The sequence below is a fragment of the Serratia quinivorans genome (genome assembly GCF_052113645.1).
GTDB classification, from domain to species: domain Bacteria; phylum Pseudomonadota; class Gammaproteobacteria; order Enterobacterales; family Enterobacteriaceae; genus Serratia; species Serratia quinivorans_B.
In genome coordinates, this window is record NZ_JBIEIU010000001.1 from 457,635 (window position 1) to 688,320 (window position 230,686).

The window sequence follows — 230,686 nt, forward strand, 5'->3', positions numbered from 1 at the left end:
TTCAGCATCCCAACGCCCGATGCGCAGCGCACTCGCCACCTGCACCAAACGTTCGATAAAGGCATCGCCCTCGCTGCCGCGCTTCACCAGAATACGGCGCGAGCAGGTGCAGCGCTGGCCGGCGGAAATAAACGCCGACTGAATCGCCAGGTTGACTGCCGCATCGCAGTCTTCAATCTGATCGACAATCAGCGCATTGTTACCGCCCATTTCCAACGCCAGGATCTTTTCAGGTTGTCCGGCCAACTGGCGATGCAAGTGGTAGCCGGTACCGGCGCTGCCGGTGAACAGCAGGCCGTCGATATCCGGGCTGGCCGCCAGTGCCTCGCCGGTTTCGCGCCCGCCCTGCACCAGATTAAGCACCCCATCAGGTAAACCGGCCTGTTGCCACAGCTTCAGGGTTTCCTCGGCGGTTTGCGGCGTCAGTTCGCTCGGTTTAAACACCACGGTGTTACCCGCCAACAGGGCGGGAACGATGTGGCCATTCGGCAAATGACCGGGGAAGTTATAAGGCCCAAACACCGCCAAAACCCCGTGCGGCCGGTGACGCAGCACCGAAGCGCCGTCCGCCATTGCGGTCTGGCTCACGCCGGTACGCGCCTGATAAGCCTGCAACGAAATCGCCACTTTGCCGATCATGGCCTGCACTTCGGTCAACGTCTCCCAACGCGGTTTGCTGGTCTCACGGCTGATCACCGCCGCCAAATGGGACTTGTGCTCTTCCAGCAGCGCAGCAAAACGCTTCACCAACTGTTCGCGTTGTTCAAACGGGGTACGTGCCCATGCCGGGAAAGCGGCGCGAGCGGCCTCACAGGCAGCAGCAACATCGCTGCCGTCGGCGGCTTTAGCCTGCCACAGCAGTTGGTTATCAACCGGATCGGTTTTGCTGAATTCAGCGCCGCGGCCTTGTTGCCAGGCGCCATTAATAAACAGTGCAGGATGTGACATTACGCTTTCTCCTGTGCAATAAGGGGGATGACCCGCACCGGGCTGCCTTGCTCAACGCCCAGCGCCTCAGCGGTGGCGGCATTGAGATGCAGACGGTCGTCATACAGATCGGCATTGACCAGCAGTGCGCGGTAATTCTGATAATGATCGTTGGCCACCAGAAGCGCCGGCGCATCGGCGCGCATCGGGGTTTCATCCAGTACCACTTTCACCAGACGGCTTTGCTTGACCGCGCGGATGTGATCGATTTCCGCTTCCAGCGTCGGCCCGCCGTCGAAGATATCGACATAGCCCTGATAGCGCAGGCCTTCCGACTCCAGCACCCGGCGCGCAGGCACCGTCTGCGGGTGTACTTCGCCAATCACCTTCTGCGCATCTTCGGCCAGAAAATCGACATACAGCGGGTGCTTCGGCATCAGTTCGGCGATAAACGCCTTCTGTCCGGTGCCGCTGAGGTAGTCCGCCTTGGCGAACTCGATGGAAAAGAAATGGTTCCCGACGCTCTCCCAGAACGGCGAACGGCCCTGCTCATCGGAGAAACCGCGCATTTCAGCAATCAACCGTGCGGAGAAATGCTCGCGGAAAGCGGCGATAAACAGGAAGCGCACCTTTGACAGCAGCTTGCCGTTTTCGCCGTGGCGATAGTCCGGATCGAGGAACAGCGTACAGAGTTCGGAATGGCCGGTGTGATCGTTGCTGAGGAACAGCGTCGGCACCGATTTATACACATTCAGCTGTTTGGACGCGTGCACCTGAGTGCCGACGCGGAAGCTGTACCAGGGCTCGGTCAGCCCGACGGCCACTTCAATCGCGCAAACTCCGACCGCTTGCCGGCGCTCGCTGTCTTCCAGCACAAACAGATAACACTGCTCACCACGCGGAAGTTCGCCTTGCCAGGTTTTTAACGCCCGCTCAATGCGTGCCGACAAGGTATCTTCATCTTGTGGCAGGGAAGTGAGACCGATGCCGGACTTACCGGCAAGCGTCAATAAGTCAGTCAAATCGCGACGCTCTATAGGGCGAATAATCATCATAATGCGAACCTCGTCTGAATCAGGCTGCGCCGGTAAGGGCGCAGCCTGTGTGTTAGCTGCAAATCCGCGCCACGGCACGCGCGAATCGCGCCAGCCCCTCTTTAACATCCTGCTCGGGAATGATCAGTGAAGGGGTGAAGCGCACCACATCCGGGCCGGCGATCAGGGCAATCACGCCCTCTTCGTTGGCCAGTTGGGTGATCTGTTTCGCCTTGCCGGCATAATCTTTCGTCAACTGGCAGCCAATCAACAGGCCGCCACCACGGATTTCAGAGAAAATCGGGTACTGCCGGTTAATCTCGTTCAGCCCTTCGAGGAACCACTGGTGGCGTTGCTTCACCCCTGCCAGCACTTCCGGCGTGTTGATAACAGAGAACACGGCCTCGGCCACCGCCGTCGCCAGCGGGTTACCGCCGTAGGTGGTGCCGTGGGTGCCGACGCTCAGGGTCTTGGCCAGTTCGTCAGTGGTCAGCATCGCACCGATCGGGAAGCCACAACCCAGCGCTTTCGCGGTGGTCAGCACGTCCGGTACCACACCGTATTGCATGTAGGCGTACAGATCGCCGAGACGGCCCATGCCGGTTTGCACTTCGTCGAAAATCAGCAGCGCATCGTGACGATCGCACAGCTCGCGCAGGCCCTGCAGGAAAGCGGCATCGGCCGGCAATACACCGCCTTCGCCCTGAATCGGCTCAACGATCACCGCGCAGGTGTTGTCGTTAATCACTTCGGCAGCGGCCGCCAAATCGTTAAATGGCGTGTGGGTGATGCCGCCCGGCAGCGGGGCGAAATCTTTGGAATATTTCGGCTGTCCACCGGCAGACACGGTAAACAGCGTGCGGCCGTGGAAGGCATTGTTAAACGCCACAATCTGGTTCTTGCTGTGGTTGCCGTTGTCCAGCGCACGTTTACGCGCCAGTTTCAGCGCCGCTTCGTTGGCTTCCGCCCCGGAGTTACAGAAAAACACCTTATCGGCAAAGGTGGCGTCAATCAGCAGCTTGGCCAAACGCAGCACCGGCTCGTTGGTGTAGCCGTTGCCCAGATGCCACAGTTTGCCCGCCTGCTCCACCAGCGCCGCCGTGACGACCGGGTGCGCATGGCCCAACGCGTTTACCGCGATGCCACCAGCAAAATCGATGTAAGACTTACCCTGCTGATCCCAAACCTGCGAGCCTTCTCCCCGAACCAGAATAAAATCAGCGGGGGCGTAAACCGGGACCATCCAGTCGTCGAAAGACTGGCGGGTAACTGCGATTGGCTGTTCCATAATGACCTCATAACTTCAGCAAAGACTGAATTTTGACTGTAAGGGCCGCTCCAGCCCGGATGATCCACAACAAAACAAAAAAAACCGCGCCGTTCGATCCGCTTTTTGACCGGTGATAACTCTGCCTTTCACCGCCCATTCAGAAACAAATCTGTTACATCAACCGCGTTTTTCGCTATTTATGCCGGGTATCAGGTCCTGCAACGGGGAATAAATGTTAACGAGCAGTTAAAATACATGCCGTTTGATAAAGAGTGTAGAGCAGCTATCGTGCCAAAACGGGAATTTTGGCGGAAATCACGGTTTTTTCCGCTAAAACAACGGCTTATAATGCATACTTATTCAATAAATATGCATTGGTAATGAATAATTGGAAAAATAAGGCGAAAAATCATCATTGGCTGCGAAATCCTATTCAATGACAAAAAACTTCAATATTTCTGATCGCGCTCGCAAAAATAATTTGGCCTGATCTGCGTGCCGTCACACTTTTGCCCCATGCAGGTGCAGAAAATGCACCAGATGTGGGCAAACCCGCGTCATTGCAGGCTCTGCGCGCTGATGAGCGGGCCAAAATCGGGCGTACTCAGAGGCAACGGCCGCGCCAGATCTCATATTTGTTAACTTACCGAACAAATTGTTGACAGCTCGATGGCGCAATAATAGGTTAATTTTAATGGAACACGTGTTCCATGATGAAAAAACACACACCACATCGACTGCACAGGATCGGGGTTATCATGGCTCATGTCTGCTTGCGTACTAATCTAAGAATTACCGGGGTCGCACTGGCCGTGCTGCTGGGCTTGCCCTTTTCCGCCGGCGCCAACACCAGCATCACCTTCGCCAACTACTTGCCTAATGACTACATCAACAAGGTGATTAAAGACTTTGAGGCGGCGCATCCGGACATTCAGGTGCAGTCGATCAAATGCGGCTTCGCCGACTGTCACCAAAAGCTGACCACCGCGCTGGCCGTTGGCCAGGGTGCCGCCGATATCTTCAGCGTCAGCACCATCAAGCTGGGCAGCTTCGCCAACTCCGGCGGCCTGAATAACCTGAGCGCCCCGCCGTTCAGCATCGATAGCCAGGGTTGGCAGTTCGATCCTTCGATGATCAGCCTGGCGAAAGGCAACGACGGCAATATCTATGGCGTGCCTTACGACACCGGGCCGGTGATCATGATCTACCGCAACGACATGGTGCAGAAGGCCGGCGTGAAGATTGAGGACATCACCCAAAGCTGGGACAGTTTTATCGCCTTTGGCGAGAAGCTGAAAAAAGAACAAGGTGCCTACCTGCTGCCGGCGGCCACCAGCCTGATCAACCCACTGGTGGTGGGCATGAACAGTGAGCCAGGCAAACCGGTGTACACCAAGGACGGCAAACCCAACCTCGATTCGCCGCAGATCAAACAGCTGATGACGGTGATCAAAACGCTGTATGACAAAGGGTTGGCGGCTTCGCTCGACGGCTCTACCAATTCGCAGGAATACATCAAACTGTACCGTCAGGGGAAACTGTTCGCCGATATCGATGGCCCGTGGGACGAAGGCCGCATCGAACAGGAGCTGGATCCGGACGGGGCCAAAGCCGGGCTGTGGCGCGTGACCGGCGTGCCGGGCAATCTCAAGGTCAACGCCGGCGGCACCACGTTGGTGATCCCCAAGCAGAGCAAAAATGCCCAGGCGGCCTGGCAGTTCATTCAGTACTTCATGCAGCGTGACGTGGTGATCGACGCTGCGAAAACTGCAGGTACCCTGCCTGCCCGTCTCGACGTCTATAACGCGCCCTACTTCGACACGCCAAGCAGCGTTCTCGGCGGCCAGCACTCCATGCGCTACTACGCCAGCCTGGTGCCGGATCTGAAGCCTGTGGCTTCCTCGCCGGAAGACAATATCGCCAACGAAATTCTCAACGAAGCGGCGAAGAAGATCCTGGTGCAGCATCAGGATATCGACAGCACCCTGCGCGAGGCCAATAAGCTGCTGGAACGTCGGATGCGCTCATTATAATCCCCTCTCCTCTGGGAGAGGGTTAGGGTGAGGGGGAGACACGAGTAACCTTCCCCCCTCTTCTCCAGGAAAGAGGCGATATTCAGTCAGGCCTTTCGGCCACCCATGTTTTATTTCCGTCGGTTCGGGGAGTCTATGCGTAAGCGATTTTTCAAAGGGCTGCTGCACGATCACCGCACCGCCTACCTGCTGCTGCTGCCGTTCATGCTACTGTTTGCGGTGTTCAACGCCTTCCCGATTTTCTTCTCGGCGTTTCTCTCGTTTCAATCCTGGAACCCGGTAAAGGGCCTGAGTTCGATGAAGTTTGTCGGGCTGGATAACTTTTACTATGCCTTCACCGATGACGCCTTCTGGGTATCGCTGGTCAACACCATTAAAATCACCCTGGTTTCCGGCCTGTGTCAGCATCTGTTCGCCATCACCCTGGCCTATTCGCTGCTGCACATCATCGTGCGCGGCCGGCGTTTTTTGAAGGCGGCGATCTTCCTGCCCTACATCACCTCTTCCGTCGCCGTCAGCCTGATCGTGTTCAACCTGTTCTCGCCGGTCGGCATGGTCAACGAACTGTTAAGCGGATTGGCGGCAAAACTGCACCTGAGCAGCCTGGCCGCCGCGTTGCCGATCAACTTCTTTGACAGTGACTGGATCCGCTTCACCATCGCCAATCAGGTGACCTGGAAGTTCACCGGCATCAATACGGTGATCTACATGACCGGGCTGGCGTCGATTTCGCCGGATCTGTACGAAGCGATTGAGCTGGACGGCGCGGGCCGCTGGCAAAAATTCCGCTATATTGCGCTGCCGCTGTTGGCGCCCTTTATCTTCTTCGCCACGCTGATGACGCTGATCGGCAACATGCAGTTGTTCAATGAGCCGATGATCCTCACGCAAGGCACCGGCGGCGTCGACAACAGCGGCCTGACGGTGTCGATGTACGTGTATAAAACCGGCTGGTCTTATCTGGATATGGGTACCGCTTCGGCGATCTCCTGGATCCTGTTCCTGCTGATTGCGCTGGTCAGTGCACTGGTGTTTTGGGGTTTCGGCAGCCGTGGAGGGCTAAAGAATGATCGCTGAGGGTCGCCGTTTCGACACCGGCAAACTGGTGATTTACCTGCTGGTATCCCTGTTCGCCTCGCTGTCGCTGTTCCCATTCTATTGGTCGGCGCTGCTGGCGACGCAGGACACCCGCAGCATCATGGGCATGTCACTGCGCTTCGGCAGCCACCTGCTGGAAAACTACCGCGGGCTGGAGCAACAGGTGCCCTTCACCCGTGCGCTGCTCAATACCCTGTATGTCACCGCCATGGCCACGCTGACCAGCGTGCTGGTTTCCGCCGCGGCGGGCTACGCGTTCAGCGTTTATCAGTTCAAGGGCAAAAAGGTGCTATTCACCACCCTGATGCTAACCATGATGGTGCCGAGCGTGGTCAATCTGGTGCCCTACTTCTTCGTGATCAAAAGCGTTGGCCTGCTCGATCAGTTCGCTGCCGTCTGGCTGCCGGCCGGGGTGAACATCTTCGGCATCTTCCTGGTGCGTCAGTACGTCAGCTCCTCATTGCCCAGCGAAATCCTCGACAGCGCACGCATGGACGGCCTGAATGAACTGCAAATATTTTGGCGTATCGGCCTGCCGTTAATGCGCCCGGCGCTACTGACGGTAGCCATCGTGGTGGTGGTCGATACCTGGAACAACTTTATGCTGCCGCTGGTGGCCTTGCAGTCGTCGGACAAGCAGATTCTGCAACTGGTGCTGCGCAGCCTGAGCGGGGCCACCGCCACGCCGTGGAACCTGGTGATGACCGGCAGCTTCCTGGCGATAGTCCCGTTGCTGATCGCCTTTATCTTCTCGTCCAAACAAATGATGGAAAGCCTCACCCGGGGCGCGGTAAAAGGATAACGTTATGCAATCCATTGATATTTTTATCGAAAACGACACAGCAGCACGCCGGCAAGTCATCCTGTTTACGTCTACGGGAAGTACACTGCCGGTGGCGTTGCAAAACTCGGGCCTGCAACAGGCCGCCGTCGGCGTGCTTTATCCGCTGAACGACGGCCGTTTTGCACTCAATATTGGCCCGTCGCTGACCCCCGCCGCGTTGCAGGACGCCGGGGCTGCCCTCGCCGCCGGGCTAAAAGATTTCGGGCTGCAACATCTGCGTCTGACGCTGGATGACGGCTCATCGGCCAGCGCCGAAACCTGGCGCTGGCTGCTGTTCGGCCTGCGTCTGGGTGCCTACCGTTATCAGCACCACGCCAATGCCCAACTTACCGATCCGACCCAGCCGCTGCACAGTCAGGATGCCGCCACGCAGGCGCTGTGCGACTGGGCCAACCTGCATGCCGAAGGGGTGATCATCGGGCGTGAGCTGATGAATAAGCCGGCCAATATTCTTTACCCGGAAAGTTTCGTGGCGGCCGTCGCACAGCTGCCCTTTAGCCATCTGCGTCAGGAAGTGCTGGATGAAGAGCAGATGGCGCAGTTGGGTTTCGGTGGCCTGCTGGGCGTCGGTCAGGGCAGCGCCCGCGCCTCGCAATTACTGATCCTCGATCACCATCCCGCCAACGCACGCCACACTCTGGCGCTGGTGGGGAAAGGCGTCACCTTCGACAGCGGCGGCATCAGCATTAAAGGTGCGGCACGCATGAGCACCATGAAGTTCGACATGGGCGGCGCGGCAGCGGTGGTGGGTGCCATGCGCATTATCGACGCGCTGCAACTGCCGATCCGCGTGATTGGCCTGTGCGGGCTGGTGGAAAACATGCCCTCTTCCCGTGCGCAGCGTCCCGGCGACGTGGTGACCATGCACAACGGCAAATCAGTGGAAATCATTTCAACCGACGCCGAGGGCCGCATGGTGCTGGCGGACGTCATCAGCTATGCCCAGCAGCGTTTCCAGCCCGACTTTTTACTCGACATCGCCACCCTGACCGGTGGCGCGGGCGTGGCGTTGGGCAAAGAATATGCGGCCATGATGGGCAACGACGACGTTTTTCTCGCGCAGGTCACCCAGGCGGGCCAGGCCAGTGCGGAGCCGGTGTGGCCGATGCCGCACGGCGGCTGGTATCGTGGCGTTTTGAAGTCCGAATTTGCCGATTACCGTCACGGCGGCGAAGATCCCCACGGCAGCCCCTGCGTGGCGGCGACCTTTATCGGCGAGTTCGTGCAACCGGGCCAACGCTGGGCGCACCTGGATATCGCCGCCATGTCTACCGATATGCCGCACCGTAAGCTGTATGCCAACGGCGCGTCCTCCTTCGGCGTGCTGCTGCTGGCACGTCTGAGTTCCCTGCTTGCCCAAACGGAGCGCTGATGGCTTACGTAGAACTGGTTGATATCAACAAACGCTATGACAACGGCTACCAGGCCGCCAGCGACGTCAATCTGCAGGTTGAGAAAGGCGAATTTGTGGTGCTGCTCGGCCCGTCCGGCTGCGGTAAATCCACCACCCTGCGGATGATCGCCGGGCTGGAAACCCTCTCTTCCGGCGAACTGTTGATCGACGGCGAACGCATGAACGAGGTGTTGCCCAAATACCGTGACATCGCCATGGTGTTCCAGAGCTATGCGCTGTACCCGCATATGACGGTCTATGAAAACATGGCGCTGTCGCTAAAAATCAAAGGCATGGCGAAGGCGGAAATAGCCGCGCAGATCGCCGCGGTGGCCGAAATGCTGCACCTGACCGAGTTCCTGAAGGTCAAACCCGGCCAGCTTTCCGGCGGCCAGCGGCAGCGCGTGGCGTTGGGACGGGCGATTGTGCGGCGTCCCAAGGTTTTCCTGTTTGATGAACCGCTGTCCAACCTCGACGCCAAACTGCGTAACCGCATGCGTCAGGAGTTGTCTGCGCTGCACAAGGCGATCGGCGCGACCATCATTTACGTCACCCACGATCAGGTGGAGGCCATGACCATGGCGGACAAAGTGGTCATCATGAATCAGGGGAAAGTGCAGCAAATCGGCACGCCGCTGGACCTTTATCACCGGCCGGTGAACCGCTTTGTCGCCGAGTTTATCGGCTCGCCACAGATGAACCTGTTCGAGGTTCAGGTCCAGGTGCAAGGCGAGCAGATCGTTTTGCAAGGCGATTCCGGCCTGCTGCTGCCCCTGAAGGCCGCCGAGTTCCCGGCGCTGGTCGCCAAAGCGGGCGACTGGCTGACGCTCGGCTGTCGTCCGGAGGCCTGCAGCCTCAGCGCGCCGCTGGCGCAACCCCACCTGAACGGAACGCTGGTCTACAGTGAAAATCTGGGGGCGGAGAGCAACCTGTTTGTACAGGGCGATAACGGGGCGCAGTACATTGTTAAGCAGCACGCGCAACAGCAACATGCCCAAGGGCAAGCGCTGGCCATTACGCTGGATGTCACCGCCCTGCACTTTTTTGATCCGCAAACCGGGCAACGGCTGGCGCAACGCGGGGAAACAGTGTTGCCGGCCGAGATTCTGTGAGACCATATCGCCGCTGCGCGCCCCTGCCGCAGCGCCCCGTTTTCCGTAGAGTAGCTGCCGTATGCCGATGAAAAAAGTCACCTCTCACGATGTCGCCCGCGTGGCCGGCGTTTCACGCACCGTGGTGTCACGCGCCTTTTCCAATCAGGGGCGGGTCTCGCAAAAAAACCGTGAACTGGTGATGCGCGTCGCCAGCCAGTTAGGCTACGCGCCGGATGCCATCGCCCAAAGCCTGCACAGCGGTAAAACCGGCTTCGTCGCGGTGGTGGTGAACCACTTTCACGATTTGTCCGACCTTGAGTTTTTCGATCGTCTGGTAGAGCAGTTGCAGAACAGCAACCGGCAGGCGGTGATGATCCGGCTGGAAGGCATTGCCGATCCGGCCAATTACCTGAAGCAAACCATCTCCTATCATGTCGACTCCGCCGTGGTGTTCGCTGACAACATCAGCGCCCGGGCGGCGAAGGATCTGTTTCGCATCGCTACGCCAATTATGCTTAACGGCCTGGCGGGCGACGCCCTGTGCGATGCGCTCAGCGCCGATGAGTCACCCAGTTTGCAGCAATTGGCGGCACTGATGGCGCAAAAGGGACAACGGCGGGTGGCCTTGCTTGGCGGGCGCAGCAGCGCCCACGGCGAACAACTGCGTCAACAAACCTTTTTGACTCATGCCGCCCAGCAAGGGTTGGAGATTGTCGCGCAGCTCAGCGGTGATTACAGCTACCAGAGCGGTTTTACCCTCGCGCCGCAACTGCTGGCGGCACGCCCGGCTCCGCAGGCGATTTTCTGCACCGCAGACTCCATGGCGATGGGGGTGATGGATTATATTCGTTTGCACACGCCGCTGCAGATCCCGCAGGACGTCGCGGTCTACGGCTTCGACGACATCCCGATGGCCGCCTGGCCGAGTTACCAACTCACGTCGGTGCGCCGCGATATTGATGCAATGATCGCCGCCATTGTCAGGCTGGTTGAACTGCGTAGCGACAGCCCGCAGGCTGTGCCGCAGCAGATCACCATTCCTACCGAACTGGTGGTACGCGCTTCTTGCTGAATGACCCGCTTTTCAGCGGGTCGTGATAATTTCCGCGTCGCGCAATTCCGGTGCCGCCATGCCGCTTTGCCACAGCCAGTACTGAATGGGCCCCGGGCAATTGAGGCTCACCACCTTGTGATTACCGTCCTTGTCGATGGCGTGGATCGTCACCCCTTCGGTGTAACCGTCCTTCAGGTAATTCAGATCCTCAATCGCCTCATACACTGCCTGATCCAGCGTCATGCCCATCTTCATATACAGCACTACCGCGCGGCTGGTGCCACAACGAATGGTCATTTCCCCGGTGTGGGTACAGGCACAGGCGCCGTAACGGCTGTCGGCGTAGGAGCCGCTGCCGATGATCGGGCTGTCGCCCAATCGCCCCGGGTATTTCCACGCCCAGCCCGATGTCGAGGTGGCGGCGCTGAGCGTACGCCCGCCATCCAGCGCTAAAAATACCGTGGTGTCGCGCACCCGTTCCGGATCGGTGGCATTATTGGACAGCCCCGCCAGCGGAATATTCGGCCAATGTCGAAGCTGCTCGGCGTCCATCGCCTGCTCCAGCTTTTCCCACCAGACGCGTCTGGAGTCGGCAATCAGATTGTCCCCCGCCAGCGCACCGATTTCGGCAGCAAAGCGCGCGGCCCCGGCGCCGACCAGGATCTCGTGGTTAAGATCCTCCATCACCCGGTAAGCCACCTCAACCGGATGCAGATACCCCTGCAACGCCCCCACCGCCCCGGTGCGCAAGCTATCGCCGTCCATCACCGAGGCATCCAGTTCCATTTCGCCCAGTACATTGGGCCAGCCACCATAACCCACGGTACGCACGCTGGGATCCAGCTCCACCAGCTTGATGCCGTCAACGATGGCACGCAGCCCCTTCTGCCCCTGCCGCAGCCGTTCGGCAGACAGACCGATGCCCGGGTGTCCTTCAGAGTTTGCAATCACAATCATAGGGTTATGTTTCCCGCACGGCGTTCAGCGCTAAAAGAGAGGCACCGGTCAATACCGGTCATTTACGTCAATGGAACACGTGTTCCATGGTGATTAAAAAATATCTCCGGCCGGCGGAAAAGTCAAACCGCAGCGGTGAAAAGCGTGGCGTAACGCGCCTTTCCCAACGGGGCACATCCCCCTAAAGGCAGCGGTACGCGGTTCTACTACACTGTGATTTCATCCCCTGCGTTTGAGGAACCAAGATGTCCAGGAAAACCGTTGATCTCACTCAGCCGGCAGCACAGCACGATATCCGTACTTTTCTTGATGCACTGAACGCCGGCGGCGCCAAGCCCCTGGAGCAGTTGAAACCCAAGGAGGCGCGCAAGGTGATGGAGGGCCTGCAAAGCGGTACCGAGGTCCCTTTGCATGAGGTGGAAATCAGCGAAAAAACCATTCACGTCGAGGGTCAGGATATCCTGCTGCATATCGTGCGACCGGCCAAAGTGAAGCAAGCGCTGCCGGCATTCATGTTCTTCCACGGCGGCGGTTGGGTACTGGGCGACTTCCCCACCCATGAGCGACTGGTACGCGATCTGGTTTACAGCTCCGGCGCGGTAGCGGTGTTCGTCAATTACGCACGCTCACCGGAAGCTCATTACCCGCTGGCCATCAACCAGGCTTATGCAGCAACCGAATGGGTGGCCGAGTACGGCGAGAAAATCAACGTCGATGGTTCACGCCTGGCGGTAGTCGGCAACAGCGCAGGCGGCAATATGGCGGCGGTAGTCAGCCTGATGGCCAAAGAAAAAGGCATCCCGGCGCTGCGCAGCCAGATCCTGCTGTGGCCGGTGACGCACGCCAGTTTCGATACCGAGTCTTATCGCCAGTTTGGCGAAGGTCATTTCCTCACCCGCAATATGATGAAATGGTTCTGGGACCACTACATCCCCGATAAAGCGCAGCGCAAGGAAATCTACGCCTCGCCGCTGAACGCAACGCTGGAACAGCTCAAAGGCCTGCCGCCGGCGTTGGTGCAAACTGCCGAGCTGGACGTGCTGCGCGACGAAGGCGAAGCCTATGCCCGGCTGCTCAATGCCGCGGGGGTGGAGGTCACCTGCACCCGCTATAACGGCCTGATCCACGACTATGGTTTGCTGAACCCGATCGCCGGGGTACCGGCGGTGCACTCGGCGATCCATCAGGCCGGGCGCGCGTTGAAGCATTATCTGGCTTAGCCTGCATAATGGCAGGCCACCCGGTGCCCCGGAGCCACCTGACGTAACGCCGGGGCCTGCTCCCGGCACTGTGCGCCGGCCTGCGGGCAACGGGTATGAAAACGACAGCCGTGCGGCGGTTGGGCCGGGTTGGGCAGTTCCCCCCGGGCTATCGCCTGCGGCTGCCGGTGCGGATCCAGACTGGGTACCGCCGCCAGCAGCGCCTGGGTATAAGGGTGCAACGGCTGACGGAACAGCGAATCGCGATCGGCGCTTTCAACAATTTGCCCGAGATACATCACCGCCACGTCCTGACACAGGTGTTCAACCACGCCCAGATCGTGCGAAATAAACAGGAAGGTCACCCCCTGCTGCTCCTGAAGATCGGAAAACAGGTTGATGATCTGCGCCTGAATAGAAACGTCCAGCGCCGAAATCGGCTCGTCGGCGACAATGAACTCCGGCTGCAAAATCAGCGCGCGGGCGATGCCGATGCGCTGCCGCTGGCCGCCGGAAAACTCGTGCGGGAACCGTCCGTAATGCTGCGCCGACAGCCCGCAGATCTCCATGGTGTCGATCACCCGATCACGCAGCTCACTTTTCTGCGCCAAACCATGTTGCAACAGGGCTTCGCCAATGGCCTCGCCGACCCGCATTCTCGGGTTCAACGAACTGTAGGGATCCTGAAACACCAACTGCATCTTCGGACGCATGCTGCGCAGTTGACGGGCGCTGAGCGCGTCCAACGCCTGCCCTTTGAACCACACCTCACCGGCGGTCTTTTCGTGCAACCCCAACAGGGTGCGGCCTACGGTCGTTTTACCGCTGCCGGACTCCCCCACCAGACCAAAAATCGTTCCCCGGCGAATACTGAAACTGACATCGTCCACCGCCCGCAGTTGCCCGGTGGTCTGGCCGAATAATCCTTCCCGCAGCGGGAAATATTTTTTCAACCCTTTCACTTCCACCAAAGATTCAGACGACATCGATGCGCCCTCCGGCGTTCAGGAAACAGGCAGATTGCCGTTGCCGATCGCCATACAACGGCGGAATGCCGTCACGGCAACGGGCGCTGGCTTTATCACAGCGTTCGGCAAAGGCGCAGTGGTCCGGCAAACTGGCCAGATCGGGCACCTGCCCGGGGATCGAATACAACCGCCGCCTGCGCTGCCCCGCCACCGGCCGCGAAGCCATCAGCCCCTGGGTATACGGGTGCTGCGGATTGGCCAACACTTCATGCGTGGCCCCCTGCTCGACAATGCGTCCGGCATACATCACCACCAGCCGATCCGCCATCTGGGCAATTACCCCGAGATCGTGGGTAATCAGCATCATCGCCATATTGTGCTTACGCGCCTGCTCGCGCAGCAGCGCCAGAATTTGTGCCTGCACGGTCACATCCAGTGCGGTGGTCGGTTCGTCGGCAATCAGCAACGCCGGCCGGCAACTGATGGCCATGGCAATCATGATGCGTTGCAGCATGCCGCCGGAAAGCTGGTGCGGATAGCACGTCATCAGTTGTTCGGCACGCGCCAGCCCAACCTCGGTAATTAGCGCCGTGGCCTCCCGCCAGGCCGCCTTCGGCGCCGTGCCCCGGTGGCGGATTAACGGCTCCACCAACTGCTCGCCTAGGGTCAGCACCGGGTTCAGCGCGCTCATCGGTTCCTGAAAAATCATCGCCAAACGGTTACCGCGTAAATCCGCCATCTGTTGCGGCCGCAGTTTCAGCAAGTCCTGACCGTCAAAGTGGATTTCGCCGCCGTCAATCTGCGCCAGCGGGTGTGGCAACAGGCCCATCAGCGCCATGGCGGTCACGCTTTTCCCGCAGCCGGACTCGCCGACCACGCCCAGCGTCTGCCCGGCATGCAGTTCAAAACTCACCTGTTGCACTGCCCGCACCCGTCCCTGTTCGCCCTGGAAGGCCACCGACAGTCGATTAAAGACCACCAAGGGTTGGCTCATCGTCTTACCCCGTTCATTTTTGGATCGAGCGCGTCCCGCAGGCCGTCGCCCAGAATATTAATCGCCACTACGGTGATGAAAATCGCCAGTCCCGGCGGCATCCACAGCCAGGGACGGCGTTGAAAATCAATCAGGCTGTTGGCGGCGTCCATCATGTTGCCCCACGACGGCATCGGCGGCACCACGCCCAACCCCAGGTAACTCAGGGCTGACTCGCTGAGAATGGCATTGGCGACGCCCATGGTGGCCACCACCACCAGGATCGGGATGGTATTGGGCAACAGATGGCCGAAGATCCGCCGCCGGGTAGACAGGCCCAGCACCTCGGTCGCCAGCATGAAATCACGTTCGCGCAGCGACAAGATTTGCCCGCGCACCAGTCGCGCCAGTGATGGCCAGCCCAGCAGGCTGAGCATGATCATCACCATGTAAATACGGTAGTCCGGCGAGACATCCAGCTCCGACAGCATCGCCCCCATGATGATCAACAGCGGCAGACTGGGAATGGTCATCAGCAGATCGGCGAAGCGCATGATCAGCTTGTCCACGATGCCGCCGAGATAGCCGGACAACGCCCCCAGCAGATAGCCGAGCGTGACCGACAGCAGCATCGACACCAGGCCGATGGTCAGCGAGATGCGCCCTGCCAGCAGCAGGCGGGTATAAATGTCGCGACCAAGAAAATCGGTGCCCAGCCAGTGTGCTGCGCCCGGTGCCTGATTGATGTTCAACGCATCACCGGCATCGTCCTGCCAGGGCGACAGCATCGGCCCGAACAGGCAAAGTGCCGCCATCAACACCAGTAACAGCAGCGAAATCATTGCCAGGCGGTGACGCCGCAAACGCTGCCAGGCTTGAGCGGTCGGCGGTGACGACACCTGCGCCAGCGCCGGGAGTTGCGCCTGTCGCCAGCGGCGGCGACGGCCGAAAAACAGGGATGCCAACATAGTCACCTCAAACGAATGCGCGGATCGGCATAGGCGTACAAAATGTCCGCCAGCAGATTGCCCAGAATGGTCAGCACCGCCAGAAACAGCGTAAACCCCATCAACACCGGATAATCGCGCGCCGCCAACGAATCGATATGGATATGCCCGGCCCCCGGCCAGTTGAAGATTTTTTCGGTGATCAGCGCCCCGGAGAACAACGCAGGCAGTTCAAACCCCAACAAGGTGATGATCGGCAATAACGCATTGCGCAGCGCATGCCGCAGGATCACCGTTTTCTCCTTCAGCCCTTTGGCGCGCGCGGTGCGGATATAATCCATGCGGATCACGTCCAGCATGCTGGCGCGGAAATAACGCGTCAGGGTGCCGGCCTGCAACATCACCAGCGCCAGCACCGGCAGCAGCAGATGCGCCGCGACCTCCGTCACCCACGCCAGCCCGGTCGCTTCGCTGCCGGTACGCAGCATGCCGCCCGCCGGCAACCAGTGCAGATCGACGGCGAACCATTTGATCAACAACAGGCACAGGAAAAAGGTCGGGAACGACATGGCGCCGAACACCGCCACGGTCACCAGATGATCGAATAACGAATAGGGTTTCATCGCCGAAGCGACCCCCACCGCCAGCGCAATGCCCCAGTACAGCACCAGCGCGACCGACGCCAGCAGGAACGAGTTCCAGATGTACTGGTTCAACAGCGTGCTGACCGGGATCTGGTATTGCAGCGAAAAGCCGAGATCGCCCCGCAGTAATTGACCGAGCCAGTGCCAATAACGGGTGAGCAGCGGCTGATCCAACCCGTACAGCGCCCGCAGCTCGGCTGCACGCTGGGGCGTCAGGTTGATGTTACCGTCGATAAAGTCGCCGGGCGTCAGCGCGAAGATGAAGAAAATCAGCAGCGACGCCAGCAGCAGCATCGGAAGGGTTTGCAGCAAGCGGCGCAGGATAAAATTTCTCATGGTGTTTTCCGTCACCGCTGCCCAAACCGGCGCAGCGGAGCCTTACCGTTACTGAGCGATCTTGATGTCCGGCAGGCTGCCGGTCAGACCGTTGTAAACGTCCGGTTTAAAACCGGTGACGCGCGCGCTGCTGGCGCTGAGCACTTTACGGTTGCCCAACAAAATCACCGGCGGATCTTCGGCCAGTACCTGATACAGCTGGTGATACAGCGGTTTGCGCTGCCCGATATCCAGCGTGGCGTTCGCCTCGCCAATCAGTTTGTCGACCTGCGGATTGTGATAGCCGGTTTCACTCACCTGGCTAATGAAATCGCGCACCCCGTCATGCGGGTCATTCAGCCCGCTGGTGCTGAGCGACGCCAGATCGTAATTCCCCGCCTTGCGCTGCGCCAACAGCGCATTGAAATCCAGCACCTGCGGCTTCAACAGCACGCCAATCTGCCGATAGTTGTCTTTGGCAATCGGCACCAACGCGTCGTTAAGCAGCTTTTTGGTCACCAACAGCGTCAGCTCCAGCTTTTTGCCGTCCTTTTGGCGAATGCCGTCCGCGCCCGGTTTCCACCCGGCCTGATCCAGCAACTGCCTGGCTTTGCTGACGTCATAAGCGTAAGGATTGATGCCCTGCGGATCATAGGCCCAGGAAACGGGAGAGATCGGCTGGTTAGCCACCGACCCGTACCCCTGGTAGACCACGGTGATCAGCTTTTGCCGATCCAGGCCGTAGATCAGCGCCTGACGCACGCGCGCATCTTGCAACGCCGGGCGCTTAAAGTTGAAATCCACCCGACTGTAGTCGCTGGAGCTATACAAATTGATATTGGCGAAGCCGAGCAGCTTCAGCTGTTCAATGTCATCCGGTTTGGAGGTAAAGGCGTCGTAGTCGGTTTCACCGGTCTGAAACAGCTGGAAGTTGGTGGCCGGGTTGGTGACGCGGTAAATAAAGCGCGCCACGGCGGGCGGGCCGAGATAGAAGTTTGGGTTAGCGTGGAAACGGATCTCCTGCCCCGGCACATATTTATCGTAAATATAAGGGCCGTTGCCCAAAGGTTTGCCGTTCAGCGCCCGCACGCTTTCCAGCTTGCCGCGCTGATAATCCTTACCGTAATAGGCCTTCGACAACACCGGCCCGCCGATCAGCAGCAGCGTGGTGGCGCCCGGCTGGGTGGTGGTGATTTGCAGCGTGCGTTCGTCGATCACCTTCAGCCCGCTGATGCTGGGCGCAGTGCCGTTTTTATATTCCGCACCGCCCTGAATGTGTGCCGGAGCAATGTCGGTGTCACCGTCATAGGCCGGGTCATGCAGCAGCGTCAGGGTAAAGGCGATGTCTTCCGCCTTGATCGGCGAACCGTCGCTGTAGACCAGATCAGGCCGCAATTTAATGGTGTAAACGAGGTTGTCCGGGCTGACTTGCCAGGACTCCGCCAGCCGCGCCACCGGTTTGCCCTGGCTGTCCAGACCAATCAGCCGGGTGAAGATCACGTCGGTGACATTCTCATCCCAGCCATTGCTGAACAGATAAGGGTTAAAATTGCCCTGAGGTTCAAGAATACCGGCCACCACGGTGTCTTTACGCAGCTTGGCCGCCGCCGGCACCAGGCTGGCATCGCCGGCCGGGGTGATGCCTTCCGCCAGGGTTTCCGCCTGGGCGTGAAATGCCAGGCCCAGTGCGCAGGCGATGGCCAGCGCAGCCAGCCGTTTTTGCAACAGTTTGTTTATATTGTTTTTTATTCTGCTCACCCACTGCCCCTCGTTTACCCGTTGATAAATGTGACAAAATTTATCGCAGAGTAATCGGCGGCCGTGGGGCTGTCTAACAACGAAACCGGCATTCCATTGCCGGAAAAAGCATTATGAGTTTTTCTATGGCGATGCTGGCTCGCCGTGGGCCATTCAGCCTGCCGGTTCGAGCTGCCGGATAAGTTTGGCTAAGGTCTGGATCGCCGCCTCGTGCTTGTCGCTCCAGTCGAAAGAGGCATTCAGGCGGAAGCAGTGGTTGAAGTGGTTGCCGGTGGTGAACATCCTGCCCGGCGCGATACTCACGCCCAGCGCCAACGCACGCTGATACAGCTCCATCGACGACAGCGCCGGATCCAGCTCCACCCACAGAAAGTAGCCGCCGTCGGGCTGGCTGACCTTCACGGTGGGCGGGAAATGGTGGGCAATCGCCTGGCGCATCATGCTCTGGCGCTGGGCCAGCAGCCGACGCAAACGCCGCAGATGGGTGTCGTAACCGCCATGCAGCAGGTAATCGGCGATCGCCAACTGGGTGGGCACGCTGGTCGACACCGTGCTCATCAGTTGCAAACGCTGGATTTGCTGCGCGTAACGCCCCGCCGCCACCCAACCGACGCGAAAGCCCGGCGCCAGACATTTCGAAAATGACGAACAGTGCAAGATCTGCCCGCCGTGATCCAGCGCCTTGGCCGGTTGCGGCCGCTCGGCGCTGAAATACAGTTCGCCGTAAACATCGTCCTCAATCAGCGAAATTTGCCGCTCGCGAAGCATAGCTACCAACCGCTGTTTATTCTCTTCCGGCATCGAAGCGCCCAACGGATTCTGGAAGTGGGTCATCAGCCAGCAGGCTTTGATCGGATACTGTTCCAGCGCGTGCTCCAGCGCATCCAGATCCATGCCGTCCTGCGGGTGAGTCGCGATCGCCACCGCCTTTAACCTCAGCCGCTCCAGCGCCTGTAGCGCCCCGTAGAAGGCCGGGGATTCAATCGCCACATAATCCCCCGGTTGCGTCACCGCCTGCAAACTGAGGCTCAGCGACTCCATGGCACCGGCGGTAATCACTATCTCATCCGGCGCGACCTGCATGCCGCTCAGCGCATAACGCTGGGCAATGTTTCGCCGCAACGCATCATTGCCGGGTGGCAGGTTGGCCAGCGAACTGTGCGGCGTGAATTTGCGGGCTACGCTGCTCAGCGCCCGCGCCAGCTTCGGCTGGGCAAACAGCGTGGCATCGGGAAACGCCGAGCCGAAGGGAACAATCTCCGGATCTTTGCACGCCTGCAGCACGTCGAAAACAAAGGTGTTGATGTCCACCTGTTCGCTCAGCAGCAGTTTTTCTCCGCGTGCCGGCTGCGGCAACGGCTGCGGACGCGCCGCCACGTAATAACCGGACTGTGGCCGCGCGACGATCCAACCCTGGCTCTCCAGCAGTTGATATGACTGCACCACCGTCATCAGGCTCAGTCCGGCGCGTTTACCGCTTTCCCGCAGCGACGGCAGTTTGTCTCCCGCCCGCCATACCCGGTTCTGGATCTGTTCACGAATCTGTTGTGCGAGCTGCTCGTATCGGGTCATAGGCCTTAACTGTTATATGAAAAAGTAAAATAACTGTCACTATTATAGCCACTGTACTCCGTGCTTAACTTGACGCCAAGCTTTCCACAGAAAAATTACAGCTATACTGAAGAGGTTATTTTATGTCCAACCCAAGGAGGCGCCATGCTGGGTCTTGATGCACTGGAACTTGCCAGAATACAGTTCGCCTTCACCGTTTCTTTCCATATTTTGTTTCCTGCCATCACCATAGGTCTGGCCAGTTATCTGGCGGTGCTGGAAGGATTATGGTTAAAAACGCGCAATGAAGCCTATCGCGATTTGTACCATTTCTGGTCGAAAATTTTCGCCGTCAACTTCGGCATGGGCGTGGTTTCCGGGTTGGTTATGGCCTATCAGTTCGGCACCAACTGGAGCTTCTTCTCCGAGTTCGCGGGCAGTATCACCGGCCCGCTGCTGACCTATGAAGTGCTGACCGCCTTCTTCCTGGAAGCCGGTTTCCTTGGGGTGATGCTGTTCGGCTGGAACCGCGTCGGTCCGGGGTTGCACTTCTTCGCTACCTGCATGGTGGCGCTCGGCACCTTGCTTTCCACCTTCTGGATCCTGGCCTCCAACAGCTGGATGCAAACGCCGCAGGGGCATGAAATCATCAACGGCCAGGTAGTGCCGGTCGACTGGCTGAAAGTGATATTCAACCCGTCGTTCCCATACCGACTGTTGCACATGTCGACCGCCGCCTTCCTGGCTTCAGCCTTCTTCGTTGGCGCATCCGCCGCCTGGCACCTGCTGCGCGGGCGTGACACGCCGGCGATGCGCACAATGCTGTCGATGGCGATGTGGATGGCGCTGATCGTCGCGCCGATACAGGCGATGATCGGCGACGCCCACGGCCTGAATACGCTGAAACATCAGCCGGCGAAGATCGCCGCCATTGAAGGCCACTGGGAAAACCCGCCGGGAGAAGCCACCCCGCTGATCCTGTTCGGTTGGCCGGACATGGCGCGTGAAGAAACCCGCTTCAAACTGGAAGTGCCCTATCTCGGCAGCCTGATCCTGACCCACAGCCTGACCGAACAGGTCCCGGCGCTGAAATCCTTCCCGCCGGAGGATCGCCCCAACTCCACCGTGGTGTTCTGGTCGTTCCGCATCATGGTGGCGCTGGGGATGTTGATGATCCTCGCCGGGGTGTGGAGCCTGTGGCTACGCTGGCGCGGCGGGCTGTATCAGTCCCGACCCTTTCTCTATTTCATCCTGTGGATGGGGCCTTCCGGCCTGCTGGCGCTGCTGGCGGGGTGGTTCACCACCGAAATCGGCCGACAGCCGTGGGTGGTATATGGCCTGCTGCGCACCAAGGATGCGGTCTCCGCGCACGGTGACCTGCACATGAGCATCAGCCTGCTGGCGTTTATCATCGTTTACTGTTCGGTGTTCGGCGTCGGTTATTCCTACATGATGCGTCTGATCCGTAAAGGGCCGCAGCAGCACGAAAACCATGAAGACGATACGGACGGCAGACCGGCACGCCCGCTGTCTGCGGTGAAAGAAACTCTGGATGACAGGAGCTGAGCATGGGCATTGATCTTCCGTTGATTTGGTTTGTGATCATCGTGTTCAGCACCATGATGTACGTGGTAATGGACGGCTTTGATTTGGGTATCGGCATCCTGTTCCCCTGGGTTAAGGACAGCGGCGACCGTGATGTGATGATGAACACCGTCGCGCCGGTATGGGACGGCAACGAAACCTGGCTGGTGCTGGGCGGTGCGGCGCTGTTTGGTGCCTTCCCGCTGGCTTACGCGGTGATCCTCGATGCGCTGGCCATTCCGCTCACCCTGATGCTGTTCGGGTTGATTTTCCGCGGCGTGGCGTTTGAATTCCGCTTCAAGGCCACGGAGGAGAAGCGTCACATCTGGGATAAGGCGTTTATCTGGGGATCCATTTTCGCCACCTTCAGTCAGGGGGTGGTGGTCGGGTCCATCATCAATGGTTTTCAGGTCAGCGGCCGCGGCTATGCCGGCGGCGCCCTCGACTGGCTGACGCCGTTCGCGCTGTTCTGCGGGCTGGGGCTGGTGGTGACCTATGCGCTGCTGGGCTGCACCTGGCTGGTGATGAAAACCGCCGGTGACCTGCAGGCTCGCATGTATCGCTTGGCGACGCCGCTGCTGATCACCCTGCTGCTGGTGTTGGCGGTGGTGAGTATCTGGACGCCGATTGCCCATCCGGAGATCGCCGGCCGCTGGTTTACGCTGCCGAACCTGTTCTGGCTGCTGCCGGTGCCGGTCCTGGTGCTGCTCAGCGCCTGGGGGATCCAGCACGGCGTGAAAAGCGCGGCGCACTATTCGCCGTTCTTGCTCACCCTGTTGCTGGTGTTCCTCGGTCTGAGCGGGTTGGGCATCAGCATCTGGCCGCTGTTGATCCCGCCGTCCATCACCCTGTGGGACGCCGCCGCCCCGCCGCAAAGCCTGGGCTTTATGCTGGTCGGCGCGCTGTTTATCATCCCGATTATTTTGGTCTACACCTTCTGGAGCTATTACGTGTTCCGCGGCAAAGTCAGCCATGAGCACGGTTATCACTGATGAGGGAGGACAGTATGCAAGATAAAACCGCGACCGCCCCGGCCCCCTGGTGGAAACGCGTGGGCTGGCTGGTGATTATCTGGAGCGCCAGCGTGTTGGGGCTGTTTCTGGTCGCCTCGATGTTCCGCCTGCTGATGACCGCCGCAGGCATGAAGTCGGCATAACCTGAGCACTATCTGGCCGAGGTGTTGGGGAAGTAAAAGGAAATAACCAGCGTTACCAAGGGTAGCGCACCTATTTTCAACAGCTCGAACACTTGCCTGATAGGCTCGCTTTGATCCCAATAAGCGTGGGCGGTAAAAACGCCCACGCTTATCACGAAGATCCCGCACAGCACCTGACGCGCCAAGCGCAAACGTTCCATTTCATCGAAGACCAATATCTCCTTCAGGTACCCCCTGGCGGCCTCATCGTGCAGGTTTGCGTTTTCGGTGCTCATGGGAAGATCCCCACGACTCGCCCCACGGCCTCCAGCTCTGCGCCATTTTCTCGCACAATGCCCAGGGACGTCCCATTCTGTTTCATCCAGTGCTTATCAGCTATGGCTATCAACGCGAAAGCCATCTTGATTACCTCGGTTTTCTCCATCCCATGGCGCCGGGCTATATCGTTCAGATCGTCATCAATTTTATTGGATAAACGGATCGGTAAACTGCGCATACTCCACCTCCTGTGGCTGATTGTCAGTCAGACAGAGTCTACGTGAGCCGCACAATCTGTTCAATTAGTGAACTGCGTAACGTCTCGCAAATTCAGCGAGTTAACGAAAAAAAACCGTCGGCGGAAAGTTTTCCTGCCGACGGTTATTGATTCAACAGCAGAATAATTTAACGGCGGTTACGCACCAGTTGGTAGCGGCGGGTCAGGTATTCCACCGGCACGCTCCAGATGTGCACCAGGCGGCAGAACGGGAACAGCACAAACAGCGTCATGCCCAATACCATGTGCAATTTGAAGATCGGCGCTACGTCCACCAGATGCTGCGACGCCCCGGCGTGGAAGGTCACCACCGCCTGCGCCCAGGCCACCAGCTTCATCATTTCGCTGCCGTCCATATGCTGGGCGGAGAACGGAATGGTCAGCAAGCCGAGGCACACCTGCACCACCAACAGCGTCAGGATCATGATGTCGGCAAAGCTGCTGGTCGCACGTACCCGCGGGTTGGTCAGGCGGCGTTTCAGCAATAGCGCTCCCCCGATCAACGTCATCACGCCGCAGGCCCCCCCGGCGATCATCGCCAGCTTCTGCTTCACGTCAATCGGCAGGAAGGCTTCATACATCCAGTGCGGTGTCAGCATGCCGAGGAAGTGCCCGGCGAAGATACCCAGAATACCGATATGGAACAGGTTGGAGGCCAGCCGCATGCCCTTCTTATCCAGCATTTGGCTGGAGCCGGCACGCCAGCTGTATTGCCCGTAATCGTAACGCAACCAACTGCCGATCAGGAAAATCGCTCCCGCCAGATAGGGGTAAATATCGAAGAAGAATTGATTTAAAAATTGCATGATTAGCGTCCTTTGGTTCCGGTTAGCGCATCCGTCAAATCCAGGTACTGTGGCGCGACCGCGCCGGCAAAACGCCGCTGATGCGCCGTTTGCTGTGCCGAGGCGCAGCCCTGCTCGCCGAGGAACTTGATTTGTTCCTCTTCCCAGACCGCGTCCAGCGCCTGCGGCGTGTCATCGCGGGCCTCTTTTGCTACCTGAGACTCCAGCGCCTGTGCCTGAACTTCACCGCCGGACAGCGTCAGCAACAGGTCAAACAGCACCGCATATGGGCTTTCCCGCTGCTGTAGCCGGGCGCCCAACAGCGCCAGGATCGGCGCGATATCCTGCAAGCCGCCGCGTGCCTCGGCCGGGTTACGGCTGGCCAGATACTCCAGGTACAGCGGCAGGAAATCCGGCAGTTCGCGGCTGTCGATCTCCAGGCCCGCTTCACGGTATTGCGCCATCAGATCAACCATCGCCTGGCCGCGATCGCGCGATTCGCCATGCACGTGTTCAAACAGCAGCAGCGAGGTGGCACGGCCACGGTCGAACAGCTCGCAGTATTCGGCCTGCACGTCCAGCAACGGACGGGCACAAAAACGACGAATAAACAGGATCAACTGCGCGCTGTGGTGCAAATCCAGTTCGCTGGCCGGCTCCAGTGCCTCAACCAATGCCTGCTGATGGTCGAACAGCGCCTGCTCCGGGTAGTCCAGCAGGCGGGCAATCACTTTCAGGCTGATCATGAGGCATCCTCCTGACGGGCAGTTTTCTGCGTCACATCGATAGCGTCAATGCGGCGGCTGTTGAACAGGTTGAACTTGCCGTCGCTGCCGTGGCAACCGTCGCCAAAGCTGAAGCCGCAACCTTTGCTTTCCGGGAAAGCTTCGCGCGCCAGTTCGCGGTGGCTGGACGGGATCACAAAGCGATCTTCATAGTTGGCAATCGCCAGATAACGGTACATCTCCTGCGCCTGCGCTTCGGTCAGCCCCACCTGTTCCAGTGCGCTGGTGTCCAGCACGCCGTCAACGGTTTCCGCCCGTTTGTAATGACGCATCGCCAGCATGCGTTTAAGCGCCAACAGCACCGGCGCGGTATCCCCTGCGGTCAGCAAGTTGGCCAGATATTGCACCGGAATACGCAGGCTCTCCACGTCCGGCAATACGCCGCTGTGTGCCAGCTCACCGGCATCGGCTGCGGATTGGATCGGTGACAATGGTGGCACGTACCACACCATCGGCAGCGTGCGGTATTCCGGGTGCAGCGGCAGCGCCAGCTTCCAGTCCATCGCCATTTTGTAGACCGGCGACTGCTGCGCGGCCTCGATGACGCCCTGTGGAATACCATCCGCCAACGCCTGGGCAATCACCGCCGGGTCGTGCGGATCGAGGAAGATATCCAACTGGCTTTGGTACAGATCCTTGTCGTTTTCAGCGGCGGCGGCCTGCTCAATGCGATCGGCGTCATACAGCAACACGCCCAGATAGCGAATACGGCCGACGCAGGTTTCCGAGCACACCGTCGGCTGGCCGGACTCGATGCGCGGATAACAGAAGATGCACTTCTCGGACTTGCCGCTCTTCCAGTTGAAATAGATTTTCTTGTACGGGCAGCCGGTCAGGCACATGCGCCAGCCGCGGCATTTATCCTGATCGATCAGCACAATGCCGTCTTCGCCACGCTTGTAGATGGCACCGCTCGGACAGGTGGCGACACAGGCCGGGTTAAGGCAGTGTTCGCACAGGCGCGGCAAATACATCATGAAGGTGTTTTCGAACTGGCCGTACATCGCCTTCTGCATGTTGTCGAAGTTCTTGTCCTGCGAACGTTTTTCGAATTCGCCGCCGAGGATCTCTTCCCAGTTCGGACCGCTTTCAATCTTCTTCATGCGCTGGCCGGTGATCAGCGAGCGCGGACGAGCGATCGGCTGATGTTTCCCCTGCGGCGCGGTATGCAGGTTCTGATAGTCGTAGTCGAACGGCTCGTAGTAGTCGTCCAGCGCCGGCACGTCCGGGTTGGCGAAAATCTTCGACAACAGGCCGACGCGGCTGCCCATGCGCGGCTCCAGTTTACCGTTGATCTTGCGGATCCAACCGCCCTTCCACTTTTGCTGATCTTCCCAGGCGTGCGGATAACCGACGCCGGGTTTGCTTTCCACGTTGTTGAACCAGGCGTACTCCATGCCCTCACGGCTGGTCCAGACGTTCTTGCAGGTTACCGAACAGGTATGGCAACCGATGCATTTGTCCAGGTTCAGCACCATGCCGACTTGTGAACGAATTTTCATTTTGCTTTCTCCTGCTGGCTGCCCTGTGAGTCGTCGTTGCCTTCACCGTCTAACCAATCGATGCGGTTCATTTTGCGTACCACCACAAACTCGTCGCGGTTGGAGCCGACGGTGCCGTAATAGTTGAATCCGTAGGCCAGCTGCGCATAGCCGCCGATCATATGGGTCGGTTTCGGGCAGACGCGGGTCACCGAGTTGTGAATACCGCCGCGCTGGCTGGTGATTTCCGAGCCGGGAATATTCACGATACGTTCCTGCGCGTGGTACATCATGGTCATGCCGGCCGGAATACGCTGGCTGACGACGGCCCGCGCGGTCAGTGCACCGTTGGCGTTAAAGGCTTCGATCCAGTCGTTGTCCTCAATGCCCAGATCTTTGGCATCGTCTTCGCTCATCCAGACAATCGGCCCGCCGCGCGACAGGGTCAGCATCAACAGGTTGTCGCTGTAGGTGGAGTGAATGCCCCACTTCTGGTGCGGAGTCAGGAAGTTCAACGCCTTCTCTTTGTTGCCGTTCGGTTTCTGGTTCAGCAACGGCTGCGCGGCGCGAGTATCGATCGGCGGACGGTACACCAGCAGGCTCTCGCCAAAGGCGCGCATCCACTCGTGATCCTGATACAACTGCTGACGGCCGCTGAGGGTGCGCCATGGGATCAGCTCATGCACATTGGTATAACAGGCGTTATACGACACGTGTTCGTCTTCCAACCCTGACCAGGTAGGGCTGGAAATGATTTTGCGCGGCTGGGCCTGAATATCGCGGAAGCGAATTTTTTCGTCTTCCTTGTTCAGCGCCAGATGACGGTGATCGCGGCCGGTCATTTTGCCCAGCGCTTCCCACGCCTTGACCGCCACCTGCCCGTTGGTTTCCGGTGCCAGCGTCAGGATCACCTCGGCGGCATCGATGGCGCTTTCAATCTTCGGCCGCCCCGTCGCCGGGCCTTCGGTTTTCACGTAGTTGAGTTTTTTCAGCAAATCGACTTCGTCCTGGGTGTTCCAGCCGATGCCCTTGCCGCCGTTGCCCAGCTTATCCAGCAGCGGCCCCAGCGAAGTGAAACGCTCGTAGGTGGCCGGGTAATCGCGCTCCACCACCATAATATGCGGCGCGGTTTTACCGGGGATCAGCTCGCATTCACCCTTTTTCCAGTCTTTGACACCGTAAGGTTGCGCCAGCTCGGCGGCGGAGTCATGCTGGATTGGCAAGGTCACCACGTCGGTTTCCTGGCCCAGATGCCCAACGCAGACTTCGGAGAAGGCTTTGGCGATGCCCTTGTAGATTTCCCAGTCGCTTTTCGAGTCCCAGGCCGGATCGACCGCTGCCGACAGCGGGTGAATAAACGGATGCATGTCCGAGGTATTCATGTCGTCTTTTTCGTACCAGGTGGCGGTCGGCAGCACGATGTCGGAATAAAGGCAGGTGCTGGACATGCGGAAATCGAGCGTCACCACCAGATCCAGCTTGCCTTCACCGCCGTTATCCTGCCATTCCACTTCCTGCGGCTTGGCGCCGCCCTGCCGGCCCAGATCCTGCCCCTGAATGCCGTTTTCGGTACCCAGCAGGTATTTAAGCATGTACTCATGGCCCTTGCCGGAGGAGCCCAGCAAATTGGAACGCCAGACAAACAGGTTACGCGGGAAGTTCTGCGGGTTGTCCGGCTGCTCGGCGGCAAAGCCGAGAGTCCCTTTTTTCAGGGCGTCGACGGTGTAATCCACCGGTGATTGCCCTGCGGCTTGCGCCTGCGCCGCCAAGTGCAGCGGGTTGGTGCTCAACTGGGGTGCCGACGGCAACCAGCCCATGCGCTCGGCACGCACGTTGAGGTCGATCAGGCTGCCGCCAAAGCGCGACTTGTCCGCCATCGGCGACAACAGCTCTTCGGTGCCCACGGTTTCGTAACGCCACTGGCTGGAATGGTTATAGAAGAACGAGGTGCTGTTCATATGGCGCGGCGGACGTTGCCAGTCGAGGCCAAACGCCAATGGCAACCAGCCGGTCTGCGGTCGCAGTTTTTCCTGGCCAACGTAGTGCGCCCAGCCGCCACCGCTCTGGCCGACGCAGCCGCAGAAGATCAGCATGTTGATCAGGCCACGATAGGTCATGTCCATGTGGTACCAGTGGTTGACACCGGCACCGACGATAATCATCGAACGGCCATGGGTTTTCTCGGCGTTGTCGGCAAACTCGCGGGCAATGCGGATAATGTTGTGGCGTGACACGCCGGTGATCTGCTCGGCCCAGGCCGGGGTATAGGCTTTGACGTCGTCATAGTCGGTGGCGCAGTTGGCGTCGTTCAGGCCACGCTCAAGGCCGTAGTTGGCCAGGGTCAAATCGTACACGCTGGTCACCAGCGCTTCGCTGCCGTCCGCCAGACGCAGACGTTTTACCGGCAGCTTGTGCAGCAGGATCTCGTCCAGCGCCACGCTGTTGAAGTTCTGGCTCTCGGCCCCGCCGCTTTTTATGCCGCCAAAGTAAGGGAAACCGACCTCGGCCACCTCGTCATGCGCCCCCAACAGGCTGAGTTGCAGCTCCACTTCCTGCTGATCTTGACCGGCACGTTGTTCCAGGTTCCATTTGCCCTGTTCGCCCCAGCGGAAACCAATCGAGCCCTGCGGCGCGACCAGTTCGCCACTGCGTTGATCGATGGCGACGGTTTTCCACTCGGGGTTGTTTTCTTGCCCCAGGCCGTCAACCAAATCGGCGGCACGCAGCAGGCGACCGGCGGCGTAATGCCCCGCTTCGCGCGGCTCCAGCATCACCAACATCGGCATGTCGGTATAACGACGCACGTAATCGCGGAAATAGCCCACCTCGCGATCCAGGTGGAACTCTTTCAGCATCACGTGGCCCATCGCCAACGCCATGGCGCTGTCGGTACCCTGTTTCGGGTTCAGCCACTGGTCGCACAGCTTGGCGACTTCGGCGTAGTCCGGCGTGACCGCCACGGTTTTAGTGCCTTTGTAACGCACTTCGGTGAAGAAGTGGGCGTCCGGGGTACGCGTCTGCGGCACGTTGGAACCCCAGGCGATGATGTAGGAAGAGTTATACCAGTCGGCGGATTCCGGCACGTCGGTCTGTTCGCCCCAGGTCATCGGCGAGGCCGGCGGCAGATCACAGTACCAGTCGTAGAAGCTCAGGCAGGTGCCGCCAATCAGCGACAGATAACGGGCGCCGGCGGCGTAAGACACCATCGACATCGCCGGGATTGGCGAGAAGCCGATAATGCGATCCGGCCCGAAGGTTTTGGCGGTATAGACGTTGGAGGCGGCAATCAGTTCGTTCACTTCCTGCCAGCTGGAACGGACGAAACCGCCGCGTCCGCGCGCCACTTTGTAGCTTTTGGCTTTTTCGGGATCGCTGACGATCGAGCCCCAGGCATCGACCGGATCGCTGTGCAGCGCCTTGGCTTCACGCCACAGCTTGATCAGGCGTTTGCGCATCAGCGGGTATTTCAGGCGGTTGGCGCTGTACAGATACCAGGAATAGCTGGCGCCGCGTGGGCAGCCGCGTGGTTCGTGGTTTGGCAGGTCGGGACGGGTGCGGGGGTAATCGGTCTGTTGGGTTTCCCAGGTGACCAGGCCGTTTTTCACATAAATTTTCCAGCTGCAGGAGCCGGTGCAGTTGACCCCATGGGTGGATCGCACAATCTTGTCGTGCTGCCAACGGCTGCGGTAGCCGTCTTCCCAGTCGCGGTTGGTGTTCAGCGTCTGGCCATGGTCGCCAGAAAAAGGTTCCGCCAACTGCTTAAAATAGCGGAATCGGTCTAGAAACTTGCTCATCCGGAATTCTCCTGAGGGCTTTTTAATATTTTTTTACCCTATGGATTTCAAGTCGCAGCTAGGCGGCCAGCTCGCTCATCTCCAGGCGCTTACTCAAGTAAGTCACTGGAGTGAGCTAGCGCAGGTAACAACGCTGCGGCTTGAAATACGACGGGTAATGACGTTGCTCAATCTGTGGCCAAGCCTACTGATGCCAGAAGTTGGGCAAATTGATTGCGATCAAGAGAACGGAGGGAGAATAGCGGCGGGAATGGCGGAGCTACCCCTAAAGTATCAGGGCAGTCATCGAATTTAATTGATTGAAAATAATGCAAAAATTCCAAATGAGATGTTCGAGGGGATGTGTTGCGGGATCGGTCGAGGTATTTGGGGGTAGGAAGCGGACTGACGCCCGCTTTCTGTTTGGCGAAGTGAGGGTTACTGGAGCAAAAGGCGCATTAGCCTAAATCCATCTCATGGCCTATCCACTCGCCGCTGTCGCGGTTGATGAATTGCAGGTACTGCTCGTACTCCTGCTCGCCGTAGAACAGGTTCAGCAGCGGTGTTTTATAGAACGACTGCCACATTTGCCCCAGCATGATCGGGCGGCGCGGAACGTAAATGTTCTCGATCAGGTTATAGCCGGTAGCCATCAGCATGAAACACAGGAAGAAGTAGTTAAACCTGCCGCGCAGGAACGAACCGCGATGCGCCACGTAGTAAAACAGCAAGAACACCGAGGCGACGCTGGCATAACGGCTGGCCGCCTGCAGCGAGCTGGAACACAGGAACACAAACACCACCAGCCATGCCGCGTAGTTTTTAATCTCCCCCGCCTGGTTGTGCATCGGGTTGGTCAGCATGAAGACGCCGAGAAACAGCGTCGGGAATAACACGATCAGGAAGTTAATCATGCCGTTGGCGTTACCGGAGGTCAGGTATTCGCTGGCGTACATACCGGAGGTATAAACGTCCGAGTAACTGTTGATGCCGGAGATCGTAATATGGGAAAGGATAAACGGCAGCGCAAACTTGGCGGTCAGAAAGGCGATGGCACTGAACGCCACCGTCAGCAGACGGTTCAGGCGCATCACCCGGCTGCACAGCAACACCCCCACCAGCAGCATGCTGGAAAAGTGGGTCAGCATGGCGAACAGCATCAGGCCCGAAGCCAATGGGCGGTTGAGCTTATGGCAAAACAGCACCATCGCCAGAGTCATCACCGCCATCGAAAAGCCAAAGCGCAGCCCCATGGCAATGATAAACGGGTTAATCAAAAACAGCACCGCCAGATGCAGTAACACAAACTGCCGCGCCGTAAACGCCTTGCCGGAGTGCAGCATGACGATATTCAGCGCGCTGAGATAACAGTAAACCGACAGCGCGACGTACAGCCCCGGAATAATGAAAAACGGGATCCCCAGCGTTTTAAAAAGATAAAAATTGGCGTACAGCACCACGTCCACCTTGCCCTGAATAACCTCCCCCAGGCTGGTCGCCGAGTTGATGGCATCGTAATTGGCAAAGTGACGGTAAAGGTCTGCCAACGGCGGGATCTTGATAAAGAAGAAGAAAAAACACAGCGCAATCAGCACATAGGCCGCCGAGTTTTTCTTTCCCGCCCGCAGCGTAGCTATGCTGTGCAGCAAAGCAAAAAGCGGTACCGTCAGCAACAAGACGCTGCCAATCAGCGTAGAACGTTCAAAACGCATAATCATCCTCTGGCTAAATACTTCCCTCTCATTTGGGAGTATTGCTCATCAGTTAAGGCGATCTTGTCCCCTCTCCTTTGGGAGAGGGTTAGGGTGAGGGGAAACAGACAGAGCAGCGGCTAAAGCCCCTCACCCCGGCCCTCTCCCACAGGAGAGGGTGACGCTTACCTGACTCATTTCGTAATATCAGAACGGCACGCCGCGGAAAAACAGGTTGCGGATGATATTTTTCATATACACGCCGGCCATCAAGCCGCTATTGACGTAGACAATGCCCTTCAGCCCATAGAAAACCCCGGCCAGGCGGCTCTTGCCGTCGGTAATGATGCGCGAGGTAATGCAGGTATGGCGCAGACGCAGAATGTTGCGCGCCCGGGGGGAAACCTGCGGCATCAGCCGCTGCTCGAACTGCATTTTATTGCGGTAGCCAATAATACCTTTCGGGCTGGAAGTGATGCGATCGCCATCATGGTCATTGTGCACCGCCAGCCGCTCATGCAGCGTGCCAATGCTCGCCCCGGCCGCCAGCAGTCGGTACAGAAAGATATGATCCTGATAGCGTGGAGTATTAAAGAAGCCACGCACCGCAATCGCCAGGCTGCGCCGCATCATGATCATCGGCGTGTAGGCGACACCGGCCAGCATAAAGTCCTCCAGCCCTTCACAACGCGCGCGGTAGTAATGTTCGGCGCTGATCTGCCCGTCTTTCAAAATGTCCATGTCGCACAGGCTGACGTCGTAGTGGCCCTGCTGCATAAACGCCAACTGGCGGGCGATTTTTTGCGGATGATAGTAGTCGTCATCATCCAGAAAAGTAATGTACTCCCCGCTCGAACGCAGGATCCCACTGTTACGCGCCTGAGCACCGCCGCCATTACGCCGGCGCGGACAATAGATAATCTCCCCCCGCTCGATATAACCGGCCAGGCGTTCGCGGGTCGCCAGGCGATGGGCGTCGCCCTGCGGGTTGTCATCCACCACGATGATTTCCAACGGGCGATGGGTTTGCGCCAGCACGCTGTCGATAGCGCGCGCCAGCAGTTCACTGCGGCCATAGGTGGGTATGATGACGCTGACGGTGATACTCATGGTTTGATTTGCCCCAATTGACATAGGTGCGCCGCTAGCCGCGCAGGTTATACAGACGCGCCATCAGGTAGTAAGCCAGCGGGCTGCGGTAAAACAGCCGGTTCTTGCGGCTCAGCATTTTGCGCTCCTCGGTGCGCAGGCCGGAGTAGCGGCGCTTCAGCTCGCGGGTTTCACGCAGCGCATCACGCAGCCCGAAAAAGTCCAGCCCCACCAGCAAGCGCGCCTTCAGCGTGGTGACGTAGAGGATCGAATAAAGCCCATGCCCCAGTCCCTGCCGTCGCCCCGTATCAGCGCCGTCGAGGGCATGATCCAGATCGTCCAGATCGCGTCGCTTGGGTGCGCGCGTAATGCCATTCGGGTTGGCGCGGTAGCCCACCAGAGGGGCATCGCAGACCACGATGCGCTCAGCCTTCAGGTAGAGCTGCGGGATTAACTGAATATCTTCGAAATTCCGCCCCGTCGGGAAGCGCGCCTCGTCGAACAGCGTTTTGCGGTAAATCCTTGCCCAGGCAAACCACATGCTGCGGTTAAAGCTGTCCGTCAGCAGCGCCATATGATCGTCACGTTGTTGGGGGGCGGCATTGCCGGGCACGATGGCCATGGTGCCGTCCGACTGGATCTTGCCGTTGTTGAAGGCCGAAAAACGCTGGGCGTTGAAGGCGACGATGTCGGCCAGCGGGTTGTCCGCCAGCAGGCGGCCCAAAATGCTGAAATAGCCCTCCAGCAGCACGTCGTCGGAATCCAGGAAGCCGATATAGCGCCCCTCGGCATGGGTGATACCGCGGTTGCGCGCCTCGCTCAGCCCCTGATTTTCCTGCCGCAGAATACTGACTCGCCGTTGATGCTGCGGGTAGCGGCACAGCATTTGCTCGGCAATGGCGATGGCGCCATCCGGGCTGCCGTCATCCACGATGATCACTTCCGCCCAGTCCGGCAGCTGTTGCAGCACCGAGCCAAGGCAGGCCTCGATATAAGCCTCGACCTGGTACACCGGAATAATCAGGCTCAGGGTAATATTCATGACCGGTTATCCTTTGTTTTCTGTTTGACGTTGTACCCATACCGCACGGCTGCCCATCGACGGCAATTCAGCCGCAATCTGCGCCTGCCCCTGCGCCTGCCAACCGGCGGGCAGATCAAAACGCGCCGACATGGGGCGGTAATAAGGGTTGGCGATCAGCACCAGTCCCTGCCGGCCATGGATAAACAACCGGGCCGGGATGGCGGTGTTGTTGCCTTGCAACAACCGGCTTTCACCGGAAAGCAGGTAAGGCTCAAAGCTGACAATCTGCTGCGCTACACCGGCGACCCCGCGCCAGATAGCATCAAACTCCTGCTGGCTGAAACCACCACGTTGGCGCTTGTAGAACAGGTCGGTATAGGAATAGAACAGGATGCCCCTGGACCCGCCGATCAATCCTAACCAGGCCTGATTGCGGATCTCCGCCTCGGTCGGTTGGCGCGGCTTGCGGCCGGGTGCATAGGCGGCATGATCCATAATCTGCATCACCAACCAGGCCCCTTTGGCCTGGCGCGCCACCTGGCTGGTGATGCGGCTGTACTCCAGGGTGCGCGTCAGATCGGCGTCCCGACCAACCGGATAAGGATCGCTGGCCAGCACGTCAGAACTGTTGAAATAGGCATTGAGCGTGCCGGTTTTGTCCAACACCTGGAACGTCAGGTGATCCGGATCCAGCCGTTTGACCTGCAGGTGTTTTTGCTCAATCTGCGGCACATATTCCGGCCCCAGCTCGTCGTTGATGTACCAGGCGAGCAGGTTCGGCTCATGTTTGAACTTCTCCACATAGCGGGCCGTCAGCTGCGGGTAGCTCATTTTGGTTTCCGGCGCGAAGCGGGTGCCGGCGTACATGTCCTTGAGCGAAAAAATCACCTGCAAACCGTACTGCTGGGTTTTGCGGAAATAGTGATAGGGATCGCGGCCGGTGCCGTAGTTGTAATTGAGCAAGGTATTGAAACCGGCGTCGCGGATACGCGCCAAATGCTCGTCCGTCGCCATCTCGCCGTACATATAAATGCCGAGCGGGAAGAAGCGCTTGCCTTGCTTCAAAACGTAACCCTGCGCATCCAGCGCTACCCTGGGCTGCGGGCGACCGACGCTGATCGGCATTTCGCTGCGCTGACTGCGTTGCGAGGCCACGTCCGTCACCTGCTGCTGCAAACGATACTCACCGGCGGCCAAATCGGCCGGCAGAGGGAACTCCACTTTCTGTTGCCCACTGATGGCGTAGCGGCGGCTGTCGCGCTTCACCGGGGTGTTTTTGTCATCCACCAGGGTGCTGTCCACCTGCACCTGCTGCGGATCTACCACTTCAACCATGCTGGATGCCGCCCCGTTGCCGCTGCGCATCTGGTACAACTCCGGTGCCACAGGTTGCAGACAGGCGTAGACGTCATCAAACCAGGCGCTGCCGGTGGTGCCCTGGCGCAGATAAACCCCCAGTACCACCTTCACCGCCCGTGGCGGCACCCGAAAATCCCCGGTGACCGGCTGCCAGCCGCTGGTACCCAGCAGCCCCTGCGGATAGCTGCCCGCTAAAAAACGCCCCTGATCGTCATAACTTTCGACAAACACCCCGGCACCCTGGTTTTCGCCCTTGCCCCTGAGGTTTTCACCCCGTACCCAGGCACCAAACGCCACCTGCTGGCCCGGTTTGACCGACAGCCTTTGCAGCATGTTGTGGTAGTTGGCCGGGTTATGATTTTGATAAAACAGGCTGCTCTGGCCGCCATGACCGCCCGCCACCACCTGCGCGGAGGCCAGCGACCAACCGGCCCCCCCCTGCTCGAAGCCGGGATCCTTGAGCAGATTGCCGTCGCAGCCGCCCGCACTGACCAGCCCCGCCCAGCCGACGCTCGCCAGCAGGCAGGCTGAGGTAAGTTTGCTGAAATTCATTGTCTTTTCATCACCGCGCTGTAGAGATAGGAAAAGAACAGATAGCAGGACTTTTGGTAGGACAGCCCCAGATGACGGCGATAAATCTGCCACTGCCAGTCGGCCGCGCGGAATTTATTGCCGGACAGCGACTGGGCGGACAGACGGTAAAAAGCCAGCGGCTCGGGAATGCAATACGCCATGCGATTACGGGCTTTTTCCAGCACCGACAGCCACATCACGTAGTCCTCATGACCGACCTTGCTCTGATACACCTTGCCGACCTGGCGCTGGTTGTACATGCCGGTCAGGTTGCCGATCCAGTTGCTTTTCAGCATATCCTTGTAGGCGATGATTTCCCCGGCGCCGCGGTAGTTCTTCACCCGAGTGAGGTCATCTTCGAAGGTGTAATAATGGGAGCACACCACGTCGTAGCGGTTGGTTTTCAGAATGCCGACCTGACGCGCCAGCTTGTTCGGATGCCAGACGTCATCGCTGTCGCAAAACGCAATATAATCGCCGCGCGCCGCTTCAATCGCGATATTGCGGGTTTCGGCCACGCCCTGATTGGCGTTGTTGCGAATGTAAGTCAGACGATCGTGGATGAACGGTTTCACCACCTCGGCGGTGTTGTCCGTCGAAGCATCGTCGATCACGTACAGGTGATAATCCTGGTATGTCTGGTTCAGCACCCCGAGGATCGACTCTTTGATAAAGCCCGCGGCGTTGTAAGCCGGCATGATAACTGAAACTTTTTCCATCTTAACCTCCAGCGATAAGCTGTTGCCATTGGGGATAAATACGCTCGGGGATGTACTGCTGCGCCCGTTCCAGAGCCTGAAGGGAGAAGCGCTGACGCAGCTCGCCGTCGCCGATCAGCGCCAGGGTTCGTCGGCTGAAAGCCTCGATATCCTCCTCCGCCACCAGATAACCGTTCTCCCCGTCAGCGATCAGCTCCGCCGGGCCGGTCTGGCAGTCAAACGCCACCAGCGGCAGGCCAAAGCTCATCGCCTCAATCAGCACCATCGGCAAGCCTTCATAACGCGAGGTCATCAGCAGCATGGCGGCCTGGCGATAGTGGCCGGCAATGTCCGCCGTCGCCGGTAACAGCTTCACTTGTTCGCCCAGGCCGGCGGCGTCAATCTGCTGTTGCAACGCCCCCCGGTCCGGGCCATCACCGATGATATGCAGTTGCCAGCCCGGCGCTTGCAGGGCTACCCGTTGCCAGGCGGCGATCAGCCGGTCAAACCCTTTCTGGTGGCATAAGCGCCCCACCGCCAGCGCCACCGGTTGCTGTAGCTTCGGCTGCGGCGGTTGCACCGGGAACGGCGAAACGTTCTCAATCACCCGGCATTTGCCGCTGGGCACCCAACGGCTGATGGTGGCCAAATCCTTCTTCGTCAGCAGTACCGTGCGGTCGCCCAGCCGGTAAACCAGGATCTTCAGCCACTTCATCGGCCAGGCGTACTGATGGAAACTGACGTGCTCACTCAGCAACAGTCGGCTGCGCGGGCACAGCAAACGCAGGTACGGCACCATGATCGACGACAGTTTTCCCATCGACACGGTAATGACCACGTCATAGCGCCCCCGGCGCAGAAACCACGCCAGCCGCCAGGGCCACAGCAAGCTTCTGCCGGTCATAAAGCGCAACGTCACAGACGCGTCCAACGGGTAAAATGTCCGGTCGCCGCTGATCGACACCAGATCCACCTGATGCCCCAAACGCGCAGTCAGCGCATTGGCCAGGCTGCTGGCCACCCGCTCGGTCCCGCCTTTTTCGGCGATGTTCTCAATCACAATCGCTACTTTTTGTTGCTGCATGTCATCTCCGAAATCCCTCGCGGGCGGTACGTAGCAGACGCCCCCCCAGTGGAAACAGCCCCAGTCTGGCCAGGCAGTCGCCGTACAGTTTGATCGCCCTGAACTTGCTGCTCAGAGCATCCAGCTCCGTGCGCGATGAGTAGTAGTTGAATGCCTGCAAATTCTCGCTGTACAGCGAGGCCAGCAGGTGTTTGCAGGCAAAACCGCTGATGTAGCGGCCACTGGCATTGAGATAGGCGTCGATAAACTGCTCGCTGGCGTCGATATTCATCCGGCAGCGGTCGGTATCGGCATCGCCGCAGCGGATAAACACGCCGCGCCCCTCGTCAAAGGTCACCCTGGCCCCCAGATTGGTGGCGTTGACCAAAAACCCCCAGTCCTGGTACTTGTAGAGGAACTCCGGGAATAAAAATCGCCGGTCATCTTTTTTACGCAGGCTGATGGTCGAGGTGCGAATATCGCCCATGTCGAGAAATAAAAAGTCCGCACCCGCCGCGCCCTCTTTATAATCGAATCGATAACTGCGAACATTCCTGTCACTCACCGTGACGTAGTTGCCAAAGATAATGTCTATTCGGGTATCCTGATGGCGTTTCAGGCGGCGAATAATATAGTTGGTGTTAAACGAATCCTCGGGTTCCAGAAAGAAAACCACTTCCGCTCGCGCTAACCGAAAACCGGTATTGCACGAGGCCGCGGTATTGCGCCGCACTTTATTTTCATGCAAACGCGCCCGGCGATTGGCGACCAGCAGGTTGCGCATATTATCCAACTCTGGTTTGTCCGACGCGTTATCGACCACAATAATTTCATAGTCGAAACCGAAGCAGGCATTAGTCATCCTGACTAATGTGGTGGCCAAACTGGCGGAATTATTAAAAACGGGCATGACAATCGATAAGTCCATTTATTACCTCAACAATATATTATCATTTGGCAAGACAACGCTAATGCCAATGGAATAGCTTGTTATCCCAGAATATCCTTGTCCGGTTACTCCCCCCGTCCTGCGCGCTGAAATACGCGCAGCCTACCGGTTATTCAACTACTCCTGGAAATAACCTCCCCACTCTTGTTCAATAATTCCCGGTGTAAATCGTTGCAGGCCGGCTCCGGGAGTGAATGTCAACTCGCCAAAATAGATCCGCTCCTGCACCTGATAAAAATCGACGCGCACATAAGAGAATTGCTCCGCCACCTGATGCGCCAGTTTCAGCATCTGCTCCAACCGGCAGGGCTTGTCCATCGGCACCTCGCTGTTGGGCACCCCCATGCGGATCTCGGTGCGGTTCCAGTGAGCATCAAAAAAATCACGACGGTGATCGATAAAGCGCTGGTAATCAATCTGGATGAAAAAACGCACTTCTCCGCTGCGATTAAAACAGTGGATCTTGATATCATTCGGCGTCTTGCCGTCCTGCATCAACATTTTTTCCACCATAATGCACGGCGAAATATCCTTATAATGGCGTTCGCGGTAAACCTGGTAAAAATTCTGTCGCAACCAACTGTTGGTCAGCACCCTCAATTCGTTAAAGCTGGTCTGGCTTTTATCAAACACCAGCTTGTTATAACCACTGCCGTGGTTCGCCTTAATCACGAAGGCGTCAGGCAATGCCTCATACATTTCTTCAGTTAACTTTTCACCCTGAGCATAGAGTTCGATGAGGTATTCTTTCCCCCACAGTTTTTCAATGTATTCTCTGACCAGATATTTATCGGACAGTTGAGTATACATCGCCGGAGGATAGACTTTCCTGCGCATCAGTTTCTCGCTATACCCCCTCGGTTTAGCCAGATGCGGCACCTTGCGAAAAAATAAGGCGTATTTTAACTGATGATATAATGCGTCGGGTATATTACGGTAAAACCCCTTCACCAGATTATTTAGCATAAAGTTCTCGCACCTTCCCTATTAATTGCGGTAAACAACGGTAGCAGGTGACCTGCAAACGGGTAATTTGTCCCTTTCTGAAAAAACCGTTCAGGACAAAAAATGAAATAAACTCGGTAATCAACGTTGAAATCGCCGCCCCCAGAATGCCGTAACGCGGGATCAACATCAGATTCATCAGCACATTAGCCAAGGCCGCCAGCGGCATTTTTATCGCGATAAACCGGTAACCACCAAACAGGACAATCGCCCGATAGGAGACGGTGCCCATCACCGAGAACAGTGAGGTCACCGAACACAGCGCCAGAATGGTGGCGGTTTCACGGTAGCTGTCGCCAAACATCAGCGTGACTATCGGGCCGGGGAACAGCGACAGCAACAAAATCACCGGCATCGACAGCAGCAACACCACCAGATACAACAGCCGAATGCGCCCTTCCTGTTCGCTCAGGGAGTTGGCATTCGCCACCCCCGGCATCATCGAGGTGATCAGCGCAATCGGCACGAAGATCCAGCCCTGACTCAGGGTGATGGCCGCACTGTAAAGCCCGACGCTGTGCTCCCCCAGATAGTTGCCGATCATGATCTGGTCGATACGCGTGTAAATAACTATCGATAGCCCAGACACCGCCAGCGGCAGCCCCACTTTCAGCAGATAACGGCCATAACGTCGTTGGTGGCGCACGCTGATGGGCCGCAACCCGCCCTGTTCACGACGAAACAGCAGCCAGCGCACCCCGTACGGGAGCAGGCTGCTCAGCACATAGGGCAGCGCAAACCACTCCAGCGGCAGCCTGGCATGCACCAACGCCAGCCGCAAAATGATCGACAACAGCAGCGCCAAATTGTTGATCAGCGTGTTCAGTTTCGATTTCAGCAGGGCGTCGTAATAAATCTTATAAACGTCCTGCACCGAGAAATACGCGCTGGCCAGCATCAACGCCATCATGATCTGGCTGGTGTGGTCCTGCGTCAGCAGCGCCCAGGCCATCAGCGGCACGGCGATCAATGCAAACAGTTGCCGCCGCAGACGCATCGAGGCCAGCATCAACCGCATGCCGCTGTGCCGCTGGCGGGCTACACGGTTGAACAACACCGAGTCGGCCCCCAGTTGCACCAGCGGTACCGCGATGGCGATCACCGACAGCAAGTAGTTAATCAGCCCGTACTGCGCCGGCCCCAGATAGCGCGCAACGTAGACCGAAACGAAAATCCCCGACAGGCTCAGCGATACCCGCTCCAACATTAACCACAGGGAGTTCATCAGCATCGCTTTCATAGGGTTACTGAACCTTTTCCTGATGACTCGGGTAAGCAAAGGCATAGTAACCGGCGTCGGTGGCGGTCTTTTTCACCATGCCATTGAGGATCACCCCTTTAATGGCGACGCCATTTTGTTCGAAACGACGGATGCTGATCTCAATCTGCCTGACGGTGTTGACCTCAAAGCGCACCACCATCAGCGCCGTGCCGGCGTGGTGCCCAACAATCGCCGCGTCGGTCACCGCCAACACCGGCGGCGTGTCGATCAGCACCAGATCGTAATTCTGCCCTGCCCAGTGAAGAAAATCGGCAAAGCGCTGATGCATCAGCAGTTCGGACGGGTTCGGCGGCACCTGGCCACGCGGCACAAAATCCAGATTGGCGATATCGGTTTTCTTCACCGCCGTCGCCGGTTCAATCAGCCCGGACAGCATGTCCGAAAGCCCGGCCTTGGCGCTGTTATTCAACCAGCGGTGCAGAAAGCCTTTGCGCATGTCGGCGTCGATCAGCAACACCCGCTGCCCTGCCTGAGCAATCACCACCGCCAGATTGGTGCTGGTGAAGCTTTTGCCGCTGGCGGGGCTGGCGCCGGAGACCATCAGAATGTTGTTTTTGGCCTCCATCATGGCGAAATGCAAACTGGTGCGCAGGCTGCGAATGGCCTCCACGGATAAGTCTTCCGGCTCTTCCTGCGCCAAAATGGGCAGTTTGCCGCTGCTGCTTTTGGTCAACAGCTGTTGCTGAACCCGGTTGCGTTTTTGCTGCCATGGCGACAACGGTACCGTGGCGTAAACGCTGATACCGCGTTTTTCCAGCGTATCGGTATCGCTGATGCCGCGATGAAGCGCAGCACGCAGTACCACCACCGACGCCGATAGCACGCCGCCCATCAACAGCGCGAAGAAGACGATCATCGCCTTCTGCGGCTGTACCGGGCGCAGGCCGGTTTCCGCCTCATCGATAATACGGATGTTGCCCACGGTACCGGCCTTACTGATGCTTAATTCCTGCTGCTTGTTCATCAGTTGCATATAGACCTGCTGATCCACCTGCACGTCGCGGGTCAAACGCAAAATTTCCTGCTGGGTTTTCGGCAGGGTTTGCACCTGTTTGCCGAGCCGCGCTTTTTCCGCCTCCAGCGTGGCGCGTTTTTCCAACAGCGCGCGGTATGCCGGGTGTACGCGGGTATAAAGCTTGGAAATTTCCGCCTCTTTGAAGGTCAGCTCATTGAGCTGTCCCTCAAGCTGAACCTGGGTATCCAGCACCGATTTGGCCTCCAGCGACAGGTCTACCGAGTCGTTCTGCTGGCGAAATTGGTTAAGCTGGTTTTCGGCGTTATTGAGCGAGGTCTGGGTGCGCGGCAACTGTTCGTGCAGGAAGGCCAGCATACGCTGGGTCTCTTCGGTTTTGCGATCCACGTTCTGCTGCAGGTAATTATCGGTGATGCTTTTCAGCACCGCCTCTGCCCGCTGAGGATCCTCCCCCGCCAGGCTGAAGGTCATGATGCCGCTTTCCTTGCCGCCGGGGGCGACATCCAGGATGTTGCGCAGGTCGTCCACCGCTTTTTGGCGCGGAACGTTAACCACGGTGAAAGTGGTGCCCGGCGATGCCTCAAGCTCGCTGACGTTGACCGACCAGCCGCCCTGTTGCAGCCTTTGCCCCACAACGCCGCTGAACAGGGTTTTGCCGTCGTGGCTCAGGTTGTAATGCTGCGGATCATCGACGGTCAGGGTCAGTTCCTGGCCCTGCATCGCCGCCGGCACGGTCATCGAAGAGATGCGCAGCACCGGCGACACTTCGCCGCTCAGGCGGGCAAGGCCCTTGCCGAACAGCGGAAAATAGTCCGGGCTGATGCGCACCGTGAGGCCGAGGTCGTCGACGGTTTTACCAATCACATAGCGTGATTTCGCCAGCGAAACCTCATCCTGGGTCGCCGAATTCTGACCGATGCCGCCGATCGAGCTGTCCAGCGTTTCACGCAGCAGCGAGTCGCCCGAGAGCTGTTTTTCCACCTGTACCAGCGCGGTCGCCTGATAGATTGGCGTAGCCATCAGCGCATAGGCACAGCCCAGCATCCCGGCCACGCCGGTCACCAGCAGAATGCGCCAGCGGTTGTCCCACAGTGGGCCAATCAAGCGTTCCCATTCCAATTTGTCGTCCTGCTCAGCCATCACAATCGGCAATGCATTGTTCTTCATCATCGGTATTCCTTAAGTCACCATTACGGGTTACCAGTTACGAACCCGCAACGTGGCCTCGCTGAGGTCGTTGAAGCTGGAAATAGTCGGTACCAGCTGGCTGATCAGGCGGTTCCAGCGCGCCACCGGCGCCGCGGTGACGTACACCACGTCGTAGGGTTCCAGCTGGAATTCGGTGCCCATCGCCAGTGCGGCGGCATCAGACAGGTCGAACTGGTACAGCGACGCCAGGCGTTGGGGTTGTTTGCCGCCGTTCGGACGGATCACGAATATGCCGGTGGCGTCGGCCACCGTTTGGCTGATCCCTTCGGAGCTGCCCAGGGCTTCGGTCAGCGTCATGCCGCTGCGGTCCATTTTCAGCGTCGACTGCTTACCCACTTCGCCCATCACGAACACTTTCAGTTCGTCGTTGCGCGGCACATACAGGATGTCGCCCGGCGTCAACAGGTGGTTCTGGCTGATGTCGCCGCGTTGCATCAGCGCCTGCAGCGAGATCGGCTGCTCTTTGCCCTGGTGCGTCAGCACCACGTTGCGCCAGTCGGCGTTGTCGGTCAGCCCGCCGGCGGCGTTGATCGCATCGAGAATGGTCAGGGGCACGTTGGTCACGGCCTGCTGGCCAGAAGTTTTCACTTCCCCGGTGACGTAAACTTTCTGCGAGCGGAATGCGGCGATGCTGACATCCACCTGCGGGCTTTCTACGTAGGTCGCCAGGCGGCCGGCAATCTGATTGCGCACTTCGGTGACGGTTTTACCCACCACCTGAACCCGGCCGATGTACGGATAGAAGATGGCGCCGTCGGCATGTACCCAGTTGCCGGTGTCGCTGGCGCTGCGGTACTGCCCTGCCGGGGTGGTCAGTTCCGGATGATCCCAGACGGTAACGTTGAGCACGTCGCCAACGCCGATGCGGTACTGATAACTTTGCAACCGCTGGTCAAGAGCCGGGTTTGGCCGCGCGACCGGTTCGACCCGGCGCATTTTTTCCAGCAACATCGGCGTGACGCGATACACCTGGACCTGTTTGTCCAAATCGAAATCTTCGTCCTGCTGAGTCACTTTTTCTTTACCCTGGGTCGGCAGGTGTGAACCTGGAAACGCGGTGCAACCGCTGAGCAAGACGCTGGACAGCACCAGTGGCATCAAATGAGGCAAATGAAGGTTCATAACGGTACCGTGAAAAACGGGCCGCCGTTGCGGCCAGTTAGATTGATGACAAAGTTGTCTTCAAGTGTTGAGATACCCGGGCCTAGCGCACCGAGGGGCCATTATGGGACACGTCCATGTGTCCCACCCTGCGGGCCGACTCGAAGTCGTTCCCATTTGCTCCCGGCAAATGGGTCGGCGGACAAGCCGCTACGACCCCTTCGGCACGCTCTCCCTAATAACGGGCTTTGTCAGAGGCCCGAGGGAGGATTAACGATCGGCGGTAGGGTTATCGGTAAAAATCCTTGCCTGGCGCGGTTCGTGCAGCAGGGCAAAATAACCGAAGAAGCAAAACACAAAGGCCAACAGCATCAGGTGGTCCGGCAGTTGCAGCACCTCGCCGCAGATGCCGACGCAGGCCAGAGTGACCGCCAGCATGCAGCTCATGCCCAGCGCCTGACGCGCATTGAGCCCCCGGCGCATCAGAATGTGATGCAGGTGATCACGCCCGGCCTTAAACGGGCTCTGGCGACGCAGCAACCGGCGCGTCATCACCGTCACCATATCCATCAGCGGAATGGCAATCAGCCACAGCGCGGTCACCGGCCGCATCACGGCGTCTTCGCCCTGCGTGGCGACAATCAACAACCACAGCACGCTAAAGCCAATCACCATGCTGCCGGCATCCCCCATGAAAATCTTGTGGCGCGAACCGAACACGCTGAGGTTGAACAACAGGTAGGCCGCCAGCGCGGCTATCAGGCTCAGGCACCACAACGCCAGTGACTCATGGCCTGCCAGGCCGAACAGGATGGCCAGCGCCATAAAGGTGACGCAGGACAGTGCCCCGAGCTGGCCGTCGATACCGTCAACCATGTTATAAGCGTTGATCGCGCCCCACACCGCCAGCGGGGTGATCAGCAAGGCGGCGTAACCCAGCAGCCACTCCTGGTGACCCCACAGGTAACCGAAAGAAGACAGTTGCATCCCTGCCGCCAGCATCATCGCCAGCGCGATCCCTCCCTGCACAATGACGCGGGGCGCCACCGGCAGATCAAAACGGTCATCCAACACCCCCAGCAGCACCAGCGCGGTGATGCTCAACAAATAGATGGGGCTGTGCGGCAACCAGTCCGGTTGCCAAAGGGTCACCAGCGTCACGACCAGGTAAATGGCAATCCCGCCGACCAGCGGAACGTGGCCCTGGTGGCGCTTACGCGCATTGGGCTTATCCACTAACCCCACCGCCAGCGCTGCGCGGCGGGCAATAACCACCAGCATCAACGCCAAAATAAATATCACGCTCAGTTGATATAACATGGTTCCTCCAGCGAATAAGCACGCTACCGCCCTTGAGTTACAGCTCCCAATGCGCTATTAACAAAAATAAAATTGACAGCCCCAGGATATAAGTCAGCATGAGCCAATCCCGCTTAATACAGATTTATCTGCTTGTCAGAGGAAAAAAATAAATAACCCTAACCCGCAATAAAGTTATCTCTAGGAAAACTCGTGTTTAATTGTTTTTTCGATTGCCGAATCAAGTTCCACTGGCGCCACGAAATCACTTTGCACATTGCTTTTAAATTGCGTTCTGGCGCAGAATTTTTGCACTCGCACGCGACTAATAGGGAATTTACGATGACTTATTTTACTCACGACATCTAATGCCGTCGCACCGCAGATCCCAAATAAATAGGGAATGCGAATAGTCTTATTGTTTCTGCCTAATGAAGAGGAAATAACGTCAACCAGCTGATTCATGGTGAAGTCAGGTTTATCAACATAATTGCTGACCTGATAAGTGGCTTGCTGATCCAACGCATGCTCCAGTCTGGCGGCAATATTCTCAACGTAAGCCATGGACTTCATATTATTGCCGCTGCCAATCATCACGAAACGGCCGCTGGCTATTTGTCGGAACAGGTTATAAACGTTGCCACGGTTATTTTCACCAAACACCACCGTCGGGCGGATGATGGTTAATTTATTGCCGCCATCGGCTTTACGCCAGGCTTCATAAACATACTCCGCTTCCAGCTTGGATTTACCGTAATGGTTAAAGGGTTCAAAAACCCCGTCTTCACCGGTTTCCCGGGTCACGAAGCCGTAGACCGCCACGGAGGAGGTAAAAATAATCTGTTTGATGTTCAACGCCGATGCCGTCATGCAGACATTGCGCGCGCCATCCACGTTAACCTGATAATACAGTGAGACAGGATCGACATTATCCTGATGCTCGGCGGCAAGGTTGATCACCGCGTCACAACCCGCCAATGGCTGTTGCAATGTCTGAGGCTGAGTAACATCACCAAACTGATAGAGTTCAGGAAAATGCTCACTCGGTTTTTTATCCACGATGGTCAACACCAGGTCGTCACGCACACTCAGACGCTTAACCAAACGCGTGCCGATAAAGCCGGAACCCCCGATGATCGCTACTTTACGCTTATCCATAATTTGTCACTCAACCCGATTTTCCATTATTCCCCACCACACCATTGAGGCAGGACGCTAATTCGCGTTAGAACATGGAAACCAGACTGGACAAAACAGACCCGGCTTTCAAATAACAAATAATGAAATAAAAATATGAGCCAAATGTAAAATTATCGATAAAGGTGAAATGTCATTTCGCGCTAATTTTTAACATCGTAAGCGACCTGATATTCCATGATTTTATTCGGCAGTATGAGATTAATCTTACCCGAGCCCTGTGCATCCGAAGTTTCGTATTTCACCGGCTGTTTCAGCTTGCCTTGTTTGGGATCGACACATTCAATGGTTGCCTGCTCGAGGCTTTCCCCCTGATACAGGCAAAGCAGCGTTTGCGGGCTGTTGGTCCGGGCGTTGTTCAGCGTCAGTGTCAACACCACGCGGGTATTGTTTTGAATGTCATTGATAATGGGCGGGCGAGTTTGATTCCCCAGTACATAGGAAAAATGTGAAATAATCAGCAACGACACGAATACCGACAGGTATTTCACAACTCTGACGGCAGGCACGGAGAAAAAACCGGCCGCCGCCGGAATTTTTTTTCTGACCGTCGTATTTTTAAGCGCCCCTGGCGTAACAGAGGGCGCGGCGGGAACAATATTCTCATCCTCCGACTCTATTTCTTCAGCAGTAATTTCATCCTGCTTATCGTCACTTTCAGAAAGTTCCGCTTGAATATCTTTATTAACATCGTTGTCGGCACTCCATATTTCATCAGCGACATATTCTTCCTCTTCAGAAATAAAGTGAAAAACGGCCTTATTTTCCACCTTATAACCCAGGCGCGGAATAGTTCTGATAAGTGTATGCTCAGCATCACCGATTTTTTGACGAATTGATTTAATTGTTTGATTTATCGTTGAATCTGAACAGTAAGTTCCTTTCCATATGTTTTCTATAATTTCCGCACGACTAACCAGCTCGGGGGATCTGGCGACAAGAAGTGAAAGTATCTGATACTCCTTCCAACGTAGACGGAATTTTTCCCTGGACGGTGTCAGAACATCTAGATTCCTAATCTTTATTCTTTTATCAAGATTCACTTTTAATTTCCTTAGCGTGCCTGTCCTGCACACTTTGTATAGAAATATGAAAAAATGTTCAAGAAATTAAATGTAAACTCAACAGGTTGCATTCATGGGATATTTATTTTTATAAAAAATTACTGATTTCATTTTTTACAACACCTCTCAAAAGGAGGTTATGATTCTTTGAATGACTTTATTTCCCTGTTGGAAACATGGTTTCTCATCATGTTTTCCGGCAATAAAAACCGCTTATCTTATTGTTTTAAAACATCAAATGTAATAATGTTATCGATTTGTTATTTAAATGAAATTGTGAAATTTCATTCTGACACCGATCGATATCATCTGTTTTTCCACCTAATCCGATTGCCAGACAGCCTACAAAAAGCCTGCCAAAACAGAATGAGAGTTATCTGATTTAGTCCCTCTTGGAATGCCAGGTTAAAATATAGCACCAAATACAAAGGCATATTGTTAACTTGATGAAATGAATCTCTGCTCATGCGAAGAAACAGAATTTCATTGCCGCATGACGCGGCATTCACAGTGCTTTATTTGGGTAAGGAATTCGACGTGGAAATGAAAAAATAACGTGCGAATAACATTTTTGGCAAAGACAGTGGGAAATCACGGCGGGAGAGATGCGCTTATAAACAAAGGGAAAAACAGCGCGCAATAATAAGAATATTACCTAAAATGGCGGGAATTTCACTGGGGACGTAAAAGCTTCACTTAAAGAGGGGATAAAAAGCTCCTCCCCTGTCGGGGAGGAACGGGTATTGCACAACGCTTTTTTATTTTTTACGGCCGTACACCACCCAGGTGACCAACACGCACACCACGTAAAACACCAGGAAGATTTTCATCGCGCCCGCCGGTGAACCGGTTAATGCCAGCGAGGTGCCGAAAGCCTGCGGAATAAAGAAGCCGCCGGCGGCACCAATCGCAGAGATAAAGCCCAATGCCGCCGCAGAGTCGGTGACCGCTTCACGTTGAGCGCTTTCGTCACTGCCGCCGGCCGCCTTAACCCGGTCGACGGTAATTTTACGAAAGATAACGGCAATCATTTGGAAGGTGGAACCACTGCCCAGGCCGGCAGTGAGGAACAACAGCATAAAGACGCTGTAAAACGCGATAAACGATCCTGCATGCCCTGCTCCCGGTAACGTCAGGAACAGTAAGGCGGCAAACACCGCCATCAGCACAAAGTTAATCAGCGTCACGCGGATACCGCCGAAGCGATCGGACAGCGCCCCGCCCACCGGCCGTGCCAGCGCCCCCAGGAAGGGACCGAAGAAGGCATAATGCAGGATCACCACGTCCGGGAACTGGGTTTTGGACAGCATGGCGAAGCCGGCGGAAAAGCCGATAAAGGAACCAAAGGTGGCGAGGTACAACAGGCTCAGCACCCACAGGTGGCCGCGTTTAAGCACCGGCAGTTGCTGACGCAGCGACGCTTTAGAGGCCGCCAGGTCATTCATGCCAAACCAGGCCGCCAGCGTGCCTACCAACAGAAACGGCACCCAGATCCAGGCCGCGTTCTCCAGCCACAGCGCGCTGCCGTCCGGCTGCGCCTGAGCGGTTCCGCCAAATGCGCCGAAAATAGCGACGGAGATGGCCAGGGGAGCCACCAACTGCATCACGCTCACGCCCAGATTGCCCAAACCGCCGTTCAGACCCAAAGCGCCACCCTGTTTGGCCTTGGGAAAGAAGAAGCTGATATTGGCCATGCTGGAGGCGAAGTTGGCGCCGGCAAAACCGCACAACAGGGAAATAATGACAAACACGCCATAAGGGGTGCCGGCGTCCTGTACCGCAAAGCCCAGCCACAGGCAGGGCACCAGCAGGAAACAGGTGCTGATGGCCGTCCAGCGGCGTCCGCCGAACATCGGGATCACAAAGGAATACGGCACGCGCAGGATGGCGCCGGAAACGGAAGGTAACGCGGTGAGCAGGAACAGTTGATCGGTGGTGAAATTGAAGCCAACTTTGTTCAAATTGACCGCTACTGCGCTAAACAACATCCAGACGCAGAAGGCCAATAACAGGCAAGGAATGGAAATCCACAGGTTGCGATTAGCAATGCGGTGGCCACGCTGCTGCCAAAATGCGGCATCCTCAGGTTGCCAGTTCTGAATAACCGCATCGGTTTGTTTTGATAACGACGTTGCAGATTGCGACATAAAAACCTCAGACACAGGATGATAACTTCGCTCACCCTAGGCGGCGTCCCCTACGGCAAAGTTGATGTAAATCAACCCGGATGCAGGTAGCCAAATGCCGAAAAATGCCCGCCATCCCTTTATGAGTAACCGGCGAACGACGGTAAAAACAAAACAAATCAAGCGATTGAAAATCCCCCTGTCCCACCGTCGTGCACCCGCAATGCAGGGCGGAAACTAATGGGTACTTCGTTAGAGGTATGGGGTTATGTCGGGGTATGATGAAAAATAACGCTGAATCGTTACCACTTTCGCTGGCACCACCTGCTTTCGCCCTCTGGTTTCCAGCCGTTGTCTTGCTATGCGCCGGGGATCCAACGCTTATGAAACGCCTGTTAGCTCCGCTTTCCATCGTTAACCAGGTGGCCATCCTGATGTTGCTGCTGGGCATCCTGGGGGTGGCCGGCATGAGCATATCCGCCTGGATGTCGCAGAGCATTCAGGGCAATGCGCACGCCATTAATAAAGCCGGTTCGTTACGGATGCAGAGCTACCGCCTGCTGGCGCAGGTGCCGCTGGATGCACACAGCGAAACCCTGATACGCGAGCTGGAACAGGATGCAAACAGCCCCGACCTGCAACGGCCGGTGGAACAAGAAGGCTTGACCGAACAATTTCAGGGGCTGCACGACTACTGGCGCCTGACGCTGTTGCCGCAGCTGCGCGAGGCCCGCCAACCGGCCGATGCTGCGCCGCAGGTGGTTCATTTCGTCTCCCTGCTGGATGCGCTGGTCTCGGACATCGACCGCCATACCGAACGCCGGTTGCTGACGGTCACGCTGGTGCAGGCGGTGTTTATCGCACTGACGCTGCTGCTGTTGGTCGGCACCATATGCTACCTGCGCCGTCGCTTGCTGCACCCCTGGCGGCAATTGGTGGCGATGGCGCTGTCGGCAGGCCGTGGCGATTTCAGCCGTCGGTTTGCCCAACGTGGGCATCAGGATGAAATGGCCTCGCTCGGCGGCGCGTTAAACACCATGTCCGACGAACTGGCCGCCATGTACAGCGGGCTGGAGCAGCGGGTGGCGGAAAAGACCGCCGATCTGCAGCAAAAAAATCAGGTGTTGAGCTTTTTGTATCGCGCCAGCCGCCAGTTGCATGCCAATGAGCCTCTGTGCAGCCGCCTGACGCCGATACTCAATCAGCTGCAAACCCTGACACCGTTACGCGACATCCAGGTACGGCTGTACGAAAACAACAGCCAGGAACAGTTTGTACAGCTGAGCGGCAACCAGCCGCTGCGGCCGGAATACTGCAATAATCCGGTGTGCAGCGCCTGCCTGAACGACGACGATCAGCAGCATGCCAATTACCCTTCGTTGAGCTGGAGCCTGAGCGACAAATTGGGAGATTACGGCGTGATTGTCGCGCAACATGCGCCACAGCGGCCGTTGAATGATGATCATCGGCAGTTGATGAATACGCTGGTCGAACAGCTGACCAGCGTGCTGGCGATTGAACGCCAGGTGGATCACCAACAGCAGTTGATGCTGATGGAAGAACGCGCGGCGATAGCGCGCGAACTGCATGACTCCATTGCCCAGTCGCTGTCGTGCCTGAAGATGCAGATCAGCTGCCTGCAAATGCAGGGCGCGGAGCTTTCGCCTGCCAACCTGGCGCTGGTGCAACAGATGCGTGAAGAGCTGAACATGGCCTATCGCCAACTGCGTGAGCTGCTGACCACCTTCCGTCTGCGGCTGACGGAGCCGGGGCTGCTGGCGGCGTTGCAGTCCTCGGTGCAGGAGTTCAGTCAACGACTCGGCATCACCATCAGCCTCGATTATCAATTAACGCCGCGCACGGTGCCCGCTTATCAGGCTATCCACCTGTTGCAAATTGCCCGCGAAGCGTTAAGCAATATCCACAAACATGCCCAGGCCAGCCAGGTGAGCATTCAGGTGATCAATCAACGGGGCGAAGTCACCCTGAGCGTCTGCGATAACGGCTGCGGACTGCCTCCAGATACGCTTCGCCCCGATCACTACGGCCTGATCATTATGCGCGACCGCGCCAAAAGCCTGCACGGCCGCTGCGAAATTTTGCCCCGCAGCGGCGGCGGCACTGAAGTCCGGGTGATATTCAAACCGGACAACCACGCCATCGACTAATGGGAGAAACCATGACGACCGAAACTGCCGCCACCATTTTACTGATTGATGACCACCCGATGCTGCGCAATGGCGTAAAACAGCTTATCGCCATGGACCCCCGCCTGCAGGTGATTGCGGAAGCCGGCAACGGTGAACAGGGCGTGGCACTGGCCGAGGAGCAGGATCCTGATCTGATCCTGCTTGATCTGAACATGCCGGGTATTAACGGGTTGGAAACGCTGGATCGCCTGCGGATGACCGCGCTCTCCGGCCGCATCGTGGTGTTTAGCGTGTCGAACCACGAAGACGACGTGGTCAGCGCGCTAAAACGCGGCGCAGATGGCTACCTGCTGAAAGACATGGAGCCGGAAGAACTGTTGAAAGCGCTGCATCAGGCGGCCGCGGGCCAGATGGTGTTGAGCGAGGCGTTGACGCCAATCCTGGCTGCCAGCCTGCGTGAGAACCGCCCCAGTGCCGAACGGGATATCCAGCAACTCACGCCGCGCGAGCGCGATATTCTCAAGCTGATTGCCCAGGGTCTGCCGAACAAGATGATCGCCCGTAAGCTGACCATCACCGAAAGCACCGTCAAGGTGCACGTCAAACACCTGTTGAAGAAAATGAAGCTGAAATCGCGCGTTGAAGCCGCGGTCTGGGTGTTGCAGGGCAAGAACGGCTAGTTACCGCCGTTCAACGGCCCGGTCTCTGCCGGAATGGCCGGCGTTTGCAGTATTTTAGCCGGTGGCAAACCGGCGTCACCCCCGGAGGAGGCCGTCAGCGGCGGCGTCACCTGCAATTGGATCCAGTTGGAGGTCACCAACTGCTGCTTGTCGTCTTCCAGCGTGACCGACAGACGGTAACTGTTTGCCGCGCCCGGCGCAGTATCCCATTGCGGTACAATCAGGCTCCAGCCGTGCGGATCGTTACTGTTTTGCGACGGTGTCAGGCTCAGCGCCTGAGTATCGCCCTGCCAGCTGACCCGGGTAATCTTGTTGGTGGTTTTAATCTCCAGCTTCAACGGCAGCGTCTCCCCCGGCTGCAAGCTCCAGGGTGGCGTGGCCAGGAACACCTGTAGCGTTTTACGCTGCTTGAACGCCATCACCGGCACATTTTTCCGTTCGATATTGTCATAGCGGCTGCCGCGCAGCGATTTGGCCTGGGCCACATACTCCGGCGATATCTGCTTCACCAGCGGCACGCCAAGCCGATAGCTCAGCGCCAGTTCGACCTGATCCTGACTAACCCCGCCTTCGCCCATCTTGTGCAGCGCTTTCACCGTCACCAGCGGCACCGGGGTGTAATTCAGCCCCAACTGCATGGCGCGCGGGTCGTTTTGCTTTTTGCCGCTGCCAAACAGATCCACGTTCTCCCCCCAGTACTGCTCGTAGCTGAGCGAGCCGCCAATCTGGCGGTAAAATGGCAGGTAGCCCTGGGTGGTAATGTCATAACCGCTGGCTGGGCGGCTGAGAAACTCGGCGTTATCGGACTGTTGCGCCAGCGCCGATAACGGGTAGTAATAGTTGGCGGAAAAACGCAGGAAATCCCCCCAGGCCTCGGCCCCCAGACTGGCGCGGTTATGATGCCGTTCGAAATCGCTGTCGAGCACCGTGTTATACCCCAGCAGCCAATCGCCGGCGACCCAGCGCTGCCCCAGCCCCAGATTGCCCAGCGAGCCCTGGCTTTGCTGCAACAAACCGAGCTGGCTGTAGGTCAGCAAGCCATTGACGTCATACAACGGGCTGAACAACTGGCCGCTGCTGCCGGCAAAATCCCCCTGGTCGGACATCACCAGCGACAGCTTGGCGGTTCCCAGCGGCGAGAGCAGTTCCTGTGCCTGCTGTTGCAGCACGGTACTGGCTTGCCCTACCGCGTAACTTTCGGCGCGGGTACGCATCTGCTGGCTTGAAACGTTATTCAGGTCACGTTCGCCCAGCTGTTTGGCCATGGTAGCCCACTCTTTCTCGCGCTCGGCATCATTCGAGGGGCTGCCGCCCAATTCTGGCAGAGTGTCGTTGGCATTCGATCTATGACTCACGGAGGGCGGCGCAGGCGGGGATTCGGCATAGGCGGGTAAGCCGCCCAGCAGCCACGCCAACCCCACCGCCGGTAAACTGGCAGGGCGAGAGAAGAAATAAACGGCTTTATGCAATTTGTAACGTGCTTTAGGAATAACGTCTGTCATGACACCGCCGCCGTCCCCTCATCCAGAGAGTGGGCAGATAAACCTTTTTTGCTGCGGCCGCTCCAGGCAGCAGAACACCTAACCGTGCGCACCTATCGTACCGGGTGTTTGACCCTGTCGGGCGCCGAGGCGCCAAAGTGCATCATGAACCCTAAAGTCTAATCAGTTTCTGATAAGAAACCATCAGATAAACCTCAGTTTATTTTGTGACACCGTAACAAATCACCCCTGATTGCCTCTCCGTGGCTGGCCCACCAGGATCACGCCCGAGCACTCACCGCCTGACAGGATAAATTCACTAAATTTCATTGCTGATTTTGCCCAAATAACGGCCACCCTTCATCCACAACAATAAGCAATGGGTTGATTTTGCTGGGAGGCGCGCAATTTCAGTGTATTTCACTTGGCACTGCAGCCAGGTTTGCGGCCGCCTGCGCAAAACGCGCAATAGCCGAGAAATTGTTCGACGGTGAAACCCATTTTGCCGCTATTTTGAACGCTAATTTCAGCTCGGCAAGGACGCGTTATGTTCGACGATTCACCGTTAGATCTCTGGTTCCGGGGCGTATTTATCCTGGCCATGTTGCTGTCGGCCGCCGTCGCCAAACGGCTCATTGATTCCCAGGCTCAAGCTCTGGTGCCACAGCCGCGACCCTTAAAAATGCGCACCCTGATGTTGATCGCCGTCAGCGCCGGATTGACGACATGGCCTTTTAGCCTCTCGCCTGTGCAGCGGTTCTTGTTGCTGCCGGTGGCCACCGTATTGATCGCGCTGGCGCTGATCGACTGGCGGCATGGGTTATTGCCGGATCGCCTGACCCAGCCGCTGTTATGGGCCGGGCTGCTGGCTAATCAACAGGGCTGTTTTACCTCGTTGAACGAGGCGGTTACCGGGGCCGCCGTCGGCTATCTGTCGTTAGGGTTGCTTAACGCCCTTTACCGCTACCGGCGGAAAACCGATGGCATCGGCCAGGGGGACTTTAAATTGCTGGCAGCCCTGGGGGCCTGGACCGGCTGGGCTGCCCTGCCGATGTTGGTCACCGGCGCGGCAATGGTGGGGTTATGCGTGGCGGCGGTGGCCTATTTACGCCACAAATCCGGCTGGCATGCCCCACTGCCGTTTGGCCTGTTCCTGGCCCTTTCCGGCTGGTGGAGCCTGCTGGCGACGGCCGACCGGGATCTCACGCCGTTCATCAAGGGAAATTCCGCCATTTCAGCTTATTTCATCCCGACGGCGGAGTAACGTCGCCCTTTGGCCGCTGTTATAGCCGACTGTTGAGCCCACTGTTATAGCGAGCCGGCGTCTGCGCCACTATGCTTTATTCAAGCAAACACAGGAGGCTGTATGATCGGTCGTGGTTTATCCGCACTCGCGCTCAGCGCGGCATTACTTACCGGTTCGTTGTCGTTCGCCGCACAGGCCACCGGCACCTTTACCCTCAGCTCACCGGCGTTTCAGGACGGCGGCATGCTGGCGCAGAAATATGCCGGTGCCACACCGGGCAACGCCAGTTGCACCGGCGACAATGTGTCACCCCCGCTGAGCTGGGCCAACCCACCGGCAGGTACCACCAGCTTCGCCCTGCTGCTGTCCGATCCCGAGGGCCGCGCCGGTTTGGGCGTCAGTCATTTGGTCGCCTATGGCATTCCCGCGACGGCCAGCCATTTCGCCGAAGGCGATCTTACCCAGGGCAAAGGCTTTGTCGGCGGTAAAAACTCGCCGGGCACCGCGGTTTATCACGGCCCATGCCCACCGGCCGGTTCCGGGTTGCACCACTATACCTTCGTGCTGATCGCCACCGATCTCCCGCCCCATGCGCTGGGCCCGGGGTTAACCCGCGAACAGCTATTGGAAAAATTGCAGGGCCACGCCAAGGGCGGTGCGGGGATTATCGGTCGCTTCGGCCAATAGCCGTTCAGGCTGGCAGCGCAGCTTCGGGCTGTGCGGCGATGATACTCGCTGCGCGGTACAGGCTGACCACCTCACCAATCACCAACAGGCTGGGTGAAACGGGTCGCTGGTGGGCGATCAACGCCGGTAAGGCTGACAGGGTGCCAATCAACACCCGCTGCTGTGGCAAGGTGCCGCGCTCAATAATCGCCAACGGCGTCTGTGCCGCCATGCCATGGCGTATCAGCTGTGCGGCAAGGGTTTCACTGCGGGTCAGCCCCATGTAAAACACCAGCGTCTGGCCCGCAGTGACCAAGCCTCGCCAATCCAGATCGGCTTCGCCGTTGCGGCCATGCCCAGTCACAAACCGTACCGATTGCGCGTAGTCGCGGTGGGTCAGCGGAATGCCGCTCGCCGCCGCACAACCGCTGGCGGCGGTGATCCCCGGCACCACGTGACAGACCACGCCATGGCGCTGCAATTGCGCCATCTCTTCCCCGCCACGACCAAAAATAAAAGGGTCGCCGCCTTTTAACCGCACCACCCGGTTGCCGGCCTGCGCCAGTTCCACCAACAGTTGGTCAATCTCCCTTTGCGACAGAGTGTGGCAGCCCATGGATTTCCCCACGTCAATTCGCAGCGCCTCCGGCGGCAACAAAGCCATTACCGCCGGGGAAACCAGCCGATCAAACACCACCACCTCTGCCTGCCGGATCACCCGCAGTGCCTTTAAGGTCAGCAGTTCCGCATCCCCCGGCCCCGCCCCCACCAGCCATACTTCGCCGCCGCGCACCGGCTGGTGCCGATCGCCGGCTCGCATCAATCGTTCAATCGCGTTCATGTCACCACCTCCGCTAGGCCACCCGTTGAGACGCATGCTGTTGAATCAATTTTTTCAGCTCCGGCAGGCAAGAACCGCAATTAGTGCCGCATTGCAGGCTGGCGCCCAGGGCTTCCGTGCTGTGACACCCTGCCTGGATCGCGGCAATGATGCGGTTCTCTCCCACGCCAAAACAGCTGCAAACCGTGGCGCCCGCCGCCGGTTGCCCGGATGCGCCACGCCCTGCCAGCAAGGCCAGCCGTTGCGGCCCACCGATGGGAGGGTGTTCAAATGCGCTGAGGATCGCCGCGCGATCGAGCAACGGGACCTGTGTGCGCACATAAAACGCCAGTTGTACTTCGCCCTGTCGCCAACCAATCAGGTGCAGCCCGCGCTGGGCCAGCTGTGCCGTTTGCACCGTCAGCCCCTCCAGCATGAAATGCTGTTGCAGCCAGGCGGGCCAGTCTTCAACCGGTTGCTGCCCGGCCATGATGTAGTGCGTCAGGTCGTCCTGCGCCACCCGGCTCCAGTAAATCCCCTTGGGGGCGGCTATCTCGGCGCGCAGAAAAATCTCTGCCTGCCAGCTCACCGGCCAAGGGCTGACGCGTACCGGGGCATGCTTGCTTTCCGGCTGACCGGAATCGGCATCTACCACCGGCGGGATCAGGCCATCGACTCGCCCCTGTGCGGTAAATTGGCCGTTCCAGTGCATTGGCACGAACACGCTGCCACGCCGCTGCCCGGGGTTGCACTGCGCACGCGCCAGCATCCAGCCGTAAGGGGAACTGAGCCGCACCAGGCTGCGGTCGGCGATCCCCTGTTCGGCGGCATCCTCAGGGTGTATTTCGCAGAAGGGTTCGCTCAAATGACGCATCAGCCGCGCCGCTTTACCGGTGCGCGTCATGGTGTGCCACTGATCGCGGATACGGCCGGTGTTCAGCACCAACGGATAGCGTGGCGATACGGCGTTCTGCGGCAGACGGGGGGTTACCGGCAGCAATCGCGCCCTGCCGTCCGCATGGAAAAATCGCCCGTCGCTGAACAGACGACGGCAGCCGTCAGGGTGTTGCCCATTGACCGGCCACTGCACCGGCTTCATCTGCCGCCATTGCTGCCGATCCAGCCCGGCCAGCAGGCCAATGTCGAACGCGCGCGCACCGTGGTTTTCAAAACCGGACAGCGCCGCGTGTTCGCTGAATATCTCCGAAGGATGCCGGTAGCCAAACGCCGCACCATACCCCATACGCTGCGCCACCTGGCTGAGGATCCACCAGTCCGCCCGGGCTGCTCCCGGTGGCGGCAGAAACGCGCGCTGGCGTGAAATGCAACGTTCGGAGTTGGTGACGCTGCCCTCTTTTTCCCCCCAGGCCAGCGCCGGCAGGCGGATATGCGCCAGTTCGGCGGTATCGGTGGCCGCCATCACTTCGGACACCACCACCAGCGGGCACTGTTTCAGCGCCTGTCGCACCGCATCGGCATCCGGCAGGGAGACGGCCGGGTTGGTGCCCATAATCCATACCGCCTTCACCTGCCCGGCGGCAACCGCCTGGAACAGCTCTACCGCATTCAGCCCCGGCTGTCGGGCGATGCGCGGTGCCTGCCAAAAACGCTGCACCCGGTCGATATCCTCGGCGTTGAAGCCCATATGTGCCGCCAACTGATTGGCCAGCCCACCCACTTCGCGCCCGCCCATGGCATTGGGTTGGCCGGTGATCGAAAACGGGCCGCTGCCCACCCGGCCAATGCGTCCGCCTGCCAGATGCAGATTAATAATCGCATTGCATTTATCCGCCCCGCTGGCGGACTGGTTGATGCCCATCGAATAGAGCGTCACCCAGTCACGGGACGCGGTCAGCAGTTGGAAAAACGCCAGCACCCTTTCCAGGGGCAGTTCGCAAAACGCCGCCACCCGCTGCGGCGACCATTCAGCCGCCGCCGCCAGCGTGGCCTCGGTGCCGCCGGCATGCTGTTGCAAAAAGGCGCTATCCAGCCCTTGGTGTTCGGCCAGCCAGTGCAGCGCGCCGGTGAACAGCGCGGCATCGCTGCCGGGCCGCAGCGGCAAATGTAAATCGGCAATATCACAGGTCGCAGTCTCACGCGGGTCAATCACCACCACCCGCATCTGTGGCCGCTGGCGGCGGGCCTTCACCAGCCGCTGATAGACCACCGGATGCGCCCAGGCGGTATTGGAGCCGGTCAGTATCACCAGATCCGCCTGTTCGATATCTTCATAACAGCAGGGCACCGCATCGCCGCCGAACGCCCGCTTGTAGCCGACCACCGCCGAGGCCATGCACAGCCGGGAGTTGGTATCGATATTGGCCGCACCAATGAATCCTTTCATCAGTTTGTTCGCCACGTAATAGTCTTCGGTCAGCAGTTGCCCAGAGGCATAAAACGCCACCGCCTGCGGGCCATGTTGCTCGATAACGCGGCTAAAACGCTGCGCCACCTGATCGAGCGCCTGATCCCAACTGACGGCCCGGCCATCCAACTGCGGTTGCAGCAGGCGGCCGGCCAGATCGAGCGTTTCGCCCAGTGCGCTGCCTTTTACGCACAGGCGGCCCTGATTGGCCGGATGCGTAACATCGCCGCTGACCGCCAGAGCGCCGTCGTTCTGCCTGTCGATGGTCACCCCACAGCCGACGCCGCAGTAGGGGCAAGTGGTGCCATGCGCGGCGCTCATGGCGTCAGATCCGCCGTTTCCGGCAGCCTGTTCTGCACCGCCAACGGCGTACTGCACACCCACACGCGATCGCCCTCCACCCGCACCGGCCAGGCGGTAACCCCACGATCGGCATTATCCACGCAGATGCCGTCACTCAAACGAAAGCGCTGCTTGTACAGGGGAGAAATGACCACGGGTTCGCCCGCCACATCACCGAGCAAGCCACGCGCCAGCACGTTGGCATCGCTGTCCGGCTCCTGGTTGGCTAACGCATAGACTCCACGGCCCGGCAGATGAAACAGCGCAATCTGCCGCTGCCCCAGACGGGCGGCAATGCCGGCATGGGTCGGAATATCCGCCAGTGCGCAAACATCCTGCCATTGTTCCCCGGCACTGGCAGCGGGCTGCACCACGATCGCCTGAGCACGTTCCGCCCCCTCGGCCGGGCGACGCTGACCGCGCTCTTCCTGCCAGACAATCGCCTCATCCGGCTGTTCGCTGTTGACGAACGGACGGAACAATTTCAGGCGATCCGGACTGGCGAGCGTGGTTTGCCATTCGCACTGGTAGCGGCTAACGATGCTCTCCATTTCAGCGTCCAGTTCGCCGCCAATGCCCAGGCTGTCTTGCAACACCACCTCGCGCAGGTAATCCAGCCCGCCCTCCAGGTTGTCCATCCAGGTGCTGGTGCGCTGCAGGCGATCGGCGGTGCGGATGTAGAACATCAGGAAGCGATCGACCGTACGGATCAGCGTGTCCGTGTCGAGATCGCTGGCGAACAGATCCGCATGGCGCGGTTTCATGCCGCCATTGCCGCACAGATAGAGGTTCCAGCCTTTGTCGGTGGCAATCACCCCCACGTCTTTGCTCTGTGCCTCTGCGCACTCTCGCGTGCAGCCGGAAACCGCCATCTTGATTTTGTGCGGCGAGCGCAGCCCCTTGTAACGGTGCTCCAGGGCGATCGCCAGCGCGGTAGAGTCCTGCACGCCATAACGGCACCAACTGGAGCCGACGCAAGATTTCACCGTGCGCAACGACTTGCCGTAGGCATGCCCGGTTTCAAAACCGGCATCGACCAATTGCTGCCAAATCTCCGGCAATTGCTCCAGCCGAGCGCCAAACATATCGACCCGCTGCCCACCGGTAATTTTGGTGTAGAGCTGATAGCGCTGGGCAATTTGGCCGATGGCGATCAGCCCTGCCGGGGTTATTTCACCGGCCGGAACCCGCGGCACCACCGAATAGGTGCCGTCTTTTTGGATATTGGCAAAGAAGCGGTCGTTGGTGTCTTGCAGCGGCAGGTGCTCCGGCTTCAGCAAATATTCGTTCCAGCACGACGCCAGAATTGACCCCGCCAGCGGCTTGCACACCTCGCAGCCGTGCCCGTGACCGTGCCGGGCCAGCAGTTGCTCAAAGGTGCGGATGTTGCCGACGCGTACCAGGTGATACAGCTCCTGACGCGAATAGGCGAAATGTTCGCATACGTCCTTTTTCACCACCACGCCGCGCTGTTGCAGTTCATGCTCCATCACCTGCTTGACCAGCGCCGCACAGCCGCCGCAGCCGGTGCCCGCTTTGGTGCAGGTTTTTACCGCCGCCAAATCGCCGCAGCCTTGTTCCACCGCTTCGCTGATGTCGCCTTTACTGACGTTGTGGCAAGAGCAAATCTGTGCCGTGGCCGGTAACGCCGACACGCCCAGCGCTTTCGGTGCCGCCCCGGCCGTTGCCGGCAAAATCAAACTTTCCGGCGTGGCGGGCAGCGGCAGATCGTTGAGCATCATTTGCTGCAGCGTGCTGTATTCCGCGCTGTCGCCCACCAGCACCGCGCCCAGCAACCGCTGGCCTTCGGCGTCGATCACCAGTTTTTTGTACACTTGCGCCGGGCCGTCGACCCAGCTGTAGCTTTGGCTGCCGGGAGTATGGCCGTGGGCATCGCCAATCGACGCCACTTCCACGCCCAGCAGTTTCAGCTTGGTGCTCATGTCGGCACCGCAGAAGACGTTTTCCTGCCCGGCCAGGCGATCCGCCAGCGTGCGCGCCATCTGGTAGCCGGGTGCCACCAGACCGAAAATTTGCCCGTTCCACAAGGCGCATTCACCGATAGCGTAGATGGCCTCGTCGCTGGTACGGCATTGGCTGTCGATTACAATGCCGCCGCGGGCTCCCACTTCCAGTTCAGCCTCACGCGCCAACTGGTCACGTGGACGAATGCCGGCGGAAAACAGAATTAAATCAGCCTCTAAGCGTTCACCATCGGCAAAATTCATGCAGTGACAGTGTAACGAACCATCGGTAATCGCCTGAGTTTGCTTGCCGGTATGCACGCTGACGCCCAGGGCCTCAATTTTTTTGCGCAGCATGGCCGCGCCGCCCTCATCCAACTGCACCCCCATCAGGCGCGGGGCAAACTCGACCACGTGGGTATTCAGCCCCAGTTGCCGCAGCGCATTGGCCGCCTCCAGCCCCAACAGGCCGCCGCCAACCACCACGCCGACGCGGGCGCTGCTGGCGCAATCGGCGATGGCCGCCAAATCGTCGAGCGTACGGTAAACCAGGCAACCCGGCCGATCGTTGCCGGGGATCGGCGGAACGAAGGGGTAAGATCCGGTCGCCAGCACCAACCGGTCATAGGCGGTTTCTCTACCCTCGGCATCGATTACGCATTTACGTTGGCGATCGATAGCGCAAACCGCCTGCCCCAGCCGCAGCTCGATGCCGCTACGCTCGAAGAAACCTTCCTCTACCATCGACAACGACTCTGCGCTGCGGCCGGAGAAAAACTCCGACAGATGCACCCGGTCATAGGCCGCCACCGGCTCTTCGCCGAAGACCACGATGTGATACTGCTGATGCAGGTCGCGAGTGACCAGTTGTTCCAGGAAGTGATGACCGACCATGCCGTGACCGGCAACCAACAAAACGGGCTTGTGCATATCAGATATCCTCTCGTCAGACGCCGAGGGCGTCCCGGGTTCGCAACTGCCAAACAGCAGGTCATCCGGTTGTTGCACCGGCAGGCCCAACTGCTGCAGATAAAAAGGGCTGTCCTGAGCGTCGCCATACAGCACCACGCCCTGTAATCTGCCGTCGCGTATCAGCAGGCGGCGGTAGTGCTGCGCCTGCGGATCTTCGGCGTGATGAAGTTCGCTTTGCGCGTCCGCGTCCATTTCACCGGCGCTGAACACCTCGACACCGCTGACCTTCAAACGGGTATGCAACGGCGTCGGGCGGTAACCGGCCACCGTCTCTCCGCTCAGGCGCTGCGCCAGTAGCCCGGCCTGCTGCCAGCCAGGGGCCACCAGGCCAAAAGTGGTGTCGCCAAACTGGGCGCACTCGCCGATGGCGAAAATCTTCGGGTCATCCGTTTGCAGCCGTTCGTCGATGATGATGCCGCGATCGCAGGCCAGTCCGGCGGCCTGCGCCAGGCTGATTTCCGGTCGCACGCCGATGGCGATCACCACCAGTTCGCAGGCCAGTGTTTCGCCATTGTTCAAGCTGGCACCGCTAACCTCAGCGCGGCCCAGGAACTGGCTGACCTCGCAGGCCAAGCGGCATTCGATACCGCGCTGCAACAAATTGCGTTGCAGCATCTCACCGGCCCGGGCGTCCAATTGCCGCTCCATCAGGTGGTCGCCACGGTGCACCACGGTGACCGCCATGCCGCGTTGCGCCAGCGCGGCCGCCGCCTCGATCCCCAGGACGCCGCCCCCCACCACCAGCGCCGGTCTGCCCGGGCGGCAGCGGGCGAGCATCGCCTCGACGTCGTCCAGGGTGCGAAAACCATAAATGCCGCTCAAGGTTGCGCCCGGCAACGGCGGCAGAAACGACCGTGAACCGGTAGCGAACACCAGCAGGTCATAAGGCAGCCGATGATCGGCCGTCATCACCTGCTGTTTGCGCCGATCGACCGCCAGCGCCGGTTCCCCGGCCAACAGCCGCACGCCGTGCTGCCGGTACCATTCAGGGGCATGCAGCAGGGTATCGCCGAATGCCTTTTCCCCCGCCAACACCGGCGACAGCAGAATGCGGTTGTAATTGCCCCGCGGCTCTTCGCCGATCACCGTGATGGCATAACGCTCCGGCGCCAGTCGGCACAGGGTTTCCACCAGCCGCATCCCGGCCATGCCGTTGCCAATCACCAGCAGTTTGGGTTTGTCCATCGTTCGGCTCTCATGCCGCTTTCGCGTGCTTCTCGTAAAGGAACTTCAGCACCTGCCGACGGTAATGGTGATATTGCGGCTCGTCCGCCAGCGCGACCCGAGAACGCGGACGTGGCAGTTCCACCGACAGAATTTCACCGACGGTGGCCGCCGGGCCGTTGGTCATCATCAGCACCCGGTCGGACAGCAACACCGCTTCATCGACGTCATGGGTAATCAGCACTATGGTGGTGTGCAGCCGCTGCTGGATTTCCATCACCGCATCCTGCAGATGCGCGCGGGTCAGCGCGTCCAGCGCGCCGAACGGCTCATCCATCAGCAACACCTTGGGTTTCATCGCCAACGCCCGGGCAATGCCGACGCGTTGCTTCATGCCGCCGGAGATTTCATGCGGCCGCTTGTGCAGCGCGTGGCTCATGTGCACCAGTTCCAGGTTGTGTTCGATCCACTCGCGCATTTCGCTTCGCGTCATCGCTTGACGAAACACCTGATGCACCGCCAGGGCCACGTTCTCAAAAGTGGTCAGCCACGGCAGCAACGAATGGTTTTGGAACACCACGCCGCGATCCGGCCCTGGCCCGGTGATTTGCCGGTTGTCGCACAGCAATACGCCCTCGCTGGGCTGGGTGAGCCCGGCAATCAAATTCAACAGCGTTGATTTTCCGCAGCCGGAATGGCCGATCAGGCTGACGGTTTCCCCGGCCTGGATATCGAAGCTCACCCGCTCCAGGGCGATAAACTCCCCCTGCGGGGTGGCAAAACGCTGGCTGACGTTCTGGATCTGAATAATCGGTTTCATGGCGCGCTCCTTAACGGTTCTGATAGCTAAAACGTTTGGCCAACAACATCAGCCCCTGCTCGAGCAGCAGCCCCACCACGCCAATCACGATGATGGCGATGATGATGTTTTCGACGTTGAGGTTGTTCCACTCATTCCAGATCCAAAAGCCGATGCCGACGCCGCCGGTCAGCATTTCCGCCGCGACAATCACCAGCCAGGCGATGCCGATCGACAAGCGCACCCCGGTCAGGACGTAAGGCAGCACCGCCGGGAACAGGATTTTGCGCATCACCGTCCACTCCGACAGCTTGAGCACCCGCGCCACGTTGAGGTAATCCTGCGGAATACGCGTGACGCCCTCTGCGGTGTTGAGGATCATCGGCCAGATGGAACAGATGAAAATGGTCCAGGTCGAAGCCGGTTCCGCGCGCTGGAACAGCAGCAGGCCAATCGGCAACCAGGCCAGCGGGCTGACCGGACGCAGTAACGAAATGATCGGGTTGAGCATGTTCGCCAGAAAAGCAAAACGCCCCAGCAGGAAGCCGGCGGGAATGCCGACCAGCGCCGCCAACCCAAAACCGGTCGCCACCCGCTGCAGCGAGGCCAGCACGTTCCAGCCAATGCCCTGATCGTTCGGGCCGGCGGAATAAAACGGATCGGCAAACAGCACCTGCGCCGCCTGCCAGGTGGCCCATGGCGTTGGGAACCCTTTGCTGTTAAGCGCCGCGATCTGCCAGACGACCAGGGTCAGCACCAGCCCCAACACCGCAGGAACCCCACGGCGAACCCCTTGTTGCAGAGGTAAACGCCAACGCGGCACGCGCGGCGGTGGCGGGCAGACCGCGCGCTTGAGCGGCACGATCTCCGCACTGATTTCCACCTTCGATGACGCAGGGATATCGATCCGTTCAGCGAGATTTTTCATCGGTTACCTCAACGCTTTAAAGAGAAACTGTTGGCGTACTCCGCCGGATTGCTGCCGTCCCAACGCTTGCCGTCAAACAGGGTGCTGGTGCGCATATCGCCGGTGGGCAGACTGACCCCGCCCACCGCGGCGGCGGCCTGTTTGTAGATGTCGATGCGGTTGATTTTCTGCGCGACGGCCAGATAGTCCGGTTCGGCGTTCAGCAGGCCCCAACGGCGATGCTGGGTCAGGAACCACATGCCGTCGGACAGGTAGGGGTAACTCACCTCGCCATCATGGAAAAAACGCATCGCGTGCGCGTCCTGCCAGGACTTGCCCAGGCCGTTCTGGTACTGACCGAGCATGCGACCGGTAATGATCTCCGGTTTGGTGTTGATGTAGGCGCGCCCCGCCACGATGTTGGCGGTTTCCTGACGATTGGCGTCCGAACTGTCAATCCAGCGCGCCGCATCCAACACTGCGGCGGTCAGAGCGCGGGCGCTGTTCGGATTGGCCGCCACCCAATTGCCGGTGGTGCCCAGCACTTTTTCCGGATGGTCTGGCCAAATCTCCTGAGTGGTGACGGCGGTAAACCCCACGTTTTCGGCAATCGCGCGTTGGTTCCAGGGTTCACCCACGCAGAAACCGCTCATGTTGCCGATCTTCATGTTCATCACCATCTGCGGCGGGGGCACCACCACGTTGCGTACGTCGTCGAACGGGTGAATGCCGGCGTTCGCCAGCCAGTAATACAGCCACATGGCGTGGGTGCCGGTCGGGAAGGTTTGAGCGAAGGTGTAAGTGCCCTTGGCCCCGGCATCGACGGTTTTTTTCAAGGACGCCGCATCGGTAACGCCGGCCTGTTTCAACTGGTTGGAAAGCGTGATCGCCTGGCCGTTGTTATTGAGCGTCATCAGCACCGCCATCTCATGCTGAGGCCCGGCGACGCCCAATTGCAGGCCGTAAACCATGCCATACAGCACGTGCGCCGCATCCAGCTCGCCGGACAGCAGCTTGTCGCGCACCGCCGCCCAACTGGCTTCCTTGCTGGGGATGATTTTGATGCCGTACTTCTGATCAAACTGTTTCACCGCCGCCATCACCACCGAAGCGCAGTCGGTAAGCGGAATGAACCCCACGCGGATCTCTTTTTTCTCCGGTGCGTCAGAGCCTGCCGCCCAGGCGGCGTTCATCAGGCCGGGCAGCATCATGCTGCCGCCCAGCGCCGCGCTGCCGACCAAAAAACGGCGGCGCGTCAAGCTAAGCCCAGAGGGTTTGGTGTGCGTCATCAGCAAGTCCTTCAATCAGGCGATAAAATAAAAAAGGCGTCCCATCAGCACATTCCACCGTTGGGGTGAACATGCTGAAAGGACGCCTTTATCCAAAATCTTGTTGGCAACCCGACCGCCATTGGTCAGGGTTGCGTTTTAGTAATGCAACCTGCGTGCCAGCTCTGTAATTTTATATGCCCCAATTTATAGTTATACGGGCCGTAGGGGCGCTGCATGCTGCGCCCGCGTGATTGGGGCCGAATATATTCCCCCTGTTGCACAGTCGCAAGGCAATAACTGCACTGACGGTGTGCATATACTCCTTAGGGAGTATCCGCTGGCGGCGGCAAAATATCCGCGACTGCCAGCATGGCGTCGGCGATATCAATCAACCGCCGGTTTTGGTTCATTGCCAGGTTGAGCAGCATCCGGTGGGCCTGCGCTTCCGTCAGGCCGCGATGCTGCATCAGCAGCCCTTTGGCACGCTCAATCTGTTTGCGTTCATGCAGCGTTGCCCGCGCCGACGCCAGCTCTTCCGATAGCACCTGCAGCCGTTGCGACTGCTGCTGAATCAACTCCAGCATCGAGCGCCCCAGGCGCGGGTTGATGCCGTCCCCCACCAGCGGCGACGCCTCTCCCAAGGGCGCGGCCACGAAAACCGCGTAGCTTTCTGTCGCCTGCTGCGGTACGCCACTGGAGCAATCCGTCGCTAACGCACGCTGGGCCTGTGCCAGACTTTGACGGCAACTGTTCATCAGCGCTTCTTCCAACCGGTCTTCGATGTGTTTCATCAGATCGATACGCGCACTGGTGATTTCGAACCAACGCAGGCTGCTGTCAGCGCGATCGCTCAACTGTGATTGGGTGCAGGCGATACGGCGCAGGCGCTCGAATTCGCGATCATCCTGCTGCTGCATGCGCTGCCACTGGTCCAGCGAGGATTGATCGGCAAATTCACTGAAGGTCTGAAAACAGCGCTCCTGCCCCTCAATCAGCATCAGAAGCTGCTGGTGTGCCGTATCGTCAAAACGCAGAGCGGCGAAACCGGCCGAGCCTATTGCCCGCTCCTGCCCGGCCAACTCCTTCCCCTGCATAAAGCTGAACATGGCGAGCAACGCACGTGCGGTGGTCGGATCCGCACAGGCGTCCGCCGCTTCGAACACCAGGGCCAACAGACTGCGAATGATGTCATTGAACGTGCTCATGGCCACAGGTTGTGGCATCTGCCGCTGCTGCACCTGGCGGCGCAGTTTGGGCAACGCGGTGAGGTTATGCAGCGCGCAGGCTATGCGGCTGAACAGGCGGCTGGCACCGGCCAACGGAACGCTACTGTCATCCCACTGCGCCAACTGCCGTTGCACCGCCAGCTCGGCCTGTTCTACCTCCTGAGCGCGTCCGGCCAACCGCTCGCTGAACAGCGCCCCTTGCGAACACAGGTAAATATTGACGCTGCCGCGCTCCCGCTGGAGCACGTGGATCAGTTGGCTGACCCGGCCAACCAACTGCCCCATCTGCAACAGTTGCTGCAGCACGGCGATTTCACAGCGTTTTGAAGCCAGCAAAAAATCGCCGGCGCTGGGCGGGAAAGCGTGATTGCGGCCCATGACAGGATCCCCGAGTCGATAAATAACCCCAGTCCTGCAAAAGCCGTGCCGTGGTGGGTTACTTACTCACGCGATCCAGATACAGCATGGTGTTGGCGATATCCACATGCGCGTCTTTAACGTTGTCGCGCAGCGCCACCAGCGTTTGCCCCTGCAACGCCACGACGTAGGGTGAGCTGGCCTGCAATTCACGCTGCAACGTGACGTAGCGCGCGGCACGGGTGGTGCCGTCGCCTTCCGCCGCTGCCGCACGGGTTTGCGCACTTAACGCCGGGATGTTCCATTGGGTTCGCCAGGCCAGGGTTTTCGGCCCGTCGGGCACGTTGTAGGCGAAGGCGCTGGCATTGGTATTAGGATCCAGATAGTCGGCGCCCCAATAGGTGAAAATGGCCTGGAAATCACGGCTGCGCATTTTGCCCCACAGATCGCTCTCCACCACCGGATGAATATCCAACTGCAAACCGGCCCTGGCGAAGCTGGCCTGCAGCGCCTGGGCAATATCGGTATACGGCGGCTGGTTGATGACGATCAGATCAATGCGCGTTCCTTCGGCGATGCCTGCGTCATGCAAAATCTGTTTGGCCTTGGCCACGTCGAGTTTGAAAGGTTGATTGTCGAGGGCGCCATCCAGCCCCTGCGGCAAGAACGCCTGATGGACGCGATACTGCCCTTTCAACAGGTTGTCGGCAATGGCCTGATAGTCCACCAGCCAACGCGCCGCCTGCCACAGGGCCGGGTTGCTCAAGGCCGGAGCCTCTTTGCTGCCGGTATTGAACCCCAGGTAATAGACCTTGGACGAATCGCGCTGCTCGATCCTGACGCCCTTTTCGTTTCGCAGCGAATTGAACTGATCGGCGCCCAAATCGTAGGCCACGTCGGCGTCCCCTTTCAGCAGCAATAAACGGCGGGTCCCGGCGTCGCTGACGTTCTTCAGCAGCACCGTTTTCAGCTTGGCCTGCGGTTGAGCGTAATCATTGCGACTGAACAACAGTGCCTCATGCGGCACATAGTTGCTGACGCGATACGGGCCGGCCCCGGCGGAGTTCGAACGCAGCCAGGCATTGCCAAAATCCCCCTGCCGGCTGTGTTCGCTCAGCAGCTTTTCATCGACAATCGACGCCACCGGCGCGGTCAGCAGCCGCAGCGCCAACCCACTGCCGATGTTGGCCGTCCAGCTCAATTGCACCTGGTTATCACCCAGTTTCTTCAACTGGCTCTCGACGTTTTCCGGCGTCCAGCCGAACTCACCGAGAATAAACGACGGTGCCTTATTCAGTTTCACCGCCCGCACCAGGGAGAAGATCACGTCCTCCGGCCGCACCGGATTACCGGAAGCGAAACGCTGGTTGGCTTTAAGGGAAAAGACCAGGCTGTGACCGTCCGCCCCCGCTTGCCAGCTGCCGGCCAGTTCCGGTGCCAGTTTTTCCGGCGTGGTGCGATCCGGCGTCAGCAAACGCTGGTACAGATTGACCAGGTTGGCCGAACTGACGGTTTCGAAGCTTTCGGCCGGATCCAGGCTGATGATACCTTCCAGCGAGCTGACCACCACCAGCGTGTCTTTCGGGGTGGCGGCCTGCGCGCCCAAGCTCGCCGCCAGGGCGCTGAACAATAACGTTGGGATTAGCCGTTTCATTGATGCACTCTCCAGAATCACGCGGATGCGTTATTTTTCGAGTGTAGGGGCAGCGACTTAGCAGAAGAACGACTATAAATTGCTTTATTAATTACGTAGATGAATATACCCGCCGGGTGAGCGGCGGGCAGTTTTCAGTTTACCAAGCGGCCATGCGCCATCGCCACCGAGCGATCGCACATGTGGTCAATCACGTCGGCGTCGTGGCTGACCAGGATCATCGTCAGATCGCCCGCCTGTTTCAGTTCGTTGAGCAGGTTGAGGATTTCCGCCTGCACCGACATGTCCAGCGCCGACGTCGGTTCGTCCAGCAATAACAGCTTTGGCTTCAGCAGCAGTGCACGCACTATTGCCACCCGTTGACGCTGGCCGCCGGAAAGCTGGTGCGGATAGCGATCCAACAGTTTGGGATCCAGCCCGACCTGACGAAAACTGGCGCAGATTTTCTGCTCGATGTTGCTCTCTTTCAGTAACTTCAGCGGTTCTGCCAGGGTGCGTAACAGCCGGTGCTTGGGATGCAGCGAGGCATAGGGATCCTGAAACACCATCTGCACTTCACGCCGTAAAGCGCCGGTAAAAGGACGACCCGGCTGCAAATCGCGGCCCAGCAGTTGAAAACCGCCGCTCCAGCTTTCGTTCAGCCCGGCCAGCACCCACAGCAGCGACGACTTGCCGCAGCCGGAAGGACCGACCAAACCGAAACACTCGCCCGGCTCGATATGCAGATTGACCTCATGCACCACGGTGCGCAGCTCATAGCCCTGTCGATGGCTGACGCTGAGATTGTCCAGGGTTATCAGGCTCATTTCAGTGACTCCAGCAGCGCGCGATCCAGTACCGGCAGCGTTTTGCCGTGGGTTTCACGGCTGGGCCGACATGACCACAGCGTGCGCGTATAAGGATGGGTCGCGGAGGCCAAGCGATCGGCTGGCAGTTGATCCAGCAATTCACCCTTGTACATCACCAGCACCCGCTCGCAGTAGTGTGCGACCTGCTGCAAATCGTGGCTGATCAAAATCAGGCCCATATTGCGTTGCTCCACCAGATTTTCGATCAACTGCAAAACCTGATCGCGCATCTGGTGATCCAGCGCCGACGTGGGTTCATCGGCAATCAACAGTTGCGGATCGTTGATCAGCGCGATGGCCAGCATCACCCGCTGCCCCATGCCGCCGGACAGCTGATGCGGATAACGCTGACTCAGCGCCTGCGGATCGGGCAGCCCCACCGCAGCCAACGTGTCCAGCACCTTCTCCCGCCGTTCGGCACGCCCCAGACGGGTGTGCAGCAGCAGCGGCTCTTCCACCTGGCGACCTATCGGCTGGGTCGGGTTCAACGCATGCTTGGGATCCTGCATGACCATCGCCACTTTGTTTCCGCGCAGGCGGTTCCACTGGCGCTCATTCAGCCGTGCCAGATCGTCGTCGCCCAGCGTCAAACGTTGCGCCTGCACCTGTAACGGCGGCGGCAACAACCCCATTAGGGCGCGGGCGGTCAGAGACTTGCCGGAGCCGGACTCGCCCACCAGCGCCAGCCGCTCCTGCCCCATGCTGAACGAAATGCCTTTCACCAGCGGTGGCGAGGCCGGGAGCAGTACCGACAACCGTTCGACGGTCAATAGTTGATGATCAATGCCCATGACGAGGATCCATTTTATCGCGCAGGCCATCGCCCAACAGGTTAAAGGCCAGGCTGGCGAACAAAATCGCCCCGCCCGGTGCCGCGGCGACCCACCACTGGTCAAAAATCACTTTGCTGCCCTCGGCCACCATCGACCCCCATTCGGCGGTCGGCGGGGCCACGCCCATACCGAGAAAGCCCAAACCGGCGGCGGACAGGATAATCCCGCCCAAACTCAGCGCCGCGCGCACCACCGCACTGGGCAGACACAACGGCAAAATATGCCCGGCCATCAGCCGCAAGCCACCGATACCCTGCATGCGTGCCGCCGCCAGATAGTCGCTGCGACGCAACGCCAGCGTTTCCGCACGAGCTTGTCGGGCGAAAGCCGGCCAACTGGTCAAGGCCAGCGCCAGTGCGCCGTTCATCAGGCCCGGGCCCAATACCGCGACAAACGCCAGGGCAATCACCAGGCTGGGCAGCGACAGAAAAATATCGGTCACGCGCATCAGAATTCGCTCAACCCAGCCGCCGAGGTAACCGGCACTGATGCCGACCAGCAGACCAATCGGAATGGTCAGCAGCAGGATCAACGACACCAGAATCAGCGTCGGACGCGCTCCGTAAATCACTCGCGACAGCAGGTCACGGCCAAAGCCGTCGGTTCCCAACCAATGGCCGGAAGATGGTGGCAACAGGCGCATCTCGATGTGTTGCAAGTTGGGATCAAAGGGTGCCAGCCACGGGGCAAACAGCGCAGTCAGGATCAAGATCGCCACCAGCGTCGCCCCGAAGGTCAGCGTGGTCAGTCTGCCGCGCGGCCAGTAGCCGACCGCAGGTTCGCTCTGGGGTTCATGTTCAGAAAGATATTGGCTCATCGGGTTCGCGGGTCCACTAAATAGGTCAGCGCATCGGCCAGCGCGTTCAGTACCACAAAGCAGGTGCCAATCAGCAATGTGGCGCCAAGAATGGCTGGCGTATCGGCGGCAAACAGCGCGGTGGTCAGATAACGCCCCACGCCTGGCCAGGCGAACACCGTTTCGGTCAGCACCGCCCCTTCCAGCAGGCTGGCGTAGGACAGGGAGAGAACGGTGATCAGCGTGCCGAGCACGTTAGGAAACACGTGGCGCACCAAAATTCGCGTACGGCCGGCGCCTTTGGATCGCGCCAGGGTGACATACTCTTTATTGCACTCTTCCAGCATCGCCGCACGCAGCAAGCGGGTAATGCCCGCCATCGACAGCAGCGCCAGCGCCACCACCGGCAGCCACAGGTGGCTGATGGCGTTGTAGAACATGTCACGATCGCCGGACAGCCAGGTGTCGATCAGCACAAAACCGCTGCGCGGCTCCATGCTGTAAAGATAGATATCATCCAATCGCCCCGGCCCTGCCGACCAGTGCAGCGTGGCGTAAAACAGCAGCAACCCCAGCAGGCTGAGCCAGAAAATCGGCACCGAATAGCCGATCAACGACAGCAGGCGTGCGGCGTTATCCAGCCAACTGCCCGGTTTGAGCACCGCCAGAAAGGCCAGCGTGATGCCACCAATAGCGCCGAGGATAATGGCGCAGGTCGCCAGTTCTACGGTAGCCGGGAAGGTGCGCAGCAGATCGCTCAGTACCGGCTGCGCGGTAATGCGCGATATGCCCATATCGCCGTGCGCCAGGTGCACCAGGTAACGCCAGAACTGCACCGGCAACGGCTGATCCAACCCCAGATCGTGGCGCACCTGCGCGTAGGTGGCTTCGCTGGCGTGATCGCCGGCAATTTGCAACGTAGGATCGATCGGCGCCAGATGCGAGAGCATAAAGGTGAACAGCAGCAGGCCGAGCAGCGTCAAGGCCAACGACAGCAAGCCGGTAAACAGCCTGCGGCCCCAGCGCCAACTGCGCCGGGCGAACCCGGCGGAAGAGGTACGGCTTATCATTACTTGCTGACCTTGCTGTAGAACACCATGTCAGGATTGATACCCTGCTCGTAACCTTTCAGGTTGTCGCGCACCGCAATCAGGCTGCGCGCCTGCAGGCCGATGACAAACGGCGAGCTTTGCTGCACGGCTTGTTGCAGCTGTTGATAATCCGCGACCCGTTTGGCGGTGTCGTTTTCCGCCGTGGCCGCCAGCGTCAGCTTGCTCAGCGCCGGGATCTGCCAGTTGGCACGCCAGGCCAGCGTTTTGCTGCCGTCTTCCGGGTTGTAGGCGAAGGCGGCGGCGTTGGTGTTCGGGTCAAAATAGTCCGGCCCCCAGGAGGTGAAGACCGCATCATAGTTGAGAGCTTTGACCTTGGTGGAGACCTGCGCACTGAGGCCCGGCACCAATTCCACCTTCACCCCGCCCTGCGCAAAGCTGGCCTGCAATGCCTGCGCGATATCCAGGTACGGCGGCTGGTTGTTGACCTCCAGCTTAAAGCTGACGTTGGTCAGACCGGCCTTGGCCAGGATTTCTTTGGCCTTCTGCGGATTAAAGCTGTAAGGCTTATCCTTCAACGCCCCCAGGTAGCCTTCCGGCAGGAATGCCTGATGGGTCTGGAACTGGCCTTTCAGCAGATCGTCGGCAATGCCTTTATAGTCGAACAACCAACGCGCCGCTTCCCAGAAGGCCGGGTTACCCAGCGCTGGTGACGCCTTGGCATTGAACTGCAGGAAATAGAGTGAGGCGTAAGGAATGGCCAGCGGCTTGACGCCCGGCTTGCCTTTCAGCGCCGCCATCTGGTCCGCGCCCAGGTTACGCGCAATGTCGGCGTCACCCTGTTCGATCAGCAACCGACGCGCAGCCGGATCCGGCACGTTTTTGATCAGGATAGTCTTCAGCGTAGGGGCGCCTTCCGGCGAACCTGGGTTGGCGTCGAGCACCACCACTTCGTGCGGTACGTAGGTGCGAATTTTATACGGGCCGCTGCCGGCGGAATGGCTGTTCAGCCACTGGTGCCCCAGGTCATCTCCCTGCTGATGCGACAGCGCTTCTTTGGCGTCGACTATCGAAGATACCGGCGCCGAAAGCAGGCTAAGCACAAAGGCCGGACTGACGTTTTCGCTCCAGCTTATTTTGACCCGCTGGTCATCGACCTTGGTCAGGTGCTGGTCGACGTTCCTGGCATCCCAACCCAATTGGGTGAGGATAAACGACGGTTCCAGATTCAGCTTCACCACCCGCGACAGCGAGAAAATCACGTCTTCCGGACGCAGCGGGTTGCCGCTGGCAAATTTGGCGTCCGGCCGCAGGGTGAAAATCAGGCTGCGGTTGTCGCTGCCCGCCTGCCATTCGCTGGCCAAGGTGGGTTTGAGTTCGATCGGATTTTTGGGATTTGACTGGATCAGCCGCTGATAGAGGCTGTTAAACGACTGCACCGTGGTTAATTCAAAACCCTGGGCCGGATCAAAGCTGACAACGTCATCGATTGACTGGGCAATCACCAACGTATTTGCCGGGGTTGCTGCCTGTGCGCTGAAACTGGCCGCCACGGCCAAAAACACCAAAGAGGGAACGAACGCTTTCATCAAAACTCTCCAAGCGGATGGAATTTATAGTAATTTCGCGAGTGTATGTGAGAGCCATCAGCAGACGAAGGTACTTAAATAACTATAGATATTCTTTTTCTGTCTATAGCTGAGATTTTGATTATTAAGCAGGCGGGTTTTGCTGTCAGTTGCGCAATAAAACCGCAGGGTTGAATGCTTGTACATGATAGAGTGTGTACAAATAACGTTCAAAAAGGAGAGCAACATGAAGGACCTGGACGATCCAACGCTAACCATTCAGGAAGAAAAAGAAATTGTGATCGAAATTTTGAAACAACATCTCCGCTGGCAAATAGAGAACCCTCCCTCCTCTGAAGAAGTTCCCATATTGGAACTCATTGGCCCAGTGCAAAAAAGCAAACGCCGCATGGTCAGGAAATTGCTGAGAAAACAGCTTTAGCTCTACCTATCGCCGGGCGCTATGCCCGGCCTGATTTCCATCGTCCCTCTGATTAAATCTGGTAATCGATCACCGTATCCAGCTGCGAAGAGAACACTTTGTCTTTGATTTCCGTCAGCGACAGCGTCGGGTTACAGAGCTGGATAAACTGCCAGGCATAGTTACGTTGTAACTGGCTGCGTTTCAACCCCAGCCAAACGGTATTGGGCTCGAACAGATGTTCCGCATTGAGGCTGACCAGCCCGTGGTCGCGCTCTTTCTCATACGACATGTCTGCCAGTACGCCGACCCCCAACCCCAGTTCGACATAGGTTTTTATCACGTCGGAATCCTGTGCGCTCAGGGCGATATCCGGCGTCAGTCCGGCCGCCTTGAAGGCGCTATCCAGCCGCGAACGACCGGTAATGCCCTGCCGGTAGGTAATCAGCGGTAATGTACTGAGCATTTCCAACGTCACCTGCGGCTGCCGGGTCAGTTCATGCCCTTCCGGCACCAAGATGGTGTGATGCCAACGGTAATAAGGAAACGCCGCCAGAGACTCATCGCTCATCAGCCGCTCACTGGCAATGCCGATATCGGCTTCGCCGGACGCCAGCATGCCGACAATTTCCTCGGGGCTGCCCTGGTTCAGCACCACTCTGACCCGCGGGTACAGCGCACGAAACTCTTTGATCACCCCCGGCAGGCTGTAGCGCGCCTGCGTATGGGTGGTGGCGATATGCAACTGGCCGGTGTCGTTGCTGCTGAAAACATCAGCCAGTCGACGAATATTATTGGCATCATTCAGGATACGCTCCGCCACCACCAGCAGCTCTTTACCCGGCTCGGTCATGCCCAATAAACGCTTGCCGCGACGGATAAATATCTCAATGCCCAGTTCTTCTTCCAGTTCCCGAATATGGCGGCTGACCCCAGATTGCGAGGTAAATAAAGTATTGGCCACCTCGGTCAGGTTGTAGTTGCAACGCGCCGATTCCCGAATAATTTTTAATTGTTGAAAGTTCATCCACTCCCCCTGTCGAGCCATATTGTTAACAACAGTGATACGGAGTCTGACCTGAGGGGACAAATAAGAAATAACCTTTAGTTATGCATTTTCATGCTAAGTGAATTTTTCGCCACTTTGAATTAGCTATTTTTTGATCTGTAATTATCGAATATCTTTAAAATTAACAAGATAGGTATCCACTTTTAAAATGTGGATTAAATACTCATGCAAAATAAAGTTATTAAATATAGGTATTAGATATATAAACGAAAAAGGCTCAGCACGCTGAGCCTCTTAAAAATGCATTGCCGTCGTCAGGCCGTCGCCTCTCCGCCAATCGGGCCGGAGGTATTCTGCTGCAACCACTGCTGGACGTAACTGACCAAATCACCAATGCAGTCGTCCTGCATACCGTGGTTTTTCAGCTCGTTATCCAATGAGAACAGGTACTGGGCATTGGTGCCCAACGGCCCGCTGGCGCTGGCAATCAACGGAGCGATAACCTGGTGACTGGTGTCTTCTTCAAATAACGGGTGCTGCGGGTTCATGACAAACACCAGCGCGGTTACCACTGTGCCATCTGCCAGCCGGAGATCGCACCAGGTCGGCAAATAGCAGCCGGTCACCATTTCACGTTTCCACAGCAGTTCCAGCTCTTCGCGCAGCTTGGCTTCCGGCAGGCGGAACGCCAGGCCGGTGGTATGGCCACCCTCTTTCAGCGCCAGCATCCGCCCCGGCTGATGCAAGGTGCCGCGCCCGGCGGTAAGCCGCAAACAGAAGGCGCGGTGCCAGCCCTGCAGGGTGGCCGGCCGCACCTCTTCGGATTCAAACACCGGGTTCCACATCAGCGAACCGTAACCGAAGACCCACACCGGGCTGTTATCCGGTCGGCGGGATAAAGTACAATCCAGTGAGGCCGCCCGCTGCTCTGATGTCAGTAACAGCGACTCCTCAATGGTGCCGAATGCAGTTTTGCAATCCGCATTTTGCAGAAAATCTCGCGTTAACACCTTAACAACCTCCCGGGAATAGGATTGCCCATACTCCCTAGCCACTGTTCAATCTTATTTCTTGAGTACGGAATTATATTAATACAATAATCTTCCCGCGATAATAATGACCTTATTCTTTTATCCGTGAGCAATCAAGTTTCAAACGATGTTTAAAGTGAAAAAGTATTTGTACTCAGCAGCAATAATATTAATGGTTGGAGTCTGGATCCGGGCGGGATGTTTCCCGGCGCGTGAACACACCGGGGAAGGCGTAAGGTTAACCGTCTAACAGATTGAGATACCCGGGGGGCGTCCCTGCGGGAACCCCATCCCCCGGTTTCCCCTAATATCAAGCTTAAGCGAACAATATTAGAGGGAGGCGTTACTTTTTGTGCCAGCGGTCATCGTCACCTTTGCGGTAACTTTGCTTCACCGCTGCCCACGCCACCTTGTGCGCCGTTTCTTCTCGGCTGTCGTCACCGCGCCGGTCATCCGGATCGCGGTATTGATCCCAGGCGCTGTTGAAGGCTTCCTTATAGATCTCTTGCGCATGATCCGGCAACACGTGTTTCACATTGTCCGGCAAGGCATTGGTGCTTTTATACGGCATCATTTTCCTCCCGTAGAGGTTCAGTGAACCTTAAGCTTAGATGACGATGCCGCCCGCCTCAATTAGCAAACAATTCTCATTATCACATGGCATGATATACTCCCCGCCAAACGAACATAAGGAGAACCCCGTGACTACCGAAGCCCCACGCTCACGCGCACCCTACCTGATTGCTGTCAGCGCCATTCGCGATATTACCCCGCACCTGCGCCGCATCACCTTCACCGCCCCTGACCTGCGCTATTACCCGACCAACGCCGCTGCCGCACACATTAAGGTTTTCTTGCCGCTCGAAGGCCAGACACAACCGGATCTGCCGACCCTGACCGAAAACGGCCCACGTTGGGCGGCCGATGCGGTACGCCCCATTGTTCGAACCTATTCCATTCGCGCGGTACGCCCGGAACTGGCGGAAGTCGACATTGAATTCGCCATCCACGAACACAGCGGCCCGGCGGTTAACTTTGCACGCTCGGCAAAAGCGGGCGATAAAATCGGCATCAGTAACCCAGGCGGCCCGAAACCTATGCTGCCACAGGCTGATTTCTACTGCCTGGCCGGCGATCCTTCTTCGTTGCCTGCTCTGGCCGCCTTGCTGGAAGGATTACCGGCACGCAGCGAAGGCCACGCCTTTATCCGCGTCGACAGCGCGGCCGACGTTATCGACCTGAAAAAACCGGCAGGTTTTGAGCTGAGCTGGATTATTGGCGGCACCGAAAAAACCGCAGAATTGGTGACGCAATTTTGCTCATTACCGCTGCCGCAAAGCGACATCCAGTACTGGCTGGCCGGGGAAGATCGTTTAGTGGTAGAACTGCGTCGTTACCTGCGCCGTGAACGCCAATGTGACCGTAATCAGCTTTATGCCGTGCCTTACTGGCGTGAGGGGTTAAATGAAGAGGGTTATCATAACAAACGGCATGAAATCATGGACAATATTGACGACTGATGGGGATTTTCCCCTTTGTTAACCAAGCAATGCAGGCATAAACTGCAATTTATGTGCCGTTAATGAAGAAAACTCATCTCACTACGTAAAAGTAAGTAAATAAAACCGCATCCGATGCGGTTTTTTTGTTAACCTAGTCACATATTGCAAGCATGCGCTTTTGTCAGTACAACAACATCACATCATTCCCCGGCACAAGCCACCGGGTGTATCCTATTATTATTAAATTATAAATACATTCTGGATGCGCATAATTGCCCTTAACGGCAGTCAGCGATGACGGGACCACGCTGTTTGAGAAGGAGTACCATCGAAATGAAGTCGCAAAACGATCCTGGCCGATCCAAATCCCGCCACACTGAGTACTCGTTGCTTTTCCCCATCGCCGCCCTGGTGGTGCTGAATCTGTGGGGCAGTACCAGTAACTTTCCGCTGATCGTCGGCATTAATATCATTGCCCTGATCGGTATTCTCAGCAGCGCGTTCAGCGTAGTGCGCCACGCCGACGTGCTGGCCCACCGCCTGGGCGAACCCTATGGCTCGCTGATCCTCAGCCTGTCGGTGGTGATCCTGGAAGTGAGCCTGATTTCCGCGCTGATGGCCACCGGCGACGCCGCGCCTGCGCTGATGCGCGACACGCTTTACTCCATCATTATGATTGTCAGCGCCGGACTGGTGGGTTTTGCTTTGCTGCTGGGCGGCCGCAAATTTGCCACTCAATACGTTAACCTGGGCGGCATTAAACAGTATCTGATGGCGATTTTCCCGCTGGCGGTGATTGTGCTGGTATTCCCGAGTGCGCTGCCGGGCGGCAACTTCAGTACCGGTCAGGCACTGCTGGTCGCGGTGATCTCCGCCGCCATGTACGGGGTGTTCCTGGTGATCCAGACCAAAACCCACCAGAGCCTGTTCGTCTACGAGCATGAAGATGACGATGGCGACCCGCACCACGGCAAGCCTTCCTCACACAGCAGTGCCTGGCATGCCGGTTGGCTGGTGGTGCATCTGATTGCGGTGATCGCAGTGACCAAGTTCAACGCCAATCCGCTGGAAGGTTTGCTGACCAAGGTAAATGCCCCGGCGCAGTTTACCGGCTTCCTGGTCGCGCTGCTGATCCTGTCGCCAGAAGGTCTGGGCGCTTTGCGCGCGGTGTTGAACAATCAGGTGCAACGCGCCATGAACCTGTTCTTCGGCTCGGTACTGGCCACCATTTCCCTGACGGTGCCGGCAGTAACCATCATCGCCACCCTGACCGGGCAAACGCTGATCTTCGGCCTGCAAACGCCGCATATCGTGGTGATGCTGACGGTGTTGCTGCTGTGCCAGCTGTCGTTCTCGACCGGCAGGACCAACGTGCTGAACGGCACCGCGCACCTGGCGCTGTTCGCCGCCTATATGATGACCATTTTTGCCTGATTACCGGAGGGCGCTTTCGTAGCGCCCTCCCTCTTTAAATCGCGAAAGTTTATATTGCGAAAAACAGGCCCGCCGCGATACCACCGAATAAAATCCATTTAATGATGTAGTACCCGGTTCGGTTCCACGCCTTCAGCCGTTTCCCCACTTTACGCACCGCATAGATGTACTTGAACAGTTTGTTCACCCCGCCGGTACGATCGCCCTCTTCATTCGGTGCGGTGGCCGCGCTCATCAGGTTGCGCCCCAGCCAATGGTTAATGCCCTGTGCCCAGCGAAAACGCATCGGTCGTTCAATATCGCAAAACAGAATCAGGCGGTTTTGCCCACTCTGGTTTTCGGCATAGTGCAGATAGGTTTCGTCGAACATCACCGCTTCGCCATCGCGCCAACTGTAGCGCTCACCGTCCACTTCAATAAAGCAGCGGTCGTCATTCGGCGTAATCAGCCCCAGATGGTAACGCAACGAACCGGCGTAAGGGTCGCGGTGGCGCGGCAGGCGGCTGCCATCCGGCAGTTCGGCAAACATCGCCGCCTTGACCGAAGGCAGGCTGCGTAACAACGCCGTGGTTTGCGGACACAGGGCCATCGCCGACGGGTGGTTGTCTTCATACCATTTCAAATAAAAACGCTTCCAGCCGGTTTTGAAGAACGAATTGAAGCCGGCATCGTTAAATTGATCCGAGGCTTTAATCTGCTGGATCGCCATTAATTGCCGACCTTCTTCACGGATGCTTTGCCAATTATCCCGCAATGCCTGCAATTCGGGGAATTGCTCCAGTTGCAGATAGGCGGTGGTCGGCACGCGCGAGAACAGATACATAAAAACGTTCAGCGGTGCGGTAAAGGTTGAGTGGTCGGAAAGTTGTCGCCAGAAGGTGTAACGCACCCGCCCGCGATAATGAACATAGACAACGCATAAAATAAACAGCAGTAAAATAATGTATTTCATGATTGAACCACATTGAAGATCCCAGCCCCCTGCACGCCCATCCGGCGTACACCCCAGAAATTTCCTTTTGGCGGATAAGCCCTGCGCCCGTCGGGAACACCACTAATCATTAACGCGGAATCAACAAAAATCTATACAAAAAACCACAATAGTTTACACAAAGGCTAAACGAGCGGGCGTTATTGGTGGGTATTGGCCGCTTTTCGCTGACCCCTTTTCTGACTCAGCTCTAAAGCCGCCCGCGGTGACGACGCCCTTAATTCGATGCGGCAAGGCATTCTTTCCTGAAAATAAGTCGCGGAGTTTTGGTAGTTTGGTTATTAATGACACCAGTAACTCGTCGCTGAATAATAACTTATTAATTTGATTTCGATCAGTGCGCAATAATCCAACCATGATTAACTCGGGGTGTTTTTAAATCCAAAACAACGCATTCAACAATAATAAAAACAAATAATACGTACGGAATACATCATGAAAAATATATCCGATTTGAGAATGAATCGCCGAACCTTGTTAAAAGGCCTGGGCGTGATTGGGCTGGCCAGCCTCTCGCCCTGCGTATTTTCCATGGCACGGGATCAAGGCAAACCTCTCCCCCGGGTGCGTCTCAAGCTCAGCGACTATCAGACCTTTCGCTCGACCTGTGCAATGGAGTGTTTGCATTGTAATTTAACGGCTTATGTCTATAAGGGGGAACTCAAGAAAATAGAAGCCAGCAAGGATTTCAACGTCAAATGCTGCCTGCGCGGCATCAGCCGGACCAAATGGGTTTATCACCCACAGCGCGTTAAAACGCCTTTGCTGCGGGTGGGGGAAAAAGGCGAAGGGAAATTCAAACCCATCTCCTGGGATGAAGCGTTGGATCTGATTGAGCTGAATATCCGTAACACTCTCACCAGCCATGGGAATAAAGGTCTGCTGATTTCCAGCCATGCCGGAAATATGGATTCCATTAAAAACGATATGGGGAAAGCCTTTTTTGATTACCTCGGCGGGGCGACCAAACGCTCTGGGTCATTATGCTGTTCTGCGGTGACCGCCGCCATGATCCCGATGCTTGGCCTGCGCTATGCGGATATGCGCGACACCATTGCCGACAGCCGCTACATTCTGTGCTGGGGTAATAATCCGGCCGTCACCATGCAGGCCTATTTCAAAGAGTACAGTAAGGCGCAGGAAAACGGCGCGCGCCTGGTGGTGATCGACCCCCGCTTTAACGAAACCGCAGCCAAAGCCGATGAGTGGATCCCGATTGTGCCCGGTACGGACACCGCCCTGGCGCTGGGGATGATAAAAATCATTATCGATGAACAGCGGTATGATGTCGACTTCCTGCGGCAACACACCGGCGCCGTTTATCTGGTGAACCCTCAACAAGAACAACTCAGGGAGAACCCGCAGGACAAAGAAAGTTATCTGGTTTACGACACCCTCAGTCGGCGCCTGGTGCGCCATGATACGCCCGCCATCCTGCCCGCGCTGATCCAAACCGAATTGCCTGCCGATGCCGCTTATACCACGGTGTTTGAATTGATCCGCCAGCAATCGGCCCCGTGGGACGTTCAGAAAGTGGAGGCGGAAACCGATATTCCGCCGGCCACCCTACTGCGGTTGGCACGGGAATATGCCAGCAATAAACCTTCGATGATCGTGCAGAACATGTCCGGCGCGCAGCGTACCGAATTCGGTACCTACGTGGCGGCCAGTCAATTTTATCTGGCGCTGCTGACCGGCAATGTGGGCAAGGCCGGTGGCGGAGTCTGCGACGCGGGTGGCGCCAAACAAATGATGAAATTTAGCCCTCCACTGCCTCCTGCGCCCAGCGTACAAAAAATCCCGCCGATACCGGTTGCCAAAACCGGCGAGTGGATCGTCAACGATCGCCCTCACCCGATTAACTTTTGGTGGATTATGACGATGGGGGCGCTAACCCAGTTGCCCAACACCAATATGGTGAAGCAGGCCCTGAAGAAGGTGCCGTTTGTGGTGGTGGCCGATAACCTGATGAGCTCCACCACGTTGTATGCCGATCTGGTGCTGCCGGTGACCACCATTTTTGAAGATCTCAGCCTGATGGCCGGCGTGCGCAGCCACTATGTTCAGTTGATGGAAAAAGCGGTAGAGCCGGTAGCGGAAGCCAAACCGGATTACTGGATTTTTGCCCGGCTGGCCGAGCGTTTCGGCTTTGGCGAGGTATTTAATCAGCCGATTGAGCACTATATCGAAAACTGCCTGGCCGGTACCGGCATCACCCTGGAACAGCTGCGTAAAGGGCCGATTAAACCGGTGCCTACCCCCTGGATCCCGTTCAAAGACGGCATTTTCCGCACGCCGACCCAAAAGGCCCACTTTTTTATCGAAGCGTGGCAGAAGAAAGACTTCCCGCCGATGGTGACCTATATGCGGGTTAAAGAGTCGCCGAAAGGTTCACCTGAGCTGGCGAGAAAATACCCGTTAATGGCCGTTCAACGCAAACTGGCCCGCAGCATTCACTCCAGCCACGGCATGAATGAATGGATCCTCGAGGTGCAACGCAATCAGCCCAATATCATGATCCATCCGGATGATGCCGCCAGCCGCCATATCAAGCACGGTGAATGGGCGATTGCTTTTAATCAGCGTGGAGAACACCGGGCCTTGGCGGTGGTGACGCGTCACATCAAGCGCGGCGTGGTGTGCCTGGATAATGGCTGGTGGGAACAGCAAGGCGGCAGCAGCAGCCACGTCACCAACGACCATGTGGAAGTGCTGGGCAACGGTCATTGCTGTAACAGCACCCTGGTTGACGTCAGGGCGGAGGCATAATCATGGTCAGACAATATGGATTTTTAGTCGATATGCGCGGCTGCTATGGGTGCAAAACCTGCTCGATGGCCTGCAAATCCGAAAATGCCACCCCAGCGGGCGTCCTTTGGCGGCGGGTCAGAGAATTTAGCTCTGACGACCCGAACGCGATGGCGTTTATCTCGATGTCGTGCAACCACTGCGACGATCCGCAATGCATGAAGGTCTGCCCGGCAGATACCTACACCAAACGACCGGACGGTATCGTCGTGCAGGATCACGACAAATGCATCGGTTGCCGAATGTGCATTATGGCCTGCCCTTATAATGCGCCGGTATTTGATCCGGTCGAAGGGAAAACCAGTAAGTGCAACCTGTGCGCTGAACGCCTGGACGAAGGGCTGCTGCCCCGCTGCGTCGAGTCCTGCCCGGCCGGTGTGCTGCAGTTTGGCGATATTGATGAGCTGCGCGTAGGGTACTCCGCCGATCTGACCCGTATCGAAACCCGCTACCGGCTGCCGAACCATCAAATCAGTCAGCCCAATATCGTGATTATTCCCGCCGGTGATAAGGAATAGCCCATGTCTGAATATGAACTCCCTTTGGTGTTTTTTACCCTGTTTTGTCAGTGGGCAGTCGGCACGATCGTCGCCATCACGGCATTGATTCTGGTGCAGCCCGTCTGGTTAAGTGATGAAAAACGCCTTAATGTCCTGCGCAAACTGGCACTGGGGATTGTGGCGATCAACATGCTCGGTTCGCTGCTGTCGCTGCTGCACTTGGGTTCGCCCACCGGGGCCTATCGTGCGATTCTGGGGCTCGCCCACTCCTGGCTCAGCCGGGAAGTCATCGCCTTTTTCTTGCTCAACGCGGTGGTGGTTAGCTGGGCCGCCATGGTGTTTCGCTTTAACCGCAGCCCCAGACTGATCCGCCGAGTGAGCTTACTGGCATCGGGCACGGGGGTGGCGGCGATCCTGGTTTCCGCACAGGTTTATTACCAAATGGCGAGCCACCCTTTGTGGCGCTCACCGCTCACCCACCTCAGTTTTATTGCCACCGCCCTGCTGTTGGGGTTTGCCACCCTAGGGCTACGGATCAGCGTGTTCAATGCAGCTCAAAACGATCGGGAACGACGGCTCCCCAGCGTGTTACCGGCAGGCATTTTATTGGGCGTAATGATGATGTTGGTGGTGATCCTGGGCTACAGCACCGGGTTTAACCAACAAGGAAAAATGCTGGCCAGCGCCGTAACCCTTTTTGGCTCCGGCTTGATGGGCTGGCTCATTTTTGGCGCGCTGATTATCGGCAGCGGATTGGCGACCTATCTGTACCAACGGCCGGTTCTGAACGTTGGCGTCGCTGGCGCACTGATGCTGACCCTGCTCTGCGCATGCGTTGGCGGTCGGATGTTGTTTTACGCCGGCGTCATGAGCCAGTATCCGTGGTTTTGATTGGGGGGGTAGTGCTGATGATTATGGCGTGGCAAGGAACATAAAATAGCCGATAAAAAAACCGCCGTGGCGGTCTTTTTCTAAGCAGCGAGTATGTGCTGTATAGCCAGAAACATTGGCACTGCCCCAAACGCGTTCGGCGGTTCATTTAACTCCACAAACCCTAAACGTGCGTAGAAGTTAACCGCTGCCGGGTCCGCATCCAGATAGACACCTTTGATAGGGAGTGCCTGGTGGATAATCTTTACCTGCTCAAAAAACTCGATAAGCAACTCTTGACCGTAACCTTTCTTTTGCTCTTTTTTGGTCACGCCTAGCATGATTAGGCGCACAACGCCCACTTCATTAGGCAACGAACCAGAAACCGTTCCTGCCAACTTCCCTTTTTCAAGAGAATAAGCGGCAAAACTACAAAAGCCTAACAGTTCACCATCTTGTTTATTAATTAACGCCTTGGCTGCGCAATTGCCCTCCTTTATACTTTTCTTTAATGAATTGCGCACAAAGTTGTTAATTACCGTGTTACCACAATCGAAATGCTTATTACCAGGATAAGTGATATCAGCCTGATACGCGCAAACCATTACATCTGCAGCACTTTCATTCTTATCCCTGTTTACCATTATTCTTTCTCCGCATTAACGCTTGCAAAGCCAGCGTCGGGGCCGCGGGTTCAGAAAGAAGTTGATTTACCTGTTGCCAGCTCTCGGCAGAAAGCTGGCGGCGACGCTGGTTATCCAACACACTTTCAGCTCGCTCTAAAGCCGCGTTCAAGATAAATGCACTTAAATCCAAACCCGCCGCGGAAGCTGCTTCGCGAAGCACATCTTTAATATCCAGGCTGGTCTTTAATTCAACCCTTGCATTTTTGACGCTTTTAACATCAGCAGGAAGAACCGCTACTTTTGACATAATTACCTCTCTAATGGTTTTCTATAAACCTCCTTGTTAAGGCGTTACGATAAATCTATCAATCCATGTAACGTCAATCTGGTGGCGTACACGTTCATTTTTTGACTCCGCTTCACTTGGTTTTTAAGACGTGTTTTTCACACCTTCTTTTTAACACCGTTTCAATGCTACGGTGACGCATTACAGATTTTTTAGCATACGGCTAATAACCGTATGCTCACAATTTACTCCAGGGGACATACAACGTCAACTATGTACGGGCAATAGCCGTACGGCGTAAGAAGATTGGCTATCTTTGTCGGGTCAGGTTCTGCTGAACCTCCCCCAGCGTTATTGACTGGACTTCGACAAAAAGGCCGCCGAGGCGGCCTTGGGTTTGCAGGCAGGGATTAACTGTAGGCGTTGAGCGTACGCTGGCACAGGGCGGAGCGGACGCAGTCTTGTTTATCAAAGCGGATGATGCCGATCATTTCATCTTCCTCGAAGCGTTCCATCGCATCGCTGAGGCCGGACTTCACGCCGCGCGGCAAGTCGCACTGGGTGATGTCCCCGTTGACGATGACCGTGACGTTCTCACCCAGACGGGTCAGGAACATCTTCATTTGGCTGGCGGTAACGTTCTGGGCTTCATCCAGGATAACCACCGCATTTTCGAAGGTACGCCCGCGCATGTAGGCGAAAGGCGCGATCTCTACCTTGCCGATTTCCGGGCGCAGGCAGTATTGCATAAACGACGATCCTAAACGGCGCACCAGAATGTCGTACACCGGACGGAAATAAGGGGCGAACTTCTCAGAGATATCCCCGGGCAAAAAACCGAGGTCTTCATCCGCCTGCAGAACCGGACGAGTAACGATAATCCGATCCACTTCTTTATGGATAAGGGCTTCTGCCGCTTTTGCCGCGCTGATGAATGTTTTGCCGCAGCCGGCTTCACCGGTAGCAAATATCAACTGCTTCTTGTCTATGGCTATTAAGTAATGACCCTGAGCTTCGGTTCTAGCCTCGATGGGGGAGCTATCGCGCTTGTCTCGCGCCATGCCGATAGACTCTACACCACCCATTTGTACCAGCGAGGTTACGGACTCTTCTTCAAGCTGGCGATGACTACGAGCGTCACGACGAATAACGCGTTTCGCTTCACGACGTGCTTTGATCACTGCTTTTTGTCTCATAGTGGCACCTTACAGTTTGTTTCACCTACCGCAACGGCCTGGCCGTGCGATTATGTTTCACATACAGATGAGGTTTTGGCTCCCTTTTGAGCCAACGATAGCCAATAGAAAAAGTGAATACCCGGCAGCCATTTTGGCACGCCGATTTTTCACGGGACAACACGATTGCGTAATTAAACCTAGAGTGAAAAGTGACAAGAATTTGTGATAACGGGAGTGCGGTGTGGTCAGAAAAAGAGAGTCGGAGGGAGAGCCCTCGTTACAACGAGTCATCAGGAAAGGTCTGTTATTTTTTCTTTCTAGCCCAACCAAGGACTTTACCATTAGCGATCCCCGCAGTGATATTTACAGCTTCGAGCTGTGCACCGTGTGAAAACTACCGCCAGATGATTACAGTATAATGACATTCAAACCTCGCGCGTTGCTAAAATGTAAAAAAATTTAATCTTTTTTGTTTTTAGACGCCGCAAGAACACTATATCACGCCGATTACGTCATTCAATGTATTTTTTATATGCTTAAATATCATCAAGTTATGATTAAAACTCACGGATGACATTTTGGTTTCCTGATTAATTTTTGCACAAACAAAAAACTGCACTTCCCTCAAAATTTATAAATAAAAAAGGCGGGAAAGCTCCCGCCCTGATACTGATTGATTAGAGGGGTAAACGCCCCCAAGGGTTACTCGAAGGTATAAGAAACGCTCACCCCACCGCCCCAGTTTCTGCCCGGTGCTGGTTCGTAGTAACGGCCATTACCTTCATTGACGATCACCGAACCCACATATTGTCGGTCAAACAGGTTATCCACCCGGCCGAACACATTAAGCATCCAGTTGCCCAGCGGATAACGGTAACCGGTATTTAAGCCTACTGTGGTGTAGGCCGGAGCCTGTTCGGTGTTGGCGTCATTAACTTCGATATCGCTCATGTAGCGCACCTCTGCACCGGCATACCAGCCTTCCGGCGGTGACCAGGCCAGCGAGGCATAGCCCATGTTGCGCGCAATGCCCGGCATACGGTTGCCGCTGGGGACCATATTGCCCGCCGAACACTGGCTGTCGCCGCACACATCGTCACGGTAGCGCGCGTCCAACAACGTCCAGGCCAACTGCACGCGCCAGTCGTAGGCGAACTGTTGGTCCAGCGCCAGTTCCAGCCCGCGCCGACGAGTCTGCCCGGCGTTTTTGTAGCTGGAGCGCCCGTTACTGCTTTCATCCACCACAATTTCGTTGCGGGTGTCGGTCTGGAAAATCGCAGCGGTCAACAGACCATTGCCGATACGCGTTTTGCTGCCCAATTCCACCGTGTCGCTGGTCGAAGGGTTCAGACCGAAGTTGAGCCCGGCCTGACCGCCGGAACGGTACGACAGCTCGTTAATGGTCGGCGTTTCAAAGCCACGACCGGCGGACAGATACAGGTTCCAGCCGCTCCTTACCGCATAGTTGAGCGAGCCGGCCGGCAGCCATTGATGATAGCTGGCGCTGCCGCTGTCATCGCCGTTGCTGCCGGTAACGTAGTGATCGTTGGAGTCGAAATTGACGGTGCTGTAACGCACACCGGCATCCAGCGTCAGTTTTTGCGTCAACTGCCACGAGCTTTGCAGATAAGGGTCCAGGTTCCACATCAGGTTGCGCTCATTGCGGCGCAACGCCCCCTCGGTACCCAGCTCGGTTACGCCGTTAACCTGGGTAAAGTTTTCATAGCCTTTACGCTGCTCGGTCATGGTTTCATAGTCCAGCCCGCCGGTCAGGGTATAGGGTACACCCAGCTTACCGCGGTGCGTCCAGCGGGTATCAATCCCCTGGTAGTGACGCGTCAGGTCAATCACCCCGCCCGGATGCTGCGCACTGCGCTGCTGTACGGCGACCGGGATCGACTGATACTGCGTGGTTTCACGCTCACCGGCGTACATCATGATGCTCAGGTCATCATCGGCACCCATCTGGCGCTCATAGTGCAACCCGGCCTGGGTCTGCGACGTGCTTTTGCGGGTATTGTACTGATCGGCGCGCGGGGCCTGGCGCGGATTATCGTGCCATTCCGCATTCGTCAGGCCACCCGGGTCATTGGCATTGATATCGACACTGTTGAACAGCAACGTCAGCGTGCTGACATCGTCGATGCGTACGCCCAGCTTGGCATTGCCGAGGTTTTTCTGCGCGCCGCTGTGATCGCGGAAGCCCTGAGTCGTGAAACGGGTGCCGGAAATAGTGTAGTTAACGTCGCCGGCGTGGGTGCCGTCGCCGGTTGCCCCGGTCGCCTTGACGCCGTAACGCCAGGTGCCGTAGCTGCCAAAGTACGAACTGGCCTCAAGGCGGGTGGGTTGTTGGCCGGTTTCGGTTTCCACATTCACCATACCGCCGGACGCGTTGCCGTAGAGCGCGGAAAACGGACCGCGCAGCACTTCCACCTTTTCAACCGAGTTAAGATCGATATTCGAGGTCTGCCCCTGACCATCCGGCATGGTGGCCGGAATACCGTCGACATAAATACGCACGCCGCGCACGCCATACATCGAGCGAGCGCCGAAACCACGCACCGAAAGCTGCAAATCTTGCGCATAGTTCTGGCGGTTCTGTATTTGCAGGCCAGGCACGCTGCCCAAACTTTCCGACAGGTTGATCTGCGGCCTGGCCTCACGGATTTGATCGCCACTTACCACGCTGACGGCAGCCGGGGTAGAGAGTTCTGAAAGACCGCTGCGTTTGGCCGTGACCACCATGGTCTGTTCGCTATCCTTGTCCTGCGCCAAGGCGCTGACAGGCAGTAAGGCAGGAATAACCAGGGCCGAAACTGCCAGCCGGTTTTTATGAGTGCTTTTCATCAGGAGAGTGCCGTTTAAGGGATCGAAAAATATGAACCATTTGGAACGTTATGGCTGATATGTTAATGCTTTTAACAATAAATGAAAATAGTTAGACTAATTAAAGACCGGCCTCTCAATTTCGCAAGGCCAGGGTTGATTTTAATTAACCGCTGTTGGTGACAGACACTAGCAATAATAAGGCGGGGATCCCCCGCCTGGTGAAGTGAGGCTTAGGCTTTCATCAAGCCGCTGCCCAGATAATCATTGCTGTCTTTCACCCCGGGCAGCGCAAAGAAATAACCGCCACCGATAGGTTTGACATACTCTTCCAGTGCCTCGCCGTTGAGACGTTTTTGCACCGTCAGGAAGCCCTTCTCCAGATCGGCCTGGTAGCAGACGAACAGCAGCCCCATTTCCAACTGACCGGAATTGGACACGCCGATGGAATAGCTGTAACCCCGGCGCAGCAGCAAATTGCTCTGGGTTTGCGGCGTGCGCGGGTTTGCCAGGCGAATGTGCGCATCCATCGGGATCAGTTTCCCTTCCGGATCTTTCTCGTAGTCCGGCTCGTCGTGCTCATGCTTCATGCCCAGTGGCGCGCCGCTGTGCTTCTCACGCCCAAAGATGGTTTGCTGCTCTTGCAACGGCGTACGGTCCCAAAACTCCACGTGGAAGCGGATAATACGCGCGGCCTGATAGCTGCCCCCCACCGCCCATGCCGGTTCCCCGACGTTATCGGCCACCCACACCACCTGATCCATCAGCGGTTTGTCGTCGGTTTTCGGGTTGGCGGTGCCGTCTTTGAAGCCCAGCAGGTTGATCGGCGTTTCTTTGCCTTTGCTGCGTGCGGCATGGGCAGAAATAAACCCTTCCCGCTTCCAACGCACGCTGAGCAGATCCGGCGAGTGCTTGATAATGTCACGCAGTGCGTGGAGAGCAGTTTCATTGGTATTGGCGCAAATCTGCAACACCAAATCACCGTGACACAGGCTGGCGTCCAGCGAATCGTTAGGAAAACGCGTCATTTTCTGCAGCCGCAGCGGTTTGTGCGCCTGCAGGCCGAAACGTTCATCGAACAGCGAGGTGCCGACCGACACGGTGATGGTCAGGTTATCCGGATAGATCTCCGGCCCCATGATGCCCGAATCGAGTGGCGGTAACTTGGGATCCACTTCAGGTGCTTTGCCGCCGGTAGTCAAAAATGCAATACGGGTGGTCAGCAGCCGAAACAGCCGCTCCAAATCCTGCTTGTTGCCGGCCAGCACGTCAAACGCCACCAGCATCATCGCCGCTTGCTGCGGCGTGAGGATCCCGGCCTGATGCGCACCGTAGAAGGGTTGCTTCTGCCAGCGTTCATCTTTGGCTACCGCCGGCGGTTGTGCAGTTTTATCTGCCGCCTGAGCCAAACGGCTGCTGCCCAACGCCAGCACCCCCAGTCCCAATCCCTGCAGCAAACGGCGGCGCGACGGTGACGCTGCGCCTTCCGGTTGTGGATGCGGCCCGTTTTCCGGGCCGATCTTGTTACTCATTATGCTTTGCCTCAGTCCAGACCCAGAACGCCACGCAGTTGTGACAAGTCTTCCGCCAGAGTGGTGATTGGCCCTTTCATGGCATTGCGATCGGCATCGGTCAGCTTCTCGTAAGACTCATAGCCGTCTTTGGTTTTGTACTTCGCCAGAATGGTATCAACGGTTTTAAAGTTGGCGTCGATCTTGTCCAGCAACGGCTTGTTGGCCTTGACCAACAGCGGGCGCAGCAGGTTAACGATTTTCTGCGCGCCGTCAACGTTAGCCTGGAAATCCCACAGGTCGGTACGGCTGTAACGGTCTTCTTCACCGCTGATTTTGCTCGCCGCCACTTCTTCGATCAGGCCCGCTGCGCCGCCCACGACCTTGCTTGGCGGGAAGGTCAGGTCGGTCACGCGTTTTTGCAGCTCAAGGGTATCCTGGTACAGCTGATCGGCGTATTTGCTCATGTCTTTCGTGCTGTTGTCGGCAAACAGCGCTTTCTCCAGGCGGTGGAACCCGGTGAATTTCGGATCTTCGGCTTTTTTCTCGTAATCGTCTTCACGGGCGTCAATGCTGCCGTCCAGGTCAGAGAACAGTTCGGCGATCGGTTCAATCCGCTCGTAGTGCTGACGGGTCGGTGCATAGAGTTTACGCGCCTCGGCCACGTTGCCGGCTTTTACGGCATCGGTGAACAGTTTGGTCTGCTTGACCAGCCCTTCCACTTCTTTGGTGACGTAGACTTTGTATTCGGCAATTGGCCCAACCAGATCCATGGCATTCGGTTTACCGTCGGTGGCGGCACCGGCCGCTGCGGTCACGATCAGCTTGCCTTTAGGATTACTGAGCAGCCCGCAGGTCATGTCGTATTCGCCCGCTTCCAGATTGGCGGTCATTTTCTGGGTGAAGCCCGGCGCAATGTTCTCACGCTCTTCCACCACCATCACCCCTTTCAGGATTTCCCATTCCACGTTTTTCTGGCTGGTGTTGTGCACCACAAACTGGGTTTTACCGGCCGGCACCGTCAGTTGCATCGGCTCGCACTGTTTGTCGTTAACGGTAATCTTCACCTGCGGCACGTCCGCCGCCAGGGCATGGGCGCTTAACGCGAACGCCGGGAGAGCCAGTAATGCTGCGTGCAACGCCTTGCGGCGGAATAACGGAGTAGACATACAAGATTCCCTATTAAATTAATGATTGATTTTACGTTGCGCCGAAACCGTGACCGGTTGCGCACGCTGCGGCAGGAAAAAGAAAATCAGCGCAGGGATCAGATACAAGAAGTAGACCGCCACTTCACTCACCGTCGGCGTTTCCTGGTAGCCGAAGATGCCTTCGAGCAGGGTGCCAAACAGGGAATGGGTCGACAGATGATTGCTGAGATCAAAGGCGATATCCTGGAAGTGGTTCCACAACCCGGCTTCGTGGAAGGCGCGGATCGCCCCGGCGGCCAGACCGGCGGCAACGAACAGGATAAACAGGCTGGTCCACTTGAAGAATTTGGCCAGGTGCAGCTTCACGCCGCCCCAGTAAATCATCATGCCCAGCACAATGGCGGCCACCAGACCGAGCACCGCACCGATGGGCGCCTCAACGCCAACGTCTTGCTGGAAAGCCGCCAGCAGGAAGAACACCGACTCCAGCCCTTCGCGGGCCACGGCAAAAAACACCATCGCCACCAGTGCCCAGCCCTGGCCTTTGCCGGAATTGAGCGCATTGTCGATGGCACCTTCCAGATGCACCTTGACCGATTTGGACACTTTACGCATCCAGAACACCATATAGGTGAGGATCAACACCGCCACCACCGCAACAATGCCCTCGAACAGCTCTTGCTGCTTCTGTGGGAATTCGCCGGTGGTTTCATTGATGAAAATGCCGAGCGCCAGGCACAGGGCAGCGGCGACGATCACCCCTATCCATACCACGCCTAACCATTGACCCCGCTGCGTGCGTTTCAGGTAGCTGGCAATCAGGCTGACGATTAACGCCGCCTCCAGCCCCTCACGGAACATGATAAGGAAGGGAACAAACATAAATAATAACCCCTAAAAAGGTCTCTGCTGCGGAGCGTCCGCACGCCGGGAATGGCGACAACGCCAATGTAAAGAAAAGTAAAACACAACGATAGTGATTATCATTCTGGCTGGAAGAAATACAAGAGCGGCAAGGGTGATTTTTTCTAATCAAATGTCGCCAGTTGTTTCTGGCAGAGGACAGAAAACGAAATAATAAAGGGCGCATTAAGCGCCCTTGGTGAGTTGCGATACGAGAGGATTAAACGGTTTTGAACTCGGCTTCCGCCTGATCGAAACGTTCGGTAATGGTCGCAGATGGCGTACGGCCCATCAGGCTCACCACCACGATGGCGATACAGGCAAACAGGAAGCCCGGGATGATTTCATACAGATCCAGCCAGGCAAATTGTTTCCAGACGATCACTGTCACCGCACCGACCAGCATACCGGCCAGCGCCCCGTTACGGGTCATGCGTGACCACATGACCGAGATCAGCACCACCGGACCAAAGGCGGCACCGAAGCCGGCCCAGGCGTAGCTCACCAGACCCAGCACGCGGTTTTCCGGGTTTGCCGCCAGCGCGATAGCCACCAACGCCACCACCAGCACCATCAGGCGCCCTACCCATACCAGCTCACGTTGGCTGGCCCCTTTACGCAGGAAGGCTTTGTACAGGTCTTCGGTGATCGCGCTTGAACACACCAGCAGTTGGCAGCTCAAGGTACTCATTACCGCCGCCAGGATCGCCGACAACAGAATGCCCGCCACCCATGGGTTGAACAGGATCATCGCCAGCTCGATAAACACGCGCTCGCCGTTTTGCGACACGTTACCCGCCTGATCCGGGTTATTGGCGAAGTAGGCAATGCCGAAGAAGCCGACGGCGATGGTGCCCGCCAGGCACAAAATCATCCAGGTCATGCTGATGCGGCGTGCGCTGCGGATAGTGCGGTGAGAGTCCGCCGCCATAAAGCGCGCCAGAATGTGTGGCTGACCGAAGTAACCCAGCCCCCAGCCCAGCAGCGAGAGAATGGCCACGAAGTTCAGGCCTTTCAGCATATCGATATTGGCCGGGTTCTGCGCTTCGATCACCAGCATCGAGGTATCGATGCCGCCTACCGCGAAGACCACAATCACCGGGGTCAGGATCAGCGCGAAAATCATCAGGCTGGCCTGCACGGTATCGGTCCAGCTCACCGCCAGGAATCCACCGATAAAGGTATAGAGGATAGTGGCTGCAGCACCGGCCCACAGTGCCGTTTCATAGCTCATGCCAAAAGTGCTTTCGAACAAGCGCGCGCCGGCCACGATGCCGGAAGCACAATAGATAGTGAAGAACACCAGGATGACAATGGCGGAAATCACCCGCAGCAGCTTGCTGTTATCTTCGAAGCGGCTGGTGAAGTAATCCGGCAGTGTCAGGGCGTTATTGTTGGCTTCGGTATGAACACGCAGCCGCCCCGCCACCAGTTTCCAGTTAAGGTAAGCGCCGATAGTCAGGCCAATGGCAATCCAGCTTTCGGAAATGCCGGACAGGAAGATGGCACCCGGCAGGCCCATCAGCAACCAGCCGCTCATGTCCGATGCGCCGGCGGAGAGCGCGGTCACCACGCTGCCCAGGCTACGACCGCCCAGAATGTAGTCGTCAAAGTTATTGGTTGCCCGGTAGGCAAGTAAGCCGATGATTACCATCCCGAAGATATACACCAGGAAGGTCACCAGCATCGGTGTGCTCATTGTCATGAAATTCTCCACTCTCGTTATTATTTCGCGCTGTATTGCGATAGTTACTGCTTGCCAATCCGCCGGAACGTGGCGAAATGCGGCCCCCCCGCGAGTGAAATTAGTTTCCTCCCGCAATTGTCTGACCGTCGGCTATCCTAGATGACCTGTTGATTATCCAACAAGACATTTAACAACAAAGTTACACAAAGTTTACCCTGCGTCACATTTAACCACTTTTGGGGTTACACCTCTCACCCTCAAACAGAGTTGCACCTCATACACGTTTAGCGTTAGCCCTGATCATGCCAGGGATAACCGGCTTGAACGCGGTATCCTTACCACCCCGACTCACAGGCACAGCAAGAACCATGCCGGTTATTGATGTTAAAAAATCGATGGAACTCACACTTCGCTCATCAGCCTGATTTAACACGGTTGCACAAAGTTGCAACATGCTGGATATTGTCTGCATTCATCACAGCACACAACGCACGAACCTATCCCAGCAGCCTATCTGGCCCGCAGTTTGTATAGCCTGATGGGATAGGTTCTTAACACAGGAGTTGGATTGGCATGGGCACTACCACAATGGGCGTGAAGCTCGACGAGGCCACTCGCGATCGAATCAAAAGCGCCGCACAGCGTATCGATCGCACGCCGCACTGGCTGATCAAACAGGCCATTTTTAATTATCTCGAACGTCTCGAGAACGGTTCCGATATCCCTGAAATTCCAGCACTTGCCGCCGCCGGCCAGGCCGAAGCGGACGACATTATGCCGCAAGTGCAGGAAGAGTCCCACCAGCCATTCCTTGAATTTGCAGAACAAATTCTGCCGCAGTCGGTTAACCGCGCAGCGATCACCGCGGCCTATCGTCGCCCTGAGACCGAAGCGGTGCCGATGTTGCTCGAACAGGCGCGATTACCTGCCGATCTTGCCAAAGCCACCCATAAGATGGCTTACGACATCGCCGAGAAGTTGCGTAACCAAAAGAGTGCAAATGGCCGCGCCGGTATGGTGCAAGGCCTGCTGCAGGAGTTCTCGCTCTCCTCACAGGAAGGCGTGGCGCTGATGTGCCTGGCGGAAGCCCTGCTGCGTATTCCAGACAAACCCACTCGCGATGCTCTGATCCGCGATAAAATCAGCAACGGCAACTGGCATTCCCACCTGGGGCGCAGCCCATCGCTGTTCGTTAACGCCGCCACCTGGGGCCTGCTGTTCACCGGCAAACTGGTGTCGACCCATAACGAAGCCAACCTGTCCCGCTCGCTGAACCGCATTATCGGCAAGAGCGGCGAACCGCTGATCCGCAAAGGCGTGGATATGGCGATGCGCCTGATGGGCGAACAGTTCGTGACCGGCGAAACCATCGCCGAAGCGCTGGCCAACGCCCGCAAGCTGGAAGACAAAGGTTTCCGCTATTCCTACGACATGCTGGGTGAAGCCGCCCTGACCGAAGCCGATGCGCAGGCTTATCTGGTGTCCTACCAGCAGGCAATCCATGCGATCGGCAAAGCCTCTAACGGCCGCGGCATCTATGAAGGCCCGGGCATTTCAATCAAACTGTCCGCATTGCATCCGCGCTACAGCCGTGCGCAGTACGAACGCGTGATGGAAGAGCTTTACCCTCGCCTGCTGTCATTGACCCTGCAGGCGCGTCAATACGATATCGGCATCAATATCGACGCCGAAGAAGCCGACCGTCTGGAGATCTCACTCGATCTGCTGGAAAAGCTGTGCTTTGAGCCGCAGTTGGCCGGTTGGAACGGGATCGGCTTCGTGATCCAGGCCTATCAGAAACGCTGTCCGTTCGCCATCGACGCCGTCATCGACATGGCGCAACGCAGCCGCCGTCGCCTGATGATCCGTCTGGTTAAAGGCGCCTACTGGGACAGCGAAATCAAGCGCGCCCAAATGGACGGACTGGAAGGCTACCCGGTCTACACCCGCAAGGTTTACACCGACGTTTCCTACCTGGCCTGCGCCCGCAAACTGCTGGCGGTGCCGAACCTGATTTATCCGCAATTCGCTACCCATAACGCCCATACCCTGAGCGCGATTTATCATCTGGCGGGCAACAACTACTACCCAGGCCAGTATGAGTTCCAATGCCTGCACGGCATGGGCGAACCGCTGTATGAGCAAGTGGTGGGCAAAGTGGCCGACGGCAAACTGAACCGTCCGTGCCGCATCTATGCCCCGGTCGGCACCCATGAAACGCTGCTGGCATATCTGGTGCGTCGCCTGTTGGAAAACGGCGCCAACACCTCGTTCGTTAACCGTATCGCCGACACCACGCTACCGCTCGACGAGCTGGTTGCCGATCCGGTCAGCGCGGTCGAAGCCCTGGCCGCCAGCGAAGGCCAATTGGGCCTGCCGCACCCGCGTATCCCGCTGCCGCGCGAACTGTATGGCGAGAAACGCACCAACTCCAGCGGCCTGGATCTGTCAAACGAACAACGCCTGGCTTCCCTGTCCAGCGCCCTGCTGACCAGCGCCACCCAACCCTGGCGTGCAGAACCGATTATCGACGCCGAACTTGATCAGGGCGTGGAACAACCGGTCTTTAACCCTGCCGAGCCGGGTGATATCGTCGGTTACGTGCGTGAAGCCACCGAAGGCGAAGTTAGCCGGGCGCTCGACGCCGCTGCCGCCGCCGGGCCAATCTGGTTCGCGACTCCACCGTCCGAACGCGCCGCTATCCTTGAACGCGCCGCTGAACTGATGGAAGGCCAGCTGCAAACCCTGTTGGGCATTCTGGTGCGCGAAGCGGGTAAAACCTTTAACAACGCCATCGCCGAAGTGCGTGAAGCGGTCGATTTCCTGCATTACTACGCCGGCCAGGTGCGCGATGATTTCGCCAATGACAGCCACCGTCCGCTGGGGCCGGTCGTCTGTATCAGCCCGTGGAACTTCCCACTGGCCATCTTCACCGGTCAGATTGCCGCAGCGCTGGCGGCAGGCAACAGCGTTCTGGCCAAACCGGCAGAACAAACGCCGCTGATCGCCGCACAGGCGGTGCGCATTCTGCTGGAAGCCGGCATTCCGCAAGGCGTATTGCAACTGCTGCCGGGCCAGGGCGAAAGCGTCGGCTCGGTATTGGTTAATGACGCCCGCGTACGTGGCGTGATGTTTACCGGCTCCACCGACGTTGCCGGCATCCTGCAACGCAGCATCGCCGGCCGTCTGGATCCGCAAGGCCGCCCAACGCCGCTGATCGCCGAAACCGGGGGTCTGAACGCCATGATCGTCGACTCTTCCGCCCTGACTGAACAGGTAGTGACTGACGTCGTCGCCTCCGCCTTCGACAGCGCCGGCCAACGTTGCTCCGCCCTGCGCATCCTGTGTATTCAGGAAGATGTGGCGGAACATACGCTGCAAATGCTGCGCGGTGCGATGGCCGAATGCCGCATGGGTAACCCGGAGCGTCTGTCTACCGACATCGGGCCGGTGATCGACGCCGAGGCCAAAACCGGCATCGAACGTCATATCCAGGCGATGCGCGCCAAGGGCCGCAAGGTTTATCAAGCGGCGAAAGGCAACGTGCAGGATGAGAAAGAGTGGTCTCGCGGTACCTTTATCAAGCCAACCCTGATCGAACTGGACAGCTTTGACGAGTTGCAAAAAGAGATCTTTGGCCCGGTGCTGCACGTGGTCCGCTTCCAACGCAGCAATCTGGAATCGCTGGTCGATCAGATCAACGCCGCCGGTTACGGCCTGACGCTGGGCATTCACACCCGTATTGATGAAACCATTGCCCGCGTGACCGAACGCGCCAAGGTGGGCAACCTGTACGTTAACCGCAACATGGTCGGTGCCGTGGTCGGCGTGCAGCCGTTTGGCGGCGAAGGTCTGTCCGGCACCGGTCCTAAAGCCGGTGGTCCGCTGTACCTGTACCGCTTGCTGGCCAACCGTCCGGATGATGCGGTGCAACGCACCCTGAACCGTCAGGACCAAGAACGCCCACTGGAAGCCACCGCACGTCCACAGCTGCTCAAAGCCTATCAGGCATTGGAGCAGTGGGCAGTGGCCGAAAACCAACGCGACCTGGTGACGCTGGCGCAGCGTTACGCCGAGCTGGGCCAGGGTGGCACCCTGCGTCCTCTGCCTGGCCCGACTGGCGAACGCAACACCTACGCTCTGTTGCCGCGTGAGCGAGTACTGTGCCTGGCCGATAACGAGGCCGATGCCTTGACTCAGTTGGCTGCCGTCCTGGCGGTAGGCAGCAGCGTGCTGTGGCCGGAAGCCGAACTGCAACGCACCCTGTATCGCCGCCTGCCGGCTGCGGTTCAGGCCAGCATCAGCTTCAGCAAAGACTGGCAGCAGGACAAGGTGGAGTTTGATGCCGCCATTTACCACGGCGACGCCGATCAGTTGCGCACCCTGTGCGAGCAAATCGCCCAGCGCAGCGGCGCGATCGTTTCAGTGCAGGGCTTCGCCCACGGCGAAACCAACATCCTGCTGGAACGCCTGCTGATCGAACGCTCGCTCAGCGTCAACACCGCAGCCGCCGGCGGTAACGCCAGCCTGATGACGATTGGTTAACGACCTCACTAATCAGCCCAAGGGCACAGCGTAATGGCTGTGCCCTTTTTTCTTGGCCAACATCCGGTGGGCCGAACATGTTCGGCCTTTACAGGTTACTGATTCAAAAACTTGTCGAGGAATTGTTGGGTGCGTTGATGCTGCGGATTGGCGAACAGTTCTTTCGCCGGGCCTTGCTCGACAATGCGACCGTGGTCCATAAAAATGGCGCGGTCGGCTACGTCGCGGGCAAAGCTCATCTCGTGCGTGACGATCACCATAGTCCGCTTTTCTTCCGCCAGCGCACGGATAGTGTTGAGCACCTCGCCCACCAGCTCCGGGTCGAGCGCAGAAGTCGGTTCATCAAACAGGATCACTTCCGGCTGCATCGCCAACGCTCGGGCAATCGCCACCCGTTGCTGCTGCCCACCGGAAAGACGGCGCGGATAAGCAGCCTCTTTGCCGTTCAGCCCCACTTTGGCCAACAGTGCCCGTGCGCGTTGCTCCGCACTGGCCTTCGATTCACCTTTAACGATGACCGGGCCTTCAATAATGTTCTCCAGCACCGAACGGTGCGGAAACAGATTGAAGTTCTGGAACACGAAACCCACCTGCTGACGCAATTCGCGAACCTGTTTTTTCTGTTTGCTCAACGGCTTGCTACCGTCGATCAGAATATCGCCGACACGAATGGTGCCGGAGTCCGGGACCTCCAGCAGGTTGATACTGCGCAGCAAGGTGGTTTTTCCCGAGCCGCTGGGCCCGATAATTGCCACCACCTCACCGGCGCCGACCTCCAGATCAATCCCATGCAGCACCGTTTGACCGTTAAACTGCTTGGTCAGTTGTTTCACTTCGATGGCACTCATGCGTTACTCCTGATCCTGGCGGTTTACGTGGGTTTCCAGACGGTTTTGCAGCGCAGAAAGCAGGGTCGCCATCACCCAATAAATCAGCGAGGCCGCCAGATACATAGTGAACACTTCCAGCGTGCGCGAGGTGATCAGCTGCGCCTGACGGAACAGTTCCGGTACCTGAATGGTCGCCGCCAGGGAAGTGTCTTTCACCAGACCGATAAAGCTGTTGCCCAACGGCGGCAATGCGGTGCGGGCGGCCTGCGGCAGGATCACCCGACGCAGCGTCTGCCAGCGGGTCATGCCGATGCTGGCTGCCGCTTCCCACTGCCCTTTTTCGATCGACGAAATCGCTGCACGCAGGGTTTCCGATGTATAGGCGGCGGTATTGAGCGACAGGCCAATCAGCGCCGCCGGGAAGGGATCAAACTCGATGCCGAACTGCGGCAGACCGTAGTAAATCATGAACAGCTGGGCAATCAGCGGCGTGCCGCGAAACAGCGACACATAGATGCGCGACAGCCATGACAGCGGCCATAACGGCGAAAGGCGCATCAGCGCCAGCAGAAAACCGAGCAGTAAACCGAGCGCCATGCCCCCCAGACTGAGCTGGAGAGTGAGGATCGCGCCCCGCAATAAAAATGGCGCTGAATCCAGCGCCAGTTGGATACTTTCGTGCATTATTTAGTTACGTCCGCGCCAAACCATTTCTCGGAGATTTTCGCCAGGGTGCCGTCTTTTTGCATTTCGGCAATCGCCTGGTTAATCGCGGCCAGCAGTTCCGGGTTGTTTTTACGCACCGCCACGCCAGACTCCTGACGAGAGAACGCCGGGCCGGCTACCGCCAGCGTATCGCCGGTTTTTTTCACCAGATCCAACGCTGCCAGACGGTCAACCAAAATGGCGTTGATACGGCCTACGCGCAGATCCTGGTATTTGGTCGGGTCATCATCGTAGGTGCGAACATCAACACCCTGCACATTGTCACGCAGCCACTGTTCGTAGTTGGTGCCCAGGCCGACACCGACCTTCTTGCCCTTCAGATCTTCCGGCTTGGTGATGGTGCCTTCATTGCCCTTCTTCACCAGCGCCTGAATACCGGAGACGGTGTAAGGCGTGGAGAAATCATATTTCTTCTGACGCTCCGGGGAAATGGTCACCTGGTTGATCACCACGTCGATGCGTTTTGAATCCAGCGACGCCAGCATGCCGTCCCACTTGGTCGGGTTCAGTTTGGCTTTAACGCCAAGATGCTGCGCCAGCGCATTGGCGAAGTCCACTTCGAAGCCGGCCAGCTTGCCGTCTTCCCCCTGGAAGCTGAACGGCGGATAAGTGCCTTCCAGCCCGACAACCAGCGTCCCGTGATGCTTCACCTGCTGCAACAGGTTATCGGCGGCATAGGTCTGCGTGCTCAAACCGGCCGTCAGCGCAACGCTCATCACGCCCAGCAGCAGTTGACGACGAACTTTGGAAAAGATCATAAACACCCCATATGTGGTTTATCTTTTTTGATATCAGCACTTTAACAGTGTGACCGCCTGCTTGAAGGAATATAACCTTATAAATATAGTTCAAAATGGAATAACAAAGCGTACTCACACCTGTGGATGATAGGCGAATAACGCCGGTGCACCGCCGGTGTGAATAAACAGAATCGGGCCCTCATCACGGAAACGCTGCTGGGCTACGCCGTCGATCAAACCGGCCATCGCTTTGCCGCTGTAAACCGGATCCAACAACACCCCTTCCTGCTGCGCCAACAGATGTATCGCCGCCATGCCTTCTTCATTCGGCATGCCGTATTGTGGGGCGAAATAATCGTCCCACAGCGTAATCGGTGCCAATTCGTCGATATCCAACGAGCAAGCCAGCGCTTTTTGGATCAGCTCAACCTTGGGCAATTGGTCGATCACCTTGCGCGAAACGGTCACGCCGATCAGTTCCGTTTCCGGCAGCAGCTGTTGCAGGCCGACAGCCAGCCCGGCATGAGTACCGGCGCTGCCGGATGCCACCACCACCGAGCTGAAAGCGACATTGCTGCGCCGGCTCTGTTCGGCAATTTCCAGCGCACACTGCACGTAACCCAGTGCCCCCAGCGCATTGGAGCCGCCGACCGGCACCACGTACGGCCGGAAACCTTGGCCTTCAAGACGCGTCGCCAGATCGGCCAACTGCTGTTGCGGATCGTGCAGCGCATCGCACATCACCACTTCCGCGTTGAACAACCCGAGCAGCAGGCGATTGCCGTTAGTCAGGTAGTTCTCTTCCTGGGTATCGATCGGGTTTTCCAACAGGGCGACGCAGTGCAAACCCAGCTTGGCCGCCACCGCCGCCGTTTGGCGTACGTGGTTGGATTGGATTGCACCGGCAGTCACCAGCGTATCGGCGCCCTGACGCAGGGCATCTGCGGCCAGAAACTCCAGTTTTCTCAACTTGTTACCGCCCATCGCCATCGGCGTGACATCGTCACGTTTGATGTAAATTTCACGGCCAAGGTAGTCTGAAAGGCGAGACAGTTTTTCGAGCGGAGTGGCACAGCCAACTAAATCGAGGCGCGGGAATTGCGCCAGTTTGTGTTGCAGGTTCACAACTTCCCCCAGGGAATCAGGTATCAACATCTAAAAGATAGATTTAGCAGATGTGAAGCTAATAATCACTCTTTATTCGTGATGGGGAAAGGGTGAGAACCCCGGCTGGCGTGCCGGGGAAGCCAGATCAGTAACTTTTTTGCCAGGCAAGATACTGGTCGTATTTGCGCAGCGCGATGCGGTAATTGTTGTGCGCCGCAGAAGGCAAATCTTCGATGATGCGCTGATGGCTGGCATTGCTGGCGAACTTGTCCGCCGGGTAATTGCGCTCCACCAGCATTTCGTCCAACCGACGCAGACGCACCACGTATTCGCGGATGGTGCTGTGGCTCATTTCGGTTTGCTCAAACAGATACTGTTTGAACGCCATAATGTCGAAATAGCTCGGATGGCTGTTGCAGGAAATTTCACTGCAGAAACGGCACAGCGCGGTCAGCTCATTTTGCACATTCAGCCAGACGTGATCGTCTATCGGCTGGTCCATGCGGGCAATGGCATCTTTGTTGATGATCTTGCCACGAAACACCAATGCCATGCGATCCAATAACTTTCCGCACTGGGAGCAATGGGTTTGGCTGTGTTTGTAATCTTTCAAATAACGGCTCAGCGGCCGTTTTTTTAATAATATTCCTGGCATAGAGGCAGTCCGATTATCGCAATGGTGATCAGGTTGAAGGGTTAGGGTTGAATGCATGTCAGTTCTCGTGCGCCAGACGGGCGCGCAGGCGTTTGATCGCCTGGCTGTGCAGTTGGCTGACGCGTGATTCCCCCACCTCCAGCACGGCACCGATTTCTTTCAGGTTCAACTCTTCCTGGTAATACAGCGTCAGCACCATTTTTTCGCGCTCCGGCAACGCCTCGATGGCGTCGATCACCCTTTGGCGCAGGTTGCCCTCCAGCAGATGATGTAACGGATTGGCCTCTTCGTGCCCTTCCAGCAGCGGTTCCGCGCTTTCGCCATGCTCTTCCCGCCATTCGTCGTAGGAGAAAAGCTGACTGTTATTGGTGTCCAACAGAATTTGACGGTACTCATCCAGTGGCAGGTCCAGCGTCTGCGCCACTTCCACTTCGCTGGCCGGGCGGCCGAGCCGCTGTTCCAACTGCCGCATCACCTGCGCCACTTCACGGGCATGGCGACGCACGCTGCGCGGCACCCAGTCACGGCTGCGCAGCTCATCGAGCATCGCGCCGCGAATGCGTTGCACCGCGTAGGTGGTAAAGGCGGTTCCCTGCATGGCGTCATAACGCTCAACGGCGTTCAACAACCCAATTCCTCCGGCCTGCAGCAGATCGTCGAGCTCCACGCTGGCGGGCAGCCTGACCTGCAGGCGCAACGCCTCGTGGCGCACTAACGGAACATAGCGCAACCAGAGAGAATTTTTGTCCATTACGCCTTCGGCGGTATACAGATCGCTCACTATGTCTAAAACCTGCGGATAAGAGAGTCAGCGCTATTATCCGTAGGGGGCAAAATGCCAATCGGCTGAACAGTCATACAAAACAGGTCTTATTTGCGCCATGCAATGACTGAGCGGCGCGCGATCATAAAAAAACCCCGCCGAGGCAGGGTTCTTTTGCGACAGGTTAATCGGGGAGAGTCGATTAACGCAGCAGGGACAACACGTTCTGAGTAGACTGGTTAGCCTGTGCCAGAACAGAGGTGCCAGCCTGTTGCAGGATGTTGGCACGGCTCATGTTGGACACTTCGGTCGCGTAGTCGGCATCTTGAATACGGGACTGAGAAGCAGACAGGTTGTTCACGGTGCTGTTCAGGTTGTTGATAACAGAATCGAAACGGTTCTGTACCGCACCCAGGGAAGAACGCAGACCGTCAACCTGAGACAGGGCTTTGTCCAGGGTTGCCAGTGGGTCAGCCGTTTTAGGATCGGTAGACTGTTGAACGCCTTTGGTCACTTTACCGGCGGAATCTACAGAGGCTTTGAAGAATGCATCGTTGCCGTCAGCATCTTTGCCTTTAACGACGTAGCCGGCTTTACCCGCTGCATCGGTGTAAGTGCGCAGTTCATCGCCACCGGTCAGACCGCTAACCGGGTTGGTGCCCACTTTAACCTGAGCAGCTTCTTTCATGCCTGCAGTAGGTTTGGTCGCCACAGCAGTTGAATCCCAGGTCGCTTTACCGGTCGCATCTACGGCTGCATCATAAATGCCACCGTCGGTAGACTTAACGAAGTAGTTAACAGTACCAGTACCAGTACCGTCATCAGCGGAGTACAGTTTGCCGTCGCTAACTTTCGGTGTGCCGTTGGTGTCGGCAGCAATGGTCGGCGCGCCCATTTTGTCCGTGGTAGTCAGAGCTGCGGCACCCACTTTAGTGGTGTCGAGTGGATCTGCCACGCTGAACTTGTCCAGGCCCAGAGTTTTGGAGTTGATGTTTTTCAGATCGATCTGGATAGTTTCGTTGTCGTTAGCGCCTACCTGGATAGTCAGCTTCTGGTCGCCGCTCAGCACTTTCACGCCGTTGAAATCGGTTTGTTCAGAGATACGGTTGATCTCGGACAGACGCTGGGTGATTTCGTCCTGGATGGACTGCAGGTCGCTGGAAGAGTTAGAACCGTTCTGTGACTGCACGGTCAGACGACGGATGTTTTGCAGGTTGTCGTTAACTTCGTTCAGTGCGCCTTCAGTGGTCTGCGCCAAAGAGATACCGTCGTTGGCGTTACGGGAAGCCTGAGTCAGGCCTTTGATGTTAGCGGTGAAACGGTTAGAGATCGCCTGACCCGCGGCATCGTCCTTGGCGCTGTTGATACGCAGACCGGAAGACAGACGCTCGATCGCAGTACCCAAAGATGATTGAGATTTGTTCAGGTTGTTCTGCGCCATCAGCGACAGGCTGTTGGTGTTAATTACTTGTGCCATTGTATGCTTTCCTTAGGTGTCAGTTGCGATCTTCGCAACAGGATTAAAAGGTTCGGGCTGCTTTGCCCACGGCGTCAACCACCGTCCCCTCAGGTATCGGCCCTCCCCCTGCAACCTTTAGAAATTTTTTGTTTTTTTTTCTCTTCACACCAATGGCAGAAATAACGCGGTTTTTCCTTCTTCTATTGCGTCATCGTTTTTTTATTTTTTCGGTAAACTTTTTCTCCACTGGGCCGATAAACGCGTAAAGCGAATAAAGTCATGATTAAGGAGAATTACCAATGGCATCGATCAGTTCATTAGGCATCGGCTCAGGACTCGACCTCAACGGCTTGCTGGACAAGCTGACCAAGGCGGAGCAGCAGCGTCTGACCCCTTACACCACCCAGCAAACCAGCTACAACGCCCAACTGACCGCCTACGGTACGTTAAAAGGCTCGCTGGAAAAGTTCGATAACTTAAGCAAAGAGCTGGCGAAACCGACCTTTTTCAACAACACCACCGCCAGCAAGCACGATCAGTTCGCCATCACCACCACGGACAAAGCGGTGGCGGGTAACTACAGCGTTGAGGTGCTAAAACTGGCTCAGCCGCAAACGCTGACCACCCAGGCCCCCATTGCCAATCAGACGGACAAACTGGGTACCCCCGGCAGCAGCGACCGCGCCATCACCATCACCGCCGGCGATCCGCAGAAAGAAGTGAAGATCCCACTGAGCGACGACCAAACCTCGTTGGTGGAAATGCGCGATGCGATCAATAACGCCAAGGCCGGCGTGAATGCCAGCATCATGCGGGTGGGTGACAATGACTATCAGCTGGCGCTCAGTTCCACCACCACCGGTGAAAAAAATACCATTTCGGTTCAGGTCGATAATGACGATAAGTTGGGCGCTATCCTCAATTATGACAACAAGACCAAAAGCGGTGCGATGAAACAAACCGTGGCCGGTCAGGATGCCGAAATCGAAGTCAACGGCACCAAGATCAAACGCAGCACCAACTCGATTACCGATGCGCTACAGGGCGTGACCCTCGATCTGAAAACCACCACCAAGAAAGATGAGCCGCAGAATCTGGTGATCAGCACCGATAAAACCGGTACCGCCGACAAGGTCAAAGAGTGGGTCGATAACTATAACTCGCTGCTGGATACCTTTAACTCGCTGACCAAATTCACCCCGGTCAAAACCGGCGAGGCGCAAAATGCCAAAAACGGCGCGCTGCTGGGGGATAACACCCTGCGCGGCATTCAGTCGTCGATTAAAAGCGCACTCAGCGCCGCGCAGGATAACCCGGAGCTGAAGGGCCTCGGTAACCTGGGCATTTCGACCAACACCAAAACCGGCAAACTGGAGATCGACAGTACCAAGCTGAACAAAGCCATCGATGAAAAACCGGCACAGGTTGCCAACTTCTTCGCCGGCAACGGCAAAGATACCGGTATGGCCACCGAGATCCACAACGAGATCCAGAGTTACATCAAGGCCGGCGGCATCATCGAAAACTCGACCAAAAGCATCAATACCAATCTCGATCGCCTGAACAGCCAGATCACCACGGTGACCGCCAGCATTCAAAACACCATAGATCGTTATAAACAACAATTCGTTCAGCTGGATACCATGATGTCCAAGTTGGGCAGTACGGGTAATTATTTAACTCAACAGTTCAAATAAGAACTTTTTAACCAGGTAAAAAATCGCATGTATAACCGTAGCGGAACTCAGGCCTACGCCCAGGTCAGTCTGGAGAGTGGCGTAATGAGCGCCAGCCCGCATCAGTTAATCGTGATGTTGTTCGACGGGGCGCTTAGCGCCCTGTTACGCGCACGGATACTGATGAACCAGGGAGATATCGCCGGCAAAGGGCTGGCGCTGTCGAAGGCCATCAATATTATCGATAACGGGCTGAAAAGCGGCCTCGACCCCCAGCAGGGCGGAGAAATGGCCGATAATCTGGCGGCGCTGTATGACTATATGAAACGACGCCTGATGCAGGCCAACCTGCACAATGACGAAGCGGCGATCGCCGAAGTGGTTAAGCTGCTGGAAAATATTGCTGACGCCTGGCGCCAGATCGGCCCCCATTATCATCCCTCTCAGGACGCCGTATAAATGGAACGTCAACAGCAACTGCTAGCCGCATACCAGCAAGTGTTTAGCCTGAGCAGCCAAATGATCGCTCTGGCGCAGACGCAAAGATGGGAAGACCTGGTTCAGATGGAACTGTCCTACGTGACGGCGGTGGAAAGCACCGCCGCGTTTACCGGCCAGGCCGGTCCGTCAATGGCGTTGCAGGAATTGTTGCACCATAAGCTGCAGCAGATCCTGGATAACGAGACTGAGCTAAAACGCCTGTTGCAACAACGCATGGATCAGTTGAAAGAATTGATCGGCCAGTCGACGCGCCAGAACGTGGTCAATAACACTTACGGTCAGTTTCACGATCGCGCCCTGTTGTTGGGAGAACCGCAAATCAGTTGAGTTCGCAACAATAACGGCGACGACGGAATAGAGAGCAGCATGCACTATTATTCCCCGGTTAAGTCAGGAGATTAATCCATGGCATTTGAATTATTCAGATAATGGGTAATTAGAAAAAATGCACAATTCGAGCTTTGCTCTCACTTTAACGGATAAATACCACTCCGACACGGACGTTTTCTGTTCAGCAGGAAATTGATTTTTGATAGATAAAACACGCCGTTGTGTTTCACAACCTATGGAAAGATGTTGCTCCAACGCCAATCAAAGCGTAAAGATATTCTCAGATAATGGCTGCGAAATGAATATCGATGGAACGTACAATTAATCTTTGTCCCGGAATTGGTGCATCGGCACACATCATTCAGCATACTGAATTATTATTCCCGTCAGTCTATTTTGAGCAACCGCATCTGTATCTGGTACAGCAGGGTCACAAACGCATACGTTGGCAACAACGTGAAGTGGTGGCGCATGCAGGCGAGCTGTTGATTATCGACGGAGGCCAAACCGTGGATATTATTAACGAGCTCTCTGAGGAAGGGGTATTCAGTTGCCAGCTATTGACCTGCGATCCGCAGTTGCTCTCCGTAGCGCCGGCTGAGGTTGCCAGCGAGCCAACGCCCCCCTTTGACGCGGTGATGGCCTTGCGCAACCTGCCCTGCGCCCTGATACACAGTTTTGAGACCACCAGTCTGGCACTGGCGCTGAGACAGCGGTTCCCCACGGTAATCATTCGCCACAAAATGCTGGAAATTCTGCTGTGGTTAAAACAATTCAGTATCAACTTCATCCATAACGAGGCCAGGAATTTAACCCAACGGGTACGCCGTTGTCTGGCGACCGACCCGCATAACATCTGGACGGCGGCCGAGGTGGCGGAAACTTTGTCGATGAGCGAGGTGATGTTAAGGCGCAAGCTGTCGGCGGAAAATACCGCATTGCGTAACCTGATGATCGACGTGCGCATGAGCAGCGCCCTGACGTTGCTGCAATCCACGGATTGGCCGATTTCCGCCATCGCTCAACACGTGGGTTATGAAAGCTCTTCGCGATTTGCCGAACGTTTCCGCAAACGTTTCGGTTTTGCGCCCACCGCCATTCGCGGACATCAACGAGCCATGGAACCGCAGGCGATTCGCCCCGACCATCTCAGCATGATGCAAGCCCAGGAGTGAGGGCCGCAGGCGTAAATTAAATCATTGAACAATGAGAACGTTGTTTATACAGGCAAGATTGGCGCAAAACGACCGGGTGGGATAGCATCGGCGAGCATTCAGTCATTCAAGTGAATAAACCATGCTCAACGAAAAACTGCTATTTTCCCTGGTTGTGTTGTTGCTCGGCCTGTGGCTGCTGGGCCTGCTGTATGAAGAAGACGCCATGCGGATGCTGGCGGGAAAATAAATCGGCAAGGCCACCCTGCGTGGCCCAGGTTAATTTAACTCTGTTTAATTAAGACGCTGACTAATACCACTAGAATGATCAGGATTAAAATACTGAACAGCCGCCATCTGCGTTCACTTTTGCTACACATTATCTTATCCGGTAATTGAATCGACCTTAACCCGGAAATTATATCCCTGCGCCCCGCACGGCAATGTGCGTTAAATCGTGGTTTCTGCCCTCTTACTCCGGCGATTGACGTTTCCGGGATCCGTTTGGGAAACGGAAATTATTGTGCATTAAGGCTATTTGTTGACCCTTACGACAATTTGCTCGAGGCTCTGACCACCAGTTCCGCCATCTGCCCGCGACTGCCGATCACCTTATGTCCGGCCAGCACTTCAAACAGTAGCGTGACGGCCTGACGGGCGACCTCATCGAGGTGCATGTTCACCGCCGTTAGCGGCGGCAAAGATTCCCGGGCGCGAATACCGTCATAACGGGTGGCTAAGCGAATCCGCTGCGGTATGGCGATCGCCGCATCGTGAAAAGCGCGCACGGCGCCACTGGCAAAAGTATCAACCAGTACCAGGACGCCATTGACTTCGGGATGTTCCTGCAACATCTGACATGCGGCCTGATAGCCAGCCGCTTCCCCTTCCTGCTCATCAAGGTAATAGATCACCGGCGCCTGCCTTCCTTCACACCAGCGGTGATAAGCTGCCTCAGTTTCCAACGAGGAAGTCCGCGGCGTATGCCCGACAAAAAGCGCGCAACAATCGGCGCCTTCAGTCTGCAGGTGGGTCAGCAACATTTTCGCCGTCGCTTCCGAATGCAAATCCACCCACGGTAACGGCGTCGGTGTTCCCGGCGTGCGGCCAATAGTGATGCATGGGATCCCCGCCTGTTGCAAAGCCTTCAGCAGTGGATCGTTTTCGGCGGGTTCCAGCACAATAGCGGCATCAAAGGTCACCATGTCCAGCGGGTTCGTCCCGGGCGGGACCAGGATAAGCGCATGCTGCTTCTCCAGCGCCATAATCGCCGTCGTAAGCGCGACTTCCATCATAAAACCCAGCTTCGATGCTCCGGAAGCAATGGTCAGCGGCAAGGAAGAAAGCAGTGCAATAGTGTTGGTTTTGCCGGTACGCAGCTGACGGGCGCGAATATTCGGCGTGTAGTTCAGTGTCTGAATCGCCTCCTCAATACGTTGCCGGGTCTCAGGTTCGACAAAACGGGGGTGATGTAACGCATTAGATACGGTGCCAGGCGATACGCCAGCAAGGCTTGCAACATCAATGAGTCTGGCGCGTTTTTTATCTTGAGCAGTCATCTGGCTGGCGTTCCCTCCCGAAAATTTATGCTCAGGTTAGCACATTTCCAGTGTATGAATTTCGGCTCTATTACATAACAAAATCATATGAAGAAAGTGGCCGTTTACCGTAGCTCACTGGCAAGCATTCCTGTCTAATGGCGTTTAATTAAAACGTTTTAATGGCACATTTTGCAAGAAACCAATCGCTTCAGGAGGCTACGTGACACAACTATCTCAGGATCCTGCATTCACCCTCGGGCGTCGACCGAGCGGGCTGATCTTCTCCGATTTGGAGAAAAGCTTCGGCGGCTATACGCTCTTCGCCCCACAAACTACCGAAGGCCGGGTATATCTGGTTGATGAGCTTGGAAAAGTGGCGCACCAGTGGCAACTCCCGGTTCGTGCCGGACGCGATGCGGTGCTGCTGCCTAACGGTAACCTCGGCTATAACGGTAGTCACAGCACCTCAGCCAACCTCTATCCGGCCTGGGATCTCTGGCACGGCGGCGATTTTTACGAAGTCACTCCGGATAACGAAGTGGTCTGGCATTATGAGGATATCTTCCATCACCACGACGCGCAGTGGCTGGCGAACGGTAACCTGCTGTATACCACGGCGGTGCCACTGCCGGCGGAAATTGCCGCTCGCGTCACCGGCGGCGATCCGCGCCGCGATGCGCCGGACGGCGTCATACAGAGCGATGTCGTCAAAGAGGTCAATCGCGACGGTAAAGTGGTATGGGAATGGCGCGTCTGGGAGCATCTGGCCCCGGAAGATTTCCCGATCCATGAGATCTTCGACCGCCGCCACTGGCCGATGATAAACGGTCTGTCGGTCACCCGCGAGGGCCTGGTGTTGATGAGCCTGCGCACCACCTCCGGGGTGATTGCCGTCAATAAAGAGAGCGGCAGCGTGGTATGGCACGTGGGGCCGGATGTCGTCGCCCAACAGCACACCCCGATTGAGATGGAAAATGGTTCTATTCTGGTGTTCGATAACGGCAACCTGCGCCCCGGCGTGACCTCGCCACACTCCACGGTGCTGGAGTTCGACCCGCACACCCAGGCTATTCGCTGGCAATATCGCGATATTTTCCCGCCGGCCTTTTTCTCACCCTATATGGGAAGCGCTCAGCGCCTGGCCAACGGCAATACCTTTATCTGCGAATCCGCCTTCGGCCGACTGTTTGAAGTGACTCCGCAGGGAGAAACGGTATGGGAATACATTATTCCTTACTTCAATGAATATCCGGACCACCTTAGCAAGGGGATCATTCCCGGTAAGCAAAACAGCACCTTCCGCGCGCACCGCTACGCGGCCGATGCGCTGCCGTGGCTGAAATAACCGCTCTTCGCCGGCGCGGGTCGGCGGGGGAGTTCTCACGTCTTTGGGAGGAATTTATGCCGTATTCTGACTCCGCCGTACCGGAAAACGAAGCCTTGCCTTGGCAAACCAAGCTGCTGCTGGCCCTTCAACACGTGCTGGTTGTGGCCGCTACGCCGATCACCGCCGTTTTTCTTATTGCCCAAGCGCTTCACTTCAGCTCTGGCGTCACCACATCGCTGCTAAGCGCCACCTTTCTGGTGTGCGGGCTGGGGGCCATCCTGCAAAGCCTCGGTATCGGCAGCTTCGGCGCGCGCCTGCCGTTTATTATGGTGCCGGGCGGCGCGCCTATCGCGATCTTCATCGCTATCGCTTTACAGACCAATATCCAGACGGCAATTGGTGCGGTGATCTTGACATCGCTGTTTTATTTTATTGCCCTACCCGTTTTTCGCCGTTTTCTGCACCATTTCCCGCCGTTTATTATCGGGATTATGCTGCTGCTGGTCTCCATCAACCTGATTCGTCTGTATGGTGGACTCATTATCGGTCAGCCAGGCAGTAACCACTTTGCGCAGCCCACCAACATTATTCTGGCGCTGGTCACCATCCTGATTACGCTGATCTTCGCCCTGGCGTTCAGCGGCATCCTGCGTCAGCTGTCGGTCATGTTCGGCCTGCTTGCGGGCACGCTGCTAGCAATGCTGCTGGGCAGCGCCGATTTTAGCGGCGTCAGCCACGGGCCGCTGTTCCGCCTGCCGCAGCTGTTTCCGTTTGGCTGGCCAATATTCAATCTGTCAGCGTCGCTGCCGCTGCTGATTTATGCGGTGATTTCTATGGCTGAAGCGACTGGGCAAACGATTGCCACCGCAGAGATCGTCAAATCGACACAAAACGTCCGTCAGGCCATTCCCCGTACCATCCGCGGCGACGCCGTTATTTCGCTGCTGGGCGGCATTTTCGGTACTTCATTGATCATCACCTCCGGCGAAAATATCGGCGTGGTTCGCACCACTAACGTCAAATCACGCCACGTCACGGCGATTGCCGGATTGCTGTTAATCCTGATTGCGTTATTCTCGCCGCTGGTGCGCCTTGCCGCCGGTCTACCCGGTCCGGTAGTCTGCGGGACGGCGGTGATTGTCTTCAGTATCATCGGGGTCATCGGCATCGATATGATTGCCCGCGAGCCGCTACACAATCCGGGAAAAACCTATGCCTTGGCCACTGGTCTGGCTATGGGGATGCTGCCGATCCTGGTGCCTGGTCTGTACCAGAATTTCCCCGTCGGAGTGCAGATGATACTGGGTAACGGTATGGCGGCGGGCACACTCACCGCGATCGTCGTCAACTCGTTATTCCTGGTGAGCGAAAAGCGGGCCGCCATGCGACTAAAAGGCTGAACCGATACACCGAATTGACCCGTAAACCCTAGTGTTGTTTGGTTTCCGTGAGCCAGCACTGCGTCGGCGGGTTCAGGCGGGGCTGAATAAAGGAGAAGCCCGTAACGCGCCGGCAAGTGCTGTATTCATGCATCGACTGGGTGAAATCAGGGACCGAAAACCGGAAAATCAGAGCTATCGGGCCAGTGGGCTGACTCTGCTGACGGCGGAAATCTCGCTGTGGAATACCCTGTATATGGAAAGGGCGGTCGATGCCCTGAAGCGTATTTAGGGTCAGTTCTTAAGCTGTCGTTCCCTGTTCAGCAGAGGATCCAGGCTTTCAATTCTGACCTCGGGTACGAGGCCACTCTCATCACACCGGCATGTTCATCACTTCTTGATAAGCGGAAACCAGCTTATTTCGCACCTGTACCCCTAACTGCAGCGAGATCGACGATTTTTGCAGATCGACCATCACGTCATTCAGGCTGATGCCCGGTGCACCCACTTCGAAATCCTGGGCCTGTTTGCGGGCGGCCTGCTGGGTATCGCTGATCTTGCCAATCGCCGCCTTCAGCTCACTGGCAAAACTGACGCCCTGCGCAGAGGCGCCTTGCCCCATCTGCCCTGCCTGAATCGCCGTGGCCTGCAACTGCTGCAAAACCCCTTCAATGCCCTGAATTGCCATTATGACCTCAATAAAAACGCTGCTGCCGGACGTTGTTGCATCAGGCACTACTTTGATGCTGAACACCCTAACACAGCATTTTCATCCTAAAGCCGCTAATTAACTGCAAAAAACCCGGCTTATCGGGCCATCAAAATGGGCCATAAGGGCAAATAATGGCATGCCCAGAAATGGGAGCGACGCTATTTAGAAGAAATGTGTATCAGGGAGTCTGTTTTGTCACACAACGCTAACCACACCGTTCATCAGCCTGGCAGGGAGCTACGCCGTGGCCCGCACCGGATCCTGAGCGTCATTGAAGGACACTGGCAAAAATGAGTGCTTCAATCTCCGCCACCGAAAGCCGCGATAATGGCCTGCAGGCCATGTGGAACCGTCTGCGCGCCAACCCGAAAATCCCGCTGCTGATTGCGGCCTCCGCGGCCATCGCCATCGTGGTCGCGCTGCTGCTATGGGTGAAAAGTCCTGACTACCGCGTTCTGTACAGCAACATTAACGATCGCGACGGCGGTGCCATCGTCACCCAACTGACGCAGATGAATATCCCCTACCGCTTTGCCGAAAACGGCGCAGCGCTACTGGTCCCCGCCGAGAAAGTGCATGAGACCCGCCTGCGTTTGGCGCAGCTCGGCCTGCCGAAAGGCGGTGCCGTGGGCTTCGAATTGCTGGATCAGGAAAAATTCGGCATCAGCCAGTTCAGTGAGCAAATCAACTATCAGCGTGCGCTGGAAGGTGAATTGTCACGCACCATCGAATCACTGGGGCCGGTGCAAAACGCCCGGGTGCATTTGGCGTTGCCCAAACCTTCGCTGTTTGTCCGCGAGCAAAAATCCCCTTCTGCTTCCGTGACCCTGACGCTGCAACCGGGCCGCGCCCTGGATGACGGCCAGATCAACGCCATCGTTTATATGGTCTCGAGCAGCGTTGCCGGTTTACCGCCGGGCAACGTGACGGTGGTCGATCAGGCCGGCCGGCTGTTAACGCAGTCTGACGGTGCCGGACGCGATCTGAACGCCGCACAACTGAAGTACGCCAGTGAAGTGGAAAACCGCTACCAGCGTCGTATCGAAGCAATTTTGGCCCCTATGGTCGGCAGCGCTAACGTCCGCGCTCAGGTCACCGCGCAGATCGATTTCTCCACCCGCGAGCAAACCGACGAAGAATACCAACCGAACCAACTGCCGAATAAGGCCGCCGTACGCTCTCAGCAAACGAGCCAAAGCGACCAGATTGGCGGGCCGTCGGTCGGTGGCGTCCCGGGCGCGTTGTCCAACCAGCCGAGCGCCCCGGCCACGGCCCCGATTGAAGCCGCCAAACCGGCCACGGCCGGCAATAACGCCGACGCCACCAAGGCCAATGCCGCCGAGACCCGCAGCGCCGCAGCCGGGCCGCAAAACTCCCGCCGCGATGAGACCACCAACTATGAGGTCGATCGCACCATCCGCCATACCCAGCATAAGGCCGGGACGGTGCAGCGGCTGTCGGTCGCGGTAGTCATCAACTATCGCGGCACCGATAAAGACGGCAAACCGCTGCCGATGAGCAAAGAGCAGTTGGCGCAGATCGAAGCATTGGCGCGTGAATCCATGGGCTTCTCCAGCACGCGCGGCGATACCCTCAACGTGGTCAACACGCCGTTTACTGATAACGAAATCACCGGTGGCGAGCTGCCGTTCTGGCAAAGCCAGTCGTTTATCGATCGCCTGATCGACGCCGGTCGCTACCTGCTGGTCCTGCTGGTCGCCTGGGTGCTGTGGCGCAAACTGGTGCGTCCGCAACTGCAAAACCGCCAGGCACTGCAAAAGGCCACGCTCGCCGCGGCCAATGCGCCAATGGCCAAACCGGCCGACAGCAGCAAACCCAGCAATGAGGAGCTGGCGCAGCACAGGAAATCGCAGCAGCGCGTCAGTGCAGAAGTCCAGAGCCAGCGGATCCGCGATCTGGCTGATAAAGACCCCCGCGTGGTCGCTCTGGTAATCCGCCAATGGATGAGTAACGAATTATGAGTCTGACCGGAACCGAAAAAAGCGCCATCCTGCTGATGACGCTGGGCGAAGATCGCGCCGCCGAGGTGTTCAAACACCTCTCCTCGCGTGAAGTGCAGCAACTGAGTGGCACCATGGCCAGCATGAGCCAGGTGTCGCACAAGCAACTGAATGAAATCCTGCGCGAGTTTGAAGACGACGCCGAACAGTATGCCGCGCTGAGCGTCAACGCCAGCGACTACCTGCGTTCGGTGCTGGTCAAGGCATTGGGCGAAGAGCGCGCCGCCAGCCTGCTGGAGGATATTCTCGAGTCTCGCGAGACCACCACCGGCATGGAAACGCTCAACTTTATGGAGCCGATGAGTGCCGCCGATCTGATCCGCGACGAACATCCGCAGATCATCGCCACCATTCTGGTTCACCTGAAGCGCGGCCAGGCGGCGGACATTTTGGCGCTGTTCGACGAACGCCTGCGCAACGACGTGATGCTGCGTATCGCCACCTTTGGCGGCGTGCAGCCGGCGGCGCTGGCGGAACTGACCGAAGTGTTGAACAACCTGCTCGACGGCCAGAACCTCAAACGCAGCAAAATGGGCGGCGTTCGCACCGCAGCCGAGATCATCAACCTGATGAAAACGCAGCAGGAAGAGGCGGTTATCGACGCCATGCGCGAGTACGACGGCGAGCTGGCACAGAAAATCATCGACGAAATGTTCCTGTTCGAAAACCTGGTGGAAGTCGACGATCGCAGCATCCAGCGCCTGTTGCAGGAAGTGGAAGGCGAATCCTTGCTGGTGGCGCTCAAGGGCGCAGAACAGCCGTTGCGCGAGAAGTTCCTCAAGAACATGTCGCAACGAGCCGCCGACATCCTGCGCGACGACCTGGCCAACCGTGGCCCGGTGCGCATGTCGCAGGTGGAGAACGAACAGAAAGCCATCCTGCTGGTCGTCCGTCGTTTGGCGGAGAGCGGCGAAATGATTATCGGCGGTGGCGAGGACACCTATGTCTGATCGCATTAACACCCTGCCCTGGCAGCCCTGGTCGCTCAATGATCTGAACGAGCCCAAGCCGGTGCTCGAGCCGCTGCCACAGCCGGTGGAAATCACCGACGGCGCAGCGCTGGACGACAGCCTGGTTCGGGAACAACAGCTCAATCAGCTCCGCCTGCAGGCGGAGCAACAGGGCCAGCAGTTGGGCTATGCAGACGGTCAGCAAAAAGGCTACGACGCCGGGTTCCAGGCCGGTATCGAAGAGGGCCGCCAGCAGGGCTTGCTGGAGGCGCAGCAACAGCAACAACCGCTGACGGCACACTGGCAGCAACTGGTCACGGAGTTCCAGCACACGCTGGACGCCCTCGACAGCGTGATCGCCTCGCGCCTGATGCAACTGGCTTTGACCGCCGCCAAACAGGTGCTCGGTCAACCGCCGGTGTGCGACGGCACTGCCCTGCTGGCGCAGATCCAACAGTTGATCCAGCAGGAGCCGATGTTCAGCGGTAAACCGCAATTGCGGGTGCATCCGGACGATTATCAGCGCATCGAACAGCAATTGGGAACCACGCTCAGCCTGCACGGCTGGCGATTGCTGGCGGACGGCCAACTGCACCCTGGTGGCTGCAAGGTCAGCGCCGACGAAGGCGACCTCGACGCCAGTCTGGCGACCCGCTGGCATGAACTCTGCCGCCTGGCGGCACCGGGGGACGTGTAATGACCCTGCGCCTCGGTCGTTGGCTGACCTCACTGGATGCGTTGGAAAAACGCATCGCGCACGCCCCGACGGTACGCCGCTATGGTCGTCTGACCCGCGCCACCGGCCTGGTACTGGAAGCCACCGGGTTACAGTTGCCGATCGGCGCCACCTGCCTGATCGAGCGTCACGACGCCGGTGAAGTTCAGGAAGTGGAAAGCGAAGTGGTCGGTTTTAACGGCCAGCGGCTGTTCCTGATGCCGCTGGAAGAAGTGGAAGGCATCGTGCCCGGTGCCCGGGTTTACGCCCGCATCTCGCCGGAAGGCCAAAGCGCCAGTAAACAACTGCCGCTCGGCCCGGCCCTGCTGGGCCGGGTGCTGGACGGCAGCGCCAAGCCGCTCGACGGCCTGCCCGCGCCGGAAACCGGCTATCGCGCGCCGCTGATCACCGCCCCGTTCAACCCGTTGCAACGTACGCCGATCGAACAGGTGCTGGACGTCGGCGTGCGCACCATCAACGGTCTGTTGACCGTCGGTCGTGGCCAGCGCATGGGGTTGTTTGCCGGTTCCGGCGTCGGTAAAAGCGTGCTGCTGGGCATGATGGCGCGTTACACCCAGGCTGACGTGATTGTCGTCGGTCTGATCGGCGAGCGTGGCCGTGAGGTGAAAGACTTTATCGAAAACATCCTCGGCCCCGAAGGCCGGGCGCGTTCGGTGGTGATCGCCGCACCGGCGGACGTCTCGCCGCTGCTGCGCATGCAAGGGGCGGCCTACGCCACACGCATCGCCGAAGATTTCCGCGATCGTGGCCAGCACGTGCTGTTGATTATGGATTCACTGACCCGTTACGCCATGGCACAACGTGAGATCGCCCTCGCCATCGGCGAACCCCCGGCCACCAAAGGCTATCCGCCTTCCGTCTTCGCCAAACTGCCGGCTCTGGTAGAGCGTGCGGGCAACGGTATCAGCGGCGGCGGCTCCATTACCGCCTTTTATACCGTACTGACCGAAGGCGATGACCAGCAGGATCCGATCGCCGACTCGGCGCGCGCCATTCTCGATGGTCACGTAGTGCTGTCGCGACGGTTGGCAGAAGCCGGCCACTACCCGGCTATCGACATTGAAGCCTCGATCAGCCGTGCCATGACATCACTGATCGACGAAGAGCATTACCGCCGGGTTCGCAACTTCAAACAGATGCTGGCCAGCTATCAACGCAACCGCGACCTGATCAGCGTCGGCGCCTACGTCGCAGGCAGCGATCCGTTGCTGGATAAGGCCATGACGCTGTATCCGCAGATGGAAGCCTATCTGCAGCAAGGCATTTTCGAGCGCAGCGGTTACCAGGACGCCTGCGGGCAGTTACAGCAGTTAATCGTTTAACGTCACCAAAGGCGCAAACCCGATGAAACCACAGTCCCCCCTGATTACCCTGCGCGATCTGGCGCAGGAGGCAGTAGAACAGGCGACGCGCCAACTGGGCCAGGTGCGCAAGGCTCAGCAAGCGGCTGAGCAGCAACTTTCGATGCTGCTAAATTATCAGGATGAGTACCGTCAGAAGCTGAATAACCAACTGAGCGGCGGCATGGAGTCGTCCAACTGGCAGAACTACCAGCAGTTTATCGGCACGCTGGAGCAGGCGATCACGCAGCACCGCCAGCAACTGACGCAGTGGGGGGAGAAGGTCGACCACGCGATGAAACAATGGCAGGACAAACAGCAACGGCTGAACGCCTTCGAAACCCTGCACACCCGGGCCCAGAGCGCGGAGTTGCAGTTGGAGAACAAACGGGATCAAAAACTGATGGATGAGTTCGCTCAACGCAGTGCACAAAGGAATATACCTCAATGAACCTGAACGCTTTGCCGGGCATGTCGGTCCCGGGCGATACCGGCTTGCTGCCGGACGCACCGCTTTCGCTGGACGAGTCATCGCTCTCTTGCGCTTTTGCTCAACTGCTCGGTGCGCGCGTGCTACCGGCCGACAAATCCGCCGGCAAGCTGTCACCGATGGCACTGAGTGCAGAAGATGACTCGGCGCCGCTGAGCCGCAATCAACTGACGCAGCTGCTGGCCGCATTCGGCGAACGCGATGGGCTGTTGGCGCCCTCGCTGTTAACCGACGGGCAGCAAACGGCCATCAGCAACGGCGAAGATCCGCAGTCGAAACAACCGCCGCACGACGCCGCCCTGCGGCCTGCCGGTGAGATCGACGCCGCCACGTTGCAAGCGCTGTTCGCCATGTTGCCGATAGCCGTTCCCCCTGCCACGCCTGGCGTAGGTAGCGGTGCGGCAGAACTGAGCGTTGAAGGCGGTCAAGATCTCGCGCAGTCTGCGACGCTACCGAGCACCTCGCTGGGCCGTCAGGCTGACGTCACTGACACGAAAAGGCCCCCAGCACCGGTAACCTCTGATTCGCTCAGCAGTGAAAGCCGTGCCGATATCCCGCAGCAAATGGCCTCTGCGCAAGACAAACCGGATGCGACAGCATTGAAATTTGGCGCCGACAGCCAACCGCCAACGCCGCTTAATCACCTGATGGCCCCCCCGGTCGCCAGCCCAACGTTCGCGGCGGCCCCAACCGCGGCTTTGGTCACCGCCCCGCCCACACCACAGCTAAACGCCCAGTTGGGCAGCCCGGAGTGGCAGCAGGCGTTGAACCAGCAGGTGCTGATGTTCCACCGCAACGGTCAGCAAAGCGCCGAACTGCGTTTGCATCCACAGGAACTGGGCTCGCTGCAGATCACCCTCAAACTGGATGACAACCAGGCGCAGCTGCACATTGCTTCTGCACACGGCCAGGTGCGCGCCGCCGTGGAAGCGGCCATGCCGCAACTGCGCCATGCGCTGGCAGAAAGTGGCATCAATTTGGGCCAAAGCAGCGTGGGCGGCGAATCTACGCCGCAGTGGCAACAGACGCAGCAGCAGAATAGCGGGCAACAAGGGCGGCCGGATTACCGCGAGCGTCATGGTGACGGCGATCCCTCTGCCGATATCCTCGGCGCACCACGGGAATTGCAGGCGATGGCCCGCGCCGTCAGCGGCGTTGATATTTTCGCCTGAGTGGCCGCAAACGCCTAAGCTGGCACGCTTTTCCCCGCCTATTCTGGCTATTGCGCGCCGGAATAGGCGCGATAATACCGTTACATGTCATGCGTGTGGCTTTTGCGCGCGCTATATATCCGCCGGGTTTCAGGCTGCAGCTTGAAAGACGACGGGTATAACAACAGGAATTTGATTTAGCTATGTCTCAAAATACCCTACCGGCGGCTCCGAAACGCTCCCTTCTGGTCATTCTGCTGGTGCTGATAACCCTCGTCGCCTGCGGCGCGGCCGGCTACAGCTGGTGGCAGCTCAAGCAGCATCAGGACGGCGCGCAACCCGTCGCCAAACAGCAGCCCCCGGCCGCACCGGTGTTTATGCCGCTGGACACCTTTACCGTCAATCTGATGACGCCTGATAACAACCCGGATCGCGTGTTGTATATCGGCCTGACGTTACGCTTGCCGGATGAAAATACCCGCCGCCAACTGAACGATTTTCTGCCGGAAGTGCGCAGCCGTCTGCTGATGCTGCTGTCCCGCCAGGAAGCGGGCCAGTTGAGCAGTGAACAAGGAAAGCAGCAACTGGTGGCGCAGATTAAGGACGTGCTTAGCCCGCCGCTGGTTAAGGGACAACCGAAGCAGGTGGTCAGCGACGTGCTGTTCACCGCCTTCATATTGCGGTAATCACTATGGGCGACAGCATTCTTTCACAGGCAGAGATCGACGCCTTGCTCAACGGCGACAGCGCGGGTGACGAACCCGAAGCGGTCGCCCTCAACGAGAGCGAGGTCAAGCCGTACGATCCGACCACCCAGCGCCGAGTGGTGCGCGAACGGCTGCACGCGCTGGAAATCATCAACGAACGTTTTGCCCGGCAGTTCCGCATGGGGTTATTCAACCTGCTGCGCCGCAGCCCGGACATTACCGTCGGCCCGATCAAGATCCAGCCATACCACGAATTTGCCCGCAACCTGCCGGTGCCCACCAACCTGAACCTGGTGCACCTGAACCCGTTGCGCGGTACTGCGCTGTTCGTGTTCGCGCCGAGCCTGGTGTTTATTGCCGTCGATAACCTGTTCGGGGGCGACGGCCGCTTTCCCACCAAAGTGGAAGGCCGCGAATTCACGCCAACCGAACAGCGGGTGATCAAGCGCATGCTGCGCCTGGCGCTGGATGCTTACGGCGACGCCTGGAGCGCGATTTACAAGATCAACGTGGAATACGTGCGCGCCGAAATGCAGGTGAAGTTCACCAACATCACCACGTCGCCAAACGACATCGTGGTCACCACCCCGTTCCAGGTGGAAATTGGCGCGTTGAGCGGTGAATTCAACATCTGCATTCCGTTTGCCATGATCGAGCCGCTGCGCGAACTGCTCACCAACCCGCCGTTGGAAAACTCGCGGCAGGAAGACAGCCACTGGCGTGAAACGCTGGTGAAGCAGGTGCAGCATTCCGAACTGGAGCTGATTGCCAACTTCGTCGATATCCCGATGCGGCTGTCAAAAATCCTGAAGCTGCAGCCGGGCGATGTATTACCGATTGATAAGCCGGACCGCCTGATCGCCCACGTCGACGGCGTACCGGTTTTGACCAGCCAATACGGCACGTTAAACGGGCAGTACGCCCTACGTGTTGAACATTTGATTAACCCTATTTTGAATGCCCTGAGTGAGGAACAGCCCAAATGAGTGATCCTAAGCAACCGTCTGGCGAAGGAAAGGAATCCGTGGACGATCTGTGGGCTGATGCGTTTAACGAACAGCTTGCAACCGAAAAGACGTCTGCCGGCGATGCGGTGTTCAAATCGCTGGAACCGCAGGATACCAGCGGCAGCCTGCAGGATATCGATCTGATCCTGGACATTCCGGTCAAATTGACCGTTGAACTGGGCCGCACCAAGATGACCATCAAGGAGCTGCTGCGCCTGTCGCAGGGGTCTGTCGTAGCACTGGACGGGCTGGCGGGTGAACCGCTGGACATTATGATCAACGGTTACCTGATCGCCCAGGGCGAGGTAGTGGTGGTCGCCGACAAGTTCGGCGTGCGTATCACCGATATCATTACCCCTTCCGAGCGCATGCGCCGCCTGAGCCGCTGATGAATCCAAGCGCCACCGCGCCCAATACGGGCACCTTGCAACCCGCTGAGCCGGCCCTGCCGGCCGGTTCGGTGCTGACGCAGGTCAGCAGTGCCCTCGGCGGTATTTTGCTGCTGATCCTGCTGGCCGGCTGGCTGTTCCGTCGGCTGGGTTTTGCTCCACAGGCACGCAACAGCAAGCTGCTCAACCTGCGCGCCAGCTGTCAGGTCGGGCAGCGCGAGCGCGTGGTGGTGATCGAGGTGGATAACACCTTGCTGGTATTGGGCGTCACCGCCCAGCAAATCACCCCGCTGCATAGCCTGCCCGCTCCGGTACAGGACACCGACGCCGCCGAAGTGACCCCACCGGCGGATTTTCGCCAGCTGATGCAAAAAGTGCTCAAACGTCCGGAAAAATCGGCATGACTCACACTCAACAATCGGCCTCCCCGACTATTGCTCCCCTCGGTTCGGATTGGCAGAAAACCGCCGCCTTCCCCCTCTCCTGTTGGAAGAGGGCCGGGGTGAGGGGAAAACAACTTCTGGCTGCTGCGCTGCTGTTGATCAGCCCCGCGGCTTTCGCACAGTTGCCCGGCCTGATCAGCCAGCCATTGGCCAACGGCGGCCAAAGTTGGTCGCTGCCGGTACAAACGCTGGTGTTGCTGACCTCGCTCAGCTTCCTGCCGGCCATGCTGCTGATGATGACCAGTTTCACCCGCATCATCATCGTGCTGGGGTTGCTGCGCAACGCGCTTGGCACCCCCTCCGCCCCGCCCAATCAGGTGATGCTGGGCCTGGCGCTGTTCCTGACGTTTTTCATTATGTCGCCGGTGTTCGACCAGGTTTATCAGGACGCTTACCTGCCGTTCAGCCAGGACAAAATCAGCCTGGACGTGGCGCTGGATAAAGGCTCGCAGCCGTTACGCGAGTTTATGCTGCGTCAAACGCGTGAAACCGATCTGGCGCTGTACGCCAAACTCGCCAACCAGCCGCCGCTGGCCGGGCCGGAAGCGGTGCCGATGCGCATCCTGCTGCCGGCCTACGTCACCAGCGAACTGAAAACCGCGTTCCAAATCGGCTTCACGGTGTTTATTCCGTTCCTGATTATCGATCTGGTGGTCGCCAGCGTGTTGATGGCGCTGGGGATGATGATGGTGCCGCCGGCTACCATCTCGCTGCCGTTCAAGCTGATGCTGTTTGTCCTGGTGGACGGCTGGCAATTGCTGCTCGGTTCACTGGCACAGAGTTTCTATTCGTAATTCGCGGCCTACCCGCCGCCACTGAGGGCTCCATAATGACACCCGAATCGGTCATGGCACTGGGCACCGAGGCGATGAAAGTGGCGCTGGCGCTGGCCGCCCCGCTGCTGCTCGCCGCGTTGGTCAGCGGCCTGGTGGTCAGCCTGCTGCAGGCCGCGACCCAGATCAACGAAATGACACTGTCGTTCATTCCCAAAATCCTGGCGGTGGTCGCGACCATCGTGATTGCCGGGCCGTGGATGTTGAACCTGCTGCTGGACTATATGCGCACGCTGTTCACTAACCTGCCGAACCTGATTGGTTAACCATGCTCACATTTGACAGCGCGCAGTTCGGCGTCTGGCTTAGCCAATATTTCTGGCCGCTGCTGCGCATTCTGGCGCTGATCAGCACCGCGCCGGTGTTCAGCGAAAAGCAGATCAGCAAGAAGGTGAAGATTGGCCTCGGCGGGCTGATCGTTGTCCTGATTGCCCCTGGGCTGCCCACCAGCACCGTGCCCATTTTCTCCGCGGCCGGTTTATGGCTGGCGGCCCAGCAGATCCTGATCGGCGTGGCGCTGGGCCTGACCATGCAGTTCGCCTTTGCGGCGATACGGCTGGCCGGGGAAGTGATCGGCATGCAGATGGGCCTGTCGTTCGCCACCTTCTTCGATCCCAGTGGCGGCCCCAATATGCCGGTGCTGGCCCGGTTGCTGAACCTGCTGGCGATGCTGCTGTTCCTGAGCTTTAACGGCCACCTGTGGCTGATTTCCCTGTTGGCGGACAGCTTCCATACCCTGCCGATCCAGGCCGAGCCGCTGAACGGCAATGGTTTCCTGGCCTTGACCCAGGCCGGTTCGCTGATTTTTATCAACGGCCTGATGCTGGCGCTGCCGCTGATTTGCCTGTTGCTGACGCTGAACATGGCGCTCGGCCTGCTTAACCGTATGACGCCGCAGCTGTCGGTGTTTGTCATCGGCTTCCCGGTCACCATGACCATCGGCATCATGACCATCGGCATGATGATGCCGATGCTGGCGCCCTTCTGTGAGCACCTGTTCGGCGAGTTCTTCAACCAACTGTCTGAAGTGATACGCGGTCTGTCATAACCTGATGGCAAAAGCGCTTTCGTTTTATTCTATAAGAAACACAATAATCTATTCCCGGTGTTACTTGTTTTTAATGAAATGTATTTCATTGCCTCACAATCACCACAGTTGCCTATTATTTCCTTCAAACTCACCACAGCCCCATCACACATCGCCCCTGAGTTACAAATGAACATGATTAATATAAGTGTTCTCACTGCGCCTGGTAATACAATTCACCATAATGAAAACGACCTAACCCATTGATGGGACATGTTATACGCAATTGCCCTGTGAAAGACTGCACGCCCTGGCAATAAGGCCAAGGGACAGAAACTGTGGAAGAGTAAGGCTGAATGTCGTTATTACCGTCGTTAATAATATTTTTTCGAGATTAATGCCGACATTTATATTCACCACAAGTTATCACATTTCAATCTTCGTTCTAACAAAGGAGCAGTTATGTTAAGGAATAAATTAGCCTACCCTCTCGCCTCATCATTATTCATTCCGTTTATTGTTAGTGCATCATCATTAGTGCCGGAATTTACTCCGGTGGAGGTTATCGCCGATTACGATACCGGTATTTTTAACGTAGTGTGTGATTATTCCCATACGCTAGCCGATGATGCCATTGTCATGCCCGGCCGTCCCGGTCACTCGATGATGCATGACTTCTTCGGTAATACCGGTGCAGACGCCATGAGCACCACCGAATCGCTACAGAACACGCCGAGAACCACTTGTACCTCGCCCTATGACAGTTCATCGTACTGGGCGCCCGAGCTGATGCGCGCTAATGGCACCCTCGTCAAACCCACCTATATCAAAGTTTACTACCGCAACGACAACCCGGAAAAACAGGCGGCAGCCCCCATCCCGCCAGGGCTGCAGTTGTTGGCCGGCAACCACCATCGCGCGGTGGGGCAATACGATCCGCATGTTTGGTTCTATTGCCGAACATCGCTGGAAGGCGGTGAACATTCAAACCAGCCACCGGACAGCTGCCCGCAGATCCCGGGGTTCGACGAGGGGGCCGAGTTCAATATTTCCTTAAGCTTCCCCGATTGCTGGGACGGTAAAAGCCTGACAACCTCCGCCAACCCGCAGAAACGCAACGCCGCCTTCAGTGAAAAAGGCGTATGTCCCGTGGCGTTTCCGGTGAAGATCCCGCAGTTGAACATGCGGATCCACTACCCGATGAATGATGACGGCAACCTGAAGGGTGCCAAGCTGTCCATGAACCCAAGTATCGATGAGAACGGCGTCATCACCCCAGTGTGGGGCGACCTTTACAGCGCGCATGCGGATTTCTTCGCCGCCTGGAACCCCCGTACCACTCGCTATAGCGTTGAAGAGTGTCTTAACCGCAAAGTGGCCTGTGATAAAGACATTCCCGGTGATTTCGAACGCAGCAGCGCCGATGGCTGGATAGCGGCAAAAGAGCAGCAAAAACATTTTGCTGGGCCGGTCATCAAAATCGGCGGTGAAAATAACATCGGCTTGATGAAATTCACCCTGCCGGAGCGCCTGTATAGCCATAATATGACCAAGGCTGACCTGCGCCTTTATGGCCGTCAGGTCAGCGGCGAAACCGGGCAGGTCCGCTTATATGCCCTGCCGGACACCGATTGGGATGAAAACACCCGGCAGCCTGCCATCACCCGATGCCCAACGACACCGGCGCTGGGTCATGCCCAAATGTGGAAAGGCACGGTGATGAAAAGCTTCGATGTCACCCAAAGCGTGCAGCAAGCCATGCAGGCCGGGAAGCGCGAGATCGCTTTTTGCCTGATGGGCACCACGGCAGCAGACGCAGAATTCAGCAGCAAAGAAGGTAAGCGCGGGCCGGTCCTACGCTTCAATTTCGATCCGGTGGCCGAACAGGAAAGCCCCGCGCCACACAAGTAAGGCCATTGAACCGGTTTAGATAACCGGTTCCTGACGTAAAAAAAAGGCACGTCACGCCAAACCTGTGGGGAAAGCGTGACGTGCCAAACCAGTGCGCCCGGTTTCAAGAATTCCCTACCGCCGCCCTGCAGCGATAACGTCCTCTAAGCACACCCAAAGCGATTGCCCGCCATGACTTCAACTTCACGGCAGGCCAAGAATGACCTATTACCCTGTCCTGGGGATTTCGAGTTGCCGCCATGCTCCCGCGCCCCCATCCCAGCCAGCGTAGGGGCGCTGCATGCTGCGCCCGCATCAACCATACCGGGGTGAATCTATCTGCCCCGTACAACCAAGGGGATTAGCGGTTCATTTGGAACAGCGACATCCCCTGCATATCGCCGAAGGTTTTGTACGATGCCTGCAATGCCGCCTGTTGCATGAAATAGCTGGAAATCGACTCGGCCAGATCGGCATCCACCAAGGCGCTCATTTGCGTTTGGTTGATCATGTCGCGATCCTTGCCGATATTATCCAGCGTATCCATTTCCTGCAGTTGGCTACCCAGTTCGGCGCGCACACTGAGCACTTTGTTATAGGAGTTGTCCAGGCCGCGGTTGGCCTTGGCCAGCGCATCGTTTACCTGTAGCTTGGTGGCGTCATCCGCATCCTTCTGCGGGGTTTTCAACGCCTTAAGTGCAATATCAATGCTTTCGAACACGTTGGATACCGGCGCGCTGCCATCCGGCTCCGGCTTCGGGTTGCTGGTCAACGCCATGAAGATCTTATCGCCGGTGTGACCAATGGTCATGGTACGGTTGGCATCCACTTTCTGCTCGACCGGCGTGTTGCCACCGACATAACTGACCGAGCCGCCGTTATCTTCGAACGGTGGCTTGTCATTCACAAAGCCGCCAAACATATAGCGCCCGTTACCGTCAGTGCTGTTGGCCTGGTTGAGCAGCTGATCTTTCAGGCCCTGCAGCTGGGTCGCCAGCGAATCACGGTCGTCGTCGCTTTTGGTGCCGCCGGCGCTGACGATCAGTGCTTTCATGTCGGAAATGGTGCTGGTGACTCCGGACAGCACCGTCTCTTCCATCGATACGCTTTGGCGGGCGAAGGTCCGCGCCAGAGCATATTGGCTATTTTCCGACTGCGATTGAGCCAGCATTACCGCCTGTGATGCCGCCAGGGGATCGTCGGACGGATTGCTGACTTTTTTACCGGTGGAAAGCTGTTCCGCCGCCTTCATAAACAGCGACTGGTTGCCGGTAATGCCGGACATGTTCTGTTGGTACATCATGCTGGTGCTCATGCGCATGGTGCGGGTTCCTCAAAATCAGCGACCGGAACCGCCAGGGCTCCGGTTAAAGTGGAAATCAACGGATGTTCAGCAGCGCATCGAACATTGAGCTGGCGGTTTGAATCACCTGCGCATTGGCCATGTAATATTGCTGAAAACGCAGCAACTCACCGTACTCTTCATCCAGGTTGACGCCGGAGACCGACTGTTGCTGGTTGGTCAGTTGCGTGACGATATTGGCCTGCGACGTCGCCGCAACCTTGGCCGATGCCGTCTGGTTACCGACGCTGCTGACCATGCTGGCGTAAGCGCCGCTGAAGGTGGCTTTGCCGTCGACCAATTTTTTAGTCTGCAGGTCGAGCAGCTTTTTGGCGTTTTCGTTATCGCCGCGACCGCTGTCGTCTTTACCGGCGGCGGCGATGTTTACCGTGTCGGTAATGGCGACTTTCAGGCTACCAGCGACGTCGCTGACCGGCTTCACGGTGAAGCTGTCATTCTTTTGCGCGTTACCGTCGATGCCGACCTTCAGGCCGTCGAAGCTCAGCGTCGGTTTGCCGGCGGCATCGACGCCCGCCGTGGCGTTAACCTTCACGTTGTCCGGCAGGCGGCTCACCTGCCAGTTGCTGCCGTCGAATTCCACCCGGTAATCGTTGGCCTTGACCTTGCTGGTATCGGTGTAAGACACCGACAATGACGCATCGCCGCTATTGCGGCTGTTATCCACCACGCGGCCACCGCCGAAGCTGAAGAAATCGGTACCGGCGTCGCCGTTGAGATCGAACCCGGCGCGGTGCTGCTGATTAAAGCTGTCCGCCATCGCCAGCGCCAATTGCCCCAGTTGATTGCGTGCAACATCCAGCGATTCGCTGCGAAATTTCAGCACACCGCTGACGCTGCCGCTGGTGATTTGGCCTTCCGGCACTTCGCTGACGCCATTGCCGCGGTTATAACCGAGGGTCAGACGAGCAGGATCGCCACTGGAAGGCACCGCTTCAACCTGGTAGGCGCTGTTGCCCTGCACCAGCGTCAGGCCGTTGGCGAAAGACACCGTGTAAGCGTCGCCGTCTTGCTGAGTGACCTGCACGCCCACCACCTGGTTTAGCTCGGTCACCAACTGGTCGCGCTGATCGAGCAAGGCATTCGGTTCACCGCCGCTGCCGCGCAGACGGGTAATTTCATCGTTCAGTTTGGCGATCTGCTGGCTGTAGCTGTTGATCTGGTTAGCGCTGTCGCTGAGCTGTTGATTAACGCCGCTGTCCATATCGCGCAGGTATTTGTCGGTGTTGTTGAACTGATTGACCAGGCCATTGGCCTTGCCCAGCACCGTTTGGCGAGCGGCGTCGTCGCCGGCGTTGCTGACCAGATTCTCCAGGTTGCTGAAGAAATCCTGCATGTTGGTCGACAAGGTATTGGTTTTGCTCGCCAGCAGGTTATCGATCTGCGAGATTTTCTCGAAGTAGGCGTTCTGCGCCCCGGCCTGGCTCTGTGCGCCGCGCAACTGATTGGTGATGAACTGATTGTATTCACGGTTGACGCTGGTCACGGTGACGCCGTTGCCAATGAAGCCGTTCATGGTACTCATGCCGCCATTCTGCGCCAGGATGGCAGTCTGTCGGTTATAGCCCGCCACGTTGTAATTGGAGATGTTGTTACTGACGGTGCTGAGCGCCACCTGAGCCGCATTCAGCCCGCTCATCGCGGTATTGATTAAGCTATTGGACATAAAAGTTCCTTTTGCTGCGGTGCCGGTGGCCCACAGGAGTCAATTAATCTGCTGAGACGGTTCACTCAGCCTGTCTCGGTTATCGGCAAAAACGGGGGAAACTTGAGGGAAAAATCCGGGTCCAGCATGCTGACCCCCTACATTTAAATACGGCCTATTGCGTAGGGGCGCTGCATGCTGCGCCCAGTGGCTAAAAAAGATCCTTCAGGTCGTGGGTATAGGCCTTCACCACCTGCTCGCCGGCGTTTTTCATCTGCTGTATCACGCTGACCAACTTGCTGGCGTATTGCGGATCGGTGGCATAACCGGCTTGCTGCAGCGCGTGCGCCGCCTGCTCCGGACTGCGGGCGTTGGCTACCCCGGCGTAGCGTGGGTTATGGGTCAACAGCTTGACGTAGTCGGCCATCGCCTCGACGTAAGAGCCGTAAACCCGGAACCGCGCCTTGATCTTCTTCGCCGCCCCCTGCTCAAACTCAGTGGTGGTGATTTCCGTCACCGGTCCATCCCAGCTGCCGCCGGCCTTGATGCCAAACAGGTTGTAGCTCGGCGAACCGTCGGCGGTCGGGATCTCACGCTGACCCCAGCCGGATTCCAGCGCGGCCTGCGCCACAATCAGCTGATGCGGTATGCCGCTCTGCTGGCTGGCGACGCGGGCCGGCGTAGACAGCCGGGCCACAAAGTTGCCGTTATTGAGCGACATCGAAGGTGCAGCCGGCGCCTTCGGCACCGCACGACGGACCATCTGTTCCAGCGCCTGATTCGGCAAGGTCTGCAACACCTCATCGTCCAGCACCATCGGCGACATGCCCGCCGTCTCACTCGGCACGGCGTTGGCGTTGCTCATCTGCTTCACCATCATGTCGGCCAGCCCCAGGCCTTTTTGCGACATCTGCTGAGCAATCTGCTGATCGTACATCGAGGTGTAGAGCCGCGACTGATCGCTGCTCAATATCCCGTCCTTCGGCAGCGCGGCACGCATGCTTTTCAACATCATCTGCACGAACATGCCCTCAACCTGCTGCGCCACCTGTTTCAGGTTGCCCTGCGGATCGGTTGCCGCGTCGCGCTTGAGTCCATTCAGCGCCTGCGCATCATAGGCGGCGCCCGACATTGCCATTAGATCTCCGGCCATCAGATAATTTCCAGCTTGGCACGCAGGCAGCCGGCGCTTTGCATCGCCTGCAGGATAGACATCAGATCGATCGGCGTGGCGCCCAACGCGTTAAGCGCGCGGATCACATTATTCAAATTGGCGCTGGCGTTGACCTTCTGCAGCGACCCGCCCTGCTGCTGCACCGAAATTTGGGTATTCGGCGTCACGACGGTCTGCCCGCCGCCAAATGGCGTATTCGGCTGGCTGACGGTATTTTGCCGATCGACCACCACCGAAAGATTGCCTTGCGCCACCGCGCAGGAATCCAGGATCACGTCGCGGTTCATCACCACCGAACCGGTACGTGAGTTGATGATGACCTTGGCGTCAATCGCCCCGACGCTGACATTAATGTTCTGGATCTCCGCCAGGAAGCGCACCTGCGAACTGTTGCCCTGCGGCACCAGCACCTGGATCGTGCGGGCGTCCAGCGGTGAAGCCGTGCCGCCGCCGCGCTGGCGGTTAATGGCGTCGCTGATTTGCTGTGCCAGCGTGAAGTCTTCGTCGTTCAACTGCAGGTTGATCACCCCACCGGTGCCGAAGGTGGTCGGTAATTCGCGCTCAATGGTGGCACCGTTGCTGATGCGGCCACCGGCCAGTTGGTTGACCTGCACGCTGCTGCCACCGGCCGATGCACCGGCACCGCCCACCAGCACGTTGCCTTGCGCCAGCGCGTAAACCTGGTTATCCACCCCTTTCAGCGGCGTCATCAGCAGGGTGCCGCCACGCAGGCTCTTGGCGTTGCCCATCGAAGACACCACCACATCAATGTTCTGCCCGGTGCGCGAAAACGGCGGCAGCTTGGCGGTAACCATGACCGCTGCCACGTTTTTCAGCTGCATATTGGTGCCCGGCGGCACGGTAATCCCCAGTTGCGAAAGCATGTTGCTCAGGCTCTGGGTGGTAAACGGGGTCTGCATGGTCTGGTCGCCGGAACCGTCCAGCCCCACCACCAGGCCGTAACCGATCAACGCGTTGTCGCGCACCCCCTGCACCGTGACCAGATCGCGAATGCGTTCCGCCGCGACCGGAAAACCAACCAGCCCAATGAGCAGCGTAAGCAGTAATTTTTTCAGCATCGGTCAATCCTTAGAACGGTGAGACATTTAAGAAGAAGCGTTGCAACCAACCCATGGTCTGCGCTTCGTTGATATAGCCGTTGCCGACATATTCAATGCGCGCGTCCGCCACCTGAGTGGAGGTGACCGAGTTGCTGCCGCTGATGGTGCGCGGGTTGACCACCCCGGAGAAACGGATGAATTCGGTGCCCTGATTGATGGCGATCTGTTTTTCCCCCACCACGTGCAGGTTGCCGTTCACCAACACCTGATTGACCGTGACGGTAATGGTACCGCTGAAGGTATTGTTGGCGTTGGCCCCGCCCTTGCCACCAAAGGTGCTGTCACCGGAGATATCCATGTCGGCGCGCGCATTGCCCAGCAGGCCATCGAGATAGCGCGGCGAGGTAGCAACGCCGAACTTGCTGGCACCATTGCGACTGGCGTTGGCCGAGGAGCTTTTGCTGGCGCTGACGTTCTCCTGCAGCACGATAGTCAGGGTATCGCCGACGTTGCGCGGACGGCGGTCTTCAAACAGCGGCTGATAACCGTAGTTCATCGGCTGCACCGTCTGAAAAATGGCGCCGTTCGGCACGGGCGCGCCCGCCGGTGCCGGCGGCGCCGTGGTAGCACCGTCCACCAGGGGCTTATGTGGAATGTAAGCGCAGCCGCTCAGCGTCAGCATCACCATTGCCGCCAGCCAGCGTTTTCCTTGCGGCGGGTTTTCCATCAGAGTTGTGGTTACCACGGGTATCGCCTTTGTTTCACAAAATAGGGTTACGGGCGCTGCAGCGCCCGTGAATGCGTTGACAAAGTGGGGAAAAAGCGTGGTTTTTCCCCACTTTGTGGTTATTAGCCGAAAATCAATAGCTTGATTTTCCTTCATTTTTGTTAGCAAACCTGACCTTCCAACCCTGTTTTAAGGTTGGTTAGCTACCTGGCGGGCGCAGCGGCGCCCGTCAATTACAGTTGCGTCAGTTTTTGCAGCATCTGATCGGAAGTCGATACCGCTTTGCTGTTGATCTCGTAAGCTCGCTGGGTCTGGATCATATTGACCAGTTCTTCCGCCACGTTGACGTTGGAGGTTTCCACATAGCCCTGATACAACAGACCGGCACCGTTTAATCCGGGCGTGCTCTCGTTCGGCGCACCGGAACTCTCGGTTTCCTGATAGAGATTCTCGCCCATGCTTTCCAGGCCGCTGTCATTGATAAAGGTGGTCAGGGTCAGTTGCCCCACCTGCTGAGCCGCGGTTTGCCCCTGCAGGGTGGCGCTGACGATGCCGTCGCGGCCGACGGTGATGCTCAGGGCATTGGCCGGAATGGTGATCGCCGGTTGCACCTGGAAACCGCTGGCGGTCACCAACTGGCCGTTCTGATCTCTTTGGAACGAGCCGTCGCGGGTATAAGCCAGGGTGCCGTCCGGCATCATCACCTGGAAAAAACCCTGCCCCTTGATGGCGACGTCCTTGCTGTTGTTGGTCTGCGACAGGTTGCCCTGGCTGTGCAGACGCTCGGTCGCCACCGGACGCACGCCGGTACCGATCTGCAACCCGGACGGCAGCGTTGTCTGCTCGGAGGACTGCGCCCCCGGTTGGCGCATGGTCTGGTACAGCAGGTCTTCGAACACCGCGCGCTGACGTTTAAAACCGTTGGTGCTGACGTTGGCCAGGTTGTTGGCAATCACGTCCATATTGGTCTGCTGCGCATCCAGACCGGTTTTGGCAATCCATAAAGAGGGGATCATGAGTTATTTCCTTGCTGATTAACTCATTGACAACAATGAGTTGGCGCGCTGTTCATTTTCATCCACGCTGTGGATGACCTTCATCTGCATTTCAAAGCGGCGGGCGTTGGCGATCATGTCGACCATGGTTTCCATCGGCTTGACGTTGCTGCCTTCCAGCACGCCCGGCATCACCTGCACCAGCGGATCGTTCGGCAACTGATTGCCACGCTGCCGTTGGGTTTCCGGCGTTAAACGGAACAAACCATCATCGCCACGCATCACTTCGCGGGCATCGGCCTTCACCAGTTTCAACCGGCCGATCTGCGCGATGCTATTCGGCGGATCGCCCGCGTTCAGCGCCGAGATAGTCCCGTCGGCGGCGATAGTGATCTCCGCCGACGGCGGCACCTCAATCGGCCCACCGTCGCCCATCAGCGGCGCACCCTGCACCGTCAACTGCCCGGTGGAGGAGATCTGAATGTTGCCGTTACGGGTGTAGGCTTCGCTGCCGTCCGGCAGACTGACCGCCAGAAAACCGTCCTGCTGCAGGGCTACGTCCAGCGGGCGTGCGGTGTAATTCAGCGCCCCCTGGCTCATGTCCGCCCCCGGTGTGGACGCGGTGACCAGGGTTCGCGTCGGCAGGCTTGGCCCGTCCACCGGTACCGCACGCAGCGCCGACAGCTGAGCGCGAAAGCCCGGCGTCGAGGCGTTAGCCAGATTATTGGCGGTGACCGACTGCTGCTCCAGCGTCTGTCGCGCCGCGCCCATCGCGGTATAAATCGCGTGATCCATAAATCAGTCCTATTAGCGCAGGCTAACCAGCGTTTGCAGAATCGAATCCTGCGTTTTGATGGTTTGGGCGTTCGACTGGTAGTTGCGTTGCGCGACGATCATGTTCACCAACTCCTGGCTCAGATCGACGTTGGACGCTTCCAGCGCGCCGCTGGTCAGCTTGCCGAAACCGCCGCTGCCCGCCAGACCGATGCGAGGCTGGCCGGAGGCGCCGGTTTCCTGCCAGACGTTATCGCCCTGCGAGGACAGGCCTTCCGGGTTGGAGAAGTTGGTCATGACGATCTGGCCCAGCACCTGGGTCTGCTGGTTGGAATAGATACCGACCACCGTACCGTCGTTGTTGATCTGGAAGTTGGTGTACTCACCCGCCCCGTAGCCGTCCTGCGACACTTTGCTGACGGAGTCGGCGCTGACGCTCTGCTGCATGCTCTTGGCGAAGCTCAGGGTAAAGTTCTGCGCCGGAGCGCCATCCTGGGCGGACATCGGGATCAGCATGCTGAATTCACCGGCGGTGCCTTGCTTGCTGGTGGTGCTGGCCAGATTACCGCTGGTATCGAATTCCATGGTGCCGGCATCTACCGGTGCGGCCGCGCCGTCCTGGGTATAAACCTGCCATTTGTTTTCGTCGGTCTTCACAAAGTAGGCGTTGATGTTGTGCGCATTGCCCAGCGAGTCATACGCGGTGATGGTGTTGACGTAGTTATAGGAGTCCTGTTTGGCCGGGTCGAAGGTCTTGTTGTCCGGTACCTTATGGGTGGACTTCAGGTTGGCGACCATGGTGCCGGAGGTTGACGCCTTGGCGTTCATCATGCCTTCAGGAATGCTCAGCGGCACCGGGTTGGCGCCCTGTTGAATGGTCGGCGGCGTCCCGGCGGCCGGATAGCCGGTCAGTTGCAGGCCCTGCATGTTGGTCAGGTTACGGTTTTCATCCAGCTTGAACTGGCCGTTGCGGCTGTAGAAAATGCCGCCGTCCTGATCCTGCAAACGGAAGAAACCGTTGCCGGAAATCGCCACGTCCAGGGCACGGCTGGTGCCGGTGGTGGTGCCGCCTTTAAAGTTCTGGGTGATCCCCGCCACCTTGACGCCCAGGCCAACCTGCGAGCCGGCGAACATGTCGGCAAAGGAAACGCTGCCTGATTTAAAACCGGAAGTGGCGGAGTTAGCGATGTTGTTACCGATCACGTCCAGGTTGGTTGCTGCTGCGTTTAAGCCGCTTACTGCCTGAGAAAAGGCCATGTCATTCTCCGAATTAGTGGTCAGGCGATCGTCCGATAACGCCTGATAATCTGTGGATAGCCCCAATAGCCTTCAGGCACTGGCCTGAAGGAGGAAGGGTATTGGGTTAAAGGATCTGCCGGACATCCTCCAGCGTGGCGCTGCCCGCCAGGCCCAGATCCAGCTTCGCGCCGTCCGCACTGCGGATAACGCCGTTGACCATGCCAAAATGCAGGTTGCGCGCCACCAACTGTTCGCCGTTGGCTTTGGCGTTGATGGTGAAGCTGTAGGCCCCGTCCGGCGCGGTGGTGCCGTCCGTCATCGAGCCGTCCCAGCTGAACGAATGCACACCGGCGGTCAGACCACCAAGCTCAATGGTGCGCACCACTTTGCCAGTGGCGTCGGTGATGGTGGCGGTCACCGTATCGGCGGCTCGCTCCAGTTCCAGACCGAACGGTGTGGTGCTGACCTTGCCGTCTTTGCTGCCGGCCAGAATATTGCTGCCGGGTACCATCACGCCGTGGCCGATCAGGGCGGTGGCCTGCAGTGACTGATTACTGTTGATCTGCCCGGAGATCGACCCCAGCGTGGTATTGAGTTTTTCGATGCCCTGAACGGTATTGATCTGCGCCAGCTGCGTGGTCAGTTCGTTGTTCTGCATCGGGTTGGTCGGATCCTGGTTCTTCAATTGCGCCACCAACAGCGTCAGGAAATTGGTCTGCAGATCCTGACTGGTGTTGTTTTTGGTGTTGGCGCCAGTGACGGTGTTATCCAGTGATTCATTGGTGGTTGCGGCAATCGCCATGACAAGCTCCGGTTATTGACCCAACGTCAGGGTTTTCATCATCATCGACTTGGTGGTATTGAGCACCTCGACGTTGGCCTGATAGCTGCGCGAGGCTGAAATGGTGTTGACCATTTCACCCACCACATCCACGTTCGGCATGCGGACATAGCCTTTGCCGTCCGCCAGCGGGTTTCCCGGTTGGTAAACCAGACGCTCCGGTGCCGGGTCGTCAACCACCTGCGCTACGCGTACGCCGCCAGTGGGTTGGCCGGCCGCCGCGGCGACTTCAAACACCACCTGTTTGGCGCGGTAAGGTTGGCCGTCCGGGCCGGTGACGCTGTCGGCGTTGGCCATGTTGCTGGCGCTGACGTTCATGCGTTGCGACTGGGCAGACAGCGCCGAGCCGGAGATATCAAAAATATTCAGTAGCGACATGCGCCTTATCCTTGTTGTAACACTGACATCATCCCTTTGATCTGACCGTTGATCAGCGTCAGGTCGGTCTGATACTTCAGGCTGTTATCGGCGAAGTTGGTGCGTTCGCGATCCATGTCCACCGTGTTGCCGTCCATAGACGGCTGATCCGGCACGCGGAACAGCAAGTCGAGCTGCGGCGGCTGCATGTTCTGCGCCGGAATATGGCGCGATGACGTCACGTTCAGCGCTATGCCGCTGCCGCTGGCGCGCCCTTGTTCCAGCACCTTGTTCAGTTGGCCGGCGAAATCGATATCCCGCGCCTGATAGCCCGGGGTGTCTGCGTTGGCGATGTTGGCGGCCAAAATTTCCTGCCGCTGGGCGCGCAGGTTCAGCGCCTCTTGACCAAAGCGCAGAGCAGCGTCCAGTTTGTCGATCATGCTCCCTCCGCGAGGTTAGAATTTGGAGCCGACAGCATAAACGCCCCTTCCGCCAGCCTATCGCGGGAATAAGGGCAAAATGCGTCGCTATTTATCTGCTTAGCCTGCGCGCAGTCCGGGTACACTTACGCGCACCCTGATAGCTCTTGAGGAAGCGAAGATGAAAGGTAGAATGCTGCTGTTGCTCGCCCTGTTGTGCAGCCTGAACGCACGGGCCGAAGATCTGGCGGCGCAAATCGATCGCTTCATCAGCAGCCAGTTCAGCGGCAGCCCGGTGCAGGTAAAAGTGCTAGTGCGCACACCCGCCAGCCAATGGCCGCAGTGCGAATTCCCGCAGCTTTCTTTGCCGCAAAATGCACGGCGTTGGGGCAATATCAGCGTCTCGGCGCGCTGCGGTCAGGAGCGGCGTTTTATCCAGACCCAGGTTCAGGTGATCGGGAAATATCTGGTGTCGGCTCGCGCTATCGCTGCCGGCAGCAAGCTGACGGCGGCGGACATCAAATTGAAAAGCGGCCGGCTCGACACCTTACCGCCGCGCACGCTAAGCGAAACCGGCAAAGCACTCGGAGCCGTCAGCCTGCGCAATATCAGTCCCGGTCAGCCGCTGACCTTCGCCATGCTGCGCCGCGCCTGGGTGATCAAGGCCGGTCAGGCGGTGCAGGTGACCGCGCAGGGAAACGGATTTAACATCAGCGGTTCAGGCAAAGCCATGAACAATGCCGCCGCCGAAGACAGCGTCCGCGTGCGTATGGCTTCCGGACAAATCGTCAGCGGCATTGCCGGTGATGACGGTACGATCCGCATTGGGTTATAAAAAGGTAAAGGTTTATCAAAACCTGCCGATAAGAAAATCATAAGCACGTTTTTATTGGCCGCCAGGGCCGCAAAAATATCAGCCATTGCCTGCAGGGCGACGGCATCGATGGAGACCGACCATGAGTATCGATCGCACCCAGCGGCTGCAACCCGTTCCAACGGTGCAACCTCGTGAGACACCGACTGAAAATCAACTTCAGCCGCGCAAGACCGCTCAGGCGGAAAGCACCGTCAGCGGTACCCAGGTAAAATTGAGCGACGCGCAAGCGCGCCTGATGCAGCCGGGAACGCAGGATATTGATATGAATCGGGTGGACGCCATCAAACAGGCGATCCGTAACGGCGAGCTAAAAATGGATACCGGAAAAATTGCCGATGCGCTGCTGAAAGATGCGCAAAGCGATGCCCAGTGGATGTCAAACGGCAAGCAAACGCCGGAGGCTTAACCGTCGGGTTAAAGACCGGGGAATTCTTTGATAGGTGATGATTCGTAATGGAAAGTCTGGCGCAACTGATTGATAAATTGTTGGAAACCCTGAATGCGCTGAATACGGTGCTGATGGAAGAACATCATTTGCTTTGCTCAGGTCAATTACCGGGTGTGGCACTGCAACGTGCTACCGACGCCAAGAGCCAGTTGCTGGCCACGGTAAACTATCTGGAGCAGCAGCGGCTGAACCTGGAAAGCGCCCAGGGGCAACAGGCGCCCTATTCCGCGCATCCGCGCCTGGCGGACGGCTGGCAGCGGGTACAAGCGCTCAGCCAACAGCTGCGGGAAAAAAACCAGCATAACGGCATGCTGCTCAATCAGCAGATCGACCATAACGCTCAGGCGCTGGCGATCCTGAGCAAGCAAAATAAATCGCTCTACGGCCCGGACGGTCAGTCGCGCAACGCCAGCCTGCTGGGGCGCAAAATCGGCGTTTAATCAAAGATACTTCCCCCGGCGACCTTCGCGCCGGGTGCCTCTCCTCTCGCCAATCTGCGAGTTCACTCGCACCACAGCTCTTCCCATAGCCAACCGGCAGTTTTTATTTGCCTGGCACTGCGCAAACCTGATATTCCCCCGTTCGTCTTCCTCTTCCCTTCCTCCACCCTGTGCTGGTTTTTAAATCACTTGATCTATACCCGCAAAGGGGATAGTTTCACAGGGAGAGTGAATGACCGATATTTATCTCACCAAAACATTTCAGGCATTTGCCGCTCACGAACGCATCAGCGACGCCACGGTGATCAAGGCCGCACGTGAAATACAAAATCAACTGTACGATGCCAATTTAGGCAGTTGTGTGTATAAAAAACGCGTCGCCAGAGCGGGTGGCGGAAAACGTGGAGGCTATCGCGTCCTTATCGCCTTTCAGGATGAGGATCGCCTGTTTTTCATGCGGGGATTTGCCAAAAATGAACAGGACAACATTGCTAATGATGAGCTCGTCGGGTTAAAGCGCTTGGCTGCGCTTTATCTGGATTACTCGCCTTTCAGGCTTTATCAGTTAGTTAATGACAAGCAATTGAGGAGACTGACCTATGAGCAAGATCCTGGCTGAAATTCATCAGGAAGTTCAAGAACTGCACCACGCCGGTTTTGTCGACGATGTCACTATGCGCACCTTCGACATGCTGTGTTTACGCCCGGTCAAACACTATGCCCCTGCCGATATCCGCGCCCTGCGCGAGCGCGAAAACGTCAGTCAGCCGGTGTTTGCCCTGCACCTGAATGTCAGTAAAAAAGCGGTGCAAAAATGGGAGCGCGGCGAAGCCGTGCCTAACTCCGCCGCAATGAAACTGCTTTCGCTGGTCGAACGCAGTGGTCTGGCAATCCTGACTTAGGCTGCTCGCACTGCGCATACCCGATGGATGCTACGAATGATTGTTGATGCCCCGCACTGGATCCGCCGCGGGGATGATACAGACTATTTGACGAGCGGCAGGTCCGAGTACCTTGTCGTATAACTGGGGGACAGCATTTCGCGTTTCATCGCCCAGCTTTTTTGGATCCCCTGCCCGGCAAACCACACCGTACCCCGACCGGACTGATTAAGTCGATCGAGGGTCTGCATTAGCGCACTGCTGTTGGGCCTGGGCTGGTGTTCATCAAACAAATTGAGTTGTGCCACACCCTGACTAAAAAAATCACTCAGCATCACGCCGGCTTTCATATAGCGAAAATCGGCTTTCCAGATGCGGTCAAGCGCGCTGATAGCCACGCGAATAATGTCACGCGTATCGTTGGAAGGGATCGCCAAACGCCCGCTAGCCTGGGGGCCGTAGAATATTTCATTTTCGGCATGCGGGCTGGTGCGCATAAAGACGCTGATCACACAGCAGAACTGCTTTTCTGCCCTGAGCTTTTCGGCGGCGCGTTCCGCATAGGTGCAAATGGCCTGGCGCATATCTTGATAAGCCGTGATGCGGTGGCCAAATGAGCGGCTGCAGATGATCTGCTGTTTGGTCGGCGCAAACTCATCAAATTCCAGACAAGATTCGCCACGCAGTTCACGAACCGTGCGTTCGAGCACCACATTAAAGTGTTTACGGATCACCCAGGTTGGGCTGTCAGCAAGCTGTAGCGCCGTTTCGATCCCCATCAAACCGAGTTTCTTGCCGATGCGGCGGCCAACCCCCCACACTTTCTCCACCGGCACCAACGACAGCAGTTTTCGCTGGCGATCTGCATCCGACAGTTCAACAACGCCCCCCGTTTGACGCCACTTTTTAGCCGCATAGTTGGCGATCTTTGCCAGCGTTTTGGTTGACGCGATGCCGACGCCGACGGTCAGCCCGGTATTCTTTAACACCCGATTGCGCATTTGCTGGCCAAAGTCGTGAAGCGAAAGACAGCGACTCAAGCCAGACACGTCAATGAAAGCCTCGTCAATGGAGTAAATCTCTACGGCAGGTGCCATTTCGGTGAGCGTCAGCATCACGCGATGGCTGAGATCGGCATAAAGCGAATAATTCGAACTGAAAACAGCGACCTGCTGACGCCGCAGTTCATCTTTGATTTTGAAGTAAGGCGCCCCCATTTTGATGCCCAGCACTTTGGCTTCCGCCGAAAGTGAAATAATGCATCCGTCGTTGTTTGAAACGACAACGATGGGTTTGCCCTTGAGATCTGGCCGAAAAACAGTCTCACAGGAAGTGTAGAAGCTGTTGACATCAACAAGTGCGAACATGTCTGTTTGATTTCAAGGTAAATGTCACGACGCCAAAGATTTCCAGTTCTTCTTCTGACTGGAAAACGATCGGGGAATAATCCGGATTATGCGGGATTAGCTGAATGCGCGGATGGGTTTGCAGCTCCTTCACGGTAAATTCGCCGGCAACGGCCGCGATAACAATATCGCCATGGGTTGCGGACAATGAACGATCAACCACCAGCAAGTCACCGTGACTGATACCAGCGCCGATCATCGAATCGCCACTGACCCGGACAAAGTACGTCGCACTGGGGTGTTTAACCACCAGCTTATTCAGATCGAGGCTATCTTCGACGTAGTCCTGAGCCGGACTGGGAAAGCCACAAGGAACTCGCTCCATAAAGAGGGGAATTAACAAACCGGTAGTGAACTGACTGGGGTGAATGAACTGCATAATGGCGGATCCGGATAACTGTATTTATATACAGTATCCATGTTCGGCAGCAACGATCAAGCGGCGTATAATAAAATTCCTGAAAGCAGTTGAAGCGTCAGGTAATTTAAATTGGCTTGCCTGCTCCGTCGCTAAACAGGCTTTGGGGAAAACCCGGCCGTTCGCAACGGCGGGTTCAGGCTGCCGCGCGCCTGTACGTAATAAACAAAACGCAGCTCGGCATTCGCCGGTTAGATCCGCCCGTATGGCCGAATTGCGCGGCCGTTTCCTGGCCGCGGCTTTTTCCGGCGGATCTCGTGTACGTTAAGGCGCTGATGTTCCTTCGACAAGAACAAAAGTTCCGGTCGCAGCCCCCACCCTGAGTGCCCTGGCCGCCTGATATTCGGGACTTTCATAAAAACGTTTGGCCTCGGCGAAAGAAGCAAACTCAAAAATCACATGCCGTTCATGGACCTCGCCTTCAAGATTCTCATACTGACCAGACCACGCAACGATCCTGGGGTTGAATTTTTTCATTGCATCACCAGCAGCTGCTGCATAGGCGGCGTAAGCATCGGCATCGGATATGCTGACGTGTGCGATTAAATAACCTTTTTGCATTTCTGTCTCTCTCTGTCTTGAGGCAATCCAACGCAGTATGAATGCCGCATATAGGGCTGCCTCCGGTGATATCGCCCTTTACGGACGACGTGTGAAGCTAGTCTATTAGGTGTGGTATGAGGTATAAACCATGTAAAACTGAACGCACTGTCATTCAAAAGGTAAACAATGATCAATCTCGATGCGCTGATGATCTTTGCCCGTATCGCTGAAATGTCGAGCTTTTCGCGGGCGGCCGAAAGCCTGGGTATTCAGAAAGGGCGTGCCTCTATGGTGGTGCGAGATCTTGAGCGGATGCTCGGGGTTGCGCTGTTGCATCGGACAACCCGCTGCGTGCAGCTGACTGAAGATGGCCGTGATTTTTATTCCCGCGCATGCGATTTACTGGCTGAAGCGGCAGAATTACAGTCTCTGTTTGCGGGAAACGGCGCCCCCTTGCGAGGTAAGTTGCGCGTGGATATGCCAACCGAGCTAGCGCAACATGTTGTGGTGCCTGCGCTTCCCACACTCATGGAGTTACATCCAGAACTGGAGCTGGAAATTTCCAGTACCGACCGCCGTGTTGATCTCGTACAGGAAGGATTCGATTGCGTGATCCGTCTGGGGCCGATCGTCGACGAAAACCTGATCGCCCGTTCTCTGGGTCATATACGCATGATAAATGCGGCCAGTCCGGACTATCTGGCGCGCTTCGGCACCCCCCATACCCTCGATGACCTGCACAGGCAGGGACATAGAATGGTTCACTACACGCGAGCATTTGGAACCCGGCTTGCTGGCTGGGAATATCCCGTCGCTGACGGTTATGCTTCACTCCCGTTGCCAGGTACGATGAAATTTAACAGTGTGCAGGCTTATCATGCTGCCGGGCTTGCGGGTATTGGGTTGATCCAGGCTGGATATACCGCGCTGGCATCCCATATTGAGCGCGGCTCGTTAGTCGAGATACTCCCACATCTGCGGCCGGAGCCCCTCCCCGCGTCATTTGTCGTGGCTCATCGACGCAACCTGTCGGACAGTGTTCGCGCCTTTATGAACTGGATTGACGGTGTTCTGAAGCCTTACTTTGATTGACCGGTTGGCGGGTGGGGTTCCTTGCATCTTTAGCTTTCTCCCCCTTCCAGGCGGTTTTATCGTCACCTCTGCAGCGTGAACGCCTGGCCTGAGGATTCTCTCTTGGGCCGTTTTAGTTTTACTCGTAATTCACGATCACCTGGTTGCTAATAACGCGCAGCGGCGGATTCAGGCTGCCGCGCGCCTGTACGTAATAAACAAAACGCAGCTCGGCATTCGCCGGTTCCCCCTTCAGCCCGGTGCTGCTGCCACTGCCGCCGCCCAGCACGATACAGCGGGTCAGGGTGCAAAGTTGAACTTGCATGCCCGCCGGCTCGGCGGCCAGCAGACGGTAATGCCAGCTTACGCTGGTGATGCGCGCATTGGGGTCGGGCAAGGTATTGGGCGCACGTAACCCCGACGATTCGCCCCGCTCCCCGCCGTATTCCAGCGTGGCGCCGACGCTGTCGGCCACCCAGGAACCGGATGCGGCCTGCACGCTCAGCGGCGCTAACAGGCACATTAACGCCAGACAGCGCTTCATTATGCGGCCCCAATGGTGGAGGTCATGCGGATCTGACGGTCGTCATTAATTTCCAGGTTAGACAACACCACGATCTGCGGCAGGCTACGGCGCAGGAAGCGTGCCAGCAAAGCCCGCAACGCGTGATTCACCAACAGTACCGGCGGCGCGCTGAGCATTTCCTGCCGCTGCAACGCCTGTTTGGCCTGATCCAACAAGCGATCCGCCAACCCCGGTTCCAAACCGCCGCCGCCCTGCAGGGCTTGCAATAGCAGACGCTCAAGCTGGGTATCCAGACCAATCACCTGAATTTCCCCGTTGCCCGGGAACCATTGCTGGGTGATCGCCCGCCCCAGCGCAACCCGCACTACGGTGGTCAGCTCATAAGGGTCAGTTTGTGCCGGTGAATGTTCCGCCAGCGTTTCAATAATGGTGCGCATATCGCGGATTGAAACCCGTTCCGCCAGCAGGTTCTGCAACACCTTGTGCAGCGTGGTCAGGCTCACCACGCCCGGCACGAAATCTTCGGTCAGCTTCGGCATATCCTGTGCGACGCGATCCAGCAATTGCTGGGTTTCCTGTCGGCCAAACAGCTCGCTGGCAAACTGGCCAATCAAATGATTGAGGTGCGTCGCCACCACCGTGCTGGCCTCTACCACGGTAAAACCCTGGATCTGCGCCTGCTCGCGCAGCGCACTGTCAATCCATACCGCTTCCAGCCCAAAGGCCGGATCGGTGGTTTTATCCCCCGCCAACTCGCCCACGGCATTGCCAGGGTTGATTGCCAGCCAACGGCCCGGTTGCGCTTCGCCGCTGCCGATTTCTACGCCCTTCATCAGGATGCGGTAACTGGCCGGCGGCAACTCAAGGTTGTCGCGAATATGCACTACCGGCGGCAGATACCCCATCTCCTGCGCGAATTTTTTACGAATGCCGCGGATACGGCCTAACAGCTCGCCGTTCTGCTGGAAATCCACCATGGGGATCAGCCGGTAGCCAACCTCCATACCCAAAGGATCTTCCAGCTGTACGTCAGACCAGCTGGCTTCCACCGCCTGGGGGTTATCTTGCGTGACCGGTGCTTCTTGCTCTTTGGGCGCTTGTTGGTCGCGCCCGCGCAACCACCAGGCCAAGCCTAACAGGCCCGCGGTGAACAGCAGAAACACCAGGTTCGGCATCCCCGGCACCAACCCAAGCAGGCCGAGCACGGCGGCGCTAAGCAACATCACGCGCGGGTTGTTGAACAGTTGGCCAACCATCTGCTCGCCAACGTCCTGATCGGTCGCCACGCGGGTCACGATAACGCCGGCAGCGGTCGAAATGACCAGCGCCGGGATCTGCGCCACCAGGCCGTCACCGATGGTCAGCAAGGTATAGGTTTCCGCCGCCGTCCCCAGTTCCATTCCATGCTGAAGCACGCCGACCAGCAGGCCACCGACCACGTTCAGTATCATGATCATCAGGCCGGCGACCGCATCGCCACGCACGAATTTGCTGGCGCCGTCCATCGAACCGTAGAAATCCGCTTCCTGCGTGACCTCGGAGCGGCGTTTTTTCGCCTCTTCTTCAGCGATCAGACCGGCGTTGAGATCGGCATCGATCGCCATCTGCTTGCCCGGCATGCCATCCAGCACAAAGCGCGCCCCCACTTCGGCGATACGCCCGGCACCTTTGGTGATCACCATAAAGTTGATCAGCACCAAAATGATAAACACCACGATGCCGATGGCGAAGTTACCGCCGACCAGGAAGTGGCCGAAGGCTTCCACCACGCGGCCTGCCGCAGCGGAACCGGTATGCCCTTCCATCAAAATGATGCGCGTCGAAGCGACGTTGAGCGACAGGCGCAGCAAGGTCGAGAACAGCAAAATGGTGGGGAATGCGGCAAATTCCAGCGTGCGCTGGGTAAACATCGCAACCAGCAACACCATGATCGACAAGGCAATATTGAAGGTGAACAACAGATCGAGGATGAATGCCGGCAACGGCAGCACCATCATCGACAGGATCATCAGGATCAGTATCGGGCCGGCCAGCACCTGCCACTGCGTATCTTTAAAACTGCCCGGCAAACGAAGCAAGGCGGCCAAATTAGCCATTTGTATTACTTTCTCCAGCAAAATCCAGTGCTTCCGGCACCGGTAAACGTTCAGGTTTTTTCGGGATCAGCCCCCCTTCGCGCCGCCAGCGACGCAGCTGATAAACCCAGGCCAGCACTTCGGCCACGGCGGCATACAGGGTGGCGGGAATGTGTTGCCCAATCTCGCTGTGTCGATACAGGGCACGTGCCAGCGGGGGAGCCTCGAGCATCGGGATACGGTGTTCTGTTCCCAGTTCACGAATGCGCAGCGCAATTTCACCGGCGCCCTTGGCCAGTACCTTCGGCGCACTCATGTTTTTATCGTTGTACTGCAGCGCGACGGCGTAATGCGTCGGGTTGGTCACAATGACGTCGGCCTTGGGGACGTCGGCCATCATCCGCCGTCGGGCGACCGCGCGCTGTTGCTGTCGGATGCGCCCTTTAACGTGCGGATCGCCCTCCTGTTCCTTGAACTCGTCGCGGATGTCCTGCTTGGTCATCTTCAGCTTTTTGAAGTGGCTCCACAGTTGGTAAAACACGTCAAACGCCACCATCGGCGTCAACCCGAGCACCACCAGCAGGCCACAAAAGATGATCATTCGCAGCGCATTACCGAGGGCATCGAGCGGTTGTTGCGTCACTAAATGCAGCATCGCCGCCCAGTTGTGCCACAGGTATAAACCGGTGATCCACCCCACCAGCGTCGCCTTCAGGATGCCCTTCAACAACTCCGCCAGCACCTGGCTGGAAAATATCCGTTTCAGGCCGGACAGCGGATTCATGCGCTTGAGATCAAACTTGAGCGATTTACTGCTTAGCAGCAGGCCGCCGAGCAGCATCGGCGCGGTGAGAGCGACCAACACCAACCCTGCCATGATCGGCAGCAGCGCCCACACCGCCTGACGTAGCAGCATCGCCAATTGGCGCAGCATCTGTTTGTCGTTGCTGACCATGCCGTGATCGAAATTCAGCCCCTGGGTCAGCATGGCGGCCAACTGCTGCGCCATGTTGCCGCCGGAAATCCAGATAATCGACAAACCCGCCACCAGCATCAGCACCGACGTCAGTTCGCGCGAACGCGGGATCTGGCCATCTTCACGCGCCTTTTCCACCCTGTGGGGTGTGGGGGCCTCGCTCTTTTCCAGATCGCTGTCTTCAGCCACGGGCGGTTCCTGTGCCGGAGGGAATAAAATTGCGGTCAGCATGCCAAAAAAATGCCGATTTCATTGGTGGAACAACGGGGGAAAAGGTGGGTTATTTGGGGGATGGGGAAGATTGGGGACGCAGGAGCAGCACTGCCTGTCTGGGGCGCAACAAGATGCGCCCCAGGAGCTATCAGAAACCCAGGCTGTCGAGAAGATCGTCCACCTGCGCCTGATTTGCGATAACGCCGGCGCCGTTCTGATCGAGCTGCGGGCCATTGAGCAGGCTGTCGTTCGGCTTTTTCTCTTTCGCCGGTTGCTCCGGGATATTTTCCATCAACACCATCAGCAGCTGCTTTTCAATCTCCTGCACCACGTCCATCATGCGTTTGATTACCTGACCGGTCAGATCCTGGAAATCCTGCGCCATCATGATTTCCAGCAGCTGGGCATTGGTGAACGACGTATGTTCCGGCACCTGATCCAGGTACTGGCGGGTATCGGTAACCAGTTCACGCGCGTCGTCCAATTCAATCGGATTGGCGAACCACTCGTCCCAACGGCCTTTCAGCCCCTTGGCTTCGGATTCCAGCTGCGCCTGGCGCGGTTGCGCTGCCTCCACGCAGTTCAACGCCCGTTCCGCCGCCTGCGCCGTCATGGTGACCACGTAATCAAGACGATCGCGTGCATCCGGGATTGCCTCTGCCGCCTGAGCGATCGCCTGATCGAGCCCAAGTTCGCGCATGCTGTCGCGCAACATCCGCGTCAGTTGGCCAATGCGGGAGATGATCTCCCCCGCGGTTGCCGCATCGCTGGCAGGCATTGGAATGTCTCTCATCGCCCTCTCCTTACATGCCCAGTTTTTCAAAAATCTTATTGAGCTTTTCTTCCAGCGTCGCCGCCGTAAAAGGTTTCACCACGTAACCGCTGGCACCGGCCTGCGCCGCCGCGATAATGTTTTCTTTCTTGGCTTCCGCCGTCACCATCAGCACCGGCAGCGCCGCCAATGCGCCGTCGGCGCGAATGGTCTGCAACAGCTCAAGGCCGTCCATGTTCGGCATATTCCAGTCGGACACCACAAAATCAAAGCCGCCGGCACGCAGTTTGTTCAACGCATCCGCACCGTCTTCGGCTTCTTCCACGTTATTGAATCCCAACTCTTTCAGCAGGTTTCTGACGATACGACGCATAGTGGAAAAATCATCCACCACCAGAAATCTGAGGCTTTTATCTGCCATATTTACTCCCAAGGTTTAACCGTTTTTCCCCGTCGCCTTTCCAGCCGCAGCGTTGTTACCTGCACTCACGCACCCCAGTCACTTACTTAAGTAAGCTCCTGGGGATGAGTGAGCTGGGCGCCTAGCTGCAACTGGAAATGCATAGGGTAAACTGCTCGAAACAACAACCAACCTTGCGGCGGTTATCAGCTAAAACCCCTATCACTAAGGGGATAAAATCAAATACGCAGCGCTTGCCCACCGGCAATTTGCGCCAACATGCGCTGGCTCATGCGCTCCAGTTCCACGACTTCATTCACTCCGCCGGTGGCTATCGCCTCGCGCGGCATGCCGAACACCACGCAACTGGCTTCGTTTTGCGCCAGGGTATAAGCCCCGGCACGGTGCATTTCCAACATGCCCGCCGCGCCGTCATTGCCCATGCCGGTCAGGATCACGCCAACGGCGTTGCGCCCGGCGTACTGCGCAACCGAGCGGAACAGTACGTCTACCGATGGCCGATGACGATTAACCGCCGGGCCATCGTGCAGCTTCACCTGATAGTTGGCACCGCTGCGTGACAGTTCCATATGGCGATCGCCCGGCGCGATATAGGCATGCCCCGGCAGCACGCGCTCACCGTCCTCGGCCTCTTTCACCGTGATTTGGCACAGCTTGTTCAGCCGTTCGGCGAACGAACGCGTAAAGCCCGGCGGCATGTGCTGAGTGATCAGCAACGCCGGGCTGGTGGCCGGCAGCGGTTGCAGCACCTGCCGAATGGCTTCGGTGCCGCCGGTAGAGGCCCCGATGGCAATCAATTTTTCACTGCTCAGCAACGGTGCGTGGCTGAGGATCGCCGGTGCCGGGCTGCTGGAGCGTTGCGGCAAGCGCGCCTTGGCCGCCGTGCGGATTTTCTCGGCAATCAGTTCGCTGTAGGCCAACATGCCTTCGCGGATCCCCAACTGCGGTTTGGTGACAAAATCCACCGCCCCCAGCTCCAGCGCACGCAGCGTAATTTCCGAGCCTTTACCCGTCAGCGACGACACCATCACCACCGGCATCGGTCGCAGACGCATCAGCTTTTCCAGGAAGTCGAGGCCGTCCATGCGCGGCATTTCGACGTCCAGCGTCAGCACCTGCGGGTTAAACTTTTTGATCAGATCGCGCGCGACCAGAGGGTCCGGCGCACTCGCCACCATCTCCATATCGGGGTGGCTGTTAACAATTTCGGTCATCAACTGCCGCATCAGGGCCGAATCGTCTACGCTCAATACTCTGATTTTATTCATTACCTCTCCTTGGTCAGGCCATACACGGTCTGCCCACGCAAGTAGAAATCCCGGCTGATCTGGCTGAAATTCTCGGAGTGGCCGGCAAACATCAGGCCCCCCGGTTTAAGCAAGGGCACGAAGCGGCGCAGAATGCGCTCCTGTGTCGCCTTATCGAAATAGATCATCACGTTGCGGCAGAAAATAGCGTCAAACTGTCCCGGCAGCGCCCATTCCGGCGCCAACAGGTTGAGTGCCTGAAAATTCACGCGCCCCGCCAGCTCCGGTCGCACCCGCACCAGCCCCTGATGCGGGCCGGTACCGCGCAGGAAATAGCGTTGCATCTGTGCCGGTGTCAGGGTGCGCAAATCTTCCTGGCGATAAACGCCCGCTTCGGCTTTTTCCAGCACCTGAGTATCGATGTCACTGGCCCACACCTGACAACCGGTAGCCCGCTGTCCAAGCACCTCACTCAGGGTGATGGCGATCGAATAAGGTTCTTCGCCGGTCGAGGCTGCGGTGCTCCACACGCTATAGCCGTTAGGCCGTTGACGCGCATGCTCCGCCAGGATCGGGAAATGATGAGCCTCGCGGAAAAAAGCCGTCAGGTTGGTGGTCAGCGCATTGATAAACGCCTGCCATTCCGCGCTGTTCGGATCGCTTTCCAACAGCGCCAAATAATCGCCAAAATCGTTCAGACCCAGCAGCCGCAGGCGTCGCACCAGACGGTTGTAAACCATCTCGCGTTTGTGCTCCGCCAGCACGATGCCGGCGCGCTGATAAATCAGTTGGCTGATACGGCGAAAATGCACGTCCAGCAACGGCAGGCGCTGCACCATCTGCGTCAACAAGGTCGCAGAGTCTCGGTTAGGGATCGACGTTGCCGGCTTCATGCCAGATCACTCAATAAAAACGGGCTGCTTATGCGGTTTGACAATCTGGGGCTTCCTTTACCACGGGTGAAACTGCGTCTTGAGGGTTAGCCTGCGCGGTGAAGTTATCGTCCGCCAGGCGGAATACCGACACCGCGTCGGCCAGGGTAATTGCCTGATCCTCCAGTGCGGTAGCCGCCGAGGCGGCTTCTTCTACCAGCGCGGCGTTCTGCTGGGTTACCTGATCCATTTGGGTCACCGCCTGCGTGACCTGTTCGATGCCGCGACTCTGCTCATCAGACGCCGAAGCGATTTCACCCATGATGTCGGTAACCCGGGTGACCGAACGTACGATGTCCTGCATGGTGGCGCCGGAGTTTTCCACCAGCACCGAACCTTGTTTGACGCGGCTGACCGATTCGTCGATCAGGCCTTTGATTTCTTTCGCCGCCTGCGCGCTGCGTTGCGCCAGGTTGCGCACTTCGCCGGCCACCACTGCAAAACCGCGCCCCTGCTCGCCGGCACGTGCGGCTTCGACCGCCGCGTTCAGCGCCAGGATATTGGTCTGGAAGGCAATACCGTCGATCACGCTGGTAATAGCGCCTATCTTCTGCGAACTGTTGGCGATGTCGTGCATTGTTGTGACAACGTCACCAGCCAATTCGCCGCCCTTGGCCGCGGTGGTAGAAGCGTCACGGGCCAGTTGCGAGGCCTGACGCGCGTTATCGGCGTTCTGTTTCACCGTGGCGGTCAACTGTTCCATGCTGGCGGCCGTTTCCTCCAGTGAGGCGGCCTGCTGCTCGGTACGAGAAGAGAGATCGTTGTTACCTTCGGAAATTTCCTGCAGGCCAATCAGGATCGATTCCGCGCCGTCACGCACCGCGCCCACGGTGCCAATCAGTGAATGCTGCATGCGCTGCAAACTGGCGAACAGCTGGCTGATCTCATTGCGGCCATACACCTGAATCGGCGTGGCCAGATCACCAGCGGCGATGCGGTCAAAATGGCTGCGCATGATATTCAACGGCTGCACCAGCATGTTGCGCAGCCACCACATGGCGCTGCCCGTCACCACGATCAGCATCAACACCGCGCCGGCAACCAGCCAGCCGGACAAGGTGAACGACTGCTGATTCGCCGCATTGGCCTCGCTCACGCTGGCGTTAACCCACTGCAGATACTGGACAAAATCGGCTTCAAACAGATCCTGAGTTTTCTGCGTCGGCTGGTCCATAAAGGCCTGCAACCGATCGTTCTCCAGGAAGACAATCAGCTCACGCAGCGCGCTGCGCAGCCGGTCGTAACTGGCTTTGGTGGTTTCGGTCAGTTGTTGTGCCTGCTCACTGTTACGCGGCACGGCCAGGAACTGATTGAAATAGAGGTCGGCTTTCTGCAGCGAACTGCGCGCATTGCCCATCAACGCATTGACCTGATCCTGCGGCAATTTAAGCGCCGCCCGCGTCCCGGCGCGGTTCAGCGTATTGCGGGCTTGCAGCAACGACACCCAGCTCAGGCTGAGAGCATCGCGCTGTTGGCTGCCGAGGGTGATCAGATTCAGATTGTGGTGATCGGAACGGAAAGCGGTGTACGACAAGCCGCTGGTGGCCAACTGCATAACACAAAAAGTCATCAACAACAGAAACAAGCTGGTAGAGACGCGGATTCGGTTAAACACTGTGAACCTCCTTGCAGCCGGCCGATGGCCAGCTCACGACGGGGAATCGGCCTCCCCCCGTGAACGGAAGGAGGCCCAATGCCGGTTAGAACGTTTCCCAGTTATCCTGCGGATCGCTGGCGTTCATTTTTTTATGATTGAGTACCGGTGTGACTGCCGCCTTGCTGTTGACGGGCATTTTGAACTCGTCCTGGCCTGCCGCTTTCAGGCGGAAAACCGCCACGGACTGGGTCAGCATGCTGGCCTGTTCTTCCAGCGCCTCTGCCGCAGAAGCGGACTCTTCCACCAGCGAGGCGTTCTGCTGAGTGACACGGTCCATTTCCGCGACCGCCTGGCCGACCTGATCGATACCGCGGCTTTGTTCGTCCGAAGCAGAAGCGATTTCGCCCATGATGTCGGTAACGCGGGTCACGGCATTGACGATATCGCCCATGGTTTCCCCTGCGCTTTCCACCAGTACCGAGCCCATATCGACGCGGTTGACGGAGTCTTCGATCAGGCCTTTGATTTCTTTCGCCGCCTGAGCGCTGCGCTGTGCCAGATTACGCACTTCACCGGCCACCACCGCAAAGCCACGCCCCTGCTCACCGGCACGCGCCGCTTCTACCGCCGCGTTCAGCGCCAGGATATTGGTCTGGAAAGCAATACCGTCGATCACGCCGGTAATGTCGGCTATTTTCTGCGAACTGCCGGCAATGTCGTGCATGGTCTGCACCACATTGGCCACCACCTTGCCGCCTTTCTGCGCGGTTTCGGAGGCGCTCAATGCCAGTTGGCTGGCCTGACGGGCATTTTCGGCGTTCTGTTTCACCGTGGCGGTCAACTGCTCCATGCTGGCGGCGGTTTCTTCCAGCGAGGCGGCCTGCTGCTCGGTGCGTGAAGAGAGATCGTTGTTGCCGGCGGCGATTTCGGATGCACCGCTGTAGATGGCATCGGCGCCCTGACGCACACCGCTGACGGTGTCGATCAATTCGCTCTGCATGTGCTTGAGACTGGCGGCCAACACGCCCATTTCATTGCGGCTGGTCACGGCAATCGGCTGGGTCAAATCACCGGCGGCAATCATCTTGATGTGTTCGATCATCCGGTTCAGCGGACGCACCAGAATGTGGTGGATACCGCTCCACACCAGCACGATCACCGCCAGAACCACCAGCAGCACGACGGCCAACGTCCAGATAGCGAAGCTGAACGAATTGTTGCTGTCTTCCACCGCGCTCTGATAAAGCTTGTCGTTCTGCGCCAGGTAGATGTTGTAGATAGCTTCGAATGCGTCCTGATAGCTTTGCGTCGGTTGATCAAAGAAGGCATTGATTTTGCCTTCGCCCAGCAGTTGGATCAGTTCAGACAGCGCGCCGTGCAAAATGCCGTATTGCTGTTTGAGTTTTTCGGCTGACTGCGCGTCCTGACGGGCGTCGAGAGGGATTTTGTCATAGGCGGCGTAATGCTGTTCTGCCACCACCAGGTTGCTCTTGGCGGTCGCCAACAGTTCGCTCACGCTGGCACCGCTGCCAATTTTGTTGGCATCCATCATGTAACGGATACCGGCACGGTTGAGCGTGTTACGCGCCTGCAGCAGGTTGACCCAACTTTCGTTCAGCTCGGACTGCTGCTGACGAATGGTCTGCAAGACGGTGAAGTTTTCTTTGTCATTCTTCAGTGAGGAGAAAAAGAGCCCGCCTGAAACCAGCTGCAAGGCGCCAAATAACACCAGCACCAGTAACAGACTGGTGACCACCTTCATACGATTAAACATGTTTTCCCTTGTTGAACGCCCGCGCGGACAGGCCCTGATTACGTTGATTGACAGAGTTATCGGCGCGGCGGAAAAGAACTTTATGCAGGGAAGTAACTATTTTATGCAGAGTTTGGGTTTGTCCGGTTTCCAGATCAGGGCGCGGCATGCAGCGCCCCTACGGCTAGCGGATCAGGCGCTTTTCGCCACGCTGTCGACCAGCGACAGTTCTTCGCTGCTCAGCAGCTTTTCGATATCCACCAGGATCAGCATGCGTTCGCCCAATGAGCCCAGCCCGGTCAGGTATTCGGTGGCCAGCGTCACGGCAAATTCCGGTGCCGGACGGATCTGCTCGGTGGTCAGCGACAGCACGTCAGACACGCCGTCAACCACGATGCCCACCACCCGCAGGCCAAAGTTCAGCACGATCACCACGGTGTTTTCATCGTAGGACACGTCCTGCTGGGCGAACTTCACCCGCAAATCGATAATCGGCACTATCACGCCACGCAGGTTGGTGACGCCCTTGATAAAGGCCGGAGTATTGGCAATACGCGTTACCTGATCGTAACCGCGGATCTCCTGCACCTTAAGGATATCGATGCCGTACTCCTCGTTGCCCAAGGTAAAAATCAGGAACTCCTGCCCTACCGTTTCGCCAGCCAGTTTGCTGACGGTTGCCAGTCCTGCCATGTCATTCACCCTTTAAATCAATATATTAAATTATTATGCGGCTGCGTCCGTCTGACGCTGTTCGCGGTTCAGGGTTTGCAGCGCCGAGACGTCGACAATCAGCGCCACGCTGCCGTCACCGAGAATGGTGGCGGCGGAAATTCCCGGCACCTTGCGATAGTTGCTTTCCAGATTCTTCACCACCACCTGGTGCTGGCCGATCAGTTGATCCACCAACAGCGCATAGCGGCGGCCGGCACTTTGCAAGATCACCACAATGCCCTGGGTCGCGTCGGTTTTGGCCCCCGCCACGTCGAATACCCGGAACAGCTCCACCAACGGCAAATATTCCCCGCGTACCTGCAACACCCGCTCGCCACCGGCCAACGGATGCAGGTCTTCGGCCTGCGGCTGCAGCGACTCCATTACCGCGTTGAGCGGCAGGATAAACACTTCGTTGTTCACCTTGACCGACATACCGTCGAGGATCGCCAACGTCAACGGCAGCAAGATCCGGATCGCGGTGCCCTTGCCCGCCTGGGAGTGGATTTCAACATGTCCGCCCATTTCCTGAATGTTCCGCTTCACCACGTCCATACCCACGCCGCGACCGGAGACGTCGGTCACCTGCTCGGCGGTGGAAAAGCCCGGTGCGAAGATCAGCATGCCGACGTCTTCATCGCTCATGCTGTCGCTGACCGCCAGCCCCTGCGAGGCCGCCTTGGCGAGAATTTTCTCGCGGTTCAGACCGGCACCGTCGTCGGTGACTTCGATACAGATATTGCCGCCCTGATGCTCTGCCGACAGGATCAGGTTACCCACCTCCGACTTGCCCGCCGCGAGGCGCGTCGCCGGATCTTCAATACCGTGATCCAGGCTGTTGCGCACCAGGTGCGTCAAAGGATCGATAATGCGTTCAATCAGGCTCTTATCCAGCTCGGTAGAACTGCCCTGCAGCTGCAACTCCACCTGCTTGTTCAGTTTGCCGGCCAGATCGCGCACCAGGCGAGGGAAACGGCTGAACACGTACTCCATCGGCATCATGCGGATCGACATCACCGACTCTTGCAGGTCACGCGCGTTACGTTCCAGCTGGCTCATGCTGTTAAGCAGATCGCCATGATTTACCGGATCCAGGCTGCCGGAGCGCTGCGCCAGCATCGACTGGGTGATCACCAGTTCCCCGACCAGGTTGATCAATTGGTCCACTTTTTCTACCGCTACGCGGATACTGGTGGATTCGCTGGCCTTGGCCCGTGGCTTGGGCGCTTCCGCCGGTGCGGGCGCAGCTTTGGCAACCGCGGGCGCAACGGCCACCGGGGCAATCGGCTCGGCGACCACCGGCGGCAGCTCAACCTGCGGCGGCGTGGTGAAGCTGATTTGTTCCGGTTCCAGTACAAAACACAGCACCGCGCTGATGTCATCTTCACTGGCGGAGGTCAGCAGCGTCACTTCCAGGCTGTTGTCGGTCTGATGCGGGTTTTTCACCTCGCCCAAATTGCCCAACTCTTCCAGCATCAGCGGGACTTCGTTCGGTTTTAAACCACACAGGCAAACCCGCATCCCGCCTTCGATTGCCGCCGGTGCGGCGGTAATTTGTTGCGTGGCCGACGGAGCCGGTGCCGGGGCATCCTGCTGCTGCGCGTCCAACGCAAGCTGTCGCAGCGCCTGACAGATGTATTCAAAACTGTCGACGTCAGGCTTTTGCGACGTTTTATAGGCGTCCAGTTGCTCCTGCATAATGTCTTTGGTTTCCAGAAACAGGTTTATAATCTCGGTGCTCAGGCTCATTTCCTGACGCCGCGCACCGTCCAACAGGTTCTCCAGCAGGTGGGTGGTTTCCTGCAGCACCGAAAAGCCAAAGGTCGCCGCACCGCCCTTGATCGAGTGCGCGGCGCGGAAAATGGCGTTCAGCGGCTCAATGTCCGGAGCCAGCGGATCCAGCTCCAGCAGGTGTTGCTCCATGTCGGCCAGCAACTCGTCTGCTTCATCAAAAAAAGTCTGATAAAACGCACTAATATCCATGCTCACGGGGTCACCTCTGCTGTGAGTCGCTGTTAGTCGGTGCAGGAACAGCCGCCGGCTGCTCCGGTGCAATCAGGGTGGCCGGAGCCGTCGCCGACGGGGCCAGCGGTTTTAAATCGACCGGTCGGGCAACGTCCATCGCGTTGCTTTCGCCATTTTCATGTTCAATGCCCTGCTGGGTTTGTTTGTTCAGCACCAGTACGGTAATACGCCGGTTGATGGCGTCGTCGGCGCCGTGTTGTTTCAGGCTCATGGTGGCGGCCATGCCGACCACCCGCAGCACTTTCCCTTCCGACAATCCGCCGGCGATCAGCTCACGTCGTGAAGCATTGGCGCGATCGGCCGAAAGCTCCCAGTTGCTGTAACCACGCTCACCGCTGGCGTAAGGGATATCGTCGGTATGGCCGGACAGGCTGATTTTATTCGGCAGGTCATTGAGGATCGGCGCAATCGCCCGCAGGATGTCGCGCATATAACTTTCCACCTGCGCACTGCCGGTTTTGAACATCGGACGGTTTTGACTATCGATGATCTGAATGCGCAAACCTTCGTCCATCATGTTGATCAACAGGTGCGGGCGCAGCGCTTTCAGACGAGGGTCGGACTCAATCAGCTCGTCCAGTTTTTCCCGCAGTTTATTCAGCCGCAGTTCCTCGTCGCGCTTCTCCAGCGTATCAATCTGCTTTTTCACCAACCCGTCTTGCTGGGTCGGGTCATCGCCGCCACCGGGGATCGGGCTACTTTCCGAACTGCTCTTGTCACCGGTAGTCAGCGCCACTTTCAGCGGCGTGCGGAAGTATTCGGCGATTTGCGTCAGTTCTTGCGGGCTGGCGATGGCCAGCAGCCACATCACCAGGAAGAAAGCCATCATTGCCGTCATAAAATCGGCGTAGGCAATCTTCCAGGAGCCACCGTGATGGCTGGCATGATGCGACTTGCGTTTTCTGACCAAAACAACCGGGTGATTCTGTTTCATGCCTGTTCTTCTTCCGTCGCCTGCTGTGCCGGCGCCTTCACGCGACGTACATGTTCTTCCAGCTCAACGAAGGAGGGACGCTCGGTGGTGTACAGGGTTTTACGACCGAATTCGACCGCAATCTGCGGGGCATAACCGTTCAGGCTGGACAGCAAAGTGACCTTGATGCACTGCATCATTTTGACGTTTTCGGCGCTCTTCTGACGCAACAGGGTCGCCAGCGGCGAAATAAAGCCATAGGCCAGCAAAATGCCGAGGAAGGTGCCGACCATCGCGTTGGCGATCAATGCCCCCAGTTCAGCCGCCGGGCGATCGGCCGAGGCCAGCGCATGCACCACCCCCATCACCGCTGCAACGATACCGAAGGCCGGCAACGAGTCACCGACCATCGCCAGGCTGCCTGCCGGCACCTCGCTTTCCTGTTCAAAGGTTTCGATCTCTTCGTCCATCAAGGCTTCGATCTCAAACGCATTCATGTTGCCGCTCACCATCAGCCGTAAGTAATCGGTAATAAACTCCACCAGGGTGTTATCGGCAAGAATGCGCGGATAATTAGAGAAAATTTCACTTTCCTGCGGATTATCAATATCGAACTCGAGGGACAGCATGCCCTGCTGACGGGATTTGGCCAGTAGCCGGTACAGCAGCGCCATCAGATCCATGTAAAGATCCTTGCTGTATTTAGAACGACGCATCAGCTTGGGAATGGCGCGCAGGGTGGACTTTATCGCCTTACCGTTGTTGCCCACGATAAAGGCGCCGATACCCGCGCCGCCGATAATCAGAAACTCTGCCGGCTGATAAAGCGCGCCCAGATGGCCCCCCACAATCAGGTAGCCCCCAAAGACCGCACCCAATACCACGAGATAACCCAAAATAACTAACACACGCGTTCCTTAAATTAACAATATGGATGGAAGGTGGGGTAAGCGCGCTTTTGAGCCGTACAGGCGCAACAGGCTGAGCTGCGCCATGGGGGTCGGCATGCCGACCCCTATATTTAACCCATCTGTTTGAATCTGGATAAACCGGCGATGCCGCCGGCTCAAATTGCGCGTTTAACCTGCTCGTCCAGCAGTTGAGGAATAATATCGGCCAGTTGCGGCGAAAGTTTACGTCTTTTTACTGCGCGGGATGGGGGCTGGCATAAACTGCAAACAAAACTGTTCAACGGTTGGTGCGCGTGGGTGATAAAAGTCCCACCGCAGCAGTTGCAGGCAGAGAGCTGCAACATGCCGCTGTCGACGAAACGTACCAATGTCCAGGCACGGGTCAGCGCCAATAACGGCGCCTCCCCCGGCGGGTGCGGACATTGTTCCAGATACAGACGATAGGCTTTAATCACGGCTTCAACGCCCGTGCAGTGTCCACTCTTCATCAGGAAACTGTAGGCGTTATAAAACATCGATGAGTGGATGTTCTGTTCCCAGGTCATAAACCAGTCCGTCGAGAACGGCAACATCCCTTTCGGCGGTGGACTGCCGCGTAATTCCTTATAGAGCTTGATCAAACGCCCGCGGCTGAGCTGCGTTTCACTTTCCAGCATCTGCAAACGGGCGCCCAACGTAATCAGCTCCATTGCCAGCTGAATATCCCTGGCTTCTTGAACAATACTTTTCTCGGCCATCATCAAGCTCTTTTCTTCGTCGCTCTGCCGTCTTTAGACGACAGTTCTTGCAGTAAATGGCTTGATAGCAAAATACCGGTATGGATTTGCTGCAGATCGTCCACGCGTGACTCTTTCGTCAGGCGTTCTATGGTCTGGTGATCGTTAAAACGAAAGTGACAGACCAATTGGTTGGTCTCAGCCAGTTTGACCATTTGCGGTAAAGTGAGCTGAGCAAGTGCATCAGCCATAGTTTCGTCGATACCCAGACGGAACATTGCCGATGCTTTTTCATCATTAATCAGACGCTGTGCTAAAAGTAAATATGACAAATTGATGTCATAAATATGCTTAAGTAATTCAGACGTACCCATATTCCCCATCCCGACAGACTATGTTTAAAAACATACGCTGGGTGATAATTTTTATCGCCCGTGACCTGGGTTTATTCCCTAAGTTGGCAAATGAAGCCCTGAATAACGACCGTTATAAATTTTTCAACATCACTAAATTCGGTCCATCATTCAGTATTTGAGACGTGCGTAAACCAACGTGTATGGATGTACAGCATTTTGCTTCAGCAGTGTTTAATCACCGTGAAACTATTTTTACAAAATTAATAAGATTATTCCTAATGCAGCGCAACTCTACCCCCGAACCGTTAGCACACACAATGTAAGTGAGAGGCAATTTTAAATACAATGTGATCTAGATCACAAAAATAAAAGATAATTAAGCCAAATATCAAGGTAGACGTACGATTTGTGACCTTATTTTCGCTCACAAAACAGCCATAAGTAAAAAAACGTCTTAAAAACAATGTATATAAGCCAAAAAAATATGATTTTTAGATCAATTCGAACAAAAGCATCACCAAACTAAAATAACAGAACAAAAATCTGTTCGTAGCCGATAAAGACAGTATAAATAACCATTTAATAAGCAATAAACTATCCGCATTGAAAAATAACGCAGGTAAACTATAAGGTTATTGGCTTTCGGATTTGACTTAAGCTTGACGGAATTCCCTGTTTTATTTTTCAACGAATGTTCCCTTTCGGTTAACAACGGCTCGCTTAGGTTGTGAACAAGAAAACAGAAGTAACCATATGTTTCATGACAAATGAAATGAAAGCGGCAAGCTTCGGATAAATTTTATGGGTGAATTTCCTCAAAACGATTTATCGGCAGTATTAATGAAAACTTTAATAATTTCTCTGATCGACTAAAAATTAGATCTCCGCTGATGTTTATTGGCTAATAATGGTCATCGCCATTCGCCGTGATGCAAATAAATTAGAACGCAGTTTCGTTTCATTCTATACGGGGATTTCATCTGTCCCTTACCGATTGCCCGTTGCAGTCAGGCAACCCGTTTGATCATTCAGTGCGTATTGGCCGCAAAAATCGCCTGACAGCACAAATGCATTACCGGGAGGAAAAATATTCAGCCGTTGATATAACCCAGTCTGCTTATCCCTGCAGAGCCGTACTCGGGAGCATGACTGCCGGGCTTTTCCCTGTCGTTTTTGCCTTCCACCCTGAGGCTTTCCCTATTTTGCGTGTGGAACAGCAGGATGCCATTGCCGACAGCGCATCGGCATATTATTATTCTTAACGCCGCGCCACCTGCGCGCAGCCAATTATTACCGTATTGCAATTTATTTATTTGAAATTGATTTTTCAGGTCGCGCATCACACCTTTGCTGTTGTCAGGATGAAAGGGTGATGTTTCTTCGTCCGGCTACAACACTTAACAGGCTATATTTTAATCATGACCGATACCCTTGATTACCTGATGACATTCCGTAAATGCACCAGCTTGGACAGCGTGGAAAAAGTGTACGACAAGCTTAACTACTCCATCGATAATGACATTGAAATCAGCAACATGTACCGTGCCGCCGACCATCGTCGCGCCGAGCTGGTTGCGGGAAAACTGTTCGATTTGGGCAAGGTACCAAAAACGTTGTGGGCACAGGTGCTATAATTTGCATTAATTACACGCGCACGCCCTTTTATCTTTTATTGCTAAATAACGGCAATCTCCACGGATTTATTGGTGCGCGTGATACAAAACACATTTATTAGTTTCACCAGGCTCTACCCTTTTACCCTAGCAACAGGAAACGGGAGTGGAAGATGGGATATCAAAACGTTTTGGTTACCGTCGCCGTGGCGGCAGACAGCCACCGCCTGGTTGAAAAAGCCGTCTCCATCGTGCGCCCTTACAACGGCAAAATCACCCTGCTGAGCACCATCGCCAATCCGGAAATGTACAATAACTTCGCCGGGCCGATGCTGGGCGATTTGCGCGCGCTGATGGAAGAAGAAACGCTGCTGTTTTTAGAAGAGCTGCGTCTGCGGGCGGATTACCCGATTGCCGATACGCTGATCGTCCACGGTGAGCTGGCCGATAGCCTGAACTACGCCAGCCAAAAGCAGCCGTTTGACCTGGTGGTGTGTGGTAATCACAGTGATGGCATGATGAACAAAATCTCCTGTTCTGCCGCCCGTTTTATCAATACCAGCCGCATCGACGTACTGATTATCCCTCTTTGACACTGAGCACATTAGGCCATTCACCCTTGCCGACGATTGACTAGACTTAGCCTCTCTGTCCGCATTAAGGAATGCCCGATGTCTCAGTCTACACAACAAAATCGCCGTTTCCTGTTGGCCTCACGCCCACACGGCGAACCGGTCGCAGACAATTTCCGTCTGGAAACGCAGCCGACGCCACAGCCCGCCGCCGGCCAGGTGCTGTTGCGCACCGTCTATCTGTCGCTCGATCCTTACATGCGAGGCCGCATGAGCGACGCCCCCTCTTATGCCCCGCCGGTGCAGATCGGCGAGACCATGGTCGGCGGTACGGTATCGCGCGTCGTCACATCACATCATCCCGATTTCAAACCCGGTGACTGGGTATTAGGCTACGACGGCTGGCAGGATTATGCGCTGTCTGACGGGAGCGGCTTACGCAACCTCGGCCCTCACCAGGCGCACCCTTCCCGCCTGCTTGGCGTCTTGGGCATGCCGGGCTTTACCGCTTATATGGGCCTGCTGGAGATCGGTCAGCCGAAGCCCGGCGAAACTCTGGTGGTCGCCGCCGCCAGCGGCGCCGTCGGTTCGGTGGTCGGCCAAGTGGCCAAACTGAAAGGGTGCCGTGTAGTCGGCGTGGCCGGCGGCAAAGAGAAATGTCGCTATGTGGTGGAGGAGCTGGGCTTCGATGCCTGCGTCGATCACCGGGCGCCCGACTTTGCCGAGCAACTGGCCGCCGCCTGCCCGCAGGGCATCGATATTTATTATGAAAACGTCGGCGGTGCCGTGTTCGATGCGGTGATCCCGCTGCTGAATACCCAGGCGCGCATTCCTGTCTGTGGGATTATCGCCCACTATAATGCCACCAACCTGCCTGCCGGGCCGGATCGCCTGCCGCTGTTGCAGGGCCTGATCTTGCGCAAGCGCATTCGCATGCAAGGTTTTATCATTTTCGATGACTTTGCGGCAGGCTTTGACGACTTCCTGCAGCAGATGAGCGAATGGGTCGATCAGGGGAAAATCAAATTCCGTGAAGATGTGGTCGACGGACTGGAAAATGCACCTCAGGCATTTATCGGCCTGTTGCAAGGCAAGAACTTCGGCAAATTGGTGATCCGCGTCGCCGACGAGTGATCCTCTCTGGGCGCAGTGACAGGCTGCGCCCTGACATTCCTCAATGCAGCGCACCGCCGCTGAGCGATACATCCTCAGCCACCGTCAATGTGGTATGCACAATGCTGCGTACCGCTTCGATCATCGTGGTTAGCGCCATACTGGGTTTACCCGGGTGATTGACCGCCAGTTCATGACTGTAGGGAATGTGGATAAATCCACCTTTGATCGCCAAATTTTGGCTGGCGATGTGATGACTCAGCCCGTAAAAAAGCTGATTGCAATTGTAGGTGCCTGCCGTCTGCGATACCGCGGCCGGGATCCCTGCCTGATGCATATGATGCACGATCGCCTTCACCGGCAGCGTCGAAAAATAGCCCACCGGGCCGCCCTCCACCACCGGAATGTCTATCGGTTGCTGGCCGGCGTTGTCCGGAATACGGGCATCGATCAGGTTGATGGCCACCCGCTCAACGGAAATTTCGCCGCGCCCACCGGCCAATCCCAAACAGATAACCGCCCTGGGCTTCACCTCTTCGATGGCGGCGATCAACTGCTGGTTGGATAACCCCAACACGCAGGCCAATTGACGCACCACCACCTCCGCACCGGCGATCCGCTCGCCCGCCAATGCCTGCGCCACCTGCCACGAGGGGTTAATGTTATCCCCGTCAAACGGCTCAATGCCGGTCACCAATACCCTTTCCATTATCGCACCTCAGGTTGTCGTTGAATCCGCGTGCTCTCAGCCTAAACAACACGCTATGATTCTGGAAATGGATTATCTGTATAAAGAGTATTCATGAAATGAATTTATCCAGCATCGATCTCAATCTTCTGGTGGTGTTTGAGGCGTTATACCAAACGCGTAACGTCACCGCCGCCGGCCGACGCCTGAACCGCGCCCAGCCGTCGGTCAGCAATGCCCTGGCCCGCTTGCGTCTCTTGTTTGGCGATCCCTTGTTCGTTCGCAGCGGCGGTGGCATGTTGCCCACCGCGCGCGCTCATCAACTGATGCTGCAAATTCACCCCGTGCTGGAGCAAATCCACCGGACGCTGACGCCCGCGACCGGCTTCGATCCCGCTACCGCCCGCCAACGCCGCTTCAGATTAGCCGCCGGCGACTATGCCGACATCACGCTGTTACCCGCCATTATCAGCCGGCTGCGGCAGGAAGCCCCCGGCATCGATATCCGGGTTTCGCGGTTGGACCGGCGCAATGTGGTGCAACAGCTTGAGAGTGGAGAGATCGATGTGGCCCTGGGCGGGCACATTGAGGCGGCGGAAGGCATGCTGGTGCAGCCGTTGTTTAACGAAAGTTTTACCTGTATCGCCAGCCGACAGCATCCGCAGTTAGCGGACCAAAGCTGGGACTTAAAACAATACGTTAGCCTGCCCCACGCACTTTATGCCCCGTCGGACGACGGTTCCGCACGCGGGATCATCGATCGTCGGCTGGCTGAATTAGGGCTGGAACGGCGGGTCGCCGCGACATTTTCGCACATCATCGCGCTGCCTGCGGTGGTGGCCGACAGTGATCTGATCGCCACCCTGGCACACAGCGTCGCCAGCCGATTCGCCGACCCGGCAAAGGTTCGCCTGCTGCCGCTGCCGACGGAGCTGGCCGTCAGTGAGTTTTCCATCGATCTGGTCGCCGGCCGCCAGGCCCGTCGCGATCCGGCCCTGGCCTGGCTATGCGACACGCTAAGCCACCTCAATCTCACACCTCCCCCTCGTTAAGATATCCCTTCAGCCGCTCTGCCGGGCGGCCTCCGCCCCGGGAATGAGATTCCTCCTAAAATACATTTCACATATTTATATATTAGCTCATCTTTACCCTGCAAATGGTAAGCACGGAAAACGACTTGTCACTTTTTGCTTTGTTAAAAAAGGGCTTTTATTTAAGTAAGTTGCCTTAAGTGTTACACATTTGTTTCATGGTATGACCAATACACCAAAAAAGGTCAAACCAAAAAGTCATCAACACTTAACCCAATGTTTTAAATGACATTAATAAAAAAATCCCGTAAATCCCAAAATTAATTATTGATCAGGAAGGTTATTTTGCAAAAATTCGTGGCTATTGTAGACTGCGGAAATTCTGCCTTTGTGTAAACTTTGTTAAATTTTTCGTCAGTCCATGTCTCAAGTTGTGACAGATACGCCTTCGGGATCGCGCGTCAATTCTCGTGCGGTAGCTATGTCTAAAGCGGGGAATAGTATGGATCGTCTTATCATTGCACATACGCCTCTGGCCACCGATCAACTGCTGTTCAAGCGTTTTTCCGGTGAAGAGAAACTCGCTGGGCTCTTTGAGTTTGAGGTTGAGTTATTGAGCCCGGGCAACCGACTGGATCTCAAATCTTTGCTGGGCCAGAAAATCACGCTTGAGCTGCGAGCCAATCCCATGGTGCCGCGCTATCTGAACGGCAATATCACACGCATGACGCTGGCGGGCCGAGAGGCGAGCGGCGATCGCTACTATGTCTACCGCGCTACCCTGCGCCCCACGCTGTGGTACCTGACGCAAAACCGCGATTTCCGCATCTATCAGGAAAAAACGGTGCCCGATATTCTTACCCAGGTGCTGGGGCAATATCAGGTGAAAATAGACAATCGCCTGAGCTACGACTACCGCATCTGGGGCTACTGCGTGCAGTATCAGGAAAGCGATTTCGATTTCATCAGCCGGTTGATGGAGCATGAAGGGATTTATTACTACTTCACTCATCAGCAAGACGGACACACCCTGGTGTTGGCGGATGCCCCCTCGGCGCATCAGGAATTGCCCGGCTACGCCAGTATTCCCTACCAGCTCGCCGAGAGCGGGCTGGTGGAAAACAAGGACAGCATCAACAGTTGGACCGTCTCGGACAGCATCACCCCCAGCCTGTATAGCCTGGATGACTACGACTTTCGCAAACCACGCGCACGCCTGCTGGAAGCGCGGCAAAACCCCGCCTCCTTCGCGCAGGACAAGGCTGAAGTGTTCGACTGGCCGGGGCGTTATACCGACCACTCACAGGGACAGTTTTACGTGAAAGTCCGCCAGCAGGAGTTTGAAGCGCAGCACGAGCAGATGAGTGGCGAAGGCAATTCACAGGGTATTGCGCCCGGTTACCGTTTCCAACTGACTCAGGCACCGCGCGCCGAAGATAACCGAGCTTACCTGGTGGTCAGCGCACGCTATTTCATGCAGGAAAACAGCTACGCCAGCAACGATGATGACACAGGAGAACAGCGCACCGAGTTTCAGGTGGTGCCTGCCAGCATCAACTGGCGCCCGACCCGTAACACGCCATGGCCGAAAACCCACGGCCCGCAAACGGCCGAAGTGGTGGGCCCGGAAGGCGAAAGTATCTGGACCGATAAATACGGCCGGGTAAAACTCAAGTTCCGCTGGGATCGCCACGGCAGCGGCAATGAAACCAGCTCATGCTGGGTCCGCGTTTCCAGCGCCTGGGCCGGTTGGAAGTACGGCGGTATCCAGATCCCAAGGGTGGGTGAAGAGGTGGTGGTCGACTTTATCAACGGTGATCCCGATCGCCCTATCATCACCGGTCGCGTCTACAACGAAGACAGTATGCCGCCTTGGGATCTGCCCGGCGACGCCACCAAAATGGGCTTCATGAGCCGCAGCAAAGGCGGCGGTGTCGATAATGCCAGTTTCCTGATGCTGGAAGACGCCCCCGGCAACGAGTCGTTCGACATGCATGCCGAACGTAATATGAACATGACGGTGGAAAACGACAAAAACGTCAAAATTGATGGCAGTCGCTTTACGCAAATCGGCCAGTTGCAAGATCATCAGGTGGTTGGCAACGCGACCTTCCTCTTCGGCTCCCTGCGTAATACTACCGTCACCGGGCCGGAAACCGCCTTTTACAACAGCGGCCAAACGGTGAACATCAAAGCCGGCCGCAACTTCACCATTCACGATGGGGGCGACAAGGTTAATATTTCCGGCAATCAGGAGATTTTGCTGAAAGGAAATCGCAACCATACCATCGAAGAAAAACAAACCACCCTCGTCAAAAAAGGGATGGAGACCACCGTCGAGCAGCATGGACAATCCACCAGGATAGACGCTGGGGGCAAGAAACTGTTGGTCACGAAAGGGGATCACGTCACCGAGATTAAAGCCGGTGACGAAAAGCTGGATGTGACGGGAAGCCTGATATCCAAGGTCTCCGCTGACGAAACCCGTTCGCAAGAAAACCTGACCATCACCACCAAAACCAACTACGTGCAAACCGCCAATAACATCAAGATTGCGACGGTGCAGGGGGATGGTCCAAGCGGCTCCGATATCTACATTCACGGCAAGAAGGTGACGGTCAAAAGCGATGATGAACACATCGTCATCCGTTCTTCTTACAAAGCCTGGACGCAACATTTTGATGTTGGCATCAAAACCGGCGCGGCATTCGCCTACACCGGCGGTTTAAGCGTCGACATCAAAACCGCCGCCGTCATCAAGCTTGAGCCGCAGTTTATCCTGTTGAAAAAAGGCCCGGAAATTACCTTCGGCGATATCAAGGGTGTTTATTACAGCATCAGAATCGCCCATGCACTGTTCACCATGATGTCATAAGGAAATGAACGATGGGTTCGTTTATTGAGTTTGCAACCCAGGATAGCCTGTGGGGCAAGATCGTTTTTACTCTGTTCGGCGTGCTGCTTGCGGGCGCACTGATTGCCGCTATCTGCAAAAATCTCTTGCCTGAGCAGCGCATGCTGCCATGGGTCTGGCGCCTGTTGGCCTTCGGCGTGCTGCTTCTGGCGCTGCTGAAATATAACCAATGGCTCATTTCAGCCATAGGTCTGCCGGCCGAACTGGTGGGTTTTCTGATCCTGCCAGGGGTGATTATTTATTTCCTCAGCGCCGGTGCATTCACCGGGGCTGTGACCTTCCCGATGCAATTGATGAGCTTTGTTGCTCTGACCCTGCTGTTAGTGCTGCTTTCCGGTGCCATCAGTTTTTTTGGCCCGTACCACGTGCAGCAGTTCGGGGCGTTTGTCGCTAAAGCGTGCGTAGCCGCGATCTCGGTCGCCGTGGTGATGCTGGCGCGCAAAGCCTTGTCGCCCTAGTCCCCCAACACCGACGTGATTGCTGAGGAAAAGTAACCGCTTGGGTTCCCTGCTCCCGGATGTATTGATTGTGAAGTCACCTGATATTTATTAAACCGAAAAACGGGATTGTTTTTGAGTGTTGCGGCGAGCTTGCACGCAGATATCTACAGGAAACCTTACACACACAATGAAAGTCGTAAAACCATTGCGCTTAAGCGTACTTCATCGTCCTTTCCGCTGGCAGGGACAAAATCATCTGGGTGTCTCCGTTTTGGCGCTGGCCGACATGGGGGCGTCCCCACGCCTGCGTCCCGAGCCGGAACTGTGGCAACTCGCCGGCGAGGAGCTGCAACTCAACGGCGGCGTCCTCGATCTCGCGATCCCCAAAGCCTGTGCAGAATTCCTCGCCACCGGCAACGCCTACACCCATCATCAAAATGATAAAACCGCCTGCGCGGTGAAGATCCAACTCGACACGTTGGAGAAAACGTTAGTGGTGTTCGGCGACCGTCATTGGCTAAATCATCATCCCTCCGCTCCTCTCCCCTTCGAAGAAATGCGTCTCGACTGGCGCCGTGCATTTGGTGGCCCTCATTACGGCGAAAATCCGCACGGCATCGGCGCCACTCCAGAAACCTTTCCCCATGGCAAAGTTCATCCGCTACCGAATATCGAACCGCTGAATGGCCGCATGACGTCACCGCGTCAGAATCCACTCCCCGCCGGCTTCGACGCACTGGATTTCACCTGGCCGCGCCGCTTTGCCCGCATCGGTAAAAAGTATGACGATGCCTGGTTGAACAACGAATTTCCCGGCTTTGCCAGCGATATCGACTGGCGGCTATTTAACATGGCGGAAAGCGATCAACAGTTTACCCAGCACGATACCTTGCCTGCCGGTGCCGAATACGCCATCTGGAATATGCATCCGCAACAGCCGGTACAGCGTGGACAATTACCATCATGGCGTACGCGTTGCTTTATCAATCGTCAACGCGGTGACAAAGAGCTGTTTGAAGAGATCGCCATGCGCCATACCACGGTGTGGTTTTTTCCGCATCGCGAACAGATGTTGCTGATTTATCAGGGCAGCGCGCGCATCAATGAAGACGACGCCGCCGACGTCCTGCAGTTGATGCCCGCGCTGGAAACCCTTGGCGCGCCCCGCTCGCCCAATCACTATCGCAAAGTGCTGCGCCAGCGCATTGAGAAGGAAAAAGGGGCGTTGTTCGCCTTCAGGGAAAAAGATTTGCTGCCGGAAACGGCCATTGGCCCGTGGGTAGATACGCAGGTACCGGAGCACGAAAGCCCGATACTGCGCAATGCCACCCAGTATCAACAGCATGTCCGTCAGACATTCCGCGAGCAAATGCATGAAGGCCAGGATATTGCCGACGTGCTGCCAATATCAACGCGTCCCGCGCTGGATCAGTTGCCTGAATATGTTGAGCAACTCGAACAGCAAGCCGAACAGCTCCAACAAGATTTGCTGGCAACCCTGGGCGACGCGGCATTGGCCGCAAGGGAACAGGAGCCGTTGACCCGCGGGCACGAAAATTATCAGCAGATGCGCGATTTTCTCTACCAGCAGCCCCCAGAGGCAGATCCGCAACGGCTGGCTGAAAACGAGCAGGCGTTGTACCAAACCTATTTGCTGACCGCCCATGAACAAGGGGCCGCACTGCGTTTAACCGGCGATCTGGCTCAGATTATCCGCAACCGCGTGGCGGCGACCATGGCCGGGGACAAGAACTTCAATGGCATCGATCTGACCGGTGCCGATTTGTCCGGCATGGACTTGCGCCACGCCGATTTTAGCCAATGCCTGCTGGAAAGCGCCGACCTGAGTCGTTGCCGGCTCGATCATGCCAATTTTCATCAGGCGATGCTGGCGCGAGCAGACCTCAGCGCCGCCAGCCTGCAATACGCCACGCTGGATAAGGCCTCACTGGCGCTGGCGCAGTGCAAAGGCAGCGACTTTTCGCATGCCAGTCTGTTGGAAACGAACCTGCAGGAAACCTTATTCAGCCAGTGCAACTTTACCTCGGCACGTCTGGAGCAGCTGATTTTGCACCGCACTTTCCTCAGCGGCTGCCGTTTTACCCAGGCCACATTGAGCAATATCACGCTCATGGGTCTGACGCTGAGCGATCTGAGTTTCCATCAGGCCCAGCTCAGTAAACTGACCTTTATGCGTTGCCGCTGCGAGCATTTCGATCTGCAGCACGCCCGCCTGAATGACTGTTCATGGGTAGAAAGCCAGGTGGATCATATTCGCTTTATCGGTGCTCGCCTGCTGAATTGCGCCTTTGTCCATCAAACCGAACTGGCGCACGCCGATTTCAGCGATGCACAGCTCAAACAATGCAACCTGCGGCAATTACCACTGGTGCAGGCCTGTTTCCGTCGGGCGCGGCTGGACAACACCGATCTGTCGGAAGCGATACTTACCGCGGGCGATCTCGAACAAATGAACGGCAATCACAGCCTGTTCATCCGCTGCGACTTCTCCGGTGCCAACTTGAAAAACGCTTCGTTGATCGGCGCACTGATGCAGAAATGCCAAATGAGCGGCGCCGATTTACGGGGTGCCAATCTGTTCCGCGCGGACTTGTCGCAGTCGCGCATCGACAATTCTACGCTCATCGACGGCGCTTATACGCAACGCACCAAAACCTTGCCGCGCGCCTCAAGGGAGCTGGTATGACACTCACTGAATTACAGCTAAAAGAGCGGCTTCAGCGAGGCGAACTGATACAACAATGCGATATTAGCGGGTTGAATTTAAGCGGTTGGGATCTGTCAGGCGCGATATTTTCGCAGGTCGATCTGCACGGCCTGGAGTTTAGTGGCTGCGATTTACAGGAAACCCACTTCAACGAATGTGACCTCAGCGGTTGCCGCTTTAGCGGTCTGTCGCTGTCTCAAGCGCTATTCAATCAATGCAAAATGCCCCATGTCAGCTTCGCGCAAGCTCAGTTAGATCAGGTGATATTCAACCATTGTCTGCTGACTGAGGCAGATTTTTCTGCCAGTCGGTCGGATAAAAGCCAATGGATGGCCTGCTCACTCAAACAGTCGGTGTTTTCCGGCACGCTGCAAGACCGCAACACCTTTTATGAAACGCCGCTCGACGGAGCAGATTTCAGCAACAGTCAGTTAGCACTTGTCACTTTTTTCCGCCTTGATCTGCGTGATGTCTGCCTTGAGGCCAGCCAATTTGACCGCGTCACTTTTTTTGAATGCGACCAGCGAGGTAAAAGTTACGCAGGCCAGCAGTTGATGGCCTGTCAATTTACCGACAACCAGTTAGACGACGCGAACTTCAGCCAGGCGACGCTAAAGCAGTGCAATTTTAAGGGGGCGTCACTGCTGCGCGCCAATTTCAGCGCGGTACAGGCACAGCAAACGCTGTGGCTGGAGGCCAACCTGACGCAGGCGCAGTGCCACCACGGGCAGTTCGATCAGGCCGTTTTCAGCGATGCCACTCTGGATGCTGCCAACTTCAGCCATGCGCGCCTGTTTCAGTGCATTTTTCACGCCTGCCGCGCCGCCCGCAGTGATTTTAGTGACAGCGACCTGACCTATGCCGACTTTTCCTATGCCGATATTGGCGCTGCAGATTTCCGTCGCGCCCGTTTTATGCGCACCCGTATGCACCGCGCCCACCAGCAGCAAACTCGCTGGAGCGATCGTAACGGCATTCTGGAAAAAGATGAGGAGCTGTACGCCGCAGAAACCTGGGGCGCACAGCACAACAGCCGAGTTTAATCCGACCAACAAAGGGGTTCCCATGACTATGGCCACCGCCGCTCGCGCAGTTAACATTGCCCCACCGCAACAGGCTTCAGGCCTGATTGCCAACCTGTTGCCGGACGGCAGTCTGGTGGTGGAGAGTCAGGGCCGAGGCTGGCACTGCCGCCGTGCGGCCAGTTGTCTGCTGACACCGGCCCTTGGCGATAACGTCTTGATTGCCGCCGGCGAACATCAACTGTGGGTGATTGCCGTGCTGGAACGCGCCGAACCGCACAGCGTCTCACGGCTGAGCGTCGACGGCGATCTGCAGATTGAAACCCCGCAGGGGACATTGTCGCTGCACAGCGCGCAAGGTCTGAACCTGGCCGGCGATGAACTGTCCCTTCAGGCCCGCAGCGGGGATTGCCATATCGATAAGCTGACCTACAGCGGTGAAGAACTGTCGGCCTTCGTCAGCATCAGCCGGATGGTCGGCAAACGCTGCGAGTCACTGTGGCATTCGGTCAATCAGATTAGCCATACCCTGTTTCGCAAGGTGCGCCAAACCGAACATGTCCGCGCCGGCCAACTGGATTATCAGGCTGAGGATTATGTCCGGCTGCATGCCCGCAACACCCTCATCACCTCGAAAGACATCACCAAACTGGATTCAGAACAAATTCACGTCGGATAACCCTGCGGAGGCCGTTTATGTTTGCCAACAGTCAAATGATCGGAATGGACCTGGCATTTCCCGATGTGTGCATGACGCCAAGTCCGGCACCGGTGCCGGTACCTTATCCGGATATAGCCCTGGCACCGACCGCCATTCCCAATGCCTTCAACATTATGTTCGTCGGTACGCCGGCACATAACATGGCGACGGTCACGCCGCTGACCAATGGCGATAATCCCGGCGTCGCGACCGGGGTAGCTTCCGGCACGGTAATGGGCCCATCACGCCATCTGACCGGCGCTTTTACCGTGCTGCTGAAAGGCACGCCGGCCACGCGCCTGACCAGCCTCAGCCTGCAAAACTCCACGAATGCGCCAGGCATGCGTATCGTGCCCAGCCAGTTAAAGATATTGCTGCTTGCGCCCTGAAACCGGCGCTTTTATTTATTGCACAGCCCCGAATTTATGCCCGTAAACAGATCAAAGAGGACATTGTGAAAACACGGATTACCCTAACGCTGCTGACCGCCCTCACGCTCGCCGGTTGCTCTGCCCCGCCACCGCCACCGCCGGCACTCGATAACAACGCCTTAATCAGCAGCGAAGTGAACGGCGTAAAACTGCAGCACCGTGCTGCCATCACGGCCCCTAAACAGTTCAAACCCATAGGCAAAGAGTACCGCAGCCTGTACGCCGCCAGCATCATGAGCAGCCCCGGGTACGACGGCACCCCCGTCGGCAGCCTGGACAACGCCTCCACTTTCTATGCGCTGGGCGAAGTTGAAAACCATTGGCTGGCGATCTCCGCCATCGACGGCGGTGACCTGGTGGGCTACATCCAGACCAACGCCGGCGTGCCGAAAACGCGTTACAAATCGACGCTGCGTAAAGACTTGCCACACCGCGCCCGCGCGGCCAAACAGGACTGCGTGAAAGTCGGCGGTGACGGCAAGGCCTGTAAAGACGCCAACTCCGCCACCTGGATCCTCCAATAGTTTTCCCTGGGTAACGAGACTCACCATGATAACAACACCCACTGTCTCCCGCTGGTCCGGGGCCGTGTTCCTGATGTTAGGTGCACTGGCGCTCAGCGGTTGCATGTCCTCTGCCAAGAGCGTGCCCTCGCGTTATAGCCTGAGCTTCGATGCCGATCCTCAGGTCAACGCCGCCCCAGGCCAACGACCGGCGCCAATAAAAATTCGCGTGCTGCTGCTGCGCTCCGATGCGGAATTTATGGATGCCGATTTCTTTAGCCTGCAGGGCGATGCGAAAAGCGTGCTCGGCACCAGCCTGCTGGACAGCGATCAGTTTTTCCTGACGCCGGGTCAGAAGGGCAAAAAACTCAGTGGACAAAGCACGCTGGAAGCCCGCTACCTCGGCATCATCGCCGAGTATCAGAACCTCGACGGCAAAGCCTGGCGCATTGCACTCCCGCTGCCGGAGCCGACAGAAACCAATTTCTACAAGGTATGGCAATTCTCGCCGGACGAGCTGGACGCACACGTCATCGCGGGCATTAACGGCCTGCGCACTCTGAAAGATCCCGACTGACCCACCGCTGTGCAGAAGCGAAGTAACTATAGGTGTGATGATGAAAGATGCTCATAAGGTAGTCTGGACTGAAGGGATGTTTTTACGCCCTCATCATTTCCAGCAGGCGGAAAACTATCTCGAAAGCTACATGCGCAATTGGGGTCAGGCTCACCACGGCTGTTTCTGGGGTTTCCTCACTCTGGATCTGGATCAAACCCTGCTGCGTCAGGGCAAAATTGCGCTCAACGCCGCCAGCGGCATCATGCCGGACGGTACGCCGTTTCGTTTCTCCGGTGCCCAACAGGCGCCCGCCCCGCTGACCATCGCCGAAAACCAGACCGGCGAAAACGTGGTGCTGGCGCTGCCGACCTACCGCGCAGGCCGCGAGGACGTGATTTTCCAGGAAGCTCCGGACGCGCTGGCGCGTTATCTGGCTTTTGAAAATGAAGTCGATGACCTGAATGCCGTCTCGGTCGGCAGCGCAGCGTTGCAGTTTGGTCAGTTGCGCCTGCGCCTGATGCTGGAAAGCGATCTCAATGCCGAGTGGACGGCGCTCGGCGTCGCCCGGGTACTGGAAAAGCGCGGTGACGCCAGTTTGCGTCTCGATCAGGTGCAAATTCCGCCGATGCTGAACTGCCAGGGCAGTCCGGTCTTGAAAACCTTTATCAACGATCTGCAGGGTCTGCTGCAGCAGCGTAGCCAACAGATGAGCCAGCGCCTGCTGCAGCCGGGGCGCGGTGGCAGTTCCGAAATGGTCGATTTCATGCTGTTGCAACTGATTAACCGCCATCTTGGCCAGGTGAGCCACGCCTACCATCTTGATCACCTGCATCCGGAGCGCCTGTTCGCCGACTGGCTACAGTTCGCCACCGAGCTCGCCAGCTTCTCGGCGCAGCGCACGCCGGAAGCCCGCCTGCCGGTGTATGACCATGACAACCTGGCGCTGTGCTTCGGCAAGCTGATGTTGCTGCTGCGCCAGGGGCTGTCGGTGGTGCTGGAAGACAACGCCATCCAACTGACGTTGGTCGAACGTTCGCATGGTCTGAACATCGCCACCGTGCAGGACACCAAAATGATGCGCGACTTCGGTTTCGTGCTGGCGGTGCGTGCCGACGTCGCCGCCGAAGTGTTGCTGACCCACTTCCCGGCGCAAATGAAGATCGCCCCGGTCACCCGTATCCGCGATCTGGTGCAGTTGCAATTGCCGGGTATCGGGCTGCGCACCATGCCTGCGGCACCGCGGCAGATCCCCTATCACGCGGGTTACACCTATTTCGAATTGGAAAAAGGCAGCGACCTGTGGAAGCAGATGGAAAAATCCAGCGCCTTCGCCCTGCACCTGGCCGGCGAGTTCCCAGGGCTGGATATGGAATTTTGGGCGATTCGCAGCCATACGGACCGGTAACTTATGACTCAGGAAAATAGCATGACACCGGCAGACAACCCGTTGGTTGAAGCTGCCAATCCGTTGCTGAACGCCATTTCGCAGATCCGTCAATCCGCCACCCACGCCAATCCGGCGCAACTGCGCCAGCAACTGATAGATAAAGTGCGTCACTTTGAACTCCACGGACAGCGCGCCAACCTGCCGTATGAGGTGATTATCGGTGCACGTTACTGCCTGTGCACCGCGCTGGACGAAGCCGCTGCGCTAACGCCCTGGGGCAGCAGCAGTGTGTGGTCCGGCAGCGGATTATTGGTGACTTTTCACAACGAAACCTGGGGGGGAGAGAAATTCTTCCAACTGCTGGCCAAGTTGTCGCAAAGTCCGCGCGAGCACATCCTGTTGCTGGAGTTGATTAATTTTTGCCTGCTGCTGGGGTTTGAAGGCCGCTACCGGGTGATGGAAAACGGCCGTTCGCAGTTGGAAACCATGAAGCAGCGCCTGCTGCAACTGATCCGCTCGGTACGTGGCGGTTATGCCCCGCCGCTGTCACCCAACGCGCTGGATCTGCCGGTGCAGCAAAAGCTGTGGCGACCGCTGGTGCCGCTCTGGGCCTGTGTGGCGCTCACCGGTTTTCTGGCGTCATTGCTGTTTATCGCCCTCAACTGGCGTCTGGGCGACAGCACCAGCCCGGTGTTGGCCGCCATTTATCAAACCAACCTGCCGCAGGTCGCCATCGGCAATCCAGCCCCGGCGGCGCCACCGACGCTAAGCCTGAAAAGCTTCCTGCGCAAGGAAATTGCCGAAGGGTTGGTCGTTGTGCGGGACGAAGCGCAGCAAAGCGTGGTGATCCTCAAAGGCGATGGCCTGTTCGACTCTGCCGCCACCACGGTGCGTGGGAATTATATCCCAGTGATTGACCGCGTTGCCTCTGCGATGAACGGCGTCAGCGGCAAGATCCTGGTCACCGGCTACAGCGATAATCTGCCGATCCGCAGCGCCCGTTTCGCCTCCAACTGGGAGCTTTCGCTGGCACGCGCCGAGGCGGTCAGCGCCCAGTTGCAAAAACACCTCGACAACCCGCAGCGGGTGAAAGCGGAAGGCCGTGGTGAAAGCAACCCGGTCGCACCGAACAATAGCAAAGTGAACCGCGCGCTGAATCGCCGGGTTGAAATTACGTTGTTGGTTGCGCCGGAAAATACCCAGGCGGAAATCAACGGCCTGCCGCAAGGAAACGGAAAGTAATGCTCAGTACGTTATTCTCCATCATTACCAGTCGCCTGTTATGGGGCTTTGTCGGTATCACCGCGCTGGCGTTCATCATCTGGATGATCGGCCCGCTGGTGGCTATCGGCGATTATCGTCCCTTGGAGCCGGTACTCAACCGCCAGATCGCCATCGGCGTTCTTTATCTGATTTGGTTCCTGTGTCGCATTATTCCGCGCCTCTACAGTGCCTGGTTCAACCGTCGGTTACTCAGCAACCTGCGCGCCGCCGAGGAAGTGCCGGCGGAAAACGGCAAACCCGTCGCCAGGCAGGATGAACAACTGGCCCAGCGCTTCGATGAAGCGGCGCAATTGCTGAAAAAAGCCCGCTTCGCGCCAGGCCAGGGCGACAGCAAACACCGCTGGATGACCTACTTCAGCAGCCAATATCTCTACCAGTTGCCATGGTATGTGATCATCGGCGCACCGGGTGCCGGTAAAACCACCGCCCTGGTCAACTCCGGCCTGCACTTCCCGTTGGCCGACCGCTTCGGCAAATCCGCCCTGCGCGGTGTGGGCGGTACCCGCAATTGCGACTGGTGGTTTACCAATGATGCCGTGCTGCTCGATACCGCCGGCCGCTATACCACCCAGGAAAGTCAGCGTGAAGAAGACGCCGACGAATGGAAAAGCTTTGTCGGCCTGCTGAAAAAATACCGTACCCGTCAGCCGATCAACGGCGTGATGGTGACCGTCAGCATTGCCGATCTGCTGAGCGACAGCGCCGACGCCCGCGCCGCACAGGCCAGTGCCTTGCGTAAGCGCCTGATTGAGCTGCATGAACAGTTGGGGATTCATTTCCCGGTGTACGTGCTGGTGACCAAAACCGACCTGCTTAATGGTTTTATGGCCTATTTCAACGGCTTTGATAAACCGCAGCGTGACCAGATCTGGGGATTCACCTTTCCCTATGAGGCGTCGCGGCAGCCGGACTTCAATCTGAATGCGACCTTCGAACAGCAGTATGCGTTGCTCCAGCAAAGACTGGATGCCGCACTGCCTGAGACCCTTCTGGGGGAACATGACGCTCGCCATCGTGCAGAAAGTTACCTGTTCCCGCAGGAGTTTGCCGCCCTGCGTCCGTTGCTGGGTCAATATCTGGAACAGGTATTCGCCACCTCCAGTTTTGAAACCCGCTTTACGCCGCGGGGCATTTACTTCACCAGCGGAACCCAGGAAGGTCTGCCCTTCGACCGGGTCATGGGTGAACTGAACCGTTACCTGCAATTACCGACGGCGAGTGGCCCAGCGCATGCCAATCCGGCCTGGGACAATGTGAACCCGGGCGCCCCTATCCCGGCGGCCAAAGGCCAAAGCTTCTTCCTGAAAGACACGCTGGAATCGGTGATTTTCCAGGAGTCCGGGCTGGCCGGCAGCAACCGCTGGTGGGAATACCGCAACCGCGCCCTGCATTGGGCGGGATATATCGTTCTGGCGGTGATCCTGGCAATCCTGGCGATTTTCTGGTTCACCAGTTACGGCAACAACCGGGCCTATTTGTCTGAAGTCGCCGCCAAGGTCCCCGGTATTGAGCGCCAGGGGAATGGCCTGACGCAGTTGGGTAACGGCGATATGCTTTCGCTGCTGCCGTTCCTCAACAGCGTGCTGCATTTGCCGGACAGTCAGAGCTTCTCACTGGAAGATCCGCCGTTCACCTACCGTATGGGTCTGTATCGCGGCGATCAGGTCAGCGATGCCAGCAACTCGCTGTACCAGAAAGCCCTCAAGGAACTGCTGTTGCCCCAGGTGGCGCAACAGATCGCCACTACGCTGCGCAACGACAACCACGGTGATGCCGACTTCAGTTACGAAGCGCTGAAAGCCTACCAAATGCTGTACCTGCCGAAGCAGTACGACGGTAAGTTCCTGCGCGCCTGGGTGATGCTCAACCTGCAACGCAACCTGCCGCAGGGCAGCACGCAAAAGCAGTTGCAGCAGATTGAGTGGCACCTGAGCCAACTGCTCGACGTGCAGATCCAGGCGTCACCTTATGCCAAAGATGACGCTATGGTGGAACAGGCGCAGGCCGCGCTGAACCGGACGCCGTTGTCACAACGGGTTTACGGCCGCCTGAAGCGCCTGTTGCTGAAACAGACCGAGATCAAACCGGTTAGCCTGATTGACCTGGCCGGCCCGCAAACCGAACTGGCCTTTTCGCGCAAAAGCGGCAAGCCGGTGACCGACGGCGTACCGGGGCTGTTTACCTCGCAAGGCTACTGGAAAGCGTTCAATGACAATATCGACCCGGTGACCGATACCCTGCGTCAGGAAGATGTCTGGGTGTTGAACAGCAAAACGCCGGAGCAGAAAAATGCCGATCTGATGAAGACCATTCGCCAGCTGTATATGCAGGACTTTATCAGCGCCTGGGATGAGCTGCTGGGTGATATTCAGCTAGCAAATATCGGAAACCTGAGCCAGCGCATCAGCAGTGCGCGCCTGCTGTCCGGTAGCCCTTCGCCGATGCGCAACCTGCTGGTTAACGTCAGCAAAAATGTCACCCTGCGCGACGAGAAAAGCGATGCCGATTCCCGCTCGCTGCTGGATAAAACCGAAGACCGGCTGAGCCAGAACGCCAACCGTACGCTGGAAGCGCTGTTCACCCAACGGCCGGCCAACGCCGACGGCGATCTCTCCGCCCAGCCGGAACAGCTGGTCATGGCGCACTTCGCCGCGTTGCTGGAGCTGGCGCAAAGTCAGGGGGAAGGCAACAAGGCCATTCCGTTCGACAGCGTGCTAAAGCAGGTTGATGAACTGTACAGCTACCTGACTGCGGTCCAGGGCGCGGCCAACAGCGGCATGTCGGCGCCACCGAGCGATATCATCCCGCGGTTGCAGGCCGAGTCCGGTCGTCTGCCGGTGCCATTCAAACAGATGCTGCTGTCGCTGGCGATTGGTGCCAGCAGCGACACCCAGCGCAAGGAAATGGAGAACGTCAAGAAACGCATCAGCGTTGAAGTCGGCAGCTTCTGTCACCAGGCGATCGCCGGACGTTACCCTCTGGTCGCCCGGGCACGCAAGGAAGTCACTCCGGACGATTTGGCCCGCATGTTTGCCCCCAACAGTGGGTTGATGGACAGCTTCTTCCGTGAAAATTTACAAGGCAAGGTCGACACCACCCGCGCCAACTGGCGATTCACCCCCGGTGTGGACGGCAAGACGCTGCCGGGGGGCGAAGGCATCCTGCGTTCATTCCAGCAGGCGCAGCGCATTCGCGATGCCTTCTTCGCCAACGGCACCGCGACCCCCTCTTATCGCGTGACCGTCAGACCGGTGCGGATGGATAACGACATTCTCAACCTGACGCTGGATATCGACGGGCAACTGTTCAAATACAGCCACGGCCCGCAGGTGCCGCTGGTGGTCAGTTGGCCGGGGACCCGCAATACCAATCAGGTCCACCTGCAGCTGGCGCTGGCTAACGGCTCCAGCGCCAGCCTGGTGACCAGCGGCCCGTGGGCGCTCAACCGTTTGGTGGATATGGCACAGTCCTCCGCCGGCAGTAGCAGCCTCGGCCGTCAGGCAACCTTTAACCTGGATGGCCACCGCGTAACGCTGGAGTTTACTCCGAACAGTATCCGCAATCCGTTCCAGTTGCCGGCATTCTCCTGCCCGTAGCCCCGAAAGGACAAGATAATGAGCAATGACCTGATCCCGACCGCGAGCATTGGCTGGTATGGCAAGATCCCTTCCGCCGGTGACTTCCTGCAGCGTCGCCTGCCCGACCTGGTGGTCAACAATTGGGCCCACTGGTTTCATAACGGGCTGGTGAATTTGCAGCGCAATCCATCGGGCCCCAACGGACACCCATTCAGCAACGCGCCGGTATGGAACTTCGTCATTCCGGCCACGCTCGGCAGCCAGTGGGTGCAAATGGGTTGCCTGTTGCCCGCCCGTGACCGGGTGGGCCGCCATTACCCGATCTGTGCCCTGCGCCTGTTCAGCCAGGAAGAGTGGCGTATCCAGCAGTTGAACATGGCGGCGGAATGGTATAACCAGCTCGGCCATCAGTTGCTCAATGGCGTGCGCAACGGTTTTTCCGCCGAGCAACTTGACCGTTCGCTGCTGGCCATTCCTGCGCTCCCCAGCCCACCGGCGGAGGCCGATTCCGAGATCTTGTCGATCATCGGTTTTCAACACCCGGACGTGCCCGGCCTCGGCTGGCAACAGGCCGCCGACTGCTTCGACCCGGCGCAGTACACCAGTTTCTGGTGGACCAATCAGGCCGATGGACACCCGCTTTACACCCACGTGCACAGCGGCAACCTTACCGTGCAGCTGTTCTCTCTGCTGTTTGAACCCAATGGTTGGGCACGGCCCGGCCGCGGCGGTCAATACCCGCAGATGTTCGATTAACCTCGCCTGTTGAAGGAAATTTTATGGCTATCGACACCCTGTTAGCCCCGGTTGACGCAGAGAACCCCTGTGGCGAAAACCTGGAATACGACACCGACTTTCTGGCGATGGAGCAGGCCGCTACCGGCAAGACCGAGCAACAGTTCGGCAGTACCATTATCCCGGCAGAAGCCCCGGACTGGGTACAGGTGGAACGTCTCGCCACCTCCCTGCTGACGCGCACCAAAGATTTGCGGGTGATGCTGTACCTGACCCGCGCCTGGACACAGCTGCGTGGGCTGCCCGGTTACGCCGACGGCCTGGTTCTGATCCATCAGGCGCTGGAACGCTACTGGGAGACGTTGTTGCCGCTGCTGGAATTCGACGGTGAAACTGACCCGCTGTTTCGCATCAACGTGCTGGCCGACCTGGGAGACAAAGCCGCACTGACCGCCAGCGTCCGTGCCGCACCGCTGCTGAAAAGTGCCACCGGTGAAATCTCGTTGCGCGACGCCGGAGCACTGCTCGACGGCAGCAAGCTTGAGTGCCCTAATTTCCCCGGCGGCCGTGCGCGACTGCAGGATGAACTGTCTCAGGCGGAATGCCCGGAAGCGCAGTTAGTGATGCTGATCGCCGAAACCCTCGGCGCCATCCGCACGACGGTCATCCACCATTTGGGGGAAAACGCCCTGCCGGAAATGCACAACCTGACGAAGATCTTCACTCTGGTCGCTCAATTCAATCAGGGGGCCGCGCCGGGCAGCGAATCGGCAGAGCCGGTGGATGACGCCGACATACCGCCCCCCGGCGCGGCCACAACGGCCCCGGCCGCGATGCTCAACTGGCGCAGTGCGCAGATCCAGTCGCGTGACGACGCCCAACTGATGTTGGACAAGGTAAAAAACTATTTTCGCCTTCATGAGCCGAGCCACCCGGCACCGCTGATGATCGATCGGGTACAACGGCTGATTGCATTGGACTTTATGCAAATTATCCGCGATTTGGCGCCCGATGGTCTTAACCAACTGGAGACCATTCTCGGTCGCCCCGATAACGAGGAGAACAACTAGCCGCCGACCCCTTTGTTCTCTTTACGACTCTCAGACCTGCATTTGAACCTGACTCTCCAAGCCGGAAGAGGCGCGTTCCCAATCGCCATAAGATGGAGTAAATCATGCCAAACTCGAAATCCCGCAGCGGGCAGAAATTTATCGCCCGCAACCGCGCACCGCGCGTACAGATTGAATACGATGTCGAAATTTATGGCGCAGAGCGCAAAATCCAGTTGCCGTTCGTGATGGGCGTGATGGCCGATCTGGTGGGGAAATCGGTTGATCCGCAACCGAGTGTTGATGAGCGCAAGTTCCTGGAGATCGACATCGACAACTTCGACGAACGTATGAAGTCGTTGAAACCCCGCGTGGCCTATCAGGTCGACAACACCCTGACCGGCGAAGGCAAGCTGAATATTGAGCTGACCTTTGAAAGCATGGAGGACTTCTCCCCTGCCGCGATCGCCCGCAAGGTTGACGCACTGGATAACCTGCTGGATGCCCGCACCCAGCTGTCCAATCTGCTGTCTTATATGGACGGTAAAAACGGGGCCGAAGAGCTGATCTCCAAGATCTTGCAAAACCCGGCCTTGCTGCAATCCCTGACCGATGCGCCGAAACCGGCCGCAGAGGACGACAACAATCAGCGTGAGGACTAATTGATGAGCAACTCGTCTCAGCAACAAAAAACGCTGCAAACCACCGAAACGTTCTCCAGCGATGAATTCAGCTCGCTGCTGAACAAAGAGTTTCGGCCAAAAACCGATCAGGCCAAGGAAGCGGTGGAAAACGCGGTCAAAACCCTGGCACAGCAGGCGTTGGAAAATACCGTTACCGTTTCCTCCGATGCCTACCGCACGATCCAGGCGCTGATCGCCGAAATCGACGAAAAGCTGTCCCAGCAGGTGAACCAGATCATCCACCACGCCGATTTCCAGAAGCTGGAAGGCGCCTGGCACGGCCTGCATTACCTGGTCAACAACTCCGAAACCGACGAAATGCTGAAAATCCGCTTTATGAGCATTTCCAAGCAGGAGCTGGGCCGCACGCTGAAACGTCATAAAGGCGTGGGTTGGGATCAGAGCCCAATATTCAAGAAAGTGTACGAGGAAGAGTATGGTCAGTTCGGCGGCGAACCCTTCGGCTGCCTGGTCGGCGATTACTATTTCGACCACAGTCCGCAAGACGTGGAGCTGCTGGGCGAAATGGCAAAAATCAGTGCCGCTTCCCATTGCCCATTCATCGCCGGCACCGCGCCGAGCGTGATGCAGATGGAATCCTGGCAGGAGCTGTCCAACCCGCGCGACCTGACCAAGATCTTCCAAAATACCGAGTACGCCGCCTGGCGCAGCCTGCGCGAATCGGAAGATGCCCGTTATCTGGGGCTGGTCATGCCACGTTTCCTGGCACGCCTGCCTTACGGCATTCGCACCAATCCGGTCGACGAATTTGACTTCGAGGAAGAAACCGACGGCGCGACCCACGGTAACTACACCTGGACCAACGCCGCCTACGCAATGGCCGCCAACATCAACCGCTCGTTCAAAGAGTTTGGCTGGTGCACCGCGATCCGTGGGGTGGAATCCGGCGGTGCCGTGGAAAACCTGCCGTGCCACACCTTCCCAAGCGACGACGGCGGCGTGGACATGAAGTGCCCGACCGAGATCGCCATCAGCGATCGCCGCGAAGCCGAACTGGCCAAGAACGGCTTCATGCCGTTGGTGCACAGGAAAAACTCCGACTTTGCCGCGTTTATCGGTGCCCAGTCGCTGCAAAAACCGGCGGAATACTACGACGCGGATGCCTCGGCCAATGCCCAGCTCTCCGCCCGTCTGCCCTACCTGTTTGCCTGCTGCCGCTTCGCGCATTATCTGAAGTGCATCGTGCGCGACAAAATCGGCTCCTTCCGCGAACGCGACGATATGGAACGCTGGTTAAACGACTGGATCATGAACTACGTGGATGGCGATCCGGCCAACTCCTCGCAGGAAACCAAGTCGCGTAAACCCCTGGCTGCGGCGGAAGTGCAGGTGGAAGAGATTGAAGACAACCCAGGCTACTACAGCGCCAAGTTCTTCCTGCGCCCGCACTACCAGTTGGAAGGCTTGACCGTCTCCCTGCGTTTGGTCTCGAAGCTGCCTTCGCTGAAACAGAACGACGCATCCTGATGTGCTGAATGTCAGGCCGTGGGAACACGGCCTGACAAAAATAACATGTAGGTAGGATATGGGAGCAAGACCACGATTTCTCGCGGCATGGACCGCAGCCAAAAACAGATGCATGGCTCAATCCACTTTTGGCGTTGCCATGAATACGCTGATTAAACCAGGTCTGCTTTCAACACTCCTCGGTGTTTCATTGCAATCACAAGCCACGGATACTCAAGACCCAGTAGCATTTATCAAACAAATGCCTTATTTCCAGGTGGTTAAAGAGCTGGCACTGGCTCGCTGTCTGGCGCAGGTTTCTGAATCAGACAAAACCTTCTCTCTTGATGCCGCCAGAACCGCCAATGCAATGAGAGAGTGGATGCCGTTTGATATCGAATCCGGTGATGAGAAAGTGAATACTCTCATCGATAAGTTCAAATCCAGAGTGAACGCGTTTCACAGCGAGACTAAAAACAGCAGTACAGGAGTAACCTTAAACTGCCTGCGGCTTTACCACAGCCCCGAGTTGGATAAATTATCTCGTGAGGTCATTGTTGGTGATCCTAATCATTCGTGGAATCAGGATAACCCGCAGTAATCAGCATTGGGCCATTGTCGTTTTTTTATGACGGCTCGGTAATTAATACCGAAAGCATGCGGTATTTAATGAGGTGCATGGCACAAGGATATTAAATGGTAGTGCATTACCAAACTTTCAATTCCTGCTGCTATTACCTGAATTTTTCCATGTAACGTTAATACTACTGTTAACCCTTAATAAAGAGTGAAGATACTATGGCTATTGATATGTTCCTGAAAGTTGAAGGTGCCAGCGGTGAATCTAAAGATTCAAATCACAAAGGTTGGACCGACATTATTTCTTTCTCCTGGGGCGCCTCTCAACCGGGCAACATGGGCGTCGGCGGCGGGGGTGGCGCCGGTAAGGTTTGCTTTAACGATCTGCATGTCAATGCGCTGGTCGACAAATCCACTCCGGCCCTGCTGAAACACTGCTCCAGCGGTAAACACCTGACCAAGATTGAGCTGTCGGTCTGCAAAGCCGGCGGCACTCAGGTTGAGTACGTCAAAATCACCCTGGACGACGTGCTGGTCACCGCGGTGCAATACACCGGTGCCGGTGGTGAAGACACCGTGGGCGTGACCTACTCCTTCCAGGCGGCAAAAGTGAAACAGCAGTACTGGGAGCAGAGCGACAAAGGCGGCAAAGGTGCCGAAAGCAGCGCAGGTTGGAATATCAAGGAAAACCGCGAAGCTTAATCTGTTTCCCCCGGTTCCGGCCGGGGGATATTTATACACAAGCATGGTAAATATCGCCCCGTGCCAAAGTCATCTCGAAATCATTCTTAAAATAGAAAGACCACCTCAAGATAAAATATAAAAACATTACAGAAATCGGCTTACCAAAATACCCTCTATTTTGGTAAGCCAAACACTGAAATAATAATTGACTGCAATATATCCTAATCAGCAGGAATGCCTTATGCGATTTTCTATTGTAAAAAATAAAGATGGTCAGGTTCCCCCACAGAGTAGCTGCGACTTTCTGCCGCCCGGCGGCACTATTGGCCGCAGTGTGGACAACAACCTGGTACTGCCGGACGAAGAACGCGCCATCTCCCGGCTGCAAGCTATCGTGCATATTTCTGCTGACGGCGAATGCCGCGTGACCAACCGTGGCAATGTCACCCGCGTGCTGCTCAACGATATCCCGCTGGAGCGTGGCCGTCAGGTGGAGCTACAGGATGGGGACATTCTCGGTATCGATGATTACCAGATCCAGGTGAACGCACTGCAGCAACAGGCCGCGCCTCAGACGTCGCCGGTAATCCAGGCCGCCGCCCCCTCCTCGACGTCATCCCCTGCACCGGCGGCCAAAGCCAAAGAGACATCGACCACGCCGATCCCCAATGAAATCTGGGACAGTCTGGTGGAAGAGTTCACCCCGACCACGGCGGCCGCCTCTCCTTCTGAGCCGGTCGTCAATCAAGATAATCACCCGTTGCTGGAAACCCCAGAGCGCGAGTTGAATCCGGCCGATCCGTTGGCACAGTTGACAGGCAACCTCGAGTTGCGCCAATTGCAGTCGCAGCAAACCGATCCGGCGACGCTGTTCAATACCGACACCACCTTCGAACGCGATCCCATTTTGGCCGACACCACCCCCAGCGCGCTATTGGCCGAACAGCGCCCAACGACAACCCCGTCGGCACCGGTAAAAACGGTGGGGGCGGAAAAAAACGAACAGGAACTGGATCCGCTGGCGTTGTTTGGCGGTTCTTCTGCCCCCGTCTCGCCGGAGGCACTGAACAGTAACGATCCTCTCGGCTTGCTGATGGGCAGCGCACTCCCCCTGACACAACCAGAATCCCCGGATGTTGCGCACCAGCCGCCACCGCCTTTGCAACCGCCGGTGGCGGCGGTAGAAGCGGAAACACCGCAGCCAACAACACCGCAACCAGCTGCACGGCCGGCGCCACTCCCGCAAACTGAGCCAGCCTTTACTGCTACTGCGCCCGCTCCGCAGGCTCCCGCGCAACCCCGTCCGCGCCGGGCCAACAGATTAGGCATCGATCCGGTCGCCTATCAGACGGCTCCGGCTCAAAACGGCAACCAGCCTGACGGCGAACGGTTGGAAGGCCCTCTGTTGGCCGCGCTGTTGCAGGGGATCGGCCTGGATGATCTGCAACCGCAGCCGCACTTCGATGAACAGCAACTCCGCCAGGCCGGTCGACTGCTGAGCCTGTTTTCCCAGGGGACCGTCGCCCTGCTCTCTTCGCGTTCAATCCTTAAACGCGGCGTGAAGGCGGAGATGACCATGATCCTCGACGAGGCCAATAACCCCTTCAAACTGCTGCCCTCGGGCAAAACGGTGTTGATGCAGATGTTCGGTAGCCAGATGCCGGGCTTTATGCCGCCGGAACAGGCGGTCCGCGACGCACTGATTGACCTGCAGGCGCACCAGTTGGGGATGATTGCCGGTATTCGCGCCATCATCGCCGCCATGTTGCAGTCGTTCAATCCTGAGCGTCTCGAAGAGGATGCCCGCAAGGAAGGTTCTGCACCGCGCCTGTCGTTGCCCGCCAGCCGCAAAGCGGCGTTGTGGGATTACTTCGTCAAAAGCTATCAACAGACTTCCGGCGAAATCGAAGATGACTTCCACACGCTGTTTGGCGAAGCCTTCCTGCATGCCTACGACGTTGAAGTGAATCAATACAAAGACTCACAAACCCAACCGGATGCGTAATGAATATCACTGTAGCTTCTACCTCCAATCAGGGCGGTCGCGCCTCTAATCAGGATCAGACCGGCGAAGTGGTCGGCAATCGCGCGGCCTGTTTCGTGGTCTGTGACGGCATCGCCGGTTTTCCCGGTGGCGACATCGCCGCCAAACTGGCGCGCGATACCATCCTGCAAAACTTCGACGGTGAAAAACACCTGAATGCCCAGAGCATTCGCCAACACATTTCGAGTGCCAATGCGGCTATCCACCAGCAACAGCGGCAGTCGGAAGAGTACAGCAAGATGGGCACCACGCTGGTCAACCTGTTTATCGACCGCGATTACCAATTGGCGTACTGGGCGCATGCCGGCGACAGCCGCCTGTACCTGTTTCGACGCGGTTATCTTTATTCGGTCACTACCGACCACAGCCTGATCCAGCAGATGCAGGACGCCGGCTATCAAACCAGTGGCATCAACAGCAATCTGCTGTACTTCGCACTGGGCCTGAATGAGGAGCGCGACGCCACCTACAGTGACGTGTTGCAACTGGAAGATGGCGACGTTTTCTTGCTTTGCACCGACGGCTTTTGGCACAGCTTTACCCCCTCCGAACTGGAGCAATCGCTGCACATGGTCAACTCCCCCAGCGAGTGGATTGCCCTGATGGAGCAGGCATGGAAGAAAAATAATAACAGCGATAACTACAGCGCTATCGCCGTCTGGATTGGCTCACCGCAGGAAACCACCCTGCTGCATTCGTTGGCGGATGCGGAGCGGTTTCTTTCCCGCGACTGAGTCAGGTACACATTTACAGCAAGGTTACCTATGAAATACTGGATGCCCGGATTACTCGCCCTGGTGGCGATGCCGGCCGCGCAGGCGGCGAATTATCGCTTGGTCTACTCCCCCAGCCAAAAGCTGGAAGTGTTTATCGACGACGTCAAAAACAGCCAACCCGCTAGCTGGTGCGGCAAGACTATCCCGCTACGCATCGTTTCGGCACAGAGCAAAGATCCCGCCGTGCTGAATGACTTCCTGCCGCAGGTCGGCAATTTGTTGATAAAACAGTGCCCCAAAGCCAGCCAACTGCCGTGGACCCTGACCGATAAGCGTGGCGAAAAACTGGCGTCCGGCGAAGCCAGCAAGGCGCGAGGCTGGAAACCGGTGCACAAACAGCCGACCGTTGAGCCGGTAGCCCCGCCACCACAGGTGATCCCCGCTGCGGTGGCGGTCACCTCACCGCTGGCAGACAACGCACCGATACAAAGCTTTGACCTGCCGCAGGGCTGCCATTTCCGTACCTACTGGAGCGAGGAAGCCAACGGCAGCGCGCTGTTTATCCCGAGCGGTGACGCATTGCGCTGCGGCGACGACGGCTGGTTGAACGGCAGCAGCAGCGTGACGCTGCAACAAAATGGCAAAACCGTTTCGTCAGTGCTGTCGTTCTATCAGGGCTACCCGCTGCTGAAAGTCAGCGTTGGCGATCGCCCATTGAACGTGATCAGCGCCAATGTGCAGCGGCTGGTGCTCGGTGCCAATCCGCAAGCCGCAGGCAGTTACTTGCTGCTGCCCTTTACCCCGCAACTACACGCCTGGTCGTTTAATGGCGAAGTGGTCATTGAAATGACGCGAGAAGAAGCCGCAGATACCGACAAAGTCAAACAGCGGGTTGAGCAGGTGTACCGCGCCTGGCAGCCATTGCTGCCCAGCCCGGCCACGCCGCTGAGCTTCAGGCTGGTGGAAAAGCTGGCCGGCGATCGGGTCGATCCCGCCAGTGGCAGCTACCTGTCGGTTAACAACGCCACTCACTGATTATAAGGAAAGCCCTGTGAAATCATTAGCAAACATGTTGCAAGGCGGCTCGGTCAGCGCGGCGATCGACGCAGTAGTGGATGAAATCAAAACGCGGCCGGCGGATGCCGATCTGCGCGCCGCACTGGTGCAACTGCTGTGCCTTGGCGGTAACTGGCAGCGGGCCAGCGCCCAACTGAAATCCTGGCAGGCGTTGAAGCCGATCGCCCAGCCGACCACGCTGTTGTTAATGCAATCGGTCAACGCGGAGTTGCAGCGTCAGGCCGTGTTCGCCGGTGATGCTGCCCCTGCGTTGCTGCAACAAAATCACCCCTGGCTGCAACAAATGCTTCAGGCGCTGTGTCACGATGCCTTGAGTGAGACTGAACAGGCGCAGGCATTACGCGACAGTGCGCTGGAGGCGGCACCGGCCAGCGCCGGCCAATTGACCCTGAGTGAACAGGAAGCCCCGGTGGCGTTTGAATGGCTGACCGACGGTGATGGACGTCTCGGGCCGGTATGCGAACTGGCGTTGAACGGGACCTATTACTGGTTGCCGTTCGCCGACATCGCGGAAATTCAGTTCCAGGCACCGCAAAGTGCCATCGACCTGGTGTGGAGCCATGCGCTGGTGCGGCTGCACGACGGTCGCGAACAGGTCTGCCAACTGCCCGCCCGCTATCCGCTGGTCGCAGGCAGCGACGATGCCCTGTTGCTCGGTAAACGCACCGAATGGCAGCTTCTGAACGACGGCCCGCACTACAGCGGACAGGGTCTGAAAACCTGGCTGAGCGAGGATGGCGAATTCCCTCTGCACAGCCTGCGTCAGCTACGTTTTAACGCGAGCGTCTAAACGATGAACAGCAAGCGACCAACCCCCAATGATGACGGCGATCTGCGCCGTCAAGGCTATCGCTCTCGCCAGGACAGCGAGCGCCTGACGTCACGCGACAAAATGCAGCCGGTGTTGCTCGACATGCTGACCGACGACGAACCGCTAAAAAAACAGGAAGCCCAGGTGCGCAACCTGGTTTCGCACAGTGAACTACGCCGCCGGGTGCTGCGCGATCTGCAGTGGCTGTTTAACTGCGTCAACAGCGAGTCCAGTCTCGATTTGGTCGATTTGCCGCAGGTGCAGCGTTCGACCCTCAACTACGGCATCGCCTCGCTGGCCGGCAAACGCATGTCGGACATTGAATGGCCGGATATTCAACGGGCGCTGACCGAATCCATCCTGAATTTTGAACCACGCATTCTGCCCGAAGGGCTGCAGGTGCGCTGCATTTCTGACACCGGCTCGTTGGACTTGCACAACGTGTTGTCGATTGAAATCAAGGGGCGCCTGTGGTGCGTGCCCTATCCGCTGGAGTTTCTGTTCCGTACCGACGTGGATCTGGAAAACGGCCATTTCGATCTGAAAGACATAGGGTAAGGCGATGGACAGTAAACTTTTAGACTATTACAACCGCGAGTTGGCTTATCTGCGCGAGATGGGCGCAGAGTTCGCCGAGCAGTACCCCAAAGTCGCGGGCCGTCTCGGCATGCGCGGCATCGACGTGGCGGATCCTTATATCGAGCGTCTGATGGAAGGCTTCGCCTTTCTCACCTCGCGCGTGCAACTAAAAATGGACGCAGAGTTTCCACGTTTCTCCCAACGCCTGCTGGAGATTATTTATCCCAATTATTTGTCGCCAACCCCCTCGATGGCGATTGCAGAACTGCAGCCGGACAGCAGCAAGGGCGATATCAGCAACGGCTTCCTGGTGCCGCGCGGCACCATGATGGACAGCCAGTCGCTGAAAAAGAGTGGCATTACCTGCAGCTATACCACCGCGCACGACGTGACGTTGCAGCCGGTACGGCTGAAAAGCGTCGAGCTGGGCGGCATTCCGGCCGATCTTCCGCTGGTCAGTCTGGGGTTGCAGCACAGCGGCTGCGTCAGTGCCCTGCGCATCCGGTTGGAGTGTTATGACAGCGTCACGCTGAATAACCTGCAGTTGGACCAATTGATGTTCTACCTCGCCGCCCCGGATTTGCAGGCGCAGCAGCTGCTGGAACTGCTGATGCAGCACAGCGTCGGGCTGGTTTGTCAGACGGTGGAAGCGCAACCTCAGCGGCGGGTGATGGCGCTGGATGGGTTGCGGCAGGAAGGTTTTGCCGCCGAACAGGCGCTGCTGCCGAACGATCTGCGCAATTTCGAAGGTTATCGCCTGCTGCAGGAATACTTTGCTTTCCCGGCGCGTTTCCAGTTCTTCAGCGTCAACGGCATACGGCCGCTGTTGCAAAGCGTACGTGAAGGCAAAAAAACCCTGCGGCAGTTTGAGATCGTGATCCTGCTTGATCGTCAGGATGCCGCGCTGGAGCGAGTGGTCGACGTCGCCCATTTGGCGTTGCACTGCACGCCGGTGATCAACCTGTTTCCGAAAGTCGCCGAACGCATCACGGTCAGCGAAAAAAACCATGAATATCATCTGGTGGTCGATAACATTCGCCCGCTGGATTATGAAGTGTTCTCGGTACAGCGGTTGGGCGGCAGCGCCAGCGAAAAACGCTATGAGCAGGAATTTCGGCCGTTTTACAGCACGTTGAGCGCGGATGACGGTAACTACGGTGCCTATTTCTCACTGCGCCGCGAACAGCGCACGCTGTCCGAACACGCCCGCCGCTATGGCGCCCGCACCGGTTATATCGGTTCGGAAGTGTTCGTCTCCCTGGTGGATGAAAGGCAGTCGCCGTGGCATAGCGATCTGAAATACCTCACCGCCGACGTACTGTGCACCAGCCGCGATCTGCCGTTGATGCTGTTGCAGCAGGATCAGGGCAACTTCGTGATGCCGGACTCAATCCCGATCAAACAGGTCTCGCTGAAAAAAGGCCCGACGCCGCCGCGCCCGGCGCTGGCCGAAGGCATGATCACCTGGCGGCTGATCAGCCAACTGCAACTGAACTACCTCAGCATGATGGACGGCGACCCGGAGCAAGGCGCCGCCAGCCTGCGCCAGTTGCTCGGGCTGTACGGCAACCTGAGTGAACCGGCGGTCACCAAGCAGATCCAGGGCGTGCGCCACTGCAACCTGCGCCCGGTTTATCGCCGGGTGCCGGAACCTGGTCCGATCGTGTTTGCTCGCGGCATCGCCATCGATCTGACCGTCGATGAACAGTCGTTTTCCGGCAGCAGCCCTTACCTGCTGGGCAGCGTACTGGAACGTCTGTTCTCCCGGCTGGTGGCGATGAACACCTTTACCGAAATGACGCTTTCCAGCCAACAGCGCGGCGAAATTGCGCACTGGCAGGCACGCATGGGTAAAAGGACGCTGATATGAGCGCCGTCATCGTCGATGCGGAACTGAGCGCGCCGCCACAAATCAATGCGTTACGTCGCCTGCCGGACGATTTCTGGCCGCGCCTGTGCCAGGCACCTTATAAACAGGATCTGTTTCAGCTGCTGCGGCGCATCGACGCTCAGGGCGGTCAGGCTTATCTGCTGGGCCGCGCCCCGCTGCCACGGCATGAAATGTTGCGACTGGGACAAGAGCCTTCATTGTCGTTTGCCCCGTCGACGCTGGCGCAGGTCAGCCCGCGGTCGCAAAGCACGCTGCACGACGTGTCGATTTTCAGCTTTGGTCTGTTTGGCCCCAACGGGCCGCTGCCGCTGCACCTGACCGAATACGTACGTGAACGGGTCCATCACCATCAGGACACCACCCTGCTGGCCTTCGCCAACCTGTTTCACCACCGGCTGACGCTGTTGTTCTACCGGGCCTGGGCCGATGCTCAGCCTACGGTATCTTTGGATCGACAGGATAACCGGCGCTTCGACGACTACCTTTCCAGCCTGATTGGCATTGGCCAACCGGCGCAACGGCAACGCGACAGCATCAACGCCCACGCCAAGTATTTTATGGCCGGCCATCTGATTCGCCACAGTCGCGATCCGGAAGGATTGAGCAAAATTTTACAGCAATATTTCAAGGTGCCGGTGCACATCGTGGAGAACGTGCCGCACTGGCTGCGGGTAGAACCGCGCGAACAGGCGCGCCTCAAGGCCGGTCGCGGCGCGCCACGGCTCGGTGAGTCCTCATTCCTCGGCATCGCGGTGCGCGATATCCAACACAAATTCCGCATCGAACTGGGGCCGATGTCGCAGCAAAACTATGAGCGCTTTCTGCCCGGTGCCGAACTGTGCCGGCAGCTGCGTGACTGGGTGCGCCAATATCTGGGCATCGAGTTTGTCTGGGAAGTCCGGCTGATCCTGGCGAAGGATCAGCTCAGCGGCACTCAACTCGGTGGCACGCAACGCCTGGGGTTAAGCAGTTGGCTGGAAGATGCCCGCTGTCAACGTGACCTCGACGATCTGATCTTCAGCCCCGAACCGCTGGAAAACCCGTTCTAATGACTATTCTGGCCGGAGACGCACAGCGCTCCGCCACTCTGAGACTTGAGGAAAACCATGTCTGAAATCAGCCGCTCGGTATTATTTGGCAAACTGGATAGCCTGTTATTCACCTCTCTGGAAAGTGCGACGGCGTTTTGCAAGCTGCGCGGTAACCCCTATGTGGAGCTGGCGCACTGGCTGCACCAGTTGATGCAGGCACCGGATGCCGATCTGCAGCAGGTGATCCGTCACTTTGCGCTGAATGAGGCACAACTGGCGCGCGACATCGTCGAGTCACTCGATCGCCTGCCACGCGGTGCCAGCGCGATTTCCGATCTGTCCGAGCATATCGACAGCGCGGTGGAGCGTGCCTGGGTCTATGGCTCGCTGAAGTTTGGTGCCACGCAGATCCGCGGCGGCCATCTGTTGCTCGGGATCCTGAAAACCTACAACCTGCGCCATCTGCTGAAAAGCCTCTCCACACAGTTTGATCGCATCAACGTCGATCTGCTGATGGATCAATTTGCCACCATCACCGCCCATTCGGCGGAGAACGACCTGGCACCGAACGCCCCGGCTAATGCCGAAGCGGTTCCCGGCACCTCACCTTCCGGCGGCAGCGTACTGGCGCAATATGCCCAGGATCTGACGGCCAGAGCGCGCAACGGCGAGATCGACCCGGTCACCGGGCGTGACGAGGAAATCCGCCAGATTGTCGATATTCTGATGCGCCGCCGCCAGAATAACCCGCTGCTGACCGGTGAAGCTGGTGTCGGCAAAACCGCCGTAGTCGAAGGACTGGCGCTGCGTATCGTTGCCGGCGACGTACCGCCGCAGTTGCACGACGTTCAGTTGTACCTGCTGGATATCGGCATGCTGCAGGCCGGTGCCGGGGTGAAAGGCGAGTTTGAAAAACGCCTGCAAACGGTCATTGACGAAGTTCAATCCAGTCCCACCCCGATCATTTTATTTATCGACGAAATTCATACGCTGATTGGCGCCGGCGGCGCGCAAGGTACCGGCGACGCCGCGAACCTGTTGAAACCGGCACTGGCGCGTGGCCAGTTGCGCACCCTCGGTGCCACCACCTGGTCGGAATACAAAAAATACATCGAAAAAGATCCCGCTCTGACCCGCCGATTCCAGGTAGTGCAAGTCCATGAGCCGAGTGAAGACAAAGCGTTGCTGATGCTGCGCAGCACCGTTAGCCCACTGGAGCAACACCACCGCGTGCTGCTGCTCGATGAAGCCGTCGATGCCGCCGTGCGCCTGTCGCACCGTTACATTCCGGCACGTCAGTTGCCGGACAAAGCCGTGGCGCTGCTGGACACCGCCTGTGCCCGTGTGGCGGTCAGCCAGCATGCGGAGCCCGCTCAGGTGGAGGACTGCCGTCACCGTATTGACGCATTACAGATTGAGGGGGATATCGCCCGGCGCGAAGCCAAGGTCGGCATCGGTGATCCGCAGCGTCCACAACAGATCGACGCGCAATTGGCGCTCCTGCAACAGCAACTGGAGCAGCTCACCGCTCGCTGGCAGGAAGAGTTGGCGCTGATCCAGCAAATCATCGACCTGCGCGCCCAGTTGCACCGGGAAGACGCTGAGGGTGAACCGACGGAGCAGGCCGACGATGAGCAACATCCCGCCCCTTCCGCCGATGAATTACGCGCCCAATTGGCTAAATTGCAGCAACAACTGAGTGAATTGCAGGGCGAGGCACCGCTGATTTTCGCCGCTGTCGATGCCAACGTCGTCGCAGCGGTGGTGTCCGACTGGACCGGTATCCCGCTGGGACGCATGGTCAAAAACGAGATCGACGCCGTGCTGCAGTTGGCGGATACGCTGAACCAGCGAGTTATCGGCCAGCGGCATGCGCTGGACCTGATCGCCCGCCGAGTGCGTACCTCCCGCGCACGCCTGGACGATCCGAACAAACCGGTTGGGGTATTTCTGTTGGCGGGCCCCTCAGGCGTAGGTAAAACCGAAACCGCGCTGGCGCTGGCGGAAACGCTGTACGGCGGCGAGCAGAACGTGATTACCATCAACATGAGCGAGTTCCAGGAATCTCATACCGTCTCGACGCTGAAAGGTGCCCCTCCCGGCTATGTCGGCTATGGCGAGGGGGGCGTGCTGACCGAAGCGGTTCGCCGTCGCCCCTACAGCGTGGTGCTGCTGGACGAAATAGAAAAAGCCCACCCGGATGTCCATGAGATCTTCTTCCAGGTGTTCGATAAAGGCTGGATGGAAGACGGCGAAGGTCGCCACATCGATTTCCGCAACACCATCATTATTCTGACCTCCAACGTCGGTACCGATCTGATCGCCGGTCTGTGCAGCGATGCGGATCTGATGCCGGAACCGGAGGCTCTGAGCGGCGCCCTTCGCCAGCCACTGCTGTCGGTGTTCCCGGCGGCGCTGCTCGGCCGTTTGCTGGTGGTGCCTTACTACCCGCTGACCGACGCCACACTCGGCAATATTGTGCGCCTGCAACTGGGGCGGGTACAACGCCGGTTGGCCGAGAACCACGATATCGTCTGTACCTTCGACGACCGGGTGATCGAGCAAATCGTCAGCCGCTGCACCGAAGTGGAGTCCGGCGGCCGCATGGTCGACGCCATTCTGACCAACACCCTGCTACCGCAGATCAGCCACACCTTGCTGACCGGCAGCGCTAACGATCAGCGCTACCGCCAACTGCATATCACGCTGCAGCAAAACGAATTTATTTGTCAATTTCAGGCATAACGCCAGGGTCGCCGACACGGCGGCCATTGAACACAGAGAGTCATCATTATGTCGGGAACCGGGGTAAACAAACCGAATTCAAACAGCTTGCCGAACGGCTATCGGTTCAATGAGTTCGAGATCAAGGAAGCTATCGGCGAAGGCGGTTTTGGCATTGTCTACCGTGCCTACGATCATCAACTGGAACGCACCATCGCCATTAAAGAGTACATGCCGACGTCGCTGGCAATGCGCAATGACGATCTCAGCATCGGGCTGCGCGGCGAGCGGTTTGGCAAAACCTTCCAGGCCGGGTTGAACAGCTTTATTCAGGAAGCCCGCCTGCTGGCCCGCTTTTCGCATCCGGGGCTGCTGCACGTCCTGCGTTTTTGGGAAGAGAACGGCACCGCCTATATGGGCACCCAATTTTACAGCGGCACTACGCTGAAAAATCTGCAGGCGCAGCAGCCGGAGAAAATCGACGAAGCCTGGATCCGCAGGCTGTTGCCGCCGCTGTTCAGCGCCATCAACACTATTCATCAGGAAGGTTATCTGCATCGCGACATCTCGCTGGATAACATTCAGATCCAGGAGAATCAGTTACCGGTGCTGCTGGACTTCGGTTCGGCGCGCAAAGAGATCGGTAACCTGTCCGACGAAACGGAAATCATGCTGAAACCGGGCTTCGCGCCGATTGAGCAATACACCGAGAACAGCGACGGCGAACAAGGCCCCTGGACCGACATTTATGCGTTGGGTGCCGTGCTGCATACGCTGATCGTCGGTTCCCCGCCGCCGGTCAGCGTGGTACGCAGCATCGAGGACAGCTACCAACCGCTGTCTGAGCGGCGCCCGGCAGGTTATTCGCTGGAACTGCTGCGCACCATCGATCACGCCCTGGCGCTGAAACCGGAAGACCGGCCACAAACCATCGATGAAATGGCCGAACTGCTGCACTTGCCGATTGCCGACGAGAACGAAATCATCAGCACCCCGGCTGCCGCACCGGAAAACCTGCTGGTTGCCGCTAACCCGGCGGCCGGCGCCGCGGTGGCAAGTACCGTCACTGCGCATGGCATGAAGCTCACCCGTCCAATGATGATCGGCGCGGGGGTAGCGGCCCTGTTGGTGGTCGGCGTCATCACCTGGTTGAGCGGCGGCGACAGTCACCCGACACCGGTTGCCGCCAATACGCCAAACGACTCACCGGCGGATACTCCGCTGACGCAGCAACCGAGCGCGCCACCAACCAGCGCCACCGAAGCGACCGAGCCAAGCCCTGCGGCCAAGACGACACCGGCACCGCAGCCGGTGGCCCTGGTGTATTTCAAGCTGCAACCCGGCGAGCAAGTCAGTCTGGACGGCAAACCCCAGCAGGTGACACCCGGCAACAACGGTTTCGCCAGTCTGCATCTGGCGCCAGGCAGCTATCAGCTAGAAATCCGCCATAACGACCAGTTACGCCGTCAACAGCTCAGCATCGATAATGCCGGTACCTGGCTGATCAACCCGGCCGTCGCCGGATAAACCTGACATCTCCGGCCCGCTTGCCGCGGGCCTTACGCTATTTTCATGAGATTGACGCATGCGTCATTCCCAGAGGACGTTCTCATGTTGGATCGTATTATTGCGCATACGCCACTGGGCCAGGAGTCATTGCTGTTCCGTTCGCTGGAAGGGACCGAAGCCCTTTCCTCTCTCTTTGACTTCACCCTCGAGCTGCTGAGCAAAAATGCTCGCCTCGACCGCAAGGCGCTGCTAGGCCAGCCCCTGACGCTGGAGATCCCGACCCAGGGCTTTCTCAGTACGCCCCGCTACCTGAACGGCAAAATCACTTCAATCGCCGTCAGCAGTGAGGAAATCGGCGGTACCCGGTATGCGGTGTACAACCTGAAAGTGCAGCCAGACCTGTGGCCGATGACCAAGGACCGCAACTTCCGCATCTTCCAGGAACAGACCGTGCCGCAGATCGTCAAGACCCTGTTGGCCGAGCACAATGTGCAGCTGGAGGACCAGCTCACGGGCGACTACCGTCTGTGGGGCTACTGCGTGCAGTACAACGAGAGCAGTTTCAATTTCATCAGCAGGCTGATGGAGCTGGAAGGCATCTATTACTATTTCAAACATGAGATGGGTAAACATACGCTGGTGTTGGGCGATGCGCCCCACCACCATCAGCCCTATCCCGGCTACGAGATGATCCCCTACCATCTGACGCCCTCCGGCGGCAGTACCAGTGAGGAAGGCATCAGCCAATGGACCTTGTCCGATCACGTGACGCCGGGCATTTACAGCCTCGATGATTACGACTTCCGCAAACCCAACGCCTGGCTGTTCCAGGCGCGTCAAAACCCGGCTTCTCCGACGCCGGGCCAGATTGACGTTTACGACTGGCCAGGCCGCTACACCGAACATCAGCAAGGGGAATTCTACGCCCGTATCCGTCAGGAAGCCTGGCAGGCCGAACATCAGCAGATTGAAGGCACCGCCACCGCGTTGGGCATCGCCCCCGGCAGCACCTTCACGCTGTATAACGCCCCACACGCGGAGGACAACCGGGAATACCTGACGCTGCAAGCCAAATATCGGCTGAAGGAGAACCGCTACGCCAGCGGCGACGATCAGCACAGCGAGCACCGCATCGATTTCACCGTGCTGCCGGCCGATATTCCCTGGCACCCGGCGCAGCAGGCCAGTTGGCCGAAAACCCACGGCCCGCAGACCGCAAAAGTGGTCGGCCCGGCCGGCGAGTCGATCTGGACCGACAAATACGGCCGCATCAAGGTGAAATTCCACTGGGACCGCTTTGGCCCCAAGGACGACGGCAGCTCCTGCTGGGTACGCGTCTCCAGCGCCTGGGCCGGCCAGGGTTATGGCGGAGTGCAAATCCCACGCGTCAACGACGAAGTGGTGGTGGACTTTATCAACGGTGACCCGGACCGCCCGATCGTGACCGGTCGCGTGTATAACGACGCCAGCATGCCGCCTTGGGCACTGCCGGCCGCCGCGACCCAGATGGGCTTTATGAGCCGCACCAAGGACGGCACTGCCGACAATGCCAACGCCCTGCGCTTCGAGGATAAGGCCGGTTCGGAACAGGTGTGGATCCAGGCGGAACGCAATATGGACACTCAGGTGAAAAACGACGAGAGCCATACCGTCGATAAGAACCATACGCATTTCGTTGGTGCTAAAGAAGAACAGCGGGTTATCGAAGATCAGACTATTGGTGTGAAAGGCCACTCAACTATGCTGACTGAGCAAACACGCACAGATAACGTTGTAGGTGCATTAGTGATTGGCTCTGGTACGTCGATTCGCCTTGAATGTGGCAAAAGCGTGTTGGAACTGACCAAAGATGGCGACATTAATATTACCGGCATTAATTTCAATATTACCGTTGACCAATCTGGCGAAATTAACACATCCAGCGGCAAGCTAAATCTCAATCCTTCGAGTGGCCAGAAGAAAACGGATGCGCCAGGTGACGGACATCAAAAAACAATTCAAAGTCAAATAGACAGTTTCTTCTCACAGGAAGAAAAGTAATACAGGATATTGAATGAGCCATTATTTAACGCAGGAAGCCAGTTTCGAACTGCCCGACGCTTTTAAAGACCGGACCATGAACATTTTCACCCTCAGCGAAAACAACGCCAGTGAATTTACCTTTGTTGTTTCACGCGCTAATGCGACGGTTGAGGATACGTTGCAAAAAGTTGCTGCACGGTTGACTCAGGATCTTCAGACCACTGTTCAAGGGTTCGAGTTGATATCATCATCTCATGGGGATATAAATCAACAGCCATCCATAGAGATTTTTTACCGATTCAAGTCTGCAGAAGCACTAATCTGGCAAAAGCAAAACATCGTTCTGCTGAAAGATGGGCTACAAGGCAGAAAAATAGTTTGTTTTATTGGCACCTGTCAAAATAGCTTCAATGACTACTATGACAGACAGTATAAAGGGATTATTGCCAGTATTGTTTTCAATGAAAAAGAGAATGACACTCATGTTCCCGTCATGCTTGCGACCGACTCCGTTGGTAATTTTTTTGTATTTGACACCGACAGTAAAGAACTTTCCGTATTCACAGCTATCAGCGAGCTTTATCAACATATCGACCTGAAAAGGGCATTAAACGGCAGCTACCTGTTTTACCACTCTCTGGGTGAACCGTTGCATATTGCGCCAGTGTCTACCAACAGCTCAGCTGAATTTACTCGTTATGCGCTATGGACTTCCTCTGTCAAAAACAAACAGCATCTTTCATCGATACTGTTGCTCTGCCGCTCTGTGAATGGGCCACAAGAACTAAACGATCCCGAGCAAATTGCGGAGTATCTTCGGACCGCCAGGGAGCCTTAACCCATGAGTGAGCTTAGTGCAGCGCGAGAGTTGGATGAAATAGCCCACACTGCGTCCGAAGGCTGGATGATCGCCGGATTGATTGGCGGCGCGATTGTCGGTGCCGCACTAATCGCCGTTACTGGTGGCACAGCTGCTGTCGCTGTCGCTGCCGTGGTTGCAGGTGCTTCCGCCGGGGGCGGTCTGGGTGAAGTGCTGGGTAGCATGTCCTGGGCACCTCGACATGTCACTGGATTACTGACTGACGGTTCGCCTAATGTCTACATTAATGGCAGACCTGCCATACGCGCGCATATCTCAACAGGAGAATGCAGTGAGGATGGCCCGGCCAAAAAGGTCGTAGCCCAAGGTTCAGCCAAAGTCTATATCAATGATTTCCCGGCAGCTCGTATAAATGATTTGCTGGCCTGCAGCGCCGAAATTCACATCGGCTCACCTAACGTCATTATTGGCGGAGAAAAAGAGCAAACAGATGATATTGAACCAGAGATCCCCGACTGGGTGAACTGGACGCTGCTTGCGGCGGGTGTTGCAGCTACAGCTGTTTTAGCTGGGCCTGCAATTGCGATAATGAGTGCTGCCGGAGGCATGATAGGTGGTACTGCAGGTGATTACGTTGGCGGAGTATGGTTCGGCGAAGGAAGCGACGGTCAGAAATGGATAGCTCTTGGTGGCGCATTTGCTGGTGGTTTTGCTGGAGCGAGATCTGGGCCTAAAGTTGGAGAAAAAGCAAACAATATTATTTACAAAAAAACAAACGGTATACCTATCCGTGAAAATGAGTTTAATAAAATACTAGGTACTGAAAAAGGAGGCAGGCCGGCCCCTGAGAGCTACCTATCCAACAGATATATTAAAAATCATTTAAAGGACTTTGACAAAGGAGCAACCAGGCTTGTAACTAAGCGAGATTATATTAAGTATGGTTTAGGTAAACCAGATGAGTTGAAGAGCGAGTTTGTTTCTTCATCGAAAGGAATGAATAAAATAATATCAGAATCGAAAGGGAATACTAAACTTCTATCAGACCGGCTTGGTGTTTCAAAAGAACAACTGGATAATGGCGAAATGTTAAGGGTTGATTTCTATCCAACAAATAAATACTCACCACAGCTTCCTACCGGCAATGAATTCGGCGCGAACCCTCAATGGCTTCCCGGAGGCCGTCTTCCGAAAGGAGATCCTGAGGCCATCATCTCTATGAAAGATCTAAAGAAAGGTGTAGACTACGAAGTCTTTGATTTTAAAACTGGAGAAATACATGAGTGACATAAAGTTACTTTATATCAGTAAGTTTTATTACAGCATATATTCAGTTGATGATAAATTTGCTGTGTCAGTAGTATTCTTTAACTCATACATAGATACATCAACGGAATTTTGGTTAACAAAAGACGACATTGAAAAATATAAAACATGCGGAGAATTATATTCCCTTGTAGAAAAAATAAGATTAACCCCAGACCAATACAAAGATAGAGAACTACCGGAGAACATCAGTTCCATTATATCCAAACTGAATACCGACCCTATATTTACACAGCAAGATGAAGTTTATGACAAACGAATCACCTCATAAAAAAACAATTTAATATCATTATAGCTCCCGAAGAAGACTTTTATAAAACATAAAAACCTCATTGCATTAATAAATAATTCAGAAAATTCAAGCCTCTAATAAAAGGCTTGAATATTTTCTTGAAGAGGTTCTAAACTAAATATAAAAACCAAAATAAATCACGCCAAATTCATTGCGAAAACTAAAAAAATAATTTCTGATACCGGATTAAAATGAAAATTACCGGAACCAGATCATATAAAGTGGTTGTTCCTCCAGATGCTGTTAACATCCTTAAATTTAATTTATTTTAACTATGAAAAACGACATTTATTCTAAAAGCATAAAATTAGCAAGATTATTAAAAAAATGAGTCAACATCTAATTCTGAATTAGCAAAAGAACTTACTGATGCCATTGATTACAGTGCCACATCCAGTGAAGTCCTTATGAGGTTAAAATACTACATCAGGAAAATCTTATTGTATAAAGACAAATACAGCACCGAATTAATAAATCTCTCATCGGATATTTATAGCGATATTGTAAAGCTAATTGGGTAGTGTGTTAACAAAAAAATCCGGAGCGTCCCTAAAGATGCCTCCGCCATATTTAATATAATCATTAATACCCGGATCGCGAAAACAGATGCACTACAATCTGTTCCGTTATTACGATCCGGATATCGACAGAGATAGTACATGTATTTATCGCACCGCCATAATGCTGAACATTAATATCAAACACATCATAAGCAAATCAAGTTAGCACAACATGCCCAAAACACGCTCAATACACTCTCACGAATGTAGAAAATGAAAATCGCGGTCATTAATTTTGAAAAAAAACATAGCAACACCGGATACGATAGAGTTAAAAACCCCAAAAACCTTAGTGTAATTGAACTATTACCAGATGGTTTTTCATGGTCATATAACGGAGTAAATCACCAACGAAAAAATAGTGATAAAGTCATTCCATTGCTTTTAAAAGATGCTAATGCCATCGCTGTCGTCGAAGCTCCTTTTGATAAGGACAAAAACGCAGCATTTATACTCAACCCAGACAATAGTATAATGTGGGATATTAGTGGTATCTATAGAAAAATGATGGTGGTTGATTTTTTCTCAGACGTTTATTATGTTAATAATGAGCTGTTTTATTTTTTACATAGTAATGGGAAAGATTTTAGATTTTCTTTTGACATTAAAACCGGCCTGTGTGGAAAATTAACCCCCAGTTACTAGAATCAGCCACTCCGCACTATAATCACCCGAAGTTATTGGCATATATAATTTTAAAGCTCTTAATCGGTGCATTTAAAAATAATGATAGAACATGAGAAATGATTAATGACACGGCTATCGATTACATAAATAGAGCGTTGGCTTTAGCAAGGGTTCGTCATGCTGAAATTTTAGCCGCAAAAAACAATGAAGGCTTAGAACCTATGTGTAACTCTATAGTCCAACAACTAATCTACCTGAAGAACGTTGTAACTGGACAAGAAAAGGACAAAAGTAAGCTTAAAGAATTCACAATGGGTTTGTATGCAGCAAAAGAATTTGAAGCATCCGACCCCAGTATTTGCCGATCGCATTTTTAGCGCATCTTTCATAGCACATCAAATAAGAAAAGGATTGAAAATAAAACTACCACATGAAGTGGAGTCTGATTATTACGAAAGGCAGAAAAACTAAGAAATGAATATCCTAATGATTTTCTTAGCTAGGATTAATCAGTGACTAATAACACAAATAAATCATAATGCATAAAACAACCATTGATTATGTAAACGAATCTTTGTTGATTCTCAAACAAAGACAGACCAAACCACCAAACTTTCCTTTATATCAGTCGGCAATAAATCAAATTGAATATGTTAAAGCCATCTTGGAAGGAAAAGAGAGTGACAAAAGTAAACTCCATACGATGACTCTGGGAGTTTATGCATCCAAAGAGTTTGATACAACAGACCCTGAATTAGCCAAACACTTATCTGATGTAAATTATATCGTTTCCCAGATAGCATCCGGTCTTAAAGTCATACTCCCGCACGAACAAGACCTGGAATATATAAATCGCCAAAAACGATATAAGAAAGAATGATAGTACATGTATTTAGCGCACCGGCATAATTCTGAATGTTAATATCAAACATATCATAAGCTAATCAAGCTAGCACAACATGCCCAAAACACAGTTATTCGCTAAATAAAATCATCAGCGTGGAATAAACCGGGCTGGACGGTAACAGCACCCGCTATCGCTACAACCCGGTCGGCCAGTAACTTTAAAAACCTGTGCTGGTGCTACCACTATGCCCCACACAACCAAACTCACCCTAAAAAACCAAAGGAGAGATACCCACCTATAACCGTCGCAATCACCCTTAATATTAAGTTCAAGTTTAATTCTGGGCGTATTACCCCATGCTGTCTTTGCCCGGAAGTATCACCTCACTTATTGGCTTTGACGGACATAAGTTCGCGTTGCCAATACAAATTAATCAATTTCATATAGGTATCAAAATGGCAATTGACTCATTTTTGAAGGTTGAAGGGGTTACTGGCGAATCTAATGATTCGAATCACAAAAATTGGACCGATATTCTGTCATTCAACTGGGGGGCGACCCAGTCAGGCAATATGGCCGTAGGCGGAGGCGGCGGGACAGGGAAAGTAAACTTCAAGGATTTGGAGGTGCAGGCACTTATCGATAAATCTACACCGGCCATTCTGAAGTTCTGCTCCAGCGGTAAGCATGTAACCAAGGTAGAACTTTCTATCTGCAAGGCGGGAGGAACCCAGGTCGAATACGCCAGGATCGTGCTGGAAGATGTCTTGGTCAGTATGGCGGACTTTACCGGTGTTGGGCACACCGACAACATCCTGGTTAAATATCGCTTCCAGGCTTCTAAGGTCAATCTGCATTACTGGGAGCAAAGCGCCAGCGGTACTAAAGGTGCAGAAACCAAATCCGGTTGGGATATTAAACAGAATAAAGAGATTTAAACGAGGGCAGCACTATGGCAGACCCAACGCTGGCGATAGACAATCTGCTCAACGATCTCTCGGTATACAATGCTGACGAGCTGCGGATAATTATCGCCTTTGTTAATGAGCTGGATAATACAGCGCTCAACCAGTATGAGAATGATTCTGAACGGGCAATCATGTCCAGTTTCGAACGATTGCGCCAGAGCAGTGACGCTCAGAGCAATGGAGGTGATAACACCAACGAGATGGAAATGGGGCTATTAAATAATGGTAACAATACCACTCTGCAAAATCGTCCTGGTTTCTTCCAAAAATATAAAACCTCACTGCGGGGTTACGGAGGCAACGTCTATGATGACCGGCAAAAAAGTAACTATGATTATGCAGCCAAAGCGGTAGGTGCCATAGGGGCATTATCGGGTGCGGGGGCCACCTATGCGGCGATTGCCGCCGCACAGGCAGCAGACACGCTGATGACCAACATCTATGTCCGGTATGCCATGACGACGATTGGCGCGACAGGTATCGTCAGTGCCGGTCTGTTGATGCTAAGAAACACTTTGTCCGAGCGTCAGCAGACGGATAACAAGGACTTGCTGGAAGCAACCAAAAGAACGGCCAAGGCGAGGATCAAGCTGATTGAATTCGTTAACGAAACGCGGATAAAAATCATCAAGGATGAAGATAAATGCCGCAGTAATGCCGAGCTCTATATGGGTAGGCGCTTTACGGATCAGGGCAGGAGCAACGCGGATCCCAACCTGGGTCGGATTGAAACTTTGTTATTTACCACCCTGAACGAACGATCCGCGCCGCTGCAAGCCAAAATCCTGTTAACCAGTGAGCAGCAGTATGTCTCGATAATCAGTGATACCGGCCCGACAGATGTCTCAAAGGCAAATATGAAGTTAATGTATGAAATAGCCAGTACCTTCTAGCAACTAATAAAGGGCCTGAACCCGGTATTCGCCGGGTTCAAGCCCTTTTCTCCCCCCATTCCCCGAAGTATATATCGCCTTCACCCAACCTCAGGCTCGCCAATCTTTCCACATCTCCTACAGCGACACGCCTATCTCGGTACGTACATCCAGCAGCTCAGGGAAGAATGTCAGCTCCAATGCCTTTTTCAGGAAACTGACGCCACTCGAGCCGCCGGTGCCGGTTTTAAAACCGATGATCCGCTCGACCGTCTTCATATGGCGGAAGCGCCACAGGTGGAAACTTTCTTCTATGTCCACCAGCTTCTCGGCCATTTCATAGGCTTCCCAGTACTTTTGCGGATGGTCATAGATCTCTTTAAACGCTGGCAGCAGGTTCGGATTGCGCTGGTAAGGCTGTGTCCAGTCGCGTTCAATACACTCCTGCGGGATCGGCAGGCCGTGGCGTGACAGGTAGAGCAGGTATTCGTCGTACAGGCTAGGCGCTTCAAGGATCGTCTTCAGCGCCGCGTGTTTTTCCGCATCGTTGCTGAACACCGCCAGCATGGCCGCATTTTTGTTGCCGAGTAAAAACTCAATCGATCGGTATTGATGGGATTGGAAACCCGACGAACTGCCCAGCACGTCGCGGAATTCAACGTACTCCGACGGCGTCAGGGTTTCCAGCACCGCCCATTGTTCGAACAGCAGGCGCTGGATCTGTTTGACCCGAGCCAGGATCTTGAAGCAGTGGCTGAGTTTGTCCTGTTGCACCAGTACCCGAGCCGCCTGCAACTCATGCAGCATTAACTTCATCCACAGCTCTGAAGTTTGGTGTTGTACCACAAACAGCATCTCATCATGATGTTGCGGGTTGGACAGCGGGTGCTGGCAGTCCAGCAGCTTATCCAGGCACAGATAGTCGCCGTAGCTCATGCGTTTGGAAAAATCGGTGACAATCGCGCTTTCTAATTCCCGTTTGTTCATCTGTTCTCTCCGCTGCGCCCACGACCGGAAGCGGTGTGTAGCGTGCTGCAAACAGAAAACAATAGTCCATAACCGCCCACCCCGGAGGACTATAAACGAGAGTTGCCTCGCAGATTTCAGGCTAAACAGGCTGGAGAACAACGCGAGTATTCCTGCGGCCATGGCCGTCCAGGCCACCTGACCCGCCAACGGCAGGCACCGTTCGACGTGAGCCTGTGCGCCAACATTGAAGCCATGCTGGCGCCCGGACTTTAAAAAGCCTCGTCAAATTTTCCGTAAAGTTAATCGAATAAAAAACATGGGTATTTATTGGGGGCGCTGATCTCGCTATGGTTAACCCCCATAAATAAATCGCCAGTCAGCTTATTGATTAAAGGCGGCAGCTTGCCTCTGTCGCCTACTCCCCTATAGCCTGCTCATAATCATTTTATCTTCAATCGCTTGGCCAGGCGATGCAGGTTGCCACTGTCCAGATTCAATTTACGCGCCGTAGCGGCCCAGTTCATGTTGCATTCCGTCAGGGTTTTCTGAATCACGCTACGCTGAAAATGTTGCGTCATCGTGGCGAGATCCGCCTGAATAAGGGGATCCGGCGGCACCGGATCGGCGATTTCCACCGGTAAGGCCCCCGCCTTCACATTAAAATGCGCCGGTACCAGTTCCAGCTCACCGCTGTTTTGCTCCGCGCGCGCCAGGATGGCCGCCCGATAGATCGCATGTTCCAGTTCACGAATATTACCCGGCCACGCATATTGCTCAAGCACCAGTAACGCCGGTGCGGAGAGTGTTAACTGCATCAGTCCCAGCTTGATGCGGCAACGCTCGCAAAAGTACCCCGCCAGCAAGGCAATGTCGCTGCTCCGTTCACGTAACGGCGGAACGGCGAGTGGGAATACGCTCAGCCGATGGTATAAATCCAGTCGGAACTGGCCCTCAACCGCCGCCTGTTTTAGATCGCGGTTGGTTGCTGCCAAAACGCGCACATTTACGCGTTTAACCCGATCATCCCCTACCCGCTGCAGATCACCGTATTGGATCACGCGCAACAATTTGGCCTGTAGGGATAGTGACAGTTCGCCAATCTCATCAAGAAACAGAGTGCCATTGTCCGCCATTTCAAATTTGCCGGCACGGTGCTGAATGGCGCCGGTAAATGCTCCTTTAACGTGACCGAACAGCTCGCTTTCCGCCACGCTCTCCGGCAGCGCGGCGCAGTTAAGGTAGACCAGCGGATTTGCCGCTCGAGCCGACCCCTGATGAATCGCCCGCACCACCAGCTCTTTACCTACACCGGTCTCGCCGGTGATCAATACGTTGAGCTCGGTGCCGGCAACAATGCCGATTTCCTGCTTGAGCTGCCGCATGATCGGTGAAAGTCCGATGATTTCGCCGTTTTCTCTCGGGATACTGCCCCCACCGGAAACCAGCGGAGACAGGGCCTGACTTTCCAACGCCTCCATTAATAACGCATTGTTCAGCGCCCCCGCCGCTAACGCGCTGACCAGCCGCAGTTCTTCATCGCTGAAGCGATCAAATTGCTGTGGGTTCAGGCTGTCAAACGTCAGCGCTCCGATTAAATCCTGTTCGGCAAACAGCGGCAGCCCAATGCAGGCATGAACTTTGAGTTCATCATGGCCTGGGATTAGACCATCGTAGGGATCCGGCAGGTCGCTATCCGCCGGAAAACGAACCACGCCACCGGCGCGGGCAATGGCTTCCAGGCGCGGATGCGCATCCAGTGCAAAACGACGACCCAGTACGTCCTGAGCCAGACCGTCGATGGCCAACGGACGGAATTGCTGGCCTTCAAAGCGTAATAAGGCAGATGCATCGCAACGCAGCAGTCGGCGCAAGCTGTTGATCAACCTTTGAAAACGGTCACCTTGCGTCAGGCCACTTTGCAATTCGATAGCGATGGCCGCCAGTGATTGTATAGAGAGAGACATGATTGTCATTCCGACAGGAAATTGTCATAAAGACAATGCTACGCCGATGTCAAAATGACATCAATAATTTAATATCTGTTTTAAAACAATGAGATATTTATTGGCATGCCGTTTGCTCATTACCAACGTCGAAACGTAATCACCGAGAAAAGGTAATGAGCATGGCAATTCAGGTAAAAAACAATATCCAGTGGGTTGGGCAACGTGACTGGGAAGTCCGCGATTTTCATGGGACAGAGTACAAAACCCTGAAGGGTAGCAGCTATAACAGCTACCTGATCCGTGAAGAGAAAACCGTGTTGATCGACACGGTGGACCATAAATTCAGCCGCGAGTTTGTACAAAACCTGTCAGCGGAAATTGATCTTGATACGCTGGATTACATCATCATCAATCACGCAGAAGAAGATCATGCAGGCGCCCTGACCGAGCTGATGGCGCAGATCCCCGGGATCCCGATTTACTGTACCGAAAATGGTATCGATTCGATCAACGGTCACCATCATCACCCCGAGTGGAATTTCCAGGTGGTACACACCGGCGACAGCCTGGACATCGGCAACGGCAAACAGCTGATCTTCGTTGAAACCCCCATGTTGCATTGGCCGGACAGCATGATGACCTACATGACCGGCGACGCCGTACTGTTCAGCAATGACGCCTTTGGCCAGCACTATTGCGATGAGCATCTGTTTAACGACGAAGTTGACCAAAACGAGTTGTTCGAACAATGTCAGCGCTACTACGCCAATATCCTGACGCCATTCAGCCGACTGGTGACGCCAAAAATTAACGAAATCCTCGGTTTCAACCTGCCGGTAGAGATGATCGCCACCTCACACGGTGTGGTATGGCGCGACAATCCGACGCAAATTGTGCATCGCTATTTAGAGTGGGCGGCCGATTATCAGGAAGATCGCATCACCCTGTTTTACGACACCATGTCCAACAATACCCGCATGATGGCGGATGCTATCGCACAGGGCATCAACGAAGTCGATCCGCGCGTAGCGGTGAAGATTTTTAACGTGGCGCGTCACGACAAGAACGACATCCTGACCAACGTATTCCGTTCCAAGGGCGTATTGGTGGGCTCCTCAACCATGAATAACGTGATGATGCCAAAAGTCGCCGGGCTGCTGGAAGAGATCACCGGGATGCGTTTTCGCAACAAAAAAGCCTCGGCCTTCGGCAGCTATGGCTGGAATGGGGGGGCAGTAGACCGCATTCAAACCCGACTAATGGATTGCGGTTTTGAAACTACGCTGGCGCTGAAAACCAAATGGCGTCCTGACGGCGATACGCTGGCAGTCTGTCGTCAACATGGCCGGGATATCGCACGTCAATGGGCGTTAACCCCTTTGCCTTCACCTGCCCCAACGTCGCGGGCGGCCATCGCTCAGCCACAGTCTGATGTATCCGGTGCAGGTACTGATATCGGTACCGATCTGGGGCCCCGTATGCAATGCAGCGTCTGCCTGTGGATATACGATCCGCAAACAGGCGAACCGATGCAGGATGTCGCTCCCGGAACCTGCTGGCAAGACGTGCCGGATGACTTCCTGTGCCCGGAATGCTCAATGGGCAAAGACGTATTCGATCCACTCGCCACGGAGGCAAAATGAATCCCGGCATTCTGATCATCGGCTCCGGTTTTGCCGCCCGACAATTGGTAAAGAACCTGCGCAGACAGGATAATGAGGTCCCGATTCGGTTGATTGCCGCCGATAGCTGCGATGAATACAACAAGCCGGAATTGAGTCATGTGTTCAGCCAGAATCAAACGGCTGACGCATTGACGCGGCAGACTTCCGGCAGCTTTGCTGAACAGTTTCAACTGACATTGCACCCAAACACAGATATTACAGAAATTGATACCCGGCAAAAAAGAGTGCACAGCGGCGATCAATGCTGGCCCTACGATAAACTGGTTCTGGCGGTAGGTGCAGCGGCTATCGTCCCGAAGGTGCCCGGCCATGAGCTAATGCTGACGCTCAATAGCCAGCAAGCCTATCGCGAAAACGAAGTGGCATTGCGGCAGGCACAACGCATACTGATCCTTGGCGGCGGCTTAATCGGCTGTGAGCTGGCGATGGACATGCGCCGCGCCGGCAAGCAGGTGACGCTGGTAGATAGAGCCGGCAGCCTATTGTCCGCGCTGGTGCCGATCGAAGCCAGCAGCCGCTTGCAACATTGCCTGCAGCAAATGGGGGTTGAACTGGTGTTCAACCAGCAACTGAACGCGCTAACGCCACAAAACGGTGGCATTCAGGCGACGTTGAATAATGGCCGTACGCTGTGGGTCGATGCGGCAATCGCGTCGGTAGGATTACGACCGAACATCGACCTGGCGCGCCAGGCCGGTTTGCAGGTTAATCGCGGCATCCAGGTGAATAACCGTTTACAGTCTTCAATGCCCGATGTGTACGCACTCGGCGATTGCGCTGAGATCGGTGGCCGACTGCTGCCCTTCCTTCAACCGATACAATTCAGTGCCATTGCTCTGGCGAAAAACCTGCTGGGCATAGCGGAAGAGGTGAAGCTGCCCGCCATGTTGGTCAAGGTGAAAACCCCCAACCTGCCGCTGCAGCTGGCAGGGGAAACTCATCGTCAGGATCTGAGCTGGAGCATTACCGCTGAACAGCAAGGTATGATCGCCAAAGGCTTTGATCGGCAGCGGCAGTTACGCGCTTTTATCGTTAGCGAAGACCATATGAAACAGGCTTTCAGCTTACTGAAAGAATTGAATGCATTACCCTCAGAGGCGACTTCGGCCTGACGGGAGCTCATGCGCGGCAGGACCTTCGCTGAGGGAGAGCTTTTTATTGGCCATCAGCATTTAGCGACTCCACACGCCAACTGGGGTTAATCAGTTGGCGTAACCGCTAAAATAGATTAATTTTAACCTCTGACTCTCCTCGGCACTGGATGCTATGACTACCCAAAATCAACAACCTCAGGCTGTCTTCAGCCCCGTGACACGCCATGCCATATTTTTGGTCGCGACCTTATCAGCCAATCCTGCTCAGCTCGCCACGGTGCGTGGCTGGTGCGCTGATATCAGCGCTGTCATTCGTTCCGTCGGCAAACGATCTCCGGCAGGCAATTTGTCCTGCGTCTGCGGATTTGGCTCCACCGCCTGGGATCGGCTTTTCGGCCAGCCCCGCCCGGCGCAGCTGCATCCTTTTCGTGAAATAGGCACCGGCGACCGCGTTGCCGTCTCGACCCCCGGCGACATTCTGCTGCATATTCGCGCCGACGAGATGGATTTGTGTTTCGAACTCGCCACTCAGTTGATGAACAAACTCGGCGATGCCGTAACGGTGATAGAGGAAGTGCACGGTTTCCGCTACTTCGACCAGCGGGCAATGATTGGCTTTGTCGACGGCACCGAAAACCCTGAGGGGCATGAGGCGTTCGACTACACGGTGATTGGCGAGGAAGACGCCGAGTTTTCCGGCGGCAGTTACGTGTTGGTGCAAAAATACCTGCATGACATGAAAGGCTGGAACTCACTGAGCGTTGAAACGCAAGAGCGCATTATTGGCCGCCACAAGCAATCCAATATTGAGCTGGATGAGGACGTCAAACCCTCGTCATCCCACAGCTCCCTGACGACGCTGACCGATGAAAATGGCAACGAAGTCAAAATATTGCGCGACAACATGCCGTTCGGCAAACCCGGTATGGGCGAGTTTGGCACTTACTTTATCGGCTATGCGCGTTCCCCTCAGCCGATCGAGCAAATGCTGGAGAACATGTTCATTGGCCGACCGGCCGGTAATTACGATCGCCTGCTCGATTTCAGCCGCGCGGTCACCGGCAGCCTGTTCTTTACGCCCTCGGCGACCTTATTGGAAGCCCTGGCTGACCGTAACGCCCCGCAATAATCGCTCAGGGTATTGAGGCTGTTCCCCGGTGTCTGACCGGGGCCAGTCCCACCGGCTACAGCAGCAGCGCCAGCTCCATGGCCGTGCGCTGCAACTGTGGCAACACCCGTTCACGCAGCTCCGCCGACGAAATCTGCGAGGCATTCACCCCCACGTTCATCGCCGCCACCACGCCCCCTTTGCGGGAATGCATCGGTACCGCAATCGAGCGCAAGCCTATTTCTAGCTGCTGATCGTTGATGGCGTATCCCTGCCGACGCACCTTGGCCAACTGTTCGCGCAGCTGCTGGGCACTGGTCACGGTAAACTCTGTCAGCGGATCGAAGTTCACCCGCGACAGATAATCGTCCAACTGTTCTTCGTCCAGCGCGCTGAGCAAAACCAGTCCCATCGAGGTCGCGTAAGCCGGCAAACGGCTGCCGCGTCCCAGATCGATGGTCATGATGCGTTTCACCGAGGCGCGAGCGATATACAGGATGTTGTCGCCGTCCAGCGTCGCTACCGAGCAGGATTCATTCAGCAGCTTACTGAGATAGTCCAGCGAGTTCTGCGCCGCTTTCGCCAGCTCGGAAGAGGAAAGATAAGCATGGCCGATAGTCAGCACCCGCGGCAACAGCCGGTAATGGCGGCCGTCGGGGCAATGCACAAAGCCCAGCGCACGCAGAGTGTACAGGCAGCGACGCACCGCCGCGCGCGGAATACCGGTAATCTGGCTGATTTCAGAGACCGACATTTGCGAATATTGCGGCTGAAAGGCCTGCAACACCTCCAGCCCCCTGGCCAGCGACGCCATAAAATTAGGGTCGCCCTTATACTGATCGTTGCTTAAATCACCGATCTCCTGCAGCCGACGCAGTTCTCCTGCGCCCAATTCCGACACATTGCCCATTCGGATCTCCCATGAATAAACCTTCGCATTATAGGCTTGTCGCGTCGCGATATTGCCCTGTCTGACGCCAAATACCGATTTAGTTATCTGCGTCACAGAAACGACAGCCAAATCCGCATCGTTTCGATAATCGCACAAATAGCTGATATTCGCACTTGTCGCTGAATTTTTCCTCGCTTAAGGTAAATCCAGGCCCACAAGCGTCACGTAGAAAACCCCCTAGCGTACTCAGGAGAGCAGATGATCGATAAGAGCGTGGCGTCCGTAGACGCCGCCGTCGCCGATATCCCGGATGGTGCGACCATTATGGTCGGCGGTTTTGGCCCGGCCGGTCAGCCTTATGCGCTGCTGGATGCGCTGACTCGCCACCGCCCACGTGAGCTGACGTTGATCAGCAACAACGCCGGCAACGGTGATTTTGGCCTGGCCGCACTGCTGAAAGCAGGCTGCGTGCGCAAGGTCATTTGTTCATTCCCACGCCAGTCGGACTCCTGGGTATTTGACGATTTGTACCGTCGCGGCGAACTGGAGCTGGAGCTGATCCCGCAGGGCAACCTGGCGGCACGTATTCAGGCCGCCGGTGCCGGACTCGGCGGTTTTTACACCCCCACCGGCTACGGTACCGAACTGGCGCAAGGTAAAGAAACCCGCGAGATCGACGGCAGGCACTACGTGTTCGAACTGCCGCTGAAAGCCGACTTCGCACTGATTAAAGCCGATCAGGCCGATCGCTGGGGCAACCTGCGGTATGACAAAACCGGGCGCAACTTCGGGCCGATCATGGCAATGGCCGCAACCTGTACCATTGCCGAGGTCAATCGAATGGTGCCGCTGGGCGAGCTGGATCCTGAAAACATCATTACGCCGGGGATCTTCGTGCAGCGCCTGGTGACCACGCCCGACCACTCCGCACAACTTTCGGCTTGAGGGATCCGCCATGACCAAACTCACTCATCAACAGTTGGCCGAACGCATTGCACGTGATATTCCGGAAGGCGCTTACGTCAATCTGGGCATCGGTATTCCCACGCAAATCGCCAACTATCTGCCGGCAGATAAAGAGATCTTTTTGCACAGCGAGAACGGTATTCTCGGCATGGGCCCGGCACCGGCGGCAGGCCGGGAGGATCCCGAACTGATCAACGCCGGTAAACAGCCGGTCACGCTGCTCAAGGGCGGGTGTTTTTTCCACCACGGCGACTCCTTCGCCATGATGCGCGGCGGTCACCTGGATATTTGCGTGCTTGGCGCTTATCAGGTTTCCGAACGCGGCGACCTGGCCAACTGGAGCACCGGAGCCCCGGGGGCAATCCCGGCGGTTGGCGGCGCAATGGATTTGGCGATTGGCGCTCGTCAGGTGTTTGTGATGACCGAACACCTGACCAAAAAAGGCGAATGCAAAATTGTCCGCCACTGCAACTACCCGCTGACCGGCGTCGGCTGCATTGACCGCATTTACAGCGATCTGGCGGTGATGGACGTGACCCCACAGGGCCTGGTGGTGCGCGAAATATTCGGCGGTCTGACCCCGGAACAATTGCAAGAAGTCACCCCGGTCGAACTGACCTTTGCCCTTCAGCCCGGAGAATAACCCCATGAGTCCAGCCTACCTGTGTGACGCCGTTCGCACGCCTTTTGGCCGATTGAACGGCAGCCTGGCCACCGTTCGCGCCGACGATTTGGCTGCCCTGCCGCTCAAGGCGTTGCAGGCGCGACACCCGCAGCTTGACTGGTCCGCGCTGGATGATGTGCTGTTCGGCTGTGCCAACCAGGCCGGGGAAGACAACCGTAACGTGGCACGCATGGCATTACTGCTGGCGGGCCTGCCGGTGCAGACTCCCGGCTGTACCCTCAATCGCCTGTGCGGCTCCAGCCTGGATGCGGTGGCGATGGCGGCGCGTGCGCTCAAAACCGGCGAAAGCGAGCTGATGATCGCCGGCGGTGTAGAAAGTATGTCCCGCGCGCCCTTTGTCATGGGCAAGGCAGAAAGCGCCTTTAGCCGGGCGATGAAAATGGAAGACACCACCATGGGCTGGCGGTTTATCAATCCGCAGATGAAGGCGCTGTACGGCGTGGATTCGATGCCGCAAACCGCCGAAAACGTCGCCCTGAAGTTCAAGATTGACCGTCAGGATCAGGATGCCTTCGCCCTGCGCAGCCAACAGCGTACCGCTGCCGCACAAGAAAGCGGCTTTTATACCGACCAACTGATTGACGTCAGTATCGCGCAGAAGAAAGGCGAACCGCGGTTGTTCACGCAAGACGAACACCCCCGTGCTACCACGATGGAGGCACTGGCGAAACTGAAACCGGTAGTGAGTCCGCAAGGGACGGTCACCGCCGGCAATGCCTCCGGGCTGAACGATGGCGCCTGCGCACTGCTGCTGGCCAGCGAACTCGGGTTATCTCGCCACGGCCTGCAACCGCTGGCGCGTATTGTCGCCAGCGCCGTTACCGGCATTGAGCCGTCGATCATGGGTTTTGCTCCGGCGCAAGCGGTGCGCAAAGTACTGAACATTGCCGGCCTGAGTCTGGACCAGATGGACGTGATTGAGCTTAACGAAGCTTTTGCCGCGCAGGCACTGGCGGTGACCCGTGAACTGGGGCTAAGCGACGATGCCGCTCAGGTGAATCCCAACGGCGGTGCCATCGCTTTGGGTCACCCGCTGGGGGCCTCCGGCGGCAGACTGGTGATGAATGCCGCCTGGCAGTTGCAGAAAACAGGTGGGCGCTACGGCCTCTGCACCATGTGTATCGGCGTCGGCCAGGGCATTGCGCTGATTATCGAACGGGTGTGACACGAGGAAACATGATGGATATCGACTATCGCCTTGATGGCCGCACCGACGCGCCGCTGTTGGTGCTGTCCAACTCGCTCGGCACCACCCTGGATCTGTGGCAGCCGCAACTGTCGGCCCTGAGCGAACACTTTCGGGTATTGCGCTATAACTCACGCGGGCACGGTGCTACGCCGCTGCCCACCACGCCGCTACGGCTTGAAAACCTCGGGCTGGATGTGATTGCATTGCTCGATTATCTGGACGTGCCAAGTGCCCATTTCTGCGGTATCTCAATGGGGGGCCTGACCGGCCTGTGGCTCAACCGCTACCAGCCGCAGCGCATCAACCGACTGGTGGTTGCCAATACCGCCGCACGCATCGGCAGTGCCGAAGGCTGGCAACAACGGGCGCAGCAGGTGCGTAGCCAAGGGTTGGCCCCGGTTGCCGCTTCATCCCCTGCCCGCTGGTTTACCGCAGAATTTATACAGAACCATCCCGAGCAGGTTGCCTCGTTGGTCGCAGGGCTGGCCGGCAGCAATCCCGAGGGTTACGCCGCCTGCTGCGAGGCGTTGGCGCTGGCGGATCTGCGCGCCGAGGTGGTTTCCATGACGCGGCCGATGCGGGTGTTCGCCGGGGACCATGATCCGGTCACCACCGTCGCGGACGCCGAGTTTCTGGTGGCCAACGCCCCGCGGGCCGAGCTGCAGCGGTTACCGGCCTCGCACATCTCCAACCTCGCCTGCCCGGATTTGTTCAGCCACAGCGTCATCGAGTTCCTGACTGAAGGACGCGCTGCGGGCTAAATCGATTATTGGCCGGTTATCTGCCGCCCTTGCGCGTCAATCACCGGTTCACCGTCTTCTTTACTGAACGGCCCTTGCTGAGGATCCGGCAGGATATCCAGCACGGCTTCCGACGGTCGACACAGGCGGGTCCCCAGTGGCGTCACCACAATCGGTCGGTTGATCAACACCGGCTGTTGCAGCATAAAGTCGATCAGTTGGTCGTCGCTCCAGCCGGCCTCGGCCAGTCCCAGCGTTTCATAAGGTTCCACATTTTTGCGTAGCAAGGCGCGCGCAGAAATCCCCATATCGGCAATCAGTTTGACCAATTGTTCACGGCTGGGCGGCGTCTCCAGATAAAATATCACCGTCGGCTCCACGCCACTGTTGCGGATCAACGCCAAGGTATTGCGCGATGTGCCGCAAGCCGGGTTGTGGTAAATCTTGATGTTGCTCATGGCATGCTCTCCGAGTTAAGACTAAAGCGACAAACGCAGGGCCAGAGCGGCCAGCGCAACCAACAGCACCGGTAGGGTCATTACGATGCCCACACGGAAATAGTATCCCCAACTGATGACGATGCTTTTCTTTGACAGCACGTGTAGCCACAGCAGCGTGGCCAGACTGCCGATCGGCGTAATTTTCGGCCCCAGATCGCTGCCGATGATATTGGCGTAAATCATCGCCTGTTTGATCACGCCTTCCGCATTGCTGCCGTCAATCGACAGCGCCCCCACCAACACCGTCGGCATGTTGTTCATGACTGAGGATAAAAATGCGCTCAGGAAACCGGTCCCCAGCGTAGCGGCCCATAATCCCCGCTCGGCCAGGGCGTCGAGCACCACGGCCAGCATATCGGTGAGTCCCGCATTGCGCAGACCGTAGACCACCAGGTACATGCCCAGTGAGAACACCACGATCTGCCAGGGCGCGCCCCGCAGCACTTTACCGGTGTCGATGGCCTTGCCCCTTTTCGCCACCGCCAGCAAGATCAGCGCGCCAACGGCGGCAACCAGGCTAACCGGTACGCCCAGCGGCTCCAGCCCAAAGAACCCCACCAGCAGCAACACCAGTACGCCCCAGCCGGCCTTAAAAGTCGGCAAGTCGCGAATGGCCTCTCGCGGTGGACGCAACAATGTCAGGTCATAGCTGCGTGGAATATCCTTGCGGAAGAACAGGTGCAGCATCACCAGCGTGGCGACGATGGCAGCCATGTTCACCGGCACCATGACCGCCGCATACTGCGTGAACCCCAGTTGGAAGAAATCCGCAGAAACGATATTCACCAGATTAGACACCACCAACGGCAGGCTGGCCGTATCGGCGATAAACCCGGCCGCCATCACGAAAGCCAAGGTGGCCCCGGGGCTGAACCCCAGCGCCAGCAGCATGGCAATCACTATTGGCGTCAGGATCAGGGCCGCACCGTCATTGGCGAACAACGCCGCCACGGCAGCCCCCAACAGCACAATATAGGTGAACAACCAACGCCCTTTTCCCTTGCCCCAACGCGCAACGTGCAGCGCCGCCCATTCAAAAAAGCCGGACTCATCCAACAGCAGGCTGATAATGATCACCGCGATAAAGGTGGCGGTGGCATTCCAGACTATCTGCCAGACCAGCGGAATATCGCCGATGTGCACCACTCCGGTCAGCAGCGCCAACGCCGCCCCCAGGGAGGCGCTCCAGCCAATGCCCAACCCCTTCGGCTGCCAGATCACCAACATGATCGTCAGAATAAATATTGCCCCAGCCAGCACCATCACGACTCCTTGGTCACTCATAAAAGATATATATGATATTTCGAATATATAAGTTTAAATTTTTTATCGCTATCGACAGATAACCCCTACCGCACGCTGCGCCAGTTCGTTCACCTGCTGTTGTCGGCTAAGGTAAGCCTGTTCGATAATCGCCGCCGCCCAGGCCGGCATATGCGGCGACAAACGGTAGTAAATCCATTTGCCTTCACGGCGGTCGATCAGCAGGCCACTTTCACGCAGCATCGCAAGGTGGCGTGAGATTTTGGGTTGCGACTCGTCCAATGCACCGACCAACTCGCACACGCACAGCTCACCTGCCTGGCGCAGTAAAAGCACCAGCGTGAGGCGCGTCTCCTCCGACAGATTTTTAAACAGTATCAGCGGTGTCAGTGATGTCATACGATCCTCCTTTTACCCGAGCCGTCATCATAAGCCGCTGGTTGGAAATGTCAAAAACATATCTGAATTAGTGAATATAAAACCCCCGCACGGCAAAAGCCACATGAAGGATTATAATTATCGCAATGCTGTTTTTTTAGGGAGATGAACCATGCCACTAGCATTCAAACGCTCGCAAAGGCTCTCCATCGGCACCGAAATTGAACTGCAGCTGGTTGATATCGAGAGCTACGATCTCACCGATAAGGCCGATCGGGTGGTGACGGATCTGGACGATAAAAAGCGTATCAAGCATGAGCTGACCAAATCGATGGTGGAACTGAACAGCTCGGTGCACAGCGATATTGACCCCTTGCACGACGAATTGCGGGAGCTGACAACCCGTATCCGCCGCAGCGCGCAAAGTTTCGGCTGCGACATTTGCGGCGGTGGCCGCCACCTGAGCAATGACTGGCGAAAACAGGTTATCTCCGACGCCCAACGTTACCAACAGTTGGCCAGCCGCTTCGGCTACCTGTCCAAACTGGCCTGCGTGTTTGGTCAGCATATTCATATCGGGGTCAACGACGGCGACGAGGCGATGTATCTGTGCCACGCGCTAACGCCCTATTTCCCGCATTTTATCGCCCTCAGCGCCTCTTCCCCGCTCTATCAGGGGGTGGATACGTTGTTCGCCAGCTCGCGCTTCAGTGCGCAAAATTCCTTCCCCAACTATGGCTGTCTGGAGCAAATTTATAGCTGGGATCAGTTCAACGACTATTATGAACGGCTGATCGCCGCCGGGGTGATCGACAGCATCAAGGATATTTATTGGGACGCCCGGCCCAAGCCGGAACTGGGGACGGTGGAGCTTCGCATTTGCGACACGCCGCTGCACATCTCTCACGCCGCACTGCTGGTCGGCTACTGTCGTCTGCTGGCGGCTTTTTTGCTGGCGCGCCGCACCGAGATTACGCCGGAGTATTACGCCTTCACCAACTACAACAAAATCAACGCCTACCGCAGCGGATTTGCCGCCGACTACGTTGATCCGGCCACATTGCGCCGCAGCAGTCTGACCGCACATATGCTGACCACGCTCGCTGCGTTACGCGCTGACGCCCACGATCGGCATACGCACGGTTTACTGGATAAGGTTGAGCACTATGTCAGGCAGGGGGTGAACGATTCCGACAAAATTCGCCGAATGCTGAATAACGGTCTGCCACAAAAGCAGGTCATAGCACGGCTGTGCGATGAGCTGCTGCAACCGGTGAGTTAAGTTTCAGCTATTGATTCCATACGCCAAAGCGACTGTTCATTATGTGCTCTTTCGTTACAATCTCTAGCGTGAAATCCACTTTTCGAGGGCACGTATGTACAACTTCTCACGTTATCAGGCAAAAGAACTGGCGCTGGCTTATATGAGCGGCAAAAAGCATGACTTGTCACCGCAGGAGTTTCTGCAGCAGCTGAAAAGCAGCGAGAAATCGTTCGACTACCTGTTGAAGCATGGCAGCGAACAACCACGCGAAATGCTGGTGAAAAGCTTCTGAAACCCACTTCCTAATCGCTATACCTCCCCTTCGCCGGTGGCGTACCAACAGGCACGTGTATTCCCGGCCGAATGGCGACGGTGTTTATCGCCGTTGCGCAATATCCCAATAGGGTTGTTCGCCTCCCAGGTGCGCCAGCAGAAAATCGACAAAGGCCAGGACCTTAGCCGGCAAATATTTGCGCTGTGGATACACGGCATAAATGGCGTGCTCCGGCAGTCGGTAGGTCGGCATCAGCTCAAGTAACCGGCCCTGTGCGATATCCTCCCCGACGATAAAGGTCGGCATCTGGCAAATACCCAGACCGGCGAGCAGCGCTTCACGCAATGCCTCACTGTTATTCACCTGGTAATTCCCCCTGGGCTGGAAACGTACCGCCCCTGCCGGCCCGTCAAACTGCCACTCGCTTCCGCCACGGAAATAGCTGTAAAACAGGCAGTTATGCTGTGCCAATTGGTCCAGCTCCGTCGGCGTACCACGGCGTGCCAGGTAGGACGGTGCGGCGCACAATACGCTGTTACAGGGGGCAATACGTCGGGCTATCAGGCTCGAGTCGGCGAGTTGACCAATGCGGATCGCCAGGTCATACCCTCCCTCAACCAGATCCACCAGTTGGTCGTCCATCATCATATTGATCTCCACTTGCGGGTAAGCCGCCAGGAAGTGGGGGATCAGGGGGGCGACATGCAAACGGCCGAACACCATGGGCACGCTGATCCGCAGGCTACCCTGCGGCTGCCCCTGCAAACGGGTGACCGCATCCTCTCCCTCTTGTGCCACGGAGCAGGCATTGCGGGCATAGCCAAAATACTGCTCACCGGCCTCGGTCAGGCTCAAACTGCGGGTGGTACGCTGCAACAACTGCACGCCAAGCGAGCGTTCCAGCTGGCTAATGCGTTTGCTTACCGCCGATTTGGTGATGCCCAACCGCCGGGCAGCCGCTGAAAAGCTTTCGCATTCCACCACCGCCACAAACACCGGGATCGCTGCAAAGTTATCCTGCATTTATCGTCAACTATTCCTCAACAATGAGTTTCCATTCTAGTGGATTATGCTGCAAACAAAAACAATATAGGCTATTCGCCAATCGACTCTTGAAGCTGGAACCAGAATGCGCGAACGTTTTTCCGATCCCCTGCTGGCGCTGGCCGCCGGTGCCTTATTGGCCCTGATGATTGCCATCAATAGCACGCTGGCCGGCTATAACTCCCCGCTGCTGGCATCTTGGGTGGCTCACGGTATTGGCGCAATCACCGCCTGGCTGCTGCTGCTCCTGCTCCTGCTGAACCCCCGTTCTCCTCGCCGCACTCCCTCACCGGCCGGCATTCCCCGCTGGGCCTATTTGGGCGGTTTTCCCGGTGCCCTGACGGTGGTGCTGGCCGCCATCACGGTCAACAGCCCACTGGCGCTTTCCGGCAGCCTGGCGCTGATGCTCACCGGCCAGGTTTTGTTCGGCATGTTATCCGACAGCTGCGGCTGGTTTGGTTCGATTAAACGCCGCCTGAGTCTCAACGACATCATCGCCACGCTGCTGATCCTGTCCGGCTGCGCCCTGCTCATCTTCCTGAGGTAACCCCCATGCTAACCCTGGTCTTTCTGGCGCTGCTCAACGGTGTTTGTATCGGTATCAGCCGCGCGGTCAATGGCCGTCTGGCAGTGGATCGCGGCGCTTTTCATGCCTCGCTTTGCAACCATATCGTCGGCTTTTTGTTCCTCAGCCTGCTGCTGGCGGCAACCGCTGGATTCACTGGCGCTCCCTTTGGCCAAGCCCCGTGGAGCGCCTACCTTGGCGGGATCATCGGTGCGCTTTTTGTCGCGTTGAACAGCTATGTCCTGCCGCGTCTCGGCACCCTGCTCGCCGCACTGTTGATCATCAGCGGCCAGATGCTGGCGGGGGTTATTATCGACCGCCTGCGTGACGGCAGCGGCTCAGCCGGCGCACAAATCCTCGGCGTAGGTTTGATCCTGCTGGGCGTCTATCTGGCCCGAATGGAAAAACCCCTGGTTAAGCTGATCCATGACCGCATCAAGCTGCGGGGTTAATTTCGCCTTAGGATACGAATAATGGCTATATTCGCATCCAGATACGAATAATTGACATATTCGTGTTTAGATGCGAAATTTGCAGATAACTCCCGCTTCAGAGCAGAAAAAGAGATGCCAGCACAAGTCAGCGTGATCACCGGCGATCTGGTCAATTCCCGGCAGTTAGACACCACTAGCTACATTAGCGGCTTAAATGCCCTGCTTAGCCAACTGCAACAGACTAAGCTTATTCAAAGGTTCGAGATTTTCCGCGGCGATGCTTTTCAGGCGCTGGCCGCCCCCCAATCCGGCTTGTTGCTGGCGGTGTATATCCGCATTGCGCTCAAAGCGATGGACTCCCGACAGTGGGACGCCCGCATCGCCGTCGGCCTGGGCAGCAGCCAGGAGGAAGCCACCGGCTATGGCAGCGCCTTTGTGAATTCGGGTCAGGCACTGGATGGCCTGATGAAAAATTGCCGACTGGCTCTGAAAAATGATAATGACCGGACAAATGCCATTGTCAGCGATCTCTTGCCAATGTTAGATCATGTGGTTAGCCGCCTTTCGCAAACCGAAGCGCGGATAGTCCAGGCACGCATCTTTGCCGCCACCAATCAGGAGGTGGCGGAAAAGCTGCAAAAGGCCGCCTCCACCGTTTCTGCCACGCTGAAACGCGCGGCCTACGAGGAAATCATGCGATTTATTCACGCGATTAACAGGATCACCTGAATATGGATTTGAGCTACGCGCCGCTGTTGACCTGGTTGCTGGTCGTCCACTTGCTTGCCGACTTCCCATTGCAGCCGCGCAGTTGGGTCGAGGATAAAGCTCGTCATCGCGCGCGCTCCCGTTTTCTGGTGCTGCATGCCTTACTGCACGGCGTGCTGGCCGCTTGGGCCGTGGCAGGTTTTGCGCTGCTGCATGGCGGGCTGTCCTCCGCCCAGGTGCTGACGACCCTGTTGGTGATCGCCATCAGCCACTGGCTGATTGACCTGTTGAAAGTCACCTTGTTGACGCGCATCAGCCTGGCAAGCGGTTTTCTGCTCGACCAATGCCTGCATCTGGCGGTGATTGTCCTGCTGTGGCTGTCTTTGACACCCAATACCCACGGCCTGCTCGCCGCGCTGGCCTCCGCCATCATCGGTTGGCAAGCCGGGTTGATCGCAGCGGCTTATCTATTGATTTATATGCCTATGGGCGTGCTGATCGGCCAGTTGTTGGCCCACTGGGCACCGCAGATGCCGCCGTCGGCCAAAACCGATAACGACTCGCTGTTACGCGCGGGCAAACAAATTGGTTATCTGGAAAGAACGCTGATCCTGACCTTTGTGCTGATTGGCCAGATCCCGGCGGTCGGTTTTTTGCTGGCGGCCAAGTCGATTTTTCGCTTTGGCGATTTGCGGCAGAGTGACGACAAAATGCGTACCGAGTATGTGCTGCTCGGCACGCTGTTTTCTTTTACGCTGACCATCATGCTCGGCCTGCTGGTGAAAAGACTGCTGTAGGGGCGCAGGATATTCGCCCCTACAGCCTGCCCTGATTACAACCACTCACCGAAGCGGCGAATATAGAAACGCTTCATCAGTTGCGCCACCACGCAGTAGCTGACCAAGGTGCCGGCCAACCACGGGAAGTATTCCCACGGCAGCGGTTGCAACCCGACCAGAGCGCCCAGCGGCGAGAACGGCAGATAGATACCCAAGCCCATCACCAATGCCGTGGTCAACAGCACCGGCAGCGCGGCGGTACTCTGAATAAACGGGATCTTCTGGGTGCGCAGCATATGCACCACCAGCGTTTGTGACAGCAACCCTTCAATGAACCAACCGGACTGGAACAATGCCTGGTGTTCCACACTGTTGGCGGCGAACACGAACCACATCAGCGCATAAGTGGTGATATCGAAGATTGACGACGTTGGCCCAATCCACAGCATAAAACGACCAATGTTTTTCGCATCCCATTTGCGCGGCTTACGCAGGAACTCTTTGTCCATTTTGTCCCACGGCAGCGACAACTGGGAGATATCGTACATCAGGTTCTGGATCAGCAAGTGGATCGCCAGCATCGGCAGGAACGGAATAAATGCGCTGGCCACCAGCACCGAAAACACGTTGCCGAAGTTGGAACTGGCGGTCATGTTCAGATACTTGATGATATTGCCGAAGGTTTCGCGCCCCTTGATCACCCCCTCTTCCAGCACCATCAGGTTTTTTTCCAGCAAAATGATGTCCGCCGACTCCTTGGCGATGTCCGTGCCGGTATCCACCGAGATGCCCACGTCGGCATCGCGCAGCGCCGGCGCATCGTTAATGCCATCGCCGAGGAAACCGACGGTATGGCCATTCGCCTGCAGCATTTTCAGCACCCGCGACTTCTGCAGCGGCGTCAGTTTGGTAAACACCGTGCGCTGTTCCACTTCTTGCGCCAGCGTGGTGTCGTCCATCTGTTCAATTTGCGGCCCGGACAGCGGCTCACCCGGCTCCAACCCGACATCGCGGCAAATTTTGCAGGTGATCACCGGGTTATCACCGGTCAACACTTTCACCGCCACGCCGTTTTCCTGCAGTGCGGCAATCGCTTCCTGCGCGCTCTCCTTCGGGGGATCCAGGAAGGTCAAAACCCCCTGGATCACCATATCGCGCTCATCGGCCACGCTCAGCGGCAAAGCCTTTTTCTGCTCGCCCAGCTCCCGCGTCGCCAGCACCAACACGCGGAATCCCTCCTCGTTATACTGTGCCGCCAGCGCCTGCAATGCCTCACGCCGCGCGGGGTCCAACGGCAAAACCTGCTGCCCTTCGCGCACATGGGTAGCGATTTCCAGCATTTCCTCCACCGCTCCTTTGCAGATCAGGCGCTGTTGGCCATTGTCATCCGCCACCACGATCGACAAACGGCGGCGCACAAAATCGAACGGCAACTCATCAACCTTGCTGAAACGCCCCAGCGCCTCAATGCCCGGTTTACCACGGCCAAAACGGATCACCGCCTGATCCATCAGGTTTTTCATCCCGCTCTGGTGGAAGCTGTTCAACCAGGCCAGGTGCAACACTTCATTATCTTTGCTGCCGCCGGCATCCAGATGATGCTCAAGGATGATGCGATCCTGAGTCAGGGTGCCGGTTTTGTCGGTGCAGAGCACGTCCATCGCGCCAAAGTTCTGAATGGCATTCAAGCGCTTGACCACCACTTTACGCCGTGACATGGCAATAGCGCCCTTCGCCAGGTTGGAACTGACAATCATCGGCAGCATTTCCGGCGTCAGCCCGACCGCCACCGCCAGGGCAAACAGCGCCGCTTCGCTCCAGTCGCCTTTGGTGAAACCGTTGATCAGCAACACGATCGGCACCATCACCAGCATAAAGCGGATCAGCAGCCAACTGACGCTGTTCACCCCACGATCAAACGCGGTTTGCGAGCGGGAGCCGACAATCGACTTCGCCAGCGAGCCGAAATAGGTGCGCCCCCCGGTGGCCACCACCACCGCCGTGGCAGTACCACTGGCGACGTTGGTGCCCATCAAACAGATGTTCGACAGCTCCAGCAGCGCATGTTCGTCGGAGACTTCATCCTCGCTTGATTTTTGGCTGACGTTACCCAAAACATCGTATTTCTCAATCGGGATCGCCTCGCCGGTCAGAATGGCCTGGCTGATGAACAGATCGCGCGAGGCCAGCAGGCGTACGTCCGCCGGCACCATATCCCCGGCGGAAAGCTGGATAATGTCGCCCGGTACCAGTTCGCGGATCGGCACTTCCAACGTCAATGGATGCGCGCTGTAACTGCTGCGGCGCATGACCGTTGCGGTGGTGCGCACCATCGATTTCAGCGTTTCCGCCGCTTTGTTGGTGCGATATTCCTGCCAGAAACGCAGCAGTCCGCTGAGTGAGACCATCACCAGAATGATGATCACACCGGTGAGATCGGTTTCTTCACCGCGCCGGACAGGCAGCCAGTAATCGGTAAAGAAACTGATCGCAGCCAGCACCATCAGTACATAGATAAACGGGTTATTAAAGGCGCTGAACAGCTGCACCAACGCATGGGGTGCCTTCTCATGGGCAACCTGATTAATGCCAAACTGCGTCAGGCGTTCGTCAACATCGTCCTGGGTTAATCCATTACGGTTGCATTTTAAATTTGCCAGCGTCTGATCAACGCTATTTTTTGCCTCTTGGGCGATGGCGTAAGGCACCGATTTTTTATCCCGGCGACGTCCGGTTTCATTAATATAGGTCATAATGCAATTCTCTTATTTTACTCTACGCACAGGGTTACCCCGCCCGATTAACAGGTGAATAAGCGCAGAATGGAATTTATTTAACCAGCGTAATTAACGCGACTTATCGCCGTGCCATGTACGCTGAATAATTAAGTTTGTGGGGTCACCGTCCATGACGCCTCCTTATCACTGAGTGCAGTGAAATATTAATTAATTATTAGACAGGCAATTCAGATGCAATACGCCAACGTACCGCACTGACGCTTTTTTCCAGGCTGACGCGGCAGACAATGCCCTCAATCTCTTTTTGCACCGAAGGGTTCGCGGTTATTTCCGCACACACTTCCAGCTGACCGGGAATGGCAATATCGGCACTACGCAATGATTGCAATCTCAATGCCACGCCGTTGAGCGCCTGTAATATCAGGGTACGTACCAGGATTTCGTCCTGCTCGCCGCAGGTGACCTGAATGCGGTAGCACACCTCCAGATCGGTCGCCTGCTGTTGGGGTTGCAGATTGATGCGTTGCGCCGCCTCGCGCAGCAGAATATTGGCGCACAAGATCACCAGCGTCGCCAGCATCGCGTTCCAATACTGCCCCAGGCCGCACAGCACGCCGATTGCGGCGGAGCACCACAAGGTGGCAGCGGTATTCAGGCCGCGGATATTCAGGCCTTCACGCATGATCACCCCGGCGCCCAAAAAGCCGATGCCGGAGACAATCTGCGCGGCAACCCGCCCGGCGCTGGAAGGATCGGTGGACATGGAACTGAGGATAAATACCGCCGCCCCGGTGGCCACCAATGCATTGGTGCGCAGGCCGGCCATACGTTGGCGCCACTGCCGTTCAGCGCCAATAACGGCACCCAGGCTCATCGCCAGTAATAAATTTAAAACAAAAGGAGTCATAGCCATGACTTTCCCCTTAAATAACTGCAGGAGATAAAATCATGTGCTGTTTAGCACACGCGAAATCGCGCCGATAATAAATCAGCGATTGAGCGCGTAAGTGCCTGGAGGGAATAGGCTGTGGTTGAAAATTACCATAATAATATCCAAATCAATTCGCCTGATGCCATTTGGCCTCAGGAACAACAGTCAGATTCGGGTTTGCACAGCTCGGAATAACCGGAGAGGGGTGCTGCCCGCCGTTTTCGGCAAGCAACAAATCAGAAGAGGATTGGTCAGCTTGCCTTATTTATATCACTGCAACTAAAACTGTCCAATTGTGTTTCCTCTTTGAAATTTTGGCTGAGTATAGTGACGCAGGGTGACGATGTAAAGGCGAATTTATTAAACAGAAACTAAACTTAATATCCCCAATATTTGACCCGTGCCGCGATTATAACTTATTGGCATTGGGCCATCCGATAATTCCCGATAAGCTTAAGCCTCACAGGACAATCATCCTTAAGGACAGACATTCGATGAATATGCTTCGCCTTTCCATCAGCCTCGCCCTGCTTGCCGGTTTTCCCGCCCAGAGTCTGCATGCCAAACTGGCGGACGGCCGCGTTCTAGATATCGCACCGTAGCAACTCCGGTCGGGGTGAACTACGCTAGGTTCAGTTCCCCCGTCCGGCCACCCTGGAGTTGATGATGGATACCCTTACTCAAACGCTGCTCGCAGAGATCGGGCAAAGTCTTGGCCACGACGCCCTGCCGACAGGCTCGTTGACCGTCAGCGGTGAAGGCGCACTGAGCAGTGCATTTCCGGTCACTGAATTGGCGACCGCCAGTTGGGCCGCCGCCGGGCTGGCCTGCGCCGGGCTGCTGCAACAACGGCATGGCAGTCTGCCGCCGGTGTTTGTCGATCGTCGATTGGCGTCGTTGTGGTTCGGCTGGACGCTGCGGCCACTGGGATGGTCATTGCCTGCGGCCTGGGACGCGCTGGCGGGTGACTACGCCACCGCCGATGGCTGGATACGTCTGCATACCAATGCGCCGCATCATCGTAAGGCGGTGGAACAAGTACTCGGCCCGCATC

Annotated in this window: 206 protein-coding genes and 2 pseudogenes (2 of these 208 only partly in view); 102 read left to right on the forward strand and 106 right to left on the reverse strand. The window is 57.0% G+C overall.

Features of this window, described 5'->3' with window-relative positions; translation table 11 throughout:
* The 3 genes in view from astD to ACGS9J_RS02125 are tightly spaced (at most 52 nt apart) and all read right to left on the reverse strand, a layout consistent with a single transcriptional unit that may run on beyond the window.
* Nucleotides 1-948, reverse strand: the 5' portion of a protein-coding gene (gene astD / locus ACGS9J_RS02115) for a succinylglutamate-semialdehyde dehydrogenase (protein ID WP_442229428.1). The gene continues 525 nt to the left of window position 1, outside the view; the window shows 948 of its 1,473 coding nt (coding positions 1-948); the start codon lies at nucleotides 946-948; the stop codon falls past the left edge of the window.
* Complete coding sequence (astA, locus tag ACGS9J_RS02120; RefSeq protein ID WP_442229429.1) at nucleotides 948-1,982, reverse strand: arginine N-succinyltransferase; 1,035 nt, start codon at nucleotides 1,980-1,982, stop codon at nucleotides 948-950. Before astA ends, astD begins: the two co-directional genes overlap by 1 nt.
* Before the next feature lie 52 nt (nucleotides 1,983-2,034).
* Nucleotides 2,035-3,249 carry an aspartate aminotransferase family protein gene (locus ACGS9J_RS02125; protein ID WP_442229430.1) on the reverse strand — a complete coding sequence of 405 codons (1,215 nt, stop codon included), beginning with the start codon at nucleotides 3,247-3,249 and terminating at the stop codon, nucleotides 2,035-2,037.
* A gap of 740 nt (nucleotides 3,250-3,989) precedes the next feature.
* On the opposite strand from ACGS9J_RS02125, the gene ACGS9J_RS02130 reads away from it, so the two are divergent.
* The 6 genes from ACGS9J_RS02130 (at nucleotide 3,990) to ACGS9J_RS02155 (ending at nucleotide 10,765) form a co-directional block, all read left to right on the forward strand.
* Nucleotides 3,990-5,264, forward strand: a complete 1,275-nt coding sequence (locus ACGS9J_RS02130; RefSeq protein WP_442229431.1) for an ABC transporter substrate-binding protein — start codon at nucleotides 3,990-3,992, stop codon at nucleotides 5,262-5,264.
* A gap of 135 nt (nucleotides 5,265-5,399) precedes the next feature.
* Entirely contained in the window at nucleotides 5,400-6,341 is a 942-nt protein-coding gene (locus ACGS9J_RS02135; protein ID WP_442229432.1) for a carbohydrate ABC transporter permease, read from the forward strand.
* A complete protein-coding gene (locus tag ACGS9J_RS02140; protein WP_442229433.1) occupies nucleotides 6,331-7,164 on the forward strand; it encodes a carbohydrate ABC transporter permease in 834 nt (277 codons plus the stop codon). The genes ACGS9J_RS02135 and ACGS9J_RS02140 overlap by 11 nt, the downstream gene beginning before the upstream one ends.
* Nucleotides 7,165-7,168: 4 nt before the next feature.
* Nucleotides 7,169-8,578, forward strand: coding sequence for a leucyl aminopeptidase family protein (locus tag ACGS9J_RS02145; protein WP_442229434.1), 1,410 nt, complete (start codon nucleotides 7,169-7,171; stop codon nucleotides 8,576-8,578).
* The gene (locus ACGS9J_RS02150) at nucleotides 8,578-9,711 is read left to right on the forward strand and encodes an ABC transporter ATP-binding protein (protein ID WP_442229435.1); all 1,134 of its coding nucleotides are present in this window, start codon (nucleotides 8,578-8,580) and stop codon (nucleotides 9,709-9,711) included. The genes ACGS9J_RS02145 and ACGS9J_RS02150 overlap by 1 nt, the downstream gene beginning before the upstream one ends.
* 61 nt (nucleotides 9,712-9,772) lie before the next feature.
* Entirely contained in the window at nucleotides 9,773-10,765 is a 993-nt protein-coding gene (locus ACGS9J_RS02155) for a LacI family DNA-binding transcriptional regulator (RefSeq protein ID WP_442229436.1), read from the forward strand.
* A gap of 12 nt (nucleotides 10,766-10,777) precedes the next feature.
* On the opposite strand, the gene ACGS9J_RS02160 is transcribed toward ACGS9J_RS02155, so the two are convergent.
* Entirely contained in the window at nucleotides 10,778-11,704 is a 927-nt protein-coding gene (locus ACGS9J_RS02160; protein WP_442229437.1) for a N(4)-(beta-N-acetylglucosaminyl)-L-asparaginase, read from the reverse strand.
* Between the two features lie 245 nt (nucleotides 11,705-11,949).
* Between ACGS9J_RS02160 and ACGS9J_RS02165 the strand changes: the two genes are divergently transcribed.
* Nucleotides 11,950-12,924: an alpha/beta hydrolase gene (locus ACGS9J_RS02165; protein WP_442229438.1), complete on the forward strand. Its 975-nt coding sequence runs from the start codon at nucleotides 11,950-11,952 to the stop codon at nucleotides 12,922-12,924.
* Here the strand turns inward: ACGS9J_RS02165 and ACGS9J_RS02170 are convergent.
* The 6 genes from ACGS9J_RS02170 to ACGS9J_RS02195 all read right to left on the reverse strand — a co-directional run bounded on the left by ACGS9J_RS02170 (nucleotide 12,921) and on the right by ACGS9J_RS02195 (nucleotide 20,080).
* Nucleotides 12,921-13,889, reverse strand: coding sequence for an ABC transporter ATP-binding protein (locus ACGS9J_RS02170; protein ID WP_442229439.1), 969 nt, complete (start codon nucleotides 13,887-13,889; stop codon nucleotides 12,921-12,923). The two genes, ACGS9J_RS02165 and ACGS9J_RS02170, sit on opposite strands and share 4 nt — an antisense overlap.
* Nucleotides 13,879-14,865, reverse strand: coding sequence for an ABC transporter ATP-binding protein (locus ACGS9J_RS02175; protein ID WP_442229440.1), 987 nt, complete (start codon nucleotides 14,863-14,865; stop codon nucleotides 13,879-13,881). Before ACGS9J_RS02175 ends, ACGS9J_RS02170 begins: the two co-directional genes overlap by 11 nt.
* Nucleotides 14,862-15,812 carry an oligopeptide ABC transporter permease gene (opp4C, locus tag ACGS9J_RS02180; RefSeq protein WP_442229441.1) on the reverse strand — a complete coding sequence of 317 codons (951 nt, stop codon included), beginning with the start codon at nucleotides 15,810-15,812 and terminating at the stop codon, nucleotides 14,862-14,864. The genes ACGS9J_RS02175 and opp4C overlap by 4 nt, the downstream gene beginning before the upstream one ends.
* Before the next feature lie 2 nt (nucleotides 15,813-15,814).
* Nucleotides 15,815-16,771: an ABC transporter permease gene (locus tag ACGS9J_RS02185; RefSeq protein WP_442229442.1), complete on the reverse strand. Its 957-nt coding sequence runs from the start codon at nucleotides 16,769-16,771 to the stop codon at nucleotides 15,815-15,817.
* Between the two features lie 48 nt (nucleotides 16,772-16,819).
* Nucleotides 16,820-18,508: an ABC transporter substrate-binding protein gene (locus tag ACGS9J_RS02190; RefSeq protein WP_442229443.1), complete on the reverse strand. Its 1,689-nt coding sequence runs from the start codon at nucleotides 18,506-18,508 to the stop codon at nucleotides 16,820-16,822.
* 153 nt (nucleotides 18,509-18,661) lie between these two features.
* Nucleotides 18,662-20,080, reverse strand: a complete 1,419-nt coding sequence (locus ACGS9J_RS02195; protein WP_442229444.1) for an aminotransferase-like domain-containing protein — start codon at nucleotides 20,078-20,080, stop codon at nucleotides 18,662-18,664.
* A 144-nt stretch (nucleotides 20,081-20,224) separates the two neighbouring features.
* On the opposite strand from ACGS9J_RS02195, the gene ACGS9J_RS02200 reads away from it, so the two are divergent.
* From ACGS9J_RS02200 to ACGS9J_RS02210, 3 genes are read left to right on the forward strand one after another with little or no spacing between them, the layout of a single operon-like run.
* Nucleotides 20,225-21,625, forward strand: coding sequence for a cytochrome ubiquinol oxidase subunit I (locus tag ACGS9J_RS02200; RefSeq protein ID WP_442229445.1), 1,401 nt, complete (start codon nucleotides 20,225-20,227; stop codon nucleotides 21,623-21,625).
* Between the two features lie 2 nt (nucleotides 21,626-21,627).
* Nucleotides 21,628-22,635, forward strand: coding sequence for a cytochrome d ubiquinol oxidase subunit II (gene cydB / locus ACGS9J_RS02205; protein ID WP_442229446.1), 1,008 nt, complete (start codon nucleotides 21,628-21,630; stop codon nucleotides 22,633-22,635).
* A gap of 14 nt (nucleotides 22,636-22,649) precedes the next feature.
* Entirely contained in the window at nucleotides 22,650-22,799 is a 150-nt protein-coding gene (locus ACGS9J_RS02210; RefSeq protein WP_442229447.1) for a DUF2474 domain-containing protein, read from the forward strand.
* Nucleotides 22,800-22,807: 8 nt separating this feature from the next.
* Here ACGS9J_RS02210 and ACGS9J_RS02215 read toward each other — a convergent pair whose 3' ends face one another.
* From ACGS9J_RS02215 to ACGS9J_RS02315, 21 genes are all read right to left on the reverse strand, one after another.
* On the reverse strand, nucleotides 22,808-23,074 hold the full coding sequence (locus ACGS9J_RS02215) for a hypothetical protein (RefSeq protein WP_174574365.1): 267 nt from the start codon (nucleotides 23,072-23,074) through the stop codon (nucleotides 22,808-22,810).
* Nucleotides 23,071-23,295, reverse strand: coding sequence for a hypothetical protein (locus tag ACGS9J_RS02220; RefSeq protein ID WP_442229448.1), 225 nt, complete (start codon nucleotides 23,293-23,295; stop codon nucleotides 23,071-23,073). The genes ACGS9J_RS02215 and ACGS9J_RS02220 overlap by 4 nt, the downstream gene beginning before the upstream one ends.
* Before the next feature lie 167 nt (nucleotides 23,296-23,462).
* Nucleotides 23,463-24,140, reverse strand: coding sequence for a respiratory nitrate reductase subunit gamma (gene narI, locus ACGS9J_RS02225; protein ID WP_442229449.1), 678 nt, complete (start codon nucleotides 24,138-24,140; stop codon nucleotides 23,463-23,465).
* Between the two features lie 2 nt (nucleotides 24,141-24,142).
* Entirely contained in the window at nucleotides 24,143-24,865 is a 723-nt protein-coding gene (gene narJ, locus ACGS9J_RS02230; protein ID WP_442229450.1) for a nitrate reductase molybdenum cofactor assembly chaperone, read from the reverse strand.
* On the reverse strand, nucleotides 24,862-26,406 hold the full coding sequence (gene narH / locus ACGS9J_RS02235; protein ID WP_442229451.1) for a nitrate reductase subunit beta: 1,545 nt from the start codon (nucleotides 26,404-26,406) through the stop codon (nucleotides 24,862-24,864). Before narH ends, narJ begins: the two co-directional genes overlap by 4 nt.
* Entirely contained in the window at nucleotides 26,403-30,179 is a 3,777-nt protein-coding gene (locus tag ACGS9J_RS02240; RefSeq protein ID WP_442229452.1) for a nitrate reductase subunit alpha, read from the reverse strand. Before ACGS9J_RS02240 ends, narH begins: the two co-directional genes overlap by 4 nt.
* Before the next feature lie 437 nt (nucleotides 30,180-30,616).
* Nucleotides 30,617-31,870, reverse strand: a complete 1,254-nt coding sequence (locus ACGS9J_RS02245; protein WP_442229453.1) for a hypothetical protein — start codon at nucleotides 31,868-31,870, stop codon at nucleotides 30,617-30,619.
* Between the two features lie 186 nt (nucleotides 31,871-32,056).
* Nucleotides 32,057-32,959: a glycosyltransferase family 2 protein gene (locus tag ACGS9J_RS02250; protein WP_442229454.1), complete on the reverse strand. Its 903-nt coding sequence runs from the start codon at nucleotides 32,957-32,959 to the stop codon at nucleotides 32,057-32,059.
* A gap of 34 nt (nucleotides 32,960-32,993) precedes the next feature.
* Nucleotides 32,994-33,980 carry a glycosyltransferase family 2 protein gene (locus tag ACGS9J_RS02255; protein WP_442229455.1) on the reverse strand — a complete coding sequence of 329 codons (987 nt, stop codon included), beginning with the start codon at nucleotides 33,978-33,980 and terminating at the stop codon, nucleotides 32,994-32,996.
* A 6-nt stretch (nucleotides 33,981-33,986) separates the two neighbouring features.
* Nucleotides 33,987-35,873, reverse strand: coding sequence for a carbohydrate-binding protein CenC (locus tag ACGS9J_RS02260; RefSeq protein WP_442229456.1), 1,887 nt, complete (start codon nucleotides 35,871-35,873; stop codon nucleotides 33,987-33,989).
* Nucleotides 35,870-36,613 carry a glycosyltransferase family 2 protein gene (locus ACGS9J_RS02265; RefSeq protein WP_442229457.1) on the reverse strand — a complete coding sequence of 248 codons (744 nt, stop codon included), beginning with the start codon at nucleotides 36,611-36,613 and terminating at the stop codon, nucleotides 35,870-35,872. Before ACGS9J_RS02265 ends, ACGS9J_RS02260 begins: the two co-directional genes overlap by 4 nt.
* 1 nt (nucleotide 36,614) lies before the next feature.
* On the reverse strand, nucleotides 36,615-37,676 hold the full coding sequence (locus ACGS9J_RS02270; protein WP_442229458.1) for a glycosyltransferase family 4 protein: 1,062 nt from the start codon (nucleotides 37,674-37,676) through the stop codon (nucleotides 36,615-36,617).
* A gap of 1 nt (nucleotide 37,677) precedes the next feature.
* Nucleotides 37,678-38,583 carry a glycosyltransferase family 2 protein gene (locus ACGS9J_RS02275; RefSeq protein ID WP_442229459.1) on the reverse strand — a complete coding sequence of 302 codons (906 nt, stop codon included), beginning with the start codon at nucleotides 38,581-38,583 and terminating at the stop codon, nucleotides 37,678-37,680.
* A gap of 138 nt (nucleotides 38,584-38,721) precedes the next feature.
* Nucleotides 38,722-39,570: an ATP-grasp fold amidoligase family protein gene (locus ACGS9J_RS02280; RefSeq protein WP_442229460.1), complete on the reverse strand. Its 849-nt coding sequence runs from the start codon at nucleotides 39,568-39,570 to the stop codon at nucleotides 38,722-38,724.
* On the reverse strand, nucleotides 39,560-40,849 hold the full coding sequence (locus ACGS9J_RS02285) for a flippase (RefSeq protein ID WP_442229461.1): 1,290 nt from the start codon (nucleotides 40,847-40,849) through the stop codon (nucleotides 39,560-39,562). Before ACGS9J_RS02285 ends, ACGS9J_RS02280 begins: the two co-directional genes overlap by 11 nt.
* Before the next feature lie 4 nt (nucleotides 40,850-40,853).
* A complete protein-coding gene (locus ACGS9J_RS02290) occupies nucleotides 40,854-43,034 on the reverse strand; it encodes a polysaccharide biosynthesis tyrosine autokinase (RefSeq protein WP_442229462.1) in 2,181 nt (726 codons plus the stop codon).
* 27 nt (nucleotides 43,035-43,061) lie between these two features.
* The gene (locus ACGS9J_RS02295; protein WP_442229463.1) at nucleotides 43,062-44,195 is read right to left on the reverse strand and encodes a polysaccharide export protein; all 1,134 of its coding nucleotides are present in this window, start codon (nucleotides 44,193-44,195) and stop codon (nucleotides 43,062-43,064) included.
* A gap of 249 nt (nucleotides 44,196-44,444) precedes the next feature.
* Nucleotides 44,445-45,494, reverse strand: a complete 1,050-nt coding sequence (wecA, locus tag ACGS9J_RS02300; RefSeq protein WP_442229464.1) for a UDP-N-acetylglucosamine--undecaprenyl-phosphate N-acetylglucosaminephosphotransferase — start codon at nucleotides 45,492-45,494, stop codon at nucleotides 44,445-44,447.
* 180 nt (nucleotides 45,495-45,674) lie between these two features.
* Nucleotides 45,675-46,631, reverse strand: a complete 957-nt coding sequence (locus ACGS9J_RS02305; protein ID WP_442229465.1) for an NAD-dependent epimerase/dehydratase family protein — start codon at nucleotides 46,629-46,631, stop codon at nucleotides 45,675-45,677.
* A 182-nt stretch (nucleotides 46,632-46,813) separates the two neighbouring features.
* Nucleotides 46,814-47,713 carry a winged helix-turn-helix domain-containing protein gene (locus ACGS9J_RS02310; RefSeq protein ID WP_442229466.1) on the reverse strand — a complete coding sequence of 300 codons (900 nt, stop codon included), beginning with the start codon at nucleotides 47,711-47,713 and terminating at the stop codon, nucleotides 46,814-46,816.
* A gap of 779 nt (nucleotides 47,714-48,492) precedes the next feature.
* Nucleotides 48,493-49,881 carry a NarK family nitrate/nitrite MFS transporter gene (locus ACGS9J_RS02315; RefSeq protein WP_442229467.1) on the reverse strand — a complete coding sequence of 463 codons (1,389 nt, stop codon included), beginning with the start codon at nucleotides 49,879-49,881 and terminating at the stop codon, nucleotides 48,493-48,495.
* A gap of 362 nt (nucleotides 49,882-50,243) precedes the next feature.
* Here ACGS9J_RS02315 and narX point away from each other — a divergent pair, with 362 nt between their 5' ends.
* Both narX and narL read left to right on the forward strand, forming a co-directional pair.
* Complete coding sequence (gene narX / locus ACGS9J_RS02320) at nucleotides 50,244-52,028, forward strand: nitrate/nitrite two-component system sensor histidine kinase NarX (protein ID WP_442229468.1); 1,785 nt, start codon at nucleotides 50,244-50,246, stop codon at nucleotides 52,026-52,028.
* 11 nt (nucleotides 52,029-52,039) lie between these two features.
* Nucleotides 52,040-52,690, forward strand: coding sequence for a two-component system response regulator NarL (gene narL, locus ACGS9J_RS02325; RefSeq protein WP_442229469.1), 651 nt, complete (start codon nucleotides 52,040-52,042; stop codon nucleotides 52,688-52,690).
* On the opposite strand, the gene ACGS9J_RS02330 is transcribed toward narL, so the two are convergent.
* Nucleotides 52,687-54,192, reverse strand: a complete 1,506-nt coding sequence (locus tag ACGS9J_RS02330) for a YchO/YchP family invasin (RefSeq protein WP_442229470.1) — start codon at nucleotides 54,190-54,192, stop codon at nucleotides 52,687-52,689. The genes narL and ACGS9J_RS02330 overlap by 4 nt on opposite strands.
* Nucleotides 54,193-54,718: 526 nt before the next feature.
* Between ACGS9J_RS02330 and ACGS9J_RS02335 the strand changes: the two genes are divergently transcribed.
* Both ACGS9J_RS02335 and ACGS9J_RS02340 read left to right on the forward strand, forming a co-directional pair.
* The gene (locus ACGS9J_RS02335) at nucleotides 54,719-55,435 is read left to right on the forward strand and encodes a prepilin peptidase (protein ID WP_442229471.1); all 717 of its coding nucleotides are present in this window, start codon (nucleotides 54,719-54,721) and stop codon (nucleotides 55,433-55,435) included.
* Between the two features lie 102 nt (nucleotides 55,436-55,537).
* Nucleotides 55,538-56,104, forward strand: coding sequence for a YbhB/YbcL family Raf kinase inhibitor-like protein (locus ACGS9J_RS02340; protein ID WP_442229472.1), 567 nt, complete (start codon nucleotides 55,538-55,540; stop codon nucleotides 56,102-56,104).
* Between the two features lie 4 nt (nucleotides 56,105-56,108).
* Here the strand turns inward: ACGS9J_RS02340 and cobA are convergent, their stop codons facing one another.
* The 13 genes from cobA to ACGS9J_RS02405 form a co-directional block, all read right to left on the reverse strand.
* Nucleotides 56,109-56,924, reverse strand: a complete 816-nt coding sequence (gene cobA / locus ACGS9J_RS02345) for a uroporphyrinogen-III C-methyltransferase (RefSeq protein ID WP_442229473.1) — start codon at nucleotides 56,922-56,924, stop codon at nucleotides 56,109-56,111.
* Nucleotides 56,925-56,937: 13 nt separating this feature from the next.
* The gene (locus ACGS9J_RS02350) at nucleotides 56,938-59,589 is read right to left on the reverse strand and encodes a nitrate reductase (protein ID WP_442229961.1); all 2,652 of its coding nucleotides are present in this window, start codon (nucleotides 59,587-59,589) and stop codon (nucleotides 56,938-56,940) included.
* Complete coding sequence (nirB, locus tag ACGS9J_RS02355; RefSeq protein ID WP_442229474.1) at nucleotides 59,586-63,731, reverse strand: nitrite reductase large subunit NirB; 4,146 nt, start codon at nucleotides 63,729-63,731, stop codon at nucleotides 59,586-59,588. Before nirB ends, ACGS9J_RS02350 begins: the two co-directional genes overlap by 4 nt.
* A 10-nt stretch (nucleotides 63,732-63,741) precedes the next feature.
* Nucleotides 63,742-64,530, reverse strand: a complete 789-nt coding sequence (locus ACGS9J_RS02360; protein ID WP_442229475.1) for an ABC transporter ATP-binding protein — start codon at nucleotides 64,528-64,530, stop codon at nucleotides 63,742-63,744.
* Between the two features lie 10 nt (nucleotides 64,531-64,540).
* Nucleotides 64,541-65,437 (reverse strand): nitrate ABC transporter permease, encoded by an 897-nt coding sequence (ntrB, locus tag ACGS9J_RS02365; protein WP_442229476.1) that lies wholly within the window; start codon nucleotides 65,435-65,437, stop codon nucleotides 64,541-64,543.
* A gap of 8 nt (nucleotides 65,438-65,445) precedes the next feature.
* Entirely contained in the window at nucleotides 65,446-66,705 is a 1,260-nt protein-coding gene (locus ACGS9J_RS02370) for a CmpA/NrtA family ABC transporter substrate-binding protein (RefSeq protein WP_442229477.1), read from the reverse strand.
* Between the two features lie 305 nt (nucleotides 66,706-67,010).
* Complete coding sequence (locus ACGS9J_RS02375) at nucleotides 67,011-68,291, reverse strand: nitrate- and nitrite sensing domain-containing protein (RefSeq protein WP_442229478.1); 1,281 nt, start codon at nucleotides 68,289-68,291, stop codon at nucleotides 67,011-67,013.
* Between the two features lie 58 nt (nucleotides 68,292-68,349).
* Entirely contained in the window at nucleotides 68,350-69,924 is a 1,575-nt protein-coding gene (locus tag ACGS9J_RS02380) for an ABC transporter substrate-binding protein (RefSeq protein WP_442229479.1), read from the reverse strand.
* A 134-nt stretch (nucleotides 69,925-70,058) separates the two neighbouring features.
* Nucleotides 70,059-70,730 carry an ABC transporter ATP-binding protein gene (locus ACGS9J_RS02385; RefSeq protein WP_442229480.1) on the reverse strand — a complete coding sequence of 224 codons (672 nt, stop codon included), beginning with the start codon at nucleotides 70,728-70,730 and terminating at the stop codon, nucleotides 70,059-70,061.
* A complete protein-coding gene (locus ACGS9J_RS02390) occupies nucleotides 70,727-71,563 on the reverse strand; it encodes an ABC transporter ATP-binding protein (protein WP_442229481.1) in 837 nt (278 codons plus the stop codon). The genes ACGS9J_RS02385 and ACGS9J_RS02390 overlap by 4 nt, the downstream gene beginning before the upstream one ends.
* Nucleotides 71,553-72,422, reverse strand: a complete 870-nt coding sequence (locus ACGS9J_RS02395; RefSeq protein WP_442229482.1) for an ABC transporter permease — start codon at nucleotides 72,420-72,422, stop codon at nucleotides 71,553-71,555. The genes ACGS9J_RS02390 and ACGS9J_RS02395 overlap by 11 nt, the downstream gene beginning before the upstream one ends.
* Nucleotides 72,419-73,471: an ABC transporter permease gene (locus tag ACGS9J_RS02400; protein ID WP_442229483.1), complete on the reverse strand. Its 1,053-nt coding sequence runs from the start codon at nucleotides 73,469-73,471 to the stop codon at nucleotides 72,419-72,421. Before ACGS9J_RS02400 ends, ACGS9J_RS02395 begins: the two co-directional genes overlap by 4 nt.
* On the reverse strand, nucleotides 73,471-75,039 hold the full coding sequence (locus ACGS9J_RS02405) for an ABC transporter substrate-binding protein (RefSeq protein ID WP_442229484.1): 1,569 nt from the start codon (nucleotides 75,037-75,039) through the stop codon (nucleotides 73,471-73,473). Before ACGS9J_RS02405 ends, ACGS9J_RS02400 begins: the two co-directional genes overlap by 1 nt.
* A 226-nt stretch (nucleotides 75,040-75,265) precedes the next feature.
* On the opposite strand from ACGS9J_RS02405, the gene ACGS9J_RS02410 reads away from it, so the two are divergent.
* The gene (locus ACGS9J_RS02410) at nucleotides 75,266-75,460 is read left to right on the forward strand and encodes a hypothetical protein (RefSeq protein WP_442229485.1); all 195 of its coding nucleotides are present in this window, start codon (nucleotides 75,266-75,268) and stop codon (nucleotides 75,458-75,460) included.
* Between the two features lie 52 nt (nucleotides 75,461-75,512).
* Here ACGS9J_RS02410 and cbl read toward each other — a convergent pair whose 3' ends face one another.
* The 3 genes from cbl to chaB form a co-directional block, all read right to left on the reverse strand.
* Nucleotides 75,513-76,466, reverse strand: coding sequence for an HTH-type transcriptional regulator Cbl (gene cbl, locus ACGS9J_RS02415; protein WP_442229486.1), 954 nt, complete (start codon nucleotides 76,464-76,466; stop codon nucleotides 75,513-75,515).
* Between the two features lie 296 nt (nucleotides 76,467-76,762).
* Nucleotides 76,763-77,458 carry a gamma-glutamylcyclotransferase gene (locus ACGS9J_RS02420; protein ID WP_442229487.1) on the reverse strand — a complete coding sequence of 232 codons (696 nt, stop codon included), beginning with the start codon at nucleotides 77,456-77,458 and terminating at the stop codon, nucleotides 76,763-76,765.
* Between the two features lie 364 nt (nucleotides 77,459-77,822).
* Nucleotides 77,823-78,050, reverse strand: coding sequence for a putative cation transport regulator ChaB (gene chaB, locus ACGS9J_RS02425; protein ID WP_442229962.1), 228 nt, complete (start codon nucleotides 78,048-78,050; stop codon nucleotides 77,823-77,825).
* A gap of 130 nt (nucleotides 78,051-78,180) precedes the next feature.
* Here chaB and ACGS9J_RS02430 point away from each other — a divergent pair, with 130 nt between their 5' ends.
* Both ACGS9J_RS02430 and chaA read left to right on the forward strand, forming a co-directional pair.
* Nucleotides 78,181-78,999: a siderophore-interacting protein gene (locus ACGS9J_RS02430; RefSeq protein ID WP_442229488.1), complete on the forward strand. Its 819-nt coding sequence runs from the start codon at nucleotides 78,181-78,183 to the stop codon at nucleotides 78,997-78,999.
* A 315-nt stretch (nucleotides 79,000-79,314) separates the two neighbouring features.
* Nucleotides 79,315-80,415: a sodium-potassium/proton antiporter ChaA gene (gene chaA, locus ACGS9J_RS02435; protein ID WP_442229489.1), complete on the forward strand. Its 1,101-nt coding sequence runs from the start codon at nucleotides 79,315-79,317 to the stop codon at nucleotides 80,413-80,415.
* Nucleotides 80,416-80,464: 49 nt separating this feature from the next.
* Here the strand turns inward: chaA and lpxO are convergent, their stop codons facing one another.
* The gene (gene lpxO / locus ACGS9J_RS02440) at nucleotides 80,465-81,367 is read right to left on the reverse strand and encodes a lipid A hydroxylase LpxO (protein ID WP_442229490.1); all 903 of its coding nucleotides are present in this window, start codon (nucleotides 81,365-81,367) and stop codon (nucleotides 80,465-80,467) included.
* A gap of 474 nt (nucleotides 81,368-81,841) precedes the next feature.
* Between lpxO and ACGS9J_RS02445 the strand changes: the two genes are divergently transcribed.
* The 3 genes from ACGS9J_RS02445 to ACGS9J_RS02455 are packed head-to-tail and all read left to right on the forward strand — an operon-like array spanning nucleotide 81,842 to nucleotide 85,605.
* On the forward strand, nucleotides 81,842-84,175 hold the full coding sequence (locus tag ACGS9J_RS02445) for a molybdopterin-containing oxidoreductase family protein (protein ID WP_442229491.1): 2,334 nt from the start codon (nucleotides 81,842-81,844) through the stop codon (nucleotides 84,173-84,175).
* A gap of 2 nt (nucleotides 84,176-84,177) precedes the next feature.
* Nucleotides 84,178-84,732 (forward strand): 4Fe-4S dicluster domain-containing protein, encoded by a 555-nt coding sequence (locus ACGS9J_RS02450; protein WP_442229492.1) that lies wholly within the window; start codon nucleotides 84,178-84,180, stop codon nucleotides 84,730-84,732.
* A 3-nt stretch (nucleotides 84,733-84,735) separates the two neighbouring features.
* Nucleotides 84,736-85,605 (forward strand): dimethyl sulfoxide reductase anchor subunit family protein, encoded by an 870-nt coding sequence (locus ACGS9J_RS02455; RefSeq protein WP_442229493.1) that lies wholly within the window; start codon nucleotides 84,736-84,738, stop codon nucleotides 85,603-85,605.
* Between the two features lie 80 nt (nucleotides 85,606-85,685).
* On the opposite strand, the gene ACGS9J_RS02460 is transcribed toward ACGS9J_RS02455, so the two are convergent.
* The 8 genes from ACGS9J_RS02460 to putP all read right to left on the reverse strand — a co-directional run bounded on the left by ACGS9J_RS02460 (nucleotide 85,686) and on the right by putP (nucleotide 95,770).
* Nucleotides 85,686-86,228, reverse strand: coding sequence for a GNAT family N-acetyltransferase (locus tag ACGS9J_RS02460; RefSeq protein ID WP_442229494.1), 543 nt, complete (start codon nucleotides 86,226-86,228; stop codon nucleotides 85,686-85,688).
* Nucleotides 86,212-86,517: a type II toxin-antitoxin system TacA family antitoxin gene (locus tag ACGS9J_RS02465; RefSeq protein WP_442229495.1), complete on the reverse strand. Its 306-nt coding sequence runs from the start codon at nucleotides 86,515-86,517 to the stop codon at nucleotides 86,212-86,214. The genes ACGS9J_RS02460 and ACGS9J_RS02465 overlap by 17 nt, the downstream gene beginning before the upstream one ends.
* A gap of 389 nt (nucleotides 86,518-86,906) precedes the next feature.
* A complete protein-coding gene (phoH, locus tag ACGS9J_RS02470; protein ID WP_442229496.1) occupies nucleotides 86,907-87,692 on the reverse strand; it encodes a phosphate starvation-inducible protein PhoH in 786 nt (261 codons plus the stop codon).
* Between the two features lie 684 nt (nucleotides 87,693-88,376).
* Nucleotides 88,377-90,521: a TonB-dependent receptor PqqU gene (gene pqqU, locus ACGS9J_RS02475; protein ID WP_442229497.1), complete on the reverse strand. Its 2,145-nt coding sequence runs from the start codon at nucleotides 90,519-90,521 to the stop codon at nucleotides 88,377-88,379.
* 212 nt (nucleotides 90,522-90,733) lie between these two features.
* Nucleotides 90,734-92,032, reverse strand: coding sequence for an iron uptake transporter deferrochelatase/peroxidase subunit (gene efeB, locus ACGS9J_RS02480; RefSeq protein WP_442229498.1), 1,299 nt, complete (start codon nucleotides 92,030-92,032; stop codon nucleotides 90,734-90,736).
* An 11-nt stretch (nucleotides 92,033-92,043) separates the two neighbouring features.
* Entirely contained in the window at nucleotides 92,044-93,180 is a 1,137-nt protein-coding gene (gene efeO, locus ACGS9J_RS02485) for an iron uptake system protein EfeO (protein WP_442229499.1), read from the reverse strand.
* A gap of 18 nt (nucleotides 93,181-93,198) precedes the next feature.
* A complete protein-coding gene (gene efeU, locus ACGS9J_RS02490; protein WP_442229500.1) occupies nucleotides 93,199-94,044 on the reverse strand; it encodes an iron uptake transporter permease EfeU in 846 nt (281 codons plus the stop codon).
* A gap of 241 nt (nucleotides 94,045-94,285) precedes the next feature.
* Nucleotides 94,286-95,770 carry a sodium/proline symporter PutP gene (gene putP / locus ACGS9J_RS02495; RefSeq protein WP_442229501.1) on the reverse strand — a complete coding sequence of 495 codons (1,485 nt, stop codon included), beginning with the start codon at nucleotides 95,768-95,770 and terminating at the stop codon, nucleotides 94,286-94,288.
* A gap of 555 nt (nucleotides 95,771-96,325) precedes the next feature.
* Here putP and putA point away from each other — a divergent pair.
* A complete protein-coding gene (gene putA, locus ACGS9J_RS02500) occupies nucleotides 96,326-100,297 on the forward strand; it encodes a trifunctional transcriptional regulator/proline dehydrogenase/L-glutamate gamma-semialdehyde dehydrogenase (RefSeq protein ID WP_442229502.1) in 3,972 nt (1,323 codons plus the stop codon).
* A 95-nt stretch (nucleotides 100,298-100,392) separates the two neighbouring features.
* On the opposite strand, the gene tcyN is transcribed toward putA, so the two are convergent.
* The 7 genes from tcyN to ACGS9J_RS02535 form a co-directional block, all read right to left on the reverse strand.
* Nucleotides 100,393-101,145 carry an L-cystine ABC transporter ATP-binding protein TcyN gene (gene tcyN / locus ACGS9J_RS02505; protein ID WP_442229503.1) on the reverse strand — a complete coding sequence of 251 codons (753 nt, stop codon included), beginning with the start codon at nucleotides 101,143-101,145 and terminating at the stop codon, nucleotides 100,393-100,395.
* 3 nt (nucleotides 101,146-101,148) lie between these two features.
* Complete coding sequence (gene tcyL, locus ACGS9J_RS02510) at nucleotides 101,149-101,811, reverse strand: cystine ABC transporter permease (RefSeq protein WP_442229504.1); 663 nt, start codon at nucleotides 101,809-101,811, stop codon at nucleotides 101,149-101,151.
* Complete coding sequence (gene tcyJ, locus ACGS9J_RS02515; RefSeq protein WP_442229505.1) at nucleotides 101,811-102,611, reverse strand: cystine ABC transporter substrate-binding protein; 801 nt, start codon at nucleotides 102,609-102,611, stop codon at nucleotides 101,811-101,813. The genes tcyL and tcyJ overlap by 1 nt, the downstream gene beginning before the upstream one ends.
* 114 nt (nucleotides 102,612-102,725) lie before the next feature.
* Nucleotides 102,726-103,718 (reverse strand): D-cysteine desulfhydrase, encoded by a 993-nt coding sequence (locus ACGS9J_RS02520; protein WP_442229506.1) that lies wholly within the window; start codon nucleotides 103,716-103,718, stop codon nucleotides 102,726-102,728.
* 127 nt (nucleotides 103,719-103,845) lie between these two features.
* Entirely contained in the window at nucleotides 103,846-104,355 is a 510-nt protein-coding gene (gene fliZ / locus ACGS9J_RS02525) for a flagella biosynthesis regulatory protein FliZ (protein ID WP_130016327.1), read from the reverse strand.
* A 58-nt stretch (nucleotides 104,356-104,413) separates the two neighbouring features.
* Nucleotides 104,414-105,136: an RNA polymerase sigma factor FliA gene (locus ACGS9J_RS02530; RefSeq protein ID WP_442229507.1), complete on the reverse strand. Its 723-nt coding sequence runs from the start codon at nucleotides 105,134-105,136 to the stop codon at nucleotides 104,414-104,416.
* A 184-nt stretch (nucleotides 105,137-105,320) separates the two neighbouring features.
* Complete coding sequence (locus tag ACGS9J_RS02535; RefSeq protein WP_442229508.1) at nucleotides 105,321-106,595, reverse strand: FliC/FljB family flagellin; 1,275 nt, start codon at nucleotides 106,593-106,595, stop codon at nucleotides 105,321-105,323.
* A 281-nt stretch (nucleotides 106,596-106,876) separates the two neighbouring features.
* On the opposite strand from ACGS9J_RS02535, the gene fliD reads away from it, so the two are divergent.
* The 4 genes from fliD to ACGS9J_RS02555 all read left to right on the forward strand — a co-directional run bounded on the left by fliD (nucleotide 106,877) and on the right by ACGS9J_RS02555 (nucleotide 110,259).
* Entirely contained in the window at nucleotides 106,877-108,274 is a 1,398-nt protein-coding gene (fliD, locus tag ACGS9J_RS02540; RefSeq protein ID WP_442229509.1) for a flagellar filament capping protein FliD, read from the forward strand.
* A 27-nt stretch (nucleotides 108,275-108,301) separates the two neighbouring features.
* The gene (gene fliS / locus ACGS9J_RS02545) at nucleotides 108,302-108,712 is read left to right on the forward strand and encodes a flagellar export chaperone FliS (protein ID WP_442229510.1); all 411 of its coding nucleotides are present in this window, start codon (nucleotides 108,302-108,304) and stop codon (nucleotides 108,710-108,712) included.
* Nucleotides 108,713-109,081, forward strand: coding sequence for a flagella biosynthesis regulatory protein FliT (fliT, locus tag ACGS9J_RS02550; RefSeq protein WP_442229511.1), 369 nt, complete (start codon nucleotides 108,713-108,715; stop codon nucleotides 109,079-109,081).
* 311 nt (nucleotides 109,082-109,392) lie between these two features.
* Nucleotides 109,393-110,259 carry a helix-turn-helix transcriptional regulator gene (locus tag ACGS9J_RS02555; RefSeq protein ID WP_442229512.1) on the forward strand — a complete coding sequence of 289 codons (867 nt, stop codon included), beginning with the start codon at nucleotides 109,393-109,395 and terminating at the stop codon, nucleotides 110,257-110,259.
* A gap of 527 nt (nucleotides 110,260-110,786) precedes the next feature.
* Here the strand turns inward: ACGS9J_RS02555 and ACGS9J_RS02560 are convergent.
* Nucleotides 110,787-111,797, reverse strand: a complete 1,011-nt coding sequence (locus ACGS9J_RS02560; RefSeq protein WP_442229513.1) for a LacI family DNA-binding transcriptional regulator — start codon at nucleotides 111,795-111,797, stop codon at nucleotides 110,787-110,789.
* Between the two features lie 202 nt (nucleotides 111,798-111,999).
* Here ACGS9J_RS02560 and ACGS9J_RS02565 point away from each other — a divergent pair, with 202 nt between their 5' ends.
* The 3 genes and pseudogenes from ACGS9J_RS02565 to ACGS9J_RS02575 all read left to right on the forward strand — a co-directional run.
* Complete coding sequence (locus ACGS9J_RS02565; protein WP_442229514.1) at nucleotides 112,000-113,124, forward strand: aryl-sulfate sulfotransferase; 1,125 nt, start codon at nucleotides 112,000-112,002, stop codon at nucleotides 113,122-113,124.
* Nucleotides 113,125-113,180: 56 nt separating this feature from the next.
* Nucleotides 113,181-114,506, forward strand: a complete 1,326-nt coding sequence (locus ACGS9J_RS02570) for a uracil-xanthine permease family protein (protein ID WP_442229515.1) — start codon at nucleotides 113,181-113,183, stop codon at nucleotides 114,504-114,506.
* Between the two features lie 58 nt (nucleotides 114,507-114,564).
* Nucleotides 114,565-114,768: pseudogene (locus ACGS9J_RS02575) on the forward strand (Tn3 family transposase); the annotation flags it as partial.
* Nucleotides 114,769-114,858: 90 nt separating this feature from the next.
* Here ACGS9J_RS02575 and fliE read toward each other — a convergent pair.
* Nucleotides 114,859-115,173 (reverse strand): flagellar hook-basal body complex protein FliE, encoded by a 315-nt coding sequence (gene fliE / locus ACGS9J_RS02580; RefSeq protein WP_044552041.1) that lies wholly within the window; start codon nucleotides 115,171-115,173, stop codon nucleotides 114,859-114,861.
* A 314-nt stretch (nucleotides 115,174-115,487) separates the two neighbouring features.
* On the opposite strand from fliE, the gene fliF reads away from it, so the two are divergent.
* From fliF to ACGS9J_RS02650, 14 genes are all read left to right on the forward strand, one after another.
* Nucleotides 115,488-117,179: a flagellar basal-body MS-ring/collar protein FliF gene (gene fliF / locus ACGS9J_RS02585; protein WP_442229516.1), complete on the forward strand. Its 1,692-nt coding sequence runs from the start codon at nucleotides 115,488-115,490 to the stop codon at nucleotides 117,177-117,179.
* Nucleotides 117,176-118,168, forward strand: a complete 993-nt coding sequence (gene fliG / locus ACGS9J_RS02590) for a flagellar motor switch protein FliG (protein ID WP_012145670.1) — start codon at nucleotides 117,176-117,178, stop codon at nucleotides 118,166-118,168. The genes fliF and fliG overlap by 4 nt, the downstream gene beginning before the upstream one ends.
* The gene (gene fliH / locus ACGS9J_RS02595) at nucleotides 118,161-118,865 is read left to right on the forward strand and encodes a flagellar assembly protein FliH (protein WP_442229517.1); all 705 of its coding nucleotides are present in this window, start codon (nucleotides 118,161-118,163) and stop codon (nucleotides 118,863-118,865) included. The genes fliG and fliH overlap by 8 nt, the downstream gene beginning before the upstream one ends.
* Complete coding sequence (fliI, locus tag ACGS9J_RS02600; protein WP_442229518.1) at nucleotides 118,865-120,226, forward strand: flagellar protein export ATPase FliI; 1,362 nt, start codon at nucleotides 118,865-118,867, stop codon at nucleotides 120,224-120,226. Before fliH ends, fliI begins: the two co-directional genes overlap by 1 nt.
* Nucleotides 120,227-120,248: 22 nt before the next feature.
* Nucleotides 120,249-120,695, forward strand: coding sequence for a flagellar export protein FliJ (gene fliJ, locus ACGS9J_RS02605; protein ID WP_442229519.1), 447 nt, complete (start codon nucleotides 120,249-120,251; stop codon nucleotides 120,693-120,695).
* Nucleotides 120,692-121,906, forward strand: coding sequence for a flagellar hook-length control protein FliK (locus ACGS9J_RS02610; protein WP_442229520.1), 1,215 nt, complete (start codon nucleotides 120,692-120,694; stop codon nucleotides 121,904-121,906). Before fliJ ends, ACGS9J_RS02610 begins: the two co-directional genes overlap by 4 nt.
* A gap of 182 nt (nucleotides 121,907-122,088) precedes the next feature.
* Nucleotides 122,089-122,571 carry a flagellar basal body-associated protein FliL gene (fliL, locus tag ACGS9J_RS02615; protein WP_442229521.1) on the forward strand — a complete coding sequence of 161 codons (483 nt, stop codon included), beginning with the start codon at nucleotides 122,089-122,091 and terminating at the stop codon, nucleotides 122,569-122,571.
* 5 nt (nucleotides 122,572-122,576) lie between these two features.
* Entirely contained in the window at nucleotides 122,577-123,578 is a 1,002-nt protein-coding gene (fliM, locus tag ACGS9J_RS02620; RefSeq protein WP_044552047.1) for a flagellar motor switch protein FliM, read from the forward strand.
* Nucleotides 123,575-123,988, forward strand: a complete 414-nt coding sequence (gene fliN / locus ACGS9J_RS02625; protein ID WP_442229522.1) for a flagellar motor switch protein FliN — start codon at nucleotides 123,575-123,577, stop codon at nucleotides 123,986-123,988. Before fliM ends, fliN begins: the two co-directional genes overlap by 4 nt.
* On the forward strand, nucleotides 123,988-124,392 hold the full coding sequence (gene fliO, locus ACGS9J_RS02630; RefSeq protein ID WP_442229523.1) for a flagellar biosynthetic protein FliO: 405 nt from the start codon (nucleotides 123,988-123,990) through the stop codon (nucleotides 124,390-124,392). Before fliN ends, fliO begins: the two co-directional genes overlap by 1 nt.
* Nucleotides 124,389-125,225, forward strand: a complete 837-nt coding sequence (fliP, locus tag ACGS9J_RS02635; RefSeq protein WP_442229524.1) for a flagellar type III secretion system pore protein FliP — start codon at nucleotides 124,389-124,391, stop codon at nucleotides 125,223-125,225. Before fliO ends, fliP begins: the two co-directional genes overlap by 4 nt.
* Before the next feature lie 35 nt (nucleotides 125,226-125,260).
* Nucleotides 125,261-125,530 (forward strand): flagellar biosynthesis protein FliQ, encoded by a 270-nt coding sequence (fliQ, locus tag ACGS9J_RS02640; protein WP_041414697.1) that lies wholly within the window; start codon nucleotides 125,261-125,263, stop codon nucleotides 125,528-125,530.
* Nucleotides 125,531-125,532: 2 nt separating this feature from the next.
* Nucleotides 125,533-126,312 carry a flagellar biosynthetic protein FliR gene (fliR, locus tag ACGS9J_RS02645; RefSeq protein ID WP_442229525.1) on the forward strand — a complete coding sequence of 260 codons (780 nt, stop codon included), beginning with the start codon at nucleotides 125,533-125,535 and terminating at the stop codon, nucleotides 126,310-126,312.
* A gap of 441 nt (nucleotides 126,313-126,753) precedes the next feature.
* The gene (locus ACGS9J_RS02650; protein WP_442229526.1) at nucleotides 126,754-128,202 is read left to right on the forward strand and encodes a DUF1996 domain-containing protein; all 1,449 of its coding nucleotides are present in this window, start codon (nucleotides 126,754-126,756) and stop codon (nucleotides 128,200-128,202) included.
* Between the two features lie 340 nt (nucleotides 128,203-128,542).
* Here the strand turns inward: ACGS9J_RS02650 and flgL are convergent, their stop codons facing one another.
* From flgL to flgB, 11 genes are all read right to left on the reverse strand, one after another.
* Nucleotides 128,543-129,502 carry a flagellar hook-associated protein FlgL gene (gene flgL, locus ACGS9J_RS02655; protein ID WP_442229527.1) on the reverse strand — a complete coding sequence of 320 codons (960 nt, stop codon included), beginning with the start codon at nucleotides 129,500-129,502 and terminating at the stop codon, nucleotides 128,543-128,545.
* Between the two features lie 58 nt (nucleotides 129,503-129,560).
* A complete protein-coding gene (gene flgK, locus ACGS9J_RS02660) occupies nucleotides 129,561-131,207 on the reverse strand; it encodes a flagellar hook-associated protein FlgK (RefSeq protein ID WP_442229528.1) in 1,647 nt (548 codons plus the stop codon).
* A 190-nt stretch (nucleotides 131,208-131,397) separates the two neighbouring features.
* Nucleotides 131,398-132,339, reverse strand: a complete 942-nt coding sequence (gene flgJ / locus ACGS9J_RS02665; protein WP_442229529.1) for a flagellar assembly peptidoglycan hydrolase FlgJ — start codon at nucleotides 132,337-132,339, stop codon at nucleotides 131,398-131,400.
* Nucleotides 132,339-133,439 carry a flagellar basal body P-ring protein FlgI gene (locus ACGS9J_RS02670; RefSeq protein ID WP_442229530.1) on the reverse strand — a complete coding sequence of 367 codons (1,101 nt, stop codon included), beginning with the start codon at nucleotides 133,437-133,439 and terminating at the stop codon, nucleotides 132,339-132,341. Before ACGS9J_RS02670 ends, flgJ begins: the two co-directional genes overlap by 1 nt.
* A 10-nt stretch (nucleotides 133,440-133,449) precedes the next feature.
* Nucleotides 133,450-134,148: a flagellar basal body L-ring protein FlgH gene (locus ACGS9J_RS02675; protein ID WP_442229963.1), complete on the reverse strand. Its 699-nt coding sequence runs from the start codon at nucleotides 134,146-134,148 to the stop codon at nucleotides 133,450-133,452.
* Between the two features lie 233 nt (nucleotides 134,149-134,381).
* The gene (flgG, locus tag ACGS9J_RS02680) at nucleotides 134,382-135,164 is read right to left on the reverse strand and encodes a flagellar basal-body rod protein FlgG (protein WP_442229531.1); all 783 of its coding nucleotides are present in this window, start codon (nucleotides 135,162-135,164) and stop codon (nucleotides 134,382-134,384) included.
* An 18-nt stretch (nucleotides 135,165-135,182) separates the two neighbouring features.
* The gene (locus tag ACGS9J_RS02685; protein ID WP_442229532.1) at nucleotides 135,183-135,938 is read right to left on the reverse strand and encodes a flagellar basal body rod protein FlgF; all 756 of its coding nucleotides are present in this window, start codon (nucleotides 135,936-135,938) and stop codon (nucleotides 135,183-135,185) included.
* A 12-nt stretch (nucleotides 135,939-135,950) separates the two neighbouring features.
* Nucleotides 135,951-137,174, reverse strand: coding sequence for a flagellar hook protein FlgE (flgE, locus tag ACGS9J_RS02690; protein ID WP_442229533.1), 1,224 nt, complete (start codon nucleotides 137,172-137,174; stop codon nucleotides 135,951-135,953).
* 106 nt (nucleotides 137,175-137,280) lie between these two features.
* On the reverse strand, nucleotides 137,281-137,958 hold the full coding sequence (flgD, locus tag ACGS9J_RS02695; RefSeq protein ID WP_442229534.1) for a flagellar hook assembly protein FlgD: 678 nt from the start codon (nucleotides 137,956-137,958) through the stop codon (nucleotides 137,281-137,283).
* A gap of 12 nt (nucleotides 137,959-137,970) precedes the next feature.
* A complete protein-coding gene (gene flgC, locus ACGS9J_RS02700; protein ID WP_020827521.1) occupies nucleotides 137,971-138,375 on the reverse strand; it encodes a flagellar basal body rod protein FlgC in 405 nt (134 codons plus the stop codon).
* Between the two features lie 5 nt (nucleotides 138,376-138,380).
* Nucleotides 138,381-138,794, reverse strand: coding sequence for a flagellar basal body rod protein FlgB (gene flgB, locus ACGS9J_RS02705; protein ID WP_442229535.1), 414 nt, complete (start codon nucleotides 138,792-138,794; stop codon nucleotides 138,381-138,383).
* 160 nt (nucleotides 138,795-138,954) lie between these two features.
* Between flgB and flgA the strand changes: the two genes are divergently transcribed.
* The 5 genes from flgA to ACGS9J_RS02730 all read left to right on the forward strand — a co-directional run bounded on the left by flgA (nucleotide 138,955) and on the right by ACGS9J_RS02730 (nucleotide 141,440).
* Nucleotides 138,955-139,608: a flagellar basal body P-ring formation chaperone FlgA gene (flgA, locus tag ACGS9J_RS02710; RefSeq protein ID WP_442229536.1), complete on the forward strand. Its 654-nt coding sequence runs from the start codon at nucleotides 138,955-138,957 to the stop codon at nucleotides 139,606-139,608.
* 121 nt (nucleotides 139,609-139,729) lie between these two features.
* Nucleotides 139,730-140,056, forward strand: coding sequence for a flagellar biosynthesis anti-sigma factor FlgM (flgM, locus tag ACGS9J_RS02715; RefSeq protein ID WP_442229537.1), 327 nt, complete (start codon nucleotides 139,730-139,732; stop codon nucleotides 140,054-140,056).
* Nucleotides 140,057-140,103: 47 nt separating this feature from the next.
* Entirely contained in the window at nucleotides 140,104-140,538 is a 435-nt protein-coding gene (locus ACGS9J_RS02720; protein WP_442229538.1) for a flagella synthesis protein FlgN, read from the forward strand.
* Nucleotides 140,539-140,770: 232 nt separating this feature from the next.
* Nucleotides 140,771-141,157: a type II toxin-antitoxin system RelE/ParE family toxin gene (locus ACGS9J_RS02725; protein ID WP_442229539.1), complete on the forward strand. Its 387-nt coding sequence runs from the start codon at nucleotides 140,771-140,773 to the stop codon at nucleotides 141,155-141,157.
* A complete protein-coding gene (locus tag ACGS9J_RS02730) occupies nucleotides 141,138-141,440 on the forward strand; it encodes a helix-turn-helix domain-containing protein (protein ID WP_442229540.1) in 303 nt (100 codons plus the stop codon). Before ACGS9J_RS02725 ends, ACGS9J_RS02730 begins: the two co-directional genes overlap by 20 nt.
* Before the next feature lie 83 nt (nucleotides 141,441-141,523).
* On the opposite strand, the gene umuC is transcribed toward ACGS9J_RS02730, so the two are convergent.
* The 3 genes from umuC to ACGS9J_RS02745 all read right to left on the reverse strand — a co-directional run bounded on the left by umuC (nucleotide 141,524) and on the right by ACGS9J_RS02745 (nucleotide 143,804).
* On the reverse strand, nucleotides 141,524-142,786 hold the full coding sequence (gene umuC, locus ACGS9J_RS02735) for a translesion error-prone DNA polymerase V subunit UmuC (protein ID WP_442229541.1): 1,263 nt from the start codon (nucleotides 142,784-142,786) through the stop codon (nucleotides 141,524-141,526).
* Nucleotides 142,770-143,204, reverse strand: a complete 435-nt coding sequence (gene umuD, locus ACGS9J_RS02740) for a translesion error-prone DNA polymerase V autoproteolytic subunit (RefSeq protein ID WP_442229542.1) — start codon at nucleotides 143,202-143,204, stop codon at nucleotides 142,770-142,772. The genes umuC and umuD overlap by 17 nt, the downstream gene beginning before the upstream one ends.
* 303 nt (nucleotides 143,205-143,507) lie before the next feature.
* Nucleotides 143,508-143,804 (reverse strand): DUF1330 domain-containing protein, encoded by a 297-nt coding sequence (locus ACGS9J_RS02745; protein WP_442229543.1) that lies wholly within the window; start codon nucleotides 143,802-143,804, stop codon nucleotides 143,508-143,510.
* 168 nt (nucleotides 143,805-143,972) lie between these two features.
* On the opposite strand from ACGS9J_RS02745, the gene ACGS9J_RS02750 reads away from it, so the two are divergent.
* Nucleotides 143,973-144,878, forward strand: coding sequence for a LysR family transcriptional regulator (locus tag ACGS9J_RS02750; protein WP_442229544.1), 906 nt, complete (start codon nucleotides 143,973-143,975; stop codon nucleotides 144,876-144,878).
* 118 nt (nucleotides 144,879-144,996) lie between these two features.
* On the opposite strand, the gene ACGS9J_RS02755 is transcribed toward ACGS9J_RS02750, so the two are convergent.
* The 16 genes from ACGS9J_RS02755 to ACGS9J_RS02830 form a co-directional block, all read right to left on the reverse strand.
* A complete protein-coding gene (locus ACGS9J_RS02755) occupies nucleotides 144,997-145,401 on the reverse strand; it encodes a flagellar protein FlhE (protein WP_442229545.1) in 405 nt (134 codons plus the stop codon).
* Complete coding sequence (flhA, locus tag ACGS9J_RS02760) at nucleotides 145,401-147,479, reverse strand: flagellar biosynthesis protein FlhA (RefSeq protein ID WP_442229546.1); 2,079 nt, start codon at nucleotides 147,477-147,479, stop codon at nucleotides 145,401-145,403. Before flhA ends, ACGS9J_RS02755 begins: the two co-directional genes overlap by 1 nt.
* Nucleotides 147,472-148,623 carry a flagellar biosynthesis protein FlhB gene (gene flhB / locus ACGS9J_RS02765; protein WP_442229547.1) on the reverse strand — a complete coding sequence of 384 codons (1,152 nt, stop codon included), beginning with the start codon at nucleotides 148,621-148,623 and terminating at the stop codon, nucleotides 147,472-147,474. The genes flhA and flhB overlap by 8 nt, the downstream gene beginning before the upstream one ends.
* Before the next feature lie 172 nt (nucleotides 148,624-148,795).
* Nucleotides 148,796-149,440 carry a protein phosphatase CheZ gene (gene cheZ, locus ACGS9J_RS02770; RefSeq protein ID WP_442229548.1) on the reverse strand — a complete coding sequence of 215 codons (645 nt, stop codon included), beginning with the start codon at nucleotides 149,438-149,440 and terminating at the stop codon, nucleotides 148,796-148,798.
* 10 nt (nucleotides 149,441-149,450) lie between these two features.
* Nucleotides 149,451-149,840 carry a chemotaxis response regulator CheY gene (gene cheY, locus ACGS9J_RS02775; protein ID WP_442229549.1) on the reverse strand — a complete coding sequence of 130 codons (390 nt, stop codon included), beginning with the start codon at nucleotides 149,838-149,840 and terminating at the stop codon, nucleotides 149,451-149,453.
* Between the two features lie 218 nt (nucleotides 149,841-150,058).
* Entirely contained in the window at nucleotides 150,059-151,108 is a 1,050-nt protein-coding gene (locus ACGS9J_RS02780; RefSeq protein WP_442229550.1) for a protein-glutamate methylesterase/protein-glutamine glutaminase, read from the reverse strand.
* Complete coding sequence (cheR, locus tag ACGS9J_RS02785; protein WP_442229551.1) at nucleotides 151,108-151,980, reverse strand: protein-glutamate O-methyltransferase CheR; 873 nt, start codon at nucleotides 151,978-151,980, stop codon at nucleotides 151,108-151,110. The genes ACGS9J_RS02780 and cheR overlap by 1 nt, the downstream gene beginning before the upstream one ends.
* Nucleotides 151,981-152,008: 28 nt before the next feature.
* The gene (locus tag ACGS9J_RS02790; protein ID WP_442229552.1) at nucleotides 152,009-153,634 is read right to left on the reverse strand and encodes a methyl-accepting chemotaxis protein; all 1,626 of its coding nucleotides are present in this window, start codon (nucleotides 153,632-153,634) and stop codon (nucleotides 152,009-152,011) included.
* An 85-nt stretch (nucleotides 153,635-153,719) separates the two neighbouring features.
* Nucleotides 153,720-155,390, reverse strand: coding sequence for a methyl-accepting chemotaxis protein (locus ACGS9J_RS02795; RefSeq protein WP_442229553.1), 1,671 nt, complete (start codon nucleotides 155,388-155,390; stop codon nucleotides 153,720-153,722).
* 171 nt (nucleotides 155,391-155,561) lie between these two features.
* Nucleotides 155,562-156,062 carry a chemotaxis protein CheW gene (cheW, locus tag ACGS9J_RS02800; protein WP_442229554.1) on the reverse strand — a complete coding sequence of 167 codons (501 nt, stop codon included), beginning with the start codon at nucleotides 156,060-156,062 and terminating at the stop codon, nucleotides 155,562-155,564.
* A 33-nt stretch (nucleotides 156,063-156,095) separates the two neighbouring features.
* Entirely contained in the window at nucleotides 156,096-158,072 is a 1,977-nt protein-coding gene (gene cheA, locus ACGS9J_RS02805) for a chemotaxis protein CheA (RefSeq protein ID WP_442229555.1), read from the reverse strand.
* A 4-nt stretch (nucleotides 158,073-158,076) separates the two neighbouring features.
* On the reverse strand, nucleotides 158,077-159,042 hold the full coding sequence (gene motB, locus ACGS9J_RS02810) for a flagellar motor protein MotB (protein ID WP_442229556.1): 966 nt from the start codon (nucleotides 159,040-159,042) through the stop codon (nucleotides 158,077-158,079).
* Nucleotides 159,039-159,929: a flagellar motor stator protein MotA gene (gene motA, locus ACGS9J_RS02815; RefSeq protein ID WP_037418923.1), complete on the reverse strand. Its 891-nt coding sequence runs from the start codon at nucleotides 159,927-159,929 to the stop codon at nucleotides 159,039-159,041. The genes motB and motA overlap by 4 nt, the downstream gene beginning before the upstream one ends.
* Nucleotides 159,930-160,087: 158 nt before the next feature.
* Complete coding sequence (flhC, locus tag ACGS9J_RS02820; RefSeq protein WP_442229557.1) at nucleotides 160,088-160,672, reverse strand: flagellar transcriptional regulator FlhC; 585 nt, start codon at nucleotides 160,670-160,672, stop codon at nucleotides 160,088-160,090.
* Nucleotides 160,672-161,022: a flagellar transcriptional regulator FlhD gene (gene flhD / locus ACGS9J_RS02825; protein ID WP_442229558.1), complete on the reverse strand. Its 351-nt coding sequence runs from the start codon at nucleotides 161,020-161,022 to the stop codon at nucleotides 160,672-160,674. Before flhD ends, flhC begins: the two co-directional genes overlap by 1 nt.
* A gap of 1,073 nt (nucleotides 161,023-162,095) precedes the next feature.
* Nucleotides 162,096-162,344 (reverse strand): hypothetical protein, encoded by a 249-nt coding sequence (locus ACGS9J_RS02830; protein ID WP_442229559.1) that lies wholly within the window; start codon nucleotides 162,342-162,344, stop codon nucleotides 162,096-162,098.
* A 78-nt stretch (nucleotides 162,345-162,422) separates the two neighbouring features.
* Here ACGS9J_RS02830 and ydgT point away from each other — a divergent pair, with 78 nt between their 5' ends.
* The 3 genes from ydgT (at nucleotide 162,423) to ACGS9J_RS02845 (ending at nucleotide 164,323) form a co-directional block, all read left to right on the forward strand.
* Nucleotides 162,423-162,638 carry a transcription modulator YdgT gene (ydgT, locus tag ACGS9J_RS02835; RefSeq protein ID WP_012145712.1) on the forward strand — a complete coding sequence of 72 codons (216 nt, stop codon included), beginning with the start codon at nucleotides 162,423-162,425 and terminating at the stop codon, nucleotides 162,636-162,638.
* 152 nt (nucleotides 162,639-162,790) lie between these two features.
* Entirely contained in the window at nucleotides 162,791-163,210 is a 420-nt protein-coding gene (gene uspC, locus ACGS9J_RS02840) for a universal stress protein UspC (protein ID WP_442229560.1), read from the forward strand.
* 78 nt (nucleotides 163,211-163,288) lie between these two features.
* A complete protein-coding gene (locus ACGS9J_RS02845; RefSeq protein WP_442229561.1) occupies nucleotides 163,289-164,323 on the forward strand; it encodes an NADP-dependent oxidoreductase in 1,035 nt (344 codons plus the stop codon).
* Between the two features lie 40 nt (nucleotides 164,324-164,363).
* Here the strand turns inward: ACGS9J_RS02845 and pcp are convergent, their stop codons facing one another.
* The gene (gene pcp / locus ACGS9J_RS02850) at nucleotides 164,364-165,011 is read right to left on the reverse strand and encodes a pyroglutamyl-peptidase I (RefSeq protein WP_442229562.1); all 648 of its coding nucleotides are present in this window, start codon (nucleotides 165,009-165,011) and stop codon (nucleotides 164,364-164,366) included.
* Nucleotides 165,012-165,109: 98 nt separating this feature from the next.
* Here pcp and ACGS9J_RS02855 point away from each other — a divergent pair, with 98 nt between their 5' ends.
* From ACGS9J_RS02855 to ACGS9J_RS03030, 36 genes and pseudogenes are all read left to right on the forward strand, one after another.
* Nucleotides 165,110-166,042, forward strand: a complete 933-nt coding sequence (locus tag ACGS9J_RS02855; protein WP_442229563.1) for a LysR family transcriptional regulator — start codon at nucleotides 165,110-165,112, stop codon at nucleotides 166,040-166,042.
* Nucleotides 166,043-166,523: 481 nt separating this feature from the next.
* A complete protein-coding gene (locus tag ACGS9J_RS02860) occupies nucleotides 166,524-168,896 on the forward strand; it encodes a type VI secretion system Vgr family protein (RefSeq protein WP_442229564.1) in 2,373 nt (790 codons plus the stop codon).
* Between the two features lie 11 nt (nucleotides 168,897-168,907).
* On the forward strand, nucleotides 168,908-169,393 hold the full coding sequence (locus tag ACGS9J_RS02865; RefSeq protein ID WP_442229565.1) for a hypothetical protein: 486 nt from the start codon (nucleotides 168,908-168,910) through the stop codon (nucleotides 169,391-169,393).
* A gap of 169 nt (nucleotides 169,394-169,562) precedes the next feature.
* A complete protein-coding gene (locus ACGS9J_RS02870; protein WP_442229566.1) occupies nucleotides 169,563-172,082 on the forward strand; it encodes a DUF2169 domain-containing protein in 2,520 nt (839 codons plus the stop codon).
* The gene (locus ACGS9J_RS02875; protein ID WP_442229567.1) at nucleotides 172,079-173,146 is read left to right on the forward strand and encodes a pentapeptide repeat-containing protein; all 1,068 of its coding nucleotides are present in this window, start codon (nucleotides 172,079-172,081) and stop codon (nucleotides 173,144-173,146) included. Before ACGS9J_RS02870 ends, ACGS9J_RS02875 begins: the two co-directional genes overlap by 4 nt.
* 22 nt (nucleotides 173,147-173,168) lie before the next feature.
* Nucleotides 173,169-173,804: a DUF3540 domain-containing protein gene (locus tag ACGS9J_RS02880; protein WP_442229568.1), complete on the forward strand. Its 636-nt coding sequence runs from the start codon at nucleotides 173,169-173,171 to the stop codon at nucleotides 173,802-173,804.
* Between the two features lie 17 nt (nucleotides 173,805-173,821).
* Entirely contained in the window at nucleotides 173,822-174,214 is a 393-nt protein-coding gene (locus ACGS9J_RS02885; protein WP_442229569.1) for a DUF4150 domain-containing protein, read from the forward strand.
* 65 nt (nucleotides 174,215-174,279) lie between these two features.
* A complete protein-coding gene (tagV, locus tag ACGS9J_RS02890) occupies nucleotides 174,280-174,780 on the forward strand; it encodes a type VI secretion system accessory protein TagV (RefSeq protein WP_442229570.1) in 501 nt (166 codons plus the stop codon).
* 25 nt (nucleotides 174,781-174,805) lie between these two features.
* Nucleotides 174,806-175,336 (forward strand): type VI secretion system lipoprotein TssJ, encoded by a 531-nt coding sequence (gene tssJ / locus ACGS9J_RS02895; protein ID WP_442229571.1) that lies wholly within the window; start codon nucleotides 174,806-174,808, stop codon nucleotides 175,334-175,336.
* 40 nt (nucleotides 175,337-175,376) lie between these two features.
* Nucleotides 175,377-176,723, forward strand: coding sequence for a type VI secretion system baseplate subunit TssK (gene tssK / locus ACGS9J_RS02900; RefSeq protein ID WP_442229572.1), 1,347 nt, complete (start codon nucleotides 175,377-175,379; stop codon nucleotides 176,721-176,723).
* A gap of 21 nt (nucleotides 176,724-176,744) precedes the next feature.
* Entirely contained in the window at nucleotides 176,745-177,947 is a 1,203-nt protein-coding gene (locus ACGS9J_RS02905; RefSeq protein ID WP_442229573.1) for a DotU family type VI secretion system protein, read from the forward strand.
* On the forward strand, nucleotides 177,947-181,585 hold the full coding sequence (tssM, locus tag ACGS9J_RS02910; RefSeq protein ID WP_442229574.1) for a type VI secretion system membrane subunit TssM: 3,639 nt from the start codon (nucleotides 177,947-177,949) through the stop codon (nucleotides 181,583-181,585). Before ACGS9J_RS02905 ends, tssM begins: the two co-directional genes overlap by 1 nt.
* Nucleotides 181,586-181,603: 18 nt before the next feature.
* A complete protein-coding gene (gene tagF, locus ACGS9J_RS02915; RefSeq protein WP_442229575.1) occupies nucleotides 181,604-182,323 on the forward strand; it encodes a type VI secretion system-associated protein TagF in 720 nt (239 codons plus the stop codon).
* A gap of 23 nt (nucleotides 182,324-182,346) precedes the next feature.
* On the forward strand, nucleotides 182,347-183,372 hold the full coding sequence (gene tssA, locus ACGS9J_RS02920; protein ID WP_442229576.1) for a type VI secretion system protein TssA: 1,026 nt from the start codon (nucleotides 182,347-182,349) through the stop codon (nucleotides 183,370-183,372).
* Between the two features lie 104 nt (nucleotides 183,373-183,476).
* Nucleotides 183,477-184,013 carry a type VI secretion system contractile sheath small subunit gene (gene tssB / locus ACGS9J_RS02925; RefSeq protein ID WP_442229577.1) on the forward strand — a complete coding sequence of 179 codons (537 nt, stop codon included), beginning with the start codon at nucleotides 183,477-183,479 and terminating at the stop codon, nucleotides 184,011-184,013.
* A gap of 3 nt (nucleotides 184,014-184,016) precedes the next feature.
* Nucleotides 184,017-185,522, forward strand: a complete 1,506-nt coding sequence (gene tssC / locus ACGS9J_RS02930; RefSeq protein WP_442229578.1) for a type VI secretion system contractile sheath large subunit — start codon at nucleotides 184,017-184,019, stop codon at nucleotides 185,520-185,522.
* A gap of 139 nt (nucleotides 185,523-185,661) precedes the next feature.
* Nucleotides 185,662-186,102: a T6SS amidase immunity protein Tai4 family protein gene (locus ACGS9J_RS02935; protein ID WP_442229964.1), complete on the forward strand. Its 441-nt coding sequence runs from the start codon at nucleotides 185,662-185,664 to the stop codon at nucleotides 186,100-186,102.
* Between the two features lie 197 nt (nucleotides 186,103-186,299).
* Entirely contained in the window at nucleotides 186,300-186,782 is a 483-nt protein-coding gene (locus tag ACGS9J_RS02940; RefSeq protein WP_442229579.1) for an Hcp family type VI secretion system effector, read from the forward strand.
* A gap of 223 nt (nucleotides 186,783-187,005) precedes the next feature.
* Nucleotides 187,006-188,769, forward strand: a complete 1,764-nt coding sequence (tagH, locus tag ACGS9J_RS02945; RefSeq protein ID WP_442229580.1) for a type VI secretion system-associated FHA domain protein TagH — start codon at nucleotides 187,006-187,008, stop codon at nucleotides 188,767-188,769.
* A complete protein-coding gene (locus tag ACGS9J_RS02950) occupies nucleotides 188,769-189,542 on the forward strand; it encodes a PP2C family protein-serine/threonine phosphatase (protein WP_442229581.1) in 774 nt (257 codons plus the stop codon). The genes tagH and ACGS9J_RS02950 overlap by 1 nt, the downstream gene beginning before the upstream one ends.
* A gap of 30 nt (nucleotides 189,543-189,572) precedes the next feature.
* The gene (locus ACGS9J_RS02955) at nucleotides 189,573-190,559 is read left to right on the forward strand and encodes a type VI secretion system-associated protein (RefSeq protein ID WP_442229582.1); all 987 of its coding nucleotides are present in this window, start codon (nucleotides 189,573-189,575) and stop codon (nucleotides 190,557-190,559) included.
* Nucleotides 190,560-190,575: 16 nt separating this feature from the next.
* A complete protein-coding gene (locus tag ACGS9J_RS02960; RefSeq protein ID WP_442229583.1) occupies nucleotides 190,576-191,391 on the forward strand; it encodes a type VI secretion system accessory protein TagJ in 816 nt (271 codons plus the stop codon).
* A gap of 3 nt (nucleotides 191,392-191,394) precedes the next feature.
* The gene (locus ACGS9J_RS02965) at nucleotides 191,395-191,970 is read left to right on the forward strand and encodes a type VI secretion system baseplate subunit TssE (protein ID WP_442229584.1); all 576 of its coding nucleotides are present in this window, start codon (nucleotides 191,395-191,397) and stop codon (nucleotides 191,968-191,970) included.
* A gap of 4 nt (nucleotides 191,971-191,974) precedes the next feature.
* Nucleotides 191,975-193,861 (forward strand): type VI secretion system baseplate subunit TssF, encoded by a 1,887-nt coding sequence (gene tssF / locus ACGS9J_RS02970; RefSeq protein WP_442229585.1) that lies wholly within the window; start codon nucleotides 191,975-191,977, stop codon nucleotides 193,859-193,861.
* On the forward strand, nucleotides 193,858-194,931 hold the full coding sequence (gene tssG, locus ACGS9J_RS02975; protein ID WP_442229586.1) for a type VI secretion system baseplate subunit TssG: 1,074 nt from the start codon (nucleotides 193,858-193,860) through the stop codon (nucleotides 194,929-194,931). The genes tssF and tssG overlap by 4 nt, the downstream gene beginning before the upstream one ends.
* A 57-nt stretch (nucleotides 194,932-194,988) precedes the next feature.
* Nucleotides 194,989-197,658 carry a type VI secretion system ATPase TssH gene (tssH, locus tag ACGS9J_RS02980; RefSeq protein ID WP_442229587.1) on the forward strand — a complete coding sequence of 890 codons (2,670 nt, stop codon included), beginning with the start codon at nucleotides 194,989-194,991 and terminating at the stop codon, nucleotides 197,656-197,658.
* Between the two features lie 48 nt (nucleotides 197,659-197,706).
* On the forward strand, nucleotides 197,707-199,164 hold the full coding sequence (locus tag ACGS9J_RS02985; RefSeq protein WP_442229588.1) for a serine/threonine protein kinase: 1,458 nt from the start codon (nucleotides 197,707-197,709) through the stop codon (nucleotides 199,162-199,164).
* 84 nt (nucleotides 199,165-199,248) lie between these two features.
* Nucleotides 199,249-201,186 (forward strand): type VI secretion system Vgr family protein, encoded by a 1,938-nt coding sequence (locus tag ACGS9J_RS02990; RefSeq protein WP_442229589.1) that lies wholly within the window; start codon nucleotides 199,249-199,251, stop codon nucleotides 201,184-201,186.
* A 13-nt stretch (nucleotides 201,187-201,199) separates the two neighbouring features.
* Nucleotides 201,200-202,006: a DcrB-related protein gene (locus ACGS9J_RS02995; protein ID WP_442229590.1), complete on the forward strand. Its 807-nt coding sequence runs from the start codon at nucleotides 201,200-201,202 to the stop codon at nucleotides 202,004-202,006.
* Nucleotides 202,007-202,009: 3 nt separating this feature from the next.
* Nucleotides 202,010-203,275, forward strand: coding sequence for a PAAR domain-containing protein (locus tag ACGS9J_RS03000; RefSeq protein WP_442229591.1), 1,266 nt, complete (start codon nucleotides 202,010-202,012; stop codon nucleotides 203,273-203,275).
* Nucleotides 203,268-203,585: a hypothetical protein gene (locus ACGS9J_RS03005; protein ID WP_442229592.1), complete on the forward strand. Its 318-nt coding sequence runs from the start codon at nucleotides 203,268-203,270 to the stop codon at nucleotides 203,583-203,585. The genes ACGS9J_RS03000 and ACGS9J_RS03005 overlap by 8 nt, the downstream gene beginning before the upstream one ends.
* A gap of 794 nt (nucleotides 203,586-204,379) precedes the next feature.
* A complete protein-coding gene (locus ACGS9J_RS03010) occupies nucleotides 204,380-204,811 on the forward strand; it encodes a hypothetical protein (protein ID WP_442229593.1) in 432 nt (143 codons plus the stop codon).
* Between the two features lie 98 nt (nucleotides 204,812-204,909).
* Nucleotides 204,910-205,296, forward strand: a pseudogene (locus tag ACGS9J_RS03015) (immunity protein Tsi6 family protein).
* Nucleotides 205,297-205,331: 35 nt separating this feature from the next.
* Nucleotides 205,332-205,673, forward strand: coding sequence for an immunity protein Tsi6 family protein (locus tag ACGS9J_RS03020; protein WP_442229594.1), 342 nt, complete (start codon nucleotides 205,332-205,334; stop codon nucleotides 205,671-205,673).
* Between the two features lie 422 nt (nucleotides 205,674-206,095).
* On the forward strand, nucleotides 206,096-206,578 hold the full coding sequence (locus ACGS9J_RS03025; protein ID WP_442229965.1) for an Hcp family type VI secretion system effector: 483 nt from the start codon (nucleotides 206,096-206,098) through the stop codon (nucleotides 206,576-206,578).
* 14 nt (nucleotides 206,579-206,592) lie between these two features.
* Complete coding sequence (locus ACGS9J_RS03030) at nucleotides 206,593-207,501, forward strand: hypothetical protein (RefSeq protein ID WP_442229595.1); 909 nt, start codon at nucleotides 206,593-206,595, stop codon at nucleotides 207,499-207,501.
* Nucleotides 207,502-207,618: 117 nt separating this feature from the next.
* Here the strand turns inward: ACGS9J_RS03030 and kynA are convergent, their stop codons facing one another.
* Nucleotides 207,619-208,467 (reverse strand): tryptophan 2,3-dioxygenase, encoded by an 849-nt coding sequence (kynA, locus tag ACGS9J_RS03035; protein ID WP_442229596.1) that lies wholly within the window; start codon nucleotides 208,465-208,467, stop codon nucleotides 207,619-207,621.
* A 102-nt stretch (nucleotides 208,468-208,569) separates the two neighbouring features.
* On the opposite strand from kynA, the gene ACGS9J_RS03040 reads away from it, so the two are divergent.
* Complete coding sequence (locus tag ACGS9J_RS03040; RefSeq protein WP_442229597.1) at nucleotides 208,570-208,722, forward strand: hypothetical protein; 153 nt, start codon at nucleotides 208,570-208,572, stop codon at nucleotides 208,720-208,722.
* Nucleotides 208,723-208,889: 167 nt separating this feature from the next.
* Here the strand turns inward: ACGS9J_RS03040 and norR are convergent, their stop codons facing one another.
* Entirely contained in the window at nucleotides 208,890-210,413 is a 1,524-nt protein-coding gene (gene norR / locus ACGS9J_RS03045) for a nitric oxide reductase transcriptional regulator NorR (protein WP_442229598.1), read from the reverse strand.
* Nucleotides 210,414-210,574: 161 nt separating this feature from the next.
* Between norR and norV the strand changes: the two genes are divergently transcribed.
* The 3 genes from norV (at nucleotide 210,575) to ACGS9J_RS03060 (ending at nucleotide 214,303) form a co-directional block, all read left to right on the forward strand.
* Nucleotides 210,575-212,038 carry an anaerobic nitric oxide reductase flavorubredoxin gene (gene norV, locus ACGS9J_RS03050; RefSeq protein ID WP_442229599.1) on the forward strand — a complete coding sequence of 488 codons (1,464 nt, stop codon included), beginning with the start codon at nucleotides 210,575-210,577 and terminating at the stop codon, nucleotides 212,036-212,038.
* Complete coding sequence (norW, locus tag ACGS9J_RS03055) at nucleotides 212,035-213,192, forward strand: NADH:flavorubredoxin reductase NorW (protein ID WP_442229600.1); 1,158 nt, start codon at nucleotides 212,035-212,037, stop codon at nucleotides 213,190-213,192. Before norV ends, norW begins: the two co-directional genes overlap by 4 nt.
* A gap of 154 nt (nucleotides 213,193-213,346) precedes the next feature.
* The gene (locus tag ACGS9J_RS03060; protein WP_442229601.1) at nucleotides 213,347-214,303 is read left to right on the forward strand and encodes a Dyp-type peroxidase; all 957 of its coding nucleotides are present in this window, start codon (nucleotides 213,347-213,349) and stop codon (nucleotides 214,301-214,303) included.
* A 55-nt stretch (nucleotides 214,304-214,358) separates the two neighbouring features.
* Here the strand turns inward: ACGS9J_RS03060 and ACGS9J_RS03065 are convergent, their stop codons facing one another.
* Nucleotides 214,359-215,192 (reverse strand): IclR family transcriptional regulator domain-containing protein, encoded by an 834-nt coding sequence (locus ACGS9J_RS03065; RefSeq protein WP_442229602.1) that lies wholly within the window; start codon nucleotides 215,190-215,192, stop codon nucleotides 214,359-214,361.
* 240 nt (nucleotides 215,193-215,432) lie between these two features.
* Between ACGS9J_RS03065 and ACGS9J_RS03070 the strand changes: the two genes are divergently transcribed.
* The 4 genes from ACGS9J_RS03070 to pcaD are packed head-to-tail and all read left to right on the forward strand — an operon-like array spanning nucleotide 215,433 to nucleotide 218,775.
* On the forward strand, nucleotides 215,433-216,119 hold the full coding sequence (locus ACGS9J_RS03070) for a 3-oxoacid CoA-transferase subunit A (RefSeq protein ID WP_442229603.1): 687 nt from the start codon (nucleotides 215,433-215,435) through the stop codon (nucleotides 216,117-216,119).
* Nucleotides 216,120-216,129: 10 nt separating this feature from the next.
* Nucleotides 216,130-216,783, forward strand: coding sequence for a 3-oxoacid CoA-transferase subunit B (locus ACGS9J_RS03075; RefSeq protein ID WP_442229604.1), 654 nt, complete (start codon nucleotides 216,130-216,132; stop codon nucleotides 216,781-216,783).
* A gap of 4 nt (nucleotides 216,784-216,787) precedes the next feature.
* A complete protein-coding gene (pcaF, locus tag ACGS9J_RS03080) occupies nucleotides 216,788-217,990 on the forward strand; it encodes a 3-oxoadipyl-CoA thiolase (RefSeq protein ID WP_442229605.1) in 1,203 nt (400 codons plus the stop codon).
* A 14-nt stretch (nucleotides 217,991-218,004) separates the two neighbouring features.
* Entirely contained in the window at nucleotides 218,005-218,775 is a 771-nt protein-coding gene (gene pcaD, locus ACGS9J_RS03085; protein WP_442229966.1) for a 3-oxoadipate enol-lactonase, read from the forward strand.
* A gap of 5 nt (nucleotides 218,776-218,780) precedes the next feature.
* Here the strand turns inward: pcaD and arsC are convergent, their stop codons facing one another.
* The 3 genes from arsC to ACGS9J_RS03100 all read right to left on the reverse strand — a co-directional run bounded on the left by arsC (nucleotide 218,781) and on the right by ACGS9J_RS03100 (nucleotide 220,916).
* Nucleotides 218,781-219,212, reverse strand: coding sequence for a glutaredoxin-dependent arsenate reductase (gene arsC, locus ACGS9J_RS03090; protein ID WP_442229606.1), 432 nt, complete (start codon nucleotides 219,210-219,212; stop codon nucleotides 218,781-218,783).
* 21 nt (nucleotides 219,213-219,233) lie between these two features.
* Nucleotides 219,234-220,517, reverse strand: a complete 1,284-nt coding sequence (locus tag ACGS9J_RS03095; protein ID WP_442229967.1) for an arsenic transporter — start codon at nucleotides 220,515-220,517, stop codon at nucleotides 219,234-219,236.
* 69 nt (nucleotides 220,518-220,586) lie between these two features.
* Complete coding sequence (locus ACGS9J_RS03100) at nucleotides 220,587-220,916, reverse strand: metalloregulator ArsR/SmtB family transcription factor (protein ID WP_442229607.1); 330 nt, start codon at nucleotides 220,914-220,916, stop codon at nucleotides 220,587-220,589.
* Nucleotides 220,917-221,067: 151 nt separating this feature from the next.
* Here ACGS9J_RS03100 and ACGS9J_RS03105 point away from each other — a divergent pair, with 151 nt between their 5' ends.
* Nucleotides 221,068-222,177 carry a YbdK family carboxylate-amine ligase gene (locus tag ACGS9J_RS03105; protein ID WP_442229608.1) on the forward strand — a complete coding sequence of 370 codons (1,110 nt, stop codon included), beginning with the start codon at nucleotides 221,068-221,070 and terminating at the stop codon, nucleotides 222,175-222,177.
* A 94-nt stretch (nucleotides 222,178-222,271) separates the two neighbouring features.
* Nucleotides 222,272-222,451, forward strand: a complete 180-nt coding sequence (locus ACGS9J_RS03110) for a hypothetical protein (RefSeq protein ID WP_442229609.1) — start codon at nucleotides 222,272-222,274, stop codon at nucleotides 222,449-222,451.
* A gap of 84 nt (nucleotides 222,452-222,535) precedes the next feature.
* On the opposite strand, the gene ACGS9J_RS03115 is transcribed toward ACGS9J_RS03110, so the two are convergent.
* Nucleotides 222,536-223,456 (reverse strand): LysR family transcriptional regulator, encoded by a 921-nt coding sequence (locus tag ACGS9J_RS03115; RefSeq protein ID WP_442229610.1) that lies wholly within the window; start codon nucleotides 223,454-223,456, stop codon nucleotides 222,536-222,538.
* Nucleotides 223,457-223,562: 106 nt separating this feature from the next.
* Between ACGS9J_RS03115 and ACGS9J_RS03120 the strand changes: the two genes are divergently transcribed.
* The 4 genes from ACGS9J_RS03120 to ACGS9J_RS03135 all read left to right on the forward strand — a co-directional run bounded on the left by ACGS9J_RS03120 (nucleotide 223,563) and on the right by ACGS9J_RS03135 (nucleotide 225,981).
* On the forward strand, nucleotides 223,563-224,024 hold the full coding sequence (locus tag ACGS9J_RS03120; protein WP_442229611.1) for a DMT family transporter: 462 nt from the start codon (nucleotides 223,563-223,565) through the stop codon (nucleotides 224,022-224,024).
* 5 nt (nucleotides 224,025-224,029) lie between these two features.
* The gene (locus ACGS9J_RS03125) at nucleotides 224,030-224,494 is read left to right on the forward strand and encodes a DMT family transporter (protein WP_442229612.1); all 465 of its coding nucleotides are present in this window, start codon (nucleotides 224,030-224,032) and stop codon (nucleotides 224,492-224,494) included.
* A 114-nt stretch (nucleotides 224,495-224,608) separates the two neighbouring features.
* Nucleotides 224,609-225,205, forward strand: a complete 597-nt coding sequence (locus ACGS9J_RS03130; protein WP_442229613.1) for a SatD family protein — start codon at nucleotides 224,609-224,611, stop codon at nucleotides 225,203-225,205.
* Between the two features lie 2 nt (nucleotides 225,206-225,207).
* Nucleotides 225,208-225,981, forward strand: coding sequence for a DUF3307 domain-containing protein (locus ACGS9J_RS03135; protein ID WP_442229614.1), 774 nt, complete (start codon nucleotides 225,208-225,210; stop codon nucleotides 225,979-225,981).
* A 35-nt stretch (nucleotides 225,982-226,016) separates the two neighbouring features.
* Here the strand turns inward: ACGS9J_RS03135 and mgtA are convergent, their stop codons facing one another.
* Entirely contained in the window at nucleotides 226,017-228,716 is a 2,700-nt protein-coding gene (gene mgtA, locus ACGS9J_RS03140) for a magnesium-translocating P-type ATPase (RefSeq protein WP_442229615.1), read from the reverse strand.
* A gap of 199 nt (nucleotides 228,717-228,915) precedes the next feature.
* Complete coding sequence (locus ACGS9J_RS03145) at nucleotides 228,916-229,614, reverse strand: MgtC family protein (RefSeq protein ID WP_442229616.1); 699 nt, start codon at nucleotides 229,612-229,614, stop codon at nucleotides 228,916-228,918.
* A 684-nt stretch (nucleotides 229,615-230,298) separates the two neighbouring features.
* Here ACGS9J_RS03145 and ACGS9J_RS03150 point away from each other — a divergent pair.
* Nucleotides 230,299-230,686, forward strand: the 5' portion of a protein-coding gene (locus tag ACGS9J_RS03150) for a CoA transferase (protein ID WP_442229968.1). It continues 998 nt past the right edge of the window; only the first 388 of its 1,386 coding nucleotides appear in the window; it begins with the start codon at nucleotides 230,299-230,301; its stop codon lies off the right edge, out of view.

Bases quoted from the DNA above. Each gene is read 5' to 3' on its own strand.
- norR (WP_442229598.1), bottom strand. From the start codon at position 210,413: ATGTCTCTCTCTATACAATCACTGGCGGCCATCGCTATCGAATTGCAA.
- ACGS9J_RS02405 (WP_442229484.1), bottom strand. From the start codon at position 75,039: ATGAAAGCGTTCGTTCCCTCTTTGGTGTTTTTGGCCGTGGCGGCCAGT.
- norW (WP_442229600.1), top strand. From the start codon at position 212,035: ATGAATCCCGGCATTCTGATCATCGGCTCCGGTTTTGCCGCCCGACAA.
- ACGS9J_RS03065 (WP_442229602.1), bottom strand. From the start codon at position 215,192: ATGGGCAATGTGTCGGAATTGGGCGCAGGAGAACTGCGTCGGCTGCAG.
- ACGS9J_RS02555 (WP_442229512.1), top strand. From the start codon at position 109,393: ATGGAACGTACAATTAATCTTTGTCCCGGAATTGGTGCATCGGCACAC.
- ACGS9J_RS02350 (WP_442229961.1), bottom strand. From the start codon at position 59,589: ATGAGCGCCGCGCATGGCACCACTTGCCCCTACTGCGGCGTCGGCTGT.
- arsC (WP_442229606.1), bottom strand. From the start codon at position 219,212: ATGAGCAACATCAAGATTTACCACAACCCGGCTTGCGGCACATCGCGC.
- cheZ (WP_442229548.1), bottom strand. From the start codon at position 149,440: ATGAGAGACATTCCAATGCCTGCCAGCGATGCGGCAACCGCGGGGGAG.
- ACGS9J_RS02390 (WP_442229481.1), bottom strand. From the start codon at position 71,563: ATGGGCATTGATCATCAACTATTGACCGTCGAACGGTTGTCGGTACTG.
- cheR (WP_442229551.1), bottom strand. From the start codon at position 151,980: ATGAAGCCGGCAACGTCGATCCCTAACCGAGACTCTGCGACCTTGTTG.
- ACGS9J_RS02175 (WP_442229440.1), bottom strand. From the start codon at position 14,865: ATGAGCCAACCCTTGGTGGTCTTTAATCGACTGTCGGTGGCCTTCCAG.
- ACGS9J_RS02965 (WP_442229584.1), top strand. From the start codon at position 191,395: ATGAACAGCAAGCGACCAACCCCCAATGATGACGGCGATCTGCGCCGT.
- ACGS9J_RS02450 (WP_442229492.1), top strand. From the start codon at position 84,178: ATGGTCAGACAATATGGATTTTTAGTCGATATGCGCGGCTGCTATGGG.
- tssH (WP_442229587.1), top strand. From the start codon at position 194,989: ATGTCTGAAATCAGCCGCTCGGTATTATTTGGCAAACTGGATAGCCTG.
- lpxO (WP_442229490.1), bottom strand. From the start codon at position 81,367: ATGAAATACATTATTTTACTGCTGTTTATTTTATGCGTTGTCTATGTT.
- ACGS9J_RS02845 (WP_442229561.1), top strand. From the start codon at position 163,289: ATGTCTCAGTCTACACAACAAAATCGCCGTTTCCTGTTGGCCTCACGC.
- ACGS9J_RS03130 (WP_442229613.1), top strand. From the start codon at position 224,609: ATGCCAGCACAAGTCAGCGTGATCACCGGCGATCTGGTCAATTCCCGG.
- ACGS9J_RS02215 (WP_174574365.1), bottom strand. From the start codon at position 23,074: ATGAGCACCGAAAACGCAAACCTGCACGATGAGGCCGCCAGGGGGTAC.
- ydgT (WP_012145712.1), top strand. From the start codon at position 162,423: ATGACCGATACCCTTGATTACCTGATGACATTCCGTAAATGCACCAGC.
- pqqU (WP_442229497.1), bottom strand. From the start codon at position 90,521: ATGAAAAGCACTCATAAAAACCGGCTGGCAGTTTCGGCCCTGGTTATT.
- narJ (WP_442229450.1), bottom strand. From the start codon at position 24,865: ATGATCAGCCTGAAAGTGATTGCCCGCCTGCTGGACTACCCGGAGCAG.
- ntrB (WP_442229476.1), bottom strand. From the start codon at position 65,437: ATGAAAAATCTCGCTGAACGGATCGATATCCCTGCGTCATCGAAGGTG.
- cobA (WP_442229473.1), bottom strand. From the start codon at position 56,924: ATGAACGCGATTGAACGATTGATGCGAGCCGGCGATCGGCACCAGCCG.
- ACGS9J_RS03060 (WP_442229601.1), top strand. From the start codon at position 213,347: ATGACTACCCAAAATCAACAACCTCAGGCTGTCTTCAGCCCCGTGACA.
- fliG (WP_012145670.1), top strand. From the start codon at position 117,176: ATGAGTCTGACCGGAACCGAAAAAAGCGCCATCCTGCTGATGACGCTG.
- ACGS9J_RS02330 (WP_442229470.1), bottom strand. From the start codon at position 54,192: ATGACAGACGTTATTCCTAAAGCACGTTACAAATTGCATAAAGCCGTT.
- ACGS9J_RS02935 (WP_442229964.1), top strand. From the start codon at position 185,662: ATGAATACGCTGATTAAACCAGGTCTGCTTTCAACACTCCTCGGTGTT.
- fliQ (WP_041414697.1), top strand. From the start codon at position 125,261: ATGACACCCGAATCGGTCATGGCACTGGGCACCGAGGCGATGAAAGTG.
- ACGS9J_RS02675 (WP_442229963.1), bottom strand. From the start codon at position 134,148: ATGGAAAACCCGCCGCAAGGAAAACGCTGGCTGGCGGCAATGGTGATG.
- ACGS9J_RS02995 (WP_442229590.1), top strand. From the start codon at position 201,200: ATGAGCCATTATTTAACGCAGGAAGCCAGTTTCGAACTGCCCGACGCT.
- ACGS9J_RS02795 (WP_442229553.1), bottom strand. From the start codon at position 155,390: ATGTTTAATCGTATGAAGGTGGTCACCAGTCTGTTACTGGTGCTGGTG.
- fliL (WP_442229521.1), top strand. From the start codon at position 122,089: ATGTCTCAAAATACCCTACCGGCGGCTCCGAAACGCTCCCTTCTGGTC.
- ACGS9J_RS02200 (WP_442229445.1), top strand. From the start codon at position 20,225: ATGCTGGGTCTTGATGCACTGGAACTTGCCAGAATACAGTTCGCCTTC.
- ACGS9J_RS03020 (WP_442229594.1), top strand. From the start codon at position 205,332: ATGCATAAAACAACCATTGATTATGTAAACGAATCTTTGTTGATTCTC.
- narX (WP_442229468.1), top strand. From the start codon at position 50,244: ATGAAACGCCTGTTAGCTCCGCTTTCCATCGTTAACCAGGTGGCCATC.
- narH (WP_442229451.1), bottom strand. From the start codon at position 26,406: ATGAAAATTCGTTCACAAGTCGGCATGGTGCTGAACCTGGACAAATGC.
- ACGS9J_RS02830 (WP_442229559.1), bottom strand. From the start codon at position 162,344: ATGCGCGACCTGAAAAATCAATTTCAAATAAATAAATTGCAATACGGT.
- fliE (WP_044552041.1), bottom strand. From the start codon at position 115,173: ATGGCAATTCAGGGCATTGAAGGGGTTTTGCAGCAGTTGCAGGCCACG.
- tagH (WP_442229580.1), top strand. From the start codon at position 187,006: ATGCGATTTTCTATTGTAAAAAATAAAGATGGTCAGGTTCCCCCACAG.
- ACGS9J_RS02905 (WP_442229573.1), top strand. From the start codon at position 176,745: ATGACACCGGCAGACAACCCGTTGGTTGAAGCTGCCAATCCGTTGCTG.
- efeU (WP_442229500.1), bottom strand. From the start codon at position 94,044: ATGTTTGTTCCCTTCCTTATCATGTTCCGTGAGGGGCTGGAGGCGGCG.
- tssC (WP_442229578.1), top strand. From the start codon at position 184,017: ATGAGCAACTCGTCTCAGCAACAAAAAACGCTGCAAACCACCGAAACG.
- ACGS9J_RS02220 (WP_442229448.1), bottom strand. From the start codon at position 23,295: ATGCGCAGTTTACCGATCCGTTTATCCAATAAAATTGATGACGATCTG.
- ACGS9J_RS02130 (WP_442229431.1), top strand. From the start codon at position 3,990: ATGGCTCATGTCTGCTTGCGTACTAATCTAAGAATTACCGGGGTCGCA.
- fliT (WP_442229511.1), top strand. From the start codon at position 108,713: ATGGAACGTCAACAGCAACTGCTAGCCGCATACCAGCAAGTGTTTAGC.
- ACGS9J_RS02985 (WP_442229588.1), top strand. From the start codon at position 197,707: ATGTCGGGAACCGGGGTAAACAAACCGAATTCAAACAGCTTGCCGAAC.
- ACGS9J_RS02385 (WP_442229480.1), bottom strand. From the start codon at position 70,730: ATGAGCCTGATAACCCTGGACAATCTCAGCGTCAGCCATCGACAGGGC.
- tcyJ (WP_442229505.1), bottom strand. From the start codon at position 102,611: ATGATCTTTTCCAAAGTTCGTCGTCAACTGCTGCTGGGCGTGATGAGC.
- ACGS9J_RS03135 (WP_442229614.1), top strand. From the start codon at position 225,208: ATGGATTTGAGCTACGCGCCGCTGTTGACCTGGTTGCTGGTCGTCCAC.
- ACGS9J_RS02465 (WP_442229495.1), bottom strand. From the start codon at position 86,517: ATGTCAAAAGTAGCGGTTCTTCCTGCTGATGTTAAAAGCGTCAAAAAT.
- fliR (WP_442229525.1), top strand. From the start codon at position 125,533: ATGCTCACATTTGACAGCGCGCAGTTCGGCGTCTGGCTTAGCCAATAT.
- tcyL (WP_442229504.1), bottom strand. From the start codon at position 101,811: ATGCACGAAAGTATCCAACTGGCGCTGGATTCAGCGCCATTTTTATTG.
- ACGS9J_RS02255 (WP_442229455.1), bottom strand. From the start codon at position 33,980: ATGAATATTACCCTGAGCCTGATTATTCCGGTGTACCAGGTCGAGGCT.
- ACGS9J_RS02560 (WP_442229513.1), bottom strand. From the start codon at position 111,797: ATGACTGCTCAAGATAAAAAACGCGCCAGACTCATTGATGTTGCAAGC.
- ACGS9J_RS03145 (WP_442229616.1), bottom strand. From the start codon at position 229,614: ATGGCTATGACTCCTTTTGTTTTAAATTTATTACTGGCGATGAGCCTG.
- tssF (WP_442229585.1), top strand. From the start codon at position 191,975: ATGGACAGTAAACTTTTAGACTATTACAACCGCGAGTTGGCTTATCTG.
- ACGS9J_RS02455 (WP_442229493.1), top strand. From the start codon at position 84,736: ATGTCTGAATATGAACTCCCTTTGGTGTTTTTTACCCTGTTTTGTCAG.
- ACGS9J_RS02370 (WP_442229477.1), bottom strand. From the start codon at position 66,705: ATGACGCACACCAAACCCTCTGGGCTTAGCTTGACGCGCCGCCGTTTT.
- cheY (WP_442229549.1), bottom strand. From the start codon at position 149,840: ATGGCAGATAAAAGCCTCAGATTTCTGGTGGTGGATGATTTTTCCACT.
- fliM (WP_044552047.1), top strand. From the start codon at position 122,577: ATGGGCGACAGCATTCTTTCACAGGCAGAGATCGACGCCTTGCTCAAC.
- ACGS9J_RS03115 (WP_442229610.1), bottom strand. From the start codon at position 223,456: ATGCAGGATAACTTTGCAGCGATCCCGGTGTTTGTGGCGGTGGTGGAA.
- ACGS9J_RS02610 (WP_442229520.1), top strand. From the start codon at position 120,692: ATGAACCTGAACGCTTTGCCGGGCATGTCGGTCCCGGGCGATACCGGC.
- ACGS9J_RS02885 (WP_442229569.1), top strand. From the start codon at position 173,822: ATGTTTGCCAACAGTCAAATGATCGGAATGGACCTGGCATTTCCCGAT.
- ACGS9J_RS02880 (WP_442229568.1), top strand. From the start codon at position 173,169: ATGACTATGGCCACCGCCGCTCGCGCAGTTAACATTGCCCCACCGCAA.
- ACGS9J_RS02410 (WP_442229485.1), top strand. From the start codon at position 75,266: ATGAAGGACCTGGACGATCCAACGCTAACCATTCAGGAAGAAAAAGAA.
- ACGS9J_RS02380 (WP_442229479.1), bottom strand. From the start codon at position 69,924: ATGAAACGGCTAATCCCAACGTTATTGTTCAGCGCCCTGGCGGCGAGC.
- ACGS9J_RS02195 (WP_442229444.1), bottom strand. From the start codon at position 20,080: ATGACCCGATACGAGCAGCTCGCACAACAGATTCGTGAACAGATCCAG.
- norV (WP_442229599.1), top strand. From the start codon at position 210,575: ATGGCAATTCAGGTAAAAAACAATATCCAGTGGGTTGGGCAACGTGAC.
- ACGS9J_RS02780 (WP_442229550.1), bottom strand. From the start codon at position 151,108: ATGAATAAAATCAGAGTATTGAGCGTAGACGATTCGGCCCTGATGCGG.
- ACGS9J_RS02395 (WP_442229482.1), bottom strand. From the start codon at position 72,422: ATGAGCCAATATCTTTCTGAACATGAACCCCAGAGCGAACCTGCGGTC.
- ACGS9J_RS03010 (WP_442229593.1), top strand. From the start codon at position 204,380: ATGAAAATCGCGGTCATTAATTTTGAAAAAAAACATAGCAACACCGGA.
- fliO (WP_442229523.1), top strand. From the start codon at position 123,988: ATGAATCCAAGCGCCACCGCGCCCAATACGGGCACCTTGCAACCCGCT.
- ACGS9J_RS02125 (WP_442229430.1), bottom strand. From the start codon at position 3,249: ATGGAACAGCCAATCGCAGTTACCCGCCAGTCTTTCGACGACTGGATG.
- ACGS9J_RS02140 (WP_442229433.1), top strand. From the start codon at position 6,331: ATGATCGCTGAGGGTCGCCGTTTCGACACCGGCAAACTGGTGATTTAC.
- putP (WP_442229501.1), bottom strand. From the start codon at position 95,770: ATGACAATGAGCACACCGATGCTGGTGACCTTCCTGGTGTATATCTTC.
- ACGS9J_RS02250 (WP_442229454.1), bottom strand. From the start codon at position 32,959: ATGAGTATCACCGTCAGCGTCATCATACCCACCTATGGCCGCAGTGAA.
- phoH (WP_442229496.1), bottom strand. From the start codon at position 87,692: ATGAGACAAAAAGCAGTGATCAAAGCACGTCGTGAAGCGAAACGCGTT.
- ACGS9J_RS02535 (WP_442229508.1), bottom strand. From the start codon at position 106,595: ATGGCACAAGTAATTAACACCAACAGCCTGTCGCTGATGGCGCAGAAC.
- umuD (WP_442229542.1), bottom strand. From the start codon at position 143,204: ATGCAGTTCATTCACCCCAGTCAGTTCACTACCGGTTTGTTAATTCCC.
- flgL (WP_442229527.1), bottom strand. From the start codon at position 129,502: ATGCGCATGAGCACCAGCATGATGTACCAACAGAACATGTCCGGCATT.
- ACGS9J_RS02950 (WP_442229581.1), top strand. From the start codon at position 188,769: ATGAATATCACTGTAGCTTCTACCTCCAATCAGGGCGGTCGCGCCTCT.
- ACGS9J_RS03120 (WP_442229611.1), top strand. From the start codon at position 223,563: ATGCGCGAACGTTTTTCCGATCCCCTGCTGGCGCTGGCCGCCGGTGCC.
- ACGS9J_RS03095 (WP_442229967.1), bottom strand. From the start codon at position 220,517: ATGGTGCTGGCTGGGGCAATATTTATTCTGACGATCATGTTGGTGATC.
- efeB (WP_442229498.1), bottom strand. From the start codon at position 92,032: ATGAGTAACAAGATCGGCCCGGAAAACGGGCCGCATCCACAACCGGAA.
- ACGS9J_RS02210 (WP_442229447.1), top strand. From the start codon at position 22,650: ATGCAAGATAAAACCGCGACCGCCCCGGCCCCCTGGTGGAAACGCGTG.
- ACGS9J_RS02375 (WP_442229478.1), bottom strand. From the start codon at position 68,291: ATGGGCCGCAATCACGCTTTCCCGCCCAGCGCCGGCGATTTTTTGCTG.
- flgK (WP_442229528.1), bottom strand. From the start codon at position 131,207: ATGTCCAATAGCTTAATCAATACCGCGATGAGCGGGCTGAATGCGGCT.
- ACGS9J_RS02860 (WP_442229564.1), top strand. From the start codon at position 166,524: ATGGATCGTCTTATCATTGCACATACGCCTCTGGCCACCGATCAACTG.
- cheW (WP_442229554.1), bottom strand. From the start codon at position 156,062: ATGGCAGGACTGGCAACCGTCAGCAAACTGGCTGGCGAAACGGTAGGG.
- ACGS9J_RS03000 (WP_442229591.1), top strand. From the start codon at position 202,010: ATGAGTGAGCTTAGTGCAGCGCGAGAGTTGGATGAAATAGCCCACACT.
- tssJ (WP_442229571.1), top strand. From the start codon at position 174,806: ATGATAACAACACCCACTGTCTCCCGCTGGTCCGGGGCCGTGTTCCTG.
- ACGS9J_RS03030 (WP_442229595.1), top strand. From the start codon at position 206,593: ATGGCAGACCCAACGCTGGCGATAGACAATCTGCTCAACGATCTCTCG.
- flhC (WP_442229557.1), bottom strand. From the start codon at position 160,672: ATGATGGCCGAGAAAAGTATTGTTCAAGAAGCCAGGGATATTCAGCTG.
- flhD (WP_442229558.1), bottom strand. From the start codon at position 161,022: ATGGGTACGTCTGAATTACTTAAGCATATTTATGACATCAATTTGTCA.
- narI (WP_442229449.1), bottom strand. From the start codon at position 24,140: ATGCAATTTTTAAATCAATTCTTCTTCGATATTTACCCCTATCTGGCG.
- ACGS9J_RS02160 (WP_442229437.1), bottom strand. From the start codon at position 11,704: ATGATTGTGATTGCAAACTCTGAAGGACACCCGGGCATCGGTCTGTCT.
- ACGS9J_RS03075 (WP_442229604.1), top strand. From the start codon at position 216,130: ATGACCAAACTCACTCATCAACAGTTGGCCGAACGCATTGCACGTGAT.
- ACGS9J_RS02460 (WP_442229494.1), bottom strand. From the start codon at position 86,228: ATGGTAAACAGGGATAAGAATGAAAGTGCTGCAGATGTAATGGTTTGC.
- chaA (WP_442229489.1), top strand. From the start codon at position 79,315: ATGAAGTCGCAAAACGATCCTGGCCGATCCAAATCCCGCCACACTGAG.
- flgD (WP_442229534.1), bottom strand. From the start codon at position 137,958: ATGGCGATTGCCGCAACCACCAATGAATCACTGGATAACACCGTCACT.
- ACGS9J_RS02280 (WP_442229460.1), bottom strand. From the start codon at position 39,570: ATGCTAAATAATCTGGTGAAGGGGTTTTACCGTAATATACCCGACGCA.
- ACGS9J_RS02755 (WP_442229545.1), bottom strand. From the start codon at position 145,401: ATGAAGCGCTGTCTGGCGTTAATGTGCCTGTTAGCGCCGCTGAGCGTG.
- flgM (WP_442229537.1), top strand. From the start codon at position 139,730: ATGAGTATCGATCGCACCCAGCGGCTGCAACCCGTTCCAACGGTGCAA.
- tssK (WP_442229572.1), top strand. From the start codon at position 175,377: ATGAAAGATGCTCATAAGGTAGTCTGGACTGAAGGGATGTTTTTACGC.
- wecA (WP_442229464.1), bottom strand. From the start codon at position 45,494: ATGTTATATCAACTGAGCGTGATATTTATTTTGGCGTTGATGCTGGTG.
- fliF (WP_442229516.1), top strand. From the start codon at position 115,488: ATGAGTGCTTCAATCTCCGCCACCGAAAGCCGCGATAATGGCCTGCAG.
- flgJ (WP_442229529.1), bottom strand. From the start codon at position 132,339: ATGGCCGGAGATCTAATGGCAATGTCGGGCGCCGCCTATGATGCGCAG.
- nirB (WP_442229474.1), bottom strand. From the start codon at position 63,731: ATGGACAAACCCAAACTGCTGGTGATTGGCAACGGCATGGCCGGGATG.
- tssA (WP_442229576.1), top strand. From the start codon at position 182,347: ATGGCTATCGACACCCTGTTAGCCCCGGTTGACGCAGAGAACCCCTGT.
- kynA (WP_442229596.1), bottom strand. From the start codon at position 208,467: ATGAACAAACGGGAATTAGAAAGCGCGATTGTCACCGATTTTTCCAAA.
- cydB (WP_442229446.1), top strand. From the start codon at position 21,628: ATGGGCATTGATCTTCCGTTGATTTGGTTTGTGATCATCGTGTTCAGC.
- ACGS9J_RS02150 (WP_442229435.1), top strand. From the start codon at position 8,578: ATGGCTTACGTAGAACTGGTTGATATCAACAAACGCTATGACAACGGC.
- ACGS9J_RS02720 (WP_442229538.1), top strand. From the start codon at position 140,104: ATGGAAAGTCTGGCGCAACTGATTGATAAATTGTTGGAAACCCTGAAT.
- ACGS9J_RS03025 (WP_442229965.1), top strand. From the start codon at position 206,096: ATGGCAATTGACTCATTTTTGAAGGTTGAAGGGGTTACTGGCGAATCT.
- flgG (WP_442229531.1), bottom strand. From the start codon at position 135,164: ATGATCCCCTCTTTATGGATTGCCAAAACCGGTCTGGATGCGCAGCAG.
- mgtA (WP_442229615.1), bottom strand. From the start codon at position 228,716: ATGACCTATATTAATGAAACCGGACGTCGCCGGGATAAAAAATCGGTG.
- ACGS9J_RS02570 (WP_442229515.1), top strand. From the start codon at position 113,181: ATGCCGTATTCTGACTCCGCCGTACCGGAAAACGAAGCCTTGCCTTGG.
- ACGS9J_RS03110 (WP_442229609.1), top strand. From the start codon at position 222,272: ATGTACAACTTCTCACGTTATCAGGCAAAAGAACTGGCGCTGGCTTAT.
- ACGS9J_RS02275 (WP_442229459.1), bottom strand. From the start codon at position 38,583: ATGGACTTATCGATTGTCATGCCCGTTTTTAATAATTCCGCCAGTTTG.
- ACGS9J_RS03105 (WP_442229608.1), top strand. From the start codon at position 221,068: ATGCCACTAGCATTCAAACGCTCGCAAAGGCTCTCCATCGGCACCGAA.
- flgA (WP_442229536.1), top strand. From the start codon at position 138,955: ATGAAAGGTAGAATGCTGCTGTTGCTCGCCCTGTTGTGCAGCCTGAAC.
- umuC (WP_442229541.1), bottom strand. From the start codon at position 142,786: ATGTTCGCACTTGTTGATGTCAACAGCTTCTACACTTCCTGTGAGACT.
- pcaD (WP_442229966.1), top strand. From the start codon at position 218,005: ATGGATATCGACTATCGCCTTGATGGCCGCACCGACGCGCCGCTGTTG.
- ACGS9J_RS02335 (WP_442229471.1), top strand. From the start codon at position 54,719: ATGTTCGACGATTCACCGTTAGATCTCTGGTTCCGGGGCGTATTTATC.
- tssM (WP_442229574.1), top strand. From the start codon at position 177,947: ATGCTCAGTACGTTATTCTCCATCATTACCAGTCGCCTGTTATGGGGC.
- ACGS9J_RS02855 (WP_442229563.1), top strand. From the start codon at position 165,110: ATGAATTTATCCAGCATCGATCTCAATCTTCTGGTGGTGTTTGAGGCG.
- opp4C (WP_442229441.1), bottom strand. From the start codon at position 15,812: ATGTTGGCATCCCTGTTTTTCGGCCGTCGCCGCCGCTGGCGACAGGCG.
- fliN (WP_442229522.1), top strand. From the start codon at position 123,575: ATGAGTGATCCTAAGCAACCGTCTGGCGAAGGAAAGGAATCCGTGGAC.
- ACGS9J_RS02270 (WP_442229458.1), bottom strand. From the start codon at position 37,676: ATGCAGCAACAAAAAGTAGCGATTGTGATTGAGAACATCGCCGAAAAA.
- flhA (WP_442229546.1), bottom strand. From the start codon at position 147,479: ATGGCTAATTTGGCCGCCTTGCTTCGTTTGCCGGGCAGTTTTAAAGAT.
- ACGS9J_RS02670 (WP_442229530.1), bottom strand. From the start codon at position 133,439: ATGCTGAAAAAATTACTGCTTACGCTGCTCATTGGGCTGGTTGGTTTT.
- ACGS9J_RS02290 (WP_442229462.1), bottom strand. From the start codon at position 43,034: ATGATGAAGAACAATGCATTGCCGATTGTGATGGCTGAGCAGGACGAC.
- ACGS9J_RS03125 (WP_442229612.1), top strand. From the start codon at position 224,030: ATGCTAACCCTGGTCTTTCTGGCGCTGCTCAACGGTGTTTGTATCGGT.
- pcp (WP_442229562.1), bottom strand. From the start codon at position 165,011: ATGGAAAGGGTATTGGTGACCGGCATTGAGCCGTTTGACGGGGATAAC.
- ACGS9J_RS02955 (WP_442229582.1), top strand. From the start codon at position 189,573: ATGAAATACTGGATGCCCGGATTACTCGCCCTGGTGGCGATGCCGGCC.
- ACGS9J_RS02170 (WP_442229439.1), bottom strand. From the start codon at position 13,889: ATGTCGTCTGAATCTTTGGTGGAAGTGAAAGGGTTGAAAAAATATTTC.
- flgB (WP_442229535.1), bottom strand. From the start codon at position 138,794: ATGATCGACAAACTGGACGCTGCTCTGCGCTTTGGTCAAGAGGCGCTG.
- uspC (WP_442229560.1), top strand. From the start codon at position 162,791: ATGGGATATCAAAACGTTTTGGTTACCGTCGCCGTGGCGGCAGACAGC.
- tssB (WP_442229577.1), top strand. From the start codon at position 183,477: ATGCCAAACTCGAAATCCCGCAGCGGGCAGAAATTTATCGCCCGCAAC.
- ACGS9J_RS02940 (WP_442229579.1), top strand. From the start codon at position 186,300: ATGGCTATTGATATGTTCCTGAAAGTTGAAGGTGCCAGCGGTGAATCT.
- ACGS9J_RS02745 (WP_442229543.1), bottom strand. From the start codon at position 143,804: ATGCAAAAAGGTTATTTAATCGCACACGTCAGCATATCCGATGCCGAT.
- ACGS9J_RS02185 (WP_442229442.1), bottom strand. From the start codon at position 16,771: ATGAGAAATTTTATCCTGCGCCGCTTGCTGCAAACCCTTCCGATGCTG.
- ACGS9J_RS02265 (WP_442229457.1), bottom strand. From the start codon at position 36,613: ATGGAAAAAGTTTCAGTTATCATGCCGGCTTACAACGCCGCGGGCTTT.
- efeO (WP_442229499.1), bottom strand. From the start codon at position 93,180: ATGTCTACTCCGTTATTCCGCCGCAAGGCGTTGCACGCAGCATTACTG.
- cbl (WP_442229486.1), bottom strand. From the start codon at position 76,466: ATGAACTTTCAACAATTAAAAATTATTCGGGAATCGGCGCGTTGCAAC.
- ACGS9J_RS02400 (WP_442229483.1), bottom strand. From the start codon at position 73,471: ATGATAAGCCGTACCTCTTCCGCCGGGTTCGCCCGGCGCAGTTGGCGC.
- fliP (WP_442229524.1), top strand. From the start codon at position 124,389: ATGACTCACACTCAACAATCGGCCTCCCCGACTATTGCTCCCCTCGGT.
- pcaF (WP_442229605.1), top strand. From the start codon at position 216,788: ATGAGTCCAGCCTACCTGTGTGACGCCGTTCGCACGCCTTTTGGCCGA.
- ACGS9J_RS02865 (WP_442229565.1), top strand. From the start codon at position 168,908: ATGGGTTCGTTTATTGAGTTTGCAACCCAGGATAGCCTGTGGGGCAAG.
- ACGS9J_RS02340 (WP_442229472.1), top strand. From the start codon at position 55,538: ATGATCGGTCGTGGTTTATCCGCACTCGCGCTCAGCGCGGCATTACTT.
- ACGS9J_RS02750 (WP_442229544.1), top strand. From the start codon at position 143,973: ATGATCAATCTCGATGCGCTGATGATCTTTGCCCGTATCGCTGAAATG.
- ACGS9J_RS02360 (WP_442229475.1), bottom strand. From the start codon at position 64,530: ATGAAACCGATTATTCAGATCCAGAACGTCAGCCAGCGTTTTGCCACC.
- ACGS9J_RS02870 (WP_442229566.1), top strand. From the start codon at position 169,563: ATGAAAGTCGTAAAACCATTGCGCTTAAGCGTACTTCATCGTCCTTTC.
- chaB (WP_442229962.1), bottom strand. From the start codon at position 78,050: ATGCCGTATAAAAGCACCAATGCCTTGCCGGACAATGTGAAACACGTG.
- ACGS9J_RS02245 (WP_442229453.1), bottom strand. From the start codon at position 31,870: ATGCGTTTTGAACGTTCTACGCTGATTGGCAGCGTCTTGTTGCTGACG.
- ACGS9J_RS03005 (WP_442229592.1), top strand. From the start codon at position 203,268: ATGAGTGACATAAAGTTACTTTATATCAGTAAGTTTTATTACAGCATA.
- ACGS9J_RS02315 (WP_442229467.1), bottom strand. From the start codon at position 49,881: ATGTCGCAATCTGCAACGTCGTTATCAAAACAAACCGATGCGGTTATT.
- ACGS9J_RS02295 (WP_442229463.1), bottom strand. From the start codon at position 44,195: ATGAACCTTCATTTGCCTCATTTGATGCCACTGGTGCTGTCCAGCGTC.
- ACGS9J_RS02260 (WP_442229456.1), bottom strand. From the start codon at position 35,873: ATGAATTTCAGCAAACTTACCTCAGCCTGCCTGCTGGCGAGCGTCGGC.
- ACGS9J_RS03070 (WP_442229603.1), top strand. From the start codon at position 215,433: ATGATCGATAAGAGCGTGGCGTCCGTAGACGCCGCCGTCGCCGATATC.
- putA (WP_442229502.1), top strand. From the start codon at position 96,326: ATGGGCACTACCACAATGGGCGTGAAGCTCGACGAGGCCACTCGCGAT.
- motB (WP_442229556.1), bottom strand. From the start codon at position 159,042: ATGAAACAGAATCACCCGGTTGTTTTGGTCAGAAAACGCAAGTCGCAT.
- ACGS9J_RS02155 (WP_442229436.1), top strand. From the start codon at position 9,773: ATGCCGATGAAAAAAGTCACCTCTCACGATGTCGCCCGCGTGGCCGGC.
- fliI (WP_442229518.1), top strand. From the start codon at position 118,865: ATGACCCTGCGCCTCGGTCGTTGGCTGACCTCACTGGATGCGTTGGAA.
- fliD (WP_442229509.1), top strand. From the start codon at position 106,877: ATGGCATCGATCAGTTCATTAGGCATCGGCTCAGGACTCGACCTCAAC.
- tssG (WP_442229586.1), top strand. From the start codon at position 193,858: ATGAGCGCCGTCATCGTCGATGCGGAACTGAGCGCGCCGCCACAAATC.
- ACGS9J_RS02240 (WP_442229452.1), bottom strand. From the start codon at position 30,179: ATGAGCAAGTTTCTAGACCGATTCCGCTATTTTAAGCAGTTGGCGGAA.
- tagF (WP_442229575.1), top strand. From the start codon at position 181,604: ATGAGCAATGACCTGATCCCGACCGCGAGCATTGGCTGGTATGGCAAG.
- flgC (WP_020827521.1), bottom strand. From the start codon at position 138,375: ATGTCGCTACTGAATATTTTTGATATCTCCGGCTCGGCGCTGTCTGCC.
- ACGS9J_RS02685 (WP_442229532.1), bottom strand. From the start codon at position 135,938: ATGGATCACGCGATTTATACCGCGATGGGCGCGGCGCGACAGACGCTG.
- ACGS9J_RS02990 (WP_442229589.1), top strand. From the start codon at position 199,249: ATGTTGGATCGTATTATTGCGCATACGCCACTGGGCCAGGAGTCATTG.
- fliZ (WP_130016327.1), bottom strand. From the start codon at position 104,355: ATGCCAGGAATATTATTAAAAAAACGGCCGCTGAGCCGTTATTTGAAA.
- ACGS9J_RS02165 (WP_442229438.1), top strand. From the start codon at position 11,950: ATGTCCAGGAAAACCGTTGATCTCACTCAGCCGGCAGCACAGCACGAT.
- ACGS9J_RS02875 (WP_442229567.1), top strand. From the start codon at position 172,079: ATGACACTCACTGAATTACAGCTAAAAGAGCGGCTTCAGCGAGGCGAA.
- fliH (WP_442229517.1), top strand. From the start codon at position 118,161: ATGTCTGATCGCATTAACACCCTGCCCTGGCAGCCCTGGTCGCTCAAT.
- ACGS9J_RS03100 (WP_442229607.1), bottom strand. From the start codon at position 220,916: ATGACATCACTGACACCGCTGATACTGTTTAAAAATCTGTCGGAGGAG.
- astA (WP_442229429.1), bottom strand. From the start codon at position 1,982: ATGATGATTATTCGCCCTATAGAGCGTCGCGATTTGACTGACTTATTG.
- ACGS9J_RS02305 (WP_442229465.1), bottom strand. From the start codon at position 46,631: ATGGATAAGCGTAAAGTAGCGATCATCGGGGGTTCCGGCTTTATCGGC.
- fliS (WP_442229510.1), top strand. From the start codon at position 108,302: ATGTATAACCGTAGCGGAACTCAGGCCTACGCCCAGGTCAGTCTGGAG.
- tcyN (WP_442229503.1), bottom strand. From the start codon at position 101,145: ATGAGTGCCATCGAAGTGAAACAACTGACCAAGCAGTTTAACGGTCAA.
- ACGS9J_RS02445 (WP_442229491.1), top strand. From the start codon at position 81,842: ATGAAAAATATATCCGATTTGAGAATGAATCGCCGAACCTTGTTAAAA.
- narL (WP_442229469.1), top strand. From the start codon at position 52,040: ATGACGACCGAAACTGCCGCCACCATTTTACTGATTGATGACCACCCG.
- ACGS9J_RS02725 (WP_442229539.1), top strand. From the start codon at position 140,771: ATGACCGATATTTATCTCACCAAAACATTTCAGGCATTTGCCGCTCAC.
- fliJ (WP_442229519.1), top strand. From the start codon at position 120,249: ATGAAACCACAGTCCCCCCTGATTACCCTGCGCGATCTGGCGCAGGAG.
- ACGS9J_RS02135 (WP_442229432.1), top strand. From the start codon at position 5,400: ATGCGTAAGCGATTTTTCAAAGGGCTGCTGCACGATCACCGCACCGCC.
- ACGS9J_RS02145 (WP_442229434.1), top strand. From the start codon at position 7,169: ATGCAATCCATTGATATTTTTATCGAAAACGACACAGCAGCACGCCGG.
- ACGS9J_RS02650 (WP_442229526.1), top strand. From the start codon at position 126,754: ATGTTAAGGAATAAATTAGCCTACCCTCTCGCCTCATCATTATTCATT.
- ACGS9J_RS02730 (WP_442229540.1), top strand. From the start codon at position 141,138: ATGAGCAAGATCCTGGCTGAAATTCATCAGGAAGTTCAAGAACTGCAC.
- flgE (WP_442229533.1), bottom strand. From the start codon at position 137,174: ATGGCCTTTTCTCAGGCAGTAAGCGGCTTAAACGCAGCAGCAACCAAC.
- ACGS9J_RS02285 (WP_442229461.1), bottom strand. From the start codon at position 40,849: ATGAAAGCGATGCTGATGAACTCCCTGTGGTTAATGTTGGAGCGGGTA.